Source organism: Cronobacter sakazakii, from assembly GCF_000982825.1.
In the GTDB taxonomy this organism is placed as follows: Bacteria; Pseudomonadota; Gammaproteobacteria; order Enterobacterales; family Enterobacteriaceae; genus Cronobacter; species Cronobacter sakazakii.
The window spans coordinates 2,906,104-3,132,589 of record NZ_CP011047.1; the positions used below are offsets into that span (position 1 = coordinate 2,906,104).

Sequence of the window (226,486 nt, forward strand, 5' to 3'; positions counted from 1 at the left end):
AGGTGTTTCGCAAAACCATGGATAAAGCGCAGCGCCGGGAGTGGATTATTCACAACCTGGAGCGGGTGCAGATGGGGCACGCGCTCAACAAACGCCCCGGCGAGATCTCCGGCGGCATGAAGCAGCGCGTCGGCATTGCCCGCGCGCTGGCGATGAAACCCAAAGTGCTGCTGATGGACGAACCGTTCGGCGCGCTCGATGCGCTGACCCGCGCGCATTTGCAGGATGCCGTAATGCACATCCAGCAGGAGCTTAACACCACGATTGTGCTGATTACGCATGACGTGGACGAGGCGGTGCTGCTCTCCGATCGCGTGCTGATGATGACCAATGGCCCGGCGGCGACGGTCGGCGAGGCGCTGGAGGTCAATCTGCCGCGTCCGCGCAACCGGGTGCAGCTTGCCGACGACAGCCGCTATCACCAGCTGCGCCAGCAGATCCTGCATTTCCTCTACGAAAAACAGCCGAAAGCGGCGTAAGGAGCGGCGATGGCGCAACGACTGGTGATTATCGGCAACGGCATGGCGGCGGTGCGTCTGGTGGAGCAACTGCTGGCGCGCGCGCCGGAACGCTTCGCCATCACGCTTATCGGCGATGAGCCGCTGCCCGCCTATAACCGCATCCTGCTTTCGCCGGTGCTGGGGGGCGAAATGTCCGCCGCGCAGACGCAGCTTCACGACGCGTCCTGGTTTTCACGTTACGGTGTCACGTTACTAACCGGCGAGCGGGCGCTGGCGGTGGATCTGACCGCGCGCACCGTCACCACCGCCGCGCGCTCGCTGCCCTGGGATGAGCTGGTGTTCGCCACCGGCTCGACGCCGTTTATTCCGCCCATTGAAGGCAGCGACCTGCCGCACGTGCGCGCCTTTCGCACGCTGGCGGATGTCGGGGCGCTTCTCGCCACGCCCGGCCCCGCCGTGGTGCTGGGCGGCGGCCTGCTTGGGGTGGAAGCGGCCGCGGCGCTCGCCCGTCAGGGCGCAGCGGTGACGCTGGTGCATCGTCACCCGTGGCTGATGGAGCAGCAGCTGGATGCGCAGGCGGGCGAGTGGCTCGCCGAAAGCCTGCGCGAGCGCCACATTCGCGTGGTGACCGGCAGTGGCATCACGCGCATCACGCCAGATGACGTCACGCTCGCCTGCGGCGAAACCGTCGCGGCGCAGCGGGTGGTGATCGCCACCGGCGTGCGTCCGGCTATCGCGCTGGCGCAGGCCGCCGGGCTCGCTTGCCAGCGCGGCATTGTGGTGGATGACACGCTTCGCGCCTCGCACCCGGCTGTGAGCGCTATCGGCGAATGCTGCGAAATCAACGCGCAAACCTGGGGGCTGGTGGCGCCCTGTCTGCAACAGGCGGACGCGCTGGCGGCGAGGCTCTGCGGCGAGACGACGCGCTTTGGTTATGAGGAAAAAGGCACGCGGCTCAAGGTCACCGGTATCGCGGTTTTCAGCGCGGGCGAGGTAACGCCAGGCCCGCAGGCGCAGACGCTGATAAGCCTCGACCCAATAGCCCGCCACTATCGCCGCCTGATTATCGATCGCGGCAGGCTCACCGGCGTGCTGCTGTATGGCGATACCGACAGCTCCGGCGCGCTGATGAATCACTTCGGGCAGCCGCTGCGCGCCAGCGCCGGGCTGCTGTTTGATGAAACCGATGAAACGCAGCCCGCGGCTGCAGGATATGACACGATGACAAAACAAACTCTGGTGGTCGTGGGCCACGGCATGGTTGGGCACCATTTTCTGGAGCAGTGCGTCAGCGCCGGGCTGCATGAGCGCTTTCATATCATCGTCTTTGGCGAAGAGCGCCACGCGGCCTACGATCGCGTGCATCTTTCGGAATATTTCGCCGGACGCAGCGCGCAGTCGCTCTCCATGGTGCAGGGCGATTTCTTCGCGCAGACGGGCATTGAACTACGCACCGGCTGTCAGATTGTGGCGCTGGATCGCGCGCGGCAGATCGTGCGCGACGCGCAGGGCCACGAGACGCATTTTGACAAACTGGTGCTCGCTACCGGCTCCTGGCCGTTTGTCCCGCCGGTGCCGGGGCGTGACCTGCCGGGCTGTTTCGTCTATCGCACGCTTGACGATCTCGACGCCATCCGCGAACGCGCGCAGCACGCCACGCGCGGCGTGGTGGTGGGCGGCGGCCTGCTGGGGCTTGAGGCGGCGAATGCGCTTAAACAACTGGGGCTGAAAACGCATGTCGTGGAGTTTGCGCCGGGGCTGATGGCGGTGCAGCTCGATGCGCCTGGCGCTGCGATGCTGCGCGAGAAAATCGAGGCGCTGGACGTCAGCGTGCATACCAGCAAATCCACCACCGCGATTGTCGAAGAAAATGGCGGACTGACGATGCAGTTCGCCGATGGCGACAGCCTGCATACCGATCTGATTGTCTTTTCGGCGGGCATTCGCCCGCAGGACAGTCTTGCGAAGTCGGCGGGGCTCATGATTGGCGAGCGCGGCGGCATTGTGATTGACGACCAGTGCCGCACCAGCGACGCGCCTATTTTCGCCATCGGCGAATGCGCGCTGTGGGAGAACAAAATTTTCGGGCTGGTGGCGCCGGGCTATCAGATGGCGCGGGTCGTTGCGGCGACGCTCGCGGGCGAGACGGCGGCATTCCGAGGCGCGGACATGAGCACCAAACTGAAGCTGCTTGGCGTTGAGGTCGCGTCGTTTGGCGACGCGCACGGGCGCACACCGGGAAGCCAGAGTTACCAGTGGACGCACGGGCCGAAGCAGATCTACAAGAAAATTGTCGTTTCGGCAGACGGCAAAACGCTGCTTGGCGGCGTGCTGGTGGGCGACAGCAGCGAATACGCCACGCTGCTACAGATGATGCTGAACGGCATGGCGCTCCCCGCCGAGCCGGAGACGCTGATCCTGCCCGCCAGCAGCGGCGCGCCCGCGAAAGGGCTCGGCGTGGCGGCGCTGCCGGAAAGCGCGCAGATCTGTTCGTGCCACAACGTCAGCAAGGCGGATATTTGCGCGGCGGTGTCGGGGGGCGCAGGCGATATGGGCGCGGTGAAAAGCTGCACCAGAGCGGCGACCGGCTGCGGCGGCTGTAGCGCGCTGGTCAAACAGGTCATGGAGTATCAGCTCGAACAGCAGGGCGTCACGGTCAAAAAAGATATCTGCGAGCACTTTGCGTATTCGCGCCAGGAGATTTACCACCTCGTGCGCGTTAATCATATCCGCACGTTTGACCAGCTCATCAGCCGCTACGGCCAGGGCCACGGCTGCGAAATCTGTAAACCGCTGGTGGGCTCGGTGCTGGCGTCGTGCTGGAACGAATACCTGCTGAAACCGGCGCATCTGCCGCTCCAGGACACCAACGATCGCTACTTTGCGAATATCCAGAAAGACGGCACCTACTCGATCGTACCGCGGATGGCAGCGGGCGAAGTGACGCCGGACGGGCTTATCGCCATCGGGCAGATAGCCAAACGCTATCAGCTCTACAGCAAAATCACCGGCGGTCAGCGCATCGATCTCTTCGGCGCGCGGCTTGAACAACTGCCGGCGATTTGGGCCGAGCTGGTGGCGGCGGGCTTTGAAACCGGTCACGCCTACGGGAAATCGCTGCGTACCGTGAAATCGTGCGTCGGCTCCACCTGGTGTCGCTACGGCGTGCAGGATTCAACGGGGCTCGCGGTAACGCTTGAGAACCGCTACAAGGGGCTGCGCGCGCCGCACAAAATTAAAATGGCGGTCTCCGGCTGCACGCGCGAATGCGCCGAGGCGCAGGGCAAGGATGTCGGCGTGATCGCCACCGACAAAGGCTGGAACCTCTACGTCTGCGGCAACGGCGGCATGAAGCCGCGCCACGCGGATCTCTTCGCAAGCGATCTCGACCGGGAGACGCTGCTGCGCACCATCGACCGCTTTCTGATGTTTTACATCCGCACCGCCGACCGTCTGCAACGTACCAGCACCTGGATGGATAACCTGGAAGGCGGCATTGAGTATCTGCGCGAGGTCATCCTTGAAGATTCGCTCGGGATTGGCGAGGAGCTGGAGCGCGAAATGGCGCAGGTGGTCGAAAGCTACCAGTGCGAATGGCAGACCACGCTGGCAAGCCCCGACCGGCTGGCGCTGTTCCGCTCGTATGTCAACAGCGATAAACCGGATGAAGCCGTGCAGCGCCGCGAGCTTAGAGGCCAGCCGCAGCCGGTGGAGGTCGTGCAGCCGGTGACGCCGCGCGCGCCGGAACGCCCGTGGCAGGCGGTGTGTGAGCTGAAAGACATTCCACCGCAGGCGGGCATCGGCGCGCGGCTTGGCGACATGCAGATTGCGCTGTTCCGTTTTGGCGATCGCGTTTACGCGCTCGATAACCTGGAGCCGGGCAGCGACGCCAATGTGTTGTCGCGCGGGCTGCTGGGGGATGTCGGCGGCGAACCGGTGGTGATTTCGCCGCTCTATAAGCAGCGTATCCGGCTGCGTGACGGGCGGCTTGCGGAAGCGCTCACCGAGGCGGTACGCGCCTGGCCCGTGAAAGTGGAGGGCGGAAAGGTGTGGGTGGCCGGTCAGGCGCTGCTGTTACAGGCGCAGGCGTCATGAACGGCGTTAAGACCACCTGCCCCTATTGCGGGGTCGGCTGCGGTGTGGTGGCGCAGCGCGACGACAGCGGCGCGGTGAGCGTGCGGGGCGATGAAAACCATCCGGCGAACTTCGGGCGGCTGTGCGTCAAAGGCGCAGCGCTCGGCGAGACAACCGGCCATGACGGGCGGCTGCTGTACCCGGAAGTCAACGGCGAGCGGGCAAGCTGGGAGACGGCGCTCGACGCGGCGGCCTCGCGGCTTGGCGATATTATCGATAAGCACGGCCCGCAGGCGGTGGCGTTTTACGCCTCCGGGCAGTTGCTTACCGAGGATTACTACGCCGCCAACAAGCTCATGAAAGGGTTTATCGGCGCGGCGAATATCGACACCAACTCGCGGCTCTGCATGTCTTCCGCTGTAGTGGGCTACAAGCGGGCGTTCGGGGCTGATGCGGTGCCGTGTAGCTATGCGGATCTGGAGCAGACCGATCTGCTGGTGTTTGTTGGATCGAACGCCGCCTGGGCGCATCCGGTGCTGTATCAGCGCATCGCGGCCGCGAAGCAGGCGCGCCCGGCGATGAAAATCGTGGTCATCGATCCGCGGCGTACCGCGACCTGTGATATCGCCGATCTGCATCTGGCGCTGGCGCCCGGCAGCGACGCCGGGCTGTTTGTCGGGCTGCTGAACGCGCTTTCAGCACTGCTCGCGCCTGAGACGTTCGACGACCAGGCGCAGGCGCTCGCGGCCGCGCGGGCGTGGAGCGTGGCGCGCGTGGCGCAGTTCTGTGGGCTGTCCGAAGCCGAGGTGGCGCGCTTTTACGACTGGTTTTTGAGTGCGCCCACGGCGATGACGCTCTACACCATGGGCATTAACCAGTCCTCCAGCGGCAGCGACAAGTGCAACTCCATCATTAACGTGCATCTGGCGAGCGGGAAAATCGGCCGGCCCGGCTGCGGGCCGTTTTCGCTGACCGGTCAGCCGAACGCGATGGGCGGACGCGAAGTGGGCGGGCTGGCTAATCAGCTCGCCTGCCATATGGGATTTGAACCGGCGGATATCGCCCGCCTCGGGCGATTCTGGGGCAGCGAGCGCATCGCGCAGACGCCCGGCTTGATGGCGATAGAACTCTTCGACGCCATCGGGCGCGGTGAGGTAAAAGCCGTCTGGATAATGGGCACCAACCCGGCGGTATCGCTGCCGGACAGCGACGCGGTGCGCCAGGCGCTGGCGCGCTGCGAACTGGTGATGGTGTCTGACATTACCGCGCAGACCGATACGGCTGCTTTTGCGCATATTCGTTTTCCGGCGCTGGGGTGGGGGGAGAAAAACGGCACGGTGACCAATTCAGAGCGGCGGATCTCGCGCCAGCGCGCCTTTCTGCCCGCGCCCGGCGAGGCGCGCCCTGACTGGTGGATAGTCGCGCAGATGGCGCGCCGCCTGGGTTTTGGCGAGGCGTTTGGCTGGCAGCATCCGCATGAGATTTTCTGCGAGCACGCGGCGCTGTCGGGGTTTGAGAACGACGGCGCGCGGGCGTTTGATATCAGTGGGCTGGTCGCGTTAACCCGCGAGGCGTATGACGCGCTCGCGCCGGTGCAGTGGCCGGTGACGAACAAACAGCCGCAGGGTACGCCGCGTCTGCTGGAGACGGGTGCGGGCTGGCGTGGCGGCAGGCTGAATATGGTGGCGGTTTCTCCGGCGCTGCCGCAGGCGCGGCCCGACGCGCGTTACCCGCTGTGGCTCAATACCGGCCGTATCCGCGATCAGTGGCACACGATGACCCGCACCGGCCGCGTGGCGCGGCTGATGCAACACCAGCCGCTGCCGCAGGTGGCGATGCATCCTGACGACGCGGCGCGCTACGGTGTGCACGACGGCGATCTGGTGGAGGTGGCCTCAGCGCAAGGGTTTATGGTGGGCTGGGCAGCGCTCAATGACGCCCAGGCACCCGGCGCGCTGTTCGCCCCGATGCACTGGAACGCGCAGTTCGCAAGCCACGGGCGCGTCAATACGCTGGTGGCCCCGGTCTGCTGCCCGCGCTCCGGACAGCCGGAAAGCAAACAGACCGCCGTGCGTCTGCAAAAGCGCCGCACCGCGTGGCAGGGCGAGCTGTTTTGTCGCGATATGCCGCCGCTTGCGCCCGATCTGCTGTGGTGGCGCCAGGCGCTGGACGGCTGCCTGCATGTCACCCTGGCGGGCAATGCGTCGCCGCAACGCTGGCTGCGTGAAATGGCCGCCCGCGAAAGCTGGCAACTGCAGTATGCGCAGGGCGAGGGGGTCTTTCATCTGCTGGCGTGGCGCGACGGCGCGCTGATGCTGGCGTTTTACAGCGCGGCGCGTCGCCCGGTGGTTCAGCGCGAGGCGATCGCGGCGGCGTTCCTGGAGCCGCCTGTGAACGCGGCCGCGCGTCATGCGCTGCTGGCCGGTAAAGGTGCGCAGAGCGCGCCCGCAAAGGGGCGCACTATCTGTAGCTGTTTCGGCGTGGGCGAGAACGCCATCCGCGCCGCCATTCGCGCCGGATGCAATAGCGCCGTGAAACTGGGTGACGCCCTGCGCTGTGGCACCAACTGCGGCTCCTGCATCCCGGAGCTTAAAGCGCTGCTGGCGCAGACGGCGTCACTGCCCGAAGCGGCCAATCAGACCGGTGGCGGCGAGCGCGTGGCCTTTGAGTTTCGTGAAGAGTTCCTCACGCGTCAGGCCGGGCGGGAGATCGGCCGGTAGATCGGTTGCGATAAGCGTAAAGGTGTAATGGTGCGCGCCGCTGCCCGGCGGCGGACAGGGGCCGTGCCAGGCGCTGGTCCCCGGCGTGTTTTTCCCGCCGGTAAAGCCTTTGCCCTCTGTCAGAGCATTGGCGGCAAGGCCAGTGGTGCTGGCGGGTATGTTATAGGCCACCAGATGCGTCACGCCAAGCCCCTTCGCGCCCTCCGGGTCATGGACGATCAGCGCGAAACGCGTTGTGCCCTGCGGCGCATGGCTCCAGACCAGCGCAGGTGATTGATTCTCACCGGTACAGTTGGGGTTTTGCTTCGCGTTACCGGCGAATTTTTTCTCCATCATGCCGTTATCGGCGAACGAGGGGGACTGCAACATAAAAATACCGTCATCGGACGCAGCGGCGGCGTTCACAGCGGCAACCGCCAGCAGGCAAGCGAGCAGCGTTTTTTTCATCGGCGTGTCTCACGCAGGGTGGGAATGTTAAGCGTAGCGCACCGCGCGTAAACGGGATGAGGATTATCCTTAAAAGCCGCGTCAGGGCTTGTCGGGAGCGGCAAACGCGATATGGTATACTGTGTAAATGTATCCATTTTCCGGCAAAACCGGCCCAGGAGAGAAAAATTCATACGTGATGCGGTGGTTATTGGTTGTCCTTCCCTCAGTTGTTACCGCCGCGCTGCTGCCGGCCCGTGCAGATGCGGCCAGCCAGAGCGACGACTACGTGCGCCAGGCGCAAAACCCCTTCGATGAAAATGGCGATAACCTGCCCGATCTCGGCCTCGCGCCCGAAAATAACGCGGCGGAAAAACATTTTGCCCGCGTATTAAAAGCCTTTGGCGAAGCAAGCCAGACCGACAGCACGCTCTCACCCGGCCAGCAGGCGCGCCATTTCGCGTTTGACCGTTTGCGTGACGCGGTGAGCAGCAGCATTACCAGCGAGGCCGAAAGCCTGCTGTCGCCGTGGGGTAACGCCACGGTGGATCTGCTGGTGGATGAAGAGGGCAATTTTAACGGCAGCAGCGGCTCGCTGTTTACGCCCTGGCAGGACAATAACCGCTATCTCACCTGGAGCCAGGTCGGCGTCAGCCAGCAAAATCAGGGGCTGGTGGGTAACGCAGGCATCGGCCAGCGCTGGGCGGCCGGTCACTGGCTGCTCGGCTATAACACCTTTTACGATCGCCTGTTTGACGACGATACCTCGCGCGCCGGGTTTGGCGCAGAGGCGTGGGGCGACTATCTGCGCCTTTCCGCTAACTATTATCAACCGCTTGGCGGCTGGCAGCACCGCGCGGGTTTGCTGGAACAGCGCATGGCGCGCGGTTATGACGTGACCGCGCAGGCGTATCTGCCGTTTTATCAGCACATCAATACCAGCGTCAGCTTTGAGCAATATTTCGGCGATCAGGTAGAGCTGTTCGACAGCGGCACCGGTTATCACAACCCGGTCGCGGTGAAAGTGGGGCTGAGTTATACGCCGGTGCCGCTCGTCACCGTCAGCGCGCATCACCGTCAGGGGGAAAGCGGCGTGAGCCAGAATGATTTAGGGCTTAAGCTGAACTACCGCTTTGGCGTACCGCTGACCAAGCAACTCTCGCCGGACGAAGTGGCCGCCTCGCGTTCGCTTCGCGGCAGCCGCTATGACCGCGTAGAGCGCACGAACGTGCCGGTGATGGAGTTTCGCCAGCGCAAGACGCTGTCGGTATTCCTTGCGACGCCGCCGTGGGATCTCAGTGCGGGCGAAACCGTGGCGCTGAAGTTACAGGTGCGCAGCCGCCACGGGATCCGCCAGCTCTCCTGGCAGGGCGACACTCAGGCGCTGAGCCTGACGCCGCCGCTGGACAGCACCAGCGCCGACGGCTGGACGGTGATTATGCCCGCCTGGGATAACACGCCGGGGGCCAGCAACAGCTGGCGGCTGTCGGTGACGGTCGAGGATGAACAGGGCCAGCGCGTGACGTCAAACTGGATAACCCTGAAGCTGTCCGCGCCGGTACAGACGCTGCCGCAGGACGATCCGCGCTATGAACTGCTGGCACCGGTGCCTTAAAAAATGCGTTCCTGATGTACCCAGACCGCCGCTTCGACGCGCGATTTGAGCTTCATCTTTTTCAGCAGATGCTTCACATGCACTTTGACGGTGCTTTCGGTGATATCGAGCTTGCGGGCGATCATTTTGTTCGGCAGGCCCTGGGCGATGAGCTTGAGAATATCGCGCTCGCGCGGCGTGAGCTGGGAGACATCGCGGCCTGACGTCGCGCGGCTCGCACGCAGGCTCGCCGCCAGCACCGGCGTTAACGCTTCGCTTAAGACCATTTCGCCCGCTGCCGCCTGTTGCAGCGCCTTGAGCAGATCTTCCGGCTCCATATCTTTAAGCAAGTACCCATCCGCGCCGCGCTTAAGCGCCGTCACTACATCCTCTTCATGGTTCGAGACGCTGAAGACCACCACGCGGCCCGACAGCGCTTTTTCACGCAGTTTATCGAGGGTTTCCAGGCCGTTCATACTGGGCATATTGAGATCAAGCAGGATCAGATCCGGGTCGAGCACTTCGGCCATTTCGATACCTTGCTCGCCGTTTCCGGCTTCGCCGACCACCGTGATAGCGGGTGCCATGCTGACCAACTGTTTTACGCCGCTGCGAAGCATAGGGTGATCGTCAATCAGCAGAATGGTTGCCGGTTCCGGGTTATTCATGAACTTCTCCTTCTGGAAGAGCGGGGACGGATGAAAACGGCGCATCGGGGATAAAGGTCACCACCACTTCGGTGCCGCCTTCTGCTCGTCGCCGTACCTGACAGTCGCCGCGCAAACTCTGCGCGCGGTCGCGCATAATAATTAAGCCGTAGTGGTTAGTGCGCCCGGCGTTATCCGGCAGGCCACGGCCATTGTCGGCCACGCACAGCCGTACCTGGCCCTCCTGCAGCGTGACGCTGACGCGAATTTCGCTGGCATCGGCATGCTTAAACGCATTGTTTAACGCCTCGCGCGCAATCTGCACCAGATGAATCGCCTGATGCGACGGCACCAGACGCGGCGGGAGCTGATAATCAAGCACCACCGGGAAACCGAGCCGCGCGCTGAACTCCTGACAGCTCGCCACCAGCGCCGCCTTAAGCCCTGGCTCGTTGAGCTGTAAACGGAACGTCGTGAGCAGCTCGCGCAGTTGCCGCCAGGAGGCGTTCAGTTCATGGCGGATCTGGCCCAGCAGTTCGCGGCTCTCCTGCGGCAGCGCGTCGCCCTGCATCTGCAGGCAGCTGATTTGCATTTTCATACAGGAGAGCGACTGCGCGATAGAGTCATGCAGCTCACGCGCAATGGCGGCGCGCTCCTCCATCACCAGCAGCTGCTGTTTGCGCTCCTGCTGACGCTCCAGCGCCAGCGTTGCAGTGAGCTGCTCCATGAGCGTGTCGATCATCTGCTGCTGGTCGCGGCTCAGATGACAACCCGCGGGCAACGTCGCCAGCAGGAGGCCATACTGGGTGTGAAGATCGCCAAGCCGCCATTTCAGCGTCGTGCCGGTTTCGCTCTCCGTGCGCAGGTGCCGCGGGCAGAGATGACAGCCGATTTCGTCGCAGCGCTCGTCCGGTTGCCACACAAACTCCTGATAATGCTCTTCGTCATCCACTTCATAAACGCGCAGTGCGATATCGCGCAGCAGCGTGAGATTTTGCAGGCGCGTCAGCACCGGTGCCAGCCGCTCGCACAGCGGCACGTCGGAATGCAGGCGACGGTTCGCCTCCCATAAAAACGACAGGATCTGGTTTTTCTGCTCAAGCCCGGCGGTTTTCTCCTGCACGCGTTGCTCAAGGCTCGCGTAGCTTTCGGCAAGCTCCGCCGACATGCTGTTAAGCGCATGGCCAAGCGTTGCCATCTCATCGCGCCCGGAGACGCTGGCGCGCTGGCTGAAATCGCGGTGTCCCACGGCGTGGGCTATTTCAAGCAGCTGACGCCACGGGCGCAGCAGGCGGCGGCGCAGCCAGAGCAGGGTAAAGAGCAGTAAAAGCCCCATCAGCAGCGCCATGCCTCGCTGCAGCATGACTATCTGCGCGATGCGGTGTTCAGTGGAGCTGTCAAAGGCGCTGACCAGCGCGTCTATCTGGCCGACAAACTGCGTGACTTGCCCGCTCACCTCCTGCGGCGAATGGGCGTCGCGCAGCGCGGGCGCAAGGTGCTGTCGCCAGTAGCGCTGGATAGCCAGCAGCGCTGCCTGCTGACCATCGCGCACCGCGGCCTGCTGCAGCTCATCGCTCCAGGCGGTGCGCTCCATCTCGTTAAACATGTCGGTGCGGGTAGTGCCGACCGGGACGGCGGCGAGCAGACGATAGCTCTGCATTCGCAGCGACCCGGCTTTGTTGATAGCATGTGCGCTGCCCTGAACGCCCTGCGCCAGCCAGCCCGCCAGCGCCATACCCCCCATGCCGAGGCCGGCGAGCAGTAGCACGATGATCGCCAGTTGATTAGCGAGGGTCAGCGGGGAAAAGCGTCGTTTCAGCATGGCGATGCGCGCTCCTTAACGCGGCGTCGTGACAGGCATAGGATCTATTCTCAGGTATCCCCTGGAGTATACCCATACCCATTGTGGATTACTCCTTAATTGCCATTCATGTCACCCATTGTACACCGGCGGCATGCGCACAAGCGCTGCGTCTGAAAAACCACACTTTTTTTAGCGCTTAGCTCTACTCCCTGGGGGGTAAGGCGTTTTTTTGCACAAATCAGAGAGCGTATATCCATTGATTTACATCAACTTAAGGGCGCGGCGAGACGCTACCGTGGCGGCATTATCCCCTTCATGTTTGAGGTGTTTATGAGTGACTCTTCCGCTGCGGCACGTTCCACAAGCGGGTTGATTACCGACTGGCGACCTGAGGATGTTCAGTTCTGGCAGCGTACCGGCCAGCACACCGCCCGTCGTAATCTGTGGATCTCCGTGCCTTGTCTGCTGCTCGCTTTCTGCGTCTGGATGTTGTTTAGCGCAGTGGCGGTCAATCTGAATAAGGTGGGCTTTCGTTTTACCACCGATCAGCTGTTTATGCTGACCGCGCTGCCGTCGGTCTCCGGCGCGCTGCTGCGCGTACCGTACTCCTTTATGGTGCCGATTTTCGGCGGTCGTCGCTGGACGGCGTTCAGCACCGGCATCCTGATTATTCCGTGCGTGTGGCTGGGTTTTGCCGTGCAGGATCCTTCCACGTCCTTTGGCACGTTTATCATCATTTCACTGCTGTGCGGTTTTGCCGGGGCGAACTTCGCGTCCAGCATGGCGAACATCAGCTTTTTCTTCCCGAAACAGAAACAGGGCGGGGCGCTCGGTATTAACGGCGGTCTCGGCAACCTGGGCGTCAGCGTGATGCAGCTGGTCGCGCCGCTTGCGATTTCGCTCTCCATCTTCGCCGCGTTCGGCAGCGAAGGCGTTATGCAGGATGACGGCACGCGCCTTTATCTGGAAAACGCCGCGTGGGTGTGGGTGCCGTTCCTCGCGGTCTTTACGCTGGCGGCGTGGTTTGGCATGAACGATCTGGCGACTTCGAAAGCGTCTTTCCGCGCGCAGCTTCCGGTGCTTAAACGCGGTCATCTGTGGATGATGAGCCTGCTGTATCTCGCGACCTTCGGCTCGTTCATCGGCTTCTCGGCGGGTTTTGCGATGCTTTCAAAAACCCAGTTCCCGCAGGTGAATGTGATGCACTTTGCTTTCTTCGGGCCGCTGCTCGGCGCGCTGGCGCGCTCGGCAGGCGGGGCGATTTCTGACCGTCTGGGCGGTACGCGCGTAACGCTGGTGAACTTCATTCTGATGGCGGTGTTCAGCGCGCTGCTGTTTGTAACGCTGCCGTCAGGCGGTGTGGGCGGGAATTTTGCGGCCTTCTTTAGCGTGTTCCTGGCGCTGTTCCTGACCGCCGGGCTCGGCAGTGGTTCGACGTTCCAGATGATTTCGGTGATTTTCCGCAAGCTGACCATGGATCGCGTGAAAGCGGCAGGCGGCAGCGATGAGCAGGCGATGCGTGAAGCCGCGACTGACACCGCGGCGGCGCTCGGGTTTATCTCCGCGATTGGCGCCATTGGCGGGTTCTTTATCCCGAAAGCGTTTGGTACATCGCTGGCGCTCACCGGCTCACCGGCAGGCGCGATGAAAGTTTTCTTGGTGTTTTATATTGCTTGCGTAGTGCTGACCTGGGCCGTCTATGGCCGCAAATCAGCACGCTGACCCCTTAACCTTTTGGTTATCCTTTGCGCGGCCTGGCCGCGCTTTTTTTATGCCTGAGTTAGTTACAACATACTTATTGATGGCTTTAGCGTTTCAGTGCGGGCCGGGGGCGTTAAAACGGCAAATAAGCGTGGCGGAGATCACGTTCACTTTCAGACTACCCCTTAATACCCGACGGTTAACCGAAAGCGGTTAAAAAGGCGTCATTTCCATAAAAAATATATTATATACAAATAGTTAATTGATTGTTCTGTATCCCCCTTTGGAGGTAATGACATTTTGGGGTGCATTTTCTAAGCCAGACCGCGTTGATCGTTGTCAATTCTGCTGGCTAATCCACGCGTTACCGTCCCGTCCATTGAGCCAATGTCGATTTGACCAGAGAGCCAACAGGCTCCACACAGGAGAACACCCCGAATGAGTAAATTCCTGGACAGGTTCCGCTATTTCAAACAGAAAGGCGAAACCTTTGCCGATGGGCATGGACAACTTCTGGATACGAACCGGGACTGGGAAGAGGGTTACCGTCAGCGCTGGCAGCATGACAAAATTGTCCGCTCCACCCACGGCGTTAACTGTACCGGTTCCTGCAGCTGGAAGATTTACGTCAAAAACGGTCTGGTCACCTGGGAAACCCAGCAGACCGACTACCCGCGCACCCGCCCCGATATGCCGAACCACGAACCGCGCGGCTGCCCGCGTGGGGCCAGCTACTCCTGGTATCTCTACAGCGCCAACCGTCTGAAATATCCGCTGATGCGCAAACGCCTGATTAAACTGTGGCGAGAAGCGAAAGCGCAGCACAGCGATCCGGTGAACGCCTGGGCGTCCATCATGGAAGACAGCGAAAAAGCGAAAAGCTACAAACAGGCGCGCGGACGCGGCGGGTTTGTGCGCTCTTCCTGGCAGGAGGTGAATGAGCTTATCGCCGCCGCCAACGTCTGGACCGCCAAAACCTTTGGCCCGGACCGCATCGCGGGCTTCTCACCGATCCCGGCCATGTCGATGGTCTCTTACGCCTCCGGCGCGCGTTACCTGTCGCTTATCGGCGGTACCTGCCTGAGCTTCTATGACTGGTATTGCGACCTGCCGCCCGCCTCACCGATGACCTGGGGCGAACAAACCGACGTGCCGGAATCCGCCGACTGGTATAACTCCAGTTACATCATCGCCTGGGGCTCTAACGTTCCGCAGACCCGTACCCCGGACGCCCACTTCTTTACTGAAGTGCGCTACAAAGGCACCAAAACCGTCGCCGTTACGCCGGACTACGCCGAAATCGCCAAACTGTGCGATCTGTGGCTGGCGCCGAAACAGGGCACCGACAGCGCGATGGCGCTGGCGATGGGCCACGTGATGCTGCGTGAATTCCACCTCGACAAACCGAGCCAGTATTTCACCGACTACGTGCGCCGCTACACTGACATGCCGATGCTGGTGATGCTCGAAGAGCGTGACGGCTTCTACGCCGCAGGCCGCATGCTGCGCGCCTCGGATCTGGTCGATAACCTGGGCCAGGAAAATAACCCGGAGTGGAAAACCGTCGCGTTCGATAACCGCGATGGCGATATGGTCGCGCCGAACGGCTCTATCGGCTTCCGCTGGGGCGAAAAAGGCAAATGGAACCTGGAACAGCGCGATGGCACCACCGGTGAAGAGACCGAACTGCGTCTCTCGCTGCTGGGCCACCACGACGAGGTGGCAGAGGTTGGCTTTCCGTACTTTGGCGGTGAAAGCAGCGAACATTTCAACAGCGTGAAGCTTGAAAACATTCTGCTGCATAAACTGCCGGTGAAACGCCTGCAGCTTGCCGACGGCTCCAGCGCGCTGGTGGCGACGGTCTACGACTTAACGCTTGCCAACTACGGTTTGGATCGCGGTCTTGGCGATGGTAACTGCGCGGCGAGCTACGACGACGTGAAAGCCTATACCCCGGCCTGGGCCGAACAGGTGACCGGCGTGCCGCGCGCGCAGATTATTCGTACCGCACGTGAATTTGCCGATAACGCCGATAAGACCCATGGCCGTTCGATGATCATCGTCGGTGCCGGTATGAACCACTGGTATCACATGGACATGAACTACCGTGGGCTCATCAATATGTTGGTGTTCTGCGGCTGCGTCGGTCAGAGCGGCGGCGGCTGGGCGCACTATGTGGGCCAGGAGAAACTGCGTCCGCAAACCGGCTGGACGCCGCTGGCGTTCGCGCTGGACTGGAACCGTCCGCCGCGCCATATGAACAGCACGTCGTTCTTCTACAACCACTCCAGCCAGTGGCGATACGAATCCCTGACGACCGACGATCTGTTGTCGCCGCTTGCGGATAAATCGCGCTACAGCGGCCATCTGATTGACTTTAACGTGCGTGCCGAGCGTATGGGCTGGCTGCCGTCCGCGCCGCAGCTTGGCACCAACCCGCTGCGCATCAAAGCCGCGGCGGACGCCGCCGGCATGAGCCCGGTGGATTACACCGTGAACGCGCTGAAATCGGGCGACATTCGCTTTGCGGCCGAAGAGCCAGAAAACGGCAAAAACCACCCGCGCAACCTGTTCGTCTGGCGCTCTAACCTGCTGGGTTCTTCCGGTAAAGGGCATGAGTACATGCTCAAATACCTGCTCGGCACCGAAAACGGCATTCAGGGCAAAGATCTGGGCCAGCAGGGCGGCGTGAAGCCGGAAGAGATCGAATGGCAGGACAATGGCCTTGACGGCAAACTGGATCTGGTGGTGACGCTCGATTTCCGTCTCTCCAGCACCTGTCTCTATTCCGATATCGTGCTGCCGACCGCCACCTGGTATGAGAAAGACGATATGAATACCTCGGATATGCATCCGTTTATTCATCCGCTTTCCGCCGCGGTGGACCCGGCCTGGGAATCCAAAAGCGACTGGGAGATTTACAAAGGCATCGCGAAGAAATTCTCCGAGCTGTGCGTCGGCCATCTCGGCGTGGAAACCGACGTTGTCACGCTGCCTATTCAGCACGACTCCGCCGCCGAACTGGCGCAGCCGCTCGATGTGAAAGACTGGAAAAAAGGCGAATGCGACCTGATCCCTGGCAAAACCGCGCCGCACATCATTGCTGTACAGCGCGACTACCCGGCGACGTATGAGCGCTTTACCTCCATCGGCCCGCTGCTGGAAACCATCGGCAACGGCGGCAAGGGCATCGCCTGGAATACCCAGAGCGAAATGGATCTGCTGCGCAAGCTTAACTACACCAAGCAGGACGGCCCGGCCAAAGGCCAGCCGATGCTGAACACCGCGATTGACGCCGCCGAGATGATCTTAACGCTCGCGCCGGAAACCAACGGCCAGGTGGCGGTAAAAGCCTGGGCGGCGCTGAGTGAATTCACCGGCCGCGACCATACGCATCTCGCGCTGAACAAAGAAGAAGAGAAGATACGCTTCCGCGATATCCAGGCGCAGCCGCGCAAAATCATCTCCAGCCCCACCTGGTCCGGGCTTGAAGATGAGCATGTCTCGTACAACGCCGGTTATACCAACGTTCACGAGCTGATCCCGTGGCGTACGCTCTCTGGCCGTCAGCAGCTCTATCAGGATCACCCGTGGATGCGCGATTTCGGCGAGAGCCTGCTGGTGTATCGCCCGCCGATCGATACCCGTTCGGTAAAAGCCGTGATGGGGCAGAAATCCAACGGCAACCCGGAGAAGGCGCTGAACTTCCTGACGCCGCACCAGAAATGGGGCATTCACTCCACCTACAGCGACAACCTGCTGATGCTGACGCTGTCGCGCGGCGGCCCGATTGTCTGGATGAGCGAGGACGACGCGAAAGATCTCGGCATTGCGGATAACGACTGGATTGAAGTGTTTAACGCCAACGGTGCGCTGACCGCCCGTGCGGTGGTGAGCCAGCGTGTGCCTGCCGGGATGACGATGATGTACCACGCGCAGGAACGCATCGTGAATATTCCGGGCTCGGAAATCACCGGCCAGCGCGGCGGTATTCATAACTCGGTGACGCGCATCAGCCCGAAACCGACGCACATGATTGGCGGCTATGCGCAACTGGCCTACGGCTTTAACTACTACGGCACCGTCGGCTCTAACCGCGATGAGTTCGTGGTGGTACGTAAGATGAAGAACATTGACTGGTTGGACGGCGAAGGCAACGACCAGAAACAGGAGAGCGTAAAATGAAAATTCGTTCACAAGTCGGCATGGTGCTGAACCTTGATAAGTGCATCGGCTGCCACACCTGTTCGGTGACCTGTAAAAACGTCTGGACCAGCCGCGAAGGGATGGAATACGCCTGGTTCAACAATGTCGAAAGCAAGCCGGGCGTCGGCTTCCCGAACGACTGGGAAAACCAGGAGAAGTGGAAGGGCGGCTGGGTGCGCAAAATCAACGGCAAACTGCAGCCGCGCATGGGCGGCCGCGGGATGCTGCTCGGCAAAATTTTCGCCAACCCGCATCTGCCGGGCATCGACGATTACTACGAGCCGTTCGACTACGACTATCAGCATCTGCATAACGCGCCGGAAGGCAAACACCAGCCGATTGCCCGTCCGCGCTCGCTGATTACCGGCCAGCGGATGAACAAAATCGAAGCGGGCCCGAACTGGGAAGAGATCCTGGGCGGCGAGTTCGAAAAACGTTCGCAGGACAAAAACTTCGAGAACATGCAGAAGGCGATGTACGGCCAGTTCGAAAACACCTTCATGATGTATCTCCCGCGCCTGTGCGAGCACTGCCTGAACCCCGCGTGCGTGGCGACCTGCCCGAGCGGCGCGATTTACAAACGTGAAGAAGACGGCATCGTGCTGATTGACCAGGACAAATGCCGCGGCTGGCGTATGTGCATCACCGGCTGCCCGTACAAAAAAATCTACTTCAACTGGAAGAGCGGGAAGTCCGAGAAGTGCATCTTCTGTTATCCGCGTATCGAAGCGGGGATGCCGACGGTCTGCTCCGAAACCTGCGTAGGCCGCATTCGCTACCTCGGCGTGCTGCTGTATGACGCGGACGCCATCGAGCAGGCGGCGAGCACCGAGCATGAAACCGATCTCTATCAGCGCCAGCTGGATGTGTTCCTCGACCCGAACGATCCGGCGGTTATTGAACAGGCGCTGAAAGATGGCGTGCCGCAGAGCGTGATTGACGCGGCGCAGCAGTCGCCGGTGTGGAAACTGGCGATGGACTGGAAGCTGGCGCTGCCGCTGCACCCGGAATACCGCACGCTGCCGATGGTCTGGTACGTGCCGCCGCTGTCGCCGATTCAGTCTGCCGCCGACGCGGGCGAGCTGGGCCGCAACGGCATTCTGCCGGATGTCGACAGCCTGCGCATTCCGGTGCAGTACCTGGCGAACCTGCTGACCGCGGGCGATACCGCGCCGGTGCTGCTGGCGCTGAAACGCATGCTCGCGATGCGTCACTACAAACGTGCGGAAACCGTTGACGGCGTGAACGATACCCGCGCGCTGGAAGAGGTGGGCCTGACCGAAGCGCAGGCGCAGGAGATGTACCGTTATCTGGCGATCGCGAACTACGAAGACCGCTTCGTGGTGCCGTCGAGCCACCGTGAACTGGCGCACGACGCGTTCCCGGAACGTAACGGCTGCGGCTTCAGCTTTGGCGACGGTTGCCACGGTTCGGACAGCAAATTCAACCTGTTCAACAGCCGCCGCATTGATGCCATCGACGTGACGGTGAAAACGGAGCCGCGCCAATGACCGAACTGCTGATTATCTCCCGCCTGCTGGAGTACCCGGATGCTGCCCTGTGGCAGCATCAGCAGGAGCTGTTTGACGCGCTGGCAGAGACGCAACATCTGTCGCTGCAAAACGCCCATCATCTGGGCGTCTTTATCCGCGATCTGTTGCAGGAAGATTTGCTGGATGCGCAGGCGGCCTACGGCGAGCTGTTCGACCGCGGCCGCGCCACCTCGCTGCTGCTGTTCGAGCATGTGCATGGCGAATCGCGCGATCGCGGTCAGGCGATGGTGGATCTGCTGGCGCAGTATGAACGTGCCGGGCTTGTGCTCGACAGCCGCGAGCTGCCGGATCATCTGCCGCTTTACCTGGAGTATCTGGCGCAGCGTCCGGCGCAGGAGGCTATTGACGGCCTGCGGGATATCGCGCCGATTCTGGCGCTGCTCGGCGCGCGTCTTAAACAGCGCGAAAGTCGTTACGCGGTGCTGTTTGATCTGCTGATTGCGCTTTCTGACACGCAGGTGGATACCCACAAAGTGAGCGAGAAAATCGCCGATGAGGCGCGCGACGACACGCCGCAGGCGCTGGACGCCGTCTGGGAAGAAGAGCAGGTGAAATTCTTCGCCGACCAGGGCTGCGGCGAATCTGACATCGCCGCGCACCAGCGCCGCTTCGCCGGAGCGGTCGCTCCGCAATATCTGAATATCTCTGCCGGAGGACAGCAATAATGCACTTCCTGAATATGTTCTTCTTTAGTATCTACCCGTACATTGCCGGTACGGTATTTCTGGTGGGCAGCTGGCTGCGTTACGACTACGGGCAGTACACCTGGCGCGCCGCCTCCAGCCAAATGCTGGACCGCAAAGGGATGAACATGGCCTCAAACCTGTTTCATTTCGGGATCCTCGGGATTTTCTTCGGCCACCTGTTCGGGATGCTGACGCCGCACTGGATGTACGAATCGTTCCTGCCGATTGCCGTGAAACAGCAACTGGCCATGATCGCAGGCGGGATCTTCGGCGCGATGACGCTCGTTGGCGGCCTGCTGCTGCTCAAGCGTCGTCTGTTCAGCCCGCGCGTGCGCGCGACCTCGACCGGCGCTGATATTCTGATCCTGGCGCTGCTGCTGACGCAGTGTACGCTTGGTCTTATCACCATTCCGTTCTCCGCCCAGCATATGGACGGTAGCGAGATGATGAAACTGGTGGGCTGGGCGCAGAGCGTGGTGACGTTCCGCAGCGGCGCGGCTGAACATCTGGACGGCGTGGCGTTTATCTACCGCGTGCATCTGGTGCTCGGTATGACGCTGTTCCTGGTGTTCCCGTTCACGCGTCTGGTGCATGTCTGGAGCGCGCCGGTCGAGTATCTGACCCGCAAATACCAGGTGGTACGCGCGCGTCGCTAAGCTTTTTTCCGCAACGCCAAACGCCAGTCCCGTCGGGCCTGGCGTTTTTTTACGGCTTTACAGGCGGGGAATGGTGCTGCCCGCTTCTCTTTCTTTCCCTGATTTTCACCAGGCTAAAAAACGCTGTTGCCGGTGATGCCCATCATCAGGCCAGTGGCTCCTCCTCGTGCTGGGCTGGCTGAATCGACCGCGCCGTTCTGCTCTGGCGGCGAAACTCGCCCGGCGGCATACCCGCGTGTTTCGTGAAGGCCACGCTGAACGCGCTCGCCGACTGGTAGCCTGTTCGCAACGCAATCTGTTCGATGTTATCCTGGCCACTCATCAGGGCTTTTCTGGCAAGCGACATCCGCCAGAAGAGCAGGTATTGCATGGGCGACATGCCGACGGTCTCGCTGAAGGTGGCGAAAAAAGCGGAGCGTGACATCGCACACTCTCGGGCGAGATGCGCGATTTGCCAGTCCGCGCCGGGCTTATCATGGATGAGATGCAGGGCGGTGGCGATTTTTTCGTGCTGTAACCCGCGCAGAATACCCGCCGTTTTCGCGAGCTGCGGATCGCTTCGCAACGATTCCACCAGCAACAGTTGCAAAAGATGCGTCATCACCACGTCACGTCCGGGCCGCCGGTTCCTGCTTTCATCCAGCAGGAGTTCAAAGAGCGTGACGAAACGGCGCTGTCCTTTGATCAGAATTTCATTCGGTAGTAACGCGACGATAAGCGCTCTGTCCGGCGTGTCGAATTCACAGTGCCCCACATTCATCAGAAGCTCAGCCGGGCCCGTCGTTGCACCAATTCTCACGTGTCCATCGCTGAGGAGCGTTGGCACGGAGATATCGACAGGAGGCGTGGTGCCCGTGCTGGTGTTTTCAAAGGTGTAAGTGGCAGGGATCAGCATAAAATCGCCGGCCACCAGCCGCTCGGGCGCTTTACCGTTAATGTGCATCAGGCATTCGCCCTGCAACACGGCGCAGTAAAACGCCTCGCCGGCAGACTCGCGGAGAATACGCCACTGACCTGCGCCTTCAACGAGTTTTGCGCGCGTTGGCCTGGGGTTAAGCAAACCAACAATATCGGTTAACGGATCGGTCACTGGACGCTCTCTAAAGTTAAGCGGACTTCTGATTATATATTGTCCAGCTGGCGGCGGCTATGATTGCTGCTCTTGCCAACAGAGAGGATTAACCATGTCAACTGCACTGATTACCGGATGCTCTTCAGGTTTTGGGCTGGCCACAGCACAACTTTTTTTAGACAAAGGCTGGAATGTGATTGCCACCATGAGAACGCCCGATTCGTCGCTTTTTCCTGAAAGTGACAGGCTGACAATTTTGCCGCTGGATATTACGTCTGAGGAGAGTATTCGTGCCGTGGTGAAAAGGGCGGGCGCGATCGATCTGCTGGTGAATAATGCAGGCGTCGGCGCGCCGGTCCCGGTTGAACTGACGCCGCTTGCCACCGCGCAGCAGTTAATGAACACCAATGTTCTGGGCACGCTGTTATTGACTCAGGCCTTTCTCCCGCAAATGAGAGAACAAAAATCAGGGGTAATCATCAATGTGTCGTCTTCTGTCACCACCAAAGCGATGCCGCTGATTGGGCTTTATCGCGCCAGTAAAGCGGCGCTGAATGCCTGGAGCGAGTCATTAGCCCTTGAGGTTCGCCCCTTTGGTATTCGCGTTCATGTGGTGTTACCGGGGCGCTCGCCCGAAACGAAGTTTGGCGAAAATGCGCGGGCATATTTTGGCGGGCAGGACGATCGGGTGTACGGCGAGATGGTAAATGAATTTATCCGCATGGCGGGCGATGCCGCCTCGCCCGTGACGCACGCAGACGATGTGGCGAATGCCATTTTCACTGTGGCTTGCGATCAAAACGCGCTGCTATACACCGTGGCGGGTGAAGATGCCCTGCAATTTCTTAAAGAGGCGCAGCAGCGTTCACCGTTTGCTTGCTAATTAGCCGGGCGAAGGTGTGAAGGCACTGTAGGGTGGATAAGCGAAGCGCATCCATCGAAAGCAGATGATGCGACATGCTATTTCTCTGTCGCTCGACTCGAACCTTGTCGACGCTTCTCATCCTTCCCCGGTCCATGGCATATGCAAGATGGGAGAGTGTATGAGTCTGGGGAGATATTTGAAAGAGATGGTGGTGGGGGAAGGATTATTCGTCGCTACGCTCCTCACCCTTCGGGCCGTTGCCTGCGGCAACGTTGTCTCGCTGTCGCTCGACGCGAACCTTCGTCGAAGCTTCTCATCCTTCCCCGGTCCATGGCATATGCAAGATGGGTGTGTGTATTAGCAAGCGGGATATTTGAAAGAGATGGTGGTGGGGGAAGGATTCGAACCTTCGAAGTCTGTGACGGCAGATTTACAGTCTGCTCCCTTTGGCCGCTCGGGAACCCCACCACGGGGTAATTCATATTGTAGAGGTACTGCGTGAAATGGTGGTGGGGGAAGGATTATTCGTCGCTTCGCTCCTCACCCTTCGGGCCGTTGCCTGCGGCAACGTTGTCTCGCTATCGCTCGACTCGAACCTTATCAAAGGTTCTCACCCTTCCCCTGTAAGTTTTCTTATGAAGTAAACTTTACAAGGTAACCACGTGCAGTGGTTGAAAATGGTGGTGGGGGAAGGATTCGAACCTTCGAAGTCGATGACGGCAGATTTACAGTCTGCTCCCTTTGGCCGCTCGGGAACCCCACCACGGGGTAAAACGCTTTATTCCGCATTATCGTAGCAAGGAAGGATTATTCGTCGCTTCGCGACTCACCCTTCGGGCCGTTGCCTGCGGCAACGTTCTCTCACTACGCTCGAGTCGAACCTTCAAAGTCGATGACGGCAGATTTGCAGTCAGCTCCCTGATGTACGCTCGGGAACCCCACCACGGGGTAATGCTCTTTACTGGCCTGCCTCCGCTGCGGGAAGCGGGGCGCATCATACCAAATGTCGCGCCCCTGTAAAGCCTTCCGTTAGCGAATAACGATTGTTTGCGTACTTTTTGCCCGTAACGTTTTAAACCTAAACAGAAACGGGCAATGCCTTACAGAATAATCGTGCGGTTACCGTAAACAAACACGCGCTGAGCCAGCACCTGATACAGGGCGCGGCTGAGCACGTTTTTCTCAACGTCACGGCCCGCGCGCATCATATCTTCGGCGGTATACGTGTGATCCACATGAATCACGTCCTGCATGATGATCGGACCTTCATCCAGATTGTCATTCACATAGTGCGCGGTCGCGCCAATAATTTTCACGCCGCGCTCGTAGGCCTGGTGATAAGGGCGCGCGCCAATAAACGCCGGCAGGAACGAGTGATGAATATTAATTATCTTGTTCGGGAAGCGGGCGACGAAATCTGGGGTCAGGACGCGCATGTATTTCGCGAGAACCACGTAATCCGGCTCGTGCGCCGCGATGGCGTCTGCCATCTGTTTATCGTGTGCTTCGCGGGTCAGCCCTTCATGGCTTACCAGTTCAAACGGAATATCGAAACGCTCAACCAGCGGGCGCAGCGTTTCATGGTTGCCGATGACCGCAGCGATGTCGACATCCAGACCGCCGTAGTTGGCTTTCATCAGCAAATCACCGAGGCAGTGCGCCTCTTTGGTCACCAGAATGACGATGCGGCGGCGTCCGGCCGGGTTCAGCTCGCGAACGGAACCTGCAGGCAGAGCGCTGTCGAGATCGGCAAGCAGTGTGGCGTCGTTAAAAATTCCTTCCAGCTCGGTACGCATAAAAAAGCGGCCGGTGCGGTGATCGACGAACTCATTGTTCTGCACAATGTTCAGCTCGTGCTTGTAGCAAATATTGGTGATGCGCGCGATGAGCCCTTTCTGATCCGGGCAGATGGTACGCAGTACTTTACGTTGTAATGCTTGCATTGCAGGGGTGATCCTGTTGAAGGTTTGCCAGTGTGTTGTCAGTCAGCGGTTTATTGCCCGCAACACTTTTTAAATTTTTTCCCGGAACCGCACGGGCACGGATCGTTGCGCCCGAAAACCGGACGGGTGCCGTCGATATAGTACCAGCGGCCCTGTTCACTGAGAAAACGCGACCGCTCGATAATTGCGCCCGATTTGCCATTTTCCTGGAAACGCGCCACAAAACTGACGTACGCTTCGTTTTCGGTATGACCAGGCGCTTCTTCAAAAATCGTCAGGCCAAGCCACTGTGTATGGGCAAAACCCGCTTCAATATCGGCGCGAAAACGGTCTGCCTGGCAGGCGGGATGCCAGGTCTTTATCAAATACTCCGCATTTTTCATCACGAAAGCGCAGTAGCGAGAGCGCATAAGCTGTGATGCCAGGGCTGCGCTCTTGTTACCAGAAAGATAAGGCTGGCAACATAGGCTATACTCCAGAGCGCTACCGCAAGGACAAAGTTGCGACACGATTTCTCCTTGAGGACAAAATTAAGGCGTTAAACGCCACAGCGGCACTATGTTAACCGAGCGACGGCCTTGATGCCACGCCGCCGCCAGAGATGCAGACTTTTACGCCCGTGGCGCCTGATGCCTGGGCGAACACACACAGCAAGGCTTAGCCTTACACAAAGGTATAAAATAAAGTATTCACATGCTGCAGTTTATCTTTTGGTCACAGGGCACTATCACTCCCGCTATATTGCGCCAGGCGCAAAAGCGTTATGTTTCTTCCTGTTGCGCTGACATTCTTCGGGCAATTCTGACAGGCACAGCCCGCCTGAGCATGCCAAACTTGGCAACAAGTCATTCAGGGGGGGAGAGATGACGCAACCATTAGCCGGCAAACAGATCCTCATCGTTGAAGATGAAGCCGTTTTTCGTTCAATGCTTGATGCATGGCTATCATCGCTGGGCGCGCAGACCCATCTTGCTGAAGATGGCGTTGACGTGCTGGAGCAAATGCACGACGCCGCGCCCGATCTGCTGATTTGCGATCTGGAAATGCCGCGCATGAATGGCCTGAAGCTGATCGAGCGTCTGCGCAACGACGGCAATCAAACCCCGATTCTGGTCATCTCCGCGACGGACAATATGGCGGATATCGCCAAAGCGCTGCGCCTTGGCGTGCAGGACGTGCTGCTAAAACCCGTCAAAGATTTTAACCGGCTGCGTGAAACCGTTTACGCCTGTCTCTATCCCAACATGTTTAATTCGCGGGTTGAGGAAGAAGAGCGGTTGTTTCAGGACTGGGACGCGCTGGTCAATAATCCTCACGCCGCCGCGAAGCTGCTGAAAGAGTTGCAGCCGCCGGTGCAGCAGGTGATGTCGCACTGCCGGGTGAATTATCGCCAGTTAGTCGCCGCGGATGAACTGGGACTGGTGCTGGATATTGCGCCAATTTCCGACAACGACCTGGCGTTTTATTGCCTGGATGTGACGCGCGCTGGCGACAACGGCGTGCTGGCCGCGCTGTTATTACGCGCATTATTTAATGGTTTGCTTCAGGAACAACTCTCGCAACAGCGGCAGCGTTTACCCGAGCTTGGGGCTTTACTTAAGCAGGTAAATCAATTGTTGCGCCAGGCAAATTTGTACGGGCAATTTCCTTTGCTGGTCGGTTATTACCACAGCGAATTAAAAAACCTCATATTAGTCTCAGCCGGTCTTAACGCGACGTTAAATACCGGAGATAACCAAATTCAGCTCAGTAATGGTGTCCCTTTGGGCACTCTGGGTAATACTTACTTAAATCAAATCAGCCAGCGCTGCGAAGCCTGGCAGTGTCAGGTCTGGGGTGCAGGTGGTCGCTTAAGACTCATGTTGTCTGCAGAATGAGCATTTGATTTATCTGATGCAGATAGCTTTTCCAGGCTGTCTGCACGGGTGGTAATATCGCGTCAGTTTTCTTCGTATTTGTCCTAAATTGCCATGACGTAAGGGTATTCAGACTCTTTCCCCATTTTTTAACTGATATACTCGAACGCGTTTTTAATTGACGAACAAGTGTGAAACTTGAACAGTCCAGGAGAATATTCAATGGCTGCCATTAATTCGAAAGTGAAAAAAGCAGTAATCCCTGTTGCGGGATTAGGAACCAGGATGTTGCCGGCCACTAAGGCGATTCCAAAAGAGATGCTGCCGCTGGTGGATAAACCGTTAATTCAGTATGTGGTTAATGAGTGTATTGCCGCTGGCATTACTGAGATTGTTCTGGTCACTCACTCCTCAAAAAATTCCATCGAAAACCACTTCGATACCAGTTTTGAACTCGAAGCGATGCTGGAAAAACGCGTGAAGCGCCAGCTGCTGGAAGAAGTGCAGTCTATCTGCCCGCCGCACGTGACCATCATGCAGGTGCGTCAGGGCCTCGCAAAAGGTCTGGGCCATGCGGTGATGTGCGCGCATCCGGTTGTCGGCAACGAGCCGGTAGCGGTCATTCTGCCAGACGTTATTCTCGATGAATTTGAATCCGACCTCTCCCAGGACAACCTGGCAGAAATGATCAAACGTTTCGATGAGACTGGCCGCAGCCAGATCATGGTTGAGCCGGTAGAAGACGTGACTGCCTACGGCGTGGTGGACTGCCAGGGCGCGCAACTGCAGCCGGGCGACAGCGTACCGATGGTGGGCATCGTTGAGAAACCGAAAGCCGACGTGGCACCGTCCAACCTCGCGGTTGTTGGTCGTTACGTGCTCGGCGCTGATATCTGGCCTCTGCTGGCGAAAACGCCTCCGGGAGCAGGTGATGAGATCCAGCTGACCGACTCCATCGCGATGCTGATGGATAAAGAAACCGTCGAGGCGTACCACATGAAAGGCAAAAGCCACGATTGCGGTAACAAACTGGGTTACATGCAGGCCTTTGTGGAATACGGAATTCGCCACAATACGCTGGGTGAAGAGTTCAAAGCCTGGCTTAACGACACCGTCGGCGACAAGAAGTAATTAATCACCCGGGACAACGTAATGAAAGTAACCGTATTTGGTATTGGCTATGTGGGGCTGGTACAGGCCGCTGTACTGGCGGAAGTTGGTCATGACGTTATGTGTATTGACGTCGACGCCAACAAGGTTGAAAACCTGAAGAAAGGGGTTATCCCTATCTATGAACCAGGCCTCACGCCGCTGGTGAAGAAAAACTACGAAGAAGGGCGTCTGCATTTCAGCACCGACGCCGCAGAAGGCGTAAACCACGGCGTGATGCAGTTTATCGCCGTAGGCACGCCGCCTGATGAGGACGGCTCTGCCGACCTGAAATATGTCACCGCCGTGGCGCGCACTATCGCCCAGCATATGACCAGCCATAAAGTCGTGCTGGATAAATCTACCGTTCCGGTTGGCACGGCGGATAAAGTGCGTCAGGTAATGAGCGAAACGCTGAAAGCGCGCGGTGTGGATTTCCCGTTCGATGTGGTTTCCAACCCCGAATTCCTCAAAGAGGGTGCCGCGGTTGCCGACTGCATGCGTCCTGAGCGTATCGTGGTTGGGACGGACAACGACGACGTGGTCGAACTGCTGCGTGAGTTGTATGAGCCGTTCAACCGCAATCACGATCGCATGATCCTGATGGATATCCGCAGCGCCGAGCTGACGAAATATGCCGCCAACTGCATGCTGGCAACCAAAATCAGCTTCATGAACGAGATCTCAAACCTGGCTGAGCGCCTGGGCGCGGATGTCGAGAAAGTGCGTCAGGGCATCGGCTCCGATTCCCGTATCGGCTACCACTTTATCTATCCTGGCTGCGGCTACGGCGGCTCCTGCTTCCCGAAAGACGTTCAGGCGCTGATCCGCACTGCTGAGCATATCGGTTATGTGCCGCGCCTGCTGAAAGCGGTAGAAGACGTCAACAACGATCAGAAGATGAAGCTGCCAGAATTTATTCGTCGTCATTTCGGCGAGAATCTGGAAGGTAAAACCTTCGCGGTCTGGGGGCTTTCTTTCAAACCAAATACTGACGATATGCGCGAAGCCTCAAGCCGCGTGCTGATGGAAGAGCTGTGGAAACATGGCGCCACCGTTCAGGCTTACGATCCGGAAGCGATGGATGAAACCCAGCGTATTTACGGTCACCGTGCAGACTTACGTTTGATGGGCACCAAAGAAGCGGCGCTGCAGGGCGCGGACGCGTTGATTATCTGCACCGAGTGGCAGGCATTCCGCGCGCCGGATTTTGATTTCATCAAAAATTCCCTGAAAGAACCGGTTATCTTTGATGGCCGTAACCTGTATGATCCGGCAAGGCTCAGCAAACGCGGCTTTGTTTATTATGCAATCGGCCGTGGAGCATCCATTAACATTGCATAATTAATGAGGATCGTATGAAATTTCTGGTTACCGGCGCAGCGGGCTTTATTGGTTTTCATGTTAGCGAACGTCTGCTGGCAGCCGGTCACCAGGTTATCGGTATCGATAACCTGAATGACTATTATGACGTCAACCTCAAACTTGCCCGCCTCAATCTTCTTAAACAACACACTGCTTTTTATTTCGAAAAAATTGATCTGGCAGACCGTCAGGCAATGGAAACGTTATTTGCACAGCATCAGCCGCAACGCGTCATTCATCTTGCCGCACAGGCTGGCGTGCGTTATTCACTGGAAAATCCACATGCCTATGCGGATGCCAACCTGACCGGGCATTTAAACGTGCTGGAAGGTTGCCGCCACCATAAGGTTGAGCATTTATTATACGCATCTTCCAGCTCCGTTTACGGTCTTAACCGTAAAATGCCATTTTCTACTGACGACTCTGTCGATCATCCGGTTTCTTTATATGCGGCGACCAAAAAAGCCAATGAGCTGATGTCGCATACTTATTCGCATCTGTATGGCTTGCCGACCACAGGGCTGCGCTTTTTCACCGTATATGGCCCCTGGGGGCGTCCGGATATGGCGCTCTTTAAATTTACGCAGGCAATTGTCAAAGGCAGCAGCATTGATGTTTATAATCACGGCCAGATGCGACGCGATTTTACTTATATCGACGATATTGCTGAGGCGATTGTCCGGTTGCAGGATGTTATTCCGCAGGCAGACCCGCAGTGGACCGTAGAAAACGGTTCTCCGGCCACCAGTTCCGCGCCGTACCGTGTTTATAATATCGGCAACAGTTCTCCCGTTGCGTTAATGGATTATATTTCCGCCCTGGAAATAGCGCTGGGCAAAGAAGCGCAGAAAAATATGCTGCCGATGCAACCGGGTGATGTGCTTGAGACGAGTGCCGACACCTCCGCACTCTATGAGGTGATCGGGTTTAAGCCGCAGACCAGCGTGGAAGAGGGCGTTAAACGCTTTGTGACGTGGTATAAAGCGTTTTATAACGTAGAGGCGTAGTCCTCCACTGTTATTGTCTCAAATCGCCTCTCGCTTGTTATGAGAGGCCTTAAAACAAAAAACCCGCCGAGGCGGGTTTTTTAATACAGCACCAAAAGCACTGTCTGAACGAAATTAATCCTTGATCAGGAAATCGTCCAGCTGTTTGCCTTGCTCGTCGATTGCTTTTTTGATCACGGCAGGCGTGCGGCCCTGGCCGGTCCAGGTTTTGCTTTCGCCGTTTTCGTCGGTATAACGATATTTGGCCGGACGTGCAGCACGTTTAGCTTTAGTACCGGTTTTAGCGGCAGACATGCTGTTCAGTAATTCATTCGGATCAATACCGTCAGCAATCAGCATTTCACGGTACTGCTGTAATTTGCGAGTACGTTCTTCGATTTCCGCAGCGGCAGCGCTTTCTTCTTCACGGCGCTCATTTACAACCACTTCTAATTTCTCCAGCATCTCTTCCAGAGTTTCCAGAGTACATTCTCTCGCCTGTGCACGAAGAGTACGGATGTTGTTCAGAATTTTAAGTGCTTCGCTCATTGTAGTAATCTCAAACTTATAATGGGGTGGTGTGTTGAGCTAATAATAGAGCCTTAAATTCAGTTCTGCAATAGGCCGAAATGTAAGGAAGTCAAAATATCGGATTATTTGTGCGCGTTTAATAAAGCGATACTTAAATTTTTCTTGAAGTAACGCACAAAGTTACCCATGTAAAAACTGCCCTGATAGCGGGGCCGCCAGGTACGAATTCACCAGAGAAACACCATTTTTTAAGGGATTATTATCCGCATCAGTAAATATCTCGCCTCTGTATTAGTGGAACACTCATCAATCGCTGACCGCTGCTTATTAGAATAGCCAGCACGTTATGCCTATTTGATTAACAGGCTAAAATGGCCGCGGTCTCCACAGTTTATCCACAATAAGAGCCATAAATGTGTTTCAAAGTGTTGAGCGGGCGGCTTTTCGCCACTCGCTATATAAGGATGGCTTGCGATGAGCCGAGAGTTGCATGCCCCTTACAGAGAATATGATACACTGGCTGCGACTAACCAACACTTAAGCCAGGGTTATCGAGCAGATGGCGCAACTTTATTTTTACTATTCGGCGATGAATGCCGGTAAATCTACAGCATTACTCCAGTCTTCATATAACTACCAGGAAAGGGGAATGCGTACCCTTGTTTATACCGCGGAAATTGATGATCGTTTTGGCGCAGGAAAGGTGAGTTCCCGTATAGGATTATCCTCGCCAGCAAGACTTTATAATGCGCATACGTCTTTATTTGAAGATATTCGCGATGCGCATCAGGAAGCCCCCGTTCATTGCGTGCTGGTGGATGAAAGTCAGTTTCTGACCCGCGATCAGGTTTACGCCCTTTCTGAAGTCGTCGATAAGCTGGATATACCCGTGCTCTGTTATGGCCTGCGTACGGATTTTCGTGGTGAACTCTTTGGAGGAAGCCAGTATTTGCTGGCATGGTCTGACAAACTGGTAGAGCTGAAAACCGTCTGCTTTTGCGGTCGTAAAGCGGGCATGGTGCTCCGTCTCGACCATGAGGGCCGGCCTTATAATGAAGGCGAACAGGTCGTCATTGGTGGTAATGAGCGTTATGTGTCGGTGTGTCGTAAGCATTATAAAGAAGCCCTGGAAAAGGGCTCCTTAAAAGCGATTCAGGGCCGCTAAAAGACTTTGGCCTGCGCCCCCCATGAGTCCAACTGAACAAGCCTCACGATTGCGCTGAGGCTTTTTTATGAATACGGCCATCTGACCGTTAAAGTCAAAAGAAACTGGGGCACTGGCGTATGCTCAGAGAAGGATACGGGGTTTCCATTTCATATGCCTCTTCTATATGCCTCGTCACATTGCCTGGTAAAAACCGATGAAGCGCAACATTCATTAGTGCATCAGTGAGGTTTAAGTCTGATGTGGGGTTTTAGTCAGACGATGGATGGCAACGCGCTGTCTGCTTTTCTTTGGTACACCGGTTTGCACAGAGCAAAAAAAACCCGCCGGGCGGCGGGTTTTTAACTTTAAACGATCTTAAACCGTTTTCTTGGCTTTTTTGTCAGCTTTCGCGACAGGAGCGGCTTCAGCTTTTACAGCTTCAGCACCTTCCTTGTATTCACGGCCGTAGAAGCTATCCAGCAGGATCTGTTTCAGCTCGGCAATCAGCGGGTAGCGCGGGTTAGCGCCAGTACACTGGTCATCGAAGGCATCTTCAGACAGTTTATCAACATGGGCCAGGAAGTCGGCTTCCTGAACGCCTGCTTCACGGATAGATTTCGGAATACCCAGTTCAGCTTTGATGCTTTCCAGCCATGCCAGCAGTTTCTCAATTTTCGCTGCGGTACGGTCGCCCGGTGCAGTGAGACCCAGATGGTCAGCCACTTCAGCATAACGGCGACGCGCCTGCGGACGGTCATACTGGCTGAAAGCGGTCTGCTTGGTCGGGTTATCGTTCGCGTTATAGCGGATAACGTTAGAAATCAGCAGGGCGTTCGCCAGACCATGCGGAATGTGGAACTGTGAACCCAGCTTGTGTGCCATGGAGTGACACACGCCGAGGAAAGCGTTCGCAAACGCGATACCGGCGATAGTCGCAGCACTGTGAACACGTTCACGCGCAACCGGGTTTTTCGAACCTTCATGGTAAGACGCCGGCAGGTTTTCTTTCAGCAGTTTCAGTGCCTGAAGCGCCTGACCATCGGAGAATTCAGATGCCAGTACAGAAACGTAAGCTTCCAGCGCGTGAGTGACCGCATCCAGACCACCGAAGGCGCAGAGTGACTTCGGCATATCCATCACCAGGTTGGCATCGACAATCGCCATATCCGGGGTCAGGGCGTAGTCCGCCAGCGGATATTTCTGACCGGTTTCGTCGTCGGTAACCACCGCAAACGGCGTGACTTCAGAACCGGTACCGGAAGTGGTGGTGACGGCGATCATTTTCGCTTTCACGCCCATTTTCGGGAACTTGTAGATACGTTTACGGATATCCATAAAGCGCAGCGCCAGTTCTTCGAAGTGGGTTTCCGGGTGTTCGTACATGACCCACATGATTTTCGCGGCATCCATCGGGGAGCCACCACCGAGCGCGATGATAACGTCCGGTTTAAAGGAGTTCATCAGCTCAGCGCCTTTGCGAACCACGCTCAGGGTCGGGTCAGCTTCTACTTCAAAGAACACTTCAGTTTCAACACCAGCCGCTTTCAGTACGGAGGTGATCTGGTCGGCATAACCGTTGTTGAACAGGAAGCGGTCAGTCACGATCATGGCGCGTTTGTGACCATCAGTAATCACTTCATCCAGCGCAATCGGCAGTGAGCCGCGACGGAAGTAGATAGATTTCGGAAGTTTATGCCACAACATGTTTTCAGCTCGCTTAGCAACGGTTTTCTTGTTGATCAGGTGTTTCGGACCAACGTTTTCAGAGATGGAGTTACCACCCCAGGAGCCGCAACCCAGCGTCAGAGACGGCGCCAGCTTGAAGTTGTAGAGATCCCCGATACCACCCTGAGAAGCCGGCGTGTTGATAAGGATACGCGCGGTTTTCATTTTATCGCCGAAGAAAGTGACGCGAGCCGGTTGGTTATCCTGGTCGGTGTACAGGCAAGAGGTATGACCGATACCACCCATCGCAACCAGTTTTTCCGCTTTTTCTACAGCATCTTCGAAATCTTTCGCGCGATACATGGCGAGGGTCGGAGAGAGTTTCTCATGAGCGAACGGTTCGCTTTCATCCACCAGAGAGACTTCGCCAATCAGGATCTTAGTGCTGGACGGCACAGTGATGCCTGCCATCTCGGCGATTTTTACCGCCGGCTGACCTACGATAGCCGCGTTCAGCGCGCCATTCTTCAGAATGATATTCTGCACGGCTTTCAGTTCCGCGCCCTGCAGCAGGTAGCCGCCGTGGCTCGCGAAACGTTCGCGCACCGCATCATAAACAGAATCAACAACGATGACAGACTGTTCAGAGGCACAGATAACGCCGTTATCAAACGTCTTAGACATCAGGATAGAAGCGACAGCGCGTTTGATATCGGCTGTTTCGTCGATAACCACCGGTGTGTTACCAGCACCTACACCGATAGCAGGTTTACCGGAGCTGTACGCTGCTTTCACCATGCCCGGGCCACCGGTGGCCAGAATCAGGTTGATATCCGGGTGATGCATCAGCGCGTTAGACAGCTCAACGGAAGGCTGATCAATCCAGCCGATCAGATCTTTCGGCGCGCCTGCAGCGATAGCGGCTTGCAGCACGATATCCGCTGCCTTATTAGTTGCATCTTTCGCACGCGGATGCGGAGAGAAAATGATCGCGTTACGGGTTTTCAGGCTGATAAGCGATTTGAAAATGGCGGTAGACGTTGGGTTAGTGGTCGGAACGATACCGCAGATGATGCCGATAGGTTCAGCGATGGTAATCGTACCAAAGGTGTCATCTTCGTCGAGAATGCCGCAGGTTTTCTCGTCTTTATAGGCGTTGTAGATATATTCAGAAGCAAAGTGGTTTTTGATCACTTTATCTTCGACGATACCCATTCCGGATTCGGCAACGGCCATTTTAGCGAGGGGGATTCGAGCATCTGCAGCGGCCAGAGCGGCGGCGCGGAAGATTTTGTCAACCTGTTCTTGGGTGAAGTTGGCATATTCACGCTGGGCTTTTTTGACGCGCTCGACGAGGGCGTTTAGTTCAGCGACATTAGTAACAGCCATAATGCTCTCCTGATAATGTTAAACTCTTTTAGTAAATCATCTGCTCGAAACGACAGTATAGTCAGCCCCAAACAGCGTGCGTTACAGACAGGTTTACCAGCACAACGACCACAAACCCCGCTGATTTACTAAAAGAGCCTTGCCTTAAAACATTTCTCTGGAAAATGTCTTACTCCCTGGCGGCATCATCAAGATACTCACTTCTGGTTACCAAAAGCGTGATCTAAATCAATTTAACCCCATGCTGACTCCTTTCAGCAGCCCTTATAGCGGTATTTCAGCGTTGGTTAATATATTTACTACACTTTTGAATAATTAAATCACCATAAATCAACAAAAGAATAACACAGGTCGACGCGGTCAAATGGGCGCGAGATCAGGAATGTATAAAGGCGTAAGGGCGTAGCGTAAGCAGGGGTTTTGCATTACATTACGCACGCCGTTGCCTCACCAATCTGCGGAGCTTCCCTTGAATTCTATGCTGTTTGATTTGCCAACCTTTTTTAAGTTCTTTATTGGGCTGTTCGCACTGGTAAACCCGGTGGGCATCATTCCCGTCTTCATTAGTATGACGAGCTATCAGACCGCGGCGGCGCGCAATAAAACCAATCTGACGGCAAACCTCTCCGTGGCCATTATTCTCTGGACATCGCTGTTTCTCGGTGATGCCATACTGCAGATTTTCGGCATCTCGATTGACTCCTTCCGCATCGCTGGCGGTATTCTGGTTGTCACCATTGCGATGTCGATGATTAGCGGGAAACTGGGCGAGGATAAGCAGAATAAGCAAGAGAAGTCAGAAACGGCGATCCGTGAAAGCATCGGCGTCGTACCACTGGCATTACCACTGATGGCGGGCCCGGGGGCAATCAGTTCAACTATCGTATGGGGTACGCGTTACCACAGCTGGCAATATATGCTGGGCTTTACGGTCGCCATCGCGCTTTTCGCGGCATGTTGCTGGGGGGTGTTTCGCCTCGCGCCGTGGCTGGTTCGCCTTCTGGGGCAGACGGGCATTAACGTCATCACCCGTATCATGGGGCTATTGTTGATGGCGCTGGGCATTGAATTTATCGTGACAGGGATTAAAGCGCTCTTTCCGGGCCTGGTAAGTTAGTCATTTTCTTTCCTCATAAAAGCGAAGCGGATGCTTCGCTTTTTTCTTTTATTATTAGCATTTCCTATAACCCTCTGCGTTTCGATTTTTTACTCATAACTTTATCTGATATCTGGTAATTGATTATTAAAACAATCAATTACAGTGTCGGTTACATTCGTTGCGTTCATAAATAAAGCAATCAGTCTGTTATTTTTGTCACATGATAGTTTGAGTATTGATGCGGGTTTAACGAAATGATATTAGTAATTTCAACGCCAGCGCAGATAAATGTGCTAATTTTTGTTCAATTGTTAACTTTATGTTGCGATGCGCTGTGAGCAGAGTGACATGACGGGTGTATACGGCAGAATCCGTGTAACCTGTTGAATGAAAAGGGTAATAATAAGTAATTTGTACTTTGCAGCCTGCCTGGCTCCACGTTTTCCTTCATGACAAAAGAGAAGCGGTTAACAAATTTGTAAATTGTATTGGCGCACAATTCACGCATTTGATACTTTCCGGCAAAACATTTGCCTGCGAATTATCAACAGGTGAGAACGATTTTCGTATGAAAGCGCTTTCCTCCAACAGGTAGCGCGCAAAGAGACTGTCCTTAAAACAGGGAAGGGCAGTAAAGAATCGACGACAGGCTGCCAGAGAGCGGCCGTGATAAATAAAGTCGGTGATAGCAAGCTGTAAAAAAGAAAACCACCTGGCAGACGCGAAAGCTCCTGCGCTGCACAGGTCCCCGTCAGGGGAGAACGGGCTGACTTTCGTCAGTAATAATAATGAGTGGAGTACCAACACAATGTCCATCATCACAAAAAAAAGTCTGGTAGCTGCGGGGATCCTTTCTGCGCTAATCGCGGGTAACGCAATGGCCGCGAATGTTCCTGCGGGTGTGCAACTGGCGGAGAAACAAACGCTGGTGCGCAACAACGGTTCGGAAGTGCAGTCTCTCGACCCGCATAAAATTGAAGGCGTGCCGGAGTCCAACATCAACCGCGACCTCTTCGAAGGTCTGCTGGTTACTGATGTTGAAGGCCACCCGAGCGCGGGTGTTGCCGAAAAGTGGGAAAACAAAGATTTTAAAGTCTGGACCTTCCATCTGCGTAAAGACGCAAAATGGTCCAATGGCGAGCCGGTCACGGCACAAGATTTCGTTTACAGCTGGCAGCGCCTGGCTGACCCGAAAACCGCCTCTCCGTATGAAAGCTACCTGCAATACGGCCACATTACGAATATCGACGACATCATCGCCGGTAAAAAACCTGCCACCGATCTTGGCGTAAAAGCGATCGACGACCATACGCTTGAAGTCACCCTGAGCGAGCCGGTCCCGTATTTCTATAAGCTGCTGGTTCACTCCTCCATGTCTCCGGTGCCTAAAGCCGTCGTTGAGAAATTTGGCGAGAAATGGACCCAGCCGGCCAACATCGTGTCTAACGGCGCGTACAAACTGAAATCTTGGGTGGTGAACGAGCGCATCGTGCTTGAGCGCAACACCAACTACTGGGATAACGCGAAAACCGTTATCAACGAAGTGACCTACCTGCCTATTTCTTCTGAAGTCACTGACGTTAACCGCTACCGCAGCGGCGAAATCGACATGACCTATAACAACATGCCGATTGAACTGTTCCAGAAGCTCAAAAAAGAGATCCCGAAAGAAGTGCACGTCGACCCGTACCTGTGCACCTACTACTACGAAATCAACAATCAGAAAGCGCCGTTTAACGATCCGCGCGTCCGTACCGCGCTGAAGCTGGGTCTGGATCGCGATATCATCGTGAATAAAGTGAAAAACCAGGGCGATCTGCCAGCCTATGGTTACACCCCGCCGTACACCGACGGCGCGAAATTCACCGAACCGGCCTGGTTTAAAATGACCCAGGAACAGCGTAACGCCGAAGCCAAAAAACTGCTCGCCGAAGCGGGCTATACCGCTGACAAGCCGCTGACGTTCGATCTGCTGTACAACACCTCCGATCTGCACAAAAAACTGGCGATCGCGGCCGCGTCCATCTGGAAGAAAAACCTGGGCGTGAACGTGAAGCTGGAAAACCAGGAGTGGAAAACCTTCCTGGATACCCGTCATCAGGGCAACTTTGACGTGGCGCGTGCGGGCTGGTGTGCGGATTACAACGAACCGACGTCCTTCCTGAACACCATGCTCTCCAACAGCTCCAACAACACCTCGCACTATAAGAGCGACGCGTTTGATAAGGTGATGCAGGAGACGCTGCAGGTGAGTGACGAAGGTCAGCGTAGCGAGCTTTACAACAAAGCGGAGCAACAACTGGATAAAGATTCCGTTATCGTTCCGGTTTATTACTACGTGAACGCCCGCCTGGTGAAAACGTGGGTCGGTGGCTACACCGGTAAAGACCCGCTGGATAATGTATACGTTAAAAACCTGTATATTATCAAACATTAATGGCAATGCGTGGGGCAGGGCGTCCTGCCCCACTGTGTCTTATTTTTCCGTGAGTCAAAGGCACACGCCAGAAGGTACGGGCAATGTTGAAATTTATTTTACGTCGCTGTCTGGAAGCGATTCCGACGCTGTTTATTCTAATTACTATCTCCTTCTTTATGATGCGTCTCGCGCCGGGGAGTCCTTTTACCGGCGAACGTAATCTTCCGCCGGAAGTGATGGCGAATATCGAGGCGAAATATCATCTTAACGACCCCATCATGACCCAGTACTTCAATTATCTGAAGCAACTGGCGAAAGGTGATTTCGGTCCGTCCTTTAAATACAAGGATTATTCGGTAAACGATCTGGTGGCCTCAAGCTTCCCGGTTTCCGCGAAATTAGGCGCTGCGGCGTTTTTACTGGCGGTGATTTTAGGCGTGGCGGCAGGCGTGATGGCCGCGCTCAAACAAAACACGAAGTGGGATTTCGCCGTCATGGGGGTGGCGATGACCGGCGTGGTCATTCCAAGCTTCGTGGTGGCACCACTGCTGGTCATGATCTTCGCGATAACGCTGCACTGGCTGCCGGGCGGCGGCTGGAACGGCGGGGCGCTGAAATTCATGATCCTGCCGATGGTCGCGCTGTCGCTGGCTTATATCGCCAGTATCGCGCGTATTACCCGTGGCTCCATGATTGAAGTGCTGCACTCCAACTTCATTCGTACCGCTCGCGCCAAAGGGCTGCCGATGCGCCGCATTATTCTGCGCCACGCGTTGAAACCCGCGCTGCTGCCGGTGCTCTCCTATATGGGCCCTGCGTTTGTCGGCATCATCACCGGTTCGATGGTTATTGAAACTATTTACGGCCTACCGGGCATCGGCCAGCTGTTCGTGAACGGCGCGCTCAACCGCGACTACTCGCTGGTACTGAGCCTGACGATTCTTGTCGGCGCGCTGACCATTCTGTTTAACGCGATCGTCGATGTGCTGTATGCCGTTATCGATCCGAAAATTCGTTACTGACACTGGAGTACGCCATGATGTTGAGTAAGAAAAACAGCGAGGCGCTGGAAAACTTCAGTGAAAAACTGGAAGTAGAAGGACGTAGCCTGTGGCAGGATGCCCGCCGTCGCTTTATGCATAACCGCGCGGCGGTGGCGAGCCTGATTGTGCTGGCGCTGATTGCGCTGTTCGTCACCCTCGCGCCGATGCTGTCGCAGTTCAGCTATTTCGATACCGACTGGGGCATGATGTCCGCGCCACCTGATACCGAATCGGGCCACTGGTTCGGCACCGACTCTTCAGGCCGCGACCTGCTGGTGCGTGTTGCTATCGGCGGGCGTATCTCGCTGATGGTGGGCGTCGCGGCGGCGCTGGTGGCGGTTATCGTGGGTACGCTCTACGGCTCGCTTTCCGGCTATCTCGGCGGCAAAGTGGACTCGGTGATGATGCGTCTGCTGGAGATCCTTAACTCCTTCCCGTTCATGTTCTTCGTTATTCTGCTGGTGACCTTTTTCGGTCAGAACATCCTGCTGATTTTCGTCGCTATCGGGATGGTCTCCTGGCTTGATATGGCGCGTATCGTACGCGGCCAGACGCTCAGCCTGAAGCGTAAAGAGTTCATCGAAGCAGCGCAGGTGGGCGGCGTGTCGACGGCGAACATTGTCGTGCGTCATATCGTGCCGAACGTGCTGGGCGTGGTGGTGGTTTACGCCTCGCTGCTGGTGCCAAGCATGATCCTGTTTGAATCCTTCTTAAGCTTCCTCGGCCTCGGTACGCAGGAGCCGCTCAGCTCTTGGGGCGCGCTGCTGAGCGATGGCGCTAACTCCATGGAAGTGTCGCCCTGGCTGCTGCTCTTCCCGGCGGGTTTCCTGGTGGTCACCCTGTTTTGTTTTAACTTTATCGGCGATGGCTTGCGTGATGCCCTCGACCCGAAAGATCGTTAAGGAGTGCCGCCATGAGCACCATTGAACTCTCTGCGCCGCAACAGAGCGCGGCGTCTCAAGCGACGCTGCTTGACGTCAAAGATTTGCGCGTCACCTTCGCGACGCCCGACGGCGACGTTACCGCTGTCAACGATCTCAACTTCAGCCTGCGCGCCGGCGAAACGCTCGGCATCGTCGGCGAATCCGGCTCCGGCAAATCCCAGACGGCGTTCGCGCTGATGGGGCTGCTGGCCGCCAATGGCCGCATTGGCGGTTCGGCGACGTTTAACGGCCGTGAAATCCTCAACCTGCCGGAGCGCGAGCTCAATCGCCTGCGCGCCGAGCAGATTTCGATGATTTTCCAGGATCCGATGACCTCGCTGAACCCATATATGCGCGTTGGTGAGCAGCTGATGGAAGTGCTGATGCTGCATAAAAGCATGAGCAAAGCCGAAGCATTTGAAGAGTCGGTACGGATGCTGGACGCGGTGAAAATGCCGGAAGCGCGCAAGCGCATGCGCATGTACCCGCACGAATTCTCCGGCGGTATGCGCCAGCGCGTGATGATCGCGATGGCGCTGCTGTGCCGTCCGAAATTGCTGATCGCCGATGAACCGACCACCGCGCTCGACGTGACCGTTCAGGCGCAAATCATGACGCTCCTGAACGAACTTAAGCGCGAATTCAACACCGCCATCATTATGATCACCCACGACCTCGGCGTGGTCGCGGGCATCTGCGACAAAGTGCTGGTGATGTACGCAGGCCGCACCATGGAATATGGCAAAGCGCGTGAGGTCTTTTACGATCCGGCGCACCCGTATTCTATCGGTCTGCTTAATGCCGTGCCGCGTCTCGACGCGGAAGGCGAATCCCTGCTCACCATTCCGGGCAACCCGCCGAACCTGCTGCGCCTGCCAAAAGGCTGTCCGTTCCAGCCGCGCTGTCCGCACGCAATGGAAATCTGCAGCACGACGCCGCCGCTGGAAGAATTCGCCCCTGGCCGCCTGCGCGCCTGCTTTAAACCGGTGGAGGAGCTGAAATGAGCACCGTAGCTGAAGAGAGAAAAGTTCTGCTCGAAGTGGCCGATCTCAAGGTGCATTTCGATATTAAAGACGGCAAGCAGTGGTTCTGGCAGCCGGCCAAAACGTTAAAAGCGGTCGATGGCGTGACGCTGCGGCTGTATGAAGGCGAAACGCTGGGCGTGGTGGGAGAATCCGGTTGCGGAAAATCCACCTTCGCGCGCGCGATTATTGGTCTGGTCAAAGCCACCAGCGGCCGCGTGGCGTGGCTCGGTAAAGATCTGCTGGGCATGCAACAGGAAGAGTGGCGCGATGTGCGCAGCGATATCCAGATGATTTTCCAGGATCCGCTGGCTTCGCTGAACCCGCGTATGACGATTGGCGATATCATCGCCGAGCCGCTGCGCACCTATCATCCGAAAATGCCGCGTCAGGAAGTCCGTGACCGCGTAAAAGCGATGATGATGAAAGTGGGCCTGCTGCCAAACCTCGTCAACCGTTACCCGCATGAATTCTCCGGCGGCCAGTGCCAGCGTATCGGCATCGCCCGTGCGCTGATCCTTGAGCCGAAACTGATTATCTGCGACGAACCGGTCTCCGCGCTCGACGTGTCGATTCAGGCGCAGGTGGTGAACCTGCTGCAAAAACTGCAGCGTGAGATGGGCCTGTCGCTGATTTTTATCGCGCACGATCTGGCGGTGGTGAAGCATATTTCCGATCGCGTGCTGGTGATGTATCTGGGACACGCCGTGGAGCTTGGCACTTATGATGAGGTTTATCATCATCCGCTGCACCCTTACACGCGCGCGCTGATGTCGGCGGTGCCGATCCCGGACCCGGATCTCGAAAAAAACAAAACCATTCAGTTGCTGGAAGGCGAGCTGCCGTCGCCTATCAATCCGCCGTCGGGCTGCGTATTCCGCACGCGATGCCCGATGGCCGGACCGGAATGCGCCCAGACGCGGCCGGTGCTGGAAGGCAGTTTCCGCCATGCGGTTTCCTGCCTGAAGGTGGACCCGTTATAATCGCAAGGGCTGGCAGGTGCCAGCCCTTTTCTTTTGCGAGGACAACGTGTCACGGATAACCGAATTTCGTCAGCGCGCCTACCATTTTCTTTTCGACCAGCATCAGCGCAGCGGTCGCCGCTTTGAGGCGCTTTGTGGGCTGTTTGCGCTCTTCAGCGTCATTGTTGTGTTTATCGAGTCCGGCCTCGGCACGCAATATCATCTCACTTACAGCGAATGGCATGTCTTCGTATTGATTGAGATGGGCATTACCTTTGTCTTTACGCTGGAGTATCTGCTGCGCCTGCTGGTCTGGCCGAATCCGGCGCGCTATGCGCTGAGCTTCTGGGGGCTTATCGATCTGGCGACCGTGCTGCCGCTCTATGTGCTCTGGCTCTGGCCTGAGCTTGGCATGAACTACCTCTTTATCTGGCGTACGCTGCGCGCGGTGCGCGTGCTGCGTATTCTGAAACTGCTGCGCATCATGTCCTCCTCCAGCCTGCTCTGGCAGGCCATTGTGAACGCCCGCCATCAGCTCACCGCGTTTTATGCGTTTATTTCTATCGTCATGGTGATTGCCGGCGCGTTGATGTACGGCATTGAGGGGGCATCAAGCGGTTTTAACACGCTTGGCACCTCGGTCTACTGGGCGGTGGTGACGGTAACGACGGTCGGTTATGGCGACATTACGCCGCATACCGCGGGTGGCCGCGCGGTGGCTTCGCTGCTCATTCTGATCGGCTATTCTGTGATTGCTATTCCGACCGGCATTATTACTTCGCAAATGACCAGCGCGCTGGTGGATAAAAAAGAGGCGCAGCGCTGCCCGGCATGTGGCGCGAAATATCAAAAACAGGCGAATTATTGTCAGGCGTGCGGGGTAAAAATCAGGAACGAGAGATAATTGCGCGGCGAATGCCGCGCGGATTGTGATTACTCACGCCACAGAATGTGGCACAGCTTGTGATCTTTTTCGCGGCACAGCAGCACGCGGGCGAAGACGTCGGTGATTTCATCGCCGTCTTTCTCCGCAAGGCCAATGACGACCTCAGAGAAGAAATCCGGGTTCAGATCGTAATCGACATGCGAAAGCCACTCTTCAGACGGATCGAACAGCTCCGCGCCGCCACGCTCTTCAAACTGTAAATTAAACAGAATGATATCCGCCGGATCGAGATTGTCCGCCGCCAGCTCCAGAAAAATATCGTAAGCCTGTTCAAGCGTTTCGTCTTCCGTCAGGCGGTTATTCAGATCCATTTCCATCGTGACTACCCCAGTAAAAGATGTTGGGCACGTTTTACAGCAACGGACTGAAGAAGTAAAACAGTCGCTCTACCACACGTTGCCAGAAGGGCCGTTTTACCCACAGGCGCGCATCCAGCAGGCGCGAGCGAGAGATATAATCATCCTGCACTTCGGCGAGATCGGCACCGAATCCGGCGTCATCGATGACCAGCGTAATTTCAAAATTAAGCCACAGGCTGCGCATATCCAGATTAACGGTACCGACCAGGCTCAGTTCGCCATCGACCAGTACGCTTTTGGTGTGCAGCAGCCCGCCTTCAAACTGATAAATTTTCACGCCCGCCGCCAGCAGCTCGCTAAAGAAAGCGCGGCTCGCCCAGCCCACCAGCAGAGAGTCATTTTTACGCGGCAGAATAATGCTCACATCCACGCCGCGCTGCGCCGCCGTACAGATGGCGTGCAGCAGGTCATCACTCGGCACGAAGTAGGGCGTGGTCATAATGAGATATTCACGCGCCGCATACACCGAAGTCAGCAGCGCCTGATGGATGAGATCTTCCGGGAAGCCAGGCCCGGACGCGATGGTATGGATCGTATGTCCGCTCGCCTGCTCAAAAGGCATAATATTGGCATCCGGCGGCGGAGGAAGCAGGCGTTTGCCGGTTTCAATCTCCCAGTCGCAGGAGTAGACGATGCCCATCGCGGTGGCGACCGGGCCTTCCATGCGCGCCATTAAATCCACCCACTGACCGACGCCCGCGTCCTGTTTGAAATAACGCGGGTCAACCATATTCATACTGCCGGTGTAGGCAATATAGTTGTCGATCATGATCATTTTGCGGTGCTGGCGCAGGTCCATACGGCGCAGGAACACACGCATGAGGTTGACCTTCAGCGCTTCGACGACTTCGATGCCTGCATTGCGCATCATGCCCGCCCAAGGGCTGCGAAAGAAGGCGACGCTGCCTGCGGAGTCGAGCATCAGGCGGCAATGCACGCCGCGACGCGCTGCGGCCATCAGCGATTCGGCGACCTGATCGGCCATTCCGCCGGGCTGCCAGATATAAAAAACCATCTCAATATTATGACGGGCGAGCTGAATATCGCGGATCAGCGCCTGCATCACGTCGTCAGAGGAAGTCAGCAACTGCAACTGGTTGCCTTTAACGCCCGCAATGCCCTGGCGGCGTTCGCAAAGCTGAAAGAGGGCGCTCGCCACCGCGCTGTTTTCTTCGGCGAAAATATGTTTGCAGGCTTTAAGATCGTTCAGCCATTTCGCGGTCGACGGCCACATGGCGCGGGCGCGTTCGGCGCGTCGTTTGCCCAAGTGAAGCTCACCGACCGACAGATACGCGACTATCCCGACCAGCGGCAGAATATAAATGACAAGCAGCCAGGCCATGGCAGAAGGAACCGCGCGACGTTTCATCAGAATGCGCAGCGTCACGCCTGCGATGAGTAGCCAGTATCCCAGAATGATCAGCCAACTCACTACCGTGTAGAAGGTTGTCATAGATTAAAAATCCTTTAAAAAGCGTATCGTTAAGAGTTTACGCACAACCCTTTCGCACTCCAATAAGAACCTGTCAGAAAAGCGCTGGTTTGCAGGCGGGAAGGGGCTATAATGACGGTTCTGTTTCAGTCAAGAGTATCAGAAATGAGGCGTAGTAGAACCGAAGTTGGGCGCTGGCGCATGCAGCGGCAGTCTCAACGACGTAAAGCGCGCTGGCTGGAAGCACAATCCCGACGCAATATGCGAATTCACGCTATCAGAAAATGTCTTGTGAATCGTCAGCGCAATTCGTTGCTGTTCGCCATCCACGATCGCTAAACGTAGTGAAAGGGCACCGCCTGCGGTGCCCCGAAATATCGCCAAAACCGCCCTTTCGTAAACCTTCTATCGCTGTCGTCTGAATTACGCCAAATTCCTCTTTTTATCGTCTCTTTAATCGTGCGTGCATTAAGGTAAATTTTAGATCTTGTCTTCTCGCGTCGCGCTAATGGGTTGGAATAAAATTAGGAATATTCTGGTATAAAAAACCACCATCTAAAATTCGTTGCTTTTGAATATTTTCGATTTGGGATTATGCTGATCGAATCAAAGTAATCCATTAAAAAACAATGATTTAAAATACTTTTCGAAACTTAACGTAAATTCACAAATTGTCATATATCGTGTATTTCCGCCGGTGATAATTGCTCTTATGTAAAATGAAGCCTTTTTAATGTTATTTCCGGCGATTGTTTCTGGTCAGTCCAGGTTAGATTATCTTCATCGACAGCTTGTATTCCTACAGGTGCAACTTTCATTCGTGACTGCTGGAGCATTTATGACTAAGCAAGAGGAATTTCTGACAGAAATCCATAAATTTTTGTTACACAAAGGCGCCTGTGGAGCGAGGCCAAAAACTGTTGATGACAGAACATTAACCAGCGGAATTTTTGGTTTTGCAAAAGAGGCGGTTACCGTCAGTCAGCGTCTGCCAGAAAGTGTTTCGGCCTGCGAAGCGGCGCGTCAGTTTGTGACGTCTCATCGATGCCATAACGCACGTCACCATGCCTCGGCAACGGTGCTGCAGTTGGTTCCGGGCGGGAAATAACGCCTGCCTGCTAAAATGACCGCGCAAAAAAAGGGCACACCAACGGTTAATGCCCTTTGCACTACGCAGCCTGTCGGCCGCGGTCAGAATACTTTTTTGTAAGGCTTTACCGCGACTGTCTTGTAAACGCCTGCGGCAATATACGGGTCGGCCTCAGCCCAGGCCTGCGCTTCTTCAAGCGAGGCAAACTCTGCGATTACCGTTGAGCCGGTAAAACCCGCTACACCCGGATCGTTGCTGTCCACCGCAGGCATTGGCCCTGCCGTCAGCAGACGCCCTTCATCACGTAACAGTTGTAAACGCGCCAGGTGCGCCGGGCGCACCGACTGACGCTTGTCCAGAGAATCAGCCACATCTTCCGCGTAAATGACATACAGCATGTCGCACTCCTTTTTATGAAACGGCAAGGTGAATAACGGTAGGTGAAAGCCGTCAGGTGTGCAACGCAAAGTTAAATGGCCTGTTAAATCCTTAACATCAGCGCGGGAATTTTCAGCACTCCGCCTGAGAAACGACGCAGAAGCGGGCTGAGTTGTTGAATATGATTGCTATTTGCATTTAAAATTGAGTTCTCATTCATTCAGTGAAACGACTATGACTTCAATGACCCTTGATATGCCTCGCCGTTTTCCGTGGCCGACGCTGCTTTCCGTCGCGATCCATGGCGCCATTGTGGCGGCGGCTGTGCTTTATACCTCGGCAAATCAGGTGGTTGAGATGCCCGCGCCGTCGCAGCCGATTTCCGTGACGATGGTCGCGCCTGAATCACTGGAGCCGCCAAAGCCTGTAGTGGCGCCGCCGCCCGAGCCTGTCGCCGAGCCAGAACCGGAACCCGAAGTTGTACCGGAGCCGCCGAAAGAAGCACCGGTCGTTATTGAAAAACCGAAGCCGAAACCGAAACCTAAGCCGAAACCCAAACCGGTGAAAAAGGTGGAAGAGGCACCGAAGCGGGAAGTCAAACCCGCTGAGCCGCGCCCGGCGTCGCCGTTTGAGAATAATTCCCCGGCGCGTACCACGGCCCCTGCGTCGCGGCCCGCGCCGTCAGCGCCCGCGAATGTCGCGCCCGCGGGCCCGCGCGCGCTAAGCCGCAACCAGCCGCAATATCCGGCGCGCGCTTATGCGCTGCGGATGGAAGGGCAGGTGCGCGTGAAATTTGACGTCGCACCCGATGGCAGCGTGGAGAATGTGCAAATCCTGTCGGCAAAACCCGCCAACATGTTTGAGCGAGAAGTAAAACAGGCGATGCGCAAATGGCGTTACGAAGCCGGTAAGCCCGGTACGGGGCTGATTGTGAATATCGTGTTCCGCATTAATGGCGGCGCAACCATGCAGTAATGCTGCATGTGAAAAAAAGCCAGAGCTCAGCCTCTGGCTTTTTTTTTGCCGTTACGCCGCAGGCGGCAACGGACGCGGTTTGCCGTCGTCATCGACCGCGACATAAATAAACAGCGCTTCGGTCGCGCGATAGCGCTGGCCAATCGGCTCGGAAGAGACCTTTTTGACCCACACTTCGATATTGATCGTCACCGACGTGTTGCCGCGCTTGACGCAGCGGGCGTAACAGCACACCACATCGCCTACCGCGACCGGGCGCAGAAACGTCATGCCGTCGACACGCACGGTTACCACGCGCCCGTGGGCAATTTCTTTGGCAAGGATCGCGCCGCCAATGTCCATCTGGGACATCAGCCAGCCGCCAAAAATATCGCCGTTGGCGTTGGTATCGGCGGGCATCGCCAGGGTACGTAAAACCAGTTCACCTTGTGGAGTGGCTTGCTCTGTCGTCATGGGGCTTCTCAGCTAGTGTTATTCGTTCATCGTGCGCAGCCTGAAGGGCGTGGCGCGACCGTATAATAACACCGGTTAAGAGCGCTAAAGGCAGGAAAAAACGGGAAAAGCGGGGTTATCTTGCTGTGGTAAAAGGGGAGGCGCGCCTCCCCCATGAGGCATCAGAACGACATCGTCACACCCGCGTAGTACGCACGGCCCGGTTCGTTATACGTTGAAGCGCCTTCGTTTTCTCGATACAGCGTTTTGTCGAACAGATTGCTGACGCCGCCGTTCAGGCGCAAATCTTTAGTCAGCGCATAGTTTACGCCCACGCCGACGATGGAATACGCGCCGACCTCTTTACGCGAAAGGTTCCCACCGTCTTCAAGACGAATTTCCGCCGCCTGACGCGGTTTCTGCCGGCCATAGAAAGTCCAGTTCACGTTGGTGGAAAGTTTGTCATTCACCTGCCAGTCGAGCATCGTATTAACGGTATATTTCGGGATAACCGACAGCGGGTTGCCGTTCTTTTTCATTTCCGACTTAATCATATACGTCGCATTGGTGCGCCAGTTCAGCACGTCTTTCATGACCGGAATCGTCAGGTTGCCTTCCAGCCCTTCGACCACGGCTTTGCCACCGTTCTCCCAGCGCAAAATATTGTTGCCGTTGGAGGCGAAGCCCACCACGCGATCGCCGGAGACGATTTTGTTGCGGTAATCGTTGCGAAACCAGGTCAGGCCAGCGTCAAAACCCTCTTTGGTGTATTCCAGCCCAATCTCTTTATTAATGCTAATTTCTGGTTTCAGATTTTCATTGCCGAGCAGGTAGCAACTCCCGCTCACGCCAATCGGGCAGCCGTTGCCGCGCGTGGAGAGCAGATAACCCTTGCTCGACTGATACAGATTTGGCGCTTTAAAGGCGCGCGCGATACCGGCTTTCAGCTTAACGTTATCGCCAAGTTCCTGTGACACGTTCAGGCTCGGGCTCCAGTTACCGCCAAACTGGCTGTGGTGATCGTAACGCAGCCCCGGAATTACCGCCGTGCCGGGCAACACGTCGATATTATCTTCGAACCAGACCGCGCCCGTCGTGGCGCTGTTTTTACTGCTGCGCGAGGCAGCATCGCCGGAGATATCGCCGATGGTTGTACCGCTGACGTTGGTGGCCTGCATGGAGGCCGGATCGTTAAGCTCAGCGCGATCCCATTCGGCCCCGAGCGTGACGGTCTGATCCACCATTAATTCCAGGGGCACGTTGATTTCGCTGCTGGCGCGATAGTTTTCGAGACGGCTGGTGGTGTATTTATCGTCCGTGATCATGCCTTCAACGCGGCCCGTGGTGCCTTCCTGAAGGCGGGTATTATTGGTTTTTTCGTAATAAAAACCGGTTTTCGACTGGCCCCAGTCCCAGAGGCCGTTATGGGTAATACCGTAGCTCTGGCGATACATCCGGTTCGTCTCATGACCATAAAGCGACGGAACAAGGCCGTTCGGGCTGGCGTTGCTGTTGCTGTTTTGCGTATCGCCCGCGTAGATATTGCCCTGACGGCTGTAGCCATATTCGAAATCCAGCATCTGTTCCGGCGTGATTTTCCAGGAAATAACGCTGTTAATGTCTTTGTTGCGCACGCCTTCGCGCCCGGCGGCGTAAGAGCCGTTCTGCGCGGTATTGATATCGTAATCGTCGGCGTCTGTTTTATTGATATTGCCGTAGAGGCGCATCGTCAGGGCATCGCCCGCCAGCGGGCCGCTGAGGCTAACGTTTGCGCGACGCGTCGCGCCTTCTTTATCGTTTTCCGGCTGGTTAGTGAAAAGCGACAACGAGCCGTGCCAGTCATTCGTCGGGCGTTTGGTAATGATATTCACCACGCCGCCCGCGGCCCCGCTGCCGTAACGCGCCGCTGCCGGGCCGCGCAGCACTTCAATACGCTCGACCATTTCCGCCGGCACCCAGTTGGTATCGCCGCGCGTGTCGCGCTCGCCGCGCCAGCTATAGCGCACGGCATTACGCGAACTGACCGGGACGCCATCAACCAGAATTAAAGTGTTTTCCGGGCCCATGCCGCGAATATCAATCTGGCGGTTGTTGCCGCGGCTGCCGCTCGCGCTGTTACCGGTCAGGTTGACGCCGGGCATTTTGCGAATAATGTCTGAAAGGTCGTTCACGGGCGGGTCTTTCTCAATATCCTCTGCGGTGATAATAGAGACGCCGGGCTGCTGTTTCAGCGCCTGCTCAGCGGTTGCCTGAACCACCATTACATCGCCGTCGTTCATCTCCGCCGCCTGTGAAAAACCTGTGCCGCCACCAAGCAGTGAAGCTACCGCCAGCGCCAGCGGTGTGCGAATGCCACGCTTTTTTTCAAACATTATCAATTATTCCATTATGTGTAGAAATGTAATCATTCGCCCGCATGATAATGATAATAATTATCATTACAACATAAAATCGGGATTCTCCATGATTTCTCCACAATTGGTTTATCGTTGTGCAGATGAGAGTAATGGCTTAAAAAATATGAGGAATTAAGGAACGCTGGCGTAAAAAAACGCCCCGGGCATAAGCCACAGGGCGTTTTTTCAGTGGAGCGGAAGGGGCGTTATTTCTCTTCCTGCGGCATATGACGGTAGATATAAACACCGCTCAGCAGAGTGAAAACCAGCGTCAGGCCAGGAATGCCAAACACTTTAAAGTTCATCCACACCGCTTCCGGGAGCCAGATCGCGACGTAAATATTCAGCAGACCGCAGAAGATGAAAAAGAGCGCCCAGGCGATGTTAAGACGCGACCACGCATGCGCGGGCAGGGTAATTTCTTTGCCGAGCATGCTCTGGATCAGCGGCTTTTTCATCACCCACTGGCCAATCAGCAGCGCGCCTGCGAACAGGGCGTAAATGATGGTTACTTTCCACTTAATAAATTCCGCGTTGTGAAAATAGATAGTCAGCCCGCCGAACACCGCGACCAGCACAAACGTCACCAGGGTCATTTTTTCGACCTTGCGGTATTTGTACCAGCTATAGATCACTGCCAGCGCGGTGGCGACAATCAGCGCCGCCGTCGCCCAGAATATGTCATGCAATTTATAGACGACAAAAAAGACGATCAGCGGCAAAAAATCGAGTAACTGCTTCATACATCGGTTCCGTAAAAGGCCCGCGAGCGACCACCGCCGCGGGCAGAAGGGTTATTCCCGGATAAGCATATACAACCGGAAAAGATAAATGAGGAGCAGCGCGGTCAGCAGATTGCTCAGCGTTCCGGCAACCACCGCGCCGATTTGCGGCGTCAGCGCGGCAAACGCGGGCGCGAACAGCAGCAGGGCGGCGCGGGCCAGCAGCCACAGCAGCACCGCAGGCGCGACGAGACGCATATTGCGCCACGCAAGACGCATGCTGTTTCGCATCGCCCCGAAAATCCCGGCTTTATCCTGCGCCATCATTACCGGTGCCAGCGACAATACAATCGCGAGGATCACGCCCGGCACGACCACCAGCAGGATCCCCATCTGCACCAGAAAAGTGGTCAGGAAGATCAGAATAAACAGGCGTGGCAGCAGCGGCGCGGAGGCCCCGATGGCGCGCAGCGCGCTGACGTTTTGCCCGGCGGAAACCGCCTGAATGAGCACCAGCACGCCGCCCACCAGCAGCGTATTGCCGAACATGCCAGAAAATGTCGACGCCGCCGAGGCTTTCAGCAGAACCTGCTGCTGCTCCGGCGTCATATTTTGCACCAGTTCGAACAGGCTGGCGCTGTTGGTCATGGCGTCGCCCTCGCTAAGAATGGCCAGCTGATCCGCGTTCGGCGTAAAGGCGTGACCGAGGATCATAGAAATAAAGGCGCAAAGCAGCGCAATCAGCAGGATGGTGACGAGCTGATTGCGGAAAAAATTACCCGTGTCACGGTAAACGGATTTTGCCGTGATTGACATGCACACTCCTTGGGTTGGCAGATATTATTCCGCCGACGATTGTACCCTGGATGATGGCGCAGTGGCAGGGCTGTAAAGGGCGGCTTCGGGTAAGGAATTGTCAGGAAGCGGCGGCAGACCGTAACGGGCGCGGGCGCGATTGCACGCCTCGTTCTCCACGCCGCCTTCGCCGGACATCGCAAACTCGCGACACGGCGACGGTCGGTTTTCATAGATAGTACAGCGCACCGCCTCGCCAGGCGTGCCCTGCAACGCCACGCAACGGCTCTGTTTTTGGTTAGTGCCGCTCATGCAGCGCAGAAAAGGAGTGAGCGGCTCGGTAAGCGCCGCCGGGACAAGGCCGCCCGCGTCATCCGCTTCGGCCCAGTAGAAAGAGACACGAAAATAAGCACAACAGGCTCCGCACGTCATGCACGGGTTCAGATCGCTCATCATTCACCTGCAACTAAACAACGCATCGTTTCAAAATTGTGAAGAAGCTAAATTATTCCCGGCCGGGACGACTTTCAAGAGGGGGCGAGAGATATATTTTCGCCCGGTGAAAAGGGAAAAATTGACCTGAAATCAAATTCATCGAAGCCGTAAGGGTTGCAAAAATTAACTCAGATCAATGAATGTTAAATTAGCGGCCCGAATGTGATCTCTGTTGGATCACTTATTAACTCGTAGTGAGTATATTCACCCGGCAAATAAAACCACAAAAGGGAAACGGGAATGAAAAAACTTATCGTGGCGCTGGCATTAGCGAGTTGTTTTTCGGGTATGGCCTCTGCACATGAAGCTGGCGAATTCTTTATGCGCGCCGGTACGGCGACGGTGCGTCCGACAGAAGGCTCAGACGATGTGCTGCACATGGGCGGCTTTAAGGTTAACAACAACACGCAGCTCGGCCTGACCTTTACTTATATGGCAACCGACAACATCGGCGTTGAACTGCTGGCCGCGACGCCGTTCCGCCATAAAGTCGGTCTTGGGCCGACGGGCGATCTCGCAACCGTGCATCAACTGCCACCGACCTTAATGGCCCAGTGGTATTTCGGCGATTCTCAAAGCAAACTGCGCCCGTATATCGGCGCGGGCATTAACTACACCACCTTCTTTGACGAAGACTTCAACGATACCGGTAAAAAGAATGGCCTGAGCGATCTGAGCGTTGACGATTCCTGGGGCGCGGCGGGTCAGGTGGGTCTGGATTACATGGTGAATAAAGACTGGCTGATTAATATGTCCGTCTGGTACATGGATATCGACACCACCGTGAAATTCAAGGCGGGTGGTCAACAGCAGAATATCGATACCCGCATCGATCCGTGGGTCTTTATGTTCTCGGCGGGCTACCGCTTCTGAGTTTGCGTACTCGCGTTTCTCAGCAATAAAAAAACCAACCTCAACGGGTTGGTTTTTTTATTGCCGCCGGGTCAGGTGTAAAGCCGGCGTCCTGTAAGGTGCTGCAATGTACATCCTGAGACTCCACATCTCAGTTAAATGCGCTGGCGGCCGCCTGGCGCATAATACGGTTGGCTTCATCCCATTTGCGGGCGTTTCGTTTGGTCAGTGCTTCACGTGCTGCACGGCGAGCTTTATTCATCATATGCTGGTTAATCATCTTCACCTCCACCCTTTCCCGTAATCCAGCCAGACCGTTCTGGCTGCGATTGCGCGTTACGTTTTCACGCGGTTTATGGTCTGAAGTCAGTTGCCACACCTTTCACCGGTTCTCCTGCCGGGGCGGCATCACTGCCGCGAGATGTGGCTCCAACGCTTGATGTCATCGAAACCTGCGGAATCCTTTGTGGCGGGCCTGCAAGTGCGGCCGGGCTTCGTTGTCATGAAAATAAGTTTTGGTCAGAAATGCGACGTGTGCCTTAAGATTTTGCTCAAAACACGATCGTATCGCTGGACTCGCAGGGGAAATTATGAATGTAAAGCCGGATGTCCCTGATATTCAGGGGAAATAAAAAGCGCGACGGCTCGCGCTTTTTTTAAAAAGGAAATGCTCAGGCAGGCAAACTGGCCGCTTTTAACTGGCGCACAAACGTTTTCAGCGACTCCAGCATCGCCGCGCGATCGTTCAGGTTGTTCTCGATGATCTTGACGATCGCCGAGCCAGAAATCGCGCCTGCGGCACCGGCCTCAATAGCGGCTTTCACCTGCGCAGGCTCCGAAATCCCGAAGCCCTGCAACGGCGGCGCGGCGTGGTATTCGGTGAGCTTATTAATCAGGTGGTTCAGCGGCAGCGCGGCGCGGTTTTCCGCACCGGTCACCCCGGCACGTGACAGCAAATAGGTGTAACCGCGGCCATAAGAGGCAATCTGGCGCAGCAGATCGTCATCGGCATTTGGCGGGCAGATGAAAATTGGCGCAACATTGTGGCGCATCGCCGCCTGGCGGAAAGGCGCGGATTCTTCCACCGGCACATCGGCCACCAGGACCGAATCGACGCCGACGGCAGCGCAGCGGGCGTAGAACTCGTCCACGCCGCGGCTGAACACCAGGTTGGCATACATTAACAGCCCGATGGGTAAGTCCGGGTATTTCTGACGCACCGCGGCCAGCATTTCAAAGCACTGATCCGGCGTGGTGCCAGAAGCGAACGCGCGCAGCGTCGCACTCTGGATCGTCGGGCCATCCGCCAGCGGGTCGGAGAACGGAATGCCAAGCTCCAGCGCGTCAGCGCCGCCTTCCACCAGCGCGTCGATAATCTGTAACGACTGCTCGGGCGACGGGTCGCCGAGCGTCACAAAGGGAACAAACGCGCCTTCCTTACGGGCTGCCAGGCGGTCAAACAGCTGCTGATAACGCTCCATTACATTTCCCCTCGTGCTTTGAAAATATCGTGAACGGTGAAGATATCTTTATCGCCGCGCCCGGACAGGTTGACGACCAGTAACTGCTCTTTCTCCGGGGCGGCGCGCATCATTTTCAGCGCATGGGCGAGGGCGTGCGACGACTCCAGCGCCGGGATGATACCTTCCTGACGGCAGAGCGTTTTAAAGGCTTCCAGCGCTTCGTCATCGGTAATTGAGACATACTCCGCGCGTCCGGTGCTGTTCAGGTACGCATGCTGCGGCCCAACGGACGGGAAATCGAGACCGGCGGAGATCGAGTAAGACTCTTCAATCTGGCCGTCGTCGGTCTGCATCATCGGCGCTTTCATGCCGAAATAGATGCCGACGCGTCCGTGCTTGAGCGGCGCGCCGTGTTCGCCGGTTTCGATACCGTGGCCGGCAGGCTCGACGCCAATCAGGCCGACACTCGTTTCGTTAATGAAATCTGCAAACATGCCGATGGCGTTTGAGCCGCCGCCAACACAGGCGATCACGGCATCCGGCAGACGGCCTTCTTTTTCCATGATCTGCGCGCGCGTCTCTTCGCCAATCATGCGCTGGAATTCACGCACGATAGTCGGGAACGGGTGCGGGCCTGCGGCGGTGCCGAGCATATAGTGCGCGCGGTCATAGCTGCCGGACCAGTCGCGCAGCGCCTCGTTACAGGCGTCTTTCAGCGTCGCGGAGCCGCTGTAGACCGGAATGACTTCCGCGCCCATCAGCTTCATGCGAAAGACGTTTGGCGACTGACGCTCGACATCTTTGGCACCCATATAGATGCGACACTTGAGGCCGAGCAGGGCGCTCGCCAGCGCGGAAGCCACGCCATGCTGCCCCGCGCCGGTTTCGGCGATTATTTCCGTTTTGCCCATGCGTTTGGCGAGCAGTGCCTGTCCTAACACCTGGTTAGTTTTATGCGCACCGCCGTGCAGCAGATCTTCACGCTTGAGATAGAGCGTGGTGCGGGTGCCTTCGGTAAGGTTCTGACATTTGGTCAGCGCCGTCGGACGCCCGGCGTAGTTCTTCAGCAGGTCGGTAAACTGCGCCTGAAACTCGGCGTCGCTCTGGGCGCTGACGAACGCCTCTTCCAGCTGACGCAGGGCGGGCATCAGGATCTGCGGCACGTACATGCCGCCAAATTCGCCAAAATAGGGGTTTAACAGTGTGCTCATCATTGCCTTCCTTTAGTAAGCCCGCAGGGTTCTGAATACCGCTGCCAGCTTGTCGCTGTCTTTAATACCCGGCGCGCTCTCCACCCCGGAGTTAAAATCGAGTCCCGCGCAGCCGAGCTGTGCGGCCTGCACGCAGTTATCCGCGCCGAGGCCGCCCGCCAGCATCACGTTGTCCAGCGTCTGCCCTTCAAGCAGTGACCAGTCGAAACGCTGGCCGGTGCCGCCCTGGCCATTATCCAGCACGTAACGGTCAACATACTGGAGGTTACGCGGCGGCAGGGCGTGGCTGACGCTCTGCGCTTTCCAGATAGCGGTCGTTTCCGGCAGGCTGGCGCGCAGGGCGCTGATGTAAGTCTGGTCTTCGTCGCCGTGCAACTGGACGGCGGCAAGCGAAAATGCGTTGGCTTTCGCGACGACGTCTTCCACCGGCGCGTCACGGAAAACACCGACATAGCGCAGCGGCGCGGCGTCAATGACCGCGCGGACCTGTTCATCGGTGACGGCTCGCGGCGATGAAGCGACAAAAATCAGGCCGCCGTAGAGCGCACCCGCCTGCCAGGCGCTTTGGGCGTCCTGCGGGCGGGTCAGGCCGCAGACTTTGTTTTCGCCAAGCAGGACCTGACGCACCGCTGACTCTAAATCGTCGTGTTTCATTAGCGCGGAGCCAATCAGGAAGCCATTGGCGAAACGGCTTAGCTCTCGCACCTGGCCGTAAGTATGGATGCCGGATTCGCTAATCACCGTTACGCCGTGGCCCAGACGCGGCGCGAGTTCGCGGGTGCGGTTCAAATCGATGGAGAGATCGCGCAGGTCGCGGTTATTGATACCAACCACTTTCGCTTCGAGGCGCAGCGCGCGCTCAAGCTCTTCTTCATTGCTGATTTCGGTCAGCACGCCCATACCGAGGCTGTGCGCCACTGCCGCGAGCTGGCGGTACTGTTCATCGTCCAGCACCGAGAGCATTAACAGGCAGGCATCGGCCTGATAAAAGCGCGCCAGGTAAATCTGATACGGGTCGATAATAAAGTCTTTGCACAGCACCGGCTGGTGGGCAACCGCGCTGACGATGGGCAGGAAATCAAAGCTGCCCTGGAAATATTTCTCATCGGTCAGCACCGAGATTGCCGAGGCGTGATGTTTGTACACGCCTGCGATACGCGCCGGGTCAAAATCGCTGCGGATCACGCCTTTGGACGGCGACGCCTTTTTGCACTCCAGGATAAAAACGGTGCGGGCGCCCTGCAGCGCGTCATAAAAGCGGCGCGTGCTCGGCACGACATCATTCTGAAAGCTCGCCAGCGGCTGCTGTGCCTTGCGGGCTTCCACCCACAGCGCTTTATCCGCGACGATTTTCGCTAAAACGGTTTCCATCTCTTATCCTCTTGCTGCCAGTGCGGTAACACGGTCATAAGCGGCGCCGCTGCGCAACACCGCCAGCACTTTACGTGCGTTGGCCTGTAAATCCTCTTCGCCGTGCAGACGCATCAGCATGGCGACATTGGCGGCCACGGCGGCTTCGTGAGCACGCTCACCTTTACCTTGTAACAGGCGGCTCAGAATGTCACGGTTTTCTTCCGGCGTGCCGCCCGCCAGATCCGACTGTTCATAAGGCTCAAGGCCGAAATCCGCAGCTGTAAGCTGATAGCTGTGAATCTCGCCGTCGCGCAGTTCGGCGACCTGCGTCGGCGCGTGCAGCGACACCTCATCCATGCCACCGCTGTGCACCACGGCCGCACGCTGATATCCCAGCACGCGCAGCGTTTCGGCAATCGGCAGCACCAGCTCCGGGCTGTAGACGCCAATTAACGCCAGCGGCGGATGCGCCGGATTAATCAGCGGCCCCAGCACGTTAAACAGCGTGCGGGTTTTCAGCTGCTGGCGCACCGGCATCGCGTGACGAAACCCGGTGTGGTATTTCGGCGCGAACAGAAAGCAAACGCCCAGTTCATCCAGCGCCTGGCGCGACGCGTCGGCGTTCATCTCAAGATTAATCCCGAACGCGGCGAGCAGATCCGACGACCCCGATCGGCTGGAGACGCTGCGGTTGCCATGCTTGGCGACTTTCAGCCCCACAGCGGCGGCCACAAAGGCGCTGGCGGTAGAGATATTAATGCTGTTACTGCCATCGCCCCCGGTGCCGACGATATCCGCGAAAGCGTAATCCGGGCGCGGGAACGGCGCGGCGTTTTCCAGCAGGGCGCTGGCGGCCCCGGCAATCTCAACCGGGTGTTCGCCGCGCACTTTCATGCTCACCAGCGCCGCGGCCAGTTGCTCCGGTTTCAGTTCGCCGCGCACCACCGCGCTGAAAAGCTGGTGGCTCTCTTCGCGGCTCAGCACCTCGGCCTGATAGAGTTTTTCCAGGATCGGCTGGACGCTGTTTTGCTGCTCGGCGCGGGTCAGCGCCCAGGCGAGCGTCTGTTCCAGCAGGCGAGCGCCCTGCGTCGTCAGGATAGACTCCGGGTGAAACTGGAAGCCGCAGACGCGATCGGCGTCGTGACGCACGGCCATCACCATACCGTTGAAATGCGCGTTAACCGTCAGCCCGGCCGGGATGTCGCTGCCCACCAGCGAGTGGTAGCGCGCCACCGGCAGTGGGTTCATCAGCCCGCTGAACATCGCCTGGCCGTCATGTTCAATGCTGGACGCTTTGCCATGCAGAATTTCGCCCGCCTGGCCGACATAGCCGCCGTAGGCTTCAACGATTGCCTGATGGCCAAGACAGATGCCGATAATCGGCAGCTTGCCGCGCAGACGGGTTAACAGCTCCGGCATACAGCCCGCGTCTGATGGCGCGCCGGGGCCTGGCGAAAGCATCAGCACCGGGTTGTTCATGGTGGCGAGGCGCTCAATCAGCGTCTGGGCCGGAATATGGTTACGGTAGATAACTACGTTATGTCCGTTCGCGCGCAGCTGATCCGCCAGGTTGTAAGTAAAGGAATCGATATTATCGAGCAGCAGAATGTCGGCCATCAGAAAGTCTCCTGTGCGTGATGGGCAGCGGCGATGGCGCGCAGTACCGCGCGGGCTTTATTACGGGTTTCGTCAGCTTCGGATTGCGGGACGGAATCAAGCACGACGCCCGCGCCCGCCTGTACCGTGGCGATGCCGTTCTCCACCCAGGCCGAGCGGATAACAATGCAGGTGTCGAGATCGCCATGGCCGGTGAAATAGCCGACCGCGCCGCCGTAACTGCCGCGACGCTCGCCTTCCGCACCGGCGATAAGCTGCATCGCGCGCACTTTCGGCGCGCCGCTTAGCGTTCCCATATTCATGCAGGCGCGGTAAGCGTGCAGCACGTCGAGATCGCGGCGCAGTTCGCCGACTACGCGAGAGACCAGGTGCATAACGAACGAGTAGCGGTCCACTTTGGTTAAATCCGCCACATAGCGGCTGCCCGGCGTACAGATGCGTGCCAGATCGTTGCGCGCCAGATCCACCAGCATCAGATGCTCGGAGAGTTCTTTATGATCGGTGCGCATTTCAAGCTCAATGCGGCTGTCGAGATCGCGATCCAGCGAGCCGTCAGCACGGCGGCCGCGCGGGCGGGTGCCGGCTATCGGGTAGATTTCAATCTGGCGGGACGGCGCGTCATATTTCAGCGAACTTTCCGGCGACGCGCCGAACAGCGCGAAATCGCTGTCCTGCATGAAAAACATATACGGGCTGGGGTTGCTCTTTTTCAGCGTGTCGTAGGCCGCGAGCGGCGACGGGCAGGGCAGGCTGAAGCGGCGCGACGGCACCACCTGGAAAATCTCACCGGCGCGAATCGCTTTTTGCATTTCACGCACCACCGCGCCGTACTCTTCATCGCTCTGGCTGCATTCGCACTGCATCTGCGGCACGCTTTCTACCGGCAGCGGCGCGGGCGGCTCCTGGAGTTGCAGCTGGATCTGCGCGAGACGCTGGTTCAGGCGGGCTTTTTCACCATCATCCGGCGTAAACAGGCTCGCCTGAATGCGGGTGGTGCGCGTCTGGTGGTCGATGATCAGCAGCGTTTCGGCGAGATAAAAGCAGTAATCCGGGCAGCTGTTGGTTTGCGCAAGCGGCGGCAGTTCTTCAAATCCTGCGACCAGGTCATAGGCAAACAGCCCGCCGAAGAACATCGCTTCGCGCTCATCCTGAGGCAACGTCACCGACTCTTGCAACAGACGAAAAGCGTCGAATACCGACAGCGAACGCAGACGCTCATCTTCATCCAGCAGCGTACTTACCGGCGGGAAGCGCAGCGTGCGCCCCTGCGGATGGGCTTCAACGGTGACGGTTTCCGGCAGGGCGTTATCCAGTAGTGAGAGCAGCGACGCGCCGTTAGCGCTCAGCGCTTCAATCGTGACAGTGTCACCGTTGGCGGTTATGCGCAGCGCGCTGTCGACAAGAAGCAGGCTTTTCAGATCGTCTTTACTGTCGATATCCGCGGATTCCAGCAGTAACGTCGCCGGGCGGTCACCGCAGAGCTGGTGAAATACCGCGGTCGGGTTTTCGCGATAAAGGCCGTCGCAGGTAAGCAGTTCGAGAGCCGGTTTGTCTGTTTGCATGGTCTGTATCTCTGTTTTGTGTTCAAAAAAAAGCCCGCGGTGAGCGGGCCTGGTATCTGAATGCTTGCGCATACGTGAAGACACCGCCCGGGATCAGGAGGTACGCCACCAGCCATGCAGAGAAAAAATGTGAGTCATTTTCAGATACCTTCTTCGTGTGAACTTGCGTACTAGTAAACTGGTTCATGGCGAGAATGTCAACTCTGATTTCTGATAATTTCCACAAACCGTTATGATGAGCAGGACGATATAAAAGACCTTAGCCACGGGAGCCGTTTTGAGCGAACCTGAATTAACCATTATTTACGATCTACACAGCCATACGACGGCCTCCGACGGTCTGCTGACGCCAGAGCAACTGGTACACCGCGCCGTTGAGATGGGTATTCATACGCTCGCGATAACCGACCACGACACCACGGCAGGCCTGCCAGCCGCCCATGAAGAAATTGCCCGCGCAGGCCTTGCGCTGCGGCTGATTGACGGCGTCGAAATTTCCACGCTCTGGGAAAACCACGAAATTCATATCGTCGGACTGGGGATTGATATCACGCACCCTGAAATGGTCACGTTTCTTGACGGACAGGCGCAGCGCCGCACGCGGCGCGCTGAAATGATCGCCGAGCGTCTGGAGAAGGCGCGCATTCCGGGGGCGCTGGAGGGGGCGAAGCGTCTCGCGGACGGCGGCGTCGTCACGCGCGGGCACTTCGCGCGTTTTCTTATCGAAGACGGACGCGCCACCAATATGGCGAACGTTTTTAAACACTATCTGGCGCGCGGGAAAACCGGCTATGTTCCTCCCCAGTGGTGTACAATAGAACAAGCTATTGATGTGATTCATCATTCTGGCGGCCAGGCGGTGATAGCCCATCCGGGGCGCTATCAGCTCAGCGCCAAATGGCTTAAGCGCCTGTTAAACCAGTTCGCTGCGGCGGGCGGCGACGCGATGGAAGTGGCCCAGTGCCAGCAGGCGCCCAATGAGCGTAACCAGCTGGCAAGCTACGCCGGACAGTTTGGACTGCTGGCGTCGCAGGGTTCCGATTTTCATCAGCCATGCCCGTGGATTGAACTGGGGCGCAGGCTGCGGTTGCCTGATGGGCTGACACCCGTCTGGCATCGCTGGCCGCCGGAACTGAGTAAAGAGAGGGCAGTATGAGTCAATTTTTCTATATCCATCCGGACAACCCGCAGCCGCGTCTTATCAAACAGGCGGTAGAGATCGTGCGTAAAGGCGGCGTTATCGTTTATCCGACCGACTCCGGCTACGCGCTCGGCTGTAAGCTTGAAGACAAAGGCGCGATGGAGCGTATCTGCCGCATCCGCGACCTGCCGGACGGCCATAATTTTACGCTGATGTGCCGCGATCTCTCGGAGCTGTCGACCTATTCGTATGTCGATAACGTCGCGTTCCGTCTTATCAAAAACAACACGCCGGGCAACTACACCTTTATTCTTAAAGGGACGAAAGAGGTGCCGCGCCGTCTGTTGCAGGAGAAGCGTAAAACCATCGGGCTGCGTGTGCCGTCTAACCCGATTGCGCTGGCGCTCCTTGAGGCGCTTGACGAGCCGATGCTCTCGACGTCGCTGATGCTGCCGGGCAGCGAGTTTACCGAATCCGATCCGGATGAAATCAAAGACCGTCTGGAAAAGCAGGTGGATTTGATTATTCACGGCGGTTATCTCGGCCAGCAGCCTACTACAGTGATCGATTTAACCGACGATGCGCCCGTCGTGCTGCGTGAGGGCGTGGGTGACGTTAAGCCTTTCCTGTAAGGGGGCTTACCGCTATACTACGCGGCCTGAAATTGGGCGGCTGAAACCGGGGTGTGGCCAGACGGCGGCACCCCCGCCCGGTTATCCTGTTCGACGCCTGGGAAGGCGACACCTGAAGGAAGCTCCATGAGCGAAAAGTTACAAAAAGTGCTGGCGCGAGCCGGTCATGGCTCCCGCCGTGAAATCGAAGCCATGATCGAAGCCGGTCGCGTCAGTGTCGATGGCAAAATCGCCACCTTAGGCGATCGCGTTGAAGTCACGCCTGCGCTGAAAATCCGTATCGACGGCCATCTCATCTCGGTAAAAGAGTCCGTAGAGCAGATCTGCCGCGTACTGGCCTATTACAAACCGGAAGGCGAGCTGTGTACGCGCAGCGATCCGGAAGGCCGTCCGACCGTTTTTGATCGTCTGCCAAAACTGCGCGGCGCGCGCTGGATTGCGGTAGGGCGTCTTGACGTCAATACCTGCGGCCTGCTGCTGTTCACGACAGACGGTGAGCTGGCGAACCGCCTGATGCACCCGAGCCAGGAAGTCGAGCGCGAATATGCTGTACGCGTTTTCGGCCAGGTGGATGACGCGAAAGTGCGTGAGCTGGCGCGCGGCGTTCAGCTTGAAGATGGCCCGGCGGCGTTTAAAACCATTCGTTTTAGCGGCGGCGAAGGCATCAACCAGTGGTACAACGTAACGCTGACCGAAGGGCGCAACCGTGAAGTTCGCCGTCTCTGGGAAGCGGTTGGCGTTCAGGTAAGCCGCCTCATTCGCGTGCGTTATGGCGATATTCCGCTGCCGAAAGGCCTGCCGCGCGGCGGCTGGACCGAGCTTGACCTGGCGCAGACCAACTACCTGCGCGAGCTGGTGGGTCTTGAGCCTGAAACCTCAAGCAAAGTGGCGGTGGAAAAAGATCGTCGCCGCATGAAGGCGAATCAGATTCGTCGTGCGGTAAAACGCCATAGCCAGGCGGCGGGCGCTTCACGTCAGGGCGCGCCGGCGCGTCAGGGCCAGGCGGGTGCTGCGCGCCCTGCAGGCAGCGCGCGTGCGGCGGAAAACACCCGTTCGGGCAACAGCACCTCGCGCGCCAGTGGTAATGCCCGTCCGGGCGGCAATGCACGCTCAGGCGGCGCTCGCGCCACCGGCAATGGCCGTCCAGCCAGCAGCGGTGGTCGTGCGAACAACGGCGGTAACCGTCGCTCCGGCGGCGGTCGCGGAAACTAAGAAAAACGCCCTCTGATGAGGGCGTTTTTTTATGGCTGCGAATCAGCGCGCGCGTTAATAATCGATACCGATCTGCGCTTTTATCCCTGCGTCGAAAGCATGCTTGACCGGGCGCAGTTCGCTCACCGTATCGGCATACTCCAGAATATCGCGGTGGCAGCCCCGGCCGGTAATAATCACCGTCTGGTGCGCCGGGCGCGCACGCAGCGCCGTCAGTACCTCCTCCAGCGCCAGATAATCGTAAGCCACCATATAAGTCAGCTCATCAAGCACCACCAGATCGAGCGAGGCGTCCGCCAGCATGCGTTTGCCATGCTGCCACACGGCCTGGCAGGCCGCAGTATCACTTTCACGGTTCTGCGTGTCCCAGGTAAAACCTGTCGCCATCACCTGAAACTCAACGCCATGCGGCTCCAGCAGGTTGCGCTCGCCGTTCGGCCATTCGCCCTTGATAAACTGTATCACCGCCGCTTTTTTACCGTGGCCCACCGCGCGCGTGACGGTGCCGAAAGCGGCTGTGGTTTTGCCTTTACCGTTGCCGGTAAAAACGATCACGATGCCGCGCTCGTCCTGTGCTGCCGCGACGCGCGCTGCGACTTTTTCTTTCACACGCTGCTGGCGCTGCTGATAACGGTCATCGCTCATTCGGCTATTCCTGGTTTGCGGCCTGGCTGGGCGTCAAAACTAATACCGGTTTTACGGCGGCTGTCGTCGCCCATCAGCCACAGGTAGAGCGGCATGAGATCCGCAGGCGTTTTTAGCTTATCGGGATCTTCGGTCGGGAACGCGCTGGCGCGCATTTTGGTGCGGGTGCCGCCAGGATTGATGCAATTCACGCGCAGGTGGCGGCTTTGATACTCTTCGGCGAGCACCTGCATCATGCCTTCGGTCGCGAATTTCGAGACGGCGTAAGCGCCCCAGTTAGCGCGTCCCTGACGACCGACGCTTGAGGTGGTAAACACCAGCGATCCGGCTTCAGATTTCAGCAGCAACGGCAATAGCGCCTGGGTTAAAAAGAAGGTGACGTTGACATTCACCTGCATCACTTCGCTCCAGACCGCCGGGTTTTGCTGGTCCATTGGAACGATGTCACCGAGTACGCCCGCATTATGCAGTACGCCATCGAGGCGAGGGACGCGCTGGGCAATAGCCTGGCCTAACTGCTGACACGCTTCGGGCGTTGCGGTGGCGTAATCCAGGGTAAACCAGTGCGCCTGCGCAAGCCCTTCCTGTTCGATTTCATGTGCGACACCGCGCAGTTTTTCTTCGCTGCGGCCAAGCAAGAGCACCTGCGCGCCGTAGCGTGCATAGGTCAGCGCCGCTTCGCGGCCAATGCCGTCGCTTGCGCCAGTGACAAGAATAATTCGGTTTTGCAGCAAATCGCGTTGGGGTTGATAGTGCACGGGTCACTCCTTGCAGGGGCGAAACGGTGTGCCGCCAGGCTGCGCTTCGCATCGGGTAAAAACGCTTTATGCCTTAATCCTTCGCGTATTTCAATCAGGCGGCCGGAGGGTTGCGCTGACGCAACCTCATTTGCAACTGTTTCATCGGTAAAGAAAACTTCAGCGAGAGCTCTCGCACAGTTTCGCTTTGTTACAAGACGCGGGCCCGGGGCTCAGTTACACTAACGCCCGGGTCATGCCTGAATAAAAGGTGGAGAAGTGAATTTACTTGCAGAGTATGGACTGTTTTTAGCCAAAATCGTCACGGTGGTCGTGGCGATCGCGATTGTCATCGCACTTATCGCCAACCTGACGCAGCGCAAGAAAGCCCAGCGCGGTGAGCTGCGCGTTACGCGTCTCGGGGAAGAGTATAAAGAGATGAAGGAAGAGGTGGCCGCCGCGCTGCTCGATCCTCATCAGCACAAGCAGTGGCATAAGAATCAGAAAAAGAAAAACAAGCAGGAGGCGAAAGCCGCTAAAGCACGCGCTAAACGTGGCGACGCGGCACCTGCCGGAAAGCCCACCCTCTACGTGCTTGATTTCAAAGGCAGCATCGATGCCCATGAAGTCAGCGCGCTACGCGAAGAGGTGACGGCGGTGCTGGCGGTTGCAAAGCCCGCCGATGAAGTCCTGGTGCGTCTGGAAAGCCCCGGCGGCGTGGTGCACGGTTACGGGCTTGCCGCGTCGCAACTGCAGCGTCTGCGCGAGCGCCAGATCCCGCTGACCATCGCCGTGGATAAAGTCGCCGCCAGCGGCGGGTATATGATGGCCTGTGTGGCGAATAACATCGTGGCGGCCCCGTTCGCTATCATCGGTTCTATCGGCGTAGTCGCGCAGATCCCGAACTTCAACCGTCTGCTTAAGCGCAACGATATCGATATTGAGCTGCACACGGCGGGGCAGTACAAGCGCACGCTGACGCTGCTGGGTGAGAATACCGAAGAAGGGCGCGAGAAATTCCGCGAAGATCTCAACGAAACGCATCATCTCTTCAAAGAATTTGTGCACAGTATGCGTCCTTCGCTGGATATCGACGCGGTCGCAACCGGCGAGCACTGGTACGGCGTACAGGCCAAAGAGAAAGGTCTGGTGGATGAAATCAGCACCAGCGACGATCTCATTATTGCCCGCATGGCTGAGCGTGAGGTCGTCAGTCTGCGCTATATGCAGCGTAAACGGTTGATGGATCGCTTTACCGGCAGCGCGGCGCAAAGCCTGGATCGCCTGCTATTGCGCTGGTGGCAGCGTGGGCAGAAACCGCTGCTGTAAGGTAAATAAAAAGCGAGGCGTCAGGCCTCGCTTTTCATCTTGCTAACCGGTAATGGCGTATTCACACGGTGGAAGCGCTCAGGGCAGCAGATGATATTTCTCGGAAAGCTGATGGGCCAGGTATTTAAACATATTAAATACCGCCGTGGTTTTTGCCGTCGGCAACCCCTGTTCGTCCATAAAATATTCGCCGCGAAAGACGAGTACGCCATTTTTTTGCTCAACGTCGGTGGCCACCATGCCGGCAATATAGTCTTCATGCTCGCGGATCATTTTATTGGCCTGCGCCAGCAGCGTAGCGCGATCGATAGGCTGAGTTAACTGTTGCATAATCATCTCCTTACAAACAGGGGGATAGTGTACGTCTCACCGGGTGCGATGGGCAAATTTTCCCTTCGATTTACAGGGCTTTTCAAAAAGGTCCACTGGTGGCGTTAATCACTTTTGCATGCTAATAAAGTTGCGTAACGAATTTTATCAGGTAGAGTGTGACGCTTTCGCAAATCTGGCAACAGAATTGCTTGACATTCGACCGAACTTCCGTCGTGCTGTAGCGCATTTGCACGATAAAACCTGACGACTCAGCCACCGTAGTAGCGTGAACCACGCCTGGTGATGGATTAAGGGGTTGATAACCTTTGGGGCGGCCACAATATACGAGGCTTGTCGCCAGTGACGGTGAATCAACGTGCGACGTATTCTGGAAGAATCAAATCAGGTAAAGGTGAATATGGGTAAAGCTCTCGTCATCGTTGAGTCCCCGGCAAAAGCCAAAACGATCAACAAATATCTCGGTAAAGACTACGTGGTAAAATCCAGCGTCGGTCATATCCGGGATTTGCCGACCAGTGGCTCCGCCCCTAAAAAAAGCGCTGAATCCGCCCCGACAAAACCGGCTAAAAAAGTCAAAAAAGATGAACGCGGCGCGTTAGTCAACCGCATGGGCGTCGATCCCTGGCATAACTGGGAAGCACACTATGAAGTGCTGCCCGGTAAAGAAAAAGTGGTTTCTGAACTGAAATCGCTGGCTGAAAAAGCTGACCACATCTATCTCGCCACCGACCTTGACCGCGAAGGGGAAGCCATTGCCTGGCACCTGCGGGAAGTGATCGGTGGTGACGACACGCGCTATAGCCGCGTCGTGTTTAACGAAATTACCAAAAATGCGATCCGTCAGGCGTTTGAAAAGCCGGGCGAGCTGAATATCGATCGCGTTAACGCCCAGCAGGCGCGCCGTTTCATGGACCGCGTGGTGGGGTATATGGTCTCCCCGCTGCTGTGGAAGAAAATCGCCCGCGGGCTGTCCGCAGGTCGCGTGCAGTCTGTCGCAGTACGTCTGGTGGTCGAGCGCGAGCGTGAAATTAAAGCGTTTGTGCCGGAAGAGTTCTGGGAAGTGGACGCGCTGCTCTCAACGCCGAAGAGCGACCAGCTCAGCGTTCAGGTCACGCATCATAAAGATAAACCGTTCCGTCCGGTAAACCGTCAGGATACCGAAGCGGCGGTCGCGCTGCTGAAAGCGGCAAGCTATCAGGTTATCGAGCGTGAAGATAAGCCGACCAGCAGCAAACCGGGCGCGCCTTTTATTACCTCCACGCTTCAGCAGGCGGCGAGTACGCGCCTGGGCTTTGGCGTGAAGAAAACCATGATGATGGCCCAGCGTCTCTACGAGGCGGGTTACATCACTTATATGCGTACCGACTCCACCAACCTGAGTCAGGACGCGGTAAGCATGGTGCGTAACTATATCGGCGAGGAGTTCGGCAAGAAATATCTGCCGGAGAACCCGAACCAGTACGCCAGCAAAGAGAACTCTCAGGAAGCGCATGAGGCAATTCGTCCTTCAGATGTCAGCGTGCTGGCGGAATCACTGAAGGACATGGAAAACGACGCGCAGAAACTGTATCAGCTGATCTGGCGTCAGTTCGTTGCCTGTCAGATGACGCCGGCGCAGTACGACTCCACGACGCTGACCGTCGCTGCGGGTGATTTCCGCCTGAAAGCGCGCGGTCGCATTCTGCGCTTTGACGGCTGGACCAAAGTGATGCCTGCGCTGCGCAAAGGCGATGAAGACCGCACGCTGCCTGCGGTTAACCAGGGCGATAAGCTTTCTCTGGTTGAGCTGACCCCTGCACAGCACTTCACCAAGCCGCCTGCGCGCTTTAGCGAAGCGTCACTGGTGAAAGAGCTGGAAAAACGCGGTATCGGCCGCCCGTCGACCTACGCCTCAATCATCTCGACCATTCAGGATCGCGGCTATGTGCGCGTTGAAAACCGTCGCTTCTATGCCGAAAAAATGGGTGAAATCGTCACCGATCGCCTGGAAGAGAACTTCCCTGAGCTGATGAACTTTGATTTCACCGCGCAGATGGAAGACTCTCTCGATCAGGTGGCCAACCATGAAGCCGAATGGCGCGCGGTGCTGGATACTTTCTTCGACGACTTCTCAAGACAGCTGGACACCGCCGAAAAAGATCCTGAAGAGGGCGGTATGCGCCCGAACCAGATGGTGCTTACCAGCATTGACTGCCCGACCTGTGGTCGCCCGATGGGCATCCGTACTGCCAGCACGGGCGTATTCCTGGGCTGCTCCGGCTACGCGCTGTCGCCGAAAGAGCGTTGCAAAACCACCATTAACCTGGTGCCGGAAAACGAAGTGCTGAACGTACTGGAAGGCGATGACGCGGAAACTAACGCGCTGCGCGCCAAACGTCGCTGCCAGAAGTGTGGCACGGCGATGGACAGCTACCTTATCGATCCGAAGCGCAAACTGCACGTGTGCGGTAATAACCCGTCCTGTGATGGCTATGAAGTCGAAGAGGGCGAGTTCCGCATTAAGGGTTATGACGGTCCGGTAGTAGAGTGCGAAAAATGCGGTTCTGAAATGCACCTGAAGATGGGGCGTTTCGGTAAGTACATGGCGTGTACCAACGACGAGTGTAAAAATACCCGTAAGATCCTGCGTAACGGTGAAGTCGCGCCGCCGAAGGAAGATCCGGTGCCGCTGCCTGAACTGCCGTGCGAGAAGTCAGACGCTTACTTCGTCCTGCGTGACGGTGCCGCTGGCGTGTTCCTTGCCGCGAATACGTTCCCGAAATCGCGCGAAACCCGCGCGCCGCTGGTGGAAGAGCTGCAACGCTTCCGTGACCGCCTGCCGGAAAAACTGCGTTATCTGGCGGATGCGCCTGCAAAGGATCCGGAAGGCAACCCGGCCGTGGTTCGCTTCAGCCGTAAAACCAAACAGCAGTATGTGGCGTCGGAAAAAGACGGCAAGGCCACCGGCTGGTCTGCATTCTATGTTGACGGTAAGTGGGCGGAAGGCAAAAAGTAAGCCTGCCGCGTGCAAAAACGAAGGCCAGCGCAAGCTGGCCTTTTGCGTTTATAACGACCTTATTATTTTTTTCACTGAACTATACACATAAGCTATAAAAGCCAGCGCGGTTATAGTATCTTCCTTTTTTATTATCAAATCGTCTTAAGCCTGATTGCAGGCGTCTCTGATTCTGGATGGTCAGTCATGAAACTACAGCAGTTGCGCTATATCGTTGAGGTGGTGAACCATAACCTGAATGTCTCATCCACAGCGGAAGGGCTTTATACGTCGCAGCCCGGCATCAGTAAGCAGGTGCGTATGCTGGAAGATGAACTCGGGATTCAGATTTTTGCCCGCAGTGGCAAACATCTGACGCAGGTGACGCCCGCCGGTCAGGAAATTATCCGTATCGCACGCGAAGTGCTCTCCAAAGTGGACGCCATCAAATCGGTGGCGGGCGAACATACGTGGCCGGACAAAGGCTCGCTGTATGTCGCGACTACGCATACACAAGCGCGCTACGCGCTGCCGGGCGTGATTAAAGGCTTTATCGAGCGCTACCCGCGCGTCTCATTGCATATGCATCAGGGATCGCCCACACAAATTGCTGAAGCGGTCTCTAAAGGTAATGCCGATTTTGCGATTGCGACCGAAGCGCTGCATCTCTATGACGATCTGGTGATGCTGCCGTGCTACTACTGGAACCGGTCGATAGTGGTCACGCCGGATCACCCGCTGGCGTCGAAAGAGAGCGTGAATATAGAGGAGCTGGCGCAATATCCACTGGTCACTTACACCTTCGGCTTTACGGGACGCTCAGAACTCGACACCGCGTTTAATCGCGCCGGACTGACGCCGCGAATTGTTTTCACCGCGACTGACGCCGATGTGATTAAAACCTACGTAAGGCTGGGATTAGGAGTAGGGGTGATTGCCAGCATGGCCGTCGATCCGGTCTCCGATCCGGATCTGGTGCGTCTTGACGCGCACGATATTTTTAGCCACAGCACAACGAAAATCGGTTTTCGCCGCAGCACATTCCTGCGTAGCTACATGTATGATTTTATTCAGCGTTTTGCGCCGCATTTAACCCGCGATGTGGTGGATGCCGCCGTTGCGTTGCGCTCAAATGAAGATATTGAAGCGATGTTTAAAGATATCAAATTACCTGCCAAATAATGCCAGCGCGTACCTTTTCACTGGTGCAAAGGTACGCACGTTTTTCCCGCCTTTTAGGTAATGACTCCAACTTATTGATAGTGTTTTATGTTCAGATAATGCCCGATGACTTTGTCATGCAGCTCCACCGATTTTGAGAACGACAGCGACTTCCGTCCCAGCCGTGCCAGGTGCTGCCTCAGATTCAGGTTATGCCGCTCAATTCGCTGCGTATATCGCTTGCTGATTACGTGCAGCTTTCCCTTCAGGCGGGATTCATACAGCGGCCAGCCATCCGTCATCCATATCACCACGTCAAAGGGTGACAGCAGGCTCATAAGACGCCCCAGCGTCGCCATAGTGCGTTCACCGAATACGTGCGCAACAACCGTCTTCCGGAGCCTGTCATACGCGTAAAACAGCCAGCGCTGGCGCGATTTAGCCCCGACGTATCCCCACTGTTCGTCCATTTCCGCGCAGACGATGACGTCACTGCCCGGCTGTATGCGCGAGGTTACCGACTGCGGCCTGAGTTTTTTAAATGGCGGAAAATCGTGTTGAGGCCAACGCCCATAATGCGGGCGGTTGCCCGGCATCCAACGCCATTCATGGCCATATCAATGATTTTCTGGTGCGTACCGGGTTGAGAAGCGGTGTAAGTGAACTGCAGTTGCCATGTTTTACGGCAGTGAGAGCAGAGATAGCGCTGATGTCCGGCGGTGCTTTTGCCGTTACGCACCACCCCGTCAGTAGCTGAACAGGAGGGACAGCTGATAGAAACAGAAGCCACTGGAGCACCTCAAAAACACCATCATACACTAAATCAGTAAGTTGGCAGCATCACCCGCCTTTTATTCAAATTAAAAACATAATCATTCGTACTAAGTGAAATTATTATCGCGCATTCCCTTATTAAAGGTATGGGTAAGGTGTCGCCGCGTCACGACAAAAGTAGGAAATAATTCTTAGCTACGCAAATTCACAACTTCAATAATTTATTTCACGTCAAAAGATTGAATATTTTCTCTAAAAATGATCGTAAAGACGCTGGATTTTTGGCTGGTTTTTATTTAGGATTTATCTCAACTGATGATTACTTCTGCCAATTGTTTGGTGTCCATATGATAAGCAATGTCGATTGTACGAGGTTAGCAATGCCATCAGAAAGCGACGATTCGCAAAGAGATCCTGATCTTAAGCGTAAAGCGTGGCTGGCGGTGTTCGGCATCTCAACCCTGTTCTGGATTGGGATTGCGCTTCTGGTGTGGACATTTTGGGGTTAAGCATGGCTTTACAACAGCACGCTTTCACTCGTTCGCCAATATGTCAACCAGATGACAGGCACGAAAGCAGCCCAAAAGGGGGTTTTTCGACCCTCCCGACGGGCTGGAAGCTAACAAAAGAGCAACAAGATTTTATCGCTTTATTTTCGGAAGAAGATCACAAAAACAATAAACGCTAACTGGCGTAGATAATAAAAAACAAGAGTTTAATTTAAGCTAAATTTATCTGTTCTCGTTGTTAACGCAGCGAGGAAAATTACACACAGCAATCTTTACATTTCTGGCAAGCGCCAGAGCGATCAATGGTTTTAATTATTGGTGTAACAGGTATGAATAATCAGCTCACGCTCAAATACTGGTCATGGATTGGCGCATTTACCGTTTCCTCCTTGTTCTGGTGTCAGCTTGTCTGGATGCTTGCTCACTGATTCCTCTGCGCCTGGCTCCCCGCCAGGCGTTTTGTTTCTCCCCCTGACGTCTCCTCACTTTTAGCGATTTGGGTTGTTATCAAATCGTTACGACATGTTTGTGTTATCTTTAATACAGACCCTGATAACAATCGGGGCATCGCTATCTCAGGACTGAAGGAGGAGCTATGTCGTCGACCCTACGCGAAGCCAGTAAGGACACATTACAGGCGCAGGATAAAACCTATCACTACTACAGCCTGCCGAAAGCCGCCCGGGAGCTGGGCGATATCGCGCGGTTACCCAAATCACTGAAAGTTTTGCTTGAGAACCTGCTGCGCTGGCAGGATGGCGAGACCGTTACGCTTGAAGATATTCAGGCGCTGGCGGGCTGGCTTGAACATGCGCATGCCGATCGCGAAATCGCGTATCGTCCGGCGCGTGTGCTGATGCAGGATTTCACCGGCGTTCCGGCGGTGGTGGATCTTGCGGCCATGCGCGAAGCGGTGAAACGTCTCGGTGGAGACGTCTCGAAAGTGAACCCGCTCTCACCGGTCGACCTGGTGATTGACCACTCTGTCACCGTGGACCATTTCGGCGACGATAACGCGTTTGAAGAGAACGTGCGTCTGGAGATGGAGCGCAACCATGAGCGTTATGCATTCCTGCGCTGGGGCCAGCAGGCGTTCAGCCGGTTCAGCGTGGTGCCGCCAGGCACCGGTATCTGCCACCAGGTTAACCTTGAGTATCTGGGTAAAGCCGTCTGGAGCGAACTCCAGGACGGTGTGATGGTGGCATACCCGGATACGCTTGTCGGTACAGACTCCCACACCACGATGATAAACGGTCTCGGCGTGCTCGGCTGGGGCGTTGGCGGTATCGAAGCGGAAGCGGCGATGCTTGGCCAGCCCGTGTCGATGCTTATCCCGGATGTCGTCGGTTTTCGTCTTACCGGCAAACTCAGTGAAGGCATTACCGCCACTGACCTGGTGCTGACCGTTACCCAGATGCTGCGCAAACATGGCGTGGTCGGGAAATTTGTCGAATTCTTTGGCGACGGCCTGGATTCGCTGCCGCTGGCAGACCGCGCGACCATCGCTAATATGGCGCCCGAATATGGCGCGACCTGCGGCTTTTTCCCGATTGATGACGTCACGCTTGGCTATTTACGCCTGAGCGGGCGCAGTGAAGAGCAAGTGGCGCTGGTGGAAGCCTATGCCAAAGCGCAAGGCCTGTGGCGCAATCCGGGTGACGAGCCGGTATTCACCAGCACGCTGGAGCTGGACATGGGCACGGTTGAAGCCAGTATCGCCGGGCCGAAACGTCCGCAGGACCGCGTGAGCCTGGGCGACGTGCCGAAGGCGTTCGCCGCCAGCACAGAGCTTGAAGTGAACTCGCCGAAAAGGGATCTGCATTCGGTCGAATATACGCTGAACGGGCATCAGTATGAGCTGCCGGACGGCGCGGTGGTTATTGCCGCTATTACTTCCTGTACCAATACGTCCAACCCAAGCGTGCTGATGGCGGCGGGCCTGCTCGCCAAAAAAGCTGTCAAACTTGGGCTCAAACGTCAGCCGTGGGTAAAAGCGTCGCTGGCACCGGGCTCAAAGGTCGTTTCCGATTATCTGGCTCACGCGAAGCTAACGCCGTGGCTGGATGAACTGGGCTTTAACCTGGTCGGGTATGGCTGTACCACCTGTATCGGTAACTCCGGGCCGCTGCCCGAGCCTATCGAACAGGCGATCAAAAAAGGCGATCTGACCGTCGGCGCGGTGCTTTCGGGCAACCGTAACTTTGAAGGCCGTATTCATCCGCTGGTAAAAACCAACTGGCTGGCGTCGCCGCCGCTGGTGGTCGCATATGCGCTGGCGGGGAACATGAACATCAACCTTGCAACCGATCCCATCGGCCATGACCGTAAAGGCGATCCGGTTTATCTCAAGGATATCTGGCCCACCGGGCAGGAGATTGCGCAGGCGGTGCAGGAAGTCTCCACCGATATGTTCCGTAAAGAGTACGCGGAAGTTTTCGAAGGAACCGAAGAGTGGCGGTCGATTCAGGTGCAGGCGTCAGACACCTACGACTGGCAGAACGATTCCACCTATATCCGCCTGTCGCCATTTTTCGATGACATGCTTTCGGAGCCAGCGCCGGTGCAGGATATCCACGGTGCGCGCATTCTCGCGATGCTGGGCGATTCCGTCACCACCGACCACATTTCGCCTGCGGGCAGCATCAAGGCGGACAGCCCCGCCGGGCGCTATCTGCAAAGCCACGGCGTGGAGCGCGCAGACTTTAACTCTTACGGCTCGCGTCGTGGTAACCATGAAGTGATGATGCGCGGCACGTTTGCCAATATTCGCATCCGTAACGAAATGGTACCGGGCGTGGAAGGGGGTATGACGCGTCTTATTCCGGGTAACGAGGTGATGTCGATTTATGACGCCGCCATGCGTTATCAGGAGCAGGGCACGCCGCTTGCAGTGATCGCCGGGAAAGAGTACGGCTCCGGCTCCAGTCGCGACTGGGCAGCCAAAGGCCCGCGTCTGCTCGGTATTCGCGTGGTGATTGCCGAGTCGTTCGAACGTATTCACCGCTCTAACCTTATCGGCATGGGTATCCTGCCGCTGGAGTTCCCGCAGGGTGTGACGCGTAAAACACTGGGGCTGACAGGCGACGAGACGCTGGACATCGGCGATTTACAGTCACTGACGCCAGGCGCTACGGTGCCGGTTACGCTCACGCGTGCCAATGGCGCAACCGAGGTGCTGGAATGCCGCTGCCGCATCGATACCGGTAATGAGATGACCTATTACCGTAACGACGGCATTCTGCACTACGTGATCCGTAATATGCTGCGCTAAGGCGCGGTATCCGGTGCAACAAAAAGGCCTGCGTTTGCAGGCCTTTTTTATCTCGCGCGCCGGTTAGTTACCGGAGAGCAGATGCCCCATTTTGGCGGCTTTGGTATCGAGATAGTGCTCGTTTTTCGGGTTACGTCCGACAATCAGCGGCACGCGCTCGACGATATTAATTCCCGCTTCGGTCAGGATCTCCACCTTGCGCGGGTTGTTAGTGAGCAGGCGCACTTCATCCACGCCCAGCAGCTTAAACATATCCGCACACAGGGTGAAATCGCGTTCGTCGGCGGCAAAGCCGAGCTGATGGTTCGCTTCGACGGTATCGTAGCCCTGATCCTGCAACGCATAGGCGCGGATTTTATTCAGCAGACCAATATTACGCCCCTCCTGGCGATGATAGAGGAGCACGCCGCGCCCGGCTTCCGCAATGTGCGACAGCGCCGCTTCCAGCTGGAAGCCGCAGTCGCAGCGCAGGCTAAACAGCGCGTCGCCGGTCAGGCATTCGGAGTGGACACGGGCCAGTACCGGCTCAGTGCCTGAAATATCACCAAATACCAGGGCTACGTGATCCTGTCCGGTTGCCAGTTCTTCAAAACCCACCATCAGGAAATCGCCCCAGGGGGTTGGCAGTTTGGCTTCTGCCACACGTTTAAGCTGCATGTGATTCTCCGGATATTATGAACGCCCGCAGGCGCCTGCCAGTCTGTTGGCTTTCTGTCGTTATCCTGTATTTTGCCACATCCCGACAGGGTTCGCCTCACTCAGTCGTGCTCTCAATATCAATCGCATCAATAGTTAACTATCCTGCGTGGCGCGATTTTCGGTTATTCTTGAAGGACTTCATGAAAAAGGAGAGAACATGCTGGCCATTGCAAAACGTACCGCGGTTGGCGCCGCACTGTTGCTCATTATGCCGCTGGCCGTCTGGATATCAGGCTGGCAGTGGCAGCCAGGCGGCGGTTCGCTGTGGCTTAAAATGCTGTTCTGGGTGACAGAAACGGTCACGCAGCCCTGGGGCATTCTGACTCACGTTTTGCTGTGCGGCTGGTTCTTATGGTGTCTGCGCTTCCGGTTGCGCCCGGCGCTAATGCTGTTTGCGATTCTGGGTATCGTCATTATGGCGGGGCAATGGTCTAAATCGCTGATTAAAGAAAGGGTTCAGGAACCGCGCCCGTTCGTCATCTGGCTTGAAAAAAACCGTAACATCCCGGTTGACGAGTTCTACAATTTAAAGCGCAAGGAAAGAGGGGCGCTGGTGAAAGCGCAGTTGCAAAACGAGACCGATATCCCGGTCTGGCTGCGTAAACACTGGCAAAAAGAGACCGGTTTCGCGTTTCCTTCCGGGCACACCATGTTTGCCGCAAGCTGGGCGATGCTGGGCTTTGGACTCCTCTGGCCCCGCAGGCGAACCATTACGCTTGTGGTGTTGACCGCCTGGGCTATCGCCGTGATGGGCAGCCGGATGCTGCTCGGTATGCACTGGCCACGCGATCTGGTGGTGGCGACACTGCTCTCCTGGCTGCTGGTGACCATCGCCGCCTGGCTTGCGCAGCGCCTCTGTGGCCCGCTCACGCCGCCGGTGGAAGAGAAAGTCGAAATCGCCCGGCGCGAGACAGAAGAGTGACGGCGGCTTGAGTTTCGCCGTTCCGCCCCTATTAATAAGGGATGTCCTGGCGCTTTATCATTTCACGCAAAGGGTGGAAATGATAACGTATAGCGCGTTGAGCCGAGGCCGGGACATTGGTCGCACAAAACACATACGGGATGTCATGTGAAATATCTGATTATTTTTTTAGTGGTATTAGCGATTTTCGTCGTTTCCGTCACGCTGGGTGCGCAAAACGATCAACAGGTCACCTTTAACTTCCTGCTCGCGCAGGGCGATTATCGTATCTCTACGCTACTGGCGACCTTATTCGGCGCGGGTTTTATCATCGGCTGGATCATCTGTGGATTGTTCTGGTTACGCCTTCGTCTGCAACTGGCGCGCGCCGAACGTAAAATTAAACGCCTTGAGCAGCAGATCGCGCCCGCAGAGCCGGTTCCGGCAAATGCCACTGCGCCTGCTGTTAAGGATTAACCCTCTATGCTGGAGTTGTTGTTTCTGCTGTTGCCTGTCGCCGCTGCGTATGGCTGGTATATGGGCCGCAGAAGTGCGCAACAGGATAAAGAGCAGGAAGCGAATCGCCTGTCACGTGATTACGTCGCAGGGGTAAACTTTCTGCTGTCCAATCAGCAGGATAAAGCGGTGGATCTGTTCCTTGAAATGCTCAAGGAAGATACCGGCACCGTTGAAGCCCACCTGACGCTCGGCAATCTTTTCCGCTCGCGCGGCGAGGTCGACCGGGCTATCCGTATTCACCAGTCGCTGATGGAAAGCGCGTCGCTTACCTACGATCAGCGGCTGCTCGCCGTACAGCAACTGGGCCGCGACTATATGGCCGCAGGCCTCTATGACCGCGCCGAAGGCATGTTTAATCAGCTGGTGGATGAAACCGATTTCCGCGTCGGTGCGCTCCAGCAATTGCTGCAAATCTATCAGGCCACCAGCGACTGGCAGAAAGCCATCGATGCCGCTGAACGGCTGGTTAAGCTTGGCAAAGAGCACCAGCGCGTCGAAATCGCCCATTTTTACTGCGAGCTGGCGCTCCAGGCGATGAGCAATGAAGATATGGATCGCGCCATGTCGCTCCTGAAAAAGGGCGCTGCGGCGGATCGTAACAGCGCGCGCGTCTCGATTATGATGGGCCGCATTTTTATGGCGCGCGGCGATTACGCCCACGCCGTGGAAATGCTGGAGAAGGTCATCAGTCAGGATCGCGAGCTGGTGAGCGAAACGCTGGAGATGCTCCAGGTGTGCTATCAGCAGCTTGGTAAACCTGACGAGTGGGCAGAGTTCCTCAGGCGCTGTGTTGAAGAAAACACCGGCGCGGAAGCGGAGCTGATGCTCGCGCAGGTGCTTGAGCAGCGCGAAGGCGCAGACAGCGCGCAGGTCTATATCACGCGCCAGCTGCAACGCCACCCGACCATGCGCGTGTTCCACCGGCTGATGGATTACCATCTGCACGAGGCGGAAGAAGGGCGCGCGAAAGAGAGCCTGATGGTGCTGCGCGATATGGTGGGTGAGCAGGTACGCACCAAGCCGCGCTACCGCTGCCAGAAGTGCGGCTTTACCGCGTTCACGCTCTACTGGCATTGCCCGTCGTGTCGTGCCTGGTCCACCATCAAGCCTATCCGTGGCCTCGACGGCCAGTAAATCATTGTTATCGCTGCCGCACAGTTTGTCGCAGCTTTATTTTGCGCGTTTTTTAGTTACAACATACTTATAGTTCTTGTTTTTGTGCGGTGGCCTCAGCGCAATAGCAACAAACAAGAGGTCAGGCAGGGCGATCTTACCTGTAAATTTTCACGGACGGCGGGTAGAATGCTTGCCGTTTATCAATCCCGCGCCACGCCGGTGCGCCTGTCAGAAGGTCTGGTCATGACATCAATTGCCTCATCCTCTCATTCTGTAACCTATTCTCCTGTCGTTGTTGCGCTTGATTACGACAATCGCGACAGCGCGCTGGCCTTTGTGGACGGTATCGATCCGCGCGACTGCCGCCTGAAAGTCGGCAAAGAGATGTTCACGCTGTTTGGACCGCAACTGGTGCGTGATTTGATTTCGCGCGGTTTTGACGTCTTTCTGGACCTTAAATTTCACGATATTCCGAACACCACCGCGCGTGCCGTTGCTGCCGCGGCGGAGCTTGGCGTCTGGATGGTGAACGTTCACGCGGGTGGCGGCGCGCGCATGATGACGGCGGCGAAAGAGGCGCTCGCGTCTTTTGGCAAGGACGCGCCGTTACTGATTGCGGTGACGGTTCTGACCAGTATGGAAGCCGAGGATCTGCAAGGGCTTGGTATTACTCTCAGCCCGGCAGAGCAGGCGGAACGTCTTGCGCGTCTGACTCAGCAGTGTGGTCTGGATGGCGTGGTCTGCTCTGCGCAGGAGGCGGTGCGTTTTAAAGCGGCGTTCGGGCACGAATTTAAACTGGTCACGCCCGGCATTCGTCCGGCGGGGAGCGACGCGGGCGATCAGCGCCGTATTATGACGCCTGCTGAAGCGCAACAGGCAGGCGTGGACTATATGGTCATCGGGCGGCCCATCACCCGCGCGGCTAACCCGGCGCAGGCGCTGCGCGATATTCTGGCGTCTCTGAAGCAGGAGGGATAATGAGCGATAATAACAGCCGCCTGGTCTATTCCACGGAAACCGGGCGCATTGACGAACCCAAAGCGGCGCCCGCGCGCCCGAAAGGTGACGGCGTGGTGCGTATTCAGCGTCAGACCAGCGGTCGCAAAGGAAAAGGCGTATGCCTTATCACGGGTATTGATGCTGACGATGCGACCTTAAATAGTCTCGCGGCCGAACTGAAGAAAAAATGCGGCTGTGGCGGAGCGGTGAAAGAGGGCGTCATTGAAATTCAGGGCGACAAGCGGGAATTAATTAAAAGCCTGCTTGAGGCAAAAGGAATGAAAGTCAAACTGGCGGGCGGTTAATTGTTAGCCACGGCGAAAGCGCCGTGGCTATTTTGTTATGTTTACTGCGGTATAGCCAGACCTGTAATTATTCGGTGATGCGAGTAATACGTCAAAGCGTTATGCTTTTGCGGGCCGCAGATTAATGAACCTGATGACCGATAATACCGCCTACCGCTGCGCCGCCGAGGGTGCCGAGCGCGCTGCCGTTGGTCAGCACGGAGCCGCCGATTGCACCTGCACCCGCGCCGATAGCGGTGTTGCGGTCACGTTTAGACCAGTTTGAGCATCCGCTCAGAGAGGCTACCAGAGTTACGGCCAGCACTGCCGCGGCTACTTTTTTGTAATTTAATGACATAATACTTTCTCCTGAATAATTGATTCACGGAAAGGCTGCTCACTTTAAGTATAGTGGCTAAATCACAGCTTAAAGCGCCAGTCCGTGAAACGGTGCAGCGATACGGAATAAAGAATCACGCAGGTGACAATCAACACTCAGTAATATCGCTGAGATTAATTTTAATTTCTTAAGCGAATTCAGACAGGTAAAAAGTCTTAATTGATGCTGAGAATAGTCTCAAGCGAGGCGCGCCAGACACGGCGCGCCAGAAGAATTCAGGCAGGAAAGGGCGAAATGATATCCAGCGTCAGCCCGGATGCGCTGAGCGCGTCGCGACTGGCCTCGTTCAGGCCATCATCGGTAATAACGCGATTGAAGCGAGAAACCGGGCCAAGCGTATAGGGATGCACCGCGCCGAATTTACTGCTGTCGGTGAGGATAATGGCCTCGCTGCCTTTCTCCAGCACCGCATTGACCACGTCGGCGCGCATCATGTCGCGGCCCGTAAAGCCGGTTTCTGGCGACCAGCCGTCAATCCCGATAAACGCTTTGCTGAAGTGCACCTGTGAGATGTACTGGCGCGTCAACGGGCCCACCATGGTTTCGCTTTTTTTCTGGTAGATGCCGCCGAGCAGGATAATTTCGCATGAGGTTTCTTTCAGCAGGTGCGCGATAAAACTGCTTACGGTGATTAGCGTAATCTTCTTTTGCTCAGCCAGCGCTCGCGCCAGCAGGGCGTTGGTACTGCCGTTTTCGATAAACACCGTTTCGCCATCATTCACCAGCGAGCACGCGAAATCCGCGAGCCTGCGCTTGAGCGCGAAATTGTTCATCATGCGGGTTTCCACATCGTCGCTGTCGAGCGGTACAGCAAACCCGTGAGTGCGGCGCAGATAGCTCTGCTTTTTAAGAAGGTTCAGATCCTGACGAATGGTAACTTCTGAAACACCGGTGATTTTTGCCAGTTCCGCCACGCTCATGCGGCCTCGGTCTATCACCATCTGTAAAATGATTTGTTGTCGGGAGTTCATATCTGCATCGTTATGCGCGGTGGCGTGACGCCACCGCGGATTCATTTAAAGCGTATGTTCGGTACGGGCGATAATATCATCCTGCGCATCAGGGGATAAGGCCGTAAAGAACGCGGAGTAACCGGCCACGCGCACGACCAGATCGCGGTACTTGTCCGGATGTGCTTTGGCGTCCAGCAGGGTTTCACGCGAGACAATGTTGTACTGAACGTGCCATCCCTTATGCACTTCAAAGAATGTGCGCAGCATCTGCATCAGTTTTTGGCGATCGCGTAAGTTATCCAGTGTGGACGGGTTAAGCTTCTGATTCAACAGCACGCCGCCAAGTATTTTCGCCACCGGCAATTTCCCGACCGAGTTAATCACCGCGGTTGGCCCCAGACGGTCCGTACCTGACGCCGGGCTTGCGCCTTCAGCGAGCGGCGTTCTGGCTTTGCGCCCGTCCGGCGTTGCCATCGTCGCCGCGCCAAAAGGCACGTTCGCGGAGATAGACGACGTACCCGCGTAGTAGGTGCCGCCGATGGGGCCGCGCCCGAAGCGGGTGTTGTGATAGTGCTTCAGCTCGTCGATGTATGTCTGGTAGGCGCGCGCCAGCAGCAGATCGACATCGTCGTCGTCATTGCCATATTTCGGCGCGCTGTTTATCAGGCGCTGGCGCAGTTGCTCGCCGGTCAGCCCTTCAAAATCGTTATTCAGCGCCTGCGCCAGCTGCGGCTGCGTCACCACGCCCTGTTCAAACACCAGTCTGCGCACGGCGGCCAGACTGTTGCCGAGGTTGGCGATCCCCACCTGTAGCCCCGATACCCAGTCATATTTCGCGCCGCCCTGCTTAATGCTCTTGCCGCGCTCAATGCAGTCATCGACCAGCGCCGAGCAGAGAATATCGTGCGCGTTCTCTTCAAGAACGGTGTCCACCACGCACTCTATTTCAATCGATTTGCGGGTGTAGTAGCGGATCTGGTTATCCCAGGCGTCCATCACTTCACTGAAATGGCTGAAATTACCGGCGGAAAGCGCTTTTTCCTGCGGCAGGAAAACTTTACCGGTCGTCGCGTCGCGACCGCCTTCCAGCGCCGCCAGCATCACGCGGGCGAAGTTAATAAAGCTCATGCCGGTGCAGCGATAACCCCATTTGCCGCCAACCGCCGTTTCAATGCAGCCGATGGCCGCGTAGTCATAGGCGTCTTCGCGGCTGACGCCAAGCTTAATAAATTCGTCGATAACGATTTCATCATTATTAAACGCGGGCATCCCGAAGCCGCAGCGGATCACCTGGACGCAGGCGTCGAGGAATTCGTTACTCATCCCGGCGTGGTAGCGCACGCTGAGGTTTGGCTGGGTGGAGCGCAGGCGACCGCACGATTCCAGCACAGCCCACGAGAGCGGGTTGACCGCATCCACCGGCTCGCCGTTAAGCAGGCGTTGCCCGCCAATCGTCACGTTCTGGTACAGCGGGCTGCCCGCCGAGGCTTTCGAGTGTGAGCCGGAGCGGATTTTGTTGACCTCCAGCAGCTTCAGCCAGCAGCTCTGCAACAGCTCGATGGCACGCTCGCGCTCCAGGGTTTGTTCAAGTTCCACATCGCGGCGATACCAGGGATAGAGATATTGATCGAGACGGCCAAACGACACGGAATGGCCGTTGGACTCAATCTGCAAGACAAGCTGCACGAAATAGCAGAGCTGTAACGCCTGCCAGAATGACGCAGGCGGCTGGTGCGCGATATGCTTGCAATTCGCCGCGATAGCGAGCAACTCATCACGACGCGCCGGACGGATCTCCTCTTGCGCCATTTGCGAGGCCAGCGCCGCGTAACGCAGGATATGCTCGCTGAGCGCGCTAAAAGTAATGTCGATCGCTTTCAGGAACTGTTCTTTGTGCAGATCGCCCTGATCGGTCAGCAGCAGGCGCGCGCGGCGCTCCGCCACTTTGGCGCGCAGGCCGTCGAGACCTTTTTCCAGCAGCAGCGGGAAATTCACCGCCAGATGCGCGTCGCCGGAGGTCATATTGCCTTCCGCTTTGATAATGCCCGATGCCAGCAGTTCTTTTTGCTCATCGGTAAACATGCCGTAGCAGCGATCCTGCACGGTCTGGCCGCGCCACCATGGGCAGATTTCATGCATTACGGCTTTATCCTGCGGGCTGACGGAGAACCCGGCGCCGGGGCGGTCGGCAAGATCGTCTATCTCTTTCTCTATCCAGCTGACGGTATATTCCGGGAAGAAGGGGGCGGCGCGTACCTGGCTTGCCTGATTGCCGACAATCAGCTCGTCATACTTGATCCAGAGGGTGCGGTTCGCCAGGTGGTACGCCAGCGCGAGCGCGCGGCGTACCGGCAGCGGTTTATCCTGATGCTGCTGGTACATGGCGGTGTAATGCTGCGCGCGCTCGGTACAAACCGGTGGACGCACGATTTGCACCAGCGCCGCTTTGTGGGCTTTGATGCGCTCGGGAAGAAAAGTGAGGTTGAGCTCAGTCATGATGGTTATCCTCTTATCCATGCGGTGAGTCCTTTCTGGCGGGCGTAATCTTCGGCAAATGCCAGCAGCACCGGTTCGTCGAGCGGCGTGGCGGGTGCCAGATAGGGCCAGTCCAGCAGGCGGTACTTGTTGATGCCAAGGGTGTGGTAGGGCAAAAAATGAATGTCGCGGGCGCCGGTTTCATCGGCCGCGAAATCCGTGATGGCGCGAATGGAAGCTTCATCGGCGTTAAAACCGGGGATCAGCGGCACGCGAATGGTCATTTTCACGCCCGCCGCGGCCAGCCGCCGGAAATTATCCAGCACCCGTTCGGCGCTGCCGTCTGTCCAGGCGTGAAAGCGCTTCGGATCGACATGCTTTAGGTCAGCCAAAAGAAGATCAAGAAACGGCAGCGACGGGGCGATATGTTTCCACGGCACATGCAGACAGGATTCCACCGCCGTATGGATACCCGCTTCACGACTGCGCTGTAACAGCGCTTTCGCCATCTCCGGCTGCATGAACGGCTCGCCGCCAGAGAGCGTGATGCCGCCGCCGCTGCGGGCGTAGAAAGGACGATCGCGCAGCACGGTGTCCATGATTGCCTCAACGCTTCGGGATTCGCCACAGACGCTCAGCGCCTGCGTGGGGCAGCAGTCGGTCAGCGCATCGAGCGCGGTGTCATCAAGGGCTTCCCGGTTGATGACCAGCGCGTCACCCCGGCGGCTAATCGCCTGCGGGCATGCCGCTTTACAAAGCTCGCAGCCTTGCAGGCACAGCCGTGCATCAAACAGCACATCACGCTGGCGGCGACGGCTTTCGGGGTTCTGGCACCAGCGGCAGCCGAGCGAACAGCCCTTGAGGAAAACTACTGTCCGTATACCTGGCCCGTCATGAGTGGAATAGCGTTGCAGATTAAAAATCATCGTCGTCATGCCTGTTAAGTTTCATTAGAAAATAATGTTACTTTCGAATGAAAGTTTTATTGACGACGATCAGCTTTATCTGCACCGGCTGATTTAAGATGGCGGCAATGTTAACTTGCTCAAAACAGGAGCCGTTATGGAACTCTATCTCGACACGGCGGATGTCGCGGCCGTCAAACGTCTGGCGAATATTCTGCCGCTACAGGGCGTCACCACGAACCCTTCCATTGTGGCGCGCGCGGGTGTCAAACTCTGGGATCTGCTCCCCGCATTGCAGGAGGCGCTGAACGGCGAGGGCAAACTTTTTGCGCAGGTCGTGGCGTCAGACACGGCGCAAATGGTTCGAGAGGCGGAACAGCTGGCGCAGCGCGTACCGGGTCTGGTAGTGAAAATTCCGGTCACGCAGGCGGGGCTTGCGGCAATGAAAATTCTTAAACCGTCCGGCATTCCACTGCTCGGCACCGCGGTTTATGGCGCGCTGCAAGGCTTAATGGCGGCGCTGGCGGGTGCGGAATATGTCGCGCCTTATGTCAATCGTCTGGATGCGCAGGGCGGTGACGGCGTGGCGACGGTCAGTGAATTGCAGGAGCTGCTAACGCTGCATGCGCCGCAATCAAAAGTGCTGGCGGCGAGTTTCCGCACGCCGCAGCAGGCGCTTGGCTGTCTGCTCGCCGGGTGTCAGTCCATTACGCTGCCGCTGGATGTCGCGGAGCAGTTACTGAATACGCCTGCCGTCGCGGCGGCGGTTGACGGCTTCGGGCGTGAATGGCAGCAGGCGTTCGGCACGCTCAGTTTGTAAGCTCGTTAAGGCGTCAGATTTCCCAGGGCGCCTTCTGTTTTTTCTCCCCCGGTTCATCATTCTGCTGGCTCTGCGCCAGCAGTTCCGCCTTCAGGATTTCCAGGTTATGAATGGCGGAGTGGTAATCGCCCGCCACCAGAATATCCAGAACGGTATCGATACGGTCAGCCAGCTGCTGCGGATTTACTGTCGGCATAATGCTTCCTTTTTACGGTCAGAACCGTTTCATGATGCAGAAAAGCGGCGTCAAAGAGAAGCCGTTCGCCCTCTTAATACACTACCGGAATCAATCATTTCGCTTTAACAGATAAATAATGGTTATAAAACAAGCCGGCTCCCCGTGCAAAGCGACGCTGTGAATTAGTCTGATCCTGCGCATAACGCGTTAACTTACATGAGGAAAGACTATGTCAGTATTCAACCAATCGACCTGCAAACTCTTTACCGATACAGCGCGTTTTACTCAACTTTCCGGCTTTTACGAGGAAGAACGCCGCATTATCTGGATGATGTTGCGGGCCCAGCCGCGTCCCTGTTTTAACCACGCGCTTATCGAAGAGATAATGAATCTCAGCTATCTGGTGCAGGAGGCCAGACTGGAGGTGGATTTCTGGGTCACCGGCTCGCTGGTGCCCGGCATGTATAACACCGGCGGCGATTTGCAGTTTTTTGTGGACTGCATCCGCAACGGCAGGCGAGAAGCGCTGCGTGCCTATGCGCGCGCCTGCGTGGACTGCGTACACGCCGCCTCGCGCGGTTTTGACTGCGGTGCCATCAGCCTTGCGATGGTGGAAGGCAGCGCGCTCGGCGGCGGTTTCGAGGCGGCGCTGGCGCACCATTTCGTGCTGGCCCAGCGCGATGTCCGCATGGGGTTCCCGGAGATTGCCTTTAATCTCTTCCCCGGGATGGGGGGCTATTCCCTGGTGACACGCCGCGCCGGGATGCGGCTTGCCGAAGAACTTATCTGGCAGGGCGAATCACATACCGCCGAGTGGTATCAGCCGCAGGGGCTGGTGGATCTGCTCTTTGAACCAGGGCAGGGATTTGTGGCGACACGTACCTTCATCGATACGCTTAAACCGCGCCTGAATGGGGTGAGGGCGATGCTTCGCGCGCGGCAGCGCGTGCTGCGCCTCTCGCGCAATGAACTGATGGAAATTACCGAAGACTGGGTGGATGCGGCGTTCAGTCTTGAGCCTAAAGACGTCAGCTACATGGAGCGCCTGATCCAGCTACAAAACCGTCACACCGCCGCAGCCCTGCGTAAGGCAGGCTAACGGCCATTCCTCAGACGCCGGTTACGGCGTCTGTTTCCCGGCATGATAGCGCTGATACCAGTGTTCAAGCTCGGTTGCCGTCATCGGACGGGCGAACAGAAATCCCTGACGTTGATCGACACCGTTTTGCATCAGAAACGCATCTTCTTCTTCACTTTCCACGCCTTCGGCGATCACCTGCAAATCCAGCGCTTTTGCCACTGCGACGATGGCGTGAACCAGCGATTGCGACACGGGCTGCTTATGGACATCGCGCACAAAGCTTTGATCGAGCTTAATGGCATCCAACGGAAATCGCGCCAGCTGCGATAGGGACGAATAGCCGGTGCCGAAATCATCCAGATGTACCTGCGCCCCCAGCGCGCTAAATTCATTAATCACCGACAGCGCCAGCTCGGCGTTTTCAATCAGGCAGCTTTCGGTGATCTCGACATCAATGGGGCTTTGGGTGAAGTGCATGTCGGTCAGCGCCTGACGCAGATCGCTTATCAGCGTCTGGTCGGCGAGCTGGCGCGCTGACACGTTCACCGCAACCCGCAGCTCAATGCCCGCATCGCGCCACTTCGCCACCTGGCGTACCACATCGAGCATCACCCAGCGCCCGAGCGGTACGATAAGCCCGGACTCTTCGGCGTAGGAGATAAAATCGAGTGGCGAAATCAGCCCGCGCTCCGGCGACTGCCAGCGCACCAGCGCTTCCAGACTGTGAACGTCGCCGTTGGCCAACATTTTCGGCTGGTAGTGAATAACCAGCTGATTTTTCTCAAGCGCCTTACGCAGGTTGGTGTCGAGCCAGAGATATTCGAACACCCGCTGGTTCATCTCCGGACAAAAGACGCAGAATTTACCGCGCCCGTTCTCTTTGGCGGTGTACATCGCCGTATCGGCGTTGCGGATAACGCTCTCGCGGTCTTCGCCATGCTGAGGCGCGAGGGCAATGCCGAGCGAGCAACCGGTATAGACTTCAATCAGCCCGATACGAAACGGGTGCTTCAGCCGGGAGATAATGCGTGAGGACATCGCCTCCAGCGCCGCCTGCGAGGTATCGGTCGCCATCACGAGAAACTCGTCGCCACCGAGCCTCGCCAGCACCTGATCTTTTTCAAGACAGCTTAAAATCGCGAGCGACACCGCCTGGAGAAGCTGGTCGCCGAACATATGCCCGTAGGCGTCGTTCACTTTCTTGAAATTGTCGAGATCGAGATAGACCACACCCACCTGCGTATCGCCGCGTTTAGCGATGGCGTCGCTTATCATCTCAAGAATAGCGTTGCGGTTGGGCAGTCCGGTAATGGCGTCGGTATTGGCCAGCACGCGCAGGCGCTCCTGCGCGCGGCGCTCTTCGGTAATATCGGTGCCAGAGCAGATCAGGAAAATTTCGTTTCGCCCGCTGCCGCTGTGGACAAACTTATTGCGAAAGAGAAACAGCCGCTGGCCTTTGCGGGTTTTGATCCAGCGCTCGACCTCATAGGAGCTGCCGTTGCGAAAAAAACCGGTGATATTGCGCCGCGACGCGGACGCTTCGGCGGGCGTCATAAACAGCTTAAAGACATTCTGCCCGATCACTTCGTGTTCTTTCAGGCCGGTGTATTCTTCGCTCAGCCGGTTGAAGCGCTGGATATTGCCGTGGCGATCGAGGATGACAATTACCGAGTTGGCTTCAGAAACCACCTGCTCCGCGAAGGAGAGTCCCTGCACGAGATCGCGCGCCACCGAGGTGGTGTCATGCCACGCCGACGCCGTGCCCGCCCACTCTTTACGGGAGACTTTGCGGCCCACCAGATGCACCGGCACCGGTTCGCCAAACAGCGATAACGAGAGCGTGACGCTTGAGGTGATCACACTCATGTTGCGGATTTGCGCGGCCTGATCCGGCGTCAGCGGCACCACGTGGCTGGTGACGGCCTCTTCGCTGGCGGCGAGCTGTAGCGCGTTGCTGTCCAGCGGCAGCCGCCAGAAAGGACTGGCGGCACCGCAGTAGCGGTACAGCAGATTATTCTCCAGGTCGTCTTTCATGCTCTCTCCCGAACCCACACCATGCGCTACGCAAACGGCACAGCCGGACTCTGCCGGCAATAAGAGGCAAAACGTTTGTTTTTACGGGAATATATTGTTGGCGAAGGCGGCAAGCCGGTGTCGGTTACGGCCATTTCGCTTAATTCTCAACGCGTTAAATTACGACGCACTCTGTTAGTGTGATCGTTTTTTGGAAAAATGCCCAAGTGAGACGGGAAAAATGTGCGCGCTCACACAGAGGAAAAGGCGAGGCGTGAGAGAAGAAAAACTCCCCGGCGGGGCCGGGGAGTAGAGGGTCAGGCGACCGGGCGTGCGATGACGCTGCGGGTTTCCATACGCACTTCGGCGATGGTCACGTCGATAACGTCGGTGACTTTATAAACGGTTTCGCCTTTGATCTGTACGGTGCCGTTTTCCTGGCTGCAGACCAGCTCATCGCGCACCGCGTGCAGGAACGGTGCGGGAATAAAGGCGACCGCGCCGTTATCCACCAGACGCACGCGCATGCCGCCGCGGCTGACATCGATAATTTCCGCCGCGAAGCGGGTATCGGTGCCGGCTTTGTCTTTCAGGAAACGGGCATACAGCCAGTCGCCCACATCGCGCTCCGCCATGCGGTTAAGACGACGACGCTCGGCCATCTGCACGGTGGCTTCATCCTGTGGACGCGTAGCGCTTTCGCCTTTAATGATGGCTTTCAGCAGGCGGTGGTTGACCATATCGCCATATTTACGAATCGGCGAAGTCCAGGTCGCATAGGCTTCAAGGCCGAGGCCGAAGTGCGGGCCTGGCTCGGTGCTGATTTCAGCAAACGACTGGAAGCGGCGGATGCGGCTGTCGAGGAAACCGGACGGCTGTGCGTCCAGCTCGCGGCGAAGCTTGCAGAAGCCCGGCAGCGTCAGTACGTCGTTCGCATCCACATGCATCCCGTGGCTTTGCAGCAGCGTCGCCAGCTGTTCGGTGCTCGCCGGGTCAAAGCCCGCGTGGACGTTATAAACGCCGAAGCCGAGCTTGTCGCGCAGCACGCGCGCGGCGCAGATGTTCGCGGCGATCATCGATTCTTCAACGATACGGTTAGCGATGCGGCGCGGCTCGGCGACGATATCCAGCACTTCGCCTTTCTCGCCCAGCACAAAGCGGTAATCCGGGCGGTCTTTAAACACCAGCGCGTGTTCAGTACGCCAGGCGCTGCGGCGCTGGCAAATCTGTTGCAGCAGGCGGATCTGCGCGGCAATCGCCTCGCTGCCCGGCTGCCAGTCGCCTTTTTCTTCCAGCCAGTCGGAAACGTCGTCATAGGCCAGCTTGGCTTTCGATTCGATGATAGCGGCGAAGAAGTGAATGTCATCGCTGATGGCGCCATCGGCTTCGATAATCATGCGGCAGACCAGCGCAGGGCGCTGCACGCCTTCGCGCAGCGAGCAGAGGTCGTCAGACAGCTCGCGCGGCAGCATCGGGATGTTAAAGCCCGGCAGGTAATTGGTGAACGCGCGCACTTTAGCGATGTTGTCGAGCTTGCTGCCTTCGGCGATCCACGCGGTCGGGTCGGCGATCGCGACGGTCAGTTGCAGGCGGTCGCCATCCAGCGCTTCCACATACAGCGCATCGTCCATATCTTCGGTGCTGGCGCTGTCGATAGTGACGAAATCCAGCGCGGTTAAATCTTCACGCGTCAGGTTTTCATCCAGCATTTCGGTCGCCACGCCGTCCGGCGCTTCGCGCTCAAGATTGTGGCGTGCCAGCGTCACCCACCACGGCACGAAATGGTCGTCGCCGAAGGTAATAAACTGTGTCAGTTCCGCGTAGAAACCGCGATCGCCTTTCAGCGGATGGCGGCGCATTTCCGCCACCGCCCAGTCGCCATTCTGGAAATCGTGGCTGACGCCGCGTTCAGCGCGGCACGGGATGGCGTCTTTCAGCAGCGGATGATCGGGAACGATTGAGAGACGATCGTCTTTCTTTTGCACCCGGCCCACAAAGCGGGTCAGGAAGGGTTCGATAAGCTCTTCGGGCTCGGCGGATTCTTTTTCCTTTTCCGTATGGATAACGGCAATGACGCGATCGCCGTGCATCACTTTCTTCATCTGCGGCGGCGGAATGAAGTAGCTTTTCTGCGCGTCAACCTCAAGGAAACCAAAACCTTTTTCCGTGGCTTTTACTACCCCTTCGGCGCGCGGCGTCTGGGAATGCAGTTGCTGTTTAAGCTGCGCAAGCAGCGGGTTATCCTGAAACATAGTGTCGAATTTTCGTGGCCAAAAGAGCGGCTGACAGTTTTACGCGATTGCGCGCCTCCCGGCAAGCGCTCTTTAGGCCGCAGCGGGCTATGCGACGACGCCAAGACCAAGCCGCAGACGGTTTACCCAGCCGCAAAGGCTGCCGAAGGCGAGCAGACGTAGCGCGTCCTGGATATCAAAACCGGCCTCAGTCAGCGGCTCAAGCTGTGCGTGGCCAAACCGCGCCGGGGCACGGGTCAACATCTGCATCGCCTGAATCATCGCGCGCGCTCTGGGGTGATTATGGCTCCAGGCCTGCAGCGCCCGTTCACCGTTGCGCGCCGCATCCGCAAGGCCTGGCTCGTCGCGCAGGCGCAGCGCGGCCTCGTCAAAACAGCTGGCGCTGCCGTTGATACGCGCCGATACCAGCGCCACCAGCGCAGCGTCAGCCGCATCCTCCGGCCTTTGCAGAGTGGCGAGCAGGGCGGCGAGACCCTCTAATGCGTCCGCGTCATGGGCCAGCAGAGAGAGCATCGGTTGCAGCAGCGGCTCATCCAGCGCCGCGTTATAAGCCGCCTGCTGGTCGGCGCTTGCCCAGCCCATTTCGAGCGCCGGGAGATCGGGCTGCCAGCGCGATTCAGCGGCGCTAAAGAGTGAGGCGGGCGCGTCCTGCTGCATATCAATGCCCGGCAACCAGCGCGCCGGCTGGCCGGGCTGTGCCTGTAACAGCGCCACCGCGCGGGCCTGAAAGCCCACGAAACCGATAATCTGTGTAAACGTGACGATGTCATGCACCGACAGCCCGGCGTCTTCCAGTTGCGCGCGCGCCGCGCTGTCAATCAGGGTGGGCTGACTGGCGAGCTGACGCGCGGTCTGGGTGAGCAGCGTCAGGCGGCGGTTGCTTTCCCGCGAGGAATCCGGCCCCGGCTCGGGCGCCAGACGGGCGGCGTAATGGTTGCACAGCCGCTGCACGCCGCAGACCTGTGCGACGGTTAAGGCGGCGCTGAGGCGGTCATAGACGCTCAGCGTATGAAGACGGGTGATGTCGCGTTTATCAGGCAGCAGAGAAGGGATAAGCGCGCGTGCGGCGTCGCACCACGGCGCGTGGGCGGCGATGTTCACGTCGTCCAGCGGCAGGTCGAGCAGAAAACGGTCCTCCACCTTTGCGGCTTCGGGAACTAACAGCAGCGGATCTGCCGGACAGAGGCTGGACTGGGTTTCATGATACCAGTGGCTTTTGCCGGTAAGGCGGCGTTGTTCCATGATCGTTCCTTGTCTGAAAATGAGCGCCCGGAACGGCGGAAACAATACGCAGCGCCGGGCAGGTCACGCACGACTATCCTGGCGTAACACTTCACGGCGATAAAAGATTGTTCGGTGATAACAAATATCAGAAAGGTATAAATAAAAAGGGCAGGTTGAAAACCTGCCCTTTGGCGAGAAACCGGAGGATTATTTCAGTTCCAGCTCGTTCATCGCAGCGATGCTGAAGCCGCCGTCAACGTGAACCACTTCACCGGTGATACCGCCGGAAAGGTCAGAGCACAGGAACGCCGCGGAGTTACCCACGTCTTCGATGGTGACGGTGCGACGAATCGGGGTGACCGCTTCGCAGTGCGCCAGCATCTTACGGAAATCTTTAATGCCGGAAGCCGCGAGCGTGCGGATCGGGCCTGCGGAGATAGCGTTAACGCGCACGCCTTCCGGACCCATCGCGTTCGCCATGTAGCGCACGTTAGCTTCGAGAGACGCTTTCGCCAGACCCATCACGTTGTAGTTCGGGATAGCGCGCTCTGCGCCGAGGTAAGAGAGCGTCAGCAGCGCCGCGTTCGGGTTCAGCATAGAACGGCACGCTTTCGCCATTGCCACAAAGCTGTATGCGCTGATGTCGTGCGCGATTTTGAAGCCTTCACGGGTCACGGCGTTAACGTAGTCGCCATCCAGCTGGTCAGCCGGCGCGAAACCGATGGAGTGTACGAAACCGTCAAATTTCGGCCAGACTTTGGCAAGCTCGGTGAACAGCGCGTCGATGCTTTCATCTTCCGCAACGTCACACGGCAGCACGATGCTGGAGTCCAGTTGAGCGGCAAACTCTTCCACGCGGCCTTTCAGCTTGTCGTTCTGGTAGGTGAACGCCAGTTCAGCCCCTTCACGGTGCATTGCCTGTGCGATACCGTATGCGATGGACAGTTTGCTGGCTACGCCAGTCACCAGAATGCGCTTACCGGTAAGAAAACCCATAGCTTTTAATCCTTATCGTCATTGTTATGGCGGCTGGCCGAAAGCGCCAGCCGTCGTTAAAACGCGGCGATTCTAACATGACTCGCCGGAGGAGTTAATCCGACCACTACAGATGGCGGATTAGCGGTCTTTTCGCCAGGCGTCGGCGGTTAAGGCTTCGCCGAAATGACTGGCGATAAGCCGTTTGGTTAAATCGTGCAGCGGCGAGGCGAGAACGTCGGCCGTGCTGCCGCGCTCCACCACTTCGCCCTGATGCATCACCATCACCTGATCGCTGATGTGTTTCATCATGCCAATGTGCTGGGTGACATAAATATAAGAGATACCCTGTTTTTCCTGTAATTCCAGCATCAGGTTGATTAACTGCGAACGCATCGACATATCAAGCGACGCCAGCGCTTCGTCGGCGATAATGACTTTCGGGCGCAGGATCAGCGCGCGCGCGAGGCCCAGACGCTGTTTCTGGCCCGGGGCCAGCATATGCGGATAGTAACTCACGTGATCGGGCAGCAGTCCGACCATGCGCAGCGTCTCTTTAATGCGCTTCGCGCGGGCTTCCGGCTCCAGATCGGTGTTGAGCCGCAGCGGGAAATCGAGAATTTGGGAAATCCGCTGGCGTGGGTTAAGCGATGTCGACGGATCCTGAAAAATCATGCGGATGCGCTGACTGCGAAACGAATAATCGCCAAACGTCAGCGGATGATCGTCAATCACCAGTTCGCCCGTGGTGGGGGCGACCATACCGGCCAGCATTTTGGCAAGCGTGGATTTACCCGAGCCGTTCTCGCCGATGATAGCCAGCGTCTGGCGCTCGCGCAGGGTAAAGCTCAGCGGTTTCACCGCCTCGACGGTCTGGCGGCGAAACCAGCCGGTGCGATAGCGATAAGTTTTACTCAGGTTGCGAACCTGCAACAGCGTTTCCACCATTTCACTCTCTCTCCATGTTCAGCGGGAAATGGCAGGCGAAAAGATGATTTTTCGGCCCGTCGAGACGCGGGGTTTCGATACATTTGCGCTGGGCATACGGGCAGCGCGGCCCGAGGCGGCAGCCAATCGGCAAGTGCTCAAGCAGCGGGATCGCGCCCGGCAGCGTATTGAGGCGGCTTTTATGCGGCATCGCGCTGCCGAAATCCGGGATCGCGCGGATCAGCGCCTGAGTGTAAGGGTGGTGCGGGGTGGAGATAAGCTCCTCGCTTGGCGCGGTTTCTACTGTTTGCCCGCAGTAGAGCACGTCGATGCGGTCAGCCCACTGGCTCAGCATCTGCAAGTCGTGGCTGATAAGCAGAATCGTCGTGTTGTTATTCTGATTCAGCCGCGAGAGCAGGCGGAAAATCTGCGCCTGGGTGGTCGGCTCCATCGCGTTGGTTGGCTCATCAGCAATCAGCAGACGCGGCTGATTAGCGAGCGCGATGGCTATCATCACCTTCTGACATTCACCTTCCGTCAGTTCATACGGAAAGCTGCGCATCGCGTCTTTATGGTCTTTAATCCCGACACGGTGCAGCAGTTCGATGGCCCGGCGTTTGCGCCAGCCGAAACGCTGCCACCAGCGGCCTTTGTATGTCCAGCCGGGGATGTTTTGCATCAGCTGGCGGCCAATTTTCTCTGACGGATCGAGACAGGATTGCGGCTCCTGGAAAATCATCGACACGTTATGGCCCACCAGACGGCGGCGCTCGCGCGGCGAGAGGCGCAGCAGATCGATATCGTCAAAGCGCATACGGTCAGCGGTGATGCGCCAGTTATCTTTGGTCACCCCGCAGATCGCTTTCGCAATCAGGCTCTTACCGGAGCCCGATTCGCCCACCAGCCCGCGAATGTCGCCTTCCGGCAGGCTCAGGCTCACGCGGTCCACCGCTTTCACCCAGCCTTCGCTGGTTTTAAACTCAATCGTCAGGTTACGAATATCCAGCAGCGGCATTATTCCACCCCCGCGTCGATGGCGCGACGGATGCCGTCGCCCAGTAAATTGACCAACAGTACGCTAATCATAATGGCGGCCCCCGGCAGCATCACCGTCCAGGGCGCGACGTAAATCAGCTCCAGCGCGTCGCCGAGCATCGCGCCCCATTCGGGCGAGGGGAGCTGCGCGCCGAGATCGAGAAAACCGAGCGCCGCGATATCCAGAATCGCAATCGACAGCGCACGGGTGATTTCGCCGACCAGCACCGACGCGGTGTTAGGCAGAACGGCGAACCACAAAATATTAAAGGTGGTCGCGCCATCCAGGCGTGCGGCGATCACATAGTCTTTTTCCAGCTCGTCATGCACCATGCTGTACACCGAGCGCACCATACGCGGCACCAGCGCGAGCCAGACAGCCAGCATCGCGTGGCTGAGCTGCGGCCCGGCGAAGGCGACCACGATAATCGCCAGCAGCAGCGAGGGGATCGAGAGCAGCGTATCCAGTACGTGATTAAGCACCGCCGAGCGCAAGCCGTGGGTGGCGCCCGCCAGCACGCCCAGCACCATTCCGCAGGCAGTCGCGGCCAGCGTCACCACAAACGCGCCGCCGATCGTGGGTGCCGCGCCGCTCAGCAGGCGGCTTAACAGATCGCGTCCTAAATCGTCAGTCCCGAGGAAGAACGAGACTTCGCCATAGCGCGACCACGACGGCGGCAATAGCTGATAGCCGAGAAATTGTTGATCGATGCCGTAGGGCGCAAAGAGCCGGCCGAACACGCACAACAGCACCAGACCCGCACAGCCGTACAGGCCCACCATTGCGACGGTGTCGCCATAAAGTTTACGCCAGACGGTGCGCAGCGCGCCCGGCGCGCGTTTCTCGCGATAGACGCTATCGTAAGGCATACCATTCCTTATGTTTCAGCGGGTTCGCCAGCGCGCCCAGAATATCCGAAATCACGTTCACCAGAATCACCAGCGACCCGACGACCATCACGCCCGCCGAAATCGCGGCGTAATCCTGCTGACGAATGGCGTTAATCAGCCAGCGGCCAAGGCCCGGCCAGCTAAAGACCATCTCAGTGATCATCGCAAGCGTCAGCATGGTGGAGAATTGCAGCCCCAGACGCGGGATGACCGGCGGCAGGGCGTTATGCAGCACGTGGCGGCGCAGAATGGTCAGGCGCGACAGCCCGCGCGTGGCGGCCGCTTTGATGTAGTTGCGCTCAAGAATTTCAACGGTGCTGACGCGCACCAGGCGGATCACTTCGGTAGTTGGCGCGACGGCGAGCGTCAGCACCGGCAGCACCATATGGCGCAGGGCGCTTAAAATCATCTCGTGACGCCACGGCGAGTCGGAAAGCCAGGCGTCAATCAGCGCGAAGCCCGTCACCGTTTTCACTTCATACAGCAGGTCGAAGCGCCCGGAGACCGGGAACCAGCCTAGCGTCAGCGAAAAGAACAGCGTAAAAAGCAGCGCCAGCCAGAATACCGGAATCGAAAAGCCGAGCAGCGCCAGCGCGCTGATGATTTTATCCTGCCATTTATGGCGAAGGATGCCCGCTACCATGCCGACCGGAATACCCACCAGCAGTGCCAGCCCGAACGCCAGCACGCACAGCTCCATCGTGGCCGGGAACACTTCGCGCAATTGGGTGGAGATAAGCTGGCCGTTGATGCTGGAGACCCCGAAATCCCAGTGCAATACGCTATCGCACCAGAACAGCCACGCGTTCCAGAGCGAAGCGCCCTGCAGCGGCGCATGCGGCGTGAAATAGCTCAGGCAGAAGCCGACAATCGTCAGGAAAAACAGCGTGATCAACAGCAACACCAGGCGGCGGAGAGTGAAAATAATCATGGCTGCTTCTCCTCAGAAGGCTCGCGCGAGACGCCGGCGAACGAGGCGTTGCCGAACGGGCTCAGTACCAGGCCTTTCATATCGTAACGGTACGCCTGCAACCGCAGCGACGACGCCAGCGGCAGCACCGGTAGCTGTTCGGCGAGGATCGTCTGCGCGCGGGTGTAGGCTTCAATCCGGTATGCCAGCTGCTGCGAGGAGAGGGCCGATTGCAGCACGGCGTCAAAATCACGATCGCACCAGTGCGCGTAGTTGGTTTGCGAGCGAATGGCCGCACAGCTTAACAGCGGACGGAAAAAGCTATCCGGATCGTTACTGTCCGTCGCCCAGCCCGCGAGCGTTAAATCGTGGTTCATATCCATCAGACGGGCCTCCTGAAAACGGCCCTCCACCGGCACGATATCCACCGTCACGCCCACCTGCGCCAGATCCGCCTGCAACAGTTCGGCGGTTTTGAGCGGGCTTGGGTTCCAGGCTTGCGAGCTGGTGGGCACCCAGAGCTTCAGCGTCAGGTTTTCAAGCCCCAGCGCTTTCAGCTGCGCACGCGCTTTATCCGGGTTGTATTCGGTGATTTTGGCGTTGTTGTCATAGGCCCAGGAGGCGCGCGGCAGAATCGACGCGGCGGTCTCCGCCGTACCGTAGTAGATAGACTGCATCAGGCGCTGGTTATTGATGGCCAGCGCCAGCGCGTGACGTACTTTCGGGTTATCCAGCGGCGCTTTATGTGTGTTAAACGCCAGATAAGCGATATTCATGCCGGGGCGCAGCGTCAGGCGCAGGCGCGGATCGTCTCTGAGACTCGTAAGCTGGCTCGCGGCAGGCCATGCCAGCACGTCGCATTCACCGGTCAGGAGCTTCGACAGACGCCCCGTGCCGCCGGAGCCGAGATCGATAACCACCTGCGGCATCTGCGGTTTGCCGCGCCAGTAGGCGTCGTGACGCAGCAGGCGAATGTACTGCCCGGCGCGATACTCGCCAAGACGGAACGGCCCGGTGCCGACCGGCTCGCGATCGAGCTCCTCCTGATTGCCGCTGCGCTCAAGCGCCGCGGCGTACTCCGCCGACATCACCGACGCGTAATGCGTGGCGAGATGCCATAAAAACGAGGCGTCCGGCTGGCGTAAGCGAAACTCCACGGTGCGGTTGTCAAGCTTGCGCACGCTGCGGACGTTATCGGCGAACTGGAGACTGTCGAAATAGGGGTAGCTGCCGCCGTTGACGTTATGCCACGGGTGTTTCGGGTCGATAATGCGCTGAAAGCTGAACACTACATCGTCGGCATTCAGCGCGCGCGTGGGCGTAAACCAGCGGGTGTGCTGAAACTGCACGTTCGGGCGCAGGCGAAAACGCCAAGTAATGCCATCGTCCGGCGTCTCCCAGCTTTCGGCGAGCTCCGGCACCAGCCGGTAAGTATAAGGATCAACATCCAGCAGCCTGTCATAGAGCTGTGCGGCGAGCGTATCCACCGTCAGCCCGCTGCCCGCTTTTTGCGGGTTAAAGGTATTAACCTGGCCATTAACGCAATAGACAAAGCCGCTCTGGCGAATATCGCCGGGCGATTCGGCGAGAGGCGCAGCAAAAGCCGGTACGCTCAGCAGCCCGAGCGTCGCTAAAAAGGAGGAGAGAATTCCGCGCATAAGTTTTTGAGTTGTTTTCGTCACCAGGCAAAGTGTATCGCACTTACGCGGCCTGCGTAAAAAACTCTGCGGGCGTTTGGGTTAAAAGTAGTCGTGTTTAGCGAATTTCATGTTTTTTCAGCAGCGCCCGCAGCTGATGGTAGGTTAAACCGAGCAATTCAGCGGCCTGTTTCTGGTTATATTTCGCTGCCTGCAGGCTCGCCTCCAGCAGCCGTTTTTCTTCATCATGCTGCCATTTGCGCAGATTCAGCGGCAGCGATGGGCCGCTGGTCGATGCATTGGGTGTCGTCACCGGCGCTATCTCCGCCTGTTCGCGGCGAAACGGATCGAGAATAATGTTATCCACCGGCTCATCGCTGCTGGCGTGACGATAGACGGAGCGCTCCACCACGTTTTTCAGCTCGCGAATGTTGCCCGGCCAGCGATAGCCGAGCAGGGTTTCCCGCGCATGTTCGGTAAAGCCCGGAAAGAGCGGCAGGCCCAGCTCGCGGCACATCTGGATGGCGAAATGCTCCGCCAGCAGCATGATATCGCTGTCGCGTTCGCGAAGGGCAGGGAGCAACACCACATCAAAGGCGAGACGGTCGAGCAGGTCGGCGCGGAATTTCTCCTCTTCCACCAGACGCGGCAAATCGGCGTTGGTCGCACAGATTAGCCGCACGTTCACCTGCAACGGCTGGCTGCCGCCGACGCGCTCCAGCTCGCCATATTCAATCACTCTTAACAGTTTTTCCTGCACCAGCATCGGCGCGGTGGCGAGTTCATCCAGAAACAGCGTGCCGCCGTCGGCACGCTCAAAGCGACCCGGGTGGCGCTTCTGCGCGCCGGTAAACGCCCCGGCCTCGTGGCCGAAAAGCTCGGAATCCAGCAGGTTTTCATTCAGCGCCGCGCAGTTCAGCGAGATAAATGGCCCCTGCCAGCGGCGCGACAGGTAGTGAAGACGATGTGCGATAAGCTCTTTGCCGGTACCGCGTTCGCCAATAATCAGCACCGGTTTATCAAGCGGCGCGAGCCTTGAGACCTGTTCCAGCACCTCAAGAAACCGGTTCGCTTCGCCAATCAGGTTATCTTTGTATTCAGTCATGATGAAATTCACCACTTAGTAGCGTATATCACTACTCTAGCCTGGAAGGGCATAACGGTAAAATTTTAACTATGCTTTAAAATCAATGAATTAAAAAAGTGGCACGGAGTTTGTATTAAGCTCTACAGCAAGGGCTTAGCCCGTCTTACCATGTAGAGGATGAAATTATGGGTATTTTTTCTCGTTTTGCCGACATCGTGAACGCCAACATCAACGCCCTGCTGGAGAAGGCTGAAGATCCGCAAAAACTGGTCCGCCTGATGATTCAGGAAATGGAAGATACACTGGTGGAAGTGCGTTCAACCTCCGCCCGCGCGCTGGCGGAAAAGAAACAGATCGCGCGCCGCATTGAGCAGGCTAACGCGCAGCAGGCCGAATGGCAGGAGAAAGCCGAGCTGGCGCTGCGTAAAGATAAAGACGATCTGGCCCGCGCCGCGCTGATTGAAAAACAGAAACTGACCGACATTATTCGTGTGCTGGAAGAAGAAGCGTCTCAGCTTGATGAAACGCTGGCGCGTATGAAACAGGAAATCGGCGAGCTTGAGAATAAACTCAGCGAAACACGCGCACGTCAGCAGGCATTGACTCTGCGCCACCAGGCGGCGTCTTCCTCGCGCGATGTGCGCCGTCAGCTCGACAGCGGCAAAATCGATGAGGCGATGGCGCGTTTCGAATCGTTCGAGCGCCGTATCGATCAGATGGAAGCCGAAGCGGAAAGCCACGGTTTTGGTAAGCAGAAATCGCTGGACCAGCAGTTTGCCGAACTGAAAGCTGATGATGACATCAGCGTGCAACTGGCAGCGCTGAAAGCGAAAGTGCAGCAGCGCGACGGCGAATAATCGCCCGCGTTGACAAGGAGCGCGGCGGCACGTGCCGTCGCAATATTGACCCGTAAGGAGAACCCATGAGTGCACTGTTTCTGGCTATACCGTTAACGCTGTTTGTGCTGTTTGTGTTGCCGGTCTGGCTCTGGCTTCACTACAGCAACCGCTCCGGGCGCGATGCGCTCTCTCAGAGCGAGCAGCAGCGCCTGGCGCAGCTCAATGAAGAGGCGCAGCGCATGCGCGAACGCATCCACGCGCTGGAACAAATTCTTGATGCCGAGCACCCGAACTGGAGAAACCAATAATGACGCGTACGTTTAGCGGCAAAAAGCTGGGACGCCTTCCCCGCGAAGGTATGGTGAAGGGTGTTTGTGCGGGTATCGCGCACTATCTGGACGTGCCGGTCAAACTGGTGCGGCTGATAACCGTGCTGTCGATGCTCTTCGGGCTGTTTTTTATCACTATTGTTGCGTATATCGTGCTGACCTTCGCGCTCGACCCGCTCGATGAGACGCAGGAAGGGGAGGCAGAGCCCACCAGCAGCGACTTGCTGAATGCGGTGGATGCCGAACTTGCCGCGGGCGAGCAGCGTTTGCGGGCGATGGAGCGTTACGTGACATCGGATGCCTTCTCGCTGCGCAGCCGTTTCCGCCAGCTATAATGAGGCTATCAGGGGGCTGTGCCCTTGGTTAATAAAGGAGCCGTTATGAATTCCACCACCCGTTGGCAACGTGTCTCCCGCCGTGCGAAGCCAGGGCTTAAAATCGCCGGTAAACTGGCGCTCATGACCGCGCTGCGTTACGGCCCGGCAGGGTTTGCCGGATGGGCGGTGAAATCCGTTGCCCGTAAGCCGCTTAAAATCGCGCTGGCGTTTGCGCTTGAGCCCTTATTAAACCGGCTCGCGAAACGCGTCTCGGCGCGTTATATCAATAAACCTTCACGCAAATAGCCCGAGCCTCTCGGGCTTTTCTTTTTCAGGCATTTTTTGCGCTACTTCACAATTACTCACACTGATTTCCGGAAACCGGGTTTTATTCCTAAAAGCCAAATTTACGCGCGTTGACACCTCTATTTGCCAGGGGTAGCCTTTCTTCGTGGGACCGCTACCATGGAAATATCAATAATGGAAAATACAACCCCTTCCACGATAAATCTCGACGCGATTAAAAATCTGATTGCGCGAATTTATGGCGATGGATTTACTACTTCGCATTACGAAACACTCGAAAAACATATTTCAGAAACGCGTAAAGCCATTACAGTGCCGCGTAAAAATGGCTGGGATGAAACCGATGTGGTATTAATTACCTATGCCGATCAGTTCAGCGCGCCCGGTGAAAAACGCCTCGCGACTTTTCAGCGCTTTTTTGAAAAGTGGTTAAAACCGTATTTTTCTCATATTCATCTTTTACCGTTTTATCCCTGGTCGTCTGACGACGGATTTTCGGTGGTGGATTACCACCGCGTCGACCCACAGTGCGGCGACTGGGACGATATCGCGAGGCTTAATACCCAGGCGCGGCTGATGTTTGACTTCGTCTGCAACCATATTTCCGCCCAGAGTGAATGGTTTGCAGATTATCTCGCGCAAAAACCGGGCTATGAAGATTTCTTTATTGCCGTTGACCCGGCGACGGATTTATCCGCCGTCACCCGACCGCGCGCGTTGCCGTTATTAACACCGTTTACGATGCAAAACGGACGGGTGCGTCACCTGTGGACCACCTTCAGCGAAGATCAGATTGACCTCAATTTCGCCAGCCCGGTTGTTCTGCTGGCGATGGTGGATGTCCTTTTGCATTATCTGCGCGAAGGGGCGCAATATGTCCGCCTCGACGCCGTCGGCTTTATGTGGAAAACACCTGGAACGAGCTGTATCCATCTGGAAAAAACACATCTGTTAGTGAAGCTGTTCCGCGCGATCGCCGATGTGGTGGCTCCGGGCACTGTGATCATCACCGAAACTAACGTACCGCATAAAGACAATATCGCCTATCTCGGTAACGGGTTTGATGAGGCGCAGATGGTGTACCAGTTCCCGCTGCCGCCGCTGGTGCTGCATGCTATTCATACCCAAAATGCCCGCACGCTCTGCGAGTGGGCGCAGGGGTTAAGTGACGCGCGTATCGGTGAAACCACCTGGTTTAATTTCCTGGCGTCGCATGACGGCATCGGGCTTAATCCGCTGCGCGGCATTCTTCCCGAAGACGCGATTTTACGCCTGGTGGAAGACCTTCAGGCGCAAGGCGCTCGGGTCAACTGGAAAAATAACCCGGACGGCACGCGCAGCCCCTATGAAATTAACGTCACGTATATGGATGCCCTTAGTTTACGGGATGACAGCGACGCGACGCGCCTTGCGCGTTTTCTGCTGGCGCACGCGCTGTTATTAACCTTCCCCGGCGTTCCGGCGATTTATATTCAAAGTATTCTCGGCTCACGTAATGATGAAGAGGGCGTTGAACGGCTTGGCTATAACCGCGCTATTAATCGTCAAAAATATACCGAGGCGGAAATGAACACGGCGCTACAGGCCGAAGGGAATTTACGCCACGAAACGTGGAAGCAACTCGGTGAGCTTATTTCGCTTCGCCGCCAGCACGCGGCGTTTCATCCCGACAGCGCCTTTGCCGCGCGCTGTATTAATGATGCAGTGCTGGAAATTATGCGCGTTGCAGATAATGGCGCGACGGTCATTGCCCTCTTTAATCTCAGCGATACCGAGCAGGTTATTGATTATGACGCCCGCGGCTGTCGTGAATTAATCACCGGTGCGACGATAAATAGTGACTCGCTGATTCTTGCCCCATGGAAAGCAATGTGGCTTAGCAAAGCCTGAAAGGACTGAATATGCGAAACAATAATATTGTGCTGATTTCAGCACTGGTTGCCTGCGCCCTGATGTCAGGCTGTGACGACAAGAAAAAGGAAAATGTTGCCATCGAATTTATGCATTCGTCGGTGGAACAGGAGCGCCAGGCGGTAATTACGCGCCTTATCGAGCGCTTCGAAAAGGCGAACCCGGGGATCACGGTGAAACAGGTGCCGGTCGAAGAAGACGCGTACAACACCAAAGTCACCACGCTTGCCCGCTCTGGCGCGCTGCCAGAAGTCATTGAGATTAGCCACGACTACGCCAAAGTGATGGACAAAGAGCAACTGCTCGATCGCGAGGCCATCAAAGCCGCGGTGGCGCAGGTCGGCGAAAATCAGTTCTTTGACGGCGTGCTGCGCATTGTGCGCACTGAGGACGGCACGGCCTGGACCGGTGTGCCTATCAGCGCCTGGCTTGGCGGCGTCTGGTATCACAAATCGCGTCTGGCGGAAGTGGGCATCAGCGAACCGCAGGACTGGCAGTCACTGCTGAACGCCGCAACGCTTTTGAATAAACCGTCCGATAAAAAATACGGCATCGCACTGCCCACCGCCGAGAGCGTCATGACCGAACAGGCGTTCTCGCAGTTTGCGCTCTCCAACGGCGCGAACGCGTTTGACGCCAGCGGCAACATTACGCTTAACACGCCTGAAATGCGTGAGGCGCTGGAGTTCTACCGCGAGCTCGCGGCGCTCTCCATGCCTGGCTCGAACGACGTCATGGAAATCAAAGACGCCTTTATGAACGGCACCGCGCCCATGGCTATCTACTCCACCTACATCCTGCCTGCGGTGTTTAAAGAGGGCGACCCGCAGGATCTCGGCTTTGTCGTGCCGACCAAAAAATCTGCCGCCGCCTACGGAATGCTGACTTCACTCACCATCACCGCCGGGCAGCGTGAAGAGGAAACCGAAGCCGCGAAGAAATTCGTGGTCTTTATGGAGCAGGCGGAAAACGCCGCCGACTGGGTGCTGATGTCGCCGGGCGCGGCGTTGCCGGTCAACAAAACCGTGGTAGAGACGCCTACCTATCAGCAAAACCCGGTCATTAAAGCGTTCGGCGGGCTCACCCGCGAACTCATCGCGCAATTCCCTAACGTGCAGGTCTTCGGCTCGGTTGGCGACAAAAACTTCACCCGTATGGGCGATGTGACGGGATCCGGCGTCATTAACGAAATGGTCAACAGCGTCACGGTTGGCGGCAAGTCGCCGGAAGCGGCGCTGGTTGACGGGCAAAAACGTCTCGATGAACTGGTCGCCAGACCGTAACCCCGACGCAGGAAATGGCTCTCATGAAGAAGTTAACTTCAGGTGGTTCTGATATGCCATTCGCCATGCTGCTCCTGGCCCCCAGCCTGCTGTTGCTGGGCGGCCTGGTAGCCTGGCCGATGCTGTCGAATATCGAAATCAGTTTTTTACGCCTGCCGCTCAACCCGCGCCTGCCGTCGCAGTTCATCGGGCTTGAGAACTACCTCAAAATCCTCAGCGATCCGGGCTTCTGGCACTCGCTGTGGATGACCTGCTGGTACACGGCGCTGGTGGTGGCGGGCAGTACCGCGCTTGGGTTGTCCGTCGCGATTTTCTTTAACCGCGAGTTTCGCTTTCGCAAAACCGCGCGCTCGCTGGTGATCCTCTCTTACGTCACGCCGTCCATTTCACTGATATTTGCGTGGAAATATATGTTCAACAACGGCTATGGCGTCGTGAACTGGATTGCGGGCGATCTGCTGCATCTCTACGACCAGGCTCCGCTGTGGTTCGACAACCCGTCCAGCAGCTTCGCACTGGTGGTGCTGTTCGCCATCTGGCGCTACTTCCCCTACGCCTTCATCTCGTTTTTGGCGATTTTGCAGACCATCGACAAATCGCTCTACGAGGCGGCGGAGATGGACGGCGCAAGCGCCTGGCAGCGGTTTCGCATCGTGACGCTGCCCGCCATCATGCCGGTACTGGCGACCGTCGTGACGCTGCGCACTATCTGGATGTTCTACATGTTCGCGGACGTTTATTTGCTGACGACCAAAGTCGATATCCTGGGCGTATATCTCTACAAAACCGCCTTTGCGTTCAACGACCTCGGTAAAGCGGCAGCTATCTCCGTCGTGCTGTTCATCATTATTTTCGCAGTGATCCTGATTACCAGAAAGCGGGTGAATCTCCATGGCAACAAATAAACGTTTTGCACGGCGCGCGGGGTTTTACTTCGGGCTGGCGCTGTTCCTGATTGCAACGCTGCTGCCTTTCTTTGTGATGCTGATGACCTCGTTCAAAAGCCCGAAAGAGGCGATTTCGCTGCACCCGACGCTGTTCCCGCAGCACTGGACGCTGGAGCACTATGTCGACATTTTCAATCCGCTGATCTTTCCGTTCGTCACCTATTTTCGCAACAGTCTGGTGGTGTCGGTGGTGTCGTCCGGTGTCGCGGTGTTTATCGGCATTCTCAGTGCCTATGCGCTGTCAAAGCTGCGCTTCAAGGGGCGGATGACCATCAATGCCAGCTTTTACACGGTCTACATGTTCTCCGGCATTCTGCTGGTGGTGCCGCTCTTCAAAATCATCACCGCGCTTGGCATCTATGACACACAGCTCGCCATTATCGTGACGATGGTGACGCAGACGCTGCCGACCGCTGTGTTCATGCTGAAAAGCTACTTCGACACCATTCCTGATGAAATCGAAGAGGCGGCGATGATGGATGGCTTAAACCGTCTGCAAATCATCTTTCGCATCACCGTGCCACTGGCGGTTTCCGGCCTGGTCTCGGTGTTCGTCTACTGCTTTATGGTGGCGTGGAACGATTACCTCTTCGCCTCGATTTTCCTTTCCAGCTCGTCGAACTTCACGCTGCCTGTTGGGCTTAACACGCTCTTTAGCACGCCGGACTACATCTGGGGACGCATGATGGCGGCGTCGCTGGTGACGGCACTGCCGGTAGTAGTGATGTACGCGCTTTCCGGACGTTTCATAAAAAGTGGGTTGACCGACGGCGGCGTGAAGGGCTGACCGGGTCATTTTCAGGGAGAAAGTAATGAAAAAATTAGTGGCTCAGGCACCGCGCGTGGCGGCGCTGGTGGAATATCAGGACCGTGCAGTCGCGGATAACGAAGTGAAAATCCGCGTGCGCTTCGGCGCGCCGAAACACGGCACCGAAGTGGTGGATTTTCGCGCGGCCAGTCCGTTTATCGATGAAGAATTTTCCAGCGAATGGCAGCTCTTCACGCCGCGCCCGGAAGGCGCACCGCGTGGCATTGAGTTCGGCAAATTCCAGCTCGGCAATATGGTGGTGGGCGAGATTATCGAGCGCGGCGTACGCGTCACCGAATACGCCGTGGGCGACCTGGTCTGCACCTATGGCCCGCTAATGGAAACCGTCATCGTTAACGCCTTGGATAACTATAAGCTTCGCAAAATGCCGCAGGGCAGTAGCTGGAAAAACGCCGTCTGCTATGACCCGGCGCAGTTCGCCATGAGCGGCGTGCGCGACGGCAACGTGCGCGTCGGCGATTTCGTGGTCGTGGTAGGGCTTGGTGCCATCGGGCAGATAACCGTACAGCTGGCGAAAAAAGCGGGCGCGTCGGTAGTGATTGGCGTCGATCCTATTGAGCACCGCTGCGCGATTGCCCGGCGTCACGGCGCGGACACCACCTTTAACCCCATTGGCGCGGACATCGGGCTTGAAATCAAAAAGCTCACCGGCAAACAGGGCGCGGACGTCATCATCGAAACCAGCGGCAACGCCGATGCTCTGCAGGCCGCACTGCGCGGTATCGCCTACGGCGGCACCATCTCGTATGTCGCATTCGCTAAGCCGTTTACCAGCCTTAACTTCGGGCGCGAAGCGCATTTTAACAACGCGAAAATTGTCTTCTCCCGCGCCTGTAGCGAGCCGAACCCGGACTATCCGCGCTGGAGCCGCAAGCGTATCGAAGAGACCTGCTGGGAACTGCTGATGAACGGCTATCTCAACTGCGAAGATCTGATTGACCCGGTCGTGCCTTTCGCCCAGAGCGCAGAGAGCTACATGAAGTATGTCGACCAGCACCCGGAACTGAGCATCAAAATGGGCGTCACTTTTTAATTCACGGATGAAACAACAATGAAAATCGCAACGCAGAATCAGGCATTTTTCCCGGAAAACATTCTGGAGAAATTTCGTTATATCAAATCGATGGGCTTTGACGGCTATGAAATCGACGGCAAGCTGCTGGTGGACAATCTTGCGGAGGTCAAAGCCGCGATTCAGGAGACCGGCCTGCCGGTGACGAGCGCCTGCGGTGGTTACGACGGCTGGATCGGCGACTTTATCGAGGAGCGCCGCCTGAACGGGCTTTCACAGATCACCCGCATTCTGGAGGCGCTGGCGGAAGTCGGCGGCAAAGGGATTGTAGTGCCTGCGGCCTGGGGGATGTTCACCTTCCGCCTGCCGCCGATGAAATCGCCGCGAAGCCTGGCGGGCGACAGAAAAGCGGTCAGCGATTCGCTGCGCTATCTCGACGAGGTGGCGGCGCGTACCGGCACCACGGTTTTCCTTGAGCCGCTCAACCGCTACCAGGATCACATGATCAACACGCTCGCCGACGCGCGACGCTATATCGTCGAGGGCGGCCTGAAGCATGTCAAAATCATCGGCGATTTTTATCACATGAATATCGAGGAAGATAACCTCTGCAAGGCGTTCCACGATAACCGCGATCTCTTAGGGCACGTTCACATCGCCGACAATCATCGCTACCAGCCGGGCAGCGGGGCGATTGATTTTCACAGCGCGTTCGATCAACTGCGCGCCGACGGCTATGACGGCTATATCGTCTATGAATGCCGCATCCGGGCCGACGACCCGGCGCAGGCCTACCGGCAGTCGCTTGACTTCCTGCGTCAGTGTTAAGAGGCGGCGTGCGAAATGAGTGCTCATCAAACCTCGCCGCTGAAGGTGGCCATTATTGGTGCCGGTCAGGTGGCGGATAACGTTCATGCCTCGTTTTACCGCACGCGTGAAGAGGTGCAACTGGTGGCTGTCTGCGACAGCCGCCCTGAACAGGCGCAGGCGTTCGCAGAACGCCACGCCATCAGGCACGTTTTCACCGATGTCGCCACGCTGCTGGCAGAGGTGCGCCCGGATGTGGTCAGCGTCTGCTCGCCGAACCGTTTTCATCATGAACATGTGATGCAGGCGCTGGCGGCGGGGTGTCACGTGATGTGTGAAAAGCCGCCCGCCATGACGCCCGAACAGGCGGACGAGATGCGCCAGGCCGCCCGGCGATCCGGTAAAGTGCTGGCCTACGATTTCCACCATCGCTTCGCCCGCGACACACAACTGCTGCGCGAACAAGTAGCGAGCGGCACGCTTGGCGACGTGTATGTCACTAACGCGCGGGCGCTGCGGCGCTGCGGCGTGCCGGGCTGGGGCGTGTTTACCAACAAAGCGCTACAGGGCGGCGGGCCGCTTATCGACATCGGCATTCATATGCTGGATGCGGCGCTGTTTGTGCTCGGCTTTCCGCGCGTAGCGTGCGTGACCGCGCATACGTTCCAGAAGCTTGGCACCACCAAAAGCAGCGGCCAGTTTGGCCGCTGGGATCCGCAACAATACACGGTAGAAGACGCGCTGTTCGCCACAGTGGAGTTTGCCAGCGGCAACATCCTGCGGCTCGAAACCTCGTTTGCGCTCAACATCGCCCCGCAGTCGCAGATGAACGTTGAGTTTTGCGGCGACAAAGCGGGGGCGATGCTCTTTCCGGCGCACATTTATCAGGACTGCGACGGCGAGCTGCTGACGTTAATGCAGCGCGAAAAGGCAGACGATCGACGTCACCAGCGCAGCATGGAAGCGTTTCTTGACTGTGTGCAGGGAAAACCTGCACCAATTGCCGACGGCGAGCAGGGCTGGCAGATCCAGCGGCTGGTGGCGGCCATCTATCAGGCGGCAGAAACAGGGAAGTGTGTTGAGCTATGAATTCAATAACCACGCTGGTCGAAGCGCGCTTCGATCCGCATTACCACAATAAATACGCCACGCTGATGGCCGCCGGCAACGGCGCGCTGGGCGTGCGCGCCACGCATGAAGAAGCCTACACCACCCAGACGCGCGGCATGTTTTTAGCCGGGCTTTACCACAGGGCAGGCGAGGGTGAAACCACAGAGCTGGTCAATCTGCCGGATCTGGTCGGAATGGACATTGAGCTTAACGGCGAAATTTTTAGCCTGCTGAGTGGTGAGATTCTGCGTTATCGCCGTGAGCTCTGCTTTGCAAGCGGGGAACTGACACGCACCGTCGAGTGGCGTTCACCACGCGGGCAGCGTTTTACGCTCAAAAGCGAGCGCTTTGTCTCCGCCACGCGGCTTGGGCTGTTCTGCCTGCGGCTTGCCATTACGCCTGTTGATAGCGCGGCCACCGTGCGCGTGGCGACGGGCATCGAAGCCACGCAGACCAATAGCGGGCGTCAGCATCTGGCAGAGCGTGAACTGCGCGTTTTTGAAAACAGTTACCTTCAGGCGCGCTACCGCACGCTCGATAACGTCTCGGATGTGACGCTGGGCTGCGTCTGTCGTGTGAATGCTCAGGCGCAGGTGAGTTTTTCGGCGAAAAACCGCCGGCTGTTGCAGCACAGTCAGCAGACGCTCGCTGCGGGCGAAAGCTTCACGCTTGAGAAATGCGCCTGGGTCAGCGCGTCGCTTGACGCGCCGGATGATAGCGCGGCAACGGTGGCGCTGGCAGCGCTGCGTGAATGCGCCACAATGGGTTATGACGCACTGCTGGCGGAATCTACTGCGGCCCGTCGCGTCTGGTGGCAACAGGCGCGCGTCGAGGTCGAAAGCGCTAGCCGTCAGGATCAACAGGCGCTCGATTTCGCACTTTATCACCTGCATGCCATGACGCCGCGCCACGACGAGCGCAGCAGCATCGCCGCCAAAGGTCTGACCGGCGAAGGCTATAAAGGGCACGTCTTCTGGGATACGGAAGTGTTTCTGCTGCCGTTTCACCTGCATACCGCGCCCGCAGTCGCGCGCCAGCTTCTGCGCTATCGCTGGCTGAACCTGGCCGGTGCGAAGCGTAAGGCCGCACGCGGCGGCTGGCAGGGAGCGCTCTTCCCGTGGGAGAGCGCGCGCACCGGCGAGGAAGAGACGCCCGAATTCGCGGCGATTAACATCCGCACCGGCCTGCGCCAGAAGGTGGCCTCTGCGCTTGCCGAGCATCATCTGGTGGCCGATATCGCCTGGGCGGTGGCGGCGTACTGGCAGGCGACGGGTGACGATGTGTTTATGGCGCATGAAGGCCGCGAACTGCTTGAAGAGACCGCGCGCTTCTGGCTGAGTCGCGCACAGACGGTGAACGGGCGGCTGGAGCTGCACGATGTCATCGGCCCCGATGAATACACCGAGCACATTAACAACAACGCTTACACCAGCTATCTGGCACACCACAATGTCGCGCTGGCGCGGGATATCCGCCGCCGGTTCGGTATACCGGACGATGCGTTGACGGCGCAGTGCGACGATTTTCTCGCGCGGCTGTATCTGCCTGTGGCGCGCAAAGATGGCGTTATTCCGCAGGACGATACGTTCTTTAGCAAACCGACCATTGATCTTACGCGCTACCGTGCTAGCGCAGGCAGCCAGTCGGTGCTGCTTGATTACTCGCGGGCGGAAGTGAACGAGATGCAGATCCTTAAGCAGGCGGATGTGGTGATGCTGCTCTATATGCTGCCGTGGCGGTTTGATAGCGCGACGGTGGCGGCGAATCTCGACTACTACGAGCCGCGTACCATTCATGATTCTTCACTCAGCAAAGCCATTCACGGCATCGTCGCGGCCCGTTGCGGGCGGCGCGATGAGGCGTATGGCTTCTGGCGCGCCGGCTGTGAGATCGATCTCGGTGATGCGCCGCACAGCAGCGACGACGGTATTCATGCGGCCGCGACCGGTGCCATCTGGCTTGGCGCAGTCGTGGGGTTCGCAGGCGTCAGCGTCAAAGAGGGGGAACTTTATGTGACGCCGTCACTTCCGGCGCAGTGGCGTCGTCTGGCGTTTCCCTTCTGCTGGCAGGGGCAGCAGCTTCATTTTGAGATAACGCAGGCGTCCCTGACGGTCAGAAGTGCTCACGCCGTCAGGATGTTCATTAACGATACGGAACAGGAAATTCACGGCGAGCGTGTTTTCCCTCTGCCGGACAGCGCGGGCAGGGAGGCGAAATGAAACCGGACGCCGTGATTTTCGATCTCGATGGCGTGATTACCGACACCGCCCATCTGCACTTTGTCGCCTGGCGGCAGGTGGCGGCAGACGTAGGGATTGCCATCGACGAGCAGTTTAATCAGCAGCTCAAGGGCATCAGTCGGATGGGCTCGCTGGAGCGCATTCTCGCCAGGGGAGGTAAAGCCGATGCCTTCAGCGAGGCGGAAAAAGCGTCGCTCGCCAGCCGTAAAAACGCGCTTTACGTTGAATCGTTACGCATGCTGACGCCGCAGGCGGTGCTGCCCGGCATTGCCTCGCTGCTGGCGGCGCTGCGCCAGGAAGGAATTAGGATCGGGCTTGCCTCGGTGTCGCTCAACGCGCCCGCGATTTTGCAGGCGCTCGGCCTTGCCGCACAGTTCGACTTCTGCGCCGACGCCGCAAGGCTTATGCACTCCAAGCCCGACCCGGAGATTTTTCTTTCCGCCTGTGCCGGGCTTGGCGTGGCGGCGGCGCGTTGTATCGGCGTGGAGGATGCGCAGGCGGGTGTCGACGCTATCAACGCCTGTGGCATGACGTCCGTAGGCATCGGCGCAGAGCTGCGCGGCGCGCAGCTGCGGCTGGATAACACCGCAGAGCTCACCTGGCCGCGACTGCACGCGCTCTGGAATCAACAACGGTGCGCCACGGCGCGCTGATAACAAGGACAGATTATGGCTCAACTCTCTCTACAACATATTCAGAAGATTTATGACAACCAGGTTCACGTCGTTAAAGACTTCAATCTGGAGATTGCCGATAAAGAGTTTATCGTTTTTGTCGGGCCGTCAGGCTGCGGGAAATCCACCACGCTGCGCATGATCGCAGGGCTTGAGGCCATCAGCGGTGGCGATCTGCTGATTGATGGCGTGCGGATGAACGACGTGCCCGCCAAAGCGCGTAATATCGCGATGGTATTCCAGAACTACGCGTTGTACCCGCATATGACGGTCTATGACAATATGGCGTTCGGCCTGAAAATGCAGAAGGTGGCGCCAGAGATTATTGAAGAGCGCGTCGCCTGGGCGGCGCAAATTCTCGGGCTGAAAGAGTACCTGAAGCGCAAACCGGGTGCGCTTTCCGGGGGCCAGCGCCAGCGCGTGGCGCTGGGGCGCGCGATTGTTCGCGAAGCGGGCGTCTTTTTGATGGATGAACCGCTCTCTAATCTCGACGCCAAACTGCGCGTCCAGATGCGTGCAGAGATAACCCGGCTGCACCAGAAGCTCAACACCACCATGATCTATGTGACCCACGATCAGACCGAAGCGATGACGATGGCCACAAGAATTGTCATCATGAAAGACGGTATCGTGCAGCAGGTCGGTGCGCCGAAAGAAGTTTATAACCATCCGGCGAATCTGTTTGTGGCCGGTTTTATTGGCTCGCCCGCCATGAATTTTATTCGCGGGGCGATCGATGGCGACTATTTCGTGACGGAAACGCTGAAGCTGGCGCTGCCGGTAAATAAACTTGCGCGGCTCAATGACAGCGGTTATCAGCGTAAAGCCGTTATATTAGGGATTTGCCCGGAAGATATTTTCCCCGGCGCGACCAGCGATGACGCAGTTGAAGCGAAAATTACCGTTGCAGAATTAACCGGCGCGGAATTTATGCTTTATGCGACCGTCGGTGGGCATGAAATGGTGGTGCGCGCAGGCGCGGATAAAGATTATCAGGCCGACCAGCGTATTAATATCGCCTTTGATATGAATAAATGCCACGTCTTCGACAGCGAGACGGAAATCGCAATCGCCTGAGTCTCATACCGACGAAAAATAAGCTCCGATTCAGGCGGAGCTTATTTTTTCAGATAATCGTTGTAGGAATTAACGTACGGGCCGGAACAGGCTCACCGGCGATACGGGCGAAAAGCAGCGCGCTGCTGACGTCGCCTAACTGACGGATGGGAACATTAATTCCGCCGGGCGGTGGGGCGAGCAGGAAAGAGAGCGTTTCGTTGCTGTAACCGACCACCGTCAGCGCATCCGGGATGGGGATGCCGCGCTCGGCGGCGGCGCGGTAGACGCTCATCAGTTTCAGGCTGTCGGTGGCGAAGATGGCATCAGGCGGTTCAGGGAGTGTTAGCAGGCGGTGCGCCGCATCCAGCGCGCTTTGCTGGGTGTAGCCGCCATCAACGATAAGTGTGCTGTCATCAGGCCGCTGATGCCTGGCGAGGCTTGCGCGAAACCCGGCCAGGCGGTCAACAGAGACATGATAATCCAGCGGCGCGTGCAGGCAGGCGATACGCTGACAACCTCTCGCGACAAGCGTATCGGTCAGCGCAATGCTGTCGTGATAATTATCGGTATCGACGGAGGCGATATGCTGATAATTCCCCGCGACTTTACCAATGACCACCACCGGAACGGCGCATTCATCGAGCTTTTCGTAAAAGGTTTCATCTGCTGGCGCGCTCAGCATAATAATGCCTTTAATCATTTTCTGGCGAATGCGTGTCAGGCATTTCTGTAAGTCATCGTCGCTATTACGGGACGTTTGCAGAATAACGTCAAAACCGGTTTCTTCCGCGCGAGCCATTATCGCGTGCAGCACTTCAGAGAAAAAAGGATTACCGGCCGTCGTTTTAGTGGAGCGCGCGGAAATCACCATAATCGCATCAAACCCGGATGAGGTGAGCGCGCGCGCCATTTTATTCGGCTGATAATGTAATTCTTCAATGGCTTTTAATACCCGCTCGCGCGCAGCATCGGAAATATTGGTCTGATTATTCAGAACACGCGATACCGTCGATTTGGAAACTTTTGCCACGCGGGCAATATCGTAAATGGTCGGGGACATTCGACCGTGCTCCATTACATCGCTTCAACAAAATTATCTTACTGAAGCCCCGCAGCAGTGTCCATGCGCCATGTTTTTGTAAATCGGCGTCAGCGGGGCTTGAATCGCCGCGCCCGGGCCTTACTGTTATTATCAGAGGATATAAACGCATCGGGCAGGGATATGATTAAACAACTTCAAAGTGAAATGCAGGCGCTGATGAATCGCAGCGTCGACAGGCATTTGCGCCTCGCGGTAACCGGGCTTAGCCGCAGCGGGAAAACCGCCTTTATTACCGCGCTGGTGAATCAACTGCTGTCGGTGAACAGCGGGGCGCGGTTGCCGCTCTTTTCGCCGGTGCGCGAAGAACGGCTGCTCGGCGTGCGCCGGGTGCCGCAGCAGGATATGGGCGTCGCGCGCTTTACCTATGACGAAGGGCTGGCGCAGCTTTTCGGTACGCCGCCCGCGTGGCCGACGCCGACGCGCGGCGTGAGTGAGATCCGTCTCGCGCTGCGTTATCGCTCACGAGAATCACTGCTGCGCCATTTTAAAGATACCTCCACGCTCTATCTCGATATTGTCGATTACCCCGGCGAATGGCTGCTCGACCTGCCCATGCTGGCGCAGGACTACCTTACCTGGTCGCGGCAGATGACGGGCCTGCTGCAGGGCGACAGGGCCGTCTGGGCGCAGCGCTGGCGGAGCCTGTGTGAAGGGCTGGATCCGCTGGCGCCGGGCGATGAAAAGCGTCTGGCGGAGAGCGCGGAAGCCTGGACCGACTACCTGATGCAGTGCAGACGCGAAGGGCTGCACTTTATCCAGCCGGGGCGTTTTGTGCTGCCGGGCGATCTGGCGGGCGCGCCGGTGTTGCAGTTCTTCCCGTGGCCCGGCGTCGATGACGTGGGCGAGACAAAACTGGCGCAGGCGGGCAAACAGACCAATATCGGCATGCTGCGTGAGCGCTACCAGTACTACTGCGAAAAGGTGGTTAAAGGCTTCTATAGCGAGCACTTTGTGCGTTTCGACCGCCAGATAGTGCTGGTGGATTGTCTTCAGCCGCTCAACAGCGGGCCGCAGGCGTTTAACGATATGCGCCTTGCGCTGACGCAACTGATGCAAAGCTTTCATTACGGCCAGCGCACGCTGTTCCGGCGTCTTTTTTCGCCTGTGATCGACAAACTGCTGTTCGCCGCCACCAAAGCGGATCACGTTACACACGATCAGCATGCGAATCTGGTGTCGCTGCTCTCGCAACTGGTGCAGGAAGCGTGGCAGAACGCCGCGTTTGAAGGTATCGAAATGGACTGCATGGGCATCGCCTCTATACAGGCGACAGAAAGCGGCATGGTGGAAAGCCACGGCGAAAGCGTGCCGGCGCTGCGCGGCAACCGCTTAAGCGACGGCGCGCCGCTCACTATTTACCCCGGCGATGTGCCGGCGCGGCTGCCGGGCAGCGCGTTCTGGCAGCAGCAGGGTTTTCAGTTTGAAGCCTTTCGCCCGCGCGTGATGGACGTTGACCGGCCGCTGCCGCATATCCGCCTGGACGCGGTGCTGGAATTTTTAACAGGAGATAAGCTGCGATGAGCGAGATTAAACCGCGCCGCGAATTTGACGAGCCGCTGCGCCCGGAAGAAGGCCCGACGCTTCGCGCCACCAGGGCATTTGACGAGGCGCAGGCGTTTGTACCGGCCGTTGAGGAAGAGACGCTGGCCGCAGATGCGCCCGAGCGTGTGGTGGAGAACGCGCTCAAACCCCGACGCAGCCTGTGGCGGCGCATGGTGGTGGCCGGGCTTGGTCTGTTTGGCGTAAGCGTCGTGGCGCAGGGCGTCCAGTGGGCGGCTAATGCGTGGTACACGCGCGACTGGATAGCCCTCGGCGGCTGCGTCGCAGGCGGGCTGATTGTGGCGGCAGGCGTCGGCGCGCTCGCGAGCGAATGGCGGCGGCTTTATCGCCTGCGCGAACGGGCAGAAGAACGCGATGAGGCGCGCGAGCTGCTGGCGAGCCACGGCAGCGGCAAGGCGCGCGCGTTTTGCGAAAAGCTGGCGAGCCAGGCCGGGCTCACGCAGGGGCATCCGGCGCTGGCGCGCTGGCATGCCGCAATTCATGAAACCCACAGCGATCGCGAAGTGGTGACGCTTTACGCGCATATCGTTCAGCCGGTGCTGGATAGCCAGGCCCGCAGTGCCATCAGCCGCTCGGCGGCGGAATCGACACTGATGATTGCGGTGAGCCCGCTGGCGCTGGTGGATATGGCGTTTATCGCCTGGCGCAACCTGCGTCTGGTGAATCGTATCGCGGCCATTTATGGCATCGAGCTTGGCTATTACAGCCGCATTCGTCTGTTTCGTCTGGTGCTGCTTAATATGGCTTTCGCGGGCGCGAGCGAGATGGTGCGCGAAGTCGGGCTTGACTGGATGTCACAGGATCTTGCCGCGCGCGTCTCCGCCCGCGTGGCGCAGGGGCTGGGTGCGGGGCTGCTCACCGCGCGCCTCGGCGTGAAGGCGATGGAGCTGTGCCGCCCGCTGCCCTGGACGGAAGATGACAAACCGCGCCTCGGCGATTTCCGCCGCCAGCTGTTAAGTGAAGTTAAAGTCACGCTTCTGAAACAAAAGCGCGAAGAGTGACCCCAACGGCGTCCTGCCTGTTCAGGTTTACAGCATGACGCCGCATTTTTCCGCACTCTGTCAATTTTTGTTGACAGAGCACTCCCCCGGTAGCGGCAACTGAAGTATTATCTCGCCATTCGTTGGATCAATGCGTGAAGGTGCTGCCATGCGTCTTGAAGTGTTTTGTGAGGACCGCCTCGGTCTGACCCGTGAGTTGCTCGATCTCCTGGTGCTGCGCAGTATCGATTTACGCGGCATCGAAATTGACCCTGTCGGGCGAATTTATCTCAATTTTTCCACGCTGGAATTTAACGCCTTCAGCAGCCTGATGGCGGAGATCCGCCGTATTCCCGGCGTTACCGATGTCCGTACCGTGCCGTGGATGCCCTCCGAGCGCGAGCACCGCTCGCTGAGCGCGTTGCTGGAGGCGCTGCCGGAACCGGTGTTTTCGGTGGATATTAAATGCAAAATCGAGCTGGCGAACCCGGCGAGCTGCGCGCTGTTCGGCCAGAATGAGGCGCGCCTGCGCAACCATAACGCCGCAAGCCTTATCAGCGGTTTTAACTTTCAGCGCTGGCTGGAGAGCAGCCCGGTGGAATCACACACCGAACACGTGGTGATTAACGGCCAGGATTTTGTACTGGAAATCACGCCGGTACATCTGGAAGAAGAGAGCGGCACCAGCGTGCTGACCGGCGCGGTCGCGATGCTGCGCTCAACCGTGCGTATGGGCCGCCAGTTGCAGAATCTGACCAGCCTCGATCTCCATGCGTTCAGCCATATCATCGCGGTCAGCCCGCGCATGAAACAGGTGGTGGATCAGGCGCGCAAACTGGCGATGCTGAACGCGCCTCTGCTTATCACCGGCGACACCGGCACCGGTAAAGATTTGCTGGCGCATGCCTGCCATCTGGCAAGCCCGCGCGCCGATAAGCCTTATCTGGCGCTGAACTGCGCGTCTATACCGGAAGATGTGGTGGAGAGCGAGCTGTTCGGTCACGCGCCGGGCGCTTACGCCAATGCCCATGAAGGGAAAAAAGGCTTCTTCGAACAGGCCAACGGCGGCTCGGTGCTGCTCGATGAAATCGGCGAGATGTCGCCGCGTATGCAGGCCAAGCTGCTGCGCTTTCTCAATGACGGCACGTTCCGTCGGGTGGGCGAAGAGCACGAAGTGCATGTGGATGTGCGCGTGATCTGCGCGACGCAGAAAAATCTCGTGGAGCTGGTGCAAAAAGGGGCGTTTCGCGAAGATCTTTACTATCGCCTCAACGTGCTGACGCTGAATCTGCCGCCGCTGCGCGACCGCCCTCAGGACATCATGCCGCTCACGGAGATGTTCGTGGCGCGCTTCGCCGATGAACAGGGCGTGCCGCGCCCGAAACTGGCAGGCGATCTCGGCCAGGTGCTGACCCGCTACGGCTGGCCGGGCAACGTGCGCCAGTTGAAAAACGCGATATACCGCGCGCTCACGCAGCTTGAAGGCTATGAACTGCGCCCGCAGGATATCCTGCTGCCGGATTTCGACGCCGCCGCGCTGCCGGTAGGCGAAGAGGCGATGGAAGGCTCGCTTGACGACATCACACGTCGTTTCGAGCGCTCAGTACTGACGCAGCTTTATCGCAGCTATCCGAGTACCCGTAAGCTCGCCAAACGACTGGGCGTCTCACATACGGCCATCGCCAATAAGCTTCGCGAATATGGCTTAAGCCAGCGTAAGGGCGAAGAGTAACGCCGCCAACAAAAAAGCCTCCGCATGCGGAGGCTTTTTTTATCGGGCAAATTACGCTTTCAGTGCGTTAAGCGCCGCGTCGTAGTTCGGCTCGTGGGTGATTTCATTCACCAGCTCGCTGAATACGATTTCATCGTTCTCATTCAGGACCAGCACCGCGCGAGCGGTCAGGCCTTTCAGCGCGCCTTCTTCAATGCCCACGCCATATTCTTTGGCGAATTCCGGGTTACGCAGCGTAGAGAGCGTGATGACATTGCTCAGGCCTTCCGCGCCGCAGAAGCGGGACTGCGCGAACGGCAGGTCGGCGGAAACGCACAGTACAACGGTGTTTTCCATGCCGGTCGCCAGCTGGTTGAATTTGCGCACGGACGCCGCGCAAACGCCGGTGTCGATGCTCGGGAAAATGTTCAGTACTTTACGCTTACCGGCAAACTGGCTCAGCGAAACGTCAGACAGATCTTTTGCCACCAGGCTGAACGGCGCCGCTTTGCTGCCTGCCTGCGGGATCTGACCCACCACGGAAACCGGATTGCCCTGGAAATAGACGATTTGTGACATAGTTATCTTCCTGTTTACATATAGTTAACGTCGCCGCTAGTGTATGTGATCCCGCGTGGGATGAATATAAAAAACTGTCCCGGCAGGCTAACTTTCCAGTCGCTATACTGAGGCAAAGCCCGTTGCGAGGAAAATAATGAGAAGCGTAAAAGTGTATCAGGAAGCCTGGCCGCTCCATTCGCCGTTTGTGATTGCCCGCGGCAGCCGCAGTGAAGCGGTGGTGGTTGTGCTGGAACTGGAAGAAGAGGGCGTCAGGGCGGTGGGCGAATGCACGCCGTATCCGCGCTACGGTGAGAGCGCAGCCTCGGTAATGGCGCAAATCATGACTATTGTGCCGCAGCTTGAAGCCGGGCTGGACCGGGCCGGGCTGCAGAAATTACTGCCCGCGGGTGCCGCGCGTAACGCCGTCGACTGCGCGCTCTGGGATCTTGAGGCGCGCCGCGCGGGCGAAACGCTTGAGGCCTTTTTACAGGTCACGCTGCCGGAACAGCACACTACCGCCCAGACGGTAGTATTAGGCGCGCCGGAGCAAATGGCGAGCAACGCCGCGCTGCTGTGGGAAAAGGGCGCACGGCTGCTGAAAATCAAACTCGACGACACGTTTATCACTGAGCGGATGGTCGCCATTCGCGGTGCGGTGCCGGAGGCGACGCTGATTGTCGATGCTAACGAATCCTGGCATGCGGAAGGGCTGGCGGCGCGCTGTCAGCTCCTGGCGGACCTCGGCGTGCAGATGCTGGAGCAGCCGCTGCCGGCGTCTGACGATCGGGCGCTGGAGAACTTTATTCATCCGCTGCCCATCTGCGCTGATGAAAGCTGCCACGCGCGCGGTAGCCTGAAGACGCTCGCCGGGCGCTACGAGATGATTAACATTAAGCTCGATAAAACCGGTGGGCTGACCGAAGCGCTGGCGCTGGCTCGCCAGGCGACGGAGGAAGGATTCGGGCTGATGCTCGGCTGTATGCTCTGCACCTCACGCGCCATTGGCGCCGCGCTGCCGCTGATCCCGCAAATGCGCTTTACCGATCTCGACGGCCCAACCTGGCTTGCGGTGGATGTGGAGCCTCCCTTACGTTTTACGCCCGGTCAGCTTTATCTTCATTCTGACGTCGGCCCTCAGCTTTCGTCGTCGTAATGCAGCAATGCGGTCATCGCCGCCAGATAGCGCTCGGTGGCGTCGTCGGCGGAGATGGCCGGAAACTCGGCGGTAATGCAGGTTAACCCCAGATCCGCGCACCAGCTGCCAAACGATCCGGGCGTCTCATAACCGACGCTGGTGACGTGCGGCAGGCCGAACGCGTCGGCGAGCCAGCGGCCAAGCGGCGTCTGCTGCGGATCTTCTATACAGCCTAACGGGTCGTGAAACGAGACCACCCAGGCGGGTTTAAGCTGATGAATTAACTGGCACAGCGCGGCGGTTTCCGGCTCCGAACCCGGCTTTTCGCCGGTGGAGAGCGTTACGTCGCGCGCCTCGGCCGCACTGTTCCAGCGATAGACGGTTTCGCCCGGCTGCCAGTTGGCCGCCGGAAAATTGCGATTCAGATCGACTCCGCGGGCGTTGGCGCGCAGGCCGAGCTGACAGCCGTCCGGGTTGACCGCCAGCACCACGTGATGCCGCCGGTGCGCGGGCTCCAGCGTACGCAGCGCGCAGGAGAGCGTCACCAGCGCCGCGTTTTCATCACCGTGAGTGCCTGCGATGATAAGTCCCGGCGCGCGCTGCGCTTCGGGTGCCGGGAACCAGAGCAGCGGCGCGCCGAGCGCCGATTCGCCATAACGCAGGGCGTCGTCAGGTAAAGCGCCGCGCCGGGCGCGCGGTCGAAGCGGAGTCAGCGTGTTCATTGTGGGTCGCCATCAAAGGGTGATTACAGGAGTGTTGACGACATTTGGCCGAAATTCAACAGCCTGACGTTAGCCTGCGTCGTGCGCGCTATTTAAACGCTCAGACATTAACACTTTGATCTGACGCGGGGTTTGCGCGCAAAATCGCGCCCACGGGTTTGCAATTTATATTCATCCAACAAATAATTCCCCGACAGCGCCCGGAGAGAGCGGTTCGGCGCGGGACCACGAGAACGAGGACCTCATGAAAATTCCTGTAAGCTTTACTCTTAGCGCATTATGGGTCGCGACCGCGCTGACCGGCGCGTTTGCCGCCGATGTGCCGCCAGGCACAGCGCTTGCCGAACACCAGACGCTGGTCCGCCATCTGAAAGATGAACCCGCCTCGCTGGACCCGGCGAAAGCGGTAGGGCTGCCGGAGATCCAGGTGCTGCGCGATCTCTTTGAAGGGCTGGTGAACCAGAACGATAAGGGCGAACTGGTGCCGGGTGTGGCCACGCAGTGGCAGACCAACGATAACCGCATCTGGACGTTTACGCTTCGCGACAACGCGAAATGGTCCGACGGCACGCCGGTAACGGCGCAGGATTTTGTCTACAGCTGGCAGCGCATGGTCGACCCGAAAACCACCTCGCCATTTGCCTGGTTCTTTGCGCTGGCGGGTATCGCCAACGCGCAGGCGATTATCGACGGTAAACAGGCGCCTGCACAGCTTGGCGTCAGCGCGCCGGATGCGCATACGCTGAAAGTCACTCTCGATAAACCGCTGCCGTGGTTCCCGTCGCTTGCCGCCAACGCGGCGCTCTATCCGGTACAAAAAGCGAACGTGGAGCTGGAGCAGGGCGGCGACTGGACGCGCCCCGGTAAGCTGGTGGGTAACGGCGCGTTTGTGCTGAAAGACCGCGTGGTCAACGAAAAGCTGGTGCTGACGCCGAATACCCACTACTGGGATAACGCGAAAACCGTGCTGACGCAGGTGACGTTTTTGCCGGTGAACCAGGAATCCGCCGCCACCAAGCGCTATCTCGCGAATGATATCGACATCACCGAATCCTTCCCGAAAAATCTCTATCAAAAACTGAAAAAAGAGATCCCCGATCAGGTCTTTACGCCGCCGCAGCTTGGCACCTATTACTATGCGTTTAACACGCAGAAAGGCCCGACGGCGGACCCGCGCGTGCGTCTCGCGCTCAGCATGACCATTGACCGCCGCCTGATGGCTGAAAAAGTGCTCGGCACCGGCGAGAAACCGGCCTGGCGTTTTACGCCGGACGTGACTGCAGGCTTTACGCCCGCGCCGTCAGAGTGGGAGCAGATGAGCCAGCAGGAGTTAAACGCGCAGGCGAAAACGCTGCTCCAGGCCGCGGGTTATGGCCCGGCGCGTCCGCTCAACCTGACGCTGCTCTATAACACCTCTGAAAACCATCAGAAAATCGCCATCGCCGTGGCGTCAATGTGGAAAAAGAATCTTGGCGTGGATGTGAAGCTGAAAAACCAAGAGTGGAAAACCTATATCGACAGTCGTAATACCGGTAATTTCGACGTGATCCGCGCCTCGTGGGTGGGGGATTATAACGAGCCGTCAACGTTCCTTTCACTACTGACCTCAACGCACAGCGGGAATATCGCGCGTTTTAAGAACCCGGACTACGACAAAGTGCTGCAACAGGCCGCTCAGGAGAATTCCCCCAAAGCGCGTAATGCCGATTACAACAGCGCCGAGAGGATCATCTCAACCCAGGCGCCGATTGCGCCGATTTATCAGTACACCAATGGCCGGTTAATTAAACCGTGGCTGAAAGGCTACCCGATTAATAACCCGGAAGATGTGGCCTACAGCCGCACCATGTATATCCTTAAGCATTAACGCATGTCCGGCGCCGCCACCGTGGCAGGCGCCGGACACGTTTTGCTTCAATCTGCCGTTACTTTTCCGCTTCCGGGTGAATGAGCGCCAGCTCCTGCTCGCGCCGCTGGTTCATATTAATGACGCAGCTTAACGCGTGGGCGGCAAGCCACGGCGTACCCGCGGCCGAGGCGCTCGCTGCCGTACAGAAGGCGTCTCGCGCCGCCGTCCACTGCTGCTGACTTATTTTTAACGCCTCGACCATCTGGGTGCGCCGCGCCTCGTCGCCCTGTGGCCAGCGGGTATAGTCGAAGTTCTGTAGCTCAGTGACTTTGGCATTGAACGCCTGTTTAAGCGCATTATCTGAGGCCAGCCCTGCCGCTTCGAGGCACTCATTGCTGTTTTCGCCTGCCTGTTGAGTGCAGGCCTCCGCCGCCGCGCTACGTGTGATCTCAACGGCCAGCGCGCACAGCGAATTTAACGCCAGCACCAGCAGCGCACTATTTATCAGGTTTTTCACAAGAGTGAATTCCAGTCTGAGGGAAGATATAGACGCGTCACGTCGTCACCAGGCGGCGTGTTTGTTGAGTATTTTCCCATGCCTGACAGGAAAATACTATGCGAAATGCCTTACTGGTCAGTGCTTTTGAAACGGGCAATAAAGCAGTTTGCATTTACGGCGATAACCACACCGGCCCACGCTTTGCCGGTGATTACCCGCGCAATGCGTATTACTGTTCACGATAGTTTGCCAGAACCGTGCGTTATAAACGGTGGTGCGGTACAGAGTAAGCTCGACGGGGTGATTATTAACGGTAATGGATGCGCCATTAATAGACAATGTGTCGCCAGATGATAAATAAAACGTCGCCTTATACCAGAGAATAAGTTTAAAAGATTGTTGCGATGAAATTAAGGTAAATACAGAATTGGTGTCGGTGCTTACTACTGAATCAACCACCCGCCAGTTCATTCGACTCTCCATATGATTTCACGTGCTTAATTGGCGTGCGCATCGGTTAATGATGCAGGTAGTTCAATTGTAACGTGTGAAAAGTAAATTTTTGCGAGGAAACGACGGGGAGTGAATGAGAGAGTAAAGAAACATCATATATGCTGAACAATTATTGCTGTTTTTCACGTCTTTATAATTTAAAGGTGTAATTGTCACGCGCCATTTAAATTGATGGTGATGCTGCCAACTTACTGATTTAGTGTATGATGGTGTTTTTGAGGTGCTCCAGTGGCTTCTGTTTCTATCAGCTGTCCCTCCTGTTCAGCTACTGACGGGGTGGTGCGTAACGGCAAAAGCACCGCCGGACATCAGCGCTATCTCTGCTCTCACTGCCGTAAAACATGGCAACTGCAGTTCACTTACACCGCTTCTCAACCCGGTACGCACCAGAAAATCATTGATATGGCCATGAATGGCGTTGGATGCCGGGCAACCGCCCGCATTATGGGCGTTGGCCTCAACACGATTTTCCGCCATTTAAAAAACTCAGGCCGCAGTCGGTAACCTCGCGCATACAGCCGGGCAGTGACGTCATCGTCTGCGCGGAAATGGACGAACAGTGGGGATACGTCGGGGCTAAATCGCGCCAGCGCTGGCTGTTTTACGCGTATGACAGGCTCCGGAAGACGGTTGTTGCGCACGTATTCGGTGAACGCACTATGGCGACGCTGGGGCGTCTTATGAGCCTGCTGTCACCCTTTGACGTGGTGATATGGATGACGGATGGCTGGCCGCTGTATGAATCCCGCCTGAAGGGAAAGCTGCACGTAATCAGCAAGCGATATACGCAGCGAATTGAGCGGCATAACCTGAATCTGAGGCAGCACCTGGCACGGCTGGGACGGAAGTCGCTGTCGTTCTCAAAATCGGTGGAGCTGCATGACAAAGTCATCGGGCATTATCTGAACATAAAACACTATCAATAAGTTGGAGTCATTACCTAAATTGATATGCAAATAGTTTCAGTGTGACAATAATAAAAATTAGAAGCGAATTTCGGATGGCCTTTCTGAAAAACCGAAGTGAGTTATGAATTGCATACCAACTGGTCAAATTCTGCATAGAAATTCATTTTCGCTGGTGTAACGTTATTGTGAAAAAAATTTAACTTAAGGATAGTGTTCGTTTGATCAAAAAGTGATCACCCGAAGCGCTTCAGGTGCAGCATAAAGTCATCCATGCGCCTGATGACGGCTCAGGCGCTACCGGACTGTCCGTTATTCAAAGTGCGCTTAACTGGCGATAAAGCAGGCCCGCGTTTTTATCCAGTTCGGGAAAAAGACTTTGCGGCCAGAGGTCGGGAAGGGGGGCGCTGTAAGCCAGCGCGACAAATTTTTCAGGCTCGCTGACGCTGTAGCTGAAACTCGAAAAGGTGGTGGCGGTTTTAACTTCCACATCCGCAAGTTGCGGCGTAGCGCCGTCGCTGATGCGCCAGACATACAGCAGTTCTACATCACGAATGCTCATTTCACTCATCACGCGGGCCACATCGTCACGATGCGCTTTGCGCCAGCGTAAAGTCGTGTTTTGTTCGACCATCTCATTACTGTGCGCGCGAAATTTGTCGGTCAGTTTGGCGAGTTCCGGCGCGGGGAGTTTACAGGAATAGAGCACGACATCACGTCCGCGTGCATCTTCAAAGCTACGCCAGGCGCCCTGCACGCAGTCGGTACGTGACTCAAAAGCCTGGCCGAGAGATTGCTCCCCCGCGCTGAGGGATTTCACCTGGTCAATGCTGTCCGCATGACACCCTTGCAACAAAAACACTGCCCCGACGACTGCCAGAAGGCCGGACCGCTTCATCTCACTCTCCCTTTGCCTGTAAGCGCGATGGCACGCACCCTCGCTTCAGGTGTGATCGTTGGCTGGTGTGTCGTAGCTGGGGCCAGCCGCAGGTTACTGCTTTCATGCATATCAGTTATCGGCCGCGTTTCGTATCGCTTTAATTTTATTAATGAAGTCACAATGGCCAGGCCAGCGACGCCGCCGCAGAGAGCAGGTGTGGACTACACTTGACATATCACAGTCACTTGGGGAGCCGATATGCCTTCTGTTCAGTTGCATCTGAAAGACCGCCCGGAGGTGGATTTTACCGCCACCTACAGCGTGAGTGAACCCAGTGCGGTAAACGGGGAGACGATAAAAACGTTTGAGATCGATAAATCCCAGCAGATAAGCGCATTCGCCGGGTTGCGTCAGGGAGAACGTCTCTTTTTTGTTTTGCCAAGCGGAGAAGCGCAGGCGATCTTTTTAACCGCTGAAACGCCGGAAACGCTGGTGTTTAGCAGTGAACGCTGACGCCAGAGCGGGCAGGGATGCCGGGCGAGAAACGTAAAGAAGGAGAGCATTGCGCTCTCCTTTCTCTCTTTAATGCTTCCTGTTTCATGCATCACAGGTGCCCTGTTAGACCTCTCCGGGCACGCTGTTTAGCGTCAACCGCTGTATCAGGAGCGACCGCCGCCGTGGCTGTGCTCGCCACCTTTATGCCCCGCTTCAGAGGCGCGTTCACGGTCATTTTTAAAATTACCCCCGCTCTGCTGGCCACCTTTATGACCTGCTTCAGATGCGCGTTCCGGGTCGTTTTTAAAATTACCGCTGCTTTGCTGACCGCCTTTCTGGCCTGCTTCAGACGCGCGCTGACGATCCTCTGCGAAATTACCTGAACCACCACGATGCTGAGTCATATCATTCTCCTCATGTTGTTGGTCGTACTTATTACAGCAGTGCGTGACTGCTATCGAAAAGATATTGATAACTGTAGGTCAGGGTATTTTATCCCGCAAGTTTTGAAGGCGAAAAATATAACGCTATGCAGAAAAGTGGCTGAATTTTAGTAAAATTTTAGTCACTTTCTTATTTGTATTTTTGGTGCTTCTTCGGTCCGCTTGATTTTATTTTGTCATTAAAATACGAAGCGGCGGTATAAATAATAATCACAATTTTTCGAAAGTAAGATAATTAATATTATGAATGGGATTGTCATATTTTGACGTATTTATAGGGAGACGATCACGTGCCACTCAAGGCCAGCAGAGACCGATGCACAGGCGGCGCACGCCAGGGCGGAAGTGACAGGACGGAACGGGCGGCAAGGGCAGTGCGGCAGAAATGGGGGTTCATCCCTGAACCCGGTTCCCTGGTGATGGCAAAGCGTGTCTCAGCGGATGCTGAGGTATGAAATAAGCGTAGACGGGAAATTTATAGCAACAACATTATTTTCGGTTCAGGCATTTTTTGATGCTTATAACCGGTAATGCGGCTTTTACAATGTCTATTAATACACATTCTAATGAATTGAATATGTAAAAATAATAATCCACGAAGTTGCAGTGGTTATTTTGCAAGGCGTTGTACACCTTGCAGTTATCCGTCATTTTCTCTTTTACGCGCCATTTCCAACGGCGATTATATCCACTGAGCGATATATTCCGGCTCCACCGGACGTGAGAAGAAATAGCCCTGCGCCTCATCACAGCCAAACTCCAGCAGCAGACGGGCGGTTTCGGCATCCTCCACGCCTTCCGCGAGCACCACGTAATCCAGCTCCTTAAGCATCTGTATGACGTTACGCACGATAATCTGACTGCTGCGCTCCTGCGCGATGCTCGAGGTGAGCGAGCGGTCGAGCTTGATGATGTCGATTGGAATCCGGCGCAGGTAGTTGATGTTGCTGTAACCCGCACCGAAGTCGTCCAGCAGGATCTTAAAGCCGCGCAGTTTGAGCATATCCATTTCACTGAGCGCGGTTTCGCTCTCCAGCGCCTTTTCAGTCTCCAGACATTCAATACGAATATCGTTTGTTGAAAGCCCGGCGCGCAGCACGCGCTCTTCCAGCGCATCGGCAAAACCGCGGCGGGAGAGATCGCTGACGCTGATATTGACTGACAGCGGCAGGGTGACGCCCTCTTTGCGCCATTTCTGGAGCTGTTGCAGCGCCGCGCCAATCACCCATTGCGTTATCTCTTCCATCAGGCTGGTATTTTGCGCGAGCGGAATAAACACGCCCGGCGGGATATCGCCGCGGGTCGGGTGACGCCAGCGGAGCAGCGCTTCCGCGCCGACCGCCCGGTTGGTGCTGAGCTTGATTTTGGGCTGATACATCAGGTAGAGCCCGCGGTTTTTGGCGATACTCTCGCTGAGATCGTGCAGCAGCTGGAAATCAACGTTGCGCTTCTCATCGCGCTCTGCGTCAAAGGCCATATGGCGCTTGTTAAGCCAGATAGCTTCATGCACGGCACTGATGGCGCGACGCAGCGCCTCATTGGGCGTGGTTTTCTCCGGCTGCCAGGCCACTTCACCTGCAAAGATATTGAGCCGGATATTGATGCCCTGCAGCATGCGCGCGTTCACCAGCGGCAGCACCGCGGCGTTGCGGCGAATGGCTTTTTGATTGCGCGTTTTTAAAAGCAGCGCATAGCGGCCTGTCGCCACGTTATAGAGCACGGTGTCGCTTTTCAGCCTTAGCTTCATGCGCAGTAACGGGCCGAGATCGTTAAGTAGCGTCTCAAGCGCCGGCATGCCAAGCGAGCGCGCCAGTTCATAGGCGGTCGGCATGTCGATGCAGTCGAAAATCATTAGCGTGTAGCGCTCAGTACTGCCGCTCTCACACAGCCGCTCCATATCGGCCAACAGTTTCTGACGGTTCGGCAGGCGGGTCACGGGATCTAAAAATCCGACCGCGTTTAAGGTTTCAAGCCAGGCGCCGGTCAGCCCGGCAATCAGCGAGAGCGTGCGGGCGCGCTCGTCGTTAAACGGCTGCGCCACGGTATCCGTCATGCCGATAATGCCGGTCAGGCTGCCGTCACGCGTGCGCAGCGGTGCCAGCGCGTAGAACCGTACGTCAGGCGAGGCGATGACCAGCGGGTGCTGATGCGCCTGCGCGTCAAGTGTGGTATCGCTGCACCACACCGGCTCATTTTGGGGGCATAACGGCTGCGTTAAGACTGCCGCATCGACCTGGAGCGGCTCAGGATGTGCCAGATGTACGGGCAGGCCCGCTTTATCTACCACGGCAATAAAACAGCCCGGAATGCCGAGCGCGAGGCTGGCAAGCCTTGCAAATTGCAGCAGAACCGGGTCCTGATGTCCGTGCTTTCCCCGGAGCATATCCAGGGCTGCCATGCGTCTGGCATCTTTTCTGTCGATGTGGCTAAACATAGGGTGCTACCTTCAAGCACGGCTTCTTTTAGGGCGCTAACGCCTCGGGGCTCTGACGGTCAACGCGGGCGTTGGGTTATCTGCATCATCGGCAAGGGGACGCGGAGCTTTAACGCTATGTGCGCGTTTTCTCCACGCGTTAAACCGGCGCAGCCTCGCGGAGCCTCCAGCAGACGCTGACAACGCCTGCGGCCGTCAGGCTCAGAAATAGCGGCGCGCTGGCCACTTCATACAGGCAAAACACCACCAGGCGATGATATTCAGGCCCGGCAGCGTCAGTAACAGCGCCATCGACCAGCCGAAGCCTGCGCGCGTGGCGATTTTGTAAGAAGGGATAAAAATCAGCAGCCAGACCATAAAGGCCAGCGCCAGCGTGGGTATTCCAGGCAGCATAACGTTCTTCCCCGTCCATTTTCAGAAGGTTATCGGCAGGCGAGGGGAGAAGTTGAGAATTTTCTGAAAGCTATCAGCGAACGGCAAGCACCGTCAGCGGCGCGCGCAGCATGGTAAAGAGCTGAAACTGACTGGCGTCGGAGACATCGCGCAGCACATCGCCGTTGCGGTAGACCAGATTTTTGATATGCCCGAGCTGACGCCACACCACTATCGCTGAGGCGATAAGCGAACAGTTCTGTTCTGTCTGAATACACTCAAGCGTGGCGTACTGTGATTCATCCAGTTGATTAATAAAGACCTGTAGCGCATCGGCAGGAATAATGGCTTTGATGTCATCGAGCATAACGTCGCTGACGGCATGGGAAAGACGTAACGTAACGCGCGTGGTTCTCATTGCGACAGACTGGCCCTGAGTTGTAAAATTTATGGGTAGGCTGACGTTAACACATCGCGCGCAGATTTGATTCATCCTTGTTTACAGCAGGGATACAGTGAAGCAGATCAAGTTTTTCTGCGCGACGGCCCGTACGGACACTTGATCTGCGTCATAAAAAATCGCATATTGCGACCGCCTTCTCAGTATGGATACGCAATCATGACGCTCTATCAACATATGCTCGTGTTTTACGCCGTCATGGCGGCAATCGCGGCGCTCATTACCTTTTTTATCGCCAAAGACAAAACCAGCATTAAGCTGCTTTGCGCGACGCTTATCGGCGCGACCTGGCCGATGAGTTTCCCTGTCGCCCTGCTGGTGGCGCTGTTTTAATCCTCAACGGCATCGCTTCGGCTTGAAATTCCTGCGCAATGTATCACCATAAAGCCAGTTGAATCACCGGAGCGAATTATGCTGCCTGAAAATTATCCCTCCCGTAGCGATGCGGAAAAACGCCTGCTGGCGGTGAACGCCGCCCTTGAACTGATCAAAGCCTCTGTGGCGGCCCCGAATGGTTATGAAGGGCGCGATAAGCTTGCCAAAGATATCGAATATACCCGTCACCACCTGGCTGAACTGGCGGACGCCATTCAGGCCGCGCTGGAAAGCCGTTGAGCGCACGCGGCGACGTTGAACTGAACATCAGGAGATACGATGGAGGCCATTAAAGGCTCTGAAGTCAATGTGCCGGACGCGGTCATCGCCTGGCTGCTGGACGGCCACGGTGGCGTGAAGCCATTGCAGGATGACGCTGTTATCGATAAAGACCATCCCTGCTGGCTGCATCTGAACTATGCCAACCCGGAAAGCGCGCAGTGGCTCACTGAGACGCCGCTGCTGCCGAATCTGGTGCGCGACGCGCTGGCGGGTGAAAGCTTGCGCCCGCGCGTCACCCGCATGGGCGACGGCACGCTGATTACGCTGCGCTGCATCAACGGCAGTACCGATGAACGGCCAGACCAGCTGGTGGCGATGCGGCTTTACATCGACGAGCGGCTTATCGTCTCCACGCGCCAGCGTAAGGTGCTGGCGCTCGACGATATTATTCACGACCTCAACGAGGGCAGCGGCCCGGCGGATGTCGGCGGCTGGCTGGTGGACGCCTGCGACGCGCTGACCGACCACGCCAGCGAATTTATCGAAGAGCTGCACGACAAAATCATCGATCTCGAAGACAACCTGCTCGAAGAGATCGTGCCGCCGCGCGGTGTGCTGGCGCTGCTTCGCAAGCAACTGATTGTGATGCGGCGTTATATGTCGCCGCAGCGCGATGTTTTTTCCCGCCTCGCCAGCGAGCGTTTTAGCTGGATGACGGACGATCACCGCCGCCGGATGCAGGATATCGCCGACCGTCTTGGCCGCGGCCTGGATGAAATCGATGCCTGCATCGCGCGTACCGCAGTCATGGCCGATGAGATTTCCCAGACGATGCAGGAGTCGCTGTCGCGGCGCAGTTACACGATGTCGCTGATGGCAATGGTCTTTTTGCCCAGCACGTTTCTCACCGGCCTGTTTGGCGTCAACCTCGGCGGTATTCCCGGCGGCGGCTGGCATCTTGGGTTTAGCGTGTTTTGCGTGGCGTTGGTGCTGCTGATCGGCGGTGTTACATGGTGGTTACATCGAAGTAAATGGTTGTAAAAAAACGTATTTCGAGCGAGAACTGAACGAAAAATCCTCACGACTTTGAGCGATATCAAGAAATGGTACGTCGTTTCACGGCATCATTCTTGTCGCAGGTGAATGCAACGTCAAGCGATGGGCGTTGCGCTCCATATTGTCTTACTTCCTTTTTTGAATTACTGCATAGCACAATTGATTCGTACGATGCCGACTTGTTTAAGTCGGCTTTTTTTTTGCCTGCGTTTTACCCTCTGCATTCTGGCGCACCCGCGCCGCGCTTTTCCCTTCTGTGACGCATCTTCTACGCTTAGGGTATCTGCCACATAAAGAGGAAGCGACATGCAACATCTCTATCAGACCCGCATGAGCGATCCGGTGCCCATCGATCCCGTACCGGTGCCGGACCCGATCCCAACGCCGCAGCCCGTGCCCGATCCGCCATCACCCGACCCGCGCCCTATCGACGACCCACCGCCGCATATGCGTTAAGCGCGCAAAAAAAAGCCCTCCGCGGGGAGGGCTTCATGCTTATTTGATTTCCAGCACGTCGAGGCGCTGCATCGGTGGCGCCGCGTCATCTTCCGGTGCCCAGCCCACAGGCATCATCGGGATCTCTTCGCGGTCAAACGCCAGATCGCCGCCGTTCACCACTTCAGAGCCGAGATGAATACCTTTGAAATCGAACAGTTCGGTGTCGCAGAGGTGCGACGGCACCACGTTCTGCATCGCGCTGAACATGGTTTCGATACGGCCCGGATAGCGTTTATCCCAGTCGCGCAGCATATCGGCGATCACCTGGCGCTGCAGGTTGGGCTGTGAGCCGCACAGGTTGCACGGGATAATCGGGAAGCCTTTCGCCTGCGAGAAACGCTCAATATCTTTTTCACGGCAGTAAGCGAGCGGGCGAATCACAATGTGCTTACCGTCATCGCTCATCAGCTTCGGCGGCATGCCTTTCATTTTGCCGCCGTAGAACATGTTCAGGAACAGCGTTTGCAGAATGTCGTCACGGTGATGGCCGAGCGCGATTTTCGTCGCGCCAAGCTCGGTCGCGGTGCGGTAAAGAATGCCGCGGCGCAGGCGTGAGCAGAGCGAGCAGGTGGTTTTCCCCTCCGGGATCTTCTCTTTGACGATCCCGTAGGTGTTTTCCTCAACGATTTTATATTCCACGCCAAGCGATGACAGATACTCCGGCAGGATATGCTCCGGAAAACCCGGCTGTTTCTGGTCCAGATTCACCGCCACCAGCGAAAAGTTAACCGGCGCGCTCTGCTGCAAATTGCGCAGAATTTCCAGCATTGTGTAGCTGTCTTTACCGCCGGAGAGGCAGACCATAATGCGATCGCCTTCTTCAATCATATTGTAATCGGCGATCGCCTCCCCGACATTGCGGCGCAGGCGCTTCTGCAATTTGTTGAGGTTGTACTGCTCTTTTTTGCTAATTTCTTGAATTTCAGACATTTAAAAGTGGCTCAGTTCTGCGTTGCGGCGCGCCCTGGCGGATTGCCCGGCGCGCGAATTCACCGTTGGCTTGCCCGCGCCCGGCGGATATCGCCGCTTGCGCCAGCAGGCCCGAATATTGTTCCTGTGCGTGGCGTGTATGGTACGGATTACCGCGACGAATACCAGCGCGTTTTGCATCGCACACCCCTGTTTTGAAGCCGTAACATTTTGCTGCCACACTGAGAAAGACCGGATGCCGGGCTGTGGAGCCAGCGGCAGGGGAAAACCAACACGGGAGGGGCTATGCGTCTGGCGTCTTATAACGTAGAAAACCTGTTCGATCGCGCGCGCGTCATGTCGCAGAGTAGCTGGTCGCAGGGGCGGCCGGTGCTGGAAAAGTTCGCACGGCTGAATGAACTGCTCGGCGAAATCACCTACAGCGAGGCCAGTAAAAAAGAGATGGTGAAGCTGATGGTGGCGCTCGGGCTTGAGAAATCAGACACCGGGCCGTTTGTCATTTTGCGTCGCAACCGTGGCAACCTGCTGAAACGCCCGCGCGACGGCGGTATCGAGATTATCGCCAGCGGCCGCGCCGACTGGGTCGGCTCGCTTGAGCTTATCGAATCGCCGGTGGATGAAGTCGCCATGCGCATCACCGCGAAAGTGATGAGCGATCTTAACGCCGATGTCCTGGCGGTGGTAGAGGCGGAGAGCCGTCCGGCGCTGGCGGCGTTTAACCAGGAAATTATCGCGGCGCTCGGCGGCGAGCCGTTTCGTCACGTCATGGTCATCGATGGCAACGACACCCGCGGTATTGACGTTGGCCTGCTTACTGGCGCGAACTATCCCATCGGCCTGATGCGCAGCCACGTGGACGATCGCGACGCGCGCAGCCAGCTGATTTTTTCGCGCGACTGCCCGGAATATTCGGTGCCGCTGAAAAGCGGCGACACGCTGTGGGTGATGGTGAACCACCTGAAAAGTAAAGGCTACGGCGGCAAAGCGGAGTCCGACGCCAGGCGTAAAGCGCAGGCGCAGCGGGTGGCGGAAATCTACAAGGCGCGCCGTGATGCCGGCGAGCAGTTTATTGCGATTGCGGGCGATTTCAACGACACGCCGGAGAGCGACACCCTGGCACCGCTGCTCAAAGAAACCGATTTGCGCGACGCTTTTACGCACCCGGCGTTCGATAACGGCGGATACCCTGGCACTTGGGGCAACAGCGCCAAAAACAACAAGCTCGATTACATTTTGCTGTCGCCCGCACTGTGGGAGCGCGTTACCGCAGGCGGCGTTATCCGCAAAGGCATGTGGCCCGGCGAGCGGCCGGTAAAATGGGAGGTTTACCCGGAGCTGAAAAAGCCGCAGCAGGCTGGCTCCGATCACGCAGCACTGTGGGTGGATCTTAATATTTAAATCAGCGGCGACAAAAAACGGGCTACGCGACCTCGGCGCTGGCCCGGATTTATCCGCGTTTTCTCATCGGGTGAAAGAATAATAAAAGCCAGCACGCCGCGCGTTATATTTTTCTCTTTTTATAGTCGAATTATTTACCAATAAGATACTGTTATATAAAACGTTATTGGTGTGCCTCTCCGCCTCGTTAATAACGCGCCTGGCGTGCTTTCAATCCATAAAAATAACCCCCCGCAGCGGATAAAAATTACCCGTCTGGTTTCCCGCTTCGCTTGCATAAATATCTCGTCAACTATACTGAAACCTGATTTCATCGTTGGCGCTGATAAGCGTCAGGTTCCTGAAACCCGGATGTCTTTCGCGTTTTAAAGGCGCGAAATGAAAAGAAACAGGAGAACAAACCATGACGACACGTCCACAACCGCCATTCCCGGAACAGCAGCAGAATGTCCCTGGCAGCACCACCAAAATGCAGCCGCAGCCCGATCACGGCGAAACCAGCTACAAGGGCTCAGGCCGTCTCACCGGTAAAGCCGCCATCATCACCGGCGGTGATTCCGGCATTGGCCGCGCGGTCGCCATCGCGTATGCCCGCGAAGGGGCCGATGTGCTTATTTCGTATCTCGATGAGCATGACGATGCTAAAGACACCGCGCGTCTCGTGGAAGAGGCGGGCCGCAAAGCGGTGCTGGTGCCTGGCGATATCACCGATGCCGCCCACTGCCGCGCGCTGGTGCAGAAAGCAGCCGATGCGTTCGGCAAAATCGACATCGTGGTCAATAACGCGGCGTTCCAGATGACCCGCGATTCGCTGGATGAAATCAGCGATGAAGAGTTCGACCGCACCATGAAAACTAACCTGTACGGCATGTTCTGGATCTGCAAAGCCGCCGTGCCGCATATGCCCGCGGGCGGCTCAATCATCAATACCGCCTCGGTCAACGCCGACCAGCCGAAGCCGAAGCTCATCGCGTATTCCGCCACCAAAGCGGCTATCGTGAACTTCTCCGGCAGCCTGGCCGCGTTGCTTGCCGAAAAAGGCATTCGCGCGAACGCCGTCGCACCCGGCCCCATCTGGACGCCGCTGATTCCGTCCACCATGCCGCCGGAACAGGTCAAAGATTTCGGCAGCCAAGTGCCGCTGGCGCGTGCCGGTCAGCCTGCAGAACTGGCACCGATCTATGTGATGCTGGCAAGTGACGAGGCAAGCTACGTCTCGGGCGCGACCGTCGCCGTCACGGGCGGCCAGGCGGTTATCTGATAAAAAGGAGAGAGGGATGCTCAACTATCCGCTTACGCTGACGACGCCGCTCGCGACCCACATTTTTGGCGGCACGCGCATCAAAACGCAGCTCGGTAAGGCGGAACTGCCGGAATCGCGCATCGCGGAAACCTGGGAAGTGAGCGACGTTGACGGCATGATAGCGACCGTCACCAATGGCGAATACGCTGGCATGTCGTTGCGTGAGTTGACGACGCGCTATCCCGATGAACTGGTCGCGCCAGGCTGGCGCGGCCCGTACTTTCCGCTACTCAGCAAATTTATCGACGGCAGCGGCATGCTGCCGGTGCATCTGCACGCCAACGACGACATCGCGCAGCGCCTGGAAAACCAGCCGAATGGCAAAACCGAGGCCTGGCATATTCTCTGGGCCGCACCCGGCGCGACCTGCCTTGTTGGTATCAAAACCGGCGTCAAAAAAGAGGCGATCCGCGAGGCGTTACTGGCGGGCGATTATGACCGCGTCATGTACCGCCTGCCGCTCAAAACCGGCGATACGATCTATGTGCCGGGCGGGCAGTTGCACTCCTTCGGGCCGGATACGCTGATCTATGAGATCGAACAGACGTCTGATATTCAGCAGCATGCGATGCCGTGGAATATGGAAGATGGCTCGCCAGTGCCGCCTGACGAGCAGGCGCGTAACATCGATAAACTGCTGGAAGAATTGCGCCCTGAACTGCTGACCCAGCCGCAGCGCGGGCTGGTGCTGGAGGAGTGCGAGGCCGTCCAGCGTCTGCTGTGCTGCGCAGGTCCTTATTTCGCGCTGGAGCGCTGGCGCTTCGATACCTGCTACGACTACCACTTCTCCTCGGTGCGCATTGTCACCAATATCGGCGCGCCGGTCACTATCCACACGCCCGGTAACGCGGTGATGACGCTTGAGCGCGCGCAGAGCGTGATTCTGCCCGCCGCGCTCGGCGAGGCGGAGTTTTGCGGCAAAGGGGAGTTGCTGGTGAGTTACGTGCCGGATCTGACGCAGGAGATTGTCGCGCCGCTGCGCGCGGCAGGCTACCCGCAGACGGCCATCGACGCGCTCGGGGATATCAGCGGACGCCTGCGCTAGCGCGCTGTTTCTCAAGCCGCCGGTAGAGTGTACTGCGCGAGACGCCAAGCTTACGCGCCGCAAGGCTCATGTTACCGTTCACGCTCTGCAAGATGGCGTCCACATCCGGCGCAGCGTTCTCTGAAGGCTGCGCCGGTTCTTTATGTCCGGCCACAGAACAATAGGGGGGCGGCAGGTCGTTTAACGTGACAACGTCACCATCGTCCGCCAGCGCCAGCAATACTTTCAGCAGGCTCGCAAGCTGGCGCACGTTTCCCGGCCACGGCAGACGCGCGATATGCTCAACCAGATCGGCAGACAGCGTGACGCCGCGGCGCGCCCCGCCCAGCTCCTGCCACAGCCGCTGGACAAAACGCGGCAGCGCGGGCCACTCGCGCAGCGGCGGAATGCGCAGCCGGTACTCTTCAATCCGGTAAAAGAGATCTTCGCGAAACGCCCCGCGCGCCACCATCTCGTCCAGCGGACGGTGAGTGGCGCAGATAAGCGTAAAGGTCACCGGTACGGCGCGGGTGCCGCCGAGCGGCACCACTTTTTTCTCCTGCAACACCCGCAACAGGCGGGTCTGCATGGCAAGCGGCATATCGCCAATTTCATCCAGAAACAGCACGCCGCCGTCGGCTTCGCGGATTTTACCGATATAGCCGCGGCTGCTGGCACCGGTAAACGCGCCGGGCTGGTAGCCAAAAAGTTCCGACTCAATCAGTTGCTCGGGCAGCGCAGCACAGTTAATGGCGACGAACGGGCCGTCGCGCCACTGGCTTTGTTGATGCAGGCGGCGGCTCAGGTGTTCTTTGCCGCAGCCGGTTTCGCCGGTAATGCACAGCGCGATGCCCGCGTTCAGCAGGCGCAGCGCTTTGGCGGTTTCAACGCCGCTCTCTTCTTCCTGCGAAATCGCGGGATACGCGGCCCAGACGCGCCGCGCCGGAAGCTGACGGCGGGTGTGGTAGCGGCGCTGGTTAATGGCGGTAAGGGCGGTGTCATCACTTGCAGGCAACGCCTGCGGGAACAGCGCGTCAAGCGAGAGCGTGCCGATATGCGCGGTGGAAAGCTTGAATTCGTCCATCGCCAGTTTATTGGCGGCCACCAGCCGGTTATCGCGGAACGCCAGCAGCAGCTCCTGTGCCGAGCCGAGCGCGGTTGGGTCGGTGTGCAGGCGCAGCAGCCACTGCTGGGCGTCGAGCTGCGCGATAACCCAGTCGTGCTCCAGCTGGCGCACGGCCTGACGCATCAGGCGGCCTGCCTCGGCCACGGGCTGCCGTGCAGGCGTGGAGAGATCCAGCACGCCCGCGATTTGCCCGTCCGGACGGAACACCGGCACGCCGTAGCAGTAAAGCCCGGCGTTCTGATTGAGGAAATGCTGGCTGCCGTGGACCTCGCACGGCGCGTGCAGCGCCAGCGCGGTGCCGATGGCGTTCGTGCCGCGCGCGTGTTCGCCCCACAGATTACCGGGCGCGAGCGCCACGCGCTGCGCCTTATGCAGAAACTGATTATTGCCGAAGGTATCCAGCACGAGACCGGTATCGTCCGTGGCGACCACAACCGACGGTGCGCGGCTCAGGCTCTCACCGAGCCGCTGCATCAGCGGGCGGGCGAGCGTTTTCAGCCAGCCGTGTTGCGATCGCGCCTCTTCAAGCAGGGCGCGGCTGACAAACGAGGTGGCGTCATCGTTGCGGGTCAGCCCGTAGCGCTGGCTGCGCTGCCAGGAGTCATTCAGCAGACACGGAAAAGACAGGTCGTCGCAGTACGGCGTTACGCCTGCGGAGGTCAACGAGGCGCTGTGCGGCATGGCATTCTCCGGGTGGGTATATATGTTTCAAATATGTAGCATTTTGGTGTTGCATGTGTTGCGACACATGACACAGTTCCGCGACATTTTCCGTGTCCCGTGTCTGCTCTGCGCGCCAGCGATTCAAAAACCTCATTCTTAACCGATTGTTTATGAAGGTTTAATAGGGAGTTTTTACCATGCCCGTCACTCTGGCATAAGACCTGCTTATATCTGTGCGCCGCACAGATAACTGTGCTTAACCGATTGTCGCTACACTGAGGAATCTGCCATGAAATATGCTCACCCCGGTCAGCCTGGTGCACTCGTTAGCTTTAAACAGCGTTATGGAAACTTTATTGGCGGTCAGTTTGTCGAGCCTGTCGAAGGTCAATATTTCACTAACACCACGCCGGTGACGGGCGCGGTGGTGGCGGAGTTCCCGCGTTCTGGCGCAGCCGATATTGAGCGCGCGCTGGACGCGGCCCATGCCGCAGCGCCCGCGTGGGGCAAAACCAGCGTACAGGAGCGCTCGAACCTGCTGCTGGCCATCGCCGATCGCATGGCGGGCCATATCGAACAATTAGCGCTCACCGAGAGCTGGGATAACGGTAAACCGATTCGCGAAACGCTGAACGCCGATATTCCGCTGGCGGTCGACCACTTCCGCTACTTCGCCGGTTGTCTGCGCGCCCAGGAGGGCAGCGTCGCGGAAATCGATCAGTACACCGTCGCGTATCACATTTATGAACCGCTCGGCGTGGTCGGGCAGATAATCCCGTGGAACTTCCCGATCCTGATGGCGGCGTGGAAACTCGCGCCCGCGCTGGCGGCGGGCAACTGCGTGGTGCTCAAACCTGCGGAACAGACGCCGCTTGGCATTTCCGTGCTGATGGAGCTGATTGGCGATCTGCTGCCACCGGGCGTGGTGAACGTGGTGCACGGCTTCGGGCAGGAGGCGGGCGAGGCGCTCGCGCGCAGTAAACGCATCGAGAAAATCGCGTTTACCGGCTCCACGCCGGTCGGGCGGCATATTCTGGCCTGCGCGGCGGAAAATATTATCCCCAGCACCGTCGAGCTTGGCGGAAAGTCGCCTAATATTTACTTTGCCGACATTATGCAGGCAGAGCCTGAATTTATCGAAAAAGCGGCCGAAGGGCTGATTCTGGGCTTCTTTAACCAGGGGGAAGTGTGCACCTGTCCGTCCCGCGCCCTGATTCAGGAATCGATTTACGAACCCTTTATGGAACGTGTGCTGGCGCGTATGGCCAACATTCGTAAAGGCGACCCCTATGACACTGACACCATGATTGGCGCGCAGGCCTCTCAGGAGCAGTTCGACAAAATTCTCTCTTACATCGATATCGCGCGCGGCGAGGGCGGCCAGATCCTCGCGGGCGGCTCGCGTGTGAACCACGGCGCGGCGCTCGAGAAGGGCTTCTATATTGAGCCAACGCTGATTAAAGGCGAAAACGAGATGCGCTTCTTCCAGGAAGAGATCTTCGGGCCGGTTATCGGCATCACCACCTTTAAAGACGCTGACGAGGCGCTGAAACTGGCCAACGCCACGGAATTTGGTCTTGGCGCGGGCGTCTGGACGCGTGATACCAATCTCGCGTGGCGCATGGGTCGCGAAATCAAAGCGGGCCGCGTCTGGACCAACTGCTACCACCTCTATCCGGCGCATGCCGCGTTCGGCGGCTACAAGAATTCCGGCATTGGCCGCGAAACCCATAAAAAAGCGCTGGAGCATTACCAGCAGGTGAAAAATGTGCTGGTCAGCTATGACATTCAGCCTCTGAACCTTTTCTGATCCATCCGAACGACCCGTTAACGAGGTAACTGATGAAAGCGATGAAAATGAAAGCGGCCGTGGTCAAGGCCTTCGGGCAGCCGCTGGAGATCCAGGAAGTGCTGGTGCCGGAAGTCACACCAGGTAAAGTGCTGGTGAAAATCGCGGCGACCGGCGTGTGTCATACCGATCTCCACGCGGCGGAAGGTGACTGGCCGGTGAAACCGAATCCGCCATTTATTCCGGGCCATGAAGGCGTGGGGCATGTCGTGGCGGTCGGCCAGGGCGTGACGCACATTAAAGAGGGGGATCGCGTGGGCGTGCCGTGGCTCTATTCCGCCTGCGGGCACTGCGAACACTGTCTCGGGGGCTGGGAAACGCTTTGTCACAGCCAGCAAAACTCAGGCTATTCGGTTAACGGCAGCTTTGCCGAGTATTGTCTGGCAGACGCCAATTATGTGGGCATCCTGCCGGATAACGTCGAGTTTACCCATATCGCGCCGATCCTTTGTGCGGGGGTGACGGTTTATAAAGGGCTGAAAATGACCGACACCAAACCGGGTGACTGGGTGGTGGTTTCCGGCATCGGCGGGTTAGGGCATCTGGCGATTCAGTACGCCAACGCGATGGGGCTGAACGTGGCGGCGGTGGATATTGATAACGATAAGCTGGAGTTTGCGAAACGCCTCGGCGCGCAGGTGACGGCCAACGCGCTGGAGGTCGATCCGGGCAGCTATTTCCATGACACTTTCGGCGGCGCGCACGGCGTGCTGGTAACGGCGGTGTCGCCAAAAGCGTTCGCCCAGGCGACCACCATGATGCGCCGCGGCGGTACGATGGTGCTGAACGGCCTGCCGCCGGGTAAATTCGATCTCTCTATCTTTGATATGGTGCTGGACGGCACCACGGTGCGTGGCTCGATTGTCGGTACGCGTAAAGATCTCCAGGAGGCGCTTGATTTCGCGGGCCATAATAAAGTGGCGGCAGAAATTGCGGTCGAGCCGCTGGAGAATATCAACGATATTTTCGACCGTATGCGTAACGGGAAAATCACCGGTCGCATCGTGGTGGATATGTCGCTGTAAAAATAAGCGCCGCAGGGAGGCGGCGCTTATTACATCTCATTCTGATGAGAATCTTCTGTCAGGTAATGACTCCAACTTATTGATAGTGTTTTATGTTCAGATAATGCCCGATGACTTTGTCATGCAGCTCCACCGATTTTGAGAACGACAGCGACTTCCGTCCCAGCCGTGCCAGGTGCTGCCTCAGATTCAGGTTATGCCGCTCAATTCGCTGCGTATATCGCTTGCTGATTACGTGCAGCTTTCCCTTCAGGCGGGATTCATACAGCGGCCAGCCATCCGTCATCCATATCACCACGTCAAAGGGTGACAGCAGGCTCATAAGACGCCCCAGCGTCGCCATAGTGCGTTCACCGAATACGTGCGCAACAACCGTCTTCCGGAGCCTGTCATACGCGTAAAACAGCCAGCGCTGGCGCGATTTAGCCCCGACGTATCCCCACTGTTCGTCCATTTCCGCGCAGACGATGACGTCACTGCCCGGCTGTATGCGCGAGGTTACCGACTGCGGCCTGAGTTTTTTAAATGGCGGAAAATCGTGTTGAGGCCAACGCCCATAATGCGGGCGGTTGCCCGGCATCCAACGCCATTCATGGCCATATCAATGATTTTCTGGTGCGTACCGGGTTGAGAAGCGGTGTAAGTGAACTGCAGTTGCCATGTTTTACGGCAGTGAGAGCAGAGATAGCGCTGATGTCCGGCGGTGCTTTTGCCGTTACGCACCACCCCGTCAGTAGCTGAACAGGAGGGACAGCTGATAGAAACAGAAGCCACTGGAGCACCTCAAAAACACCATCATACACTAAATCAGTAAGTTGGCAGCATCACCCTTCTGTCATTGTACTTTCATAAATAATCACGTTGCGTCATTGCATCCATATGGTCAGGTTGCAGGTATAAATATTTCTCATTAAGGTGTGGGTTTTTCTGACTCAAGGAAAGGTCATGTTCGGCTTATTACATAAACTACCGTGGCAGATGCCTGCGCTTATTCTTTTCTGGTGTATTAACTGGTTTATTACCCTTTTTATTCTGGCCGTCGCGAATAAAACCCATGACCCGTCGCTGGTCGGTGCGGCCATCTGGTTTAATATGCTGTGGGTGTGTGCGTATATTATCGATTATTACGGACGCGCGGCGTTTCATACTCAGGAGCGCAAACGTCTGAAGGGGTTCCTGCCGCGCAAGCAGTACAGCAAAGTGAAAGCCTCGGTGTCGTTGTCTCGTACCGCCATGCTTACTATCTCCCTGAGCTTTTTACTGGCGGTCGCGCATGCGCCTGGCATTATTGTCTGGTCTCTGGTGGCTGCCTCTTGCTTTTTTGGCGCGATTAGCCTGACTCTGTCTTATCTGTTTTGCCTTTCGGTCCTCTCCCCGCGCGCCGCGTCGTTACTGAGCAAAGTACTGACCCTGCTGCTGGCGCTGGTGCTGTTTTTTGCCCGAATGATCGCCAGCGGCATGTTGCTTGAATCCTGGGATATTTCAGCAGCGCAGCTCCCGTATACCACCTGGTCAATGACGTTATTTTTTGCGGCATTCATTGTGGTGAATATTGCCTATGTCGTTGTGATTATGATTGCAGGCGTGATAGAGGCGAACCTTAAAAGGCGCAAGAAACGGGCCAAACTCTCTCTGGACAGTCAGTATATATTTGTCGTGGTATTTACCTGCATTCTGTCGGGATTAATGATAGCGAATGTCCGCACGCTGGGCGGCGCGTTATTAAATTCCTTTTATCAGTTTGATACCCGCACGACGTTTCGCTGCGGCGATCGCTATCAGACGATTTATGAACTTGGCGAAAAGGCGCGTTATTTAACGGTGGGGGACAATCAGTACCGTGGGTTTTTCCTGAAAGACGGGGATTTACACGGCGTGGCGGTGAAATGCACGACCGGCGATAAATTTACGTGGTATCAGGTATTAAGCCGCGAGGCGCTGGGCGAAAACGCCCCTGCCAAAAACAGGGGCGATGATAAAGATAAGCGCTAAATTACTCGCTGACTTTCTCGGCTTTGCCGGCGAGCTGCGCCAGGAAGTCGTAGCGTTTTTGCAGATCGGCGGCGGCGTCTTTCCAGAGCTGTTCGGCCACCTCCGGCTGCTGCGCGTTCAGGCGACGGAAGCGCTGCTCGGTGAGCAACGTTTCCGCCAGCGCGTCTGACGGCGGGCGCGAATCGAGCGCCAGCGGCAGCTTGCCTTCGTCGGCGCGGCGTGGGTCGAAGCGATAAAGCGGCCAGAAGCCCGTCGCGGTAAGCTGGCGCATCTGATCGTGGCTCAGCGCCAGATCGTAGCCATGCTCCTCACAAGGGCTGTAGGCGATAATCAGCGACGGGCCGGGGTAGGCTTCCGCCTCCTGAATCGCTTTCACCGTCTGGTTAAGCTGCGCGCCAAGCGAAATCTGCGCCACGTAAACATGCCCGTACATCATCATGCTCACGCCGAGATCTTTACGCGCCTTGCGCTTGCCGTGTTCGCCGAATTTCGTCACCGCGCCAAGCGGCGTGGCTTTCGACGCCTGGCCGCCGGTGTTGGAATAGCACTGCGTATCGAGCACCAGAATATTGACGTTCTCGGTCAGGCTCAGCACATGATCGAGGCCGCCGAAACCGATGTCATACGCCCAGCCGTCGCCGCCAATCAGCCAGATGGATTTTTCCACCAGCGCGTCGGCGTCTGTCAGCAACTGCTGTGCGCCTTCCACACCCTGTAACTGCTGGCGCAGTTCCGCGACCTGTTTGCGACGCACTTCCGGCGTGGCGTCAGCGTGCAGCGCCTCATAGAGCGCAGGCGTGAGTTTATCGGCAAACTGCGTGAGCAGACGCCGCACGCGCGCCTTATGCTGATCGACCGTTAAGCGGAAACCCAGACCGAACTCCGCGTTATCCTCAAACAGCGAGTTCGCCCACGCCGGGCCGCGGCCATTGGCGTCGGTGGTGTACGGCGTCGAGGGCAGGTTGCCGCCATAAATGGATGAACAGCCGGTGGCGTTGGCAATCAGCAGACGATCGCCATAAAGCTGGGTCAGCAGCTTGATATAGGGCGTTTCCCCACAGCCGGAGCACGCGCCGGAGTATTCAAACAGCGGGGTGATGAGCTGCGAGGTGCGAATGTCGATACGCTCAAGCGAGCTGCGATCGATTTCCGGCAGGTTCAGGAAGAAGTCGTAGTTGCGTTTCTCTTCTTCCACATGCTCCAGGCGCGACATCATATTAATCGCCTTGATTTCCGGGTTCTGGCGGTCTTTCGCCGGGCAGACCTCGACGCACAGGTTGCAGCCGGTGCAGTCTTCCGGCGCGACCTGCAGTACATATTTCTGCCCGCGCATATCGCGGGATTTCACATCCAGCGCGGCGAGCGAGGCGGGCGCGTCGGCAAGTGCTTCCGGGGCCACCACTTTGGCGCGGATCGCCGAGTGCGGACAGGCGGCGACGCAGTGGTTGCACTGGGTGCAAAGCTCTTCTTTCCAGATGGGGATCTCTTCCGCGATATTGCGTTTCTCCCACCGGGTGGTGCCGAGCGGCCAGGTGCCGTCCGGCGGCAGCGCGGAGACCGGCAGCGCATCGCCAAGCCCTGCCAGCATCGCGGCGGTCACCGTTTTGACAAAATCGGGCGCGGCGTCGGAAACCACCGGCGGGCGCAGGTGGCTGGTCTCATCCACCGGCTGGCGCGCCACTTCAAAGAGGGATTCGCGGGCCAGCGCCAGCGCCTGCCAGTTGCGCTCTACCAGCTCCTGGCCTTTGCTGCTGTAGCTTTTGGCGATGGCACCCTGGAGCGCCTCCAGCGCGCTGTCGCCCGGCAGGATCTGCGTGAGATGGAAAAACGCCATCTGCATCACGGTGTTGATGCGCGCGCCGAGCTGGCATTCGCGGGCGATTTTCGCGGCGTTCACCACAAAGACGCGCGCGTTTTTGTTATTCAGCACCGCCTGGACTTCCTGCGGCAGCTGATGCCAGACCTCATCCGGCGCGTAAGGCGTGTTAATCAGAAAAATACCGCCGGGTTTCAGGCGCTCGGCCATCTGGTATTTATCGATAAACTGCAACTGATGGCAGCCGACGAAATCCGCCTGGCTTACCAGATACGCGGAGTTAATGGGCCGCTCGCTGACGCGCAGGTGAGAAACGGTCAGACCGCCCGCTTTTTTGGAGTCATAAACGAAATAGCCCTGGGCGTACCACGGCGTCGCGTTACCGATAATTTTAATGTTGTTTTTGGTGGCCGAGACGCTGCCGTCGCTGCCAAGCCCGTAAAACAGCGCCTCCAGGCGCGCGTGAGAGGGCAGCGTATTCTCCGGCAGCGGCAGGGAGAGATGCGTCACGTCGTCGTAAATCCCGACGGTAAAGCGCGGTTTCGGTTTTTCGGCGCGCAGTTCATTAAACACCGCCAGCACGCAGTCCGGCCCGAACTCTTTGGAGGAAAGCCCGTAACGGCCGCCGATGACGCGCGGCAGGCTGTCGCGCTCGCCGCGGTTAAAGGCTTCCGCCAGCGCGGTCATCACATCCAGATAAAGCGGCTCCGCCTGCGCGCCAGGCTCTTTGGTGCGATCAAGTACCGCGATGCGCTGGACGCTCTGCGGCAGCGCCGCCAGCAGGTGACGCGCGCTGAACGGGCGGAACAGGCGGACTTTCAGCACGCCCACTTTCTCGCCCTGGGTGAGCAGTTCATCCACCACCTCTTCGCAGGTGCCGCTGGCGGAACCCATCAGGATAATCACCCGTTCGGCCTCCGGGTGGCCGTAATACTCAAACGGCCGGTACTGGCGGCCCGTGGCGGCGGCGAAATCGTTCATCGCCTGTTCGACATGGTCATAGACCGCGTCATACCAGGGGTTGGTCGCCTCGCGGGACTGGAAATAGGTATCCGGGTTGGCGGAGGTGCCGCGGATCACCGGGTGTTCCGGGTTGAGCGCGCGGGCGCGGTGGGCGTCGATTTCCGCCTGCGGCAGCAGGGCGCGGATCGTGTCATCGGCGAGCGGCGCGATTTTGTTGATTTCATGTGACGTGCGGAATCCATCGAAGAAATGAATAAACGGCACGCGGCTTTTTAGCGTGGCGATATGGGAGATCAGCGCGAAATCCTGCGCCTCCTGAACGCTTGAGGCGCACAGCATCGCGCAGCCGGTCTGGCGTACGGCCATGACGTCAGAGTGATCGCCGAAAATCGAGAGCGCATGGGTGGCGACGGTACGCGCCGCCACGTGCAGCACAAAAGGCGTGAGCTGGCCCGCGAGCTTATAGAGCGTCGGGATCATCAGCAGCAAACCCTGGGAAGACGTAAACGAGGTGGAGAGCGCGCCGGTCTGGAGCGCGCCGTGGACGGTCGCGATAGCGCCCGCCTCGGACTGCATCTCAACCACGCGCGGGACGTCGCCCCAGACGTTTTTCATCCCGTTGCCGGCCCAGGCGTCGGCCTGCTCCGCCATCGTGGAGCTCGGCGTGATGGGATAAATAGCGATAACTTCACTGGTGCGAAAAGCGACTGAAGCGACTGCGCCGTTGCCGTCGATAGTAATCATAAAAGACCCTTACATTGCGCAACATTGTCAGATCTGTGCGGACGCAACAGACCCTGTAGTAATAAGGGAATTTTAGCAAAGCCCTGAAGCCGGGATTTTCGTTTTTGTGTACTGACTATTCGCGAGGTGAATCATTTCATGCGCAGGATCAAGAGAAAGAGGCCGAAAAGCGCAAAAAAATGTGTCTTCGTCCAAAAAAGCAGCAGCAGGAATCTCGACGCGCCGCGTCGGGCGGCCTATGATGCTCAGGTTTTGCTTGTCAACGAAAGGGGAGAAACATGCGAGCAGCGTTTTGGGTAGGATGTGCCGCGTTACTATTATCGGCATGCAGCAGCGAACCCGTTCAGCAGGCCACCGCGGCCCATGTGCCGCCGGGAATGCGAGCTGCGTTGTCGAGTGCAGGGCAGGCGAACTGCGCGATGGTCGGGGGCTCGCTGTCGGTCGCGCGCCAGCTTGACGGCACGACCACCGGTATGTGCGCGCTGCCCAACGGCAAACGTTGCAGCGAAGCGGCGCTCGCCTCTGGCGCCTGCGCCGCGTACTGATTACGACATCAGATCCGCCAGTTTATAGACCAGACTGTACTGGCGGTATTTCAGGGTGAGCTGCTGTTTCTCCACGCTCACCGTCGCTCCCTGGCTTAACATCTCATTCATCAGCTTATCCAGCTCGTTGAGCTGCGGCTCGGCGCACAGCATGCGCGTTGACGCGAGCCCCTGCACCTTCAGCGTATCGCCATGCAGTTCACCCTGACCCATAAAGCGGTTGCACATGCTGCCGGAGACATGCATACGCTCGCCAAAGCTCAGCTCCGGCACGCGGTGCGTTGAGTCGAGCGGCGCGCCGTTGACGGTTTGCAGCACGTAGCGGTGGTGTTGCAGCGTTTCAGGCGTCACGTTTGACGTCGCCGTGTTCTGGCAACCGGCGAGCGTCATTCCCGCCAGCAAGGTGAAAAGGATTTTTTTCATGGTCGTCTCCCTGAGGTAAAAAACGCGACGCGCCAGGCGGCGCGTCGGCGGTGTTACACCAGCTCGTTCGGGCAGGGCTGGCCCTGTTCCAGCTGGCGCAGATTTCCAAGCGTGGTTTCAGAAATGCTGATCAGCGCCTCTTCCGTCAGAAACGCCTGGTGGCCGGTGAACAGCACGTTGTGGCAGGCGGAAAGACGGCGGAACACGTCATCCTGAATCACATCGTTAGATTTATCTTCAAAGAAAAGATCGCGTTCGTTTTCATACACGTCCATCCCCAGCGCGCCGATTTTCTGGCGTTTGAGCGCTTCAATCGCGGCCTGGGAATCGATCAAAGCACCGCGGCTGGTGTTGATGATCATTACGCCGTCTTTCATCTGCTCGAACGCGCTCTGGTTCAGCAGGTGGTAGTTTTCCGGCGTCAGCGGACAGTGGAGGCTGATGACATCCGATTCCGCCAGCAGGGTCGGCAGGTCGACATATTCCACGCCAATCTCCAGCGCGGCGGCGCTCGGGTACGGATCGAACGCCAGCAGGCGCATGCCAAAGCCTTTCAGAATGCGCAGCGCCGCGACGCCGATTTTACCGGTGCCGATAACGCCTGCGGTTTTGCCGTACATTGTAAAGCCGGTCAGCCCTTCGAGGTTAAAGTTAGCGTCGCGGGTGCGCTGATACGCGCGGTGAATGCGGCGGTTGAGACACATCATCATGCCCACCGCGTGTTCAGCCACGGCTTCCGGTGAGTAAGCCGGCACGCGAACGACTTTCAGCCCCAGCTCTTTTGCCGCGTCGAGATCGACGTTGTTAAAGCCCGCGCAGCGCAGCGCGATAAATTTCACGCCATGCTTTTTCAGCTCTTCCAGCACCGGGCGGCTGGCGTCGTCGTTAACGAAAATGCAGACGCCGTCGCAATGAATGGCGGTTTTCGCCGTGCGCTCGGTTAACAGGAAGTCATAAAATTCAAGATCGAAGCCATATTCCTGGTTAACATGCTGCAAATACTTTTTGTCGTACTGCTTTGTGCTATAAACCGCCAGTTTCATAAGACTTTCTCCAGTGATTTGCTGTGATCACGTTAGCATAATTAAAAATATCGTACAAAGTTTAAAAATTAATTGTCGAACAGGTGCTTACCTCTAATTCTAGGTCAACTATGCTTTCAGAGCCGCCCTGGCTTCACCTCGCCTGGCAAAGCTGTCAGAATAATGGCTTTCTTCGGCATAATTTCTCGCTGAATCAGGATATTAACGGCCCATGAAGGGTAAATACAGAGCCGTCATCGCTTTATTACTTCTGGTTGTGCTGCTGCCTCTGGCGCTGCTGTTAACCGCGGGCTACTGGCTGCCGACGCTCGCGGGCGTCTGGCTGCCGCAGGGAACGCGCATCGCGCTGGAGCAGCGCCCGCGCCTGACCCGCTCCGCTATTGTGCTGCCGGATCTGCGTTATTTCGCGGGCGATTGCGAACTCGCCCACGCGCAACATGTCGTGTTGAGCCACCCGACGCGCTGGCGGCTGCATCTGGACGCTCTCACGCTCAACACCAGCTGCTTCAGCGCCATACCTGACGACCCCGCGCCCGGCGCGCCGCGCACGCTCGCCCAGTGGCAGACGATGCTGCCGGAAAGCGAGGTGGAGATAGCGCGCCTTAAACTCGCCGACCTGCCGGACTATGTCGGCACACTGCAGGCGAGCCTCAGCCCGCAGACGCAGCGCATTGCCTTTACCGGCGACAAGCTGGACGTGAGCGCCAGGCTTGAAGGGCAGGCGTTGAAGGTGGAGCGCCTGCGTCTGCACCTCTTTGACGGCCAGCCGCCGGTGTCGCTGCTCGGCGATTTCACGCTCGCGCTGATGCCGGATGGCATTCCGACCAAAGGCGAGACGCAGGCGCGGTTTTCACTCCCCCAGGCGCCGCATGGCGCTCGCGCTGAGGTCACGTGGCGCGGCGGCGAAGGGCAGCTATTACTCTTTGCGCAGGACGATCCCGATCCGCTGCTCGATCTCCCGTGGCAGGCCGGTCACGATTCGTTTGCTTTCAGCGACGGGCGCTGGCGCTGGCCGTATGAGGGCTTTCCGCTAAGCGGCCGCGCCGCGCTTCGCGTGGAGAACTGGCGCGGCGGGCTGGATGCCGCGCGCATCAGCGGACGTGTGAATGTGGTGACGCAGGGGAATGCCGGGAAGGGCAACGCGGTGATGACCTTCGGCCCTGGCACCCTGAGCCTGCGCGAGAGCGCGATGCCGCTGCGCATCACCGGCGAGGCGAAACAGGACGCGCTGGCGTTTTACGCAAGCCTCCCCGCCATGCTGCGCGGCCCGCTGCTCTCGCCTGCGCTGCATTTTCTGCCGGGCGCACTGTTGCGCTCGCGCGGGCGAGTTATTGATGCGCTCAATATTGAAGAGATCCGCTGGCCGCTCGCGGGCGTGACGGTGACGGAAAAGGGCATTGACGGGCGTTTGCAGGCCATCGCGCGCGCCAGCGAGCCGGGTCAGGGCGATATGCTGCTGCATCTGGATGGCCGCGCCGAGGATTTTCTGCCCGATGCGGGCCTGTGGCGCTGGCGCTACTGGGGCAACGGCACCTTTGAACCGATGCGGTCGCGCTGGTCTGTCGGCGGGCGCGGCGAGTGGCGCGACGAGGTGATCACGCTCAGCGAACTCAACACGCGTTTCGACAAATGGCAGTACGGGAGCCTGACGGTCGACCATCCGCAACTGGCGCTGAGCACACCGGTGCGCTGGGCGCGGGGAGCCGCGACTCAGGCGCTGGAGGGCGCGCTGAAGCTGGATGCCGGCGCCACGCGCTTTACCAGCGGCGCCAGCCTGCCGCCGTCAACGCTTAATTTCAGCGTCCAGGGGCGCGATCCGAGCGCGTTCCAGTTTAAAGGCGATCTGCATGCGGGTGAGATTGGCCCGGTGCGCGTCAATGGCCGCTGGGATGGCGAGCGCCTGCGCGGTCAGGCCTGGTGGTCGCCGCAGCCGCTCGCCGTCTTCCAGCCGCTGCTCCCGCCAGACTGGAAGCTGTTGCTGCGCGACGGCGGTTTTTACGCGCAGGTGGCGTTTTCCGCCGCGGCAGGCCAGGGATTCGAGGCGGGCGGTCACGGCGTGGTGAAACAGGGCAGCGCCTGGACCAAAGACAACCAGTTTAACGGCGTGGACTTCGTGCTGCCGTTCCGCTTTCGCGATTCGACCTGGCAGCTCGGCACGCGCGGGCCGGTGCGGCTGAATATCGCGGAGATCCAAAGCCAGGTGCCGGCGCGGGATATTACGGCGTCACTCCAGGGCAGCTATCCGTGGAGCGAGGCGAGCCCGCTGGTGTTAAGCGACGTCAGCGCGTCGCTGCTCGGCGGCAAAATTCGTATGCAGCAGTTGCGCCTGCCGCAGCACACAGCGGCGCTGCTGCGCCTGGAAAATATCTCGTCGAGCGAGCTGATCACCGCGACCAACGTCAAACAGGTGGCGCTCTCCGGTGCCATTAACGGCGCGCTGCCGCTGTGGGTCGATAACCCGCAATGGATTGTGCATGACGGCTGGCTCACCAGCCCCGGCCCGCTGACGCTGCGCATGGATAAAGAGATGGCGGACGCGATGGCGCGGGATAACGCGGCGGCCGCGGCGGCGGTCAACTGGCTGCGCTATATGGAAATCTCCCGCTCCTGGACGCGGCTGGATGTTGATAATCTCGGCGTGCTGCGCATGCGCTCGGAGTTCCAGGGCGAAAGCCACGTGGACGGCAAAACCAGCGGCGTGCGGCTTAACTATCAGCATCAGGAAAATCTATTCACGCTGTGGCGCAGCTTGCGTTTCGGCGATAATTTACAGTCCTGGCTTGAGCAACACGCGACGCTGCCCGCCGCGCGTTGCAAGGCAACGTCAGGGAAGACCTGCGAGGAACAACCATGAAAACCGCAATCACGCTGATGGCAGGCGTCATCATCCTGGCACTGTGCGGCTGTACGCCGCGTATTGAGGTGGCGGCGCCCAAAGAGCCGATTACCATTAATATGAACGTCAAAATTGAACATGATATCCATATTAAAGTGGATAAAGACGTCGAAGCGTTGCTGCAAAGCCGCAGCGATCTCTTCTGAGGAGGCGGCCAATGAAAAGCCTGCTGGTCGTGATGCTGGCGCTGCTGCTGGCAAGCCCCGTCAGCTACGCGCTGACGCTTGACGAGGCCCGCGCGCAAGGGCGCGTGAGCGAAACGTTCACCGGTTATCTTGCGCCGGTGGCGCAGGATGCGGAAACGGCGGCGCTGGTGGCGCGCATTAATCAGGCGCGGGCTGAAAGCTACCGCGACGTCGCCCAACAGAACGGATTGCCGGTCGATGAAGTGGCGAAAATGGCAGGGCAGAAGCTGGTGGCGCGCAGTAAACCCGGCGAATATGTGCGCGGCATTAATGGCCGGTGGATGAAAAAATAACCCCGCTACTCCCCACGGGTAACAGACGACGCCGCGCGCCTGTGTCAGGCTCGGCAAACACGCTTACAGGAGAAACGTCATGACAACCGAATACACTCTGCCGCTGGACGACGCGCAGGCGTCATCGTTACCGGCTATTGCGCAGCTGCTGCGCGCTAACGCCGGGTTGTTTAAACATCTGGTGATGTCCGAGCACCCGGACGATATCCGCTACGCCTATCAGCCGGAGTCGTTCGAGATAACCGACATTACCGACCGCACCTTTACGTTCCGCTGTCTGGTGCACTATTTCGAGCCGTGCTGCGATCGCGATATGCATGATGCGCGCACTTACACCATTCCTTATCAGGTGCGGGATAACACGCTGGTGTTTGCGCTTGATGAAACGCCGTGGGTGGTGGCGTAACGCGGGTTGCGCCCATAAAAAAACCGCCCCGGAGGGCGGTTTTTTGGTCTGGACGTCTCTTATGCAGAAACCAGCGCGTCGATAGCGGCTTTGGCGTCGCTCTGCGCTTTGGTCGCCATTTCCGGGCCGTAAGCCACGCCTTCGGCAAACACAAAGTTCACGTCGGTGATACCGATAAAGCCCAGGAACAGGGAGAGGTACGGGGTCACCAGATCGGTCGGGGTATCTTTATGGATGCCGCCGCGGCTGGTCAGCACGATAGCGCGCTTGCCGGTTACCAGACCTTCCGGGCCTTTCTCGGTGTAGCGGAACGTTACGCCAGCGCGGGCCACTAGGTCAAAATAGTTTTTCAGCTGGGTCGGGATGTTGAAATTGTACATCGGCGCCGCAATAACAATCACGTCATGCGCCTGCAGCTCAGCAATCAGTTCATCAGAGAGCGAGAGCGCGTCCTGCTGACGCGGGGTCAGCGGCGCGTCTGACGGGCGCAGGGCACCAACCAGCTCGCCATCCAGTACCGGCACCGGGTTTGCCGCCAGGTCGCGCACGGTGATTTCATCCGCGCTGTGCTTTTCACGCCACTGCTCCACGAAGTAGTCGGAAAGCTGGTTGGACTGGGAGTAACCTGCCAGAATACTGGACTTCAGAACGAGTACTTTGCTCATGGGATGTTCCTTTTTGATTTGGTTGTCAGGGCCGTTGCCCCTTGCCTGACGACAACTCTATTCACAAACCGATTACAGTGATAGCGCAATATATCGAAGTCTATGTTCTAAATTTTTGAACAAGGCGCGCCAGAAAGCGGTGTGGTACTCTACGCTTAACGAAACCCTAAGATTTAACGGGCCGTGCACAGGCCGTATAACACAATGATGGAAAAACAAAATATTACTCTCTCCGCCCTGATGGCACGTCTCGACTCGCTGATGCTGCGCGATAAAAGCCGCTTCGCCCGTCGCCTCCACGGGGCTAAAAAGATTAAAAATACTGAATCTCAGCAGGCGCTTTTCGAACAGCTCTCTCAGGAGATGAGCGAGGCGGCAGGGAAAGTCCTGCTGCGCGAAGCGGCGCGCCCGGCGATTACATACCCGGAAAACCTGCCGGTCAGCCAGAAGAAACAGGACATCCTCAATGCCGTGCGTGACCATCAGGTGGTGATCGTGGCGGGGGAGACCGGCTCCGGGAAAACCACCCAGTTGCCGAAAATCTGCATGGAACTTGGGCGCGGGGTAAAAGGGCTTATCGGCCACACCCAGCCGCGTCGTCTCGCGGCGCGTACCGTGGCGAACCGCATCGCCGAAGAGCTGCAAACCGAGCCGGGCGGCTGCGTCGGTTATAAAGTGCGCTTTAGCGATCACGTCAGCGACAACACCATGGTTAAGCTGATGACCGACGGTATCCTGCTGGCGGAAATCCAGCAGGATCGCCTGCTGATGCAGTACGACACTATCATCATCGATGAAGCGCACGAGCGCAGCCTGAACATCGATTTTCTGCTGGGTTACCTGCGCGAACTACTGCCAAAGCGCCCGGATCTGAAAGTTATTATTACGTCGGCGACCATCGATCCTGAGCGTTTCTCGCGCCACTTTAATAACGCGCCGATTATCGAAGTTTCTGGCCGTACGTATCCGGTTGAGGTGCGCTACCGCCCGATTGTGGAAGAAGCAGACGATACCGAGCGGGACCAGCTGCAGGCGATTTTCGACGCCGTGGAAGAGCTGGGCCGCGAAGGGCCGGGCGATATCCTGATCTTTATGAGCGGCGAGCGTGAAATCCGCGACACCGCTGACGGGCTGATGAAACTCAACCTGCCGCACACCGAGGTGCTGCCGCTCTATGCGCGGCTCTCCAACAGCGAACAGAACCGCGTCTTCCAGCCGCATGCCGGGCGACGCATTGTGCTGGCGACCAACGTCGCCGAAACGTCGCTGACCGTGCCGGGCATTAAATATGTGATAGACCCCGGTACGGCGCGCATCAGCCGTTACAGCTACCGCACCAAAGTGCAGCGGCTGCCGATTGAGCCGGTGTCGCAGGCGTCTGCCAACCAGCGTAAAGGCCGCTGCGGGCGCGTCTCGGAAGGGATCTGTATCCGCCTTTATTCGGAAGACGATTTCCTCTCGCGCCCGGAATTTACCGACCCGGAAATCCTGCGCACCAACCTGGCGTCCGTCATTCTGCAAATGACGGCGCTGGGGCTTGGCGATATCGCCGCGTTCCCGTTTGTCGAAGCGCCGGATAAGCGCAACATTCAGGACGGTGTGCGTCTGCTGGAAGAGCTGGGCGCTATCACCACCGACGCGCAGGCGTCAGTGTATAAACTGACGCCGCTGGGCCGTCAGCTGTCGCAACTGCCGGTGGACCCGCGTCTCGCGCGCATGGTGCTGGAGGCGCAAAAGCATGGCTGCGTGCGCGAGGCGATGATCATCACCTCCGCGCTGTCGATTCAGGACCCACGCGAGCGTCCGCTCGATAAACAGCAGGCGTCGGATGAGAAACACCGCCGCTTCCACGATAAAGAGTCCGATTTCCTGGCCTTCGTGAACCTGTGGAACTACCTCGGCGAGCAGCAAAAGGCGCTGTCGTCCAATCAGTTCCGCCGCCTGTGCCGTACCGATTACCTTAATTATCTGCGGGTGCGCGAATGGCAGGATATCTACACCCAGCTGCGCCAGGTGGTCAAAGAGCTTGGCATTCCGGTGAACAGCGAACCGGCGGGCTACCGCGAAGTGCACACGGCGCTGTTGACCGGGCTGTTGTCGCACATCGGCATGAAAGACGCCGATAAACAGGAGTACACCGGCGCGCGCAATGCCCGTTTCTCCATTTTCCCCGGCTCCGGGCTGTTTAAAAAGCCGCCGAAGTGGGTGATGGTGGCGGAGCTGGTGGAAACCAGCCGCCTGTGGGGGCGAATCGCGGCGCGTATCGACCCGGAGTGGATCGAGCCGGTGGCGCAGCACCTCATTAAGCGCTCATACAGCGAGCCGCACTGGGAGCGCGCGCAGGGTGCCGTGATGGCAAGCGAGAAAGTGACGCTCTACGGCCTGCCGATCGTGGCCGCGCGCAGCGTTAACTACAGCCAGATCGATCCGGTGCTTTCGCGTGAGCTTTTCATCCGCCACGCGCTGGTGGAAGGCGACTGGCAGACGCGTCACGCCTTTTTCCGCGAAAACCAGAAACTGCGCGCCGAAGTGGAGGAGCTGGAGCATAAATCGCGTCGCCGCGACATTCTGGTGGACGACGACACGCTGTTTGAATTTTACGATCAGCGCATCAGCGTTGATGCGATTTCCGCGCGCCACTTCGACAGCTGGTGGAAAAAGGCGAGCCGTGAAACGCCGGATCTGCTCAACTTCGAAAAGAGCATGTTGATTAAAGAGGGCGCGGAGAAGGTCAGCAAGCTCGATTACCCGAACTTCTGGCATCAGGGCAACCTGAAGCTGCGCCTGACTTATCAGTTTGAGCCGGGCGGCGACGCCGACGGCGTGACGGTGCATATTCCGCTGCCGCTGTTAAACCAGGTGGAAGACGCGGGCTTCGAATGGCAGGTGCCGGGAATGCGCCGCGAACTCATCATCGCGCTGATCAAATCGCTGCCAAAACCCGTGCGCCGCAATTTCGTTCCGGCACCTAACTACGCCGAGGCGTTTTTAGGCCGCGTTACGCCGCTGGAACTGCCTCTGCTGGACGCGCTGGAGCGCGAACTGCGCCGTATGACCGGCGTGACGATTGACCGCGAGGCGTGGCAGGCCGAACAGGTGCCCGATCATCTTAAAATGACTTTCCGGGTGGTGGATGAGAAGGGCCGCAAGCTGCGCGAGGGCAAAGATCTCCACGCGCTGAAAGAGGGGCTGAAAGAGAAAGTGCAGGAAACCCTTTCAGCGGTGGCGGATGACGGCATCGAGCAGAGCGGGCTGCATATCTGGAGCTTCGGCACGCTGCCCGAGCGCTATGAGCAGAAGCGCGGCGGCTATCAGGTGAAAGCGTTCCCGGCGCTGGTGGATGAGAAAGAGAGCGTCGGCATCCGGCTGTTTGATAACCCGCAGGAGCAGCAACACGCCATGTGGCGCGGGCTGCGCCGTCTGCTGTTGCTTAACATTCCGTCGCCGATTAAGTATCTGCATGAGAAACTGCCGAACAAAGCGAAGCTCGGGCTTTATTTCAACCCGTACGGCAAGGTGCTGGATCTGATTGACGACTGCATCTCCTGCGGCGTCGATAAGCTTATCGCCGAAAACGGCGGGCCTGTATGGAGCGAAGCGGGCTTTGCGCAGCTTCACGATAAAGTGCGTGCGGAACTGAACGACACCGTGGTGGATATCGCAAAGCAGGTCGAGCAGATCCTGACGGCGGTGTTCAATATCAATAAGCGTCTGAAAGGGCGCGTGGATATGACGATGGCGCTCGGCCTCTCTGATATCAAAGCGCAGATGAGCGGGCTGGTGTACCGCGGTTTTGTCACCGGCAACGGTTATAAGCGCCTCGGCGACACGCTGCGTTATCTCCACGCCATCGAAAAACGGCTTGAGAAGATGGCCGTCGACCCGCACCGCGACCGCGCGCAGATGCTCAAAGTGGAAGCTGTACAGCAGGCGTGGCAGCAGTGGCTTAACAAGCTGCCGCCCGCGCGGCGCGATGACGACGACGTGCAGGAGATCCGCTGGATGATCGAGGAGCTGCGCGTGAGTTATTTCGCCCAGCAGCTCGGCACGCCATACCCGGTCTCCGACAAGCGCGTGTTGCAGGCGATGGAGCAGGTGAGCGGGACGTAGTTGCGCACAGTGGGTGCGGAATATTGTTATGGTGGGTGCGCTGCGCTTACCCACCCTACAAGTTCCTACAACGCCTACCGTATTCCGTAGGGCGGGTAAGCGTAGCGCACCCGCCGGGCAACACCACGTAAACCTGCACGTAGGGCGGGTAAGCGTAAGCGCAGCGCACCCGCCGTCTTACCAACCTGCACCCGCCATTCCCGGAACCTGTCTCGCAAACCTGAAACTCCCCAACACCGAACCTCCGCCACACATGTTATAAACCCGCGACAACCCCCGTAGGGTGGGTAAGCACAGCGCACCCACCATGAAAACGGCAACCTGTCTCATGGAAGGAGGCGAACTGTATGTCCCGCTATCGCAGGTTATATATCCCTGGCAACACCTGGTTTTTCACCGTCAATCTGCGCAACCGTCGCAGCCTCCTGTTATGCCGTTACATTGACCTGTTGCGTGCGCAGGTCGCTCGGGTGAAACGCCGCTATCCTTTCATCATTGACGCCTGGGTGGTGCTGCCTGAACACATGCATTGCATATGGACGCTGCCGGAAGGAGACCACAATTATTCCGTGCGCTGGCAGGAGATTAAAAAAGGGTTTACCCGCGCGTTAACGCCGCCACGTGCGGCAGACACGGTCTGGCAGCGACGCTTCTGGGAGCATGGTATCCGGAATGAAGAGGATTTGCGGCGGCACATGGATTATGTTTATTTCAATCCGGTGAAACATGGTTGGGTGCGCGAGGTGTGCGAATGGCCATTTTCATCGTTTCACCGCGATGTGGCACGGGGGTTGTACCCGAAAACCTGGGCGGGGGATAGCGGGGAGTTTTGTGTTGGTGAACGGCGAAGGTAGCCGCGTCCTAGGATGTGGTTGGATTGGGTGATGGTGGGTGCGCTGCGCTTACCCACCCTACAATAGGGCTGGCGCTGGATTTGTGAATGGTGGGTGCGCTTACGCTTACCCACCCTACAATACCCACATTGACCTGTGCGTAGGGCGGGTAAGCGTAGCGCACCCGCCGCGCCGATATTACTTCACCACCGCCAGCGTAAAACCGTCCCAGCCTTTGCTGCCGACGGTTTGCAGCGCGGTAGCGCGCAGGCGCGGTAGCGCGCAGGCGCGGGTGGTTGCCGAGCATCTCAATAAACGTTCGCACGCCCTGCACGCGCAAATCGTCGCTCTGTGGATCGGTCACGGTACCGTCGCGCACCACGTTATCACCTACAATCACCGTTCCGGTGCGTGAAAGCGTCAACGCCCACTCCAGGTACAGCGGGTTATTCGGCTTATCGGCATCGATAAAAATCAAATCGAAAGGCGGCTCGTCGGCGTACAGCGGCAGGCTCTCCGCCGCTGGCCCCACGCGCAGCTGCACTTTCGGCGTCACGCTCGCCAGCGCCAGGTTGGCGGCCGCCACTTCGGCGTGTTCGGCACTCGCCTCAAGCGTCACCACCAGCCCGTCCTCCGGCAGCGCACGCGCCAGCCACAGCGTGCTGTAACCGCCAAGCGTGCCGATTTCCAGCACCCGTTTCGCGCCGGTCATCATCACTAAAAGCCCCAGAAACTGCCCCTGCAAGGGCGAGACGTCATGCGGCGGCAGGCCCGCCAGACGATTGTTCTCCAGCACCTGCGCCATCAGCGGATCGTCGGGAATCAGCGCCTGCATCAGATATTCATCGACTTCACGCCATTGTTGCTGCATCGAACCGCTCCCCTGAAAGCGCCGTGCAGGCGCATAAAATTACGGACTGGCTACCTTAGCAGCATAGCTGTAATTACTGGTTTGCGCAGCGGCACCCGGCCACCCGCCGCCAAGCGAGCGATAGAGATCCACCTGCGCCAGCAGCAGATTATTTTTCACCTGCACCACATTGAGCTGTGCCGAAAACAGCGTGCGGCGGGCGTCCAGCTCGTCAAGATAAGAGGCGTACCCGTTCTGGTAACGGTTGTGAGCAATGCGCAGCGTCTCCTGCGCCGCCTGCTCCTGCGCCTGTAACTCAACGAGCTGTTCCCCAAGACGCTGCACCGCGTCCAGACTGTCGTTCACTTCCTTAAAGGCATTGCGCACCGTGCTCTCATAACTGTAAAGCGCCTGATTTTTCTGTGACGTTGTCACGTCAACCTGCGCATTCAGCGCCTCGCGGTTGAGCAGTGGCGCGAGAACGCTGGCACCCACGCTCCAGAGCCGCAGCGGATTGGCGAGCAGTTCCGGCAGCGTATTCTCCTGCAGCGACCCCGACGCGGTGAGATTAATGCCCGGCAGCAGGCGCGCGCGGGCCACTTTCAGCTGCGCGTCGCTCGCCACCAGCGTCTGTTCGGCCTGAACGATATCCGGGCGGCGGTTCAGCAACGACGACGGCAACTGAGACGGAATCGTGAGCGGGCTTAAAGCGTCAAATTCACCGCCGCGCGCGATCGGGCCAGGATTCTGGCCGATGAGAATGCTGAGCGCGTTCTCCTGCTGGGTTATCTGGTGCTGAATCTGCGGGATTTGCGCACGCGTGGCGCGCAGTTCAGATTCCGACTGCATCAGCTCCAGCCGAGAGCTATAGCCGGTTTCATACTGGCGTTTCGCCAGCTTCAGCGCGTCCTCGCGCGCGCTAAGCGTCGACTGCGTCACCCGAAGCTGCTCATCCAGTGCCAGCAGGGTGATATAGCCGCTCGCGACCTGCGAGGCCACCGTCAGGCTGGCGGCCGCGGCGGCGGCTTTCTGCGCCTCCAGGCTCGCCTTTGCGGCGTCGGCGGCGCTGGCGTACTGGCCCCAGATATCGACGTTATAACTGGCGTTCAGGCTGCCTTTGTAGAGATCGCCATACACCGGCAGGCCGGTCGCCGCCGATTGCGAACGGCTGCGACCGGCGCTGAAACCCGCGTCAAGCGTCGGGAACCGATCGCCAAGGGCCGCCTGTACCTGCGCCTGATACTGATTAACGCGCTCGCGGGCGAGCAGCACATCGCTGTTGTAGCGCAGCGCCTGATCCACATAGCGGTTCAGTGCCGAATCGTGAAAATTGCGCCACCAGAAACCTTCTGTGGGCGAGGACGGGCCGACAGCGGCGCGCCAGGCGGGCGGAATGATGAGCGAGGGGCGAGCCTGCTCCACGTTGCCAGAATGACAGCCCGCGAGCAGGAGGGCGGTTGTCAGCAGAGTCAGAGCGCGGCGCATCATTTCGCCTCGCTGCGGGTGTTAATGGTTACCTGTACCGACATGCCGGGGCGCAGGCGCGCGCGTTTCTCGGCGTCGCCCAGCACCTCGATGCGCACCGGGATACGCTGGGCGATTTTCACAAAGTTGCCGGTCGCGTTATCGGGCGTGATGGCGCTGAATTCCACGCCGGTTGCCGGAGAGATACTCTGCACGCGGCCTTCGAATTTTTCATCGTTGAGTGCGTCCACGGTGAATGTGACCGACTGGCCGGTTTTTACGTCGGCAAGCTGCGTTTCTTTCAGGTTGGCGATGACCCAGTTCTGCGGCGGTACCAGCGAGGTGAGTCGCGTACCGGCGGTCACGTAGCCGCCCTGGCGCACGGCAATCTGCCCGAGCTGGCCGTCGCGCGGGGCAATGATGCGGGTGTTTTGCAGATCGATTTGCGCAAGCTCCAGTGCCGCGCGGGCGTTTTCCACATCCGCCTCCAGCGACGCGCGGTTCACAATCACGCTTTGCAGATTCTGGCGCGACACCTCTAGCTGGGCGGCGGCCTGCTCTACGCTGGCGCTGCCCTGCGCGGCGCTGGCGATGGCGGCGTCGCGCTCGCGCACCGACAGCGAGCCGTCCTGCGTCAGTTCCTTCACGCGGCGTAAATCGGCCTGGTTATGCAGGCTCTGGGCGCGGGCGCTGGCGAGCGCCGCTTTATTCTGGGCGATGGTCGCCTCGGCGCTGCGGCGCTGTTGCAGGTTATTAGCCAGCGCCGCCTCGCGCATGGCGAGCGTCGCCTGCGCCTGATGCACCCGCTGTTTGTAGATACGGTCATCGATGGTCATCAGCACGTCGCCCTGTTTCACATGCGCGAAATCCTGCACGTTGACGGCGGTGATATAGCCGTTTACCTGCGGGCTGATAAACGTCGTCATGCCGCGCACGTAGGCGTTATCGGTCGAGGCAGCGTGACGGGTAAACGGCGGAAGCTGCCAGGCGTACAGGATCACCAGCAGGCCAACCAGCCCGATGGCACCAGCGGCGAAGAAGGAGACCACGCGCAGGTTGTTTTTTTCCGGCGACGCGGGGGTGGGGGCGCCTTGTTGGCTCATCACTACTCCAGAATATGTCAGTCAAAAAATCGTCAGGTTACTGGCCGCTCTGCATCGCCTGCTTCAGGGCACGGCGTGCGGCGAGCCGCAGGCGGATAAGCCGCCAGAAAATCCACAACAGCGTCGAGGCGGCAATGGCCGCCGTCAGCAGACAGGTATCGTTATAGGCCAGAATATTCGCCTCGGTGCTGGTCACGGTCTGCAACTGCTGCACCGCCTGCGCATTGAGCAGCGTCGGGTCGTTAAGCAGATTGCTCCAGATCTGGCTGTACTGCGCGAGTCGTTCGTTCACCAGCGGGCTTAGCGAGGTGAGCTGGTCGGCGAGCAGGCTGGAGTGATATTTCTCCCGCCAGGTCTGGAACGTGCCGAGCAGCGCCGAGCCGATAAGCCCGCCCAGGTTCTGACTCATGCCGAACAGAACGGAAAAACTCACCAGGTTGCGCGGATCGGCGATAACCCCGCCAATGCCCGCGAGCATCGCCGGGGCCAGGAAAAAGGCGCTGGCAAAGCCCAGAATAAACTGGCTTATCAGCATCTGGTCGGCGCGGGTCTGGCTGGTGGCCTGGCTGTCCATCAGCGAGGCGATGATCATCAGCGCCAGCGAGACCATAATCGGCCAGACGGTTTTCTGCGGGTTAATAGTGAGCGCGCTGGTCACGATGCCGCAAATCACGCCCGCGAGGATCGCCAGCGCCAGGTGCGTCATCTGCTCATTCTGCAAACCGATATACTGCAACCAGCCGATGGCGCCGGTGTTCTGCTCCGCCAGCACGATGCGGATCAGCACCATAATCAGCCCGAGGCGCACGATACTGCCGCTGGAGAGCCAGCGGGTGTTCAGCAGCGGATTCGTGCGGTTATGCTCGAACGTGATAGCGGCGACGATAAGCACCAGCGACGCGCCAAGCGCCCAGCCTATCCACGGCGCTTCAAACCACCAGTCGAGCCGCCCGAGCGACAGCGCGCCGCAGAGCAGCGCCATGCCGGGCGCCATCAGCAGAAACGTAATAAAATCTTTTTTCTCAAAGACTTTGCGGCGATCGCCCGGCGGCAGTTTTAGCGCAATCACACAGGCGAGCGAAATCATCGCCAGCCCCAGTTCGAACAGATACAGACCGCGCCACTCTTCAAGTTGCAACAGCTCGGTGGAGAAGAGGCGAGCGATGGGGATCGCGAGCTGCGAGCCGGTAATGCCGATGGTGAGCGCCTTCAGGCGATGCTTCGCGGGCCAGGCCTGGATCTGGTAATAAATGCCGAGCGAACTCAGCGCCGCGCCTACCATGCCGTGCGCGGCACGCACCATGAGGGCGGTGTTGAGATCGTTAACGAACAGATGGAAAAACGTCACCAGCACATAGAGCACCAGAAACCCTTCGGTAAAAGCGCGCAGCCCGTACTGCTGGCGAAATTTCACCAGCAGCAGGTTGATAGAAACGTTGGTCATAACGTAAACCGCGGGCAGCCAGGCGATTTCCGTCGACCAGGCGGCGAAGGTGCCCTGTAAATTTTGCAGGTTCGCCGTGACCATCGCGTTACCGAGCGCGCCGGTAAGACACACCAGCAGCCCGACGATGCCATAGGCGATGCGCTTCCAGGGCGCATGGTGCGGCGTCGACGGCGAGCCGAGCAGCATCGGTTTTTCATGGGGCGCCCACTCGCGTGGCGCATAAGGGTCGTGTTTCACCGATCGCATTACTGTTTTTCAATTTCCTGCAACAAACGGTCCAGTACGCGACGCGTGACGGCCAGTTCTTCCGGGGGAATGGTGGAAAGGATAGTCTCCCTGAGGCTATCTGCCTCGACTTTCACCTTTTCAAACAGCGCCTGGCCTTGTGGTGTGGCGACCAGAAGCCGTTTGCGGCGATCGCCGGGCGGCGTCACGCGCTCAATGAGTTGCTGTTCCACCAGGCGATTCAGCAATGGCACCAGCGTCGCGCTCTCCACGCCGAGCTGTTGTGCCAGCTCACCCTGCGACAGCGGCGTTTCATGGCGCGCAATCGCGGCGACGGCCACCCAGCTTGCCTGGCTCATGCCAAGCCCTTTCAGCCGCCGATCCATCGCGAGCCGCCAGTGGTGGGCGGTCATCCACAGCAAATGTGAGAAAGTCAGGTCACGCGTATCCACGGCGGTTATCCAATCGTTAGTGCTCTAACTATTCTAGAGCGCGCCATTTTGATAATTCAAGTGAATGTAAATTAATCTTTAAAAAATATTGTGAATGTATCGCGACGCGTTGTCTGAATTGCAGCCACACCCATTGCCGCTGCGCTATGCTCTGATGCGGCCTGACGCCGCATGAATGAGAGGGAAAGATGCCTGATTACCTGATTGAACCGCGCGACCCGACGCACCCTGACGCTATCGTTTTGCTGGCGGCGCTCTCTGAAACGCTGGCCGCGCTGACTGGCAGCTCGGGCAGGCAGTCGTTTAATAATGACGATGTGCGCGCTGAGGGGGCCACCTTTTTACTGGCGCGCAACGCCAGCGGCACGGCCATCGGCTGTGTGGCCTGTCGGCCTCTGAAGCCGGGCATCGCCGAAATCAAACGCCTGTTCGCGCTGCCGGATAACCCCGGCGCGGGCAGCCAGTTATTAAGCGCGGCGGAGCGCTTCGCGCGCGACGCTGGTTACGATCAGGCGTGGCTTGAGACGCGGCGCACCAATCCGCGCGCGGTAGAGTTTTACCTGCGCCGCGGTTACGGGATTATCGACAACTACGGGCGCTATGTCGGGCAGGAGGATGCGGTCTGCTTCGCAAAACCACTTCAGGAAGAAGGCGAAGATGATGCTCAGCGGGCTTAATCATCTGACGCTCGCCGTGCGCGATGTGGCGCAAAGCCTGGCATTTTACCACTCGCTGCTGGGGCTGCGGCTGCATGCGCGCTGGGACGGCGGGGCGTATCTCTCCTGCGGCGATCTCTGGCTCTGTCTGTCGCAGGATGACAGCGCCGGGCAGCCTGCGGCGGACTACACGCATTATGCCTTTACCGTGAGCGAGACGGATTTCCCGTTAATGGTGGATAAACTCAACGCCGCGGGCGTGAAAACCTGGAAAACCAACCGCAGCGAGGGCGACTCCTGGTATTTCCTCGACCCGGACGGGCATCAGCTCGAACTGCACGTCGGCAGCCTCGCCACCCGGCTCGCCGCCTGCCGTGCCGAGCCCTATAAGGGGATGCGGTTTTATGATTAATCACCGCGTGTTTTCTATCACGCGCACGATAAGCGGTGCGGTGATTGTCGGGCATATCGCAGATTAGGAGCTCTCCGGTAGGGGAGCCGAACGCCAGTCGGTACGCTGGATGCTGGCTTTGACTATGGAGGTGACCATGAACATGATGCCTTTTCCTTTGCTGTCGGAAGGCACGCTGCAGCGTGTTAACCTCATCGGCGCGTGGCTCGCCCGGAACGATTTTGCCGCCGCTCCTGCTGCCGGGGACGCTGAGCTGATTGTGCTGGCGGGTAACGCCGTTCTGCCCACCGTGGACGCCGCCGCGCGTCTGGCTAAAGAGAGCGGGCTGCCGCTGCTGATAACCGGCGGGCTGGGTCACTCGACCACGTTCCTCTATGCCGCCGTGGCGCAGCATCCACGCTACAACCATCTGCGCACCACCGGCCTTACGGAGGCGGGAATACTCGCCCGTATCGCCCGCGAGTTTCATGAGGTGCCGGAGGAGCAGATTATCGTCGAAGAAAAATCCACCAACTGTGGCGAGAACGCCCGTTTTACCCGCGAGCTGCTGGATGCGCGCGGTGAACTGCCTGCGCGCGCGGTGCTGATTCAGGACCCGACCATGCAGCGCCGTACCCACGCCACCTTTACCCGCGCCTGGCGCGACGCGCCGACCCCGACGGAGTGGCTGAGTTACCTCGGCGTTCAGCCGGTGCTGGAAAATGGTGCCAGGGCGGTGCAGTTCCGCGAGCCGTCGGAAGGGCTCTGGCCGGTAGAGCGGTATCTGTCGCTGGTGCTGGGGGAGATCCCGCGCCTGCGTAACGACGCAGACGGCTACGGCCCGGCGGGCCGTGATTTCATTGATGAAGTGGTGATCCCGTCTGACGTGCTGAACGCCTGGCAGGCGCTGCACGAGGAGCCGCAGCTCACCAGCTTTTTGCGTCATCGGTCGCTCGCCTGATGGCCCGGCTGCCCGTTTGCGCGATTTATGGCGCAAACGGGCAGATGCATGTTGAATAATTGTTATCTCCCGGCGGGATCTCCGCCGTTTTTCCCGACCTGATTCACATTTTCAGCCAAAACGCTTCGTATACGCATTTGCTGCTCGTAGTTTTTTAACAATTAATTCACCTGTTAAAAACCAATGCGACAGCAGGAGCATGCGATGACAGCACCCGTACAACATCCGATGTATATCGACGGTCAGTTCGTTCAGTGGCAGGGCGAGGCGTGGATCGATGTCGTGAATCCCGCCACAGAGGCGCTGATTTCCCGTATCCCGGACGGAACGGCAGAGGACGCGTGCCGCGCCATTGACGCCGCCGCCCGCGCGCAGGCGGGCTGGGAGGCGTTGCCCACCATCGAGCGCGCCGGATGGCTGCGTAAAATCGCCGCCGGCATCCGCGAAAAGGCGGCGGAAATCAACGCGCTGATTGTGGCGGAAGGCGGCAAAACGCAGCAGCTCGCGAGCGTTGAAGTCAGCTTCACGGCGGATTACATCGACTATATGGCCGAATGGGCGCGCCGTTATGAAGGCGAAATCCTGCAAAGCGACCGGCCGGGCGAAAATATTCTGGTGTTTAAGCGCGCGCTCGGCGTTACCACCGGCATTCTGCCGTGGAATTTTCCGTTCTTCCTGATCGCCCGCAAAATGGCGCCTGCGCTGATTACCGGCAATACCATTGTGATTAAACCGAGCGAATTCACGCCGAATAACGCCATCGCGGTTGCGCAGATTGTTCATGACGTGGGCCTGCCGGCGGGCGTGTTTAACCTGGTACAGGGGCGCGGCGAAACCGTCGGGCAGGAGCTGGCCGGTAACCCGAAAGTGGCGCTGGTAAGCATGACCGGCAGCGTCGGCGCGGGTGAGAAAATCATGATGGCGGCTGCGAAAAACATCACCAAAGTCTGCCTTGAGCTTGGCGGCAAAGCGCCTGCTATCGTGATGGACGATGCGGATGTGTCGCTTGCGGTAAAAGCGATTGTTGATTCGCGCGTGATTAACTCCGGTCAGGTCTGTAACTGCGCCGAACGCGTTTATGTGCAAAAGGGCATTTATGACCGTTTTGTCAGCGCGCTTGGCGAGGCGCTGATCGCGGTGAAATTTGGCGATCCGGCAGCGCGTGATGATATCGCGATGGGGCCGCTGATTAACGCGGCTGCGCTGGCGCGCGTGAAAGAAAAAGTGGCACGCGCGGTCAGCGAGGGCGCGACGGTGGCGCTCGGCGGCAAGGCGGTGGAGGGCAAAGGTTATTTTTACCCGCCGACGCTGCTGGTAGATGTGCGCCAGGAAATGAGCATCATGCATGAAGAGACGTTCGGCCCGGTGCTGCCGGTCGTCACGTTCGATACGCTGGAAGAGGCCATTGCGATGGCGAATGACAGCGAATATGGCCTGACGTCGTCGATTTACACGCAGTCGCTCGCCACCGCGATGAAAGCGATTAACGGGCTGAAGTTTGGCGAAACTTACATCAACCGTGAAAACTTCGAAGCGATGCAGGGGTTCCACGCGGGCTGGCGTAAATCCGGGATCGGCGGGGCGGATGGCAAACACGGGCTGCATGAATATCTGCAAACCCAGGTTGTCTATCTGCAAAGCTAACCGTTTCAGGGCCGCCTGCGGGCGGCCCGCTGCGTCAGAGCTTGCTTTCAATCCAGTTCATCAGCAGCGCTGGCCAGAGGTGCGCGGGCAGCCCCAGGGCATCGCGAATGCCAAACCCGTGTTGCCCCTGTTCAAAAAGATGCATCTCCACCGGCATGCCCTGCGCGTGCAGCGCGTTAAACATCAGCAGGCTGTTTTCCACTTTCACCGCCGGGTCATCCACTGCGTGCAGTAAAAACGCGGGCGGGGTGTCGCGGGTGATCGCTTTTTCCGGCGAATAGCGGTGGATGGCGCGGTCATCGGGCTGTGTGCCGATAAGCGCTTCTCGCGAGCCGGGGTGCGCCACCGGCTCCTCCATCGTCATCACCGGATAGACCAGCCCCATAAAAGCCGGGCGGGCGCTGAACGCGTCGGTTTCATCCTGCGGCGCGTAGACCACGTCGTTCCAGCGGGTGCCGAGGCTTGCGGCAGCATGACCGCCTGCGGAAAAGCCCAGCACGCCGAGTTTATCCGGGTCGAGTTGCCAGCGTGACGCCTGGGCGCGGATAAGCCGCATGGCGCGCTGGAGATCGGCGAGCGGGGCGTCGGCACCTTCGGCGTGGCCGTCGGCGGGCAGGCGATAGGTCATCACAAACAGCGTATAGCCGTGGTCGTTAAACGCGGGTGCCATGGCGCTGCCTTCTTTGTCGAGCACCACGCGGCGGTACGAGCCGCCGGGCGTCACCAGAATGCCGGTGCCGTTAGGATGTTCCGGCGCGTAGACCACAATACGCGGTGCGCGCACGCCGGTGACGGAACGGTCAAGCTCGCTGTCGCCGGTCAGGCGCTCCTCAAGGGTGAACACCGCGTGGCTCTGGCGCGCGCCCGGCGCGTCGCCCTGTGGCCAGACGGATATTTCGTGGCTGCGCGCGACCGCTTCGCGCATACGGGTTAACAGAACCTCGTGGGCATTCATACGCTCTCCTTTAATATGCGGTGGCGGCATGAAAACTAATGAATATTTAATCTTCAGCCGTTATCCTGGTGTTTTCGTTGCGTTTAATCAGGATAGTCTTATGCGCAGTAAATACACGTCATTGCAAATCACGCTTCACTGGCTGGTGTTTGTTCTGGTGGTTATGGCTTATGCGGCGATGGAGCTGCGTGGGCTGGTGCCGCGTCCTGTCGGGCGGCTCTTTATCTGGACGCACTTTAGCTGCGGCATCGCGATTCTGGTGCTGATGGTCACACGCCTGCTGGTGCGCATTAAATATCCCGCGCCGCCCATCGTGCCGAAACCGCGGGCGATGTATATCGGGCTTTCCCATCTGGTGCATCTGGTCATCTACCTGATGTTTATCGGCCTGCCGCTGCTCGGGATCGTTGCCAAATATTATGGCGGCAGCCCGTGGTTTGCGTTTGGCATCAGCATGCCGGTGGCCGCCGAGCCGGATGAAGATCTCGAAATGCAGTTGCGCGCCATTCACGCGTTTATCGCGAATCTCAGCTACTTTGTCATAGGGCTTCATGCCGCGGCGGCGCTGGCGCATCACTACTTCTGGAAAGACAACACGCTGCTGCGCATGATGCCGGGCAAGCGCGATTAGCGCGCGCCGAAGTGTGATCCGGGTGGCTTTTTATGCCGGGCTGCGTGGCTTAGCTCACATTTTGAACGGTGCGACATGGGCGGTCTGGTCACGGCGGCTTATAGATCTATATCTATTATAGAAACACTCGCGCCTTATCAGCGCCAGCCGGGAGAGTCACCATGACGCAGTCAGTGCAACGTGAAGCGACAGGAGTGGAAGTGGACGAACAGGCGCAACTGGCGCGTAAACTGCGAAAGGTGCTGCTGGCGACGGGCGTGGGGCATTTTGTCGAGTGGTTCGATTTCGGGCTTTACGGCACGCTGGCGGCCATTATCGGGATGCAGTTTTTCCAGACCGGCGACCCGGCAGCGGCGCTGCTTTCGTCTTTCGCGGTATTTGGCGCAGGCTTTATTATGCGCCCGCTCGGCGGGCTTTATTTTGGCTCGCTTGGCGACCGCATTGGCCGCAAGCGCGTACTGGCGACGGTCATTCTGCTCACTTCCGGTGCCACTTTCATTATGGGGCTGCTCCCCACGTACCATCAGATTGGCCTGCTGGCGCCCGCGCTGCTGGTGCTGACTCGCCTGGTGCAGGGCTTTGCGGCGGGTGGCGAAACCTCCGGCGCGACCACGTTTCTCGCGGAATATGCCCCAGTGGATAAACGCGGGTACTTCACCTGCTGGATCGATAACTTCGGTTTTATGGCGTTTGTGGCGGGCTCCGGGCTGGTATTTTTACTGACCGCCAGTCTTGGCGAAACCGCGATGAACGACTGGGGCTGGCGCATTCCGTTTTTGATCGCCGGGCCGCTCGGCTGGGTAGGGCTTTACCTGCGAACGCACCTTGAAGACACGCCCGAATTCCAGGCGGCGGCGAAAGCAGGCACCACACAGGCCGCGCCGCTGCGCAGTACGCTTAAAAGCGCCCGCGGCGCGCTGCTGTTCTGCGTCGGGTTTGTGGTTATCAAAGCGGTCGGCCACTGGATGCTGCAAACCTTTATGCCGGGCTACCTGATAACGCAGATGCACTTCAGCAAGCTCGACGCTTACGCCATCACGACCATCGGACTGTTCGGCATCGCGGTCCTGGTGCCGTTTATGGGCTGGCTCTCCGACCGCTATGGCCGCAGGCCCCTGATGCTTGCAGGCTGCGGCGGGTTTATCCTCTTTACCTATCCGGCGCTGATGGTGATGGCGAACGGCGATATGCTCTCCGCCGTGCTCGCGATGCTGCTGCTGGGCGCGTTTATCGCCGCCTTTGACGGCGCGTGCAGCGCAGCGATGGCCGAACTGTTCCCGACCAGCGTGCGCTACGGCGGGCTGTCGGTCGCTTATAACCTGTCGGTGGCCTTTTTCGGCGGCATCACGCCGTGGTTCTCGGCGTTTCTCATCGCTTCCACCGGTAATCTTTTCTCACCTGCGTTTTATGTCATGGGCGCGGCGCTGATCACTTTTATTACCGTGATGCGCGCTCGCGAAACTGCCGGACTGCCGCTGCGGCGCTAAACCTCTACGCTTTGGCCGGGTTTATTCCCGAAACACCGGGAGATCCACCGGCCAGGCGTTGCGCAGGCTCAAAAGCTGGCAGTGGACGAATCTCGCTTCACGCTGATACCAGAAGCCGAACGACTGCGTCATCTGGTCATACACCATGCTGTCCAGATTCGCGAACGGGAAAATCACTAAACTTCCCCGCTGCGTGCGTCCGCCGCCGGTTTCAAAATGATCGCGGCCCCACGCCTCCTGCGTATGTTCATAGCGATGCAGTATCACTTCAATGGTCTCCCTGCCGGGGCAGCGCAGCATCAGCACACTGTTGTCAAACGCGAAGGGGTAAACGGATGGGGGGAAGATCGCGAGTAAAGCCACTAACAATAATTTTTTCATACCACTCCTGTCCTCTACAGGGCGGCAGTTATGTCATCCTGCAAAGGTGTCGGTATTGAGATATATCATGCTGTTAGTTTGGTTGAGGGCTATATATACAACTGGTGAATGATTTTTAGGCAGATAAATAGTTGATGAATTTACTGGTGATAAAAAGAACTTTGCTATCATTAATTTCGTCTTACCAGGTCATAGAGATTCACAGCTAAAGAATCGTGTCTGTGTAGGATAAGTAAAATACAGCAGAGAAACTAGACTCGTAAATACAAGATCGATTTCACAAACGGCACTTTCCATTTTAAATAAAATCTTATGGCTATGTAAGTCTATAAACAATGCAGGAGGTTTTATATGGATAACTATCACATCACAAAAGAGGGTGATAAGTGGAAATTACAAAAAGAAGGTAATACGAAGCCGAGCAAGACGGCAGGCACTAAGGCTGATCTGATTAGACAGACCCAGGATTTTATGGCTGATAAAAAAGCGTCAGTCAAAATTCACACATCAGATGGCAGGATCCAGGAAGAAAGAACTTATCACAGGAAAGATGATCCAAAAAAATCGAAAGGATAGAGTAAAAATAGCCGCTTTACTCGCGGCTATATTCATTAAAAAACGAATGCGTCCAAATTTTGCTTTTTATTGATATGCAAATTTATCTATTGCGTGCCTCAGGTCTTGCTGTTTTAAAATATCATCAACTTATTCGCGTTTCATAAGGCGAAACAGGAGATAAAGCATAAGTGAACTGATCACTACAGCAGTGCAGGTAAAAACATATAAGATAAAGTTCATTACGCTTTCATCGCCATAATACCCCATGTGCTCTGCAAAGGTATACTGAAGTGTTGCTGGTATGAAAAAATAGAGGGTCTTCACCGTGACAATGAAGATAATGAACCATGTAAATATCATTAATAAATATTTCATTAGTAAACCTGTATAACGCCATGCGCTATTAAATAATTTCCTACGTATTTCCCGCTTGTTCGGAGAATAGCTCTGGCAAGTATATCAAAATCCTGCTGACTATAAAGCGTGATGCATCCTTTACTTAACCCACTTGGACCAATCGGATGGAGACGGAACATTCCCCTAAGTACACCATTGATAAGTGTACTGTCATCAATTTTCCCATCGTCGCGATACAAAGCAAACCAGGTGCTGCGATCCGAGCCAGTAAAAAAAGCATTTGCATCATCCCTGAATCGGGCAAAGGTACCGCCCCTACCACGTAAAATAATGTAGTAACGCCCACACGGTAAGGGGCCAATATCTTTTAGCTCCGTTTTATTTGGGTTATTAGTAGCAGAACTATTACCAGAAAAAGCTGAGAAAAAACCGACACCCGGACATGAAAGCGTGCCAATACTATTCCCATTAAGATGGAAAGTACACCGTAGTAGATCCATTACAATCACTCCATGTGAATGTTATCGCTAAAATTTTTAACTCTTAAATGTAAGATTACCTTTAACAAATGTTTGGTGCGTTAACGGCGATTGTTAAGTCATATAAAGATTGAAAAGGCATAAAAATCCTGAAAGTAGAAGAAAAAATAAAATGGCGCTTTTAGCGCGTATTGTTTTGATTTATTGTGCTATAAATTTTTTAAAATCAATAGGTTGAATTGTATTTGTTGTATTTATTCATCATCTCAATTGACTGTTCGCGCATCTATCCAAATCCGTTTTACCTACCGACAAAAACGCACCGCCTGAAAATGATCGTTTGCAGAGTCGGAAGCGCTTCTATACCATACCCCCCTATAGTATCCATGAGGCGAAAACCATGCCGCATTCTCCTGAAGATAAAAAACGCATTCTGACCCGCGTGCGCCGCATTCGCGGGCAGGCGGAGGCGCTGGAGCGCGCGCTGGAAGCGGGTGAACCCTGTCTCCACATCCTCCAGCAAATCGCCGCCGTGCGCGGCGCCGCCAACGGCCTGATGGGCGAAATGGTGGAAATTCACTTAAAAGATGAGCTGGTCAGCGGCGACACCACGCCGGAGCAGCGCGCGCAGCGGATGGCGGAAATCGGCCAGCTTTTGCGCGCTTATCTAAAATAACTACGACGACTCACTACAACGGAAGGACATTATGAAATCACGTGCAGCAGTCGCATTTGGCCCTGGCAAACCGCTGGAAATCGTTGAGATTGACGTCGCGCCGCCGAAAAAGGGCGAAGTGCTGGTCAAAATTACCCACACCGGCGTGTGCCACACCGATGCGTTCACGCTCTCCGGCGACGATCCGGAAGGCGTCTTCCCGGCGGTGCTCGGTCATGAAGGCGGCGGCGTGGTCGTGGAAGTGGGCGAGGGCGTTACCAGCCTGAAGCCGGGCGACCATGTGATCCCGCTCTATACCGCCGAATGCGGCGAGTGTAAGTTCTGTAAATCCGGTAAAACCAACCTTTGCCAGGCCGTGCGCGCCACCCAGGGCAAAGGCCTGATGCCGGATGGCACCACCCGTTTCTCATACAACGGCGAGCCGGTTTATCACTATATGGGCACCAGCACCTTCAGCGAATACACCGTCTGCGCGGAGATTTCACTGGCGAAAGTAAACCCGCAGGCGCCGCTCGATAAAGTCTGCCTGCTGGGCTGCGGCGTCACCACCGGCATCGGCGCGGTGCATAACACCGCTAAAGTCAAAGAGGGCGATACGGTTGCCGTGTTCGGCCTGGGCGGTATTGGCCTCGCGGTCATTCAGGGCGCGGTACAGGCGAAGGCCGGGCGCATTCTGGCCATCGACACCAACCCGGAGAAATTCAAGCTGGCGGGCGAAATGGGCGCGACCGATTTCGTTAACCCGAAGGATTACGACAAGCCGATTCAGGACGTTATCGTTGAGATGACCGATGGCGGCGTCGATTTCAGCTTCGAGTGCATCGGCAATGTCAACGTGATGCGCGCGGCGCTGGAATGCTGCCATAAAGGCTGGGGTGAAAGCGTTATCATCGGCGTGGCGGGCGCAGGTCAGGAGATCAAAACGCGTCCGTTCCAGCTGGTGACAGGCCGCGTCTGGCGCGGTTCGGCGTTCGGCGGCGTGAAAGGGCGCACCCAGCTGCCGGGCATGGTGGAAGACGCGATGGCGGGCAAGATTCGCCTCGATCCTTTTATCACCCACCGCCTGCCGCTTGAGAAAATCAACGAGGCGTTTGACCTGATGCACGAAGGCAAATCGATTCGTACCGTTATCCACTTCGGCGACAAATAACCTTATCTGCCAGCGGCTTAGCGACCGCTGGCCTCTTCACTTTCCCCGGCTTTAGCCCCTCTTTTCGAATCTGTGAGCCAGGTATCGCTTTTAAGGGTAAGCGTTTACGCCATTCTGCCGATGTCCTAAAGGCAAGACTCTATATTGCATCTTACCCAAAGGGAAATCGTGGCCATGAATAAAACAACAACCCGTGATGCCGGGGCGCTCAGCTTCTGGCATCACATTCGGCTTGTCCCGCTGTTCTCCGTCATCCTGGGAGGGATTCTGGTGTTGTTCGCGCTTTGCGGCGGGCTGGCTGGATACTTCCTTATGCAGGGCGACAGCGCGCTCAACAACGTAACGCAGGAAATACAGATCCGCAGTGGGCTTGCGGACAGCGCCAACCAGCTTCGCACGGCGCGTATTAATATGATCCACGCCGGTGCGGCCAGCCGTGTCGCGGAAATGGACGCGATGAAGCGCAACATCGCCGATGCGGAAAAAGCGATAGCGCAGGCCAACGTTGGCTTTAAACAGTATATGGATCGCGAGACGCACGCGGATTCCGAAGCGGCGCTCGACAGCGAGCTGAAAGCCCGTTACGACGCCTACATCAGCGGCCTTGCGCCGATGCTGAAATATGCCAAAAACGGCATGTTCGAAGCGATTATCGAACATGAAAACGAAACCGCCCGCAAGCTTGACGACGACTACAATCAGGTGCTGGCGAAAGCGCTGGCGAGCCGCACCGCGCGCGTTGAGCAACTGCGCAGTGACGCCAGCAGCCGCACCCATTTTAGCCTGATGGTGATGGTCGCCGCGTTTATTGTCGCGCTGGTAATGTCGCTGCTCACCTTCGTGGTCCTGCGTCGCGTGGTTATCGTTCCGCTGCAACATGCGGCGACGCGCATTGAAACTATCGCCAGCGGCGATCTGACGCTGCCGGAAGAGGCGACAGGGCGCAGTGAAATCGGCCGCCTGAGTCAGCATTTGCAGATGATGCAGCGATCGCTGGTGAAAACCGTCAGCGCCGTGCGCGAAGGCGCGCAGGCGATTTACCAGGGCACCAGCGAAATCTCTGCGGGCAACACCGATCTCTCTTCACGCACCGAACAGCAGGCCGCCGCGCTTGAGCAGACTGCCGCCAGCATGGAACAGCTGACCGCCACCGTGAAACAGAACGCCGATAACGCCCACCACGCCAGCAAACTGGCGCAGGACGCCTCCGGCAAAGCCACCACCGGCGGGCAGATTGTCTCCGGTGTCGTCACCACGATGGGCAATATCTCCAGCAGCTCCAAGAAAATCTCTGAAATCACGGCGGTGATTAACAGCATCGCCTTCCAGACCAACATCCTCGCGCTTAACGCCGCGGTGGAAGCGGCGCGTGCGGGCGAGCAGGGCCGTGGCTTCGCGGTCGTCGCCAGCGAAGTGCGCACGCTGGCGAGCCGCAGCGCTCAGGCGGCGAAAGAGATTGAAGGGCTTATCAGCGAATCGGTGGCGCTCATCGATCGCGGCTCCAGCGAAGTCGTCAACGCGGGCGATACCATGAAAGGCATCGTCGAGGCGGTGAAACGTCTGACCGACATCATGCTGGAAATCGCGGCAGCGTCGGATGAACAGCGTCAGGGCATTGAGCAGGTGGCGCAGGCCATCGCCGAAATGGACAACGTGACGCAGCAGAACGCCTCGCTGGTGGAAGAGGCGTCGGCCGCGGCGGTATCGCTTGAGGAGCAGGCCGGACGTCTCACCCAGGCCGTCGGCGCGTTCCGCTTAAGTGGCGCTTCAGCCGCGCGTAAAAACGAGCCGCAACCGCCTGCCGCACAGCCGCTGGCACCGGTCGTGCCGCGCGCGGCGCTCGCCCAAAGCGAGCACTGGGAAACCTTCTGATCTATCAAGGGCAGCGCAGTCTGCCCGTCGCCATACTCTTAGCCTGACCTTTGCCGCTCCCGTGAGCGGCTTTTTTTTGGCGCACCGTTTTCGGATTATGCTGTATCACTTTTCGCGTTTGCCGCCTGGCTTATTTCCGCATTCCTTGTCCATGCTTAAAGGGCTTTACTTTTGACAACCCTATGGAGGCAAGAGATGCAGATCAAAACCGCTCAGGATCTTTTTGTACATTTACTTTCAGACACCTATAGCGCAGAGAAACAGCTGACCCGCGCTCTGCCGAAGCTTGCACGCGCGGCTTCTGATGAAAAGCTAGCCGCGGCATTCCGCGCTCACCTCGAGGAAACCCGGGGCCAGATTGAACGCATCGATCAGGTGGTGGAAAGCGTGCCTGAGCTCAAACTGCGCCGCATCAAATGCGTGGCGATGGAAGGGCTGATTGAAGAAGGTCAGGAAGTGATCGACGAAATCGAGCAGGGCCCGGTGCGTGACGCAGGCCTTATCGCCGCCGCGCAGAAAGTGGAGCACTATGAAATTGCCGCCTACGGCACGCTCTGCACCCTGGCAGAACAGTTGGGCTACAAAGACGCGAAAAAACTGTTGGCAGCCACGCTTGAGGAGGAGAAATCCACCGACGGCAAGCTGACCACCATCGCAGAAACGGCGATTAACGCGAAAGCCTCTAAAGCGGCGTAACCCCCGCTTACCTGCGCTTTACCCTCAAAGCGCAACGCGCCCAACCCCCGGTTTACCGGGGGTTTTTTTATGCCTGCGCAAAAAGAAAAGGGCGCCGTAGCGCCCTGAAGAAGTGGTTTGTTTTTTACTGCGCGCTGTCATCGAGGAACGGATAGTCGGTATAGCCCGTCGCGCCTTCGGCGTAAATGGTCGCGTCGTTAAGCGGGTTATAAGGCCCGTTTCTGCGAAACCGCTCCACCAGATCGGGGTTTGCGATATAGAGCTTGCCGAACGCCGCCGCATCCGCTTCGCCGCTCGCGATCACCGCCTCGGCGCTCTCTTTGGTTAACCCTTCGTTGGCAATCCACGCGCCGGTGAATTTATGGCGGATCTGCGGGCCGACGCGGTTGGGCGTATCCAGCGCCTCGCGCGAGAAGATAAACGCCAGACGGCGCGCGTTCAGTTGCTCCAGCACGTAGCCGAACATCGCCACCGGGTTGGAATCGTGCATTGAATAGGAGTTAGACATCAGGTTGAGGTGCACTCCGACGCGGTCGGCGGGCCATTCGGTCAGCAGCGCGTCCACCGTTTCCAGCAGGAAGCGGGCGCGGTTTTCAATGCTGCCGCCGTATTGATCGGTACGCTGGTTGGAGCCATCATGCAGGAACTGATCGAACAGATAGCCGTTCGCCGCATGAATTTCCACGCCGTCAAAGCCTGCGCGTTTGGCGTTGATCGCCGCCCGGCGAAAATCTTCCACGATGCCCGGAATTTCATGGGTTTCCAGCGCGCGCGGGGTGTCGTAAGGGCGTTTCGGGCGCACCGTCGTCACGTGGCCTTCCGGGGCGATAGCGCTCGGGGCGACGGGCTTCTCACCGTTGAGAAAGACCGGGTCGGAGACCCGGCCCACGTGCCAGAGTTGCAGCACCATTTTGCCGCCCGCCTGGTGTACCGCATCGACGATTTCACGCCACGCGCTGACCTGTTTTTCCGACCAGATCCCCGGCGTATTCGGGTAGCCGACGCCCTGCGGCGTCACGGAAGTGGCTTCGGTGAAGATAAGCCCGGCGCTGGCGCGCTGTGTGTAATACGTTTTGACGATTTCGCCCGGCGTGCGGTCATTCACTGCGCGCATGCGCGTCAGCGGTGCCATCACGACGCGGTTTTTTAATTCCAGCGCGCCGATGTTTACCGGTTCTAACAGCGTTGACATAACAGAACTCCCGTCAGGATAAAGGCGTGTCTGTCATTTAAACGATATCACGCGCCGGATGGCAAGCCTCGGGGCTTATTACTTTTCACGCTAACGTATTCCCCGGCGCGCGTTCAGCCGCCGTTGAGCATCGATTTACGAATCGACGACAGCAGCGCCCGCGCGCCCTGAGAGAGCGGGGCGTCGACGCGCGTCAGAATGCCGATAGGCTCGCCGGGGCCGGGAATGGCAATGGGCAGCGCCGTCAGCGTTCCCTGGCGTAAATCTTCTTTCACCGCGCCCGACGGCACAAACCAGACGTAGTTGTAATCGACGGTCAGCTGGCGCGAGAGCGACGCCGAGAGCGTTTCGATACAGGTGGCCGGGAGCTGGCAACCCTGGCTTGCCAGCAGCGTTTCCGCGTTGTCGCGCGGCACGGTGCCTTTCGGCGAGACCACCACCGGCCACTCCATCACGCGGCTCAGGGTAACGGTATCCTGTAACAGCGGGTGTCCGGGGCGCACCACCAGCTTCAGAGATTCCATAAACAGCAGCTCGTAATTCAGCCCGTTCATCAGTTCCGGATCGGACATCCGGCCCACGCCGATATCCAGCTCGCCCGATTTCAGGCCCGCCAGCAGCATGGTGTTATTCATAATGGCCACCTGCAGCGTGATATCGCTCTGCTGCTTGTGGAACGGGCCAATCACTGCAGGCAGTACGCCGAGCGCGGCGGTCGGCAGCGCGCCGACGCGCACCACATCGCAGCCTTCGTCCGGCTTGCGGTTGAGCGCCTGGCCTGCGTGATTAAGGGCATCGAGGATTTTCAGCGCATGCGTCAGAAACTGCTCGCCTGGCAGCGTCAGCTGCGCGCCGAGGCGTCCACGTTCAAACAGCCGCGCGCCGGTGAGTTGCTCCAGCTCGTTGAGTGTTTTAGATAGCGCTGGCTGGCTAAGATTAAGGGTTTCAGCCGCGCGCCCGAGGGTTCCCTGCTGAGCGACGGCGACGAAAGTGTGCAAGTGGCGCAAGCGAATGCGCTGGGAGAACAAACCGTTTTTTTCCATAGCTGATGTTAAAAACAGAGCGGGAGCCGTGACAAGGTAAGTTGTTTAATTTTGATAACCTGATAGCAAAATAATATTAACAAAACAGATAAATATGCAACATCATCGTCCGGTGAAAAGCGCAAACCGTAACGTGCGGATCGCCAGAGGATTTTCATATGACGGCCGGTAAACCAGACGGCGCAAGGCGGACGGGTTAAAACCGCCGTTCCCGTTTGTTTTGTCGCGCGTTTTGCCTGGCGTGCAGCGGCGGATGCCTTGTTACGTTTTGGATCACAAATTGTGAATTCTTCACCGCTGAAACTGCCGCGATTCTCTACAATCTCAGCAATATTCACTGGAGGCACGACACCATGGCGAACAGCATCACGGCAGATGAGATTCGGGAACATTTTTCGCAGGCCATGTCGGCCAGGTATCAGCAAGAAGTGCCGCAGTATGGCACGCTGCTGGAACTGGTGGCCGACGTGAATCTGGCGGTACTGGAAAGCCACCCGCAGCTGCATGAGCAGCTCGCCAACGCCGATGAGCTGGCGAGGCTGAACGTCGAGCGCCACGGCGCGATTCGCGTCGGCACCGCTGAGGAGCTGGCGACGCTTCGACGCATTTTCGCCATTATGGGGATGTACCCGGTCAGCTATTACGATCTCTCTCAGGCGGGCGTGCCGGTGCACTCCACGGCGTTTCGCCCGGTGGATGACGTGGCGCTGGCGCGAAATCCGTTTCGTATTTTCACCTCGCTGCTGCGCCTTGAGCTTATCGAAGATGAAAAGCTGCGTAAGCGCGCCGCCGCCGTGCTCGCCCGGCGCGATATCTTTACGCGCCGCTGCTATGAGCTGCTGAACATTTACGACGAGCAGGGCGAGTTTAACGCCGACCAGGCGCAGGAATTTGTGCGCGAAGCGCTGGAAACGTTCCGCTGGCACAGCCATGCGACGGTGGACGCCGCTACCTATCAGGCGCTTCATGATGAACACCGGTTAATTGCCGATGTGGTCTGCTTTCGCGGTTGTCACATCAACCACCTGACGCCGCGCACGCTGGATATCGACCGAGTGCAGGCGTTAATGCCGGAGTATGGCATTGAGCCGAAAGCCGTGATTGAAGGCCCGCCGCGCCGCGAATTTCCTATTCTGCTGCGCCAGACCAGCTTTAAAGCGCTGGAAGAGCCGATTCGCTTTGGCGGCGACAGCCCCGGCACGCACACCGCGCGCTTTGGTGAGATCGAACAGCGCGGTATGGCGCTGACGCCCAAAGGCCGCGCGCTTTATGACGAACTGCTGGCGGCGGCGGGCAGCGGGAAGGATAACCTCACGCATCAGTTACGTTTGCAGGAGGCGTTCAGCCGCTTCCCGGACAGCGACACGCTGCTGCGCCGTCAGGGGCTGGCCTATTTCCGCTACCGCCTGACGCCGGTGGGCGAAACGCACCGTCACGCCATTCGCCCCGGCGACGATCCGCAGACGCTCATCGAGCGCGGCTGGCTGGTGGCGCAGCCGATTATCTATGAAGATTTTCTGCCGGTCAGCGCGGCGGGAATTTTCCAGTCTAATCTCGGCGAGGATGCGCGGGCGCGCCGCCACGGCAACGCCAGCCGCGACACCTTTGAAGCGGCGCTCGGCTGCCCGGTGCTGGATGAGTTCGCGCTCTATCAGGAGGCGGAAGATCGCAGCAAACGACGTTGCGGTCTGCTCTGAAACGGCTACGCTCCCAGGATTGCCATTAAAAAAAGGAAGCCGTAATGCGCAACCTGGATATGCCGATTGTCACCACCACGCACGGCGACGTGCGTGGGCTTACTGAAAATGATATCGCCGTGTGGCGGGGCATTCCGTATGCCGCGCCGCCGGTGGGAGAGCGCCGCTGGCGCGCGCCGCAGCCGCTAACCGCCTGGCAGGGCGTGCGCGACGCGACCGCCTTTTCCGCCGCCAGCTGGCAGAACGCCGGGTTTTGCCGCGAGCTTGCCGGGGGCGATCCGGGCGCGTTCAGCGAAGATTGTCTTTATCTCAACGTCTGGGCACCGGTGGCGCGCGAGACGCCGCTGCCGGTGATGGTCTGGCTGCACGGCGGCGGATTTACGCTCGGCGCGGGCAGTCTGCCGCCGTATGACGGCCAGGCGCTGACGCGTCGCGGCGTGGTGCTGGTAACGATTAATTACCGGCTCGGGCATCTCGGGTTTTTCGCCCATCCGGCGCTCGAAGGCGACGATCCCGCCGGGCCGGTTTATAACTTTGCGCTGCTCGATCAAATCGCCGCGCTGCGCTGGGTGCAGGAAAACATCGCTGCTTTTGGCGGAGACTGTGACAATGTCACGTTATTCGGGGAATCCGCGGGCGCGCGCAGCGTGCTGTCGCTGATGGCCTCACCGCTTGCGAAAGGGCTGTTCCATAAAGCGATCGTTCAGAGCGGCTATACGCTACCGGATATCCCGCGCCGTAAAGCGCTCATTAATGGCGCGGCGCTCAGCCGCCATCTCGGGCTTGATAACCCCACAGCCGCCGATTTGCGCGCGCTGCCCGCCGATGCCTTCTGGCCGCTCAGCGCGCCGTATGTCACCGGGCCTGCGCCGATTGCGGGCGATATCGTACTGCCGGAGCCGATGCTGGAGACCTTCTTCGCGGCGCGCCAGCATCCGATGCCGGTGATGGTCGGCAGTAACAGCGATGAAGCCAGCGTGCTGGCCTATTTCGGCGTCAATCTGGAAGAGCAGATCCGCAAGCTGCGCCGCGAGCGGCGTTTCGGGCTCGGGCTTATCCGGCTGCTGTACCCGGGCGTTCGCGGCGACCGCGAACTGGGGCGACAGGTCTGTCGCGATATGGCGTTTACCACGCTCGGCTTTGTGGTGATGCAGGCGCAGAGCCGACGCGGCGTGCCGTGCTGGCGCTACTGGTTTGATTATGTGGCCGAAGGCGAGCGCGAGACGTTCGCCAACGGCGCGTGGCACGGCAATGAAGTGCCGTATGTGTTTGATAATCTGGACCAGGTAGAGCCGCTTAAAAACTACGCCACGGCGGCGGATCGCGCTTTCGCAGGACAAGTGGCGGATTACTGGGTCAGCTTTGCAAAACACGCCAGCGCGCAAAGCCAGGCGCTCGACGGCCCGGTGCGCTGGCTTGCCTGCGTACGCGGTCGCGACCGCCTGCTGCGTATCGGGCTTGATAAAAAGGCGGGGTGGCGGCTGGAAAACCGCTTTATGCGCGCGCGTCTCGCGCTCTTTAAGCGGGTGATGCGCTACCACGTGACGCTGGATTAAGGACGTAAAAAACAAAACCCCGCGCGGGGGCGTGGGGCCATAGTGGTGTTTCCCGAAAGAGAACCCGGCGAAGCCGGGCCACCGTGAGCTATCATCATTAAAATTATGGTGTTGGCCGACGGTTTTGTATCGTGCTGGTGTCGGCCCCTCCCACAGGGAGGAATATTATAGGCATATACAGGGGCCTGAACGGCGCGACGCCGCCAGTCTCTGCGTGGCAGAAACTATCCTGTCCCGGTGCGGCTGGCAAGATGGCGGGTCATCGTTTTTTGTGATGGTTCCCGCGAATCCCTCCGAAACCCGCCGCGCCGCGCGGCTTTAGCGGGTGCGCATAAAATAACCCGTTGATTTTACGGCTACCAGAACCGCCACGCCTGACATAAATTTACCCAGCTTTATGCAGCTATTAAGCTGAAAAATAAGAAATTATTTAATTTTTCAGCGGCCTGTTGGCTTCATCCTGAATTTTGTCTAGAGTGAGCGGTCATATTGCTTGTAACATTTGCCGCCGCCAGGCTTCGGCCTTGCGAAATACCTCGACAAAAAAGGACGGTTTTCAGGCATGAACCGCAGACGTTTTATCAAGGCCTCGTTGGCCCTCGCCGCGGCATGCGGCACTCCAGGTCTCGCCACGCTTTTCTCCCGCAACGCCTGGGCGCAGGAGTCCGATATCGCGGACGGCCAGACGCGCGCCTTTGATTTCAGCGTGTTACAGGCTATGGCCTCTGAGCTTGCGCAAAAACCGTGGGGCGGCGCGCCGCGACCGCTGTCCGATACGCTCGCAAAGCTCACCCCACAGGCCTATAACAGTATTCAGTATGACGCCGGGCATTCGCTGTGGAATAACATCGAGGGCCGCCAGCTTGACGTGCAGTTCTTCCACGTCGGCATGGGCTTTCGCCGCCGGGTGCGGATGTTCTCGCTCGATCCGGCGACCCGCCAGGCCCGCGAAGTGCATTTCCGCCCTGAACTCTTTAACTACCACGACGCGGGCGTCGATACCCGCCAGCTGGAAGGGCAGACCGATCTCGGCTTCGCTGGTTTTCGTGCGTTTAAAGCGCCAGAGCTGGCGCGTCGCGATATCGTCTCCTTCCTTGGCGCGAGCTATTTCCGCGCGGTAGACAGCACCTTCCAGTACGGGCTGTCGGCGCGTGGGCTGGCGGTCGATACCTTTACCGACACGCCGGAAGAGTTCCCGGATTTCACCGCCTTCTGGTTTGAAACGCCGAAAGCGCAGGACACTACGTTTGTCGCCTATGCGCTGCTGGACAGCCCGAGCGTGACCGGCGCGTATAAGTTCATCATCCACTGCGAATCAAGCCAGGTGATTATGGAAGTGGAAAACTTCCTGTTCGCGCGCAAAGACATCAAACAGCTCGGCATCGCGCCGATGACCAGTATGTTCAGTTGCGGTACCAACGAGCGCCGCATGTGCGACACCATTCACCCGCAAATCCACGACTCCGACCGCCTGGCGATGTGGCGCGGCAACGGCGAGTGGGTGTGCCGCCCGCTCAATAACCCGCAACGCCTGCAATATAACGCCTTCGCGGATGAAAACCCGAAAGGCTTTGGCCTGTTGCAGACCGATCATAAATTCGAGAGCTATCAGGATGTGATGGGCTGGTATAACAAGCGCCCGAGCCTGTGGGTGGAGCCGCGCAACCGCTGGGGCAAAGGCACCGTTGCGCTGATGGAAATCCCGACCACCGGCGAAACGCTCGATAACATTGTTTGCTTCTGGCAGCCGGAAAAACCGATCCGCGCCGGGGATAAGCTTAACTTCCAGTATCGCCTCTACTGGAGCGGCGACGCCCCGGTACGCACGCCGCTGGCGCGCGTTTACGCCACCCGCACCGGGATGGGCAGCTTCCCGGAAGGCTGGGCGCCGGGCGAAAACTTCCCGACGCAGTGGTCGCGCCGCGTCGCCGTGGATTTTGTGGGCGGCGATCTCAAAGGCGCCGCGCCGCGCGGCATCGAGCCTGTGATCACGCTCTCCAGCGGCGAGGCGAAACAGGTGGAGATCCTCTACGTCGAACCGTTCGATGGCTACCGCATCCAGTTCGACTGGTACCCGACGTCCGACTCGGTCGATCCGGTCGAAATGCGCATGTTCCTGCGCTGCCAGGGCGAGGCTATCAGCGAGACCTGGCTGTGGCAATATTTCCCGCCCGCGCCGGATAAACGCAAATATGTCGATGACCGGCAGATGCGCTAAGCTGCTCTCCACAAGCCCCGTTTCGACGGGGCTTTTTTTTGCGCTCAGGCGCAGGAAACCACGGAAAATCGGTTAAGCCCGCCGATTCAGGCAGTGTTTTTACATCGCCCGCTATGATAACTGTAGAGGTTTACTCATCAGAAGGAGACTCCCTTGCCAAATGCCGCCTCTCAGGACGAGATACTTATCGTTAACGAACATCTTGCGCTGCATGCCGTTCATGAACGGTTCGCAGAGTCGCTGTTCGCACTGGTACAGCGCAATAAAGCCTGGCTGCAAAAAGCGATGAACTGGCCGCAGTACGTCACCAAAATCGAAGACACGCGCCAGACCATTCAGAGCAACGCCATGCTGCACCAGCGCGGCTACGCGAAAATGTTTATGATTTTGCTGGATGGCGAGATGGTGGGCGTGCTGTCGTTTAACCAGATAGAGCCGACCAACAAAACGGCCTATATCGGCTACTGGCTGGATGAGCGGCATCAGGGGCAGGGGATTATCTCTGACGCGCTGCAAACGATGATGGCGCATTACGCGCAAACGGGCGAAGTACGACGGTTTGTCATTAAATGTATCGTCACCAACGCGGCGAGCAACCGCGTGGCACAGCGTAACGGCTTTACGCTGGAAGGGCGTTTAAAAGAGGCCGAGTACCTGAACGGCCAGTTTCACGATCAGCATATCTACGCGCGTATTATCGACGCGGACGCTTAAACGAGCCCCGGCAGCGGCGTGCGCTGAATATGTTCGTTGCCGTGAAGCGTTTTAAAGCCGCACAGCCGGATGGTCTCGCCTGGCGGCGCGTCGATCGTGACATCATCGTTTACCGTCACGCTGTCTTCGAGGATAACGTCGCCGTGGATACGCGCGCGTCCGGTGATGGTCACGTGATTATCGAGCCGCACCGGGCCGCCCGTGATGACCGCGTATTCATCGACCCGCACGTGATGCCCCAGCAGGCAGTTGCCTTCAATCACCGCGTGGCCTGATACTTCTGAGCTGTAGCGCACCGTTGGCGAGGCGTTCTCCTCCGTGCCCGCCACCAGCCGGGCGTTGCCGTGGATTTTCGCGCAGTCGCAGACCCAGACGTCGTTCTCATCGTTGCCTTCGAGGATCGCGTTTTCAAACACCTGCGCGCGATGCTCGATAAACGCGTGCGTCACCAGCGCGTGGCCGTAAATCTGGGCCTGATGCACCACCCGCGAGGCGCTGACCGTGGCGTTGCCGTAAATATGCAGCGCGCTGTCGCTGTCTGCCGTTAAGCCTTTCGCACCGACCACCAGGCTGTTTTGCATCACCCGCGCGTCACCGAAAATATGGCACTCGCCGCGCACCACCGAGCACTGCACCATCGCGCGGCCGCTGACGTGCGCGCCGTCGCTGATTTCGGCGGCGTCAATCCAGGCATCGTCACCAATGACCGCGTCATGATGAACAACGCAGGTCTGGCTTAAGCGCGCATTGCCGCGAACTTTCGCGCCCGCAAACACCACGCTGTTGTGGTCATAGACCCAGCAAGAGCCCTGCTGGCTGAGGTTCTCCTCGCTCTCCACCCAGCCGCCGGGCGTTCCGGCGCTGACATCGGCGAAATCGCACCGCGCGATAAGCTGGCGCAGCGTGACGGTGCAGGGCTCGCCGTGGCGGGTATAGCGAAAGACGCGCGTGGCTTCGCTGAGCTGATATTTATTCATCAGAATTTCCTTGCCAGAGACTCCTCATTAACCGTAGCAAATTTTTACGCGCCGGGAAGGCGATAGCGTTTACCGGGGAAGTTTTATAAAATGCATGCAGAATATATCTTTGCCGCATCGCCGGCAGAAAGCGTTTAAGGAACCCCCATGATCGTTCGTGATGAAAACTATTTCACTGAAAAATATGGCCTGACGGCCACGCACTCTGATGTCGTAAACGCCGTGAATTATGTCGAACCGGGCCGCGCGCTGGATCTCGGCTGCGGCAACGGGCGCAACAGTCTCTTTCTCGCCGCCCGTGGGTTTGACGTCACCGCGTGGGATAAAAACCCGGCGAGTATCGCCAACCTTGAGCGCATCGCGGCGGCGGAAGGGCTTAATAATCTGCATATCGCGGTGAAAGATTTAAATACGCTGCGTTTTGACGGGGAGTATGACTTTATTCTCTCCACCGTGGTGATGATGTTTCTTGAGCGCGACACTATTCCCGGGCTTATCGATAATATGCAGCGCTGCACCGCGTCGGGCGGTTATAACCTGATTGTCGCGGCGATGGATACTGACGATTATCCGTGCACCGTCGGTTTCCCGTTCGCGTTTCGCGAAGGGGAACTGCGCCGTTATTACGAAGGCTGGGAGTTAATTAAATACAATGAAGATGTCGGCCAGCTTCATAAAACCGACGCCAGCGGCAACCGCATTCGCTTACGTTTTGCGACGATGCTCGCGAAGAAACGTTAATGTGAGATTTTTTACGGAGCCGCCGGTAGCGCGGTTCCGCATTAATGAAATAAAGATTTTTATATATTTTTATTGTTAGTATCAATTTTATTTATTGTTCTAATCCTATTTTACGTCCCGGATCGCTTTTTTCTCTTATCCTGCCGTTTTTATTACTCTTTTCGCACAGCCGTTTGCTATAAATTCAGTGCTCATCCACTCACAGGTAACGTTCTATGCACAGCACATCGGTATTTAAAGCTTCCGGCGTGGCGGCGCTATTGCTGCTTGCCGGTTGTTCCTCCAGCACCACCAAACCCGAGCAATATTCCGGCTTCCTGAAAGACTATTCGGGCCTTGAAAAAACCACGTCATCGACCGGCAAACCGGTGATGCGCTGGGTCGCGCCGGGCTTTAACCTGAATAATTATGACTCGATGGTTAACTGCCTTTCATAGTCTAACAACCTCTATTAACTCCTTCACCTAAACCCCATGCTCCACCTGCATTAAGCTCTCATTGCCACCCAATATCTATTTATGCTATCCAGCCTTTTCTGACGGTATTGTTGCCGGTATTACCTTTAGGGTATACCTTCTGAGTGTTTCCGATACCGTCATCATGGCAGGGATACCGTGCTCACAGATACCAAACTGAAAAACCTCAAACCTCGCGATACTCTTTACAAAGTTGCTGATCGCGATGGTCTCTACGTTGCCGTTACCAAAACAGGTGTTATCTCCTTCCGTTACGATTACCGGATTAATGGCCGCCGTGAAACACTCACGATTGGTAAATACGGTGCCGACGGAATTACACTGGCTCAGGCGCGAGACGAGCTTATTGCGGCAAAGAAGCTGGTTAATGCCGGTATATCCCCGGCTTCGCAAAAGAGAGAAGGAAAGCGATTAGTCAAAGACGCTGAAACCTTTTCCTCGTTCATCGAAAAATATATGCAGCATGTGACGCTGGCAGAAAGCACCAGGGCGATGAAGGAGGCAATCATCCGGCGCGATATTCTTCCAGCGCTTGGTCGGAAGGTAATGGCAGAAATAACGCCGTCAATGGTTAGGTCAATGTGCGACCGCATTCTGGAGCGCGGAGGTAACGCCACAGCGATACAAGCTCTGGAAATGGTGAACAGCGTATACCGATTTGCAAACGATCGTGGACACCAATTTGTTAATCCGGCACAGGGCATCAAACCAAAAACGCTGGCGACATTCAGGCCCCGTGAGCGCAGTTTATCTCCGGAAGAAATGGGGATATTTCTGCGCGCCCTTGAAGGCACCACGGCAATGGCAACTATGAAGCTGGCTGTTCGCCTAATTGCTTTAACGCTGGTGCGCAAAAGTGAGGCATTGCTGGCGCACTGGGATGAGGTCAATCTTGATGGCAGGATATGGACAATACCGGCACAGCGCATGAAGGGTTCACGACCGCACGTGATTTATCTTTCCCGCCAGGCTATTTCACTGATGAAAGAGATGAAGATCCATAGCTGCGGAAGCGAATTGTTGCTGCCTGGCCGTTACCGCTTGGACAGACCGCTATCAAACGCAGCGCTGAACATCATGCTTCCAAATATCATCGAACGTGCTGCGAAAGCGGGCGAGAAGATATCTCACTTCACCATTCACGATCTGCGCCGTACTGGCAGCACGTTGCTTCACGAAGCTGGATACCCCTCAGACTGGATAGAGAAAGCACTGGCGCATGAACAGCGCGGGGTGAGGGCGGTTTACAACAAAGCGGAGTATGCACGCCAGCGAGAGTATATGTTGCAGCAGTGGGCCGATATGCTGGATAACTGGAAAGCCGGAGATCATTACGACCTGGTGCCTTTTTCTCCGGCAAAGTTCGAGAAATGGATGGAGGAAAAATAACCCGCCGTAGCGGGTTATGGCTCTAACTTAAAATCCTCATCCCACAGCGAGAAAGTTTGCATCCTGTTGTGGGAGAGGATGTATGAGATCCCGTCAGACATGGAGCCGGGGTGTTCAAACTCCAGCATGAAAACATCGTCGTACGCCCGCCCGAGCCACCACCCGCCGCCATACTCCCGCGCGCGCTGAATCAGCACCCATCTACCAGGCGTTATCCTTTGATGCTCTTCGCCGCGGTAAATCACGAGGTAATCGAGATCCTTACTCATAACCATCGCCAAAATAATAACTGTATGCATATACAGTAAAATGATGGGCCCAGTCTGTCAATTTATCAGATGAATGTGTCCGCCTGTTCCCCATAGCTGGCCGCAGCCTCGTTTGCTTCGCGACGCAGCCCCAGGAAGTAGCCTACCGGGTCCCACGCTTTGATAATGGCGTCCAGCTCTTTCTGGCTGTGCCACGTTGTAAGGCGGGTTTTAAGTGCCCTGGCGCATGCTGTGACATTTGCGCGCGTCGGGCCCGCCAGTTTCATGCACAGGCTCATGGTGATGAGCAGGTCGGAATACTCATCAGAAGCTTTCTTCAAAACGGCCGGGTCAATACGCTGTTGCATCTGCTGGATATGGTGCTTCTGGCTCATGCTTTTTCCTTCTTTTTTGCCTTATCTGCTACCGCGCGGCGGCGCTCGATACCCCGAATTAAACGCTGCGCTGCGTCCTCGCCAGGGCCGCGCCGGGAGTCACCCAGCGCGCGAATAACGCTTTCTCGCTCATAGCGATCACAATCAGCGCGCGTCATGCTGCCACCGATTTAACGACCGGGATTGCGCAGCCCGGCAGCAACTGAACCGCCGGGCCTTCGCACTGATTGCCCCACACGTCAAACCCGTGCGAAGACTGGCGGGCGAACAGCTCAATACGTCGCACATCACCCAGCAACTGCACCAACTTTTCGCGCACGCAGTCCGGCTTCTGCGAGTGCGCCAGGCGCGGCGCCGTGAATGACTGGATGATCCCGGCATTCATGCGCTCAGGTAACTTGCCGCGCACGGCAAACAGGCAGTCTTCGCTGTTGGCGCGCGTCATATGACCCATTCCCATTACGAGCTTGTCAGCCTGCCGGCTGCCGCATTTGTTCCATGTGAAGCCCTTCATGGTCATCAGGCGGAATCCCCACGCCTCGACAACCTTCAATGCTTCGACCGGCTGCGTCGGCACCCACCACATAGCCAGCAAGCAGTTTTCAGCTGCCAACTCCCAGACCGGAAGGCGGCAGATATCCTGCACGTCCATGACGGGATATTTGAACCCGGCGCCGCGGTCGCCGTCGGCCGCTTTGTCTCGGTATGACCATGGCGGATCTGCATAAATCAGGGTGTATTTACCGGTCATGCTGCCGCCTTTTTAATCTGGTTGTGAAGCGCTTCGGCGATCCGCTGCGCTTTTAATGGGTTGGTGATTACGCTGCCGTCGGGAGTAATCCAGCCGCGGCGAACCGGTGAGTACATCATCAGGACGCTACCGACCTGAATATCATCGTGCGAATTGGTCATAGCAGCCCCCACATATCTGTTATCTGGCCCGCATTAACGCCGCAGTAATGCTCCCGGCGCGCGCAACCGCGCGTAATGCAGCGCTCGCGGCGCATGGCGATCCGCTGGCGCTCAACGTCGCCTACGGCGGCATCCAGGCATTTCAGCCAGAGCCCCGCTGCAACACGGAACAGGCCTTTAGCCTCCAGCTCCAGCGCTCTCTGCTCAATGGCCTGCGCGGCTGGAGAGGTTGCCACCTGCGGGCCCAGGCGGCGGGTAACGTAATTTTCGTGGTAACGCTCAAGCCGGGTTTTCGATTTCATTTGAGCCATCCATCCTGAGTGAAAATTGCCGCGATGAGGTACATCCATGCGGCGATACCGGCCAGGTACCAGTACAGACCTGACCATTTTTGCCAGTGCCGGGTGATGGCCGTCATGCAGCGCTGCTCACCGGGCGGAAAACTCTCTGCTCAACGGGAGGCTTTTTTCCCCCGAACACCGACGGGCTTTTGGCCTTACGCTCTTCAAGCCATTCGCTGATCTCGTCAGCATCCCAGGCGCAGCGTTTGTCAGTGATGTACCAGCGCTTCGGGAACTCGCCTTTTTTCTCCAGCGCATCGATAGTGCTGATCGACAGCGGGACAACCTCTAACAGCTCTTTCTTTCCGTATGCTCGTTTCATTTTTTTCTCTCTTAGCAGGTGGCGGCGCGCCGGGCGCCGCGTTTGATTTCAATTACTGCGCTGCGGTCATTTCTTCGCGGCGCAAGGAATAAACGTCGGTGGCTTTATCGAGATGCTCCTGATGGCTCGCCAGGCGCTTTGCAACAGCTGCATAGGTGGAATCAAGATCGGCCACGTCACTCGCGTTACCAGCGTATTCAGTGAATCCAGCCAGCAGCTCGTCAGGGGTGCGCTCATTGCGCGGGCGGTGCTGAGCCGCTGGCGCGTCCTGTTGCGGCGCTGTCTTGCCAATCAGGCTGTTCACGCTGCGGGCGTCGACGGCCGGCGGCGTGATATCGCGCTCAACGCGCGGGCGGCTCTCTTCCAGCTCGTCAGGGGTGTAAACACCGAGCAACACATCGGGCGCATGCAGACGAGCCCAGCGCTTCGTGCAGAGGTAGGCCAGCTGCTGGCGCGGATCTACTTCCCAGTTTGGCGAGTTGCGCACGCCAGCCTGCGCCATGCTGATAGTCAGCTCGCGCGGTTCGGTTTCGCCCTTGAGCGTTGCCCACACGGTTACGGTGAGGTTGGGGGATTTGTCTGTCTTACCGCTCACTTTCGACCAGTCGCCATCCCAGCGGTAATTCAAACGAGTAGCCAGCAGGCTGGATGACGAGACAACAGCGTTGACCAGCTGCGCCTCATAGCCCAGGGCGCCGTTAACGACGTGTGTTTTCTGCGCCACAGCAAACGGATTCATGCCCCACTGCGCCGCCTGCATTGTCACTGCCAGGCAGTCAGCAGGTTTACCAGCCAGATGCGCAGGCACGGTCGCCTTGCTCTGCGCCATCAGGTCAGCGAAGCGCACCAGTTGGTTGAGTCCTTCCGGGCTGAAAATCGCCGCAGCGGTGCCAACGGTGGCGCCAGGCTGCGCGGTTAAAGTGATATCGTTGCTCATGCGTACATGTCCTGTTTACGTGCCCATTCCGGGCGTTTAATGGTTTCAATACCGCCGACTTCGTCGCTGGTGCGGTACTGGTGATAAGCGGTCAGGTCGCGCCGGAACAGACGAAAACCTTCGTCTTTGTCGTAAGCATCCAGTTCGAATACACGAACCGGATAGCGGCCGCAGTCGATCGACTCGCTGACGGCGATGAAAAAGAAGCTGTGCGGCTCCCCGGTCGTCTGCTTTGCTCCCTCGCAATACATCGCGTCCTGCACGTGATATCGGAACTCGTCGATGTGTCGCGCGAATCGTGACATGTCACTGACCTTTTTCACGTCAGCCATCACGGGGAACTGCGCGAGACGCTTATCAGGGCGGATGCGGCAGAGCTCGCCGGTCTCTTCGTCGATCCAGTAGTGCGACGCTTCGCAATCGCCTTCCTGTTCAAGCAGCCACCGCGCCGCCGGGTGAGCAAACGCGCTATCGCGCATCAGCTGCAATTTCCGACCTTCTTCGGCGCTCATGACCGTCATTCCTTTTTCTGCTGCTTCCGCAAGGAAAACCTTTTCTTTGCTCTTTCCCAGGTCAGTGCGGCGGTTGAACTGCGGCGCTACAATGAAGCGTTTGTCGAATTCTTCCGGTTCCAACAGCAGGCAGTGCAGGGCGGTTCCCATATCCAGCGCCTGGAGCTTTTCGGTATCGACCGGCGCATTTTTCTGCCATGTCAGCAGTGCCGGGTTGATTGCGACCAGGTCGAGCTGCGACTTACTCACGCCGGGACCGGCGTGGTAAGCCTCGTTTGGGATGTCGCGGTAGATGCCCGGTTTCACGCTGCATCCCTCGCGCTGTCGATCTGGTCGGCGAGGTCGTAGCGGGCAATGACGCCGGTTAGCTGGCGAGTCATTGACGCGAGGATCTCTTCGTACTCCACGCTTTCCATTGCCAGGCCGATTACTTCAAGGCGGACGCCCATCTGCTCCATGCGTGAGCGGATAGCGCTGTCGATGTCGCTGGCCTTAACTGCTTCGTCCAGCTCGTCGTGACGCTCGTCGACCAGCTTGCTCATCTCGTAGCTGCTGTCGAACTGGGCCATGATTTTTTTAATACGACCAATCAGGGTGTATGACATTTCGCACCTCAGTAACGGATAGAAACGGCGGTTACTTTTTTCATGGCGATCGCCTTAATGCATTGCTCGGCAATATCGTCAGGAATCCCAGCGGCAACCAGATCAGCTTTAGCCTGGAGATTTACTGCGCCGCGATGCTCTTTGTCAGCCGCACGACGTGCTTCTTCATCACGTTTGCGTTGCTCTTCAGCGATCCTTGCGCGCTCTGCCTCTTCGGCTCGGCGGCGTTCGGCATCGATTGCTGCCTGCTTTTCAAGCTCGGCTCGCTCAGATGCTTCTTTCTTTTCTTGCTCGGCGCGATTCTGCGCTTCGATACGTTCACGCTCTGCACGCTCGGCAGCAGCTTTTGCTTCAGCTTCACGGCGTGCTGCCGCTTCGATTTCTGCCATAGCTTTCGCTTCTGCTTCACGTTTTGCCTGTTCAGCGGCATCACGTTTAATGGCCTCTTCACGCTCACGCTTTTCCTGCTCCATTTTCAGGCGCGCGTCTTCACGCTGACGGTCAAATTCCCTGTCCAGTAAGATGGCAATCTCGTGATCTGCCTCGACCTGTTTAGCCAGCACCTCTGCTGCTACACGAGCCTCTTCTTCAGCCTTAATTCGCGCCTGCTCTTCCTCCCATTCGGTAAGAGGCTTGCGAACCTCGTCGCGGATGCTGTCGCATTCAGAAACGAAGCGACGTAACTCAGCTTCAACAAGCTTTGGCTGCTCCTTAAGGTGACGAAGGTAATCACGACCAGGCTTTTCAACTGCTGTTTTGCTTCTGGAAACCGAAGCTGCAAGAGACGCAATGCGAGCACGACCTTTTGCTGTGCTAAGGTCAGGAACCTCGTTAACAGAAGCGCGAATCTGGCTAATGAATGCATCAAGACCGTTAGGTACGTAGATGACTGGTGCCTGTTCAGGCTTAACCTCAATAACTGTTAATTCAGACATTTATTGTTTCCCCGTTATGTTTTCGAAACCCGCTTTCACCATCTGCTCAAAGTTCATCGTGAAACCTTCACGCGGCTTGTCGACAGATACGAAACGCCATTCATAACCATTTGCCTGTCGGTAAACCCGGTACGGCCTGCCGTTCACATCTACCGTCGCCTCAGGCGCGCATTTCTCTTTCAACACTGCGGGCCTCCCTGGTTATGAATGCCCACTCGACCGCCTCGCGCAGCGTTCTGAATTTCCAGCTCATCAGCCCGGAAATCGTCACACAGTGCCAACCGTTTATGATTCTCCACTGCATTTCCGCACCTCAAATGTTTACCAAATTGGTAATACTTTTGGTTATAGGTAACCCGGAACGAGTCCGGTGATGGGTAATCAGAGAGTTTTTACCGCCTCAATGTTTACCTTTAAGGTAATACTGAACCGGTTTTAAAAGAGAGTCAATAGATAGTGAGAGAAAAAATTACCAAAACGGTAACTATTCTTCTTTGGGCCTGAACGGCTCTTGAGGATTTGGGCTGTGTGTAGTTGTGCTAACGCGGCGTTTTACGCCTGCTTATCGTTTTGGTTCTGAGACATCACGAAATCAATGAACGTGCGGATCTTGTCTTTTTCCTGCTGCGGCAGCGCCGCGTACAGTTTGTGGTCGTAACTGATAAGGCCCGGCGCTTCCGGCGGCAGGATCATTTCATACGCCTGGCGCCCGAACGACTCTGCAATCGCTGCCAGATTATTGACGGAGATGCTGCTCTCGTTTCGCAGCAGGCGGTTAATTGTTGCCTGGCTGACGCCGGAAGCAGCCGCCACTTTCTGCTGAGAAAGCCCGTCAGCATCCATCCACTTTTTGAGGATGCTCGCGGCCAGCTCGCTGGTGTTTGTCGGGCCTGTGTCGCTTTCCTGGTTTTCCAGCATATTAGCCAGCTGGTGATCGACGTCCAGCCAGTGGGATTCAACGCGCGCGGCTTCTTCAATGCGTCGGGCGACCTTATCGCCGATATTCTTCGCGCCGCTCTCCCACCGGGACACCAGGTTCTGCTGAATCTCCAGCCGCTCGGCCAGGCGGATCTGCTTGCCGTCGAAATAACGCCGCAGAATTTCCTTTAAATTTTCTCGCCGTATCTCATGAATACTTTTCATTTCTATTAAATTATCTCTTTTTTGGATTGTTAACTTATTAAATTAAAAGAGATATTACCAAAAAGGTAAATGCACCAAAAAGGTAATAATGTTTGATTTTTACACCCAAAAGGTAATAATCTTGAGGTAAATAGATACTGTGAGAAAAAAATTTATGGCAATCGAGCAGAAATTTGATTTCAAGAAACACTGGCTGAGCCTGGACCAGGCGGGCCGGGAGGCGTTCGCTCTGGATGCCGGGACGACAGCCGGGTACATCGCTGCGCACTACTGCGGGCGCCGTAAGACGCCGACTAAGGCACGGATGGAAAAGCTTTTTAAAGCGTGCAAGCAGCGCGGTTGGCTGACAAGTAAAAACGACCTGGTCCAGTTCTTCTACAGCTGACTATCCCACCACAAACGCAAAGAGGCTGCCTTATGGCGGCCTTTTTTATGCGGCAAATACCATAAAGGTAATATTTATCCGTTTACGGTTGATCTTTTCGTGTGCTCAGGCAAAATTACCAAAGATAAATAACAAAGAGGGCGACGAAATGGAGCGTATCACCCAGGCGGAAGCACTGGATAAAGGTCTTACTCGCTTCTACACCGGCCGGAAATGCATCCACGGCCATTACAGCGAGCGCTACACCATCAGCGGCGAGTGCGTGCAGTGCAACAATGAGCGGGCTAAACGCGCAGCTCAGGCGCGCTCACAGAAGCTTAAAGCCGCCCGAAAGGCACGGGAGGCAGCATGATTCCCGCCGCGTATTACAACGAAATTGATCCGTATGCAGCACAGTGGCTGCGCAACCTGATAGCCGCCGGCCATATCGCGCCGGGCGACGTTGACGAAAGGAGCATTGAAGATGTCACACCTGACGACCTGCGAGGATTCACGCAGTGCCATTTCTTCGCCGGTATCGGCGTCTGGTCTCATTCCCTCCGCCTCGCAGAATGGCCTGACGATAAGCCAGTATGGACAGGATCCTGCCCGTGCCAGCCTTTCAGCGCGGCAGGCAAAGGCGATGGGTTTGCTGACGAGCGGCACCTTTGGCCCGCATTCTTCCACCTCATTAGCCAGTGCAAACCTCAGCATGTCTTTGGCGAACAGGTTGCAGCAGGTAACGCAAACGCATGGTTCGACCTTGTTCAATCAGACCTGGAAGGAATGGACTACGCCTTTGGGCTTACGCCGTTTACGTCAGCGAGCATCGGTGCGCCGCACATCAGAGAGCGCGCTTTCTGGGTGGCCAACTCCAACAGCAGCCTCTGTGACAGGCGCTGGAGCGACCGGCAGACAAGGTGGCCTGAACATCCAGACTGCGGTTACGTTGGCTGGCTGGCAGACGCCAGTAGCGAACGACGCGACCGGCTCGACCCATTGCTACAGCGGGAAGAATCAGGACGGATCGCCGAAAGTCTGCCTGAAACTACCGGACTCGGTTCTTCTTGCGGGTTGGCCAACTCCCCAAGTGAGCAACATAACCAACGCAACAACAGTGCAGATGAGCGGAGATGGTCGAGAAACCCCGAACAAAATCGGATGGGCGGCGAGTCTGTGCGGGCCCTTGAGGTTAACGGTTTTTGGCGAGATGCGGACTGGCTCTTATGTCGAGATGGCAAATGGCGTCCAGTTGAACCCGGCACATTCCCGCTGGTTGATGGGGCTGCCGCACGCATGGGACGAGTGCAGCCCGCACTGGCAAGAATGGCAAGCCGCAACAGGCGAGGTCGCCTGAAGGGCTACGGCAACGCCATAAACGCGCAAGCCGCTGCTGAATTTATTCGTGCTTACATGGGGGTAGCAAATGGCGCGCATCCGCACAATTAAGCCAGAGTTCTGGACTGATGAGGATCTGTCAGAGGTGTCAGAAGCAGCCTGTCTGCTGGCTATCGGGCTTCTCAATTACGCCGACGATGAAGGCTATTTCAACGCAAATCCGAAGCTGGTTAAGGCTGCTGTTTTCCCGATACGGGAGCAGTCCGGTAGCATTCCGGTACTGCTACAGGAGCTTTCCAGCGTGGGTTATATCAGTCTTTTTTCAGGTGCAGACGGGAAGATCTACGGGCTTGTGAATAACTTTCTCAAGCATCAGGTTATAAACAAGGCAAAGAAGAGTGTAATCAAGGATTTATGCACTATACCGTATGAGTACGGTAGTAGTACGGTACAGCTACCGCCTGGAATGGAAAGGAATGGAAAGGAACAGGGAAAGGAAAACCCCCATATAGCGCGCGAAGAATTTTCAGCTGTGGATAACTTTCAAGGAAAAACCACATCGCAAGAGCCAGACCCCGGCGCCGGAAACTTTGTGATGGATGGCTACGTGCCACCAGGCGGATCGGGGCAGATGGGTAAATTCGCGATATCGCCGGACTGGAAGCCAGACCCCGATTTCAGGAAGCAGGCCGCGATATGGGGAATCCCGCTGACGAAAGAGGTAACTTCCCAGGAGCTGGCATCGTTCATCGACTACTGGCAGGCAGAGGGGAAGGCGTTCCACCACACCCAATGGCAGCAGAAGCTGGCGCGCAGTGTGCAGCAGAGCCGGAACCGAGTTAACGGCAGGGCCGGGAGAGACGTTAACGCGATACCAGAGCCGGAAGACGAGATCCCTCCAGGCTTCAGGGGATGATTTTTGTTGCGTGATATGTTTACCAGAATGGTAATTTTATTTATCTGTATCGCTTGAAATCTATTCGTAAAAGTATCAGTATTACCTTTAAGGTAAAGGCTCAAGGAAACCAACATGGGCGTGATTATCGGGATTGACCCCGGCTGTAGCGGGGCGCTTGTGGCTGTAGACGAAACCGGCGAATACGTGGCGCACCTGAACATGCCGACCATCAAAGTCGGCAGTAAGGCGAGGGTTAACGGCGCGCAGCTGGCGGCCTGGCTTCAGTCGTGGAGCATCAGCCATGCGTATCTGGAGCAGGTCGGCGCCATGCCGGGGCAGGGAACCGCGAGCATGTTCACGTTCGGGCATGCAGCAGGCATCGCCGAAGGGATTCTGCAGGGGGCTCACATCCCCTACACGCTTGTGACGCCGCAGGCGTGGAAAAAGGCCGCTGGCCTCATCGGCAGCGACAAAGACGCTGCGCGGAGCCGGGCAATTCAGCTGTACCCGGCACTCCGCGCGCTGGATGCAAAAGCCAAAGGGCAGGCCATCGCCGACGCGCTGCTGATCGCACGACACGGCTTAATGCTTAAGTCCTGATTTGTCAGATGATTAAAAAATCAATACGGGTGAATTATGCACAGTGAAAACAATGAGTTAGTGAAGGCGGGTCATGAGCTGGCGAAGTGCCTCGACAGCAATACGCCGCTGCTGGATATCGCGAAGCTGCTGAGCAAGATGGCGACTCAACTGGACGTGACCACCGCGGCGCTGCGCGAAAAGACGAAGCAGTGCGATGAACTGGCTAATAAACTTAACGCCGTTGAAGCCATTCACAACGACGCCGTATTCATTACTGATGAGCATTACGACCAATGCCCTCCGGAAGTGCAGAAAATCATCAGTAAACTTGCGGTCATGGTTCTTCCAGCCACTGACGCATTCCTGCGCGAAGTGCGGGCCAGCGCTGTTGATGCTGCTTGCCTGAAAATTAGCAATTCAATCGTAAGTTGCCGTCAAGACGAAATGATAGGACTTGATGAGGCAGTAAATATTGCCAGCGATTACGCAGCCGAGCTGCGTCAAGGCGGTGCCGAATGAACACAGCAAAACTGAAAGCGGTGCCGCGACATTCTGTAGACGGCTATGGACGTCAGGATATTTCCTACAACGACCCGGAAGGGGAATTTGTTTTTTACAGCGATTATGAAGCGCTGAAAGATGCGCTGGAAGCCGCGCATAAGCGCATCGCTGAGCTGGAGGCTCGTGAGCGACATAACGAGCGCCAACGCGTTATCGATGGCCTGGCTGCTGCTGGCGAGCCGTGGGAAGAAATTCAGGAATACATGAAAGCCTGGGACGAGGCTCGCGCCGCGGGCATCAATCTTGAGACAGGGGGTGAAGCGTGAGCGAAATAAGCAATGAAAAGATTCAGTGGCTGCATGACGCCGCGACGGAGTTTGCCAGCACTGGCATGAAAATGACCATGAACCCGGATGAGGTTCTGCAACTCACAACCCCACTGCTGGCGCTGCGGGAGCGGGCGGAGCCTGTTTATCAGGTGCAGGCCATGGACTGGCACGACGTTGAAAAATACCTCTACGATGAAGCGCTAGATCGCGGTATCAGATGCCGAGTGCTCTACACCGCACCGCCCGCGCCGGTTGTGACTGAGTGGATAGCGTGCAGCGAGCGGTTACCTGAAGTTGGTGACATAGTTTTAACCGCAGATAATGGGTGTGTGAATGTTGGCGAAATGGAGCGCTCAGGAGCCAGTTACGGATACTTCACATCAGTCGTTTCTGGGCGCGAGCTTCCTGCTACCCACTGGATGCCGCTGCCGGAAGCGCCGGGCAAGGAGGGGTGATGGCTAAATCCGCAGCAGAGCGCAAAGCAGCGCAGCGCGCCCGCCAGGCTGCCGCTGGTGGACGCAAACTGGAGCTGGTGCTGGACCAGCAGGAGCTCGACATGGTGGCGCGTAACTGCGCCGCCCGTCGACCAGGTAAAGAGCCGTATGAGCTCAACGAATACATCACGATGCTGATACGTCAGGATGACGCCCGGTTGCAGGAGCAAATCGCGGAAATGCAGGCACGCAGTTGTGGGAAATGCGGCGACGAGCTGCCGGTCGACAGTTGCCCGTGCCAGGGTGATTCTCAGTGCTGGACTACCGCCGGATGGCATGAGCTTAAATTAACCGTGTGACATGTCACGATATCGAACCGGAAACGAATTAACCGCCTCTACGGCGGTTTCTTTTTGTGTGATAGTATTACCATTATGGTAATGTTTTTGAGGTTGATATCATGGCCGAAGGCGCGGGAAAGCGAAAATCCACCAAATTTAAACCGTTAACGGATATGCAGGAACGCTACTGCCAGGAATACGTGAAAACGCCGGACGCGCAGGGCCAGGCCGCAAAGCGCGCCGGGTTCTCTTCGTATGACAACGCCGCCATGCGCATGATGAAAGACGACCGTATCCGCGATCGCATCGCCGAGCTGATGGAAGAGCGCAACAGGCGGCTGCGCGTCAGCGCCGATTATGTGCTGATTCGCCTGGTGGAAATCGACCAGATGGATGTGCTGGATATCCTGAACGATGACGGCGGGATGAAGCCGATCGCTGAATGGCCGAAGGTCTGGCGTACCTCTCTCAGTGCTATGGATATCGCTACCATTAAGACGACCCAGGCTTCTCTGCAAAAAGAGAATGGCGAGGCGGATCTCTCTGTTGAGGATGTCGAGCATATCCTGAAGAAGGTGAAATGGCCCGACAAGGTGAAAAACCTCGAGCTCATCGGTAAGCACGTCGACGTTAACGCGTTCAAAGAAGTCCATGAGCACAACGTGAACCTGTCGCTGGCTGACCAGATGGCGAAAGCCCGCCAGCGCGCCGCGAACAGCAAGAATGGCGCGAAGAAGGTGAAAGCCGATGAGTGATGCCGTCGATATCCAGTCGCAGCTGGTGGAAGATATCGCCAGCTTCACGCACGATCCGCTCGGGTATGCGCTCTACGCGTTTCCGTGGGGTGAGCCAGGCTCAGAGTTGGAAGATTCAGAAGGGCCGCGCGACTGGCAGGCGGAAGCGTTCGACGAGATAGGCCGGCACCTCTCCGACCCGGCGACGCGCTTCGAGCCGCTCATGCTTGCCCGCGCGTCCGGCCACGGTATCGGCAAATCTGCGTTCATCTCAATGCTGATCAAGTGGGGCATGGACACCTGCGAAGACTGCAAAATCGTGGTGACGGCCAACACCGAGAACCAGCTGCGCACAAAGACCTGGCCGGAAATCGCCAAGTGGCAGCGACTCAGCATCACCCGAGACTGGTTCACCGCCACCGCCACCGCGATTTACTCCAACGACCCGAACCACACTAAAGCCTGGCGCGCCGACGCTATCCCGTGGAGCGAGAACAACACCGAGGCGTTCGCGGGCCTGCACAACAAGGGCAAGCGGATCATCCTGGTATTTGATGAAGCCTCCAATATCGCGGATCTGGTGTGGGAAGTAGCAGAAGGCGCGCTGACGGACGAAGGCACCGAAATTATCTGGGTGGCTTTCGGTAACCCGACGCGAAACACCGGGCGATTCCGCGAATGTTTCCGAAAATACCGGCACCGCTGGAAGTGCAAGCAGATCGACTCCCGCACCGTCGAAGGCACCAACAAATCGCAGATCGAGAAGTGGGCCGCCGACTACGGCGAAGACAGTGACTTCTTCAAAGTGCGCGTGCGCGGCATCTTTCCGGACGCATCAGAAACGCAGTTCATCCCGACCGGCATGACAGAAGAGGCGCTGACGCGAATCGTCACCGAGGCGCAGGTGGCGCACGCACCGGTTATTCTTGGCGTCGACCCGGCATACTCCGGAGCTGACGACGCGGTTATCTATCTGCGACAGGGGCTGCACAGCAAGCTGCTCTGGCGCGGCAGTAAGACCACCGACGATCTGATTATGGCGAAGCGTATCGCCGACTTTGAGGACCAGTATCGCGCCGACGCCGTGTTTATCGACTTTGGCTACGGCACCGGCCTTAAGTCTATTGGCGACGGCTGGGGGCGCGCGTGGACGCTGATCCCATTCGGCGGCAAGTCAACTGACCCGCAGATGCTGAATAAGCGCGGCGAGATGTACAACAACGTTAAGACCTGGCTGAAATTGGGCGGCGCGCTGGATGAACGCGAGACGGCGGAGGATTTGTCAGCCGTTGAGTACAAGGTGCGCGTCGACGGCAAGATTGTGCTAGAGCCAAAAGAGGATATCAAAGAGCGCCTCGGCCGCTCGCCTGGCTGCGGCGACGCTCTGGCGCTGACGTTCGCATTCCCGGTTTCAAAGCGGATGAATCTGCCCGGCCATCAGCAGGGCAGAACCATCAGCGACTATGACCCGTATGCATAAAAAAATGCCCGCACGGGGCGGGCTAACTGGAAGCAATGAGGGTTGGCTTGTTACAGCGGGAAACCATCGCGATGGCGTCCTGGTGTAAAAAGGGCGGTGGTCAGTAAGGACTATCACAACTGCCACCGCCAACGACTACACACAGCTTGCTACGGGATATCACGGTCCTGAGGCGTGATTGGGTTGTGGTGGCCGGCTCCGGCTTTCCTTCACCTGGCGAGGTAAGGTGACTGTCATCATCAGCGCATCAGCCTGCGCATTCACCACAACGGAAAGAGCACTGAGCATAGTCGTTAACCGGGCCGCGACTGTCTGCTAACCTGCCCCACAGCAATGCTCTTACCTGTTGTGTGCCGGTTACGCGTCCGGCGTCTTGCGACCGCAATTTAGGTGGTATCGGGTGATGAGTCCGACATTAATGACCGAATGTACCTGGCAACAATTTGATTGTGGTGCCGGGTCTTTCCGGCATACTCCGCATTTATAGCGGCTGGATTACTCCCACACCCACAACGGAAAGAACACTGACGGTGGGAGTTGAACCCACTTCGGCATGTTGTTGCTGCCCGCCTTTCCACTCGACTCTCGTCAATGCTCTTACCTGTTGTAGCCCCGTCTATTCCGGGGTGTCACACCGTACCGCCAGGATGGTGAGCCCCCTGTTCGTGCAGATGGCTTGCACATTCCGGCTACCCGCTACGGCGCAAAATCAAGGACCGCCCGGACCGCTGCGGCGCATGTGCCAGACGCCGTAATCAAACATCGCTAACCGTTACATACAAACCTCCGCTTTCGGGTTGTACATGGCAATGATGTTTACCAAAAAGGTAATAATTAACGGGCTTAATGTCAATACACTACATACAATAATTCTTATGTGGTTAAATTGGTAATAATTTAACTGGCATCATGAGGTCGTGAAATGTGCATTGGCAGCAAACCTTCCATTCCTAAAGCGGCTCCGGTTGTTCAGGCTGCACCGCAGGAGCAGGACCAGGCCGTTGTTGACGCTCGCGACGAAGAGACTCGCCGCCGCCGCGCCGCCGCCGGTCGCAACTCAACCATGCTGACTGGTGCGCAGGGCGACACCTCCGCCGCGTCTACCAGCGGCAAAACGCTGCTCGGTCAATAACGGAGCGCCGGTAGATGCCAATGAAGAACGAAACCCTGAAAGAGCAACTGACGAAGCAGCTCGCGCAGCTGGAGCAGGAGCGCAAAACTTTCGAACCTCACTGGCGCGAACTGAGCGATTTCATTATCCCGCGCGGATCCCGCTTCCTGACCAGCGAAGCTAACCGCGGCGACCGCCGCAATACCAAAATCGTTGATCCGACGGCAACGATGGCAAACCGCACGCTCTCAAGCGGCATGATGTCGGGCATCACCAGCCCGGCCCGCCCGTGGTTCAAGCTGGCGACACCAGATCCGGAAATGATGGATTATGGCCCGGTCAAGCTGTGGCTGGAGACGGTGCAGAACCGCATGAACGACATGTTCAATAAGTCGAACCTGTACCAGTCGTTGCCGATCATTTACTCAAGCCTGGGAACATTCGGCACCGGCGCGCTCGCCGTGCTTGAAGATGACGAAGACGTTATTCGCACGATGCCGTTCCCGGTTGGCAGCTACTACATCGCAAACAGCCCGCGCCTCAGCGTCGATACCTGCTTCCGTAAATTTTCCATGACCGTGCGCCAGCTGGTGCGCGAGTTTGGCCTGAATAACGTCAGCAGCAGCACCAAAAGCGCCTTTGAGAACGGCACCTATGAAAAGTGGGTTGATGTGGTGCATGCCGTATACCCGAACATGAACCGAGAAACGGGCAAGATGAATGCCAAAAACAAGGCGTTCCGCTCCGTATATTTCGAGGTTGGCGGCGATAACGATAAAGTGCTGCGTGAATCCGGCTATGACGAATTCCCTGTCATGGCACCGCGCTGGGAAGTCAACGGCGAGGACGTTTACGGCTCATCCTGTCCTGGCATGATTGCGCTCGGGCAGGTTAAAGCGTTGCAGCTCGAACAGCGCCGCAAAGCGCAGCAGATCGACAAGCAAACCAACCCGCCGATGATTGGCCCGACTTCTCTGAAAACCCAACGCGTTTCCCTGTTGCCTGGCGATATCACTTATGTCGACCAGGTGACGGGGGCCGAAGGTCTGCGCCCGGCGTACATGGTTAACCCAAACCTGGGCGATCTGCTGGGCGACATTCAGGACACGCGCCAGCTCATCAATAGCGCCTATTTCGTCGATCTCTTCATGATGCTCCAGAACGTCAACACCCGCTCAATGCCGGTTGAAGCGGTTATCGAGATGAAAGAAGAGAAGCTGCTGATGCTCGGCCCGGTGCTGGAACGCCTCAACGATGAGTTTCTTGACCCTCTGATTGACCGCGCTTTCTCCATGATGGCACGCAAGAACATGCTGCCGCCGCCGCCAGACGTGATGCAGGGGATGCCGCTGCGCATCGAATACATCTCTGTGATGGCCCAGGCACAGAAAGCGATCGGGCTCAGTAGCCTGGAACGTTTCGTCGGTTTCGTTGGCAATCTCGCAAGCGCCAAGCCGGAAGCACTGGACAAGCTCGACGTCGACCAGGCAATCGACAACTACGCCGTCATGTCTGGCGTATCACCGACCGTTGTCGTCCCGCAGGAACAGGCGCAGCAGACCCGCAACGACCGCGCGCAGCAGCAACAGCAGGCTATGGCGCTGCAAACCGGCATGGCGGCAGTGCAGGGCGCTAAAACCCTGAGCGAAGCCAAAACCGCCGATCCGAATCTTCTCACGGCTCTGGCCAGTGCAGTCGGAGGCCAGCAGCAATGACTGATGCATACGACATCTACGCAGAAGACCAGCCGACAGCTGAGCAAATCGCCCAGCAGAAAATCCGCGAAGAACGAGACGCCGATGATATCCGTGCCGTGATGGACACCGAGTCAGGCCGCCGCGTCATCTGGCGCGTGCTCTCTCAAGGCAAGCCGTTTTCGACGACGTTCGCTGGTGATCCATACGTAACCGCATTTAACGAAGGGCAGAGAAACATGGCAGTCGTGCTGATGACGCACGTCATGACCTGCTGCCCGGAATTGTATCTGAAGATGGCCGACGAGGCCGCCAAACAGGAGTGACCATGAATCTGTTTCAACGTCTCTTATTTCGTCGCCTTTGCAATGAGCAGCCTGCCGACGGCGGCGCTGGCGGCGGTGGCGCACCATCTGATGCCGCTGGCGCAACTGCAACCGATCAGAGTCAGGGCAATGCAGAACAGCAGCCTGGCGCGCAGGCAGAAGACCAGTCTCAGGATCCGGCAGAACAGAAAACCGATGACGGCGCAGAGCAGCCGAAAAAGGACGAAGAGAAGCCGGGCGAAAAGAAAGACGAAACCAAAAAGCCGGAAGGCGCGCCGGAAAAATATGAGCTGACTGCGGGCGAGGGCGTCGAGCTGGATGCTGCGGCGGTGAAAGAGTTTGAGCCGATCGCGCGTGAGCTGAACCTCAGCAACGAGCAGGCGCAGAAGCTGGTGGACGTTTATGCCTCAAAAATCCTGCCGCTGGTTAATCAGCAGCAGCTCGCTGCCTGGCAGAAGCAGGGCGAAGAGTGGCAGGCGGCCATTAAGGCCGACAAAGAAATCGGCGGCGACAAGCTGACGTCCAGCATCAGCGCTGCGCAGCGCGCGATCGACCAGTTCGGCACTCCCGAGCTGAAAGAATACCTGGAAGCGTCCGGGCTCGGGAATAACCCCGCGCTGGTGCGTTTCTGCGTACAGGTCGGTAAAGCCATGTCGGAAGACAACATGGTTACCGGCGGAAATCAAGGCCAGCGTAGTGCGGCCGAAGTGCTCTATGGCAAATAAGAGAGGAAACAACCATGGCTGTTAAAGGCTTAAATGCGCTGACGCTGGCGGACTCTGGGGTAAGCGCGTAGATAACGGCGGGAAGACCGATACGATTATCGAACTTCTCTCCCAGACCAACCCGATCCTGGAAGATATGCCGTTCGTAGAAAGTAACTCTCCGACCGGTCACCGCACCACTATTCGCACCGGCTTGCCGGATGCTTACTGGCGCATGATTAACTCCGGTGTGCCGAAGGGTAAATCCACCACGGTTCAGATCACCGATACCATGGGGATGCTCGAAACTTACGCCGAAATCGACAAGTCCCTCGCCGATCTGAACGGCAACACCGCTGAATTCCGCCTGTCGGAAGACCGCGCCTTTCTGGAGGGCATGAACCAGAAAATGGCGCAGACGCTTTTCTACGGCGATACCAGCATCAACCCGCAGCAGTTCATGGGCCTGGCTCCGCGTTATTCCAGCAAATCCGCAGGCAACGGTCAGAACATTATCGATGCTGGCGGCACCGGCACCGACAACACCTCTATCTGGCTGGTGGTGTGGGGCGAAAACACCGTTCATGGCATTTTCCCGAAAGGGCAGAAGGCTGGTTTGTTTATGGAGGACAAGGGCCAGCAGACTCTTCAGGATGCTAACGGAGGCTCCTATGAAGGCTATCGTACCCATTACAAGTGGGATGCTGGCCTGACGCTGCGCGACTGGCGCTACGTTGTTCGCATCGCGAATATCGACGTGAGCGACCTGTCCGTACCTGGCTCAGCCGCCAACATCGTTAACCTGATGATCCGCGCGCTGCACCGCATTCCTAACCGTGGCATGGGTAAGCCGGTGTTCTATATGAACCGCACCGTTGCTCAGGCTCTCGACACTCAGTCTCTGGACAAGGCCTCTCTGGCTCTGTCCGTCAAAGAGACCGAGGGTGAGTGGTGGACCGCTTTCCGCGGCGTGCCGATTCGTGAAACCGACGCGATTCTTGAAACCGAATCCCGCGTTGTTTAACGCCTGTCATTAACCGGCGGGCCGCGCGCCCGCCAGAAGGAGATAAAGAGATGATCCTCGACAAACTGTTGATGTTCTCCGAAGCGCAGGCGGTTACCGCGTCGGCAGCTTCCACTGATGTGATCGACCTCGGCCCGATTGACGGCACCCGCCGCGATATCGGTGTCGGTGAACCGCTGGAGTGGTTCGTTACCGTCAACACCACGGCGACCGCTGCAGGTGCTGCAACGGTCAACGTTAACCTGCAAACCAGCACGGATAACTCCACCTGGACGACTATCGCGAGCTCTGGCGATCTGGCTCTGGCCGCGTTGACCGCTGGCAAGCGCATCGTCTCGCAGAAGGTGCCGCAGGGCGTGCAGCGTTACTTGCGCCTGAACTACACCGTAGGAACCGGGCCGCTTACTGCTGGCGCATTCACCTCCGGCATCAACCTCGACGTAGACGGTAACAACACCTACTACGCCACCCGCTCACGAATCACTGGTTGAGGGTTAGAAGATGGCACAGGAAAAAGCGAAGTACCGCATTCTGCGTCTGTCCTTTATCGGCAATCAGCTGCTGGATGAAGGCGCGGAAATTGAATATGACGGCGAGCCGGGCAGCGCGCTGGAGCCGCTGAACGACGCAGCAAAAGCTGCGAAGAAAAAAGCCGAGCAGAAGGCCGAACAGAAACGCGGTAAATCCACCTCTGCTGACGGCCCGGCGCCGGTCGCCAGTGTTCTGAACCCTGTTGTGCAAAACCCCGAAGGCCCGGTCGCTGGTGGTAATGGCGAAGGCGGTGAAGACGGTGATGGTGATGATGCCACTGGTGCTGTCAGTGGCGATCTCGCCGCGCTGCGCCAGCAATACGAAGATCTGTTCAACGAGAAGCCCGGCAATATGAAGGCTGAGACGTTGCAGGATCGCATTGCTAAAAAACGCGCCGAATTGGGCCTTTAAGCCCCAGTAAAAACAAGGGGCTTCGGCCCCTTTATTGCAGGAGTGGGTTATGGATCTGGTAAATCTCAAAAACGGCACCGACACCTATCAGGACGAAAGCGGCGAAACCAAAACCCGCGATGATTATCCGTGGGGTCTGCGCATCAACCTTGATAATGAAACACTGAAAAAGCTCGGCGTAAGCATGCCCGCCGTCGGTTCGGAAGTGATGATTACCGCGCGTGCGGTCGTTAAGGGCACATCAGTGCGCGATGACGGTGATGAAAAGTATCAGAACGCTGACGTTCAGATCACTGATATGGCAATCGCACCGGCTCAGGCTGAACAGCAGAAGTCGGCCGCTGACACGCTCTACGGCGGGGGTGAATAATGGCTTCGGTGGTCGAAATCTGCAATCTGGCACTGAGCAATATCGGCAGTAGCCGCAGCATCAACAGCCTCGATGAAAAGAGCAAAGAGGCTGATGTGTGCAACCTCCATTTCGAAGCGTGCCGCGATGCTGTCCTGGCAGACGCCGAATGGAATTTCGCCACCAAGCGCGTCGCGTTGGCCGACACTGGCATTGCGCCTCCTGACTGGACATATGCCTATGCCTATCCCACTGACTGCCTGCGAATCATTGAAATCATGGTGCCGGGCGTGCGCTATCCGACTGCTGCCATGCGCATCAATTACGAGACCGGCGTTAACGACGCTGGCACAGGCAAGCTTATCTTCACCGATCAACAGGAAGCGCGCCTGAAGTATGTTGCGCGCATCACTGATGTGAACATATTCGATCCGCTTTTCCAGAATGCTCTTGCCTGGCGGCTGGCTGCCGCCATCAATATGCCTGTGACCGGCACCGCAGACCTGACGCGTTTCTGCCTTCAGATGTACCAGAGCGTAATCCTCAGCGCCGGCTCTCACAGCATGAACGAAAGCCAGGAGCCACAGCCGCCAGATAGTGAGTTCACGACAGCGAGGTTGTCATAATGCCGATTAGCTGGATTCAGCCGAGCTTTGCTGGTGGAGAAATTGCGCCGTCTCTCTATGGCCGCATTGACATGGCTAAGTACCAGGTGGCGCTACGCCGGTGCAGTAACTTTATCGTGCGGCAGTATGGCGGGGTAGAAAACCGTCCCGGAACGCAGTTCATCGCCGCGGCAAAATATCCGAACAAAAAATGCCGACTAATCCCGTTCCAGTTTTCAACGGTACAAACTTATGCGCTTGAGTTCGGCGATAAATACATGCGAGTGTTCAAGGATGGCGGGCAGGTGCTGGTCAGCGGTACGAGCAATATCTACGAGCTGGTTACACCTTATGCGGAAGCAGACCTGTTCAGACTTAAGTTCACACAGTCAGCTGACGTTCTGACCATCGTTCATCCGAAATATCCGCCGATGGAGTTACGCCGTTACGCACACGATAACTGGCAAATCGTCGCTGTGCAGACTAAAAACGGCCCGTTTGAGGATATTAACGTTGACGAGGCTCAGAAGGTGTATGCCAGCGCTTCGACCGGAACCATAACGCTAACTGCCACATCCTCCATTTTTGGCTCTGAGCAGATTGGTAAGCTCTTTTATCTGGAGCAGCCAGCGGTTGACTCTGTTCCTGTGTGGGAGACGGGGAAAAAGGCTACAGCAGGTGGCATTATCCGGGCCGGTAGCAACTATTACAAAGCTTTGACGACTGGAACCACCGGCACACTGCGACCATCGCACACCGAGGGCGCAGCATGGGATGGATGGGGCGGCACTGCTGACACTGATACTGGTGTGCAATGGCAGTACCTGCATAGTGGCTTTGGGATAGCGCGCATTACCGCGGCGAGCGGCACTACGGCAACAGCAACAGTAATCTCGTACATTCCAGAGAATGTTGTCGGATCAGGGCGGCCGAGCTTCAAATGGGCCCGCTATGCCTGGAATGATGTGAATGGTTATCCCGGCACCGTCGTTTATTACCAGCAGCGCCTTTTTTTCGCGGCAAGCACCGCGTTTCCGCAAACCATCTGGGCCAGCCGGATAGGGGATTACAAAGACTTCGGCAAAAACAACCCTATCCAGGATGATGACCGCATCATTTACACATACGCTGGCCGGCAGGTGAATGAGATCCGCCACCTTATTGACGTCGGATCGCTGGTTGCGCTGACGTCCGGCGGAGAATACATCATCACCGGAGACCAGAACAAAACCCTGACGCCGAGCGCGTTCGCCTTTTCCTCACAGGGCTCAAACGGGTGCAGTAACCTGCCGCCGATTGCAGTTGCCAATATAGCGCTATTCGTGCAGGAGAAGGGCAGCGCCGTGCGCGATCTGGCCTATTCTTTCGACGTGGACGGATATCAGGGTAATGACCTGACAATCCTCGCAAACCATCTTTTCCAGAAGCACAGCATTGTGGACTGGTCCTTCAGCACTGTCCCTTATTCGACTGCCTGGTGCTGCCGCGATGACGGAATGCTGCTGGCGTTAACCTATCTCAAAGACCAGCAGGTTTTTGCCTGGGCGCCGCAGCCGACTGACGGCTCTTTCGAATCAACCTGCTCGATCAGTGAAAGCCAGGAGGATGCCGTTTATTTCGTGGTGCGCCGCGTTATAAACGGGGAGACGGTACGCTACATTGAGCGACTTGCCAGCAGGTTGTTCACCTCTATCGAGGACGCTTTTTTTGTCGACTGCGGCCTGAGTTATGACGGGCGTAACGCCTCGGCGGCTACGATAAAAATTACCGGTGGTAGTGATGATTGGGATTATCGGCAGGAATACACCTTAACCATGTCCGGTGGCCTTGGATTCACAGGTTCGGACGTCGGTGCACAAATCCAGATCCCTTACGTTGGGCAGGACGCAAACGGAAACCCGCAGGACATGGAGTTACGCTGTAACATTACCCAGCTTACAACCGCTAACGTCGTGAAAATATCTGCCAGCAGAAACATCCCCCCAGAGCTTCGAGATACTGCTGTCACTAACTGGCAGATGGCACGTCAGACCTTCTCCGGGCTTGGCCACCTTGAAGGGAAAACGGTAAGCATCCTTTCTGATGCCAACGTCGAACCTCAAAAGGTCGTAACTGGCGGGGCGGTAACTCTCGAATCCCCAGGCGCGGTGGTGCATATCGGCCTGCCTTATACCTCCCAGCTTGAAACCCTTGACGTCAACATCAACGGTCAGGAAACGTTGCTGGATAAAAAACAGCTAATCACCTCTGTTTCTCTGGTGGTGAATGCCAGCCGCGGGATATGGGCCAGTACGCCCGGCGGGCAGTTTTATGAATACCCACAGCGTGAGTTTGAGTTTTACGACGATCCGGTTGATGACGCTACCGGCAAGGTAACGCTGAAAGTAGACAGCACATGGGGGCTGAACGGACGCATTATTGTGCGCCAGCAAGACCCGTTGCCTCTGTCGGTTCTGGCTCTGATCCCGGCACTGGCTGTAGGGGGGCGAAATGCTTGATGTTCGTATAGTGCCAGCCGAGCAGCGCCACATCGAAGAGATGTTACCTCTCGTTCGGCAGGCAGATGTCAATGAGTTTATCGCTATTTCCGGCCAGTCGCCGCGCGAAGTGATGGAGCATGGCCTGCGAATTTCCACCTTCTGCTGCGCCGGGCTAATTAACGGAAAAGTGGTGACGATTTTCGGTGTGGCGCCAGCCTCTATCCTGAGTGGAAGGGGGATTCCGTGGCTTGTTGGCACGGACGATCTGCATAAATACCAGCGCACGTTTCTGAGACGTTGCCGTCACGTAGTCAATGCAATGCTGATGCCCTATCCGTATCTTGAGAACTATGTTGACGAGCGTAATCACGTGGCTAAAGCGTGGCTTAAATGGCTCGGTTTCCATCTCGAAGATTCGGTGCCATACGGCAAAGAGCAGCGGCCGTTCCATCGCTTTTACATGGAGAGAAAATAATGTGTAGCCCAGCTATCGCGCTGGCGGGCGCAAGCGTCGCGCTTGGCGGCCTGTCGGCGTACAACCAGTACCAGAACGGGAAATATCAATCTGCTGTTGCTGAGCAGAATGCAGACGTTGCAGAAGCCCAGGCGCAGGATTCGATAAACCGCGGCAATGCGCAGGCTGACGAAGTCAGACGCCGAAACCGCCAGGCCATGGGCACACAGGCGGCCACCTCAGCAGCGACCGGTGCAGACATCAGCACCGGCAATGCCCTTGATATCTTCGGCGATACGGCGCAATTCGGCGAACTAGATGCACTCACTACAGTGAATAATGCCCAGCGTGAGGCTTACGGTTTCAATGTGCAGGCGGAAAACTATCGTTCGGAAGCAAGCGCGGCTCGCAAGCAGGGCAGTATGGGCGCGCTTACTACGCTGCTTACCGCACCGCTGAATGCATACGGCGCTTATAAGATTGCTGGCGGAGCCTGGGCTCCGTTTACGCAAAGCAAGGCCGCGCCGATCACCGCCGCTGTCGGTACTCCAACAGGTCGATAAGGAGAGCGAAAAATGCCAGTTGTACCAACCACTACAGGAAGGCAGGTTGAAAGCCGTGGCTTTTCATCGCCAGGCTTTGCGGCGCAGTCATCGCCAAATATTGGTGATGCAGTCACTGCTGTTGGTGACAAATATGTTGGCGCGCTGGCAGAGGCTAAGCAGCGGGCTAACGTCGCACTGACCCAGGAAGCAAGCCTTCAGCTTAATGCCGTCGGCAATGATCTGCTGACAAACCCGGATACTGGATTCCTGAACCTTCAGGGGAAGAACGCCATAGGCAAAAGCCAGGAATACACGCAGCAGTTTGACCAACAGGTTGAGCAGATCGCTGCAGGACTGCCTGACGAGCAGACTCGCAATGCTTTCTTGCAGCAGGCCCAGCAACAGCGAATGAGCTTCACCACCCAGGCCGGGCGGCATGAAGCGGGGCAGGTTCGGCAGTACGAAGCTGGCATGCAGGAAGCAACGCTGAAAACCCTTACCACGCAGTTCATGAACCCAGAAATGACTAACGTTGCCGGACTGACTGCCAGGAACAGCATTATTGCCTATGGCAAAGCCCACGGGCAGAGCGATGAAGAGATAGAGCAGAACTGGATTTCGTGGCGTGAAAATGCGGCGAAAGGTGCATCTGAGGCCTGGTATGTGCCGATGTATCAGCAGATGCTGGGGCCAGGCGGCAAGATTCAGGTGACGGACACACCTACGGAAGCGCAACTGTTTTCCGCGATGATCTGGAATGAGAGTGGTGGCAATCAGTACAGCAAAGACGGCGCTCCCCTTGTGTCGCCGAAAGGCGCGGTAGGCGTGGCGCAAGTGATGGAGGATACCGGGCCGGAAGCTGCCCGGCTGGCGGGTGTGCCGTGGGATCGTGAAAAGTGGCTGAATGACCCGCGCTATAACGCGAGGCTCGGGCAAGCGTATTTCGGCGCGCAGATGCAGAAATATGACAATAATCCTGTGCTGGCGGTGGCGGCATATAACGCCGGTCCCGGCGCGGTTGATGGCTGGATTGAAAAATTTGGCGATCCTCGCACCGGCGCAATCAGCAACGAGCAATTCGCGGCCGCGATCCCCTACGAAGAAACCAGAAATTACGTGGCGAAAGTGACGGGCAGCGCGGCAGCCATCCCCGGCGATGCGACCATGGAGAACCTGATTTCTCAGCCGTGGTGGAATGCCATGAGCCCGGCCAGCAAATCCCAGATGATGAGCAAAGTCGCGGGCCTCTATGACATGCAGGCGTCTGCCGGTCGCGTGGCACTGCAAAGCCGGATGCAGGATGATCTGGCTCGCCTTGAAGCTGGTCAGCCGGTTCAGCCAATCAGCGCGCGTGAGTGGGCAGCGGTCATGCCGTTGCAGGCCGCCCCTGCAGAACGCATGCAGATGGAGAAAACCTACCAGCAATATCAGCAGGCCATGACCCTGCAGCCAGTTTACCAGTCAATCATGCAGGGTAACGTGCAGCAGGCGACGGCGGCAGTGCAGGCGTTACAACCGCAGGAGAACGACGCCGATTTCAAATATAAGCATGAGCTGTACGCAACAGCTCAGTCAAAGCTGAACCAGGTGCTGAAGGCGCGCGAGTCTGATCCGGGAACCTGGCTGCAACAATATTCTCCGGTGGTGCAGAGCGCGTTTGCCGAATACCAGAACAATCAGGCATCAGGGGAATATCTGGTTTCGCGCATCCAGTCCGAGAAAGACCGGCTGGGCATCCGCAGCAAAAAAGTTCTTCCCGACACGATGGTAAACAGCCTGCTTGAACGCATCGATAATTCTCAGGAATCGAGCGTCACCGCGATCCAGTCGGTGGCGCAGTCGTTCGGGAAATACTCCGATCAGGTGATGCAGCAGGTGCAGAAAAATGCATTCCCGGCGCTACAGGTTGTGATGGCTACAGAAAACCCGCGTGCAGCCAACGCGCTCTGGCAGAACCGCAGCGTTAAAACGGCTGACCTGCGGGGAAGTTTCGAGAAGCCTGATGCTGATAAAGCTGATTCATCGTGGAACGATCAGGCGAAAGATTTCGCCAGCACGATGGTTGTACAGCCAGGCGGCACTGCCGTTTGGAACAACTTCAACGAGCAAGGCAAGCGCCTGACGTATATCAACATGCAGCGTGGCATGTCACCGTCTGATGCGGCGAAACAGGCGTATCAGGACATTCTGGGAGAGCAATACCAGACCAGTGGAACGTGGCGCCTGCCAAATCGCACCGGGCTTGATCTGCGCGACGTAACCGACGGCGCAAACGCCTACCTTGAAAATCTGTCAGCCGAGCAGATTATGCCGCTGATAGGCGACCCTCGTCTGCCAGAGTCGGTCAACAAAGAGCAAAGCCTGTCTCGAATCAAAGAGAGCGCGCAGTGGGTTACGAACAGCAATGAAAGCGGGCTTACTCTGATGATGAATGGCCTGCTGGTGAACGGTGCCGACGGCAACCCGATCACCGTTCCATTCAGCGATCTGGCGAAACTGGGAACAGGCAACCGATCTACCTGGAACAAACTGACCAAATTTATCGACACGCCAGTGAAATACACGCCAGGCCAGTCGAAAAATTACAGCGTAGAGAGCCAACGCGAAAACATTCTCGACATCCTCCAGAACGGCCAGCAGTCAGGACGATAACATGACAATTTTTACAGAAGATCCGGGCACAGGCATTAACCAGCCCATCAGTAACGCGCCTGCCGGTCTGGGTGAATCGCTACTCTCTTCATTGCAGCAGGGATTTGAAGAAGGCCCGGTCATGTCGGGTATTCGGTTCTCTTCCGCTGACAGGCTGGCGAACGACCCTAACTCTGCAATTGTCAGCAAGCAGGAGGCTGAGGAGCGGCTCAAGCAGTATGGCGTTAAAAGCATCAACGTCCCGGACAGCGGTGTGACAAAAGCGTTTATCGATCACGTGGTGGAAGAACGCCAGAACTCGCTGGCTCGTCAGCAGATCGCCATGTCTGCGCCGAGTGGCTGGGCGGCGACACCGCTTAATTTCGCTGCCAGCCTGGCGGGCTCGATGGCGGATCCCGGAAACGTGGCGCTGGCGCTGGTGCCTTTCGCTGGCGAGGCGAAGGCGGCTTCTGTGGCAGGGCGTTTTGGTGAGCGTCTGTTTGCCGGTGCGCGCATGGGCGCAGCTCAGGCCGTGGCGACCGTGCCGTTAACTGCTCAGGCGGCGGCGGCCGGCGGCGATGACTTTACCTACGGAAACGCGCTGGAAAGCACCTTTTTCAACACTATGGCTGGCGGTTTGATGCATGCAGGCGGCGGTCTTATCGCCGACCTGGTACGCGCGCGGCGCCAGACAGGTGCAGTAAGTGATCCCGCCGCTCCGCTGGCGCAGGCGGATATCCAACCAGAATCTCAGCCAACGCCGGTCATAACGCCGGACAACATCCCGTCTGGTGTAAATATCCCTGAGCGTGGCACAAATGCGGATTTGGCTGCTGCCATTTCCAGCGAGGCTGAGAGCTATGCCTATAGCCGGGCTTATGATGACGTGGTACCTGAATACATGGCGCGCCAGCAGGAGTTACAAACCGGCCAGATAGACAACGTTGCTGACCTGCGCACCGAACTTTCCGCCAACCTGCGCCGCGCTGATGAGTTAGACGCTACCCTGCAACAGCGTACAACGGAATACCAGGGCCAGCGGATGAAGTTTAAGGAAGCTCGCCGTCTTGCGCAGAAGGATATCGATGCCGAGAAAGCCCAACTCGCGGCCCGCAATGAAGAGATAAACCAGGCACTTGAGCGTAATGCCGCCGCCGAGCAGGCGCGTGGCCGGCAGGCACAGCTTTCCCGCGGCGAGATACCAGACGACCTGAAAGTCACTATCGCCGAGCGCGCGCAGCAGATCCGCGATGGCATGCAGATGTCGCCGGTCGCCGGTGCAGTGCGCACCGCCGCCAGCGCTATCAGGGAGGCAGACTGGACCGTCAACCAGCAGGCTTACCGCGCCGCGCTGGCGCACATGATAGAAGGCCGTAGCCCGGACGTTGAGCCTTTCTATGAGCTGCATAAACCGGCGCTGCGCGAGCGCGCTATCCAGCGCATACAGAACCCGGTGCGGCAGGTTGATGAAACGGCGCGCCCGGTTAGCGAAACTGCCGATCGCGTTTATCAGGAAACGCAGAAAGCAGATCATGAGCTGACAGCCGCCGCAGCTGATCTTGAGAACGAATTCAATATAAGCAACGCGCTGCTGGATGATATCGCTGTCGATAATCCGGAGCTCGCGGCCACGATGCGCGAAAACCTCAATGCTATTCGCGCTGAGGCCAGCGACAATAGCATGAGCAACGCTTTCCGGGCATTTGCTGCCTGTATGATTAACCGGGGGATCTGATGGCTGCCAACGAATTCCTGACGCAATGCGAGCGCACTGTTAACGCCGCCGCTGGCCGCGAGCTGTCGGCTGATGAAATGGAAGGGCTGGTGCGCGATATGCGCGACACAACAAACCGTATACTTGCCAGCAACGAGGCGCTGTCACTCGAAGAGGCAGCCATGCGTGCCGCCGAAGAACTAAGTAACGCTGACGTGCTGGCAAAACAGATTGAAGCGCGCAATAAAGCGATTAACACACGCGTGGCGGCTCAGCGACTCGGCGAGCTGCGCACTATCTGGAAAGACCGCCCGGATATAGGACTGGAGGCGATACTGGTAGGGCGTAACGATGCGCGCACCGGGGCGCGCCGGTCAGTATCCTCAGAGGTGGCGCAACTTCGCGGGAAATATCACGCAGGCATCAATTACGATTTCGACCGAGCCGGACTGGTTAAATTCATCGCCAGCGGCAGCAACGACCGTGAAATCGCTGACGCAATGTGGCGAATTGGCCGCGGCGAATCTACCGAAGGAATGACGAAACAGTCGGTCAGTGCGGCGCAGATTATCATGAAGTGGCAGGAAGCGGCACGCATCGACGAGAACCGCGCTGGGGCGTGGATACGCAAAGAGCCGGGCTATATCGTTCGACAGTCGCATGACATCATGAAGATCCGCGCTGCCGGGTATGATGCCTGGCGCAATGCAATCCTTCCGCGCCTGGATGAGCGCACATTTGATGGCGTCGCCGACCGCGATCAGTTCATGCGGAACGTCTATAACGGTCTGGCCTCTGGCGTCCACCTGACATCAGAAAAACCAGACTGGATGAACGGCTTCAAAGGTTCGGCAAATGCGGCGAAGCGCGCCAGCCAGGAGCGCGTGCTGCATTTCAAAGACGGGATCTCCTGGCACGAATACAATCAGCAGTTCGGCACCGGCAGCCTGCGCGAAGCATTATTCGGCGGCCTTAACAGCGCGGCGCGCAATACAGGCATGATGCGCATGCTGGGAACCAACCCCGGCAACATGTTCAAATACCTGACAGACACGCTGGCCGAAGACGTAAGTAAGTCAGGCAACCCGGCGGCGCTTGCGGACTATATGACCAAAGTTCGCCGCCTTAATAGAACTGTAATGCCGCAGGTTGACGGTTCGCTAAATATCCCTGGCAGTGTTGGATGGGCCAATGCCTCAGCCGCGGTGCGCGGCTGGTTGCGTATGAGCCAGCTCGGTGGCGCCGTTATCTCTTCATTCAACGACGTGCCGATCGCCGCTACTGAAATGCGCTACCAGGGGCAGAACTTTATGCAGGCGGTGCTCGGCGCCATGAAAGGGCGTTTCTCCCGGTATAACAGCGCAGAGCAGAAAGAGATCCTGTCGTCCATCGGCGTTTATTCTGACGCCATGACGCAGGAAATCATCCGGCGCATCTCCGGCGACGACTCGCTTACCGGGAAAATGGGGCGCGCCCAGCAGCTGTTTTTCAAATATAACCTGATGAATTTCTGGACCGAGAGCGGACGCAACTCCAATGCTCTGATGATTACCAACTGGCTGGCTAAAAATGCTGACCAGCCTCACGGCAGCCTGCCGGAAGACCTGCGGCGCGTACTCGACCTGCACGGTATCGGTGACCGGGAATGGGAAATTTTCCGCAACATGGACATGGCTGACAGCGAGGGTCGCAAGTTCATGACGACAAGCGGCGTTCGCGGCGTGTCCGATGACGTTATTGCCCGGTATGTCGAAAGCAAAGGGATGAAGCCTACTGAGCGCGCTATCGCTGATGCCCGGGATCAACTGGAAGGGCAGCTGCGAGGCTACATTCTTGACCGTCTGAATATTGCTATGTCAGAGCCTGGCGACCGCACGCAGGCATTTATGAAGATGGGCACCGTGCCTGGTACTGTGGCGGGTGAGGCGATCCGTTTTGCTGGTCAGTACAAATCATTTACCGCCAGCTTTATGCAGAACGTGCTCGGGCGCGAGGTGTTCGGGCGGGGATATACGCCCGCCGGGCTTGGCGAATCGAAAACCACTTCGCTTACCAATGCCATGCTGAAAAATGGGAAGGGAGCCTTTATTGGAACGGCAAACCTTTTCGTATGGGCAACTCTGTTCGGCTATGTCTCTATGCAGGCTAAGCTGATGCTGAAGGGGCAGACGCCGCGACCGGCTGACGGAAAAACCTTTGTGGCAGCAGCGGCGCAGGGTGGCGGGCTCGGTATTCTCGGGGACTTCATGTTCGGCGAGGTAAACAGGATGGGAGCAGGCCCAGTTACGTCACTGATGGGGCCGGCGGCGTCTAACGCCGACAGCATTATTACGCTGTTGCAACAGACGATGCGTGGTGATTCGGATCTTGGCGACTGGTATCGCACAGCCCTGGACAACACGCCTTTCCTGAATATTTTCTGGCTGCGCACTGCGATGAATGGTTTAATTCTGAACAGGATACAGGACGCGCTGGACCCAGGTTCACTGGAGCGCTATCAGCGCAGGGTTGAGCGCGAGCAGGGGAACGAATTCCTAGTTCCACCTTCGCAGTTTATGTTGGGGAAATAGTATGCGCGCAATAGGTTATTTGCTTTACTTGGCAGTTGGCCTCATTCAGTTTTCTGCAATTATTTCAGGTCTTGAATCATGGTGGGGCCTACACTGGATAATTGCCGGAGTGTTGGCTTTCTTTATTGCTTACATTCCGGTGCTTGGAGCTATTGTTGGCATGGTAGGAGCTATGGATGTATGGCACTGGGAATGGTGGCAAGCAGGTGGTTTATTTTTTGGCGTGATGATACTAACCGTTATTTTTGTTGGACTTACTTCAATATTAGAATGGTTTTCCAGCCGAAGAAAATACAATTGAAGTGACATGTCACAGAGCCTATTCGTCAGCTACAAAAAAGCCCGCTTAAGGCGGGCTTCTTTCAAAAGTACTTAGGCAATCCAGCCTGTTTCAGGATTCCGTTAGCAGTGTGCCTTGAAACAATCGTGTACGGGACGCTCATGCTTTTTTGGGTCAGAGGGCTGTACCATATTTCATGGCTTCCTTTACCCTGTCTGTCAAAGTAACAACCAGCTGCTGAGAGCAGTTCCGTTAGCTTAGGATAAAGTCCTGTTCCCATCTATCAGAGCGCTATCCTGTCTGAATAAGATTGCTCCTGTTTAAAAGACAGACTGATACGAGAAGGATTTCCACCAAATCCGTTCATCTCGTACAGCTCAGGCGCGACTTCCCATACTCGCTCGGTCAGTTCTTCGTATGTCGCAGCTTCAGTAACAAGACCGAGAGCATCACATTCAGCCACCCACACGTTTTCATCATGATCATGGCATACATTAACGTCGAAAGGCCGAGAAAACGTAACTACGGTTGCTTCTCTCATAAGACCTCCTTTTTACCTTAAAGGTAATCTTACTCAATTATGAGCAATGATGCAAAATGAATCAGCATGAAACGGCGTGACCCGCAGTTACACGGATCACGCATTTGAGAGGGTTAATGCTGCTCCGCCTGGCTCATGATGAACGCAGCGTGAGTGCTAATCTCGTCCATGCACCGCTTCACGCTTGTGACGTAGTTGCACATTGATGTCCATTCAGCGAGTGCCGCGCTAACATCGTGACCGTCTCTGGTCAGTTCTTGCAGCAGGCTATTAAGGTTAGACTGCTGAGTCAGTCCGCGAACCCCCTCTGCATTATGTATGTGTTCATAGTAGCTGGCGCGGGCAGGGTAGTTATACGTCTTCGCAGTTTCGGACTTCATCGCTTCCAGTATGGCAGGCATAAAACTGGCGACCACTTTCTGCGCTTTGTCAGCCGGGGAAATTTCCTCACGAACGTAACGGCCCGTGCGGCGGATCTGTGGAAGTACCTCGGCAGTCACCCATTTGCGAAAACGGTAGGGTATGGTGCCTGGCGTAACGGCATCGCGGCAGCGGAGGATGAGTGTGTAGAGGCCCGATTCGGAGATGATAATGGCTTCTTGTTCTCCACCAAGGGTGTCGGTTGAACCGACTCCCTTCTCATCATCGTCAAGTTTTCTTACTGCGTCTCGATGATTAGCAATACCAATAGCTTTGCAAACGTCCATTGCCAGAAACCATGGCTCGCCGTTGATCATAATAACGTTAACTTTGGTATTTGTGTCGAAGCGGTAGACAGCTGTTTCGTGTTGGTTTTTCATGATGATTCTCCTAAAGAGGACGATCACCACCACTGAGACCAATCAGATTTGGTGGTGAGCTGAACGGAGTTGGTCTTACCGGTCATCATGAAGCCGGCGCCCTTGCGGGCCCCCGCCCAGCCCACCATTGAATGAGGCGTAGCCGTGCAGCGCGCATAAAAAAACCACGACAGGCGTGGTATGCGCCATGATGATATCCGGGAGACCAATCCCGGCACCGGATTTTGCCGGTGCCCAATCACTATGGCGCAGTGAAAATTTATTGTCAAAGCACCAAAAAGGTAAAGTATTTGGCCGTTGAGGGCAACTATTACCTGTCGGAACTAACGAATGCTCTTCTTGAGGCTCAGGACGCAGTAGTCAAGATGGGTCTGAATATCACTCAGGGAAACCTGCGTACTGGTGACATAATTAACGAGGGCCACCAGTTCGGCGGCGGCGCCGCTTACATCATGCCCATCCTTCTCGAGCTCTCTAATAAGCTCCATTAGATGCGACTTTTCAACCAGTTCCATAACGCCACGAGGACTATTCAGATCCCCTAATCTTTCCTCATCAAGAGGGTGATGATACTGCGACATGCCGCCTCCTTCATCTAAGTACTGTATATATATACATATATCAGAAGGCTACGATTTACTCCAGTAAAATCACCTTACCTATAGGGTAATTTGTTGCCCTCTGGGTGGTAATGATAATTCATAATAGGTTTGGCAGGTTATAGAATGCTCATATGCATAGCGCGAAGGGCGCGGCCATACTGGAGCTGATGACATGACCGTTTCGACCGAAGTGGACCACAATGACTACACTGGCAACGGGACAACCACCAATTTTGATTACAATTTCCGGGTATTCAAAAGGACAGATCTGGTGGTTTCCGTACTTGATCTCGATAACAACCTCACCGTGCTTACTCTTGACACTGATTACACGGTGACTGGAGCTGGTGGCTATAACGGAGGTAAAGTCATCCTCAGCGCGCCATTGGGGAACGGGTGGAAAATATCGATATCCCGTAACCTGCCTCTAACTCAGGATACTGACTTGCGAAATCAGGGCAGTTTTTTCCCTGAGGTGCACGAAGATGCGTTCGACAAATTGACTATGCTCATCCAGCAGGTTTGGTCGCGGTTCACGCTCGCATTGCGCAAACCCAGCATCCTCGCAAACTGGTATGATGCCATGGGTAATTACATCCGTAACTTACGTGATCCCTCACAACCTCAGGATGCGGCGAACAAAAGGTATGTGGATAGCCTGGCTGATACTAATTTCCGAAGAACATTGAGGGTTCCAGAAAGCTACGTAGATACTCTTCCCCCAATTGAGATGAGGAAGAATCAGCTGCTCGGATGGAATGAAAGCGGGCAGCCGATATCCGTGGTTCCTGCCTCCGGTTCTGCTTCTGACGTGATGATTGAGCTTGCTAAGCCAACCGGGGCACAGCGTGTTGGTACCAATCACCGTGGAACCATTGCTGCAGACTTGAACGCCATTGACAGACGGCCTGATGGGTATACTACTGGCGTGGCCGGGGTTTTCTCTAACGGGCGCGATGTTGAGATAGATAAAGATATATCAACGAACTCCAATACATATGTCCCTGAGATGCAGTCCCGCATGGTCTACCGACTGGATTCCAATCAGTTTGTTGAAGGAAGAGGAGGTAAGGTTACAGATACCTCAGGTAAATCTGCGGTTTACGGGATGCTTGGTACTGACGCAGCTCCTACAACCAATGTAACAATCAATGATATTCAGGCGGGTGGCACTTCTTCGCCCACGGACAACACTAACGAGGCCATATCCTCGTTCGCATTGTTAACGCGTTATACCAAGAATTTGATTGTTCGCGGCGTTCGCTCCTTCGCAGGTCTGGCGGGTGGCGTCTATGTCAGCCAGGCAAGGAACGCGATTGTTAATGACGTTATTACCGAAAAGCAGGTCTACCATACTGGTGATGATGTCGGCGGCGGTCGTGCTGGTTATTCAGTTCTTACGGACAACGCCAAAGAAACCATCATCAATAACGTGATGCAGACGGTAGAGGCTGCACCGAACGGCCGACACCTGCTGTATATGTCCACTGGCTCCGGCGGCGATACTAACGGCAACGTAAACGTTATTGCCAACAATATGATAGGTCGCTGGATTGGGCGTGATGACCGCAACCAGTGGATGCTCGCAATCCGCGCTTCTCAACGTTTCATCCTGAATAACGCGATTCAGGAGGGCGGCAACGGTGGCATGATTTTCAATGACGAAAATAACAACATCACCGACTATATCGCATCAAATATGGTTTTCCAGACCATTAAATACGCCGCGGGAGTTCCTGTTTATGCAGTCGGTCAAGGCCAGTCTCCAACTTACAAATCTAACCGATGGTTGATTACTAACCATAATATCAATGGCGTACCTAAGGATTCCTCCGTGGGGCGCACAGATATTATCGCTTACAATATATCGGGCAATAACGGGATGTTGAGCAATGTTGTGATCACATGTCCAGGTGAATCAACGCCTATCCTTGTTGGGCATGATACGCAAAGCGTCCAGAACATCACTATAGCTAACATTCACGACAACATAGCCGGGGGTAGCAGTGGAACTCCTGAACCATTGATAGCCTTCACCGGCAGCTCAGTGACAGACATAACAGTCCGAGGGATAACAACTTCTCGCTTTCCTATGTTTAAGCGCTTATTCGTGGTAACGAATATGACTGTAGATTTCCCGCGAAAGGCTCGGATAATGGTCAATGCTGGCGTCGTAAACATTACTGATGTGGAGTCGCTTATATCGAGAGTGACAGTGACCAGCACTGGTTTAGTTATTAACTTCCAGTCGCACGTTACGCAGCGCGCGGTCGATACTGCCATACTGAACTGTGTTTCTACTGGTCAGGCGGTAATCGCTGGATATGGAGATAAGTCACTGACTGTCAACACATTCTATCAGGGTGGGAATAGCTTTAATCCTGGCGCGGCAGGTAACAGCATTACTGTCAACGTAATCCTCAACTGCTGAGAGAACGCCCCGTTTCGGCGGGGCTTTCATCTTGACTGAATAATTCGTCACGTCTGGTGAGGTAGCGAATGCAAATTAGCATCATTACAGTTAGAGGAATAATTACATCCCGCTCCCCAATGTTTCTGCGGCTCGCCGTAGTTACAGATTTAACAGTGGATTTTACGCGTAAAGCGCGAATAAACTTTTCAAATGGATCTGTTACGAAAACAGACATTGAGACAATTACTGGAATAGTAACTCCGCTATCAACCGGCTTTACAATTCAGTTCCCAAGCCATGTTACACAGAAAGCCGTAGAAAACTGCACAGTCAGACTAACTGGCGCCGGTCAGTGCAATGTGGCAGCATATGGCAATAAATCATGTAGTGGTCAACTAAAACTGGCCACCGCGTTAGAGTTTTTCCAGTATCGGTTTTCCGATTCGTTTGGTGGTAACCCACAGTTATATTCATGCGGCCTGAGCGCGCTGTAATACCCAACGATATAGTCCGTTATAGCGTGAGCTGCTTCGCTGAAGCTTACGTAGCCCGTCATCGGCACCCATTCGTTCTTCAGGCTCCTGAAGAAGCGCTCCATTGGGCTATTATCCCAGCAGTTTCCGCGCCGGCTCATACTCTGCTTGATTCGGTATCGCCACAGTAACTGCCGGAACTGCCTGCTCGTATAATGACTGCCCTGATCGCTGTGGAACATTAACCCCATGGGCTTACCGCGAGTTTCCCATGCCATTTCCAGCGCTTTCATGGTGAGCCTGCTGTCCGGCGAGAACGACATTGCCCAGCCCACTGGTTTTCTTGCGAATAGGTCGAGGACAACGGCGAGGTACGCCCAGCGTTTACCTGTCCAGATATAGGTCACATCACCGCACCACACCTGGTTTGGCTCTGTTACGGCGAACTGTCGCTCAAGATGATTCGGGATAGCAACGTGCTCATGCCCCCCACGCTTATACCGGTGAGTCGGCTGCTGACAACTGACCAGCCCCAGCTCTTTCATGAGTCTGCCAGCGAGCCAGCGCCCCATCTGGTAGCCTCTCTGGGTTGCCATTGTGGCGATGCTCCTTGCTCCGGCTGAACCGTGGCTGATGTTATGCAGCTCCAGCACCTGGCTTCGTAATACAGCCCGCATGCCGTCTGGTTTTTCAGGACGGTTTTGCCAGTATTTGTAGCTGCTGCGATGAACCCCGAACACGTGGCAGAGAGAGGCCACTGGATAACGCGCCCTGAGTTTCCCGATTAACGAGAACTGTTCAGGGAGTCTGACATCAAGAGCGCGGTAGCCTTTTTTAGAATATCGTTTTCCATTTCAATACGTTGTAGCTTTTTCTTCAGCTCACGTATTTCGATTTGTTCTGGTGTTATCGGAGAGGCTTTTGGTGTTTTGCCCTGACGCTCTTCACGCAGTTGCTTGACCCATTTTGTCATCGTGGAAAGACCGACATCCATAGCCTTAGCGGCATCAGAGACGGTGTAGTTTTGATCGACAACCAGCTGAGCGGATTCGCGTTTGAATTCAGGACTAAAATTTCTTCGTTTCATTGGTGCACCTATATTGTTCTGAGGTGAGCATATCACCTCTGTTCAGGTGGCCAAATTCAGTAAACCACTTCAATTGAAGACCGGAACCACGAGTGAAATCTTCATTTTGCTTCCCTGAAGACGATGTATTTCGAATAGATAAACCCGCACACAAGGCTTATAGCTGAGAACACGACCAGTGTCACAACTGGCGGGAGAGAGCATTTATCAGCGGCCCATCCAACAGCTGCGCTAAGCGAGCCCATGAAGCCCACGTAAAGCATATAGCGCGACGTGGTTGTGGAACTGTTGAACGTAAAGCGAGCATTAGCGAAGAAACTGAAACTGACCGCAACAACGAATCCACTGAAGTTAGCCAGAGCCTGGCTGGATCCCAGTGCATAGAAGCACGCGGCAAATACCACCCAATGGATTAGCGTATTGAGCACGCCTATCGAAGTGTATTTCGCAAATAACTTAAGCACTTTTTCATCCATAAAAACAAAAATAATACTTTATCACCTTTAAGGTAATTTCGTTAAGAGCAATCTGAGGTAATATTATCCGTATGTGGTTTATTGTGTATTATGGACTCACTAACTAAGGGGGTTCTTATGCACATTAAACGGTGGTTCCAATGTCAACCACGATGACAGCAGACACGCTAAATCAGTCTCTTAGCATTGGCGCGCTGGCTTCTGTATTGGCTGGAGTGCCTCCGGAGGTGGCGTTGGGAGCGCTGGCAGGCGCGGTAATATTTGTTACATCGGCAGTTGAGTACCCCATAAAAAGGCGGGTACTGCTGGCTGTTCTCAGCTTCCTCTGTGGCCTTCTTTTTTACAAAGCGACAGCGGCCATTCTCATTGGCATTGCCAGCCTTATTCCGACGATTACGCGGGACTCGTTTGAAAAAGGGATAGTGTTCGCCGCTGGCGCTTTCGTCTCGTCCATTGTGGCTGTACGCATTGGCATCTGGCTCTATCACCGTTCTGAAAATCCACGCGACCTGATCCCGGGGAGAAAAGACGATGACCAGCCCTGAAGTACTGCTCCTGCTTAACGCCATAATCTGCGCGGGTATCGCCATCCGTGTCCTGCTTTTTCGCCGGGAAGGTGCCCGCCACCGCTGGTGGGGCGGCTGGCTTGCCTATGTCGTGATTGTTGTGGCCGCCAGCGTCCCCGTGCGGACCTTCTACGGCTATTACATCCTCCCTGACTGGTCCGACGTAATTATCAAAGCGGTATTTCTCGCGGCGTTGATAAAGACGAAAGGCAATGTCGTTCAGATTTTCAAAATATCGAGGTCCCAACATGGACATTAAAACTTTTAAGAAAGCTGCTGGCATTTCTCCTGAGCTGTCGGCGCGCTGGCATCCGCATATCGTCGCGGCGATGGCTGAGTTCGGCATTACAAAGCCGGTTGATCAGGCAATGTTCATCGCGCAGGTCGGCCATGAAAGCACCAGCTTTACCAGGCTGGTGGAGAGCTTCAACTACAGCATCGCAGCGCTTAATGGTTTTGTCCGGGCTGGCCGGTTAACTCAGGATCAGGCCAACACGCTGGGCCGCCGCACGTATGAAAAGGTACTGCCTCTTGAGCGTCAGCGCGCGATCGCAAATCTGGTTTACAGCAAGCGTCTCGGTAATAACGCCCCGGGTGATGGC

216 protein-coding genes, 2 tRNA genes, 3 other RNA genes, 5 pseudogenes and 1 other annotated feature (2 of these 227 running past the window's edge) are annotated in these 226,486 nt (G+C 57.2%); of the genes and pseudogenes, 130 read left to right on the forward strand and 96 right to left on the reverse strand.

Translation table 11 applies throughout. The features are described 5' to 3' along the window. The 3 genes in view from CSK29544_RS13875 to CSK29544_RS13885 are tightly spaced (at most 9 nt apart) and all read left to right on the forward strand, a layout consistent with a single transcriptional unit that may run on beyond the window. Positions 1-479: the 3' portion of an ABC transporter ATP-binding protein gene (locus CSK29544_RS13875; RefSeq protein ID WP_007890052.1), read on the forward strand. Its footprint begins 310 nt before the window's first position; only the last 479 of its 789 coding nucleotides appear in the window; its start codon lies beyond the left edge, outside the window; the stop codon is at positions 477-479. 9 nt (positions 480-488) lie between these two features. Further along, on the forward strand, positions 489-4,556 hold the full coding sequence (gene nirB, locus CSK29544_RS13880; protein ID WP_007890051.1) for a nitrite reductase large subunit NirB: 4,068 nt from the start codon (positions 489-491) through the stop codon (positions 4,554-4,556). Continuing rightward, entirely contained in the window at positions 4,553-7,255 is a 2,703-nt protein-coding gene (locus tag CSK29544_RS13885) for a nitrate reductase (RefSeq protein WP_029039147.1), read from the forward strand. Before nirB ends, CSK29544_RS13885 begins: the two co-directional genes overlap by 4 nt. On the opposite strand, the gene CSK29544_RS13890 is transcribed toward CSK29544_RS13885, so the two are convergent. Beyond that, on the reverse strand, positions 7,151-7,702 hold the full coding sequence (locus CSK29544_RS13890) for a YbhB/YbcL family Raf kinase inhibitor-like protein (RefSeq protein ID WP_012124546.1): 552 nt from the start codon (positions 7,700-7,702) through the stop codon (positions 7,151-7,153). The two genes, CSK29544_RS13885 and CSK29544_RS13890, sit on opposite strands and share 105 nt — an antisense overlap. Before the next feature lie 178 nt (positions 7,703-7,880). Here CSK29544_RS13890 and CSK29544_RS13895 point away from each other — a divergent pair, with 178 nt between their 5' ends. After that, a complete protein-coding gene (locus CSK29544_RS13895; protein WP_071601484.1) occupies positions 7,881-9,296 on the forward strand; it encodes a YchO/YchP family invasin in 1,416 nt (471 codons plus the stop codon). Here CSK29544_RS13895 and narL read toward each other — a convergent pair. Together narL and narX are read right to left on the reverse strand one after the other, a co-directional pair. After that, positions 9,293-9,943 carry a two-component system response regulator NarL gene (gene narL, locus CSK29544_RS13900; protein WP_007890048.1) on the reverse strand — a complete coding sequence of 217 codons (651 nt, stop codon included), beginning with the start codon at positions 9,941-9,943 and terminating at the stop codon, positions 9,293-9,295. The two genes, CSK29544_RS13895 and narL, sit on opposite strands and share 4 nt — an antisense overlap. Next, on the reverse strand, positions 9,936-11,744 hold the full coding sequence (gene narX, locus CSK29544_RS13905) for a nitrate/nitrite two-component system sensor histidine kinase NarX (protein WP_004386019.1): 1,809 nt from the start codon (positions 11,742-11,744) through the stop codon (positions 9,936-9,938). Before narX ends, narL begins: the two co-directional genes overlap by 8 nt. A gap of 312 nt (positions 11,745-12,056) precedes the next feature. Between narX and CSK29544_RS13910 the strand changes: the two genes are divergently transcribed. The 5 genes from CSK29544_RS13910 (at position 12,057) to narI (ending at position 20,528) form a co-directional block, all read left to right on the forward strand. Continuing rightward, complete coding sequence (locus CSK29544_RS13910) at positions 12,057-13,448, forward strand: NarK family nitrate/nitrite MFS transporter (RefSeq protein WP_029039148.1); 1,392 nt, start codon at positions 12,057-12,059, stop codon at positions 13,446-13,448. A 417-nt stretch (positions 13,449-13,865) separates the two neighbouring features. Further along, a complete protein-coding gene (locus CSK29544_RS13915; protein WP_029039149.1) occupies positions 13,866-17,612 on the forward strand; it encodes a nitrate reductase subunit alpha in 3,747 nt (1,248 codons plus the stop codon). Then, positions 17,609-19,144, forward strand: a complete 1,536-nt coding sequence (gene narH / locus CSK29544_RS13920; protein WP_007890044.1) for a nitrate reductase subunit beta — start codon at positions 17,609-17,611, stop codon at positions 19,142-19,144. Before CSK29544_RS13915 ends, narH begins: the two co-directional genes overlap by 4 nt. Beyond that, entirely contained in the window at positions 19,141-19,851 is a 711-nt protein-coding gene (narJ, locus tag CSK29544_RS13925) for a nitrate reductase molybdenum cofactor assembly chaperone (protein ID WP_007890043.1), read from the forward strand. Before narH ends, narJ begins: the two co-directional genes overlap by 4 nt. Continuing rightward, positions 19,851-20,528, forward strand: a complete 678-nt coding sequence (gene narI, locus CSK29544_RS13930; protein WP_004386024.1) for a respiratory nitrate reductase subunit gamma — start codon at positions 19,851-19,853, stop codon at positions 20,526-20,528. The genes narJ and narI overlap by 1 nt, the downstream gene beginning before the upstream one ends. A gap of 145 nt (positions 20,529-20,673) precedes the next feature. Here narI and CSK29544_RS13935 read toward each other — a convergent pair whose 3' ends face one another. Continuing rightward, positions 20,674-21,618: an AraC family transcriptional regulator gene (locus tag CSK29544_RS13935; protein WP_007890041.1), complete on the reverse strand. Its 945-nt coding sequence runs from the start codon at positions 21,616-21,618 to the stop codon at positions 20,674-20,676. 94 nt (positions 21,619-21,712) lie between these two features. Here CSK29544_RS13935 and CSK29544_RS13940 point away from each other — a divergent pair, with 94 nt between their 5' ends. Continuing rightward, positions 21,713-22,483 carry an SDR family oxidoreductase gene (locus CSK29544_RS13940; RefSeq protein WP_029039150.1) on the forward strand — a complete coding sequence of 257 codons (771 nt, stop codon included), beginning with the start codon at positions 21,713-21,715 and terminating at the stop codon, positions 22,481-22,483. A 188-nt stretch (positions 22,484-22,671) separates the two neighbouring features. On the opposite strand, the gene CSK29544_RS23020 is transcribed toward CSK29544_RS13940, so the two are convergent. The 7 genes from CSK29544_RS23020 to CSK29544_RS13960 form a co-directional block, all read right to left on the reverse strand. Next, positions 22,672-22,803: non-coding RNA, RtT sRNA (locus CSK29544_RS23020), on the reverse strand. Positions 22,804-22,848: 45 nt separating this feature from the next. Continuing rightward, positions 22,849-22,933: transfer RNA gene (locus tag CSK29544_RS13945), tRNA-Tyr, on the reverse strand. Between the two features lie 36 nt (positions 22,934-22,969). After that, a non-coding RNA gene (locus tag CSK29544_RS23025) (RtT sRNA) lies at positions 22,970-23,100 on the reverse strand. Between the two features lie 43 nt (positions 23,101-23,143). Further along, positions 23,144-23,228 (reverse strand) — tRNA-Tyr (locus CSK29544_RS13950). A gap of 28 nt (positions 23,229-23,256) precedes the next feature. Further along, positions 23,257-23,397: non-coding RNA, RtT sRNA (locus CSK29544_RS23030), on the reverse strand. Positions 23,398-23,565: 168 nt separating this feature from the next. Next, positions 23,566-24,408 carry a formyltetrahydrofolate deformylase gene (gene purU / locus CSK29544_RS13955; protein ID WP_004384993.1) on the reverse strand — a complete coding sequence of 281 codons (843 nt, stop codon included), beginning with the start codon at positions 24,406-24,408 and terminating at the stop codon, positions 23,566-23,568. Between the two features lie 50 nt (positions 24,409-24,458). Beyond that, positions 24,459-24,917 (reverse strand): YchJ family protein, encoded by a 459-nt coding sequence (locus tag CSK29544_RS13960; protein WP_015386618.1) that lies wholly within the window; start codon positions 24,915-24,917, stop codon positions 24,459-24,461. Between the two features lie 354 nt (positions 24,918-25,271). Here CSK29544_RS13960 and rssB point away from each other — a divergent pair, with 354 nt between their 5' ends. The 4 genes from rssB to CSK29544_RS13980 all read left to right on the forward strand — a co-directional run bounded on the left by rssB (position 25,272) and on the right by CSK29544_RS13980 (position 29,785). Further along, complete coding sequence (gene rssB / locus CSK29544_RS13965) at positions 25,272-26,285, forward strand: two-component system response regulator RssB (protein WP_007890039.1); 1,014 nt, start codon at positions 25,272-25,274, stop codon at positions 26,283-26,285. Between the two features lie 201 nt (positions 26,286-26,486). After that, positions 26,487-27,395, forward strand: a complete 909-nt coding sequence (galU, locus tag CSK29544_RS13970) for a UTP--glucose-1-phosphate uridylyltransferase GalU (RefSeq protein WP_007850600.1) — start codon at positions 26,487-26,489, stop codon at positions 27,393-27,395. A gap of 21 nt (positions 27,396-27,416) precedes the next feature. Beyond that, complete coding sequence (locus tag CSK29544_RS13975) at positions 27,417-28,757, forward strand: UDP-glucose dehydrogenase family protein (RefSeq protein WP_004384996.1); 1,341 nt, start codon at positions 27,417-27,419, stop codon at positions 28,755-28,757. Positions 28,758-28,771: 14 nt separating this feature from the next. Then, positions 28,772-29,785, forward strand: a complete 1,014-nt coding sequence (locus CSK29544_RS13980) for an NAD-dependent epimerase (RefSeq protein ID WP_007890036.1) — start codon at positions 28,772-28,774, stop codon at positions 29,783-29,785. A gap of 114 nt (positions 29,786-29,899) precedes the next feature. Here the strand turns inward: CSK29544_RS13980 and hns are convergent, their stop codons facing one another. After that, on the reverse strand, positions 29,900-30,313 hold the full coding sequence (gene hns / locus CSK29544_RS13985; RefSeq protein WP_007679581.1) for a histone-like nucleoid-structuring protein H-NS: 414 nt from the start codon (positions 30,311-30,313) through the stop codon (positions 29,900-29,902). A gap of 541 nt (positions 30,314-30,854) precedes the next feature. On the opposite strand from hns, the gene tdk reads away from it, so the two are divergent. Then, positions 30,855-31,460 carry a thymidine kinase gene (tdk, locus tag CSK29544_RS13990; protein WP_007850597.1) on the forward strand — a complete coding sequence of 202 codons (606 nt, stop codon included), beginning with the start codon at positions 30,855-30,857 and terminating at the stop codon, positions 31,458-31,460. Positions 31,461-31,817: 357 nt separating this feature from the next. On the opposite strand, the gene adhE is transcribed toward tdk, so the two are convergent. Further along, on the reverse strand, positions 31,818-34,496 hold the full coding sequence (adhE, locus tag CSK29544_RS13995; protein ID WP_007850596.1) for a bifunctional acetaldehyde-CoA/alcohol dehydrogenase: 2,679 nt from the start codon (positions 34,494-34,496) through the stop codon (positions 31,818-31,820). Positions 34,497-34,974: 478 nt separating this feature from the next. Between adhE and CSK29544_RS14000 the strand changes: the two genes are divergently transcribed. The 7 genes from CSK29544_RS14000 (at position 34,975) to CSK29544_RS14030 (ending at position 42,868) form a co-directional block, all read left to right on the forward strand. Then, on the forward strand, positions 34,975-35,613 hold the full coding sequence (locus CSK29544_RS14000) for a YchE family NAAT transporter (protein ID WP_004385002.1): 639 nt from the start codon (positions 34,975-34,977) through the stop codon (positions 35,611-35,613). A gap of 790 nt (positions 35,614-36,403) precedes the next feature. Further along, complete coding sequence (gene oppA / locus CSK29544_RS14005; RefSeq protein ID WP_029039151.1) at positions 36,404-38,032, forward strand: oligopeptide ABC transporter substrate-binding protein OppA; 1,629 nt, start codon at positions 36,404-36,406, stop codon at positions 38,030-38,032. Positions 38,033-38,115: 83 nt separating this feature from the next. Continuing rightward, a complete protein-coding gene (gene oppB / locus CSK29544_RS14010) occupies positions 38,116-39,036 on the forward strand; it encodes an oligopeptide ABC transporter permease OppB (RefSeq protein WP_004385003.1) in 921 nt (306 codons plus the stop codon). Positions 39,037-39,050: 14 nt separating this feature from the next. Next, positions 39,051-39,959 carry an oligopeptide ABC transporter permease OppC gene (gene oppC, locus CSK29544_RS14015; RefSeq protein WP_004385004.1) on the forward strand — a complete coding sequence of 303 codons (909 nt, stop codon included), beginning with the start codon at positions 39,051-39,053 and terminating at the stop codon, positions 39,957-39,959. 11 nt (positions 39,960-39,970) lie between these two features. Further along, positions 39,971-40,984 (forward strand): ABC transporter ATP-binding protein, encoded by a 1,014-nt coding sequence (locus CSK29544_RS14020; RefSeq protein WP_007890028.1) that lies wholly within the window; start codon positions 39,971-39,973, stop codon positions 40,982-40,984. Continuing rightward, on the forward strand, positions 40,981-41,985 hold the full coding sequence (gene oppF, locus CSK29544_RS14025; protein WP_004385006.1) for a murein tripeptide/oligopeptide ABC transporter ATP binding protein OppF: 1,005 nt from the start codon (positions 40,981-40,983) through the stop codon (positions 41,983-41,985). Before CSK29544_RS14020 ends, oppF begins: the two co-directional genes overlap by 4 nt. Before the next feature lie 46 nt (positions 41,986-42,031). Then, positions 42,032-42,868 carry an ion transporter gene (locus CSK29544_RS14030; protein ID WP_007890025.1) on the forward strand — a complete coding sequence of 279 codons (837 nt, stop codon included), beginning with the start codon at positions 42,032-42,034 and terminating at the stop codon, positions 42,866-42,868. A 29-nt stretch (positions 42,869-42,897) separates the two neighbouring features. Here the strand turns inward: CSK29544_RS14030 and CSK29544_RS14035 are convergent, their stop codons facing one another. After that, the gene (locus CSK29544_RS14035) at positions 42,898-43,227 is read right to left on the reverse strand and encodes an HI1450 family dsDNA-mimic protein (protein WP_004385008.1); all 330 of its coding nucleotides are present in this window, start codon (positions 43,225-43,227) and stop codon (positions 42,898-42,900) included. Between the two features lie 34 nt (positions 43,228-43,261). Continuing rightward, complete coding sequence (cls, locus tag CSK29544_RS14040) at positions 43,262-44,722, reverse strand: cardiolipin synthase (RefSeq protein ID WP_007850578.1); 1,461 nt, start codon at positions 44,720-44,722, stop codon at positions 43,262-43,264. Between the two features lie 144 nt (positions 44,723-44,866). On the opposite strand from cls, the gene CSK29544_RS23045 reads away from it, so the two are divergent. Together CSK29544_RS23045 and CSK29544_RS23050 are read left to right on the forward strand one after the other, a co-directional pair. Then, entirely contained in the window at positions 44,867-45,040 is a 174-nt protein-coding gene (locus CSK29544_RS23045; RefSeq protein WP_100207185.1) for a YciY family protein, read from the forward strand. Between the two features lie 499 nt (positions 45,041-45,539). After that, complete coding sequence (locus CSK29544_RS23050; protein ID WP_007890015.1) at positions 45,540-45,809, forward strand: hypothetical protein; 270 nt, start codon at positions 45,540-45,542, stop codon at positions 45,807-45,809. An 83-nt stretch (positions 45,810-45,892) separates the two neighbouring features. On the opposite strand, the gene CSK29544_RS14045 is transcribed toward CSK29544_RS23050, so the two are convergent. After that, positions 45,893-46,189, reverse strand: a complete 297-nt coding sequence (locus CSK29544_RS14045) for a YciI family protein (RefSeq protein ID WP_007868299.1) — start codon at positions 46,187-46,189, stop codon at positions 45,893-45,895. Positions 46,190-46,412: 223 nt separating this feature from the next. Here CSK29544_RS14045 and tonB point away from each other — a divergent pair, with 223 nt between their 5' ends. Next, positions 46,413-47,144 (forward strand): TonB system transport protein TonB, encoded by a 732-nt coding sequence (gene tonB / locus CSK29544_RS14050; RefSeq protein WP_015386619.1) that lies wholly within the window; start codon positions 46,413-46,415, stop codon positions 47,142-47,144. Positions 47,145-47,195: 51 nt separating this feature from the next. On the opposite strand, the gene yciA is transcribed toward tonB, so the two are convergent. The 5 genes from yciA to CSK29544_RS14075 form a co-directional block, all read right to left on the reverse strand. After that, positions 47,196-47,597, reverse strand: a complete 402-nt coding sequence (gene yciA / locus CSK29544_RS14055) for an acyl-CoA thioester hydrolase YciA (RefSeq protein ID WP_007890010.1) — start codon at positions 47,595-47,597, stop codon at positions 47,196-47,198. A 161-nt stretch (positions 47,598-47,758) separates the two neighbouring features. Beyond that, positions 47,759-49,948 (reverse strand): TonB-dependent siderophore receptor, encoded by a 2,190-nt coding sequence (locus CSK29544_RS14060; protein WP_029039152.1) that lies wholly within the window; start codon positions 49,946-49,948, stop codon positions 47,759-47,761. 230 nt (positions 49,949-50,178) lie between these two features. Continuing rightward, a complete protein-coding gene (locus CSK29544_RS14065) occupies positions 50,179-50,715 on the reverse strand; it encodes a septation protein A (protein WP_029039153.1) in 537 nt (178 codons plus the stop codon). Between the two features lie 51 nt (positions 50,716-50,766). Further along, positions 50,767-51,510, reverse strand: coding sequence for a YciC family protein (locus tag CSK29544_RS14070; RefSeq protein ID WP_007868279.1), 744 nt, complete (start codon positions 51,508-51,510; stop codon positions 50,767-50,769). Between the two features lie 24 nt (positions 51,511-51,534). After that, positions 51,535-51,942, reverse strand: coding sequence for a YkgJ family cysteine cluster protein (locus CSK29544_RS14075; protein ID WP_029039154.1), 408 nt, complete (start codon positions 51,940-51,942; stop codon positions 51,535-51,537). Between the two features lie 282 nt (positions 51,943-52,224). On the opposite strand from CSK29544_RS14075, the gene ompW reads away from it, so the two are divergent. Next, the gene (gene ompW / locus CSK29544_RS14080) at positions 52,225-52,857 is read left to right on the forward strand and encodes an outer membrane protein OmpW (RefSeq protein ID WP_007868276.1); all 633 of its coding nucleotides are present in this window, start codon (positions 52,225-52,227) and stop codon (positions 52,855-52,857) included. Positions 52,858-52,987: 130 nt separating this feature from the next. Here ompW and CSK29544_RS24935 read toward each other — a convergent pair whose 3' ends face one another. The 7 genes from CSK29544_RS24935 to trpL form a co-directional block, all read right to left on the reverse strand. Continuing rightward, positions 52,988-53,116 carry a hypothetical protein gene (locus CSK29544_RS24935; RefSeq protein WP_007761961.1) on the reverse strand — a complete coding sequence of 43 codons (129 nt, stop codon included), beginning with the start codon at positions 53,114-53,116 and terminating at the stop codon, positions 52,988-52,990. A gap of 391 nt (positions 53,117-53,507) precedes the next feature. After that, positions 53,508-54,317, reverse strand: coding sequence for a tryptophan synthase subunit alpha (gene trpA, locus CSK29544_RS14090; protein WP_004385016.1), 810 nt, complete (start codon positions 54,315-54,317; stop codon positions 53,508-53,510). Then, entirely contained in the window at positions 54,317-55,510 is a 1,194-nt protein-coding gene (gene trpB / locus CSK29544_RS24305) for a tryptophan synthase subunit beta (RefSeq protein WP_012124565.1), read from the reverse strand. Before trpB ends, trpA begins: the two co-directional genes overlap by 1 nt. A gap of 12 nt (positions 55,511-55,522) precedes the next feature. Beyond that, complete coding sequence (trpCF, locus tag CSK29544_RS24310; RefSeq protein WP_007889994.1) at positions 55,523-56,881, reverse strand: bifunctional indole-3-glycerol-phosphate synthase TrpC/phosphoribosylanthranilate isomerase TrpF; 1,359 nt, start codon at positions 56,879-56,881, stop codon at positions 55,523-55,525. 3 nt (positions 56,882-56,884) lie between these two features. Continuing rightward, the gene (trpD, locus tag CSK29544_RS14105; RefSeq protein ID WP_007889992.1) at positions 56,885-58,480 is read right to left on the reverse strand and encodes a bifunctional anthranilate synthase glutamate amidotransferase component TrpG/anthranilate phosphoribosyltransferase TrpD; all 1,596 of its coding nucleotides are present in this window, start codon (positions 58,478-58,480) and stop codon (positions 56,885-56,887) included. Then, positions 58,480-60,042, reverse strand: coding sequence for an anthranilate synthase component 1 (locus CSK29544_RS14110; RefSeq protein ID WP_029039155.1), 1,563 nt, complete (start codon positions 60,040-60,042; stop codon positions 58,480-58,482). Before CSK29544_RS14110 ends, trpD begins: the two co-directional genes overlap by 1 nt. Before the next feature lie 24 nt (positions 60,043-60,066). Next, positions 60,067-60,159: a sequence feature (Trp leader region), on the reverse strand. After that, positions 60,136-60,180 carry a trp operon leader peptide gene (gene trpL / locus CSK29544_RS25170; RefSeq protein ID WP_108463469.1) on the reverse strand — a complete coding sequence of 15 codons (45 nt, stop codon included), beginning with the start codon at positions 60,178-60,180 and terminating at the stop codon, positions 60,136-60,138. (Overlaps the previous feature by 24 nt.) Positions 60,181-60,319: 139 nt before the next feature. On the opposite strand from trpL, the gene rnm reads away from it, so the two are divergent. The 3 genes and pseudogenes from rnm to rluB all read left to right on the forward strand — a co-directional run. Continuing rightward, positions 60,320-61,198, forward strand: a complete 879-nt coding sequence (gene rnm / locus CSK29544_RS14115) for an RNase RNM (protein WP_007889988.1) — start codon at positions 60,320-60,322, stop codon at positions 61,196-61,198. Further along, complete coding sequence (locus CSK29544_RS14120) at positions 61,195-61,815, forward strand: L-threonylcarbamoyladenylate synthase (protein WP_007775522.1); 621 nt, start codon at positions 61,195-61,197, stop codon at positions 61,813-61,815. Before rnm ends, CSK29544_RS14120 begins: the two co-directional genes overlap by 4 nt. 126 nt (positions 61,816-61,941) lie before the next feature. Further along, positions 61,942-62,814 (forward strand): annotated as a pseudogene (gene rluB, locus CSK29544_RS14125) (23S rRNA pseudouridine(2605) synthase RluB); the annotation flags it as partial. 267 nt (positions 62,815-63,081) lie between these two features. On the opposite strand, the gene cobO reads toward rluB, so the two are convergent. Together cobO and CSK29544_RS14135 are read right to left on the reverse strand one after the other, a co-directional pair. Then, positions 63,082-63,672 carry a cob(I)yrinic acid a,c-diamide adenosyltransferase gene (gene cobO / locus CSK29544_RS14130; RefSeq protein ID WP_007902644.1) on the reverse strand — a complete coding sequence of 197 codons (591 nt, stop codon included), beginning with the start codon at positions 63,670-63,672 and terminating at the stop codon, positions 63,082-63,084. Further along, positions 63,669-64,430: a YciK family oxidoreductase gene (locus CSK29544_RS14135; protein WP_007902647.1), complete on the reverse strand. Its 762-nt coding sequence runs from the start codon at positions 64,428-64,430 to the stop codon at positions 63,669-63,671. The genes cobO and CSK29544_RS14135 overlap by 4 nt, the downstream gene beginning before the upstream one ends. A gap of 258 nt (positions 64,431-64,688) precedes the next feature. On the opposite strand from CSK29544_RS14135, the gene sohB reads away from it, so the two are divergent. Further along, positions 64,689-65,738, forward strand: a complete 1,050-nt coding sequence (gene sohB, locus CSK29544_RS14140; RefSeq protein ID WP_007902650.1) for a protease SohB — start codon at positions 64,689-64,691, stop codon at positions 65,736-65,738. Between the two features lie 78 nt (positions 65,739-65,816). On the opposite strand, the gene CSK29544_RS14145 is transcribed toward sohB, so the two are convergent. Continuing rightward, positions 65,817-66,068 (reverse strand): YciN family protein, encoded by a 252-nt coding sequence (locus CSK29544_RS14145; RefSeq protein WP_007850502.1) that lies wholly within the window; start codon positions 66,066-66,068, stop codon positions 65,817-65,819. A 400-nt stretch (positions 66,069-66,468) separates the two neighbouring features. Between CSK29544_RS14145 and topA the strand changes: the two genes are divergently transcribed. Further along, complete coding sequence (gene topA / locus CSK29544_RS14150) at positions 66,469-69,066, forward strand: type I DNA topoisomerase (RefSeq protein WP_004387669.1); 2,598 nt, start codon at positions 66,469-66,471, stop codon at positions 69,064-69,066. A 186-nt stretch (positions 69,067-69,252) separates the two neighbouring features. Next, complete coding sequence (cysB, locus tag CSK29544_RS14155; RefSeq protein WP_007902658.1) at positions 69,253-70,227, forward strand: HTH-type transcriptional regulator CysB; 975 nt, start codon at positions 69,253-69,255, stop codon at positions 70,225-70,227. Between the two features lie 71 nt (positions 70,228-70,298). Here cysB and CSK29544_RS14160 read toward each other — a convergent pair. Beyond that, positions 70,299-70,996 (reverse strand): IS1-like element IS1B family transposase gene (locus CSK29544_RS14160; RefSeq protein WP_095033700.1). Its coding sequence is split into 2 segments (ribosomal slippage): positions 70,299-70,747 and positions 70,747-70,996, totalling 699 coding nucleotides; the frame shifts between segments, so codons are not numbered across the junction. Positions 70,997-71,327: 331 nt separating this feature from the next. On the opposite strand from CSK29544_RS14160, the gene CSK29544_RS23070 reads away from it, so the two are divergent. From CSK29544_RS23070 to acnA, 4 genes are all read left to right on the forward strand, one after another. Continuing rightward, positions 71,328-71,489, forward strand: coding sequence for a YmiA family putative membrane protein (locus CSK29544_RS23070; RefSeq protein WP_225805805.1), 162 nt, complete (start codon positions 71,328-71,330; stop codon positions 71,487-71,489). A gap of 2 nt (positions 71,490-71,491) precedes the next feature. Beyond that, complete coding sequence (locus tag CSK29544_RS25255) at positions 71,492-71,668, forward strand: YciX family protein (RefSeq protein WP_487249670.1); 177 nt, start codon at positions 71,492-71,494, stop codon at positions 71,666-71,668. Positions 71,669-71,818: 150 nt separating this feature from the next. After that, positions 71,819-71,917, forward strand: a complete 99-nt coding sequence (gene ymiC, locus CSK29544_RS24940) for a small membrane protein YmiC (protein WP_225318182.1) — start codon at positions 71,819-71,821, stop codon at positions 71,915-71,917. A gap of 167 nt (positions 71,918-72,084) precedes the next feature. Continuing rightward, positions 72,085-74,760, forward strand: a complete 2,676-nt coding sequence (gene acnA, locus CSK29544_RS14165) for an aconitate hydratase AcnA (protein WP_007901638.1) — start codon at positions 72,085-72,087, stop codon at positions 74,758-74,760. A 63-nt stretch (positions 74,761-74,823) separates the two neighbouring features. Here acnA and ribA read toward each other — a convergent pair whose 3' ends face one another. Continuing rightward, positions 74,824-75,417, reverse strand: coding sequence for a GTP cyclohydrolase II (gene ribA / locus CSK29544_RS14170; protein ID WP_004387672.1), 594 nt, complete (start codon positions 75,415-75,417; stop codon positions 74,824-74,826). A gap of 199 nt (positions 75,418-75,616) precedes the next feature. Between ribA and pgpB the strand changes: the two genes are divergently transcribed. The 5 genes from pgpB (at position 75,617) to yciH (ending at position 79,299) form a co-directional block, all read left to right on the forward strand. Further along, entirely contained in the window at positions 75,617-76,381 is a 765-nt protein-coding gene (gene pgpB, locus CSK29544_RS14175; protein WP_004387673.1) for a phosphatidylglycerophosphatase B, read from the forward strand. A gap of 147 nt (positions 76,382-76,528) precedes the next feature. Then, positions 76,529-76,837, forward strand: a complete 309-nt coding sequence (locus CSK29544_RS14180) for a LapA family protein (RefSeq protein WP_007901634.1) — start codon at positions 76,529-76,531, stop codon at positions 76,835-76,837. 6 nt (positions 76,838-76,843) lie between these two features. After that, the gene (lapB, locus tag CSK29544_RS14185; protein ID WP_007901632.1) at positions 76,844-78,013 is read left to right on the forward strand and encodes a lipopolysaccharide assembly protein LapB; all 1,170 of its coding nucleotides are present in this window, start codon (positions 76,844-76,846) and stop codon (positions 78,011-78,013) included. 225 nt (positions 78,014-78,238) lie between these two features. After that, positions 78,239-78,973: an orotidine-5'-phosphate decarboxylase gene (gene pyrF, locus CSK29544_RS14190; protein ID WP_105512461.1), complete on the forward strand. Its 735-nt coding sequence runs from the start codon at positions 78,239-78,241 to the stop codon at positions 78,971-78,973. After that, positions 78,973-79,299: a stress response translation initiation inhibitor YciH gene (gene yciH / locus CSK29544_RS14195; RefSeq protein ID WP_004386702.1), complete on the forward strand. Its 327-nt coding sequence runs from the start codon at positions 78,973-78,975 to the stop codon at positions 79,297-79,299. The genes pyrF and yciH overlap by 1 nt, the downstream gene beginning before the upstream one ends. Before the next feature lie 121 nt (positions 79,300-79,420). On the opposite strand, the gene osmB is transcribed toward yciH, so the two are convergent. The 4 genes from osmB to CSK29544_RS14215 all read right to left on the reverse strand — a co-directional run bounded on the left by osmB (position 79,421) and on the right by CSK29544_RS14215 (position 84,032). Beyond that, positions 79,421-79,636, reverse strand: a complete 216-nt coding sequence (gene osmB / locus CSK29544_RS14200; RefSeq protein ID WP_004386703.1) for an osmotically-inducible lipoprotein OsmB — start codon at positions 79,634-79,636, stop codon at positions 79,421-79,423. 257 nt (positions 79,637-79,893) lie between these two features. After that, positions 79,894-80,649 carry a DNA-binding transcriptional regulator YciT gene (gene yciT, locus CSK29544_RS14205; RefSeq protein WP_029039444.1) on the reverse strand — a complete coding sequence of 252 codons (756 nt, stop codon included), beginning with the start codon at positions 80,647-80,649 and terminating at the stop codon, positions 79,894-79,896. Positions 80,650-80,694: 45 nt separating this feature from the next. Then, the gene (locus CSK29544_RS14210; protein ID WP_029039445.1) at positions 80,695-83,127 is read right to left on the reverse strand and encodes a formate C-acetyltransferase/glycerol dehydratase family glycyl radical enzyme; all 2,433 of its coding nucleotides are present in this window, start codon (positions 83,125-83,127) and stop codon (positions 80,695-80,697) included. A 5-nt stretch (positions 83,128-83,132) separates the two neighbouring features. Next, positions 83,133-84,032: a glycyl-radical enzyme activating protein gene (locus tag CSK29544_RS14215; protein ID WP_007901601.1), complete on the reverse strand. Its 900-nt coding sequence runs from the start codon at positions 84,030-84,032 to the stop codon at positions 83,133-83,135. A gap of 136 nt (positions 84,033-84,168) precedes the next feature. On the opposite strand from CSK29544_RS14215, the gene fsa reads away from it, so the two are divergent. Then, positions 84,169-84,831: a fructose-6-phosphate aldolase gene (fsa, locus tag CSK29544_RS14220; protein ID WP_007901598.1), complete on the forward strand. Its 663-nt coding sequence runs from the start codon at positions 84,169-84,171 to the stop codon at positions 84,829-84,831. A gap of 13 nt (positions 84,832-84,844) precedes the next feature. On the opposite strand, the gene CSK29544_RS14225 is transcribed toward fsa, so the two are convergent. After that, positions 84,845-85,027 carry a YciZ family protein gene (locus CSK29544_RS14225; protein ID WP_004386706.1) on the reverse strand — a complete coding sequence of 61 codons (183 nt, stop codon included), beginning with the start codon at positions 85,025-85,027 and terminating at the stop codon, positions 84,845-84,847. A gap of 211 nt (positions 85,028-85,238) precedes the next feature. Between CSK29544_RS14225 and CSK29544_RS14230 the strand changes: the two genes are divergently transcribed. Continuing rightward, the gene (locus CSK29544_RS14230; protein WP_004386707.1) at positions 85,239-86,108 is read left to right on the forward strand and encodes a crotonase/enoyl-CoA hydratase family protein; all 870 of its coding nucleotides are present in this window, start codon (positions 85,239-85,241) and stop codon (positions 86,106-86,108) included. A gap of 21 nt (positions 86,109-86,129) precedes the next feature. On the opposite strand, the gene pdeR is transcribed toward CSK29544_RS14230, so the two are convergent. From pdeR to pspF, 10 genes are all read right to left on the reverse strand, one after another. Further along, positions 86,130-88,124 (reverse strand): cyclic di-GMP phosphodiesterase, encoded by a 1,995-nt coding sequence (gene pdeR, locus CSK29544_RS14235; protein WP_007901588.1) that lies wholly within the window; start codon positions 88,122-88,124, stop codon positions 86,130-86,132. Positions 88,125-88,420: 296 nt separating this feature from the next. Beyond that, positions 88,421-90,355: an exoribonuclease II gene (locus tag CSK29544_RS14240; RefSeq protein ID WP_029039446.1), complete on the reverse strand. Its 1,935-nt coding sequence runs from the start codon at positions 90,353-90,355 to the stop codon at positions 88,421-88,423. Positions 90,356-90,442: 87 nt separating this feature from the next. Next, on the reverse strand, positions 90,443-91,597 hold the full coding sequence (locus CSK29544_RS14245; protein ID WP_007901576.1) for a carboxymuconolactone decarboxylase family protein: 1,155 nt from the start codon (positions 91,595-91,597) through the stop codon (positions 90,443-90,445). A 189-nt stretch (positions 91,598-91,786) separates the two neighbouring features. Then, a complete protein-coding gene (gene fabI / locus CSK29544_RS14250) occupies positions 91,787-92,575 on the reverse strand; it encodes an enoyl-ACP reductase FabI (RefSeq protein WP_004385358.1) in 789 nt (262 codons plus the stop codon). A 120-nt stretch (positions 92,576-92,695) separates the two neighbouring features. Then, on the reverse strand, positions 92,696-93,502 hold the full coding sequence (sapF, locus tag CSK29544_RS14255; RefSeq protein WP_004385359.1) for a putrescine export ABC transporter ATP-binding protein SapF: 807 nt from the start codon (positions 93,500-93,502) through the stop codon (positions 92,696-92,698). Between the two features lies 1 nt (position 93,503). Then, positions 93,504-94,496, reverse strand: a complete 993-nt coding sequence (gene sapD, locus CSK29544_RS14260; RefSeq protein WP_004385360.1) for a putrescine export ABC transporter ATP-binding protein SapD — start codon at positions 94,494-94,496, stop codon at positions 93,504-93,506. Continuing rightward, positions 94,496-95,386 (reverse strand): putrescine export ABC transporter permease SapC, encoded by an 891-nt coding sequence (gene sapC / locus CSK29544_RS14265; RefSeq protein WP_007901569.1) that lies wholly within the window; start codon positions 95,384-95,386, stop codon positions 94,496-94,498. Before sapC ends, sapD begins: the two co-directional genes overlap by 1 nt. Then, a complete protein-coding gene (sapB, locus tag CSK29544_RS14270; RefSeq protein WP_004385361.1) occupies positions 95,373-96,338 on the reverse strand; it encodes a putrescine export ABC transporter permease SapB in 966 nt (321 codons plus the stop codon). The genes sapC and sapB overlap by 14 nt, the downstream gene beginning before the upstream one ends. Beyond that, positions 96,335-97,975, reverse strand: coding sequence for an ABC transporter substrate-binding protein SapA (gene sapA, locus CSK29544_RS14275; protein WP_007901564.1), 1,641 nt, complete (start codon positions 97,973-97,975; stop codon positions 96,335-96,337). Before sapA ends, sapB begins: the two co-directional genes overlap by 4 nt. A gap of 97 nt (positions 97,976-98,072) precedes the next feature. Further along, a complete protein-coding gene (gene pspF, locus CSK29544_RS14280; RefSeq protein ID WP_007901562.1) occupies positions 98,073-99,074 on the reverse strand; it encodes a phage shock protein operon transcriptional activator in 1,002 nt (333 codons plus the stop codon). 152 nt (positions 99,075-99,226) lie between these two features. On the opposite strand from pspF, the gene pspA reads away from it, so the two are divergent. The 14 genes from pspA to CSK29544_RS14350 all read left to right on the forward strand — a co-directional run bounded on the left by pspA (position 99,227) and on the right by CSK29544_RS14350 (position 112,722). Continuing rightward, positions 99,227-99,898, forward strand: coding sequence for a phage shock protein PspA (gene pspA, locus CSK29544_RS14285; protein ID WP_007782094.1), 672 nt, complete (start codon positions 99,227-99,229; stop codon positions 99,896-99,898). A gap of 65 nt (positions 99,899-99,963) precedes the next feature. Next, positions 99,964-100,188: an envelope stress response membrane protein PspB gene (gene pspB, locus CSK29544_RS14290; protein ID WP_004385364.1), complete on the forward strand. Its 225-nt coding sequence runs from the start codon at positions 99,964-99,966 to the stop codon at positions 100,186-100,188. Next, positions 100,188-100,544: an envelope stress response membrane protein PspC gene (pspC, locus tag CSK29544_RS14295; RefSeq protein ID WP_007901559.1), complete on the forward strand. Its 357-nt coding sequence runs from the start codon at positions 100,188-100,190 to the stop codon at positions 100,542-100,544. The genes pspB and pspC overlap by 1 nt, the downstream gene beginning before the upstream one ends. A 45-nt stretch (positions 100,545-100,589) precedes the next feature. After that, the gene (pspD, locus tag CSK29544_RS14300; RefSeq protein WP_004385366.1) at positions 100,590-100,832 is read left to right on the forward strand and encodes a phage shock protein PspD; all 243 of its coding nucleotides are present in this window, start codon (positions 100,590-100,592) and stop codon (positions 100,830-100,832) included. 174 nt (positions 100,833-101,006) lie between these two features. Then, a complete protein-coding gene (locus CSK29544_RS14305; protein WP_007901557.1) occupies positions 101,007-102,722 on the forward strand; it encodes an alpha-amylase family glycosyl hydrolase in 1,716 nt (571 codons plus the stop codon). An 11-nt stretch (positions 102,723-102,733) separates the two neighbouring features. Next, positions 102,734-104,026, forward strand: coding sequence for an ABC transporter substrate-binding protein (locus CSK29544_RS14310; RefSeq protein ID WP_007901555.1), 1,293 nt, complete (start codon positions 102,734-102,736; stop codon positions 104,024-104,026). A 23-nt stretch (positions 104,027-104,049) separates the two neighbouring features. Beyond that, a complete protein-coding gene (locus tag CSK29544_RS14315) occupies positions 104,050-104,931 on the forward strand; it encodes a carbohydrate ABC transporter permease (protein WP_007866710.1) in 882 nt (293 codons plus the stop codon). Beyond that, the gene (locus CSK29544_RS14320; RefSeq protein WP_007901554.1) at positions 104,918-105,760 is read left to right on the forward strand and encodes a carbohydrate ABC transporter permease; all 843 of its coding nucleotides are present in this window, start codon (positions 104,918-104,920) and stop codon (positions 105,758-105,760) included. The genes CSK29544_RS14315 and CSK29544_RS14320 overlap by 14 nt, the downstream gene beginning before the upstream one ends. Positions 105,761-105,785: 25 nt before the next feature. Further along, a complete protein-coding gene (gene ycjQ / locus CSK29544_RS14325; protein WP_007901553.1) occupies positions 105,786-106,835 on the forward strand; it encodes a D-guloside 3-dehydrogenase in 1,050 nt (349 codons plus the stop codon). 18 nt (positions 106,836-106,853) lie between these two features. Further along, the gene (gene ycjR / locus CSK29544_RS14330; RefSeq protein ID WP_007901552.1) at positions 106,854-107,642 is read left to right on the forward strand and encodes a 3-dehydro-D-guloside 4-epimerase; all 789 of its coding nucleotides are present in this window, start codon (positions 106,854-106,856) and stop codon (positions 107,640-107,642) included. A gap of 15 nt (positions 107,643-107,657) precedes the next feature. Beyond that, the gene (gene ycjS, locus CSK29544_RS14335) at positions 107,658-108,710 is read left to right on the forward strand and encodes a D-glucoside 3-dehydrogenase (protein WP_007901548.1); all 1,053 of its coding nucleotides are present in this window, start codon (positions 107,658-107,660) and stop codon (positions 108,708-108,710) included. Beyond that, positions 108,707-110,950, forward strand: a complete 2,244-nt coding sequence (locus CSK29544_RS14340) for a glycoside hydrolase family 65 protein (protein WP_029039447.1) — start codon at positions 108,707-108,709, stop codon at positions 110,948-110,950. Before ycjS ends, CSK29544_RS14340 begins: the two co-directional genes overlap by 4 nt. Next, complete coding sequence (pgmB, locus tag CSK29544_RS14345) at positions 110,947-111,624, forward strand: beta-phosphoglucomutase (RefSeq protein ID WP_007901545.1); 678 nt, start codon at positions 110,947-110,949, stop codon at positions 111,622-111,624. The genes CSK29544_RS14340 and pgmB overlap by 4 nt, the downstream gene beginning before the upstream one ends. A gap of 15 nt (positions 111,625-111,639) precedes the next feature. Further along, on the forward strand, positions 111,640-112,722 hold the full coding sequence (locus CSK29544_RS14350; protein WP_029039448.1) for an ABC transporter ATP-binding protein: 1,083 nt from the start codon (positions 111,640-111,642) through the stop codon (positions 112,720-112,722). A gap of 49 nt (positions 112,723-112,771) precedes the next feature. Here the strand turns inward: CSK29544_RS14350 and CSK29544_RS14355 are convergent, their stop codons facing one another. After that, positions 112,772-113,764 carry a LacI family DNA-binding transcriptional regulator gene (locus tag CSK29544_RS14355; protein WP_007901538.1) on the reverse strand — a complete coding sequence of 331 codons (993 nt, stop codon included), beginning with the start codon at positions 113,762-113,764 and terminating at the stop codon, positions 112,772-112,774. 162 nt (positions 113,765-113,926) lie between these two features. Between CSK29544_RS14355 and CSK29544_RS14360 the strand changes: the two genes are divergently transcribed. The 3 genes from CSK29544_RS14360 to tyrR all read left to right on the forward strand — a co-directional run bounded on the left by CSK29544_RS14360 (position 113,927) and on the right by tyrR (position 118,078). Further along, a complete protein-coding gene (locus tag CSK29544_RS14360; RefSeq protein WP_216668561.1) occupies positions 113,927-115,327 on the forward strand; it encodes a YcjX family GTP-binding protein in 1,401 nt (466 codons plus the stop codon). Then, positions 115,324-116,367: a YcjF family protein gene (locus CSK29544_RS14365; RefSeq protein WP_007901531.1), complete on the forward strand. Its 1,044-nt coding sequence runs from the start codon at positions 115,324-115,326 to the stop codon at positions 116,365-116,367. The genes CSK29544_RS14360 and CSK29544_RS14365 overlap by 4 nt, the downstream gene beginning before the upstream one ends. Before the next feature lie 148 nt (positions 116,368-116,515). Further along, positions 116,516-118,078: a transcriptional regulator TyrR gene (gene tyrR, locus CSK29544_RS14370; protein WP_007901529.1), complete on the forward strand. Its 1,563-nt coding sequence runs from the start codon at positions 116,516-116,518 to the stop codon at positions 118,076-118,078. A gap of 51 nt (positions 118,079-118,129) precedes the next feature. Here tyrR and tpx read toward each other — a convergent pair whose 3' ends face one another. Further along, positions 118,130-118,636 carry a thiol peroxidase gene (gene tpx, locus CSK29544_RS14375; protein WP_004387306.1) on the reverse strand — a complete coding sequence of 169 codons (507 nt, stop codon included), beginning with the start codon at positions 118,634-118,636 and terminating at the stop codon, positions 118,130-118,132. Positions 118,637-118,772: 136 nt separating this feature from the next. Here tpx and ycjG point away from each other — a divergent pair, with 136 nt between their 5' ends. Further along, positions 118,773-119,771, forward strand: a complete 999-nt coding sequence (ycjG, locus tag CSK29544_RS14380) for an L-Ala-D/L-Glu epimerase (RefSeq protein ID WP_029039450.1) — start codon at positions 118,773-118,775, stop codon at positions 119,769-119,771. Here ycjG and mpaA read toward each other — a convergent pair. Then, the gene (gene mpaA / locus CSK29544_RS14385; protein ID WP_007901525.1) at positions 119,753-120,475 is read right to left on the reverse strand and encodes a murein tripeptide amidase MpaA; all 723 of its coding nucleotides are present in this window, start codon (positions 120,473-120,475) and stop codon (positions 119,753-119,755) included. The genes ycjG and mpaA overlap by 19 nt on opposite strands. A 244-nt stretch (positions 120,476-120,719) precedes the next feature. Between mpaA and CSK29544_RS14390 the strand changes: the two genes are divergently transcribed. Continuing rightward, positions 120,720-122,342 (forward strand): peptide ABC transporter substrate-binding protein, encoded by a 1,623-nt coding sequence (locus tag CSK29544_RS14390; protein WP_007901523.1) that lies wholly within the window; start codon positions 120,720-120,722, stop codon positions 122,340-122,342. Positions 122,343-122,400: 58 nt separating this feature from the next. Here CSK29544_RS14390 and CSK29544_RS14395 read toward each other — a convergent pair whose 3' ends face one another. Both CSK29544_RS14395 and CSK29544_RS23075 read right to left on the reverse strand, forming a co-directional pair. Beyond that, complete coding sequence (locus tag CSK29544_RS14395) at positions 122,401-122,841, reverse strand: lysozyme inhibitor LprI family protein (protein ID WP_007901521.1); 441 nt, start codon at positions 122,839-122,841, stop codon at positions 122,401-122,403. Positions 122,842-122,958: 117 nt separating this feature from the next. Continuing rightward, positions 122,959-123,294, reverse strand: a complete 336-nt coding sequence (locus CSK29544_RS23075) for an anti-adapter protein IraM (RefSeq protein WP_170921726.1) — start codon at positions 123,292-123,294, stop codon at positions 122,959-122,961. 270 nt (positions 123,295-123,564) lie between these two features. Between CSK29544_RS23075 and CSK29544_RS14400 the strand changes: the two genes are divergently transcribed. After that, positions 123,565-124,262 (forward strand): IS1-like element IS1B family transposase gene (locus CSK29544_RS14400; protein ID WP_095033700.1). Its coding sequence is split into 2 segments (ribosomal slippage): positions 123,565-123,814 and positions 123,814-124,262, totalling 699 coding nucleotides; the frame shifts between segments, so codons are not numbered across the junction. Between the two features lie 295 nt (positions 124,263-124,557). On the opposite strand, the gene CSK29544_RS14405 is transcribed toward CSK29544_RS14400, so the two are convergent. After that, on the reverse strand, positions 124,558-125,139 hold the full coding sequence (locus tag CSK29544_RS14405; RefSeq protein ID WP_029039380.1) for a hypothetical protein: 582 nt from the start codon (positions 125,137-125,139) through the stop codon (positions 124,558-124,560). Positions 125,140-125,379: 240 nt separating this feature from the next. Here CSK29544_RS14405 and CSK29544_RS14410 point away from each other — a divergent pair, with 240 nt between their 5' ends. Next, complete coding sequence (locus tag CSK29544_RS14410; RefSeq protein WP_007901511.1) at positions 125,380-125,634, forward strand: hypothetical protein; 255 nt, start codon at positions 125,380-125,382, stop codon at positions 125,632-125,634. Positions 125,635-125,780: 146 nt separating this feature from the next. On the opposite strand, the gene CSK29544_RS14415 is transcribed toward CSK29544_RS14410, so the two are convergent. The 4 genes from CSK29544_RS14415 to CSK29544_RS14430 all read right to left on the reverse strand — a co-directional run bounded on the left by CSK29544_RS14415 (position 125,781) and on the right by CSK29544_RS14430 (position 129,283). Continuing rightward, the gene (locus CSK29544_RS14415) at positions 125,781-126,020 is read right to left on the reverse strand and encodes a con-10 family general stress protein (RefSeq protein WP_007901509.1); all 240 of its coding nucleotides are present in this window, start codon (positions 126,018-126,020) and stop codon (positions 125,781-125,783) included. Between the two features lie 721 nt (positions 126,021-126,741). Continuing rightward, complete coding sequence (locus CSK29544_RS14420) at positions 126,742-128,493, reverse strand: sensor domain-containing diguanylate cyclase (protein ID WP_004387316.1); 1,752 nt, start codon at positions 128,491-128,493, stop codon at positions 126,742-126,744. A 201-nt stretch (positions 128,494-128,694) separates the two neighbouring features. Then, complete coding sequence (locus CSK29544_RS14425; RefSeq protein ID WP_004387317.1) at positions 128,695-128,886, reverse strand: hypothetical protein; 192 nt, start codon at positions 128,884-128,886, stop codon at positions 128,695-128,697. Positions 128,887-128,959: 73 nt separating this feature from the next. Next, on the reverse strand, positions 128,960-129,283 hold the full coding sequence (locus CSK29544_RS14430; RefSeq protein ID WP_004387318.1) for a hypothetical protein: 324 nt from the start codon (positions 129,281-129,283) through the stop codon (positions 128,960-128,962). A 201-nt stretch (positions 129,284-129,484) separates the two neighbouring features. Between CSK29544_RS14430 and CSK29544_RS23085 the strand changes: the two genes are divergently transcribed. The 4 genes from CSK29544_RS23085 (at position 129,485) to ynaL (ending at position 131,434) form a co-directional block, all read left to right on the forward strand. Continuing rightward, entirely contained in the window at positions 129,485-129,658 is a 174-nt protein-coding gene (locus CSK29544_RS23085; protein ID WP_004387319.1) for a GhoT/OrtT family toxin, read from the forward strand. 78 nt (positions 129,659-129,736) lie between these two features. Then, complete coding sequence (locus tag CSK29544_RS14435; RefSeq protein WP_004387320.1) at positions 129,737-129,940, forward strand: hypothetical protein; 204 nt, start codon at positions 129,737-129,739, stop codon at positions 129,938-129,940. Positions 129,941-129,979: 39 nt separating this feature from the next. Further along, positions 129,980-130,963 (forward strand): zinc transporter ZntB, encoded by a 984-nt coding sequence (zntB, locus tag CSK29544_RS14440; protein WP_004387321.1) that lies wholly within the window; start codon positions 129,980-129,982, stop codon positions 130,961-130,963. Between the two features lie 321 nt (positions 130,964-131,284). Then, positions 131,285-131,434: a proline-rich small protein YnaL gene (ynaL, locus tag CSK29544_RS24320; RefSeq protein ID WP_004387322.1), complete on the forward strand. Its 150-nt coding sequence runs from the start codon at positions 131,285-131,287 to the stop codon at positions 131,432-131,434. A gap of 39 nt (positions 131,435-131,473) precedes the next feature. On the opposite strand, the gene ttcA is transcribed toward ynaL, so the two are convergent. Then, a complete protein-coding gene (gene ttcA, locus CSK29544_RS14445; protein ID WP_007901496.1) occupies positions 131,474-132,406 on the reverse strand; it encodes a tRNA 2-thiocytidine(32) synthetase TtcA in 933 nt (310 codons plus the stop codon). Then, entirely contained in the window at positions 132,407-132,586 is a 180-nt protein-coding gene (locus tag CSK29544_RS24325; protein WP_029039381.1) for a hypothetical protein, read from the reverse strand. A gap of 105 nt (positions 132,587-132,691) precedes the next feature. Here CSK29544_RS24325 and CSK29544_RS14455 point away from each other — a divergent pair, with 105 nt between their 5' ends. The 3 genes from CSK29544_RS14455 (at position 132,692) to CSK29544_RS14465 (ending at position 136,152) form a co-directional block, all read left to right on the forward strand. Continuing rightward, a complete protein-coding gene (locus tag CSK29544_RS14455; RefSeq protein WP_007901494.1) occupies positions 132,692-133,804 on the forward strand; it encodes an endonuclease/exonuclease/phosphatase family protein in 1,113 nt (370 codons plus the stop codon). A 403-nt stretch (positions 133,805-134,207) separates the two neighbouring features. Next, entirely contained in the window at positions 134,208-135,065 is an 858-nt protein-coding gene (locus CSK29544_RS14460; protein WP_007901493.1) for an SDR family oxidoreductase, read from the forward strand. Positions 135,066-135,081: 16 nt separating this feature from the next. Continuing rightward, positions 135,082-136,152: a class I mannose-6-phosphate isomerase gene (locus CSK29544_RS14465; protein WP_007901492.1), complete on the forward strand. Its 1,071-nt coding sequence runs from the start codon at positions 135,082-135,084 to the stop codon at positions 136,150-136,152. On the opposite strand, the gene CSK29544_RS14470 is transcribed toward CSK29544_RS14465, so the two are convergent. Beyond that, a complete protein-coding gene (locus CSK29544_RS14470) occupies positions 136,133-137,938 on the reverse strand; it encodes a sigma-54-dependent Fis family transcriptional regulator (RefSeq protein ID WP_007901491.1) in 1,806 nt (601 codons plus the stop codon). The genes CSK29544_RS14465 and CSK29544_RS14470 overlap by 20 nt on opposite strands. Positions 137,939-138,209: 271 nt before the next feature. Between CSK29544_RS14470 and exaC the strand changes: the two genes are divergently transcribed. Both exaC and adhP read left to right on the forward strand, forming a co-directional pair. Beyond that, on the forward strand, positions 138,210-139,730 hold the full coding sequence (exaC, locus tag CSK29544_RS14475) for an acetaldehyde dehydrogenase ExaC (protein ID WP_007850080.1): 1,521 nt from the start codon (positions 138,210-138,212) through the stop codon (positions 139,728-139,730). A 32-nt stretch (positions 139,731-139,762) separates the two neighbouring features. Beyond that, entirely contained in the window at positions 139,763-140,794 is a 1,032-nt protein-coding gene (gene adhP, locus CSK29544_RS14480; RefSeq protein ID WP_007901488.1) for an alcohol dehydrogenase AdhP, read from the forward strand. Positions 140,795-140,870: 76 nt separating this feature from the next. On the opposite strand, the gene CSK29544_RS14485 is transcribed toward adhP, so the two are convergent. Beyond that, a protein-coding gene (locus CSK29544_RS14485) for an IS1-like element IS1B family transposase (protein WP_095033700.1) occupies positions 140,871-141,568 on the reverse strand; the annotation gives its coding sequence in 2 pieces (ribosomal slippage) (positions 140,871-141,319 and positions 141,319-141,568; 699 coding nt in all). A gap of 171 nt (positions 141,569-141,739) precedes the next feature. Here CSK29544_RS14485 and CSK29544_RS14490 point away from each other — a divergent pair. Continuing rightward, positions 141,740-142,786 (forward strand): hypothetical protein, encoded by a 1,047-nt coding sequence (locus tag CSK29544_RS14490; RefSeq protein ID WP_007896941.1) that lies wholly within the window; start codon positions 141,740-141,742, stop codon positions 142,784-142,786. A gap of 1 nt (position 142,787) precedes the next feature. On the opposite strand, the gene nifJ is transcribed toward CSK29544_RS14490, so the two are convergent. Beyond that, complete coding sequence (nifJ, locus tag CSK29544_RS14495) at positions 142,788-146,309, reverse strand: pyruvate:ferredoxin (flavodoxin) oxidoreductase (protein ID WP_029039382.1); 3,522 nt, start codon at positions 146,307-146,309, stop codon at positions 142,788-142,790. Positions 146,310-146,587: 278 nt separating this feature from the next. Here nifJ and CSK29544_RS14500 point away from each other — a divergent pair, with 278 nt between their 5' ends. After that, positions 146,588-146,854: a putative hemolysin gene (locus CSK29544_RS14500; protein WP_015386690.1), complete on the forward strand. Its 267-nt coding sequence runs from the start codon at positions 146,588-146,590 to the stop codon at positions 146,852-146,854. On the opposite strand, the gene hslJ is transcribed toward CSK29544_RS14500, so the two are convergent. Together hslJ and CSK29544_RS14510 are read right to left on the reverse strand one after the other, a co-directional pair. Further along, the gene (hslJ, locus tag CSK29544_RS14505; RefSeq protein WP_007896943.1) at positions 146,855-147,277 is read right to left on the reverse strand and encodes a heat shock protein HslJ; all 423 of its coding nucleotides are present in this window, start codon (positions 147,275-147,277) and stop codon (positions 146,855-146,857) included. It abuts the gene before it with no gap. A gap of 53 nt (positions 147,278-147,330) precedes the next feature. Next, entirely contained in the window at positions 147,331-148,320 is a 990-nt protein-coding gene (locus CSK29544_RS14510) for a 2-hydroxyacid dehydrogenase (protein WP_004388292.1), read from the reverse strand. 211 nt (positions 148,321-148,531) lie between these two features. Between CSK29544_RS14510 and CSK29544_RS14515 the strand changes: the two genes are divergently transcribed. The 4 genes from CSK29544_RS14515 (at position 148,532) to CSK29544_RS14530 (ending at position 152,100) form a co-directional block, all read left to right on the forward strand. Then, positions 148,532-151,174 (forward strand): YdbH family protein, encoded by a 2,643-nt coding sequence (locus CSK29544_RS14515; RefSeq protein WP_007896947.1) that lies wholly within the window; start codon positions 148,532-148,534, stop codon positions 151,172-151,174. Continuing rightward, complete coding sequence (locus CSK29544_RS14520) at positions 151,171-151,362, forward strand: YnbE family lipoprotein (protein WP_007782217.1); 192 nt, start codon at positions 151,171-151,173, stop codon at positions 151,360-151,362. Before CSK29544_RS14515 ends, CSK29544_RS14520 begins: the two co-directional genes overlap by 4 nt. Positions 151,363-151,373: 11 nt before the next feature. Next, positions 151,374-151,694 (forward strand): YdbL family probable chaperone protein, encoded by a 321-nt coding sequence (locus CSK29544_RS14525; protein ID WP_029039383.1) that lies wholly within the window; start codon positions 151,374-151,376, stop codon positions 151,692-151,694. 79 nt (positions 151,695-151,773) lie between these two features. Continuing rightward, positions 151,774-152,100 carry a hypothetical protein gene (locus CSK29544_RS14530; protein WP_007896956.1) on the forward strand — a complete coding sequence of 109 codons (327 nt, stop codon included), beginning with the start codon at positions 151,774-151,776 and terminating at the stop codon, positions 152,098-152,100. Positions 152,101-152,159: 59 nt separating this feature from the next. On the opposite strand, the gene azoR is transcribed toward CSK29544_RS14530, so the two are convergent. Further along, positions 152,160-152,765 carry an FMN-dependent NADH-azoreductase gene (azoR, locus tag CSK29544_RS14535; RefSeq protein WP_004386715.1) on the reverse strand — a complete coding sequence of 202 codons (606 nt, stop codon included), beginning with the start codon at positions 152,763-152,765 and terminating at the stop codon, positions 152,160-152,162. Positions 152,766-152,969: 204 nt separating this feature from the next. Here azoR and hrpA point away from each other — a divergent pair, with 204 nt between their 5' ends. Next, complete coding sequence (gene hrpA / locus CSK29544_RS14540) at positions 152,970-156,875, forward strand: ATP-dependent RNA helicase HrpA (RefSeq protein ID WP_007896958.1); 3,906 nt, start codon at positions 152,970-152,972, stop codon at positions 156,873-156,875. Between the two features lie 347 nt (positions 156,876-157,222). Continuing rightward, positions 157,223-157,729: an REP-associated tyrosine transposase gene (locus tag CSK29544_RS14545; RefSeq protein WP_007896963.1), complete on the forward strand. Its 507-nt coding sequence runs from the start codon at positions 157,223-157,225 to the stop codon at positions 157,727-157,729. Between the two features lie 177 nt (positions 157,730-157,906). On the opposite strand, the pseudogene CSK29544_RS14550 reads toward CSK29544_RS14545, so the two are convergent. The 5 genes and pseudogenes from CSK29544_RS14550 to CSK29544_RS14570 form a co-directional block, all read right to left on the reverse strand. Further along, positions 157,907-158,579 (reverse strand): annotated as a pseudogene (locus CSK29544_RS14550) (O-methyltransferase). A 39-nt stretch (positions 158,580-158,618) separates the two neighbouring features. Further along, positions 158,619-160,043 (reverse strand): efflux transporter outer membrane subunit, encoded by a 1,425-nt coding sequence (locus CSK29544_RS14555; RefSeq protein WP_029039384.1) that lies wholly within the window; start codon positions 160,041-160,043, stop codon positions 158,619-158,621. After that, positions 160,043-161,125 carry an HlyD family secretion protein gene (locus tag CSK29544_RS14560; RefSeq protein ID WP_012124667.1) on the reverse strand — a complete coding sequence of 361 codons (1,083 nt, stop codon included), beginning with the start codon at positions 161,123-161,125 and terminating at the stop codon, positions 160,043-160,045. Before CSK29544_RS14560 ends, CSK29544_RS14555 begins: the two co-directional genes overlap by 1 nt. A 37-nt stretch (positions 161,126-161,162) precedes the next feature. Next, complete coding sequence (locus tag CSK29544_RS14565) at positions 161,163-162,818, reverse strand: MFS transporter (protein ID WP_004388353.1); 1,656 nt, start codon at positions 162,816-162,818, stop codon at positions 161,163-161,165. Then, on the reverse strand, positions 162,818-163,249 hold the full coding sequence (locus CSK29544_RS14570; protein ID WP_004388354.1) for a MarR family winged helix-turn-helix transcriptional regulator: 432 nt from the start codon (positions 163,247-163,249) through the stop codon (positions 162,818-162,820). The genes CSK29544_RS14565 and CSK29544_RS14570 overlap by 1 nt, the downstream gene beginning before the upstream one ends. Before the next feature lie 188 nt (positions 163,250-163,437). Between CSK29544_RS14570 and CSK29544_RS14575 the strand changes: the two genes are divergently transcribed. The 4 genes from CSK29544_RS14575 (at position 163,438) to aldA (ending at position 166,901) form a co-directional block, all read left to right on the forward strand. Further along, positions 163,438-163,926 carry a GNAT family N-acetyltransferase gene (locus tag CSK29544_RS14575; RefSeq protein ID WP_007901852.1) on the forward strand — a complete coding sequence of 163 codons (489 nt, stop codon included), beginning with the start codon at positions 163,438-163,440 and terminating at the stop codon, positions 163,924-163,926. Beyond that, positions 163,910-164,317, forward strand: coding sequence for a FosA family fosfomycin resistance glutathione transferase (gene fos / locus CSK29544_RS14580; RefSeq protein ID WP_029039385.1), 408 nt, complete (start codon positions 163,910-163,912; stop codon positions 164,315-164,317). The genes CSK29544_RS14575 and fos overlap by 17 nt, the downstream gene beginning before the upstream one ends. Positions 164,318-164,453: 136 nt before the next feature. Then, complete coding sequence (locus tag CSK29544_RS14585; protein WP_007901856.1) at positions 164,454-165,257, forward strand: YdcF family protein; 804 nt, start codon at positions 164,454-164,456, stop codon at positions 165,255-165,257. 204 nt (positions 165,258-165,461) lie between these two features. Further along, positions 165,462-166,901 (forward strand): aldehyde dehydrogenase, encoded by a 1,440-nt coding sequence (gene aldA, locus CSK29544_RS14590; RefSeq protein WP_029039386.1) that lies wholly within the window; start codon positions 165,462-165,464, stop codon positions 166,899-166,901. A 34-nt stretch (positions 166,902-166,935) separates the two neighbouring features. On the opposite strand, the gene CSK29544_RS14595 is transcribed toward aldA, so the two are convergent. Next, complete coding sequence (locus CSK29544_RS14595; RefSeq protein WP_007901868.1) at positions 166,936-167,856, reverse strand: alpha/beta hydrolase; 921 nt, start codon at positions 167,854-167,856, stop codon at positions 166,936-166,938. Positions 167,857-167,956: 100 nt separating this feature from the next. On the opposite strand from CSK29544_RS14595, the gene cybB reads away from it, so the two are divergent. Then, complete coding sequence (gene cybB, locus CSK29544_RS14600) at positions 167,957-168,487, forward strand: cytochrome b561 (protein WP_004388361.1); 531 nt, start codon at positions 167,957-167,959, stop codon at positions 168,485-168,487. 161 nt (positions 168,488-168,648) lie between these two features. Further along, on the forward strand, positions 168,649-169,974 hold the full coding sequence (locus tag CSK29544_RS14605) for an MFS transporter (RefSeq protein ID WP_007901870.1): 1,326 nt from the start codon (positions 168,649-168,651) through the stop codon (positions 169,972-169,974). 21 nt (positions 169,975-169,995) lie between these two features. On the opposite strand, the gene CSK29544_RS14610 is transcribed toward CSK29544_RS14605, so the two are convergent. Next, positions 169,996-170,355 (reverse strand): hypothetical protein, encoded by a 360-nt coding sequence (locus CSK29544_RS14610; RefSeq protein ID WP_007868045.1) that lies wholly within the window; start codon positions 170,353-170,355, stop codon positions 169,996-169,998. Between the two features lie 351 nt (positions 170,356-170,706). Between CSK29544_RS14610 and CSK29544_RS14615 the strand changes: the two genes are divergently transcribed. Further along, on the forward strand, positions 170,707-170,931 hold the full coding sequence (locus tag CSK29544_RS14615; RefSeq protein WP_029039387.1) for a DUF2188 domain-containing protein: 225 nt from the start codon (positions 170,707-170,709) through the stop codon (positions 170,929-170,931). Positions 170,932-171,287: 356 nt separating this feature from the next. Here CSK29544_RS14615 and CSK29544_RS23110 read toward each other — a convergent pair whose 3' ends face one another. Then, complete coding sequence (locus CSK29544_RS23110; RefSeq protein ID WP_015386700.1) at positions 171,288-171,770, reverse strand: DUF2778 domain-containing protein; 483 nt, start codon at positions 171,768-171,770, stop codon at positions 171,288-171,290. A gap of 379 nt (positions 171,771-172,149) precedes the next feature. Between CSK29544_RS23110 and CSK29544_RS14625 the strand changes: the two genes are divergently transcribed. The 4 genes from CSK29544_RS14625 to CSK29544_RS14640 all read left to right on the forward strand — a co-directional run bounded on the left by CSK29544_RS14625 (position 172,150) and on the right by CSK29544_RS14640 (position 176,143). Next, positions 172,150-172,425, forward strand: a complete 276-nt coding sequence (locus tag CSK29544_RS14625; RefSeq protein WP_004386881.1) for a metal/formaldehyde-sensitive transcriptional repressor — start codon at positions 172,150-172,152, stop codon at positions 172,423-172,425. A 31-nt stretch (positions 172,426-172,456) separates the two neighbouring features. Further along, positions 172,457-173,575, forward strand: coding sequence for an S-(hydroxymethyl)glutathione dehydrogenase/class III alcohol dehydrogenase (locus tag CSK29544_RS14630; RefSeq protein ID WP_007901873.1), 1,119 nt, complete (start codon positions 172,457-172,459; stop codon positions 173,573-173,575). A gap of 174 nt (positions 173,576-173,749) precedes the next feature. Further along, a complete protein-coding gene (locus CSK29544_RS14635; protein ID WP_029039389.1) occupies positions 173,750-175,447 on the forward strand; it encodes a methyl-accepting chemotaxis protein in 1,698 nt (565 codons plus the stop codon). A gap of 195 nt (positions 175,448-175,642) precedes the next feature. After that, complete coding sequence (locus CSK29544_RS14640; protein ID WP_004385277.1) at positions 175,643-176,143, forward strand: YciE/YciF ferroxidase family protein; 501 nt, start codon at positions 175,643-175,645, stop codon at positions 176,141-176,143. 124 nt (positions 176,144-176,267) lie between these two features. Here the strand turns inward: CSK29544_RS14640 and CSK29544_RS14645 are convergent, their stop codons facing one another. The 3 genes from CSK29544_RS14645 to CSK29544_RS23115 all read right to left on the reverse strand — a co-directional run bounded on the left by CSK29544_RS14645 (position 176,268) and on the right by CSK29544_RS23115 (position 178,716). Then, positions 176,268-177,335 (reverse strand): alkene reductase, encoded by a 1,068-nt coding sequence (locus tag CSK29544_RS14645; RefSeq protein ID WP_007901877.1) that lies wholly within the window; start codon positions 177,333-177,335, stop codon positions 176,268-176,270. Positions 177,336-177,448: 113 nt separating this feature from the next. Further along, positions 177,449-178,378: a LysR substrate-binding domain-containing protein gene (locus tag CSK29544_RS14650; protein ID WP_004385279.1), complete on the reverse strand. Its 930-nt coding sequence runs from the start codon at positions 178,376-178,378 to the stop codon at positions 177,449-177,451. Between the two features lie 8 nt (positions 178,379-178,386). Further along, positions 178,387-178,716, reverse strand: coding sequence for a hypothetical protein (locus CSK29544_RS23115; protein ID WP_012124681.1), 330 nt, complete (start codon positions 178,714-178,716; stop codon positions 178,387-178,389). Positions 178,717-178,731: 15 nt separating this feature from the next. Between CSK29544_RS23115 and hglS the strand changes: the two genes are divergently transcribed. The 4 genes from hglS to rimL all read left to right on the forward strand — a co-directional run bounded on the left by hglS (position 178,732) and on the right by rimL (position 184,563). Next, positions 178,732-180,075 (forward strand): 2-oxoadipate dioxygenase/decarboxylase HglS, encoded by a 1,344-nt coding sequence (gene hglS / locus CSK29544_RS14655; protein WP_007901881.1) that lies wholly within the window; start codon positions 178,732-178,734, stop codon positions 180,073-180,075. Positions 180,076-180,119: 44 nt separating this feature from the next. Continuing rightward, positions 180,120-181,631 carry a carboxylesterase/lipase family protein gene (locus CSK29544_RS14660; protein ID WP_007901882.1) on the forward strand — a complete coding sequence of 504 codons (1,512 nt, stop codon included), beginning with the start codon at positions 180,120-180,122 and terminating at the stop codon, positions 181,629-181,631. Between the two features lie 562 nt (positions 181,632-182,193). Then, positions 182,194-183,849 (forward strand): glucan biosynthesis protein D, encoded by a 1,656-nt coding sequence (locus CSK29544_RS14665; protein WP_029039390.1) that lies wholly within the window; start codon positions 182,194-182,196, stop codon positions 183,847-183,849. Positions 183,850-184,002: 153 nt separating this feature from the next. After that, positions 184,003-184,563 (forward strand): 50S ribosomal protein L7/L12-serine acetyltransferase, encoded by a 561-nt coding sequence (gene rimL, locus CSK29544_RS14670; protein WP_007901887.1) that lies wholly within the window; start codon positions 184,003-184,005, stop codon positions 184,561-184,563. Here rimL and ydcK read toward each other — a convergent pair. Beyond that, positions 184,560-185,540 carry a YdcK family protein gene (gene ydcK / locus CSK29544_RS14675; protein WP_007868036.1) on the reverse strand — a complete coding sequence of 327 codons (981 nt, stop codon included), beginning with the start codon at positions 185,538-185,540 and terminating at the stop codon, positions 184,560-184,562. The two genes, rimL and ydcK, sit on opposite strands and share 4 nt — an antisense overlap. Positions 185,541-185,687: 147 nt before the next feature. Here ydcK and tehB point away from each other — a divergent pair, with 147 nt between their 5' ends. From tehB to CSK29544_RS14690, 3 genes and pseudogenes are all read left to right on the forward strand, one after another. After that, positions 185,688-186,281 (forward strand): tellurite resistance methyltransferase TehB, encoded by a 594-nt coding sequence (tehB, locus tag CSK29544_RS14680; RefSeq protein ID WP_007901898.1) that lies wholly within the window; start codon positions 185,688-185,690, stop codon positions 186,279-186,281. A 215-nt stretch (positions 186,282-186,496) separates the two neighbouring features. Further along, a pseudogene (locus tag CSK29544_RS14685) lies at positions 186,497-186,703 on the forward strand (DUF3313 family protein); the annotation flags it as partial. Positions 186,704-186,895: 192 nt separating this feature from the next. Further along, positions 186,896-188,146 carry a tyrosine-type recombinase/integrase gene (locus tag CSK29544_RS14690; protein WP_007901903.1) on the forward strand — a complete coding sequence of 417 codons (1,251 nt, stop codon included), beginning with the start codon at positions 186,896-186,898 and terminating at the stop codon, positions 188,144-188,146. 14 nt (positions 188,147-188,160) lie between these two features. On the opposite strand, the gene CSK29544_RS14695 is transcribed toward CSK29544_RS14690, so the two are convergent. From CSK29544_RS14695 to CSK29544_RS14750, 12 genes are all read right to left on the reverse strand, one after another. Continuing rightward, a complete protein-coding gene (locus tag CSK29544_RS14695) occupies positions 188,161-188,415 on the reverse strand; it encodes a hypothetical protein (RefSeq protein ID WP_029039391.1) in 255 nt (84 codons plus the stop codon). A 65-nt stretch (positions 188,416-188,480) separates the two neighbouring features. Then, positions 188,481-188,789 (reverse strand): DUF7740 domain-containing protein, encoded by a 309-nt coding sequence (locus tag CSK29544_RS14700; protein WP_007901906.1) that lies wholly within the window; start codon positions 188,787-188,789, stop codon positions 188,481-188,483. A 154-nt stretch (positions 188,790-188,943) separates the two neighbouring features. Beyond that, positions 188,944-189,540, reverse strand: a complete 597-nt coding sequence (locus CSK29544_RS14705; RefSeq protein ID WP_007901908.1) for an MT-A70 family methyltransferase — start codon at positions 189,538-189,540, stop codon at positions 188,944-188,946. Then, positions 189,537-189,701 (reverse strand): DUF1317 family protein, encoded by a 165-nt coding sequence (locus CSK29544_RS23120; RefSeq protein WP_007901910.1) that lies wholly within the window; start codon positions 189,699-189,701, stop codon positions 189,537-189,539. Before CSK29544_RS23120 ends, CSK29544_RS14705 begins: the two co-directional genes overlap by 4 nt. Next, positions 189,698-190,003 (reverse strand): PerC family transcriptional regulator, encoded by a 306-nt coding sequence (locus CSK29544_RS14710; RefSeq protein WP_007901913.1) that lies wholly within the window; start codon positions 190,001-190,003, stop codon positions 189,698-189,700. Before CSK29544_RS14710 ends, CSK29544_RS23120 begins: the two co-directional genes overlap by 4 nt. Before the next feature lie 112 nt (positions 190,004-190,115). Beyond that, a complete protein-coding gene (locus tag CSK29544_RS14720) occupies positions 190,116-190,364 on the reverse strand; it encodes a helix-turn-helix transcriptional regulator (protein WP_007761581.1) in 249 nt (82 codons plus the stop codon). Between the two features lie 52 nt (positions 190,365-190,416). Next, a complete protein-coding gene (locus tag CSK29544_RS14725) occupies positions 190,417-191,301 on the reverse strand; it encodes a RecT family recombinase (protein ID WP_007901914.1) in 885 nt (294 codons plus the stop codon). Beyond that, the gene (locus CSK29544_RS14730) at positions 191,298-192,119 is read right to left on the reverse strand and encodes a PD-(D/E)XK nuclease-like domain-containing protein (RefSeq protein WP_007901921.1); all 822 of its coding nucleotides are present in this window, start codon (positions 192,117-192,119) and stop codon (positions 191,298-191,300) included. Before CSK29544_RS14730 ends, CSK29544_RS14725 begins: the two co-directional genes overlap by 4 nt. Continuing rightward, positions 192,116-192,418: a hypothetical protein gene (locus CSK29544_RS14735; protein ID WP_007901924.1), complete on the reverse strand. Its 303-nt coding sequence runs from the start codon at positions 192,416-192,418 to the stop codon at positions 192,116-192,118. The genes CSK29544_RS14730 and CSK29544_RS14735 overlap by 4 nt, the downstream gene beginning before the upstream one ends. Positions 192,419-192,426: 8 nt before the next feature. Next, entirely contained in the window at positions 192,427-193,353 is a 927-nt protein-coding gene (locus tag CSK29544_RS14740; RefSeq protein WP_029039392.1) for a coiled-coil domain-containing protein, read from the reverse strand. Beyond that, positions 193,354-193,539, reverse strand: a complete 186-nt coding sequence (locus CSK29544_RS14745) for a hypothetical protein (RefSeq protein ID WP_032976404.1) — start codon at positions 193,537-193,539, stop codon at positions 193,354-193,356. 366 nt (positions 193,540-193,905) lie between these two features. Continuing rightward, a complete protein-coding gene (locus CSK29544_RS14750) occupies positions 193,906-194,496 on the reverse strand; it encodes a helix-turn-helix transcriptional regulator (protein WP_007901935.1) in 591 nt (196 codons plus the stop codon). 154 nt (positions 194,497-194,650) lie between these two features. On the opposite strand from CSK29544_RS14750, the gene CSK29544_RS14755 reads away from it, so the two are divergent. The 27 genes and pseudogenes from CSK29544_RS14755 (at position 194,651) to CSK29544_RS23130 (ending at position 218,947) form a co-directional block, all read left to right on the forward strand. Further along, on the forward strand, positions 194,651-194,881 hold the full coding sequence (locus tag CSK29544_RS14755; RefSeq protein WP_007761568.1) for a hypothetical protein: 231 nt from the start codon (positions 194,651-194,653) through the stop codon (positions 194,879-194,881). 148 nt (positions 194,882-195,029) lie between these two features. After that, positions 195,030-195,233, forward strand: a complete 204-nt coding sequence (locus CSK29544_RS14760; RefSeq protein ID WP_007901938.1) for a hypothetical protein — start codon at positions 195,030-195,032, stop codon at positions 195,231-195,233. Next, on the forward strand, positions 195,230-196,309 hold the full coding sequence (locus tag CSK29544_RS14765; RefSeq protein ID WP_046623051.1) for a DNA cytosine methyltransferase: 1,080 nt from the start codon (positions 195,230-195,232) through the stop codon (positions 196,307-196,309). The genes CSK29544_RS14760 and CSK29544_RS14765 overlap by 4 nt, the downstream gene beginning before the upstream one ends. A 523-nt stretch (positions 196,310-196,832) precedes the next feature. Beyond that, positions 196,833-197,114: pseudogene (locus tag CSK29544_RS24950) on the forward strand (DnaT-like ssDNA-binding domain-containing protein); the annotation flags it as partial. Between the two features lie 114 nt (positions 197,115-197,228). Next, positions 197,229-197,696 carry a crossover junction endodeoxyribonuclease RuvC gene (locus tag CSK29544_RS14775; RefSeq protein WP_023898675.1) on the forward strand — a complete coding sequence of 156 codons (468 nt, stop codon included), beginning with the start codon at positions 197,229-197,231 and terminating at the stop codon, positions 197,694-197,696. 36 nt (positions 197,697-197,732) lie between these two features. Continuing rightward, positions 197,733-198,197: a hypothetical protein gene (locus tag CSK29544_RS14780; protein WP_007896119.1), complete on the forward strand. Its 465-nt coding sequence runs from the start codon at positions 197,733-197,735 to the stop codon at positions 198,195-198,197. Beyond that, positions 198,194-198,505, forward strand: a complete 312-nt coding sequence (locus CSK29544_RS24700; protein ID WP_007896118.1) for a hypothetical protein — start codon at positions 198,194-198,196, stop codon at positions 198,503-198,505. The genes CSK29544_RS14780 and CSK29544_RS24700 overlap by 4 nt, the downstream gene beginning before the upstream one ends. Continuing rightward, positions 198,502-198,963, forward strand: coding sequence for a DUF551 domain-containing protein (locus CSK29544_RS23935; protein ID WP_007896116.1), 462 nt, complete (start codon positions 198,502-198,504; stop codon positions 198,961-198,963). Before CSK29544_RS24700 ends, CSK29544_RS23935 begins: the two co-directional genes overlap by 4 nt. Continuing rightward, on the forward strand, positions 198,963-199,301 hold the full coding sequence (locus CSK29544_RS14795) for a hypothetical protein (RefSeq protein ID WP_007896115.1): 339 nt from the start codon (positions 198,963-198,965) through the stop codon (positions 199,299-199,301). Before CSK29544_RS23935 ends, CSK29544_RS14795 begins: the two co-directional genes overlap by 1 nt. A gap of 101 nt (positions 199,302-199,402) precedes the next feature. Then, positions 199,403-200,038, forward strand: coding sequence for a terminase small subunit (locus tag CSK29544_RS14800; RefSeq protein WP_007896112.1), 636 nt, complete (start codon positions 199,403-199,405; stop codon positions 200,036-200,038). Next, on the forward strand, positions 200,031-201,497 hold the full coding sequence (locus tag CSK29544_RS14805; protein ID WP_007896111.1) for a hypothetical protein: 1,467 nt from the start codon (positions 200,031-200,033) through the stop codon (positions 201,495-201,497). The genes CSK29544_RS14800 and CSK29544_RS14805 overlap by 8 nt, the downstream gene beginning before the upstream one ends. 922 nt (positions 201,498-202,419) lie before the next feature. Beyond that, positions 202,420-202,629 (forward strand): hypothetical protein, encoded by a 210-nt coding sequence (locus CSK29544_RS14810; RefSeq protein WP_007896108.1) that lies wholly within the window; start codon positions 202,420-202,422, stop codon positions 202,627-202,629. A gap of 20 nt (positions 202,630-202,649) precedes the next feature. After that, the gene (locus CSK29544_RS14815) at positions 202,650-204,323 is read left to right on the forward strand and encodes a portal protein (protein WP_029039608.1); all 1,674 of its coding nucleotides are present in this window, start codon (positions 202,650-202,652) and stop codon (positions 204,321-204,323) included. Next, entirely contained in the window at positions 204,320-204,628 is a 309-nt protein-coding gene (locus CSK29544_RS14820; protein WP_007896103.1) for a Bbp19 family protein, read from the forward strand. The genes CSK29544_RS14815 and CSK29544_RS14820 overlap by 4 nt, the downstream gene beginning before the upstream one ends. Positions 204,629-204,630: 2 nt before the next feature. Next, complete coding sequence (locus tag CSK29544_RS14825) at positions 204,631-205,353, forward strand: peptidase (RefSeq protein ID WP_029039607.1); 723 nt, start codon at positions 204,631-204,633, stop codon at positions 205,351-205,353. A 14-nt stretch (positions 205,354-205,367) separates the two neighbouring features. Continuing rightward, a pseudogene (locus CSK29544_RS14830) lies at positions 205,368-206,356 on the forward strand (major capsid protein). 50 nt (positions 206,357-206,406) lie between these two features. After that, positions 206,407-206,847, forward strand: a complete 441-nt coding sequence (locus tag CSK29544_RS14835) for a Bbp16 family capsid cement protein (protein ID WP_007896097.1) — start codon at positions 206,407-206,409, stop codon at positions 206,845-206,847. A 10-nt stretch (positions 206,848-206,857) separates the two neighbouring features. Continuing rightward, entirely contained in the window at positions 206,858-207,298 is a 441-nt protein-coding gene (locus CSK29544_RS14840) for a hypothetical protein (RefSeq protein ID WP_029039606.1), read from the forward strand. A 49-nt stretch (positions 207,299-207,347) separates the two neighbouring features. Beyond that, positions 207,348-207,668, forward strand: coding sequence for a capsid staple protein (gene gp10 / locus CSK29544_RS14845; protein WP_007896091.1), 321 nt, complete (start codon positions 207,348-207,350; stop codon positions 207,666-207,668). After that, positions 207,668-208,273, forward strand: coding sequence for a phage connector family protein (locus tag CSK29544_RS14850; RefSeq protein ID WP_007896089.1), 606 nt, complete (start codon positions 207,668-207,670; stop codon positions 208,271-208,273). Before gp10 ends, CSK29544_RS14850 begins: the two co-directional genes overlap by 1 nt. After that, complete coding sequence (locus CSK29544_RS14855) at positions 208,273-210,750, forward strand: phage tail protein (protein WP_029039605.1); 2,478 nt, start codon at positions 208,273-208,275, stop codon at positions 210,748-210,750. Before CSK29544_RS14850 ends, CSK29544_RS14855 begins: the two co-directional genes overlap by 1 nt. Next, positions 210,743-211,207: a hypothetical protein gene (locus tag CSK29544_RS14860; protein WP_029039604.1), complete on the forward strand. Its 465-nt coding sequence runs from the start codon at positions 210,743-210,745 to the stop codon at positions 211,205-211,207. The genes CSK29544_RS14855 and CSK29544_RS14860 overlap by 8 nt, the downstream gene beginning before the upstream one ends. Beyond that, a complete protein-coding gene (locus CSK29544_RS14865; RefSeq protein WP_007896084.1) occupies positions 211,207-211,749 on the forward strand; it encodes a virion core protein, T7 gp14 family in 543 nt (180 codons plus the stop codon). Before CSK29544_RS14860 ends, CSK29544_RS14865 begins: the two co-directional genes overlap by 1 nt. Positions 211,750-211,761: 12 nt before the next feature. Next, positions 211,762-214,383 carry a transglycosylase SLT domain-containing protein gene (locus CSK29544_RS14870; RefSeq protein WP_029039603.1) on the forward strand — a complete coding sequence of 874 codons (2,622 nt, stop codon included), beginning with the start codon at positions 211,762-211,764 and terminating at the stop codon, positions 214,381-214,383. Position 214,384: 1 nt separating this feature from the next. Further along, positions 214,385-216,097 (forward strand): hypothetical protein, encoded by a 1,713-nt coding sequence (locus CSK29544_RS14875; protein WP_007896080.1) that lies wholly within the window; start codon positions 214,385-214,387, stop codon positions 216,095-216,097. After that, positions 216,097-218,646: a hypothetical protein gene (locus CSK29544_RS14880; protein WP_007896079.1), complete on the forward strand. Its 2,550-nt coding sequence runs from the start codon at positions 216,097-216,099 to the stop codon at positions 218,644-218,646. The genes CSK29544_RS14875 and CSK29544_RS14880 overlap by 1 nt, the downstream gene beginning before the upstream one ends. 1 nt (position 218,647) lies before the next feature. Then, entirely contained in the window at positions 218,648-218,947 is a 300-nt protein-coding gene (locus CSK29544_RS23130; protein ID WP_032975843.1) for a hypothetical protein, read from the forward strand. A 61-nt stretch (positions 218,948-219,008) separates the two neighbouring features. Here CSK29544_RS23130 and CSK29544_RS23135 read toward each other — a convergent pair whose 3' ends face one another. The 4 genes from CSK29544_RS23135 to CSK29544_RS14895 form a co-directional block, all read right to left on the reverse strand. After that, positions 219,009-219,206 (reverse strand): type II toxin-antitoxin system HicA family toxin, encoded by a 198-nt coding sequence (locus CSK29544_RS23135; RefSeq protein ID WP_071844252.1) that lies wholly within the window; start codon positions 219,204-219,206, stop codon positions 219,009-219,011. A gap of 3 nt (positions 219,207-219,209) precedes the next feature. After that, entirely contained in the window at positions 219,210-219,467 is a 258-nt protein-coding gene (locus tag CSK29544_RS14885; RefSeq protein ID WP_029039602.1) for a DUF1902 domain-containing protein, read from the reverse strand. A 113-nt stretch (positions 219,468-219,580) separates the two neighbouring features. Beyond that, on the reverse strand, positions 219,581-220,267 hold the full coding sequence (locus CSK29544_RS14890) for a BRO-N domain-containing protein (RefSeq protein WP_029039601.1): 687 nt from the start codon (positions 220,265-220,267) through the stop codon (positions 219,581-219,583). A gap of 323 nt (positions 220,268-220,590) precedes the next feature. Then, complete coding sequence (locus CSK29544_RS14895) at positions 220,591-220,848, reverse strand: hypothetical protein (RefSeq protein WP_029039600.1); 258 nt, start codon at positions 220,846-220,848, stop codon at positions 220,591-220,593. Positions 220,849-221,041: 193 nt separating this feature from the next. On the opposite strand from CSK29544_RS14895, the gene CSK29544_RS14900 reads away from it, so the two are divergent. Then, entirely contained in the window at positions 221,042-223,300 is a 2,259-nt protein-coding gene (locus CSK29544_RS14900; protein WP_007896078.1) for a hypothetical protein, read from the forward strand. Between the two features lie 373 nt (positions 223,301-223,673). Here CSK29544_RS14900 and CSK29544_RS14905 read toward each other — a convergent pair. Together CSK29544_RS14905 and CSK29544_RS14915 are read right to left on the reverse strand one after the other, a co-directional pair. Next, a protein-coding gene (locus CSK29544_RS14905; protein ID WP_085959001.1) for an IS3 family transposase occupies positions 223,674-224,842 on the reverse strand; the annotation gives its coding sequence in 2 pieces (ribosomal slippage) (positions 223,674-224,593 and positions 224,593-224,842; 1,170 coding nt in all). A gap of 101 nt (positions 224,843-224,943) precedes the next feature. Next, positions 224,944-225,306, reverse strand: coding sequence for a GtrA family protein (locus tag CSK29544_RS14915; RefSeq protein ID WP_029039126.1), 363 nt, complete (start codon positions 225,304-225,306; stop codon positions 224,944-224,946). A 152-nt stretch (positions 225,307-225,458) separates the two neighbouring features. On the opposite strand from CSK29544_RS14915, the gene CSK29544_RS14920 reads away from it, so the two are divergent. The 3 genes in view from CSK29544_RS14920 to CSK29544_RS14930 are tightly spaced (each overlapping or abutting the next) and all read left to right on the forward strand, a layout consistent with a single transcriptional unit that may run on beyond the window. Next, a complete protein-coding gene (locus tag CSK29544_RS14920; RefSeq protein ID WP_029039125.1) occupies positions 225,459-225,863 on the forward strand; it encodes a putative holin in 405 nt (134 codons plus the stop codon). Beyond that, the gene (locus CSK29544_RS14925; protein ID WP_007896068.1) at positions 225,850-226,143 is read left to right on the forward strand and encodes a phage holin family protein; all 294 of its coding nucleotides are present in this window, start codon (positions 225,850-225,852) and stop codon (positions 226,141-226,143) included. The genes CSK29544_RS14920 and CSK29544_RS14925 overlap by 14 nt, the downstream gene beginning before the upstream one ends. Continuing rightward, a protein-coding gene (locus CSK29544_RS14930) for a glycoside hydrolase family 19 protein (RefSeq protein WP_007896066.1) crosses the window boundary here: on the forward strand, positions 226,133-226,486 show its 5' portion. Its footprint extends 270 nt past the window's final position; only the first 354 of its 624 coding nucleotides appear in the window; the start codon lies at positions 226,133-226,135; its stop codon lies off the right edge, out of view. Before CSK29544_RS14925 ends, CSK29544_RS14930 begins: the two co-directional genes overlap by 11 nt.

What these genes read in the sequence shown, in the direction of transcription:
- nirB (WP_007890051.1), top strand. Translation starts at nt 489, where the DNA reads ATGGCGCAACGACTGGTGATTATCGGCAACGGCATGGCGGCGGTGCGT.
- CSK29544_RS13885 (WP_029039147.1), top strand. Translation starts at nt 4,553, where the DNA reads ATGAACGGCGTTAAGACCACCTGCCCCTATTGCGGGGTCGGCTGCGGT.
- CSK29544_RS13890 (WP_012124546.1), bottom strand. Translation starts at nt 7,702, where the DNA reads ATGAAAAAAACGCTGCTCGCTTGCCTGCTGGCGGTTGCCGCTGTGAAC.
- CSK29544_RS13895 (WP_071601484.1), top strand. Translation starts at nt 7,881, where the DNA reads ATGCGGTGGTTATTGGTTGTCCTTCCCTCAGTTGTTACCGCCGCGCTG.
- narL (WP_007890048.1), bottom strand. Translation starts at nt 9,943, where the DNA reads ATGAATAACCCGGAACCGGCAACCATTCTGCTGATTGACGATCACCCT.
- narX (WP_004386019.1), bottom strand. Translation starts at nt 11,744, where the DNA reads ATGCTGAAACGACGCTTTTCCCCGCTGACCCTCGCTAATCAACTGGCG.
- CSK29544_RS13910 (WP_029039148.1), top strand. Translation starts at nt 12,057, where the DNA reads ATGAGTGACTCTTCCGCTGCGGCACGTTCCACAAGCGGGTTGATTACC.
- CSK29544_RS13915 (WP_029039149.1), top strand. Translation starts at nt 13,866, where the DNA reads ATGAGTAAATTCCTGGACAGGTTCCGCTATTTCAAACAGAAAGGCGAA.
- narH (WP_007890044.1), top strand. Translation starts at nt 17,609, where the DNA reads ATGAAAATTCGTTCACAAGTCGGCATGGTGCTGAACCTTGATAAGTGC.
- narJ (WP_007890043.1), top strand. Translation starts at nt 19,141, where the DNA reads ATGACCGAACTGCTGATTATCTCCCGCCTGCTGGAGTACCCGGATGCT.
- narI (WP_004386024.1), top strand. Translation starts at nt 19,851, where the DNA reads ATGCACTTCCTGAATATGTTCTTCTTTAGTATCTACCCGTACATTGCC.
- CSK29544_RS13940 (WP_029039150.1), top strand. Translation starts at nt 21,713, where the DNA reads ATGTCAACTGCACTGATTACCGGATGCTCTTCAGGTTTTGGGCTGGCC.
- purU (WP_004384993.1), bottom strand. Translation starts at nt 24,408, where the DNA reads ATGCAAGCATTACAACGTAAAGTACTGCGTACCATCTGCCCGGATCAG.
- rssB (WP_007890039.1), top strand. Translation starts at nt 25,272, where the DNA reads ATGACGCAACCATTAGCCGGCAAACAGATCCTCATCGTTGAAGATGAA.
- galU (WP_007850600.1), top strand. Translation starts at nt 26,487, where the DNA reads ATGGCTGCCATTAATTCGAAAGTGAAAAAAGCAGTAATCCCTGTTGCG.
- CSK29544_RS13975 (WP_004384996.1), top strand. Translation starts at nt 27,417, where the DNA reads ATGAAAGTAACCGTATTTGGTATTGGCTATGTGGGGCTGGTACAGGCC.
- CSK29544_RS13980 (WP_007890036.1), top strand. Translation starts at nt 28,772, where the DNA reads ATGAAATTTCTGGTTACCGGCGCAGCGGGCTTTATTGGTTTTCATGTT.
- hns (WP_007679581.1), bottom strand. Translation starts at nt 30,313, where the DNA reads ATGAGCGAAGCACTTAAAATTCTGAACAACATCCGTACTCTTCGTGCA.
- tdk (WP_007850597.1), top strand. Translation starts at nt 30,855, where the DNA reads ATGGCGCAACTTTATTTTTACTATTCGGCGATGAATGCCGGTAAATCT.
- adhE (WP_007850596.1), bottom strand. Translation starts at nt 34,496, where the DNA reads ATGGCTGTTACTAATGTCGCTGAACTAAACGCCCTCGTCGAGCGCGTC.
- CSK29544_RS14000 (WP_004385002.1), top strand. Translation starts at nt 34,975, where the DNA reads ATGCTGTTTGATTTGCCAACCTTTTTTAAGTTCTTTATTGGGCTGTTC.
- oppA (WP_029039151.1), top strand. Translation starts at nt 36,404, where the DNA reads ATGTCCATCATCACAAAAAAAAGTCTGGTAGCTGCGGGGATCCTTTCT.
- oppB (WP_004385003.1), top strand. Translation starts at nt 38,116, where the DNA reads ATGTTGAAATTTATTTTACGTCGCTGTCTGGAAGCGATTCCGACGCTG.
- oppC (WP_004385004.1), top strand. Translation starts at nt 39,051, where the DNA reads ATGATGTTGAGTAAGAAAAACAGCGAGGCGCTGGAAAACTTCAGTGAA.
- CSK29544_RS14020 (WP_007890028.1), top strand. Translation starts at nt 39,971, where the DNA reads ATGAGCACCATTGAACTCTCTGCGCCGCAACAGAGCGCGGCGTCTCAA.
- oppF (WP_004385006.1), top strand. Translation starts at nt 40,981, where the DNA reads ATGAGCACCGTAGCTGAAGAGAGAAAAGTTCTGCTCGAAGTGGCCGAT.
- CSK29544_RS14035 (WP_004385008.1), bottom strand. Translation starts at nt 43,227, where the DNA reads ATGGAAATGGATCTGAATAACCGCCTGACGGAAGACGAAACGCTTGAA.
- cls (WP_007850578.1), bottom strand. Translation starts at nt 44,722, where the DNA reads ATGACAACCTTCTACACGGTAGTGAGTTGGCTGATCATTCTGGGATAC.
- CSK29544_RS23045 (WP_100207185.1), top strand. Translation starts at nt 44,867, where the DNA reads ATGAGGCGTAGTAGAACCGAAGTTGGGCGCTGGCGCATGCAGCGGCAG.
- CSK29544_RS23050 (WP_007890015.1), top strand. Translation starts at nt 45,540, where the DNA reads ATGACTAAGCAAGAGGAATTTCTGACAGAAATCCATAAATTTTTGTTA.
- CSK29544_RS14045 (WP_007868299.1), bottom strand. Translation starts at nt 46,189, where the DNA reads ATGCTGTATGTCATTTACGCGGAAGATGTGGCTGATTCTCTGGACAAG.
- tonB (WP_015386619.1), top strand. Translation starts at nt 46,413, where the DNA reads ATGACCCTTGATATGCCTCGCCGTTTTCCGTGGCCGACGCTGCTTTCC.
- yciA (WP_007890010.1), bottom strand. Translation starts at nt 47,597, where the DNA reads ATGACGACAGAGCAAGCCACTCCACAAGGTGAACTGGTTTTACGTACC.
- CSK29544_RS14060 (WP_029039152.1), bottom strand. Translation starts at nt 49,948, where the DNA reads ATGTTTGAAAAAAAGCGTGGCATTCGCACACCGCTGGCGCTGGCGGTA.
- CSK29544_RS14065 (WP_029039153.1), bottom strand. Translation starts at nt 50,715, where the DNA reads ATGAAGCAGTTACTCGATTTTTTGCCGCTGATCGTCTTTTTTGTCGTC.
- CSK29544_RS14070 (WP_007868279.1), bottom strand. Translation starts at nt 51,510, where the DNA reads ATGTCAATCACGGCAAAATCCGTTTACCGTGACACGGGTAATTTTTTC.
- CSK29544_RS14075 (WP_029039154.1), bottom strand. Translation starts at nt 51,942, where the DNA reads ATGAGCGATCTGAACCCGTGCATGACGTGCGGAGCCTGTTGTGCTTAT.
- ompW (WP_007868276.1), top strand. Translation starts at nt 52,225, where the DNA reads ATGAAAAAACTTATCGTGGCGCTGGCATTAGCGAGTTGTTTTTCGGGT.
- CSK29544_RS24935 (WP_007761961.1), bottom strand. Translation starts at nt 53,116, where the DNA reads ATGATTAACCAGCATATGATGAATAAAGCTCGCCGTGCAGCACGTGAA.
- trpA (WP_004385016.1), bottom strand. Translation starts at nt 54,317, where the DNA reads ATGGAGCGTTATCAGCAGCTGTTTGACCGCCTGGCAGCCCGTAAGGAA.
- trpB (WP_012124565.1), bottom strand. Translation starts at nt 55,510, where the DNA reads ATGAGCACACTGTTAAACCCCTATTTTGGCGAATTTGGCGGCATGTAC.
- trpCF (WP_007889994.1), bottom strand. Translation starts at nt 56,881, where the DNA reads ATGGAAACCGTTTTAGCGAAAATCGTCGCGGATAAAGCGCTGTGGGTG.
- trpD (WP_007889992.1), bottom strand. Translation starts at nt 58,480, where the DNA reads ATGGCCGACATTCTGCTGCTCGATAATATCGATTCCTTTACTTACAAC.
- CSK29544_RS14110 (WP_029039155.1), bottom strand. Translation starts at nt 60,042, where the DNA reads ATGCAAACAGACAAACCGGCTCTCGAACTGCTTACCTGCGACGGCCTT.
- CSK29544_RS14120 (WP_007775522.1), top strand. Translation starts at nt 61,195, where the DNA reads ATGAGTCAATTTTTCTATATCCATCCGGACAACCCGCAGCCGCGTCTT.
- cobO (WP_007902644.1), bottom strand. Translation starts at nt 63,672, where the DNA reads ATGAGCGATGACCGTTATCAGCAGCGCCAGCAGCGTGTGAAAGAAAAA.
- CSK29544_RS14145 (WP_007850502.1), bottom strand. Translation starts at nt 66,068, where the DNA reads ATGCAACAGTTAACTCAGCCTATCGATCGCGCTACGCTGCTGGCGCAG.
- topA (WP_004387669.1), top strand. Translation starts at nt 66,469, where the DNA reads ATGGGTAAAGCTCTCGTCATCGTTGAGTCCCCGGCAAAAGCCAAAACG.
- cysB (WP_007902658.1), top strand. Translation starts at nt 69,253, where the DNA reads ATGAAACTACAGCAGTTGCGCTATATCGTTGAGGTGGTGAACCATAAC.
- CSK29544_RS23070 (WP_225805805.1), top strand. Translation starts at nt 71,328, where the DNA reads ATGATAAGCAATGTCGATTGTACGAGGTTAGCAATGCCATCAGAAAGC.
- CSK29544_RS25255 (WP_487249670.1), top strand. Translation starts at nt 71,492, where the DNA reads ATGGCTTTACAACAGCACGCTTTCACTCGTTCGCCAATATGTCAACCA.
- ymiC (WP_225318182.1), top strand. Translation starts at nt 71,819, where the DNA reads ATGAATAATCAGCTCACGCTCAAATACTGGTCATGGATTGGCGCATTT.
- acnA (WP_007901638.1), top strand. Translation starts at nt 72,085, where the DNA reads ATGTCGTCGACCCTACGCGAAGCCAGTAAGGACACATTACAGGCGCAG.
- ribA (WP_004387672.1), bottom strand. Translation starts at nt 75,417, where the DNA reads ATGCAGCTTAAACGTGTGGCAGAAGCCAAACTGCCAACCCCCTGGGGC.
- pgpB (WP_004387673.1), top strand. Translation starts at nt 75,617, where the DNA reads ATGCTGGCCATTGCAAAACGTACCGCGGTTGGCGCCGCACTGTTGCTC.
- lapB (WP_007901632.1), top strand. Translation starts at nt 76,844, where the DNA reads ATGCTGGAGTTGTTGTTTCTGCTGTTGCCTGTCGCCGCTGCGTATGGC.
- pyrF (WP_105512461.1), top strand. Translation starts at nt 78,239, where the DNA reads ATGACATCAATTGCCTCATCCTCTCATTCTGTAACCTATTCTCCTGTC.
- yciH (WP_004386702.1), top strand. Translation starts at nt 78,973, where the DNA reads ATGAGCGATAATAACAGCCGCCTGGTCTATTCCACGGAAACCGGGCGC.
- osmB (WP_004386703.1), bottom strand. Translation starts at nt 79,636, where the DNA reads ATGTCATTAAATTACAAAAAAGTAGCCGCGGCAGTGCTGGCCGTAACT.
- yciT (WP_029039444.1), bottom strand. Translation starts at nt 80,649, where the DNA reads ATGAACTCCCGACAACAAATCATTTTACAGATGGTGATAGACCGAGGC.
- CSK29544_RS14210 (WP_029039445.1), bottom strand. Translation starts at nt 83,127, where the DNA reads ATGACTGAGCTCAACCTCACTTTTCTTCCCGAGCGCATCAAAGCCCAC.
- CSK29544_RS14215 (WP_007901601.1), bottom strand. Translation starts at nt 84,032, where the DNA reads ATGATTTTTAATCTGCAACGCTATTCCACTCATGACGGGCCAGGTATA.
- fsa (WP_007901598.1), top strand. Translation starts at nt 84,169, where the DNA reads ATGGAACTCTATCTCGACACGGCGGATGTCGCGGCCGTCAAACGTCTG.
- CSK29544_RS14225 (WP_004386706.1), bottom strand. Translation starts at nt 85,027, where the DNA reads ATGCCGACAGTAAATCCGCAGCAGCTGGCTGACCGTATCGATACCGTT.
- CSK29544_RS14230 (WP_004386707.1), top strand. Translation starts at nt 85,239, where the DNA reads ATGTCAGTATTCAACCAATCGACCTGCAAACTCTTTACCGATACAGCG.
- pdeR (WP_007901588.1), bottom strand. Translation starts at nt 88,124, where the DNA reads ATGAAAGACGACCTGGAGAATAATCTGCTGTACCGCTACTGCGGTGCC.
- CSK29544_RS14240 (WP_029039446.1), bottom strand. Translation starts at nt 90,355, where the DNA reads ATGTTTCAGGATAACCCGCTGCTTGCGCAGCTTAAACAGCAACTGCAT.
- CSK29544_RS14245 (WP_007901576.1), bottom strand. Translation starts at nt 91,597, where the DNA reads ATGGAACAACGCCGCCTTACCGGCAAAAGCCACTGGTATCATGAAACC.
- fabI (WP_004385358.1), bottom strand. Translation starts at nt 92,575, where the DNA reads ATGGGTTTTCTTACCGGTAAGCGCATTCTGGTGACTGGCGTAGCCAGC.
- sapF (WP_004385359.1), bottom strand. Translation starts at nt 93,502, where the DNA reads ATGGTGGAAACGCTGTTGCAGGTTCGCAACCTGAGTAAAACTTATCGC.
- sapD (WP_004385360.1), bottom strand. Translation starts at nt 94,496, where the DNA reads ATGCCGCTGCTGGATATTCGTAACCTGACGATTGAGTTTAAAACCAGC.
- sapC (WP_007901569.1), bottom strand. Translation starts at nt 95,386, where the DNA reads ATGCCTTACGATAGCGTCTATCGCGAGAAACGCGCGCCGGGCGCGCTG.
- sapB (WP_004385361.1), bottom strand. Translation starts at nt 96,338, where the DNA reads ATGATTATTTTCACTCTCCGCCGCCTGGTGTTGCTGTTGATCACGCTG.
- sapA (WP_007901564.1), bottom strand. Translation starts at nt 97,975, where the DNA reads ATGCGCGGAATTCTCTCCTCCTTTTTAGCGACGCTCGGGCTGCTGAGC.
- pspA (WP_007782094.1), top strand. Translation starts at nt 99,227, where the DNA reads ATGGGTATTTTTTCTCGTTTTGCCGACATCGTGAACGCCAACATCAAC.
- pspB (WP_004385364.1), top strand. Translation starts at nt 99,964, where the DNA reads ATGAGTGCACTGTTTCTGGCTATACCGTTAACGCTGTTTGTGCTGTTT.
- pspC (WP_007901559.1), top strand. Translation starts at nt 100,188, where the DNA reads ATGACGCGTACGTTTAGCGGCAAAAAGCTGGGACGCCTTCCCCGCGAA.
- pspD (WP_004385366.1), top strand. Translation starts at nt 100,590, where the DNA reads ATGAATTCCACCACCCGTTGGCAACGTGTCTCCCGCCGTGCGAAGCCA.
- CSK29544_RS14305 (WP_007901557.1), top strand. Translation starts at nt 101,007, where the DNA reads ATGGAAAATACAACCCCTTCCACGATAAATCTCGACGCGATTAAAAAT.
- CSK29544_RS14310 (WP_007901555.1), top strand. Translation starts at nt 102,734, where the DNA reads ATGCGAAACAATAATATTGTGCTGATTTCAGCACTGGTTGCCTGCGCC.
- CSK29544_RS14315 (WP_007866710.1), top strand. Translation starts at nt 104,050, where the DNA reads ATGAAGAAGTTAACTTCAGGTGGTTCTGATATGCCATTCGCCATGCTG.
- CSK29544_RS14320 (WP_007901554.1), top strand. Translation starts at nt 104,918, where the DNA reads ATGGCAACAAATAAACGTTTTGCACGGCGCGCGGGGTTTTACTTCGGG.
- ycjQ (WP_007901553.1), top strand. Translation starts at nt 105,786, where the DNA reads ATGAAAAAATTAGTGGCTCAGGCACCGCGCGTGGCGGCGCTGGTGGAA.
- ycjR (WP_007901552.1), top strand. Translation starts at nt 106,854, where the DNA reads ATGAAAATCGCAACGCAGAATCAGGCATTTTTCCCGGAAAACATTCTG.
- ycjS (WP_007901548.1), top strand. Translation starts at nt 107,658, where the DNA reads ATGAGTGCTCATCAAACCTCGCCGCTGAAGGTGGCCATTATTGGTGCC.
- CSK29544_RS14340 (WP_029039447.1), top strand. Translation starts at nt 108,707, where the DNA reads ATGAATTCAATAACCACGCTGGTCGAAGCGCGCTTCGATCCGCATTAC.
- pgmB (WP_007901545.1), top strand. Translation starts at nt 110,947, where the DNA reads ATGAAACCGGACGCCGTGATTTTCGATCTCGATGGCGTGATTACCGAC.
- CSK29544_RS14350 (WP_029039448.1), top strand. Translation starts at nt 111,640, where the DNA reads ATGGCTCAACTCTCTCTACAACATATTCAGAAGATTTATGACAACCAG.
- CSK29544_RS14355 (WP_007901538.1), bottom strand. Translation starts at nt 113,764, where the DNA reads ATGTCCCCGACCATTTACGATATTGCCCGCGTGGCAAAAGTTTCCAAA.
- CSK29544_RS14360 (WP_216668561.1), top strand. Translation starts at nt 113,927, where the DNA reads ATGATTAAACAACTTCAAAGTGAAATGCAGGCGCTGATGAATCGCAGC.
- CSK29544_RS14365 (WP_007901531.1), top strand. Translation starts at nt 115,324, where the DNA reads ATGAGCGAGATTAAACCGCGCCGCGAATTTGACGAGCCGCTGCGCCCG.
- tyrR (WP_007901529.1), top strand. Translation starts at nt 116,516, where the DNA reads ATGCGTCTTGAAGTGTTTTGTGAGGACCGCCTCGGTCTGACCCGTGAG.
- tpx (WP_004387306.1), bottom strand. Translation starts at nt 118,636, where the DNA reads ATGTCACAAATCGTCTATTTCCAGGGCAATCCGGTTTCCGTGGTGGGT.
- ycjG (WP_029039450.1), top strand. Translation starts at nt 118,773, where the DNA reads ATGAGAAGCGTAAAAGTGTATCAGGAAGCCTGGCCGCTCCATTCGCCG.
- mpaA (WP_007901525.1), bottom strand. Translation starts at nt 120,475, where the DNA reads ATGAACACGCTGACTCCGCTTCGACCGCGCGCCCGGCGCGGCGCTTTA.
- CSK29544_RS14390 (WP_007901523.1), top strand. Translation starts at nt 120,720, where the DNA reads ATGAAAATTCCTGTAAGCTTTACTCTTAGCGCATTATGGGTCGCGACC.
- CSK29544_RS23075 (WP_170921726.1), bottom strand. Translation starts at nt 123,294, where the DNA reads ATGAACTGGCGGGTGGTTGATTCAGTAGTAAGCACCGACACCAATTCT.
- CSK29544_RS14405 (WP_029039380.1), bottom strand. Translation starts at nt 125,139, where the DNA reads ATGAAGCGGTCCGGCCTTCTGGCAGTCGTCGGGGCAGTGTTTTTGTTG.
- CSK29544_RS14410 (WP_007901511.1), top strand. Translation starts at nt 125,380, where the DNA reads ATGCCTTCTGTTCAGTTGCATCTGAAAGACCGCCCGGAGGTGGATTTT.
- CSK29544_RS14415 (WP_007901509.1), bottom strand. Translation starts at nt 126,020, where the DNA reads ATGACTCAGCATCGTGGTGGTTCAGGTAATTTCGCAGAGGATCGTCAG.
- CSK29544_RS14420 (WP_004387316.1), bottom strand. Translation starts at nt 128,493, where the DNA reads ATGTTTAGCCACATCGACAGAAAAGATGCCAGACGCATGGCAGCCCTG.
- CSK29544_RS14425 (WP_004387317.1), bottom strand. Translation starts at nt 128,886, where the DNA reads ATGCTGCCTGGAATACCCACGCTGGCGCTGGCCTTTATGGTCTGGCTG.
- CSK29544_RS14430 (WP_004387318.1), bottom strand. Translation starts at nt 129,283, where the DNA reads ATGAGAACCACGCGCGTTACGTTACGTCTTTCCCATGCCGTCAGCGAC.
- CSK29544_RS23085 (WP_004387319.1), top strand. Translation starts at nt 129,485, where the DNA reads ATGACGCTCTATCAACATATGCTCGTGTTTTACGCCGTCATGGCGGCA.
- CSK29544_RS14435 (WP_004387320.1), top strand. Translation starts at nt 129,737, where the DNA reads ATGCTGCCTGAAAATTATCCCTCCCGTAGCGATGCGGAAAAACGCCTG.
- zntB (WP_004387321.1), top strand. Translation starts at nt 129,980, where the DNA reads ATGGAGGCCATTAAAGGCTCTGAAGTCAATGTGCCGGACGCGGTCATC.
- ynaL (WP_004387322.1), top strand. Translation starts at nt 131,285, where the DNA reads ATGCAACATCTCTATCAGACCCGCATGAGCGATCCGGTGCCCATCGAT.
- ttcA (WP_007901496.1), bottom strand. Translation starts at nt 132,406, where the DNA reads ATGTCTGAAATTCAAGAAATTAGCAAAAAAGAGCAGTACAACCTCAAC.
- CSK29544_RS24325 (WP_029039381.1), bottom strand. Translation starts at nt 132,586, where the DNA reads ATGCAAAACGCGCTGGTATTCGTCGCGGTAATCCGTACCATACACGCC.
- CSK29544_RS14455 (WP_007901494.1), top strand. Translation starts at nt 132,692, where the DNA reads ATGCGTCTGGCGTCTTATAACGTAGAAAACCTGTTCGATCGCGCGCGC.
- CSK29544_RS14460 (WP_007901493.1), top strand. Translation starts at nt 134,208, where the DNA reads ATGACGACACGTCCACAACCGCCATTCCCGGAACAGCAGCAGAATGTC.
- CSK29544_RS14465 (WP_007901492.1), top strand. Translation starts at nt 135,082, where the DNA reads ATGCTCAACTATCCGCTTACGCTGACGACGCCGCTCGCGACCCACATT.
- CSK29544_RS14470 (WP_007901491.1), bottom strand. Translation starts at nt 137,938, where the DNA reads ATGCCGCACAGCGCCTCGTTGACCTCCGCAGGCGTAACGCCGTACTGC.
- exaC (WP_007850080.1), top strand. Translation starts at nt 138,210, where the DNA reads ATGAAATATGCTCACCCCGGTCAGCCTGGTGCACTCGTTAGCTTTAAA.
- adhP (WP_007901488.1), top strand. Translation starts at nt 139,763, where the DNA reads ATGAAAGCGATGAAAATGAAAGCGGCCGTGGTCAAGGCCTTCGGGCAG.
- CSK29544_RS14490 (WP_007896941.1), top strand. Translation starts at nt 141,740, where the DNA reads ATGTTCGGCTTATTACATAAACTACCGTGGCAGATGCCTGCGCTTATT.
- nifJ (WP_029039382.1), bottom strand. Translation starts at nt 146,309, where the DNA reads ATGATTACTATCGACGGCAACGGCGCAGTCGCTTCAGTCGCTTTTCGC.
- CSK29544_RS14500 (WP_015386690.1), top strand. Translation starts at nt 146,588, where the DNA reads ATGCGAGCAGCGTTTTGGGTAGGATGTGCCGCGTTACTATTATCGGCA.
- hslJ (WP_007896943.1), bottom strand. Translation starts at nt 147,277, where the DNA reads ATGAAAAAAATCCTTTTCACCTTGCTGGCGGGAATGACGCTCGCCGGT.
- CSK29544_RS14510 (WP_004388292.1), bottom strand. Translation starts at nt 148,320, where the DNA reads ATGAAACTGGCGGTTTATAGCACAAAGCAGTACGACAAAAAGTATTTG.
- CSK29544_RS14515 (WP_007896947.1), top strand. Translation starts at nt 148,532, where the DNA reads ATGAAGGGTAAATACAGAGCCGTCATCGCTTTATTACTTCTGGTTGTG.
- CSK29544_RS14520 (WP_007782217.1), top strand. Translation starts at nt 151,171, where the DNA reads ATGAAAACCGCAATCACGCTGATGGCAGGCGTCATCATCCTGGCACTG.
- CSK29544_RS14525 (WP_029039383.1), top strand. Translation starts at nt 151,374, where the DNA reads ATGAAAAGCCTGCTGGTCGTGATGCTGGCGCTGCTGCTGGCAAGCCCC.
- CSK29544_RS14530 (WP_007896956.1), top strand. Translation starts at nt 151,774, where the DNA reads ATGACAACCGAATACACTCTGCCGCTGGACGACGCGCAGGCGTCATCG.
- azoR (WP_004386715.1), bottom strand. Translation starts at nt 152,765, where the DNA reads ATGAGCAAAGTACTCGTTCTGAAGTCCAGTATTCTGGCAGGTTACTCC.
- hrpA (WP_007896958.1), top strand. Translation starts at nt 152,970, where the DNA reads ATGATGGAAAAACAAAATATTACTCTCTCCGCCCTGATGGCACGTCTC.
- CSK29544_RS14545 (WP_007896963.1), top strand. Translation starts at nt 157,223, where the DNA reads ATGTCCCGCTATCGCAGGTTATATATCCCTGGCAACACCTGGTTTTTC.
- CSK29544_RS14555 (WP_029039384.1), bottom strand. Translation starts at nt 160,043, where the DNA reads ATGCGCCGCGCTCTGACTCTGCTGACAACCGCCCTCCTGCTCGCGGGC.
- CSK29544_RS14560 (WP_012124667.1), bottom strand. Translation starts at nt 161,125, where the DNA reads ATGAGCCAACAAGGCGCCCCCACCCCCGCGTCGCCGGAAAAAAACAAC.
- CSK29544_RS14565 (WP_004388353.1), bottom strand. Translation starts at nt 162,818, where the DNA reads ATGCGATCGGTGAAACACGACCCTTATGCGCCACGCGAGTGGGCGCCC.
- CSK29544_RS14575 (WP_007901852.1), top strand. Translation starts at nt 163,438, where the DNA reads ATGCCTGATTACCTGATTGAACCGCGCGACCCGACGCACCCTGACGCT.
- fos (WP_029039385.1), top strand. Translation starts at nt 163,910, where the DNA reads ATGCTCAGCGGGCTTAATCATCTGACGCTCGCCGTGCGCGATGTGGCG.
- CSK29544_RS14585 (WP_007901856.1), top strand. Translation starts at nt 164,454, where the DNA reads ATGAACATGATGCCTTTTCCTTTGCTGTCGGAAGGCACGCTGCAGCGT.
- aldA (WP_029039386.1), top strand. Translation starts at nt 165,462, where the DNA reads ATGACAGCACCCGTACAACATCCGATGTATATCGACGGTCAGTTCGTT.
- CSK29544_RS14595 (WP_007901868.1), bottom strand. Translation starts at nt 167,856, where the DNA reads ATGAATGCCCACGAGGTTCTGTTAACCCGTATGCGCGAAGCGGTCGCG.
- cybB (WP_004388361.1), top strand. Translation starts at nt 167,957, where the DNA reads ATGCGCAGTAAATACACGTCATTGCAAATCACGCTTCACTGGCTGGTG.
- CSK29544_RS14605 (WP_007901870.1), top strand. Translation starts at nt 168,649, where the DNA reads ATGACGCAGTCAGTGCAACGTGAAGCGACAGGAGTGGAAGTGGACGAA.
- CSK29544_RS14610 (WP_007868045.1), bottom strand. Translation starts at nt 170,355, where the DNA reads ATGAAAAAATTATTGTTAGTGGCTTTACTCGCGATCTTCCCCCCATCC.
- CSK29544_RS14615 (WP_029039387.1), top strand. Translation starts at nt 170,707, where the DNA reads ATGGATAACTATCACATCACAAAAGAGGGTGATAAGTGGAAATTACAA.
- CSK29544_RS23110 (WP_015386700.1), bottom strand. Translation starts at nt 171,770, where the DNA reads ATGGATCTACTACGGTGTACTTTCCATCTTAATGGGAATAGTATTGGC.
- CSK29544_RS14625 (WP_004386881.1), top strand. Translation starts at nt 172,150, where the DNA reads ATGCCGCATTCTCCTGAAGATAAAAAACGCATTCTGACCCGCGTGCGC.
- CSK29544_RS14630 (WP_007901873.1), top strand. Translation starts at nt 172,457, where the DNA reads ATGAAATCACGTGCAGCAGTCGCATTTGGCCCTGGCAAACCGCTGGAA.
- CSK29544_RS14635 (WP_029039389.1), top strand. Translation starts at nt 173,750, where the DNA reads ATGAATAAAACAACAACCCGTGATGCCGGGGCGCTCAGCTTCTGGCAT.
- CSK29544_RS14640 (WP_004385277.1), top strand. Translation starts at nt 175,643, where the DNA reads ATGCAGATCAAAACCGCTCAGGATCTTTTTGTACATTTACTTTCAGAC.
- CSK29544_RS14645 (WP_007901877.1), bottom strand. Translation starts at nt 177,335, where the DNA reads ATGTCAACGCTGTTAGAACCGGTAAACATCGGCGCGCTGGAATTAAAA.
- CSK29544_RS14650 (WP_004385279.1), bottom strand. Translation starts at nt 178,378, where the DNA reads ATGGAAAAAAACGGTTTGTTCTCCCAGCGCATTCGCTTGCGCCACTTG.
- hglS (WP_007901881.1), top strand. Translation starts at nt 178,732, where the DNA reads ATGGCGAACAGCATCACGGCAGATGAGATTCGGGAACATTTTTCGCAG.
- CSK29544_RS14660 (WP_007901882.1), top strand. Translation starts at nt 180,120, where the DNA reads ATGCGCAACCTGGATATGCCGATTGTCACCACCACGCACGGCGACGTG.
- CSK29544_RS14665 (WP_029039390.1), top strand. Translation starts at nt 182,194, where the DNA reads ATGAACCGCAGACGTTTTATCAAGGCCTCGTTGGCCCTCGCCGCGGCA.
- ydcK (WP_007868036.1), bottom strand. Translation starts at nt 185,540, where the DNA reads ATGAATAAATATCAGCTCAGCGAAGCCACGCGCGTCTTTCGCTATACC.
- tehB (WP_007901898.1), top strand. Translation starts at nt 185,688, where the DNA reads ATGATCGTTCGTGATGAAAACTATTTCACTGAAAAATATGGCCTGACG.
- CSK29544_RS14695 (WP_029039391.1), bottom strand. Translation starts at nt 188,415, where the DNA reads ATGAGTAAGGATCTCGATTACCTCGTGATTTACCGCGGCGAAGAGCAT.
- CSK29544_RS14700 (WP_007901906.1), bottom strand. Translation starts at nt 188,789, where the DNA reads ATGAGCCAGAAGCACCATATCCAGCAGATGCAACAGCGTATTGACCCG.
- CSK29544_RS14705 (WP_007901908.1), bottom strand. Translation starts at nt 189,540, where the DNA reads ATGACCGGTAAATACACCCTGATTTATGCAGATCCGCCATGGTCATAC.
- CSK29544_RS23120 (WP_007901910.1), bottom strand. Translation starts at nt 189,701, where the DNA reads ATGACCAATTCGCACGATGATATTCAGGTCGGTAGCGTCCTGATGATG.
- CSK29544_RS14710 (WP_007901913.1), bottom strand. Translation starts at nt 190,003, where the DNA reads ATGAAATCGAAAACCCGGCTTGAGCGTTACCACGAAAATTACGTTACC.
- CSK29544_RS14720 (WP_007761581.1), bottom strand. Translation starts at nt 190,364, where the DNA reads ATGAAACGAGCATACGGAAAGAAAGAGCTGTTAGAGGTTGTCCCGCTG.
- CSK29544_RS14725 (WP_007901914.1), bottom strand. Translation starts at nt 191,301, where the DNA reads ATGAGCAACGATATCACTTTAACCGCGCAGCCTGGCGCCACCGTTGGC.
- CSK29544_RS14735 (WP_007901924.1), bottom strand. Translation starts at nt 192,418, where the DNA reads ATGTCATACACCCTGATTGGTCGTATTAAAAAAATCATGGCCCAGTTC.
- CSK29544_RS14740 (WP_029039392.1), bottom strand. Translation starts at nt 193,353, where the DNA reads ATGTCTGAATTAACAGTTATTGAGGTTAAGCCTGAACAGGCACCAGTC.
- CSK29544_RS14750 (WP_007901935.1), bottom strand. Translation starts at nt 194,496, where the DNA reads ATGAAAAGTATTCATGAGATACGGCGAGAAAATTTAAAGGAAATTCTG.
- CSK29544_RS14755 (WP_007761568.1), top strand. Translation starts at nt 194,651, where the DNA reads ATGGCAATCGAGCAGAAATTTGATTTCAAGAAACACTGGCTGAGCCTG.
- CSK29544_RS14760 (WP_007901938.1), top strand. Translation starts at nt 195,030, where the DNA reads ATGGAGCGTATCACCCAGGCGGAAGCACTGGATAAAGGTCTTACTCGC.
- CSK29544_RS14765 (WP_046623051.1), top strand. Translation starts at nt 195,230, where the DNA reads ATGATTCCCGCCGCGTATTACAACGAAATTGATCCGTATGCAGCACAG.
- CSK29544_RS14775 (WP_023898675.1), top strand. Translation starts at nt 197,229, where the DNA reads ATGGGCGTGATTATCGGGATTGACCCCGGCTGTAGCGGGGCGCTTGTG.
- CSK29544_RS14780 (WP_007896119.1), top strand. Translation starts at nt 197,733, where the DNA reads ATGCACAGTGAAAACAATGAGTTAGTGAAGGCGGGTCATGAGCTGGCG.
- CSK29544_RS24700 (WP_007896118.1), top strand. Translation starts at nt 198,194, where the DNA reads ATGAACACAGCAAAACTGAAAGCGGTGCCGCGACATTCTGTAGACGGC.
- CSK29544_RS14795 (WP_007896115.1), top strand. Translation starts at nt 198,963, where the DNA reads ATGGCTAAATCCGCAGCAGAGCGCAAAGCAGCGCAGCGCGCCCGCCAG.
- CSK29544_RS14800 (WP_007896112.1), top strand. Translation starts at nt 199,403, where the DNA reads ATGGCCGAAGGCGCGGGAAAGCGAAAATCCACCAAATTTAAACCGTTA.
- CSK29544_RS14805 (WP_007896111.1), top strand. Translation starts at nt 200,031, where the DNA reads ATGAGTGATGCCGTCGATATCCAGTCGCAGCTGGTGGAAGATATCGCC.
- CSK29544_RS14810 (WP_007896108.1), top strand. Translation starts at nt 202,420, where the DNA reads ATGTGCATTGGCAGCAAACCTTCCATTCCTAAAGCGGCTCCGGTTGTT.
- CSK29544_RS14815 (WP_029039608.1), top strand. Translation starts at nt 202,650, where the DNA reads ATGAAGAACGAAACCCTGAAAGAGCAACTGACGAAGCAGCTCGCGCAG.
- CSK29544_RS14820 (WP_007896103.1), top strand. Translation starts at nt 204,320, where the DNA reads ATGACTGATGCATACGACATCTACGCAGAAGACCAGCCGACAGCTGAG.
- CSK29544_RS14825 (WP_029039607.1), top strand. Translation starts at nt 204,631, where the DNA reads ATGAATCTGTTTCAACGTCTCTTATTTCGTCGCCTTTGCAATGAGCAG.
- CSK29544_RS14835 (WP_007896097.1), top strand. Translation starts at nt 206,407, where the DNA reads ATGATCCTCGACAAACTGTTGATGTTCTCCGAAGCGCAGGCGGTTACC.
- CSK29544_RS14840 (WP_029039606.1), top strand. Translation starts at nt 206,858, where the DNA reads ATGGCACAGGAAAAAGCGAAGTACCGCATTCTGCGTCTGTCCTTTATC.
- gp10 (WP_007896091.1), top strand. Translation starts at nt 207,348, where the DNA reads ATGGATCTGGTAAATCTCAAAAACGGCACCGACACCTATCAGGACGAA.
- CSK29544_RS14850 (WP_007896089.1), top strand. Translation starts at nt 207,668, where the DNA reads ATGGCTTCGGTGGTCGAAATCTGCAATCTGGCACTGAGCAATATCGGC.
- CSK29544_RS14855 (WP_029039605.1), top strand. Translation starts at nt 208,273, where the DNA reads ATGCCGATTAGCTGGATTCAGCCGAGCTTTGCTGGTGGAGAAATTGCG.
- CSK29544_RS14860 (WP_029039604.1), top strand. Translation starts at nt 210,743, where the DNA reads ATGCTTGATGTTCGTATAGTGCCAGCCGAGCAGCGCCACATCGAAGAG.
- CSK29544_RS14865 (WP_007896084.1), top strand. Translation starts at nt 211,207, where the DNA reads ATGTGTAGCCCAGCTATCGCGCTGGCGGGCGCAAGCGTCGCGCTTGGC.
- CSK29544_RS14870 (WP_029039603.1), top strand. Translation starts at nt 211,762, where the DNA reads ATGCCAGTTGTACCAACCACTACAGGAAGGCAGGTTGAAAGCCGTGGC.
- CSK29544_RS14875 (WP_007896080.1), top strand. Translation starts at nt 214,385, where the DNA reads ATGACAATTTTTACAGAAGATCCGGGCACAGGCATTAACCAGCCCATC.
- CSK29544_RS14880 (WP_007896079.1), top strand. Translation starts at nt 216,097, where the DNA reads ATGGCTGCCAACGAATTCCTGACGCAATGCGAGCGCACTGTTAACGCC.
- CSK29544_RS23130 (WP_032975843.1), top strand. Translation starts at nt 218,648, where the DNA reads ATGCGCGCAATAGGTTATTTGCTTTACTTGGCAGTTGGCCTCATTCAG.
- CSK29544_RS23135 (WP_071844252.1), bottom strand. Translation starts at nt 219,206, where the DNA reads ATGGGAACAGGACTTTATCCTAAGCTAACGGAACTGCTCTCAGCAGCT.
- CSK29544_RS14885 (WP_029039602.1), bottom strand. Translation starts at nt 219,467, where the DNA reads ATGAGAGAAGCAACCGTAGTTACGTTTTCTCGGCCTTTCGACGTTAAT.
- CSK29544_RS14890 (WP_029039601.1), bottom strand. Translation starts at nt 220,267, where the DNA reads ATGAAAAACCAACACGAAACAGCTGTCTACCGCTTCGACACAAATACC.
- CSK29544_RS14895 (WP_029039600.1), bottom strand. Translation starts at nt 220,848, where the DNA reads ATGTCGCAGTATCATCACCCTCTTGATGAGGAAAGATTAGGGGATCTG.
- CSK29544_RS14900 (WP_007896078.1), top strand. Translation starts at nt 221,042, where the DNA reads ATGACCGTTTCGACCGAAGTGGACCACAATGACTACACTGGCAACGGG.
- CSK29544_RS14920 (WP_029039125.1), top strand. Translation starts at nt 225,459, where the DNA reads ATGTCAACCACGATGACAGCAGACACGCTAAATCAGTCTCTTAGCATT.
- CSK29544_RS14925 (WP_007896068.1), top strand. Translation starts at nt 225,850, where the DNA reads ATGACCAGCCCTGAAGTACTGCTCCTGCTTAACGCCATAATCTGCGCG.